The organism is Marinobacter similis (assembly GCF_000830985.1).
In the GTDB taxonomy this organism is placed as follows: domain Bacteria; phylum Pseudomonadota; class Gammaproteobacteria; order Pseudomonadales; family Oleiphilaceae; genus Marinobacter; species Marinobacter similis.
On the sequence record NZ_CP007151.1, the window covers coordinates 2410793 to 2641478 of the forward strand.

The 230686-nt window shown below is 57.1% G+C and carries 170 protein-coding genes, 1 tRNA gene and 60 pseudogenes (2 of these 231 cut by a window edge); 119 read left to right on the forward strand and 112 right to left on the reverse strand.

The genetic code is table 11. The features are described from left to right. A pseudogene (locus AU14_RS11145) lies at positions 1-932 on the forward strand (patatin-like phospholipase family protein) (it extends 1263 nt beyond the left edge of the window). Positions 933-939: 7 nt separating this feature from the next. Here the strand turns inward: AU14_RS11145 and AU14_RS11150 are convergent. The 3 genes from AU14_RS11150 to AU14_RS11160 all read right to left on the reverse strand — a co-directional run bounded on the left by AU14_RS11150 (position 940) and on the right by AU14_RS11160 (position 4225). Further along, positions 940-1617 (reverse strand): GntR family transcriptional regulator, encoded by a 678-nt coding sequence (locus AU14_RS11150; protein ID WP_041340846.1) that lies wholly within the window; start codon positions 1615-1617, stop codon positions 940-942. Positions 1618-1709: 92 nt separating this feature from the next. Continuing rightward, positions 1710-3140 (reverse strand): cardiolipin synthase, encoded by a 1431-nt coding sequence (cls, locus tag AU14_RS11155; protein WP_041340848.1) that lies wholly within the window; start codon positions 3138-3140, stop codon positions 1710-1712. A gap of 2 nt (positions 3141-3142) precedes the next feature. Further along, complete coding sequence (locus AU14_RS11160; protein ID WP_041340851.1) at positions 3143-4225, reverse strand: AraC family transcriptional regulator; 1083 nt, start codon at positions 4223-4225, stop codon at positions 3143-3145. A 415-nt stretch (positions 4226-4640) separates the two neighbouring features. Here AU14_RS11160 and AU14_RS11165 point away from each other — a divergent pair. From AU14_RS11165 to AU14_RS11180, 4 genes and pseudogenes are all read left to right on the forward strand, one after another. Next, positions 4641-5437, forward strand: a pseudogene (locus AU14_RS11165) (alpha/beta fold hydrolase). 106 nt (positions 5438-5543) lie between these two features. After that, on the forward strand, positions 5544-6632 hold the full coding sequence (locus AU14_RS11170; RefSeq protein ID WP_041340854.1) for an SMP-30/gluconolactonase/LRE family protein: 1089 nt from the start codon (positions 5544-5546) through the stop codon (positions 6630-6632). Continuing rightward, the gene (locus AU14_RS11175) at positions 6629-7102 is read left to right on the forward strand and encodes an acyl-CoA thioesterase (protein WP_041340857.1); all 474 of its coding nucleotides are present in this window, start codon (positions 6629-6631) and stop codon (positions 7100-7102) included. Before AU14_RS11170 ends, AU14_RS11175 begins: the two co-directional genes overlap by 4 nt. 76 nt (positions 7103-7178) lie before the next feature. Continuing rightward, positions 7179-8162 carry an NADP-dependent oxidoreductase gene (locus tag AU14_RS11180; RefSeq protein ID WP_041340859.1) on the forward strand — a complete coding sequence of 328 codons (984 nt, stop codon included), beginning with the start codon at positions 7179-7181 and terminating at the stop codon, positions 8160-8162. 10 nt (positions 8163-8172) lie between these two features. On the opposite strand, the gene AU14_RS11185 is transcribed toward AU14_RS11180, so the two are convergent. The 3 genes and pseudogenes from AU14_RS11185 to AU14_RS11195 all read right to left on the reverse strand — a co-directional run bounded on the left by AU14_RS11185 (position 8173) and on the right by AU14_RS11195 (position 12817). Next, on the reverse strand, positions 8173-10059 hold the full coding sequence (locus AU14_RS11185) for a cation:proton antiporter (RefSeq protein ID WP_041340862.1): 1887 nt from the start codon (positions 10057-10059) through the stop codon (positions 8173-8175). A gap of 21 nt (positions 10060-10080) precedes the next feature. Beyond that, positions 10081-10872 carry a tRNA cyclic N6-threonylcarbamoyladenosine(37) synthase TcdA gene (gene tcdA / locus AU14_RS11190; RefSeq protein WP_179944709.1) on the reverse strand — a complete coding sequence of 264 codons (792 nt, stop codon included), beginning with the start codon at positions 10870-10872 and terminating at the stop codon, positions 10081-10083. 170 nt (positions 10873-11042) lie between these two features. Further along, positions 11043-12817, reverse strand: a pseudogene (locus AU14_RS11195) (acyl-CoA dehydrogenase C-terminal domain-containing protein). A 236-nt stretch (positions 12818-13053) separates the two neighbouring features. Between AU14_RS11195 and AU14_RS11200 the strand changes: the two are divergent. Further along, on the forward strand, positions 13054-13554 hold the full coding sequence (locus AU14_RS11200; RefSeq protein WP_330217886.1) for an SDR family NAD(P)-dependent oxidoreductase: 501 nt from the start codon (positions 13054-13056) through the stop codon (positions 13552-13554). Positions 13555-13612: 58 nt separating this feature from the next. Next, positions 13613-13795: a Rossmann-fold NAD(P)-binding domain-containing protein gene (locus tag AU14_RS23375; RefSeq protein WP_330217887.1), complete on the forward strand. Its 183-nt coding sequence runs from the start codon at positions 13613-13615 to the stop codon at positions 13793-13795. Between the two features lie 60 nt (positions 13796-13855). Here AU14_RS23375 and AU14_RS11205 read toward each other — a convergent pair whose 3' ends face one another. The 3 genes and pseudogenes from AU14_RS11205 to speA form a co-directional block, all read right to left on the reverse strand. Next, the gene (locus AU14_RS11205) at positions 13856-14494 is read right to left on the reverse strand and encodes a ChrR family anti-sigma-E factor (RefSeq protein WP_041340865.1); all 639 of its coding nucleotides are present in this window, start codon (positions 14492-14494) and stop codon (positions 13856-13858) included. After that, positions 14491-15090, reverse strand: coding sequence for a sigma-70 family RNA polymerase sigma factor (locus tag AU14_RS11210; protein ID WP_041340867.1), 600 nt, complete (start codon positions 15088-15090; stop codon positions 14491-14493). Before AU14_RS11210 ends, AU14_RS11205 begins: the two co-directional genes overlap by 4 nt. Positions 15091-15265: 175 nt before the next feature. Beyond that, positions 15266-17174: pseudogene (gene speA / locus AU14_RS23880) on the reverse strand (biosynthetic arginine decarboxylase). A gap of 212 nt (positions 17175-17386) precedes the next feature. On the opposite strand from speA, the pseudogene speE reads away from it, so the two are divergent. The 3 genes and pseudogenes from speE to AU14_RS23380 all read left to right on the forward strand — a co-directional run. After that, positions 17387-18059: pseudogene (gene speE, locus AU14_RS11220) on the forward strand (polyamine aminopropyltransferase); the annotation flags it as partial. A 42-nt stretch (positions 18060-18101) separates the two neighbouring features. After that, complete coding sequence (locus tag AU14_RS21630; protein ID WP_236744666.1) at positions 18102-18266, forward strand: hypothetical protein; 165 nt, start codon at positions 18102-18104, stop codon at positions 18264-18266. Between the two features lie 182 nt (positions 18267-18448). Continuing rightward, positions 18449-18562 (forward strand): DUF6316 family protein, encoded by a 114-nt coding sequence (locus AU14_RS23380; RefSeq protein WP_330217888.1) that lies wholly within the window; start codon positions 18449-18451, stop codon positions 18560-18562. A 149-nt stretch (positions 18563-18711) separates the two neighbouring features. On the opposite strand, the pseudogene AU14_RS11225 reads toward AU14_RS23380, so the two are convergent. Both AU14_RS11225 and glnK read right to left on the reverse strand, forming a co-directional pair. Beyond that, positions 18712-19978, reverse strand: a pseudogene (locus AU14_RS11225) (ammonium transporter). A gap of 75 nt (positions 19979-20053) precedes the next feature. Continuing rightward, positions 20054-20392 carry a P-II family nitrogen regulator gene (gene glnK, locus AU14_RS11230; protein WP_004578958.1) on the reverse strand — a complete coding sequence of 113 codons (339 nt, stop codon included), beginning with the start codon at positions 20390-20392 and terminating at the stop codon, positions 20054-20056. A 380-nt stretch (positions 20393-20772) separates the two neighbouring features. Here glnK and AU14_RS11235 point away from each other — a divergent pair, with 380 nt between their 5' ends. The 3 genes and pseudogenes from AU14_RS11235 to trmB all read left to right on the forward strand — a co-directional run bounded on the left by AU14_RS11235 (position 20773) and on the right by trmB (position 23457). Then, the gene (locus AU14_RS11235) at positions 20773-21027 is read left to right on the forward strand and encodes an accessory factor UbiK family protein (protein WP_041340869.1); all 255 of its coding nucleotides are present in this window, start codon (positions 20773-20775) and stop codon (positions 21025-21027) included. Between the two features lie 62 nt (positions 21028-21089). Then, a pseudogene (locus tag AU14_RS11240) lies at positions 21090-22626 on the forward strand (YifB family Mg chelatase-like AAA ATPase). 81 nt (positions 22627-22707) lie between these two features. After that, complete coding sequence (gene trmB / locus AU14_RS11245) at positions 22708-23457, forward strand: tRNA (guanosine(46)-N7)-methyltransferase TrmB (protein WP_052472028.1); 750 nt, start codon at positions 22708-22710, stop codon at positions 23455-23457. A 23-nt stretch (positions 23458-23480) separates the two neighbouring features. On the opposite strand, the gene AU14_RS11250 is transcribed toward trmB, so the two are convergent. The 10 genes and pseudogenes from AU14_RS11250 to AU14_RS11295 form a co-directional block, all read right to left on the reverse strand. Further along, a complete protein-coding gene (locus AU14_RS11250) occupies positions 23481-24014 on the reverse strand; it encodes a hypothetical protein (protein WP_052472029.1) in 534 nt (177 codons plus the stop codon). Continuing rightward, positions 24014-25162, reverse strand: coding sequence for a radical SAM family heme chaperone HemW (gene hemW / locus AU14_RS11255; RefSeq protein ID WP_041340872.1), 1149 nt, complete (start codon positions 25160-25162; stop codon positions 24014-24016). The genes AU14_RS11250 and hemW overlap by 1 nt, the downstream gene beginning before the upstream one ends. 4 nt (positions 25163-25166) lie before the next feature. Then, positions 25167-25766: an RdgB/HAM1 family non-canonical purine NTP pyrophosphatase gene (gene rdgB, locus AU14_RS11260; RefSeq protein WP_041340875.1), complete on the reverse strand. Its 600-nt coding sequence runs from the start codon at positions 25764-25766 to the stop codon at positions 25167-25169. Positions 25767-25773: 7 nt separating this feature from the next. Beyond that, complete coding sequence (locus AU14_RS11265; protein ID WP_041340878.1) at positions 25774-26229, reverse strand: DUF4426 domain-containing protein; 456 nt, start codon at positions 26227-26229, stop codon at positions 25774-25776. Continuing rightward, complete coding sequence (gene metW, locus AU14_RS11270; protein WP_041340881.1) at positions 26226-26831, reverse strand: methionine biosynthesis protein MetW; 606 nt, start codon at positions 26829-26831, stop codon at positions 26226-26228. The genes AU14_RS11265 and metW overlap by 4 nt, the downstream gene beginning before the upstream one ends. Continuing rightward, a pseudogene (gene metX, locus AU14_RS11275) lies at positions 26828-27975 on the reverse strand (homoserine O-succinyltransferase MetX). The gene metW and the pseudogene metX overlap by 4 nt, the downstream one beginning before the upstream one ends. Positions 27976-28101: 126 nt before the next feature. Next, positions 28102-30066, reverse strand: a complete 1965-nt coding sequence (locus AU14_RS11280; RefSeq protein WP_041340884.1) for a dynamin family protein — start codon at positions 30064-30066, stop codon at positions 28102-28104. A 256-nt stretch (positions 30067-30322) separates the two neighbouring features. Next, on the reverse strand, positions 30323-30907 hold the full coding sequence (locus AU14_RS11285) for a YggT family protein (RefSeq protein ID WP_041340886.1): 585 nt from the start codon (positions 30905-30907) through the stop codon (positions 30323-30325). Between the two features lie 22 nt (positions 30908-30929). After that, positions 30930-31763, reverse strand: a complete 834-nt coding sequence (proC, locus tag AU14_RS11290) for a pyrroline-5-carboxylate reductase (protein ID WP_041340889.1) — start codon at positions 31761-31763, stop codon at positions 30930-30932. Positions 31764-31824: 61 nt separating this feature from the next. Continuing rightward, positions 31825-32529, reverse strand: coding sequence for a YggS family pyridoxal phosphate-dependent enzyme (locus AU14_RS11295; RefSeq protein WP_041340892.1), 705 nt, complete (start codon positions 32527-32529; stop codon positions 31825-31827). Positions 32530-32670: 141 nt separating this feature from the next. On the opposite strand from AU14_RS11295, the pseudogene AU14_RS11300 reads away from it, so the two are divergent. From AU14_RS11300 to AU14_RS22875, 5 genes and pseudogenes are all read left to right on the forward strand, one after another. Further along, positions 32671-33704: pseudogene (locus AU14_RS11300) on the forward strand (type IV pilus twitching motility protein PilT). Between the two features lie 41 nt (positions 33705-33745). Next, on the forward strand, positions 33746-34867 hold the full coding sequence (locus tag AU14_RS11305; RefSeq protein WP_041340894.1) for a PilT/PilU family type 4a pilus ATPase: 1122 nt from the start codon (positions 33746-33748) through the stop codon (positions 34865-34867). 107 nt (positions 34868-34974) lie between these two features. Next, entirely contained in the window at positions 34975-35640 is a 666-nt protein-coding gene (locus AU14_RS22865) for an OmpP1/FadL family transporter (RefSeq protein ID WP_269079043.1), read from the forward strand. After that, positions 35637-35879 (forward strand): annotated as a pseudogene (locus tag AU14_RS22870) (OmpP1/FadL family transporter); the annotation flags it as partial. The gene AU14_RS22865 and the pseudogene AU14_RS22870, both read left to right, overlap by 4 nt. 14 nt (positions 35880-35893) lie before the next feature. Next, the gene (locus AU14_RS22875) at positions 35894-36346 is read left to right on the forward strand and encodes an OmpP1/FadL family transporter (RefSeq protein WP_269079044.1); all 453 of its coding nucleotides are present in this window, start codon (positions 35894-35896) and stop codon (positions 36344-36346) included. A gap of 46 nt (positions 36347-36392) precedes the next feature. Here AU14_RS22875 and AU14_RS11315 read toward each other — a convergent pair whose 3' ends face one another. Both AU14_RS11315 and polA read right to left on the reverse strand, forming a co-directional pair. Further along, positions 36393-36773 carry a hypothetical protein gene (locus tag AU14_RS11315; protein ID WP_041340897.1) on the reverse strand — a complete coding sequence of 127 codons (381 nt, stop codon included), beginning with the start codon at positions 36771-36773 and terminating at the stop codon, positions 36393-36395. A gap of 286 nt (positions 36774-37059) precedes the next feature. Further along, positions 37060-39780: pseudogene (gene polA / locus AU14_RS18670) on the reverse strand (DNA polymerase I). A gap of 87 nt (positions 39781-39867) precedes the next feature. Here polA and AU14_RS11335 point away from each other — a divergent pair. Together AU14_RS11335 and AU14_RS11340 are read left to right on the forward strand one after the other, a co-directional pair. Beyond that, positions 39868-40209 (forward strand): DUF2782 domain-containing protein, encoded by a 342-nt coding sequence (locus AU14_RS11335; protein WP_041343911.1) that lies wholly within the window; start codon positions 39868-39870, stop codon positions 40207-40209. Positions 40210-40357: 148 nt separating this feature from the next. After that, a complete protein-coding gene (locus AU14_RS11340) occupies positions 40358-40768 on the forward strand; it encodes a hypothetical protein (protein WP_041340909.1) in 411 nt (136 codons plus the stop codon). 113 nt (positions 40769-40881) lie between these two features. Here AU14_RS11340 and AU14_RS11345 read toward each other — a convergent pair whose 3' ends face one another. Both AU14_RS11345 and pyrE read right to left on the reverse strand, forming a co-directional pair. Continuing rightward, positions 40882-41544 carry a DUF4124 domain-containing protein gene (locus tag AU14_RS11345; RefSeq protein ID WP_052472030.1) on the reverse strand — a complete coding sequence of 221 codons (663 nt, stop codon included), beginning with the start codon at positions 41542-41544 and terminating at the stop codon, positions 40882-40884. A gap of 3 nt (positions 41545-41547) precedes the next feature. Then, positions 41548-42186 (reverse strand): orotate phosphoribosyltransferase, encoded by a 639-nt coding sequence (pyrE, locus tag AU14_RS11350; RefSeq protein WP_041340912.1) that lies wholly within the window; start codon positions 42184-42186, stop codon positions 41548-41550. An 81-nt stretch (positions 42187-42267) separates the two neighbouring features. On the opposite strand from pyrE, the gene AU14_RS11355 reads away from it, so the two are divergent. Then, positions 42268-43074 carry an exodeoxyribonuclease III gene (locus AU14_RS11355; RefSeq protein WP_041340914.1) on the forward strand — a complete coding sequence of 269 codons (807 nt, stop codon included), beginning with the start codon at positions 42268-42270 and terminating at the stop codon, positions 43072-43074. Between the two features lie 158 nt (positions 43075-43232). Here the strand turns inward: AU14_RS11355 and rph are convergent. Next, positions 43233-43948: pseudogene (rph, locus tag AU14_RS11360) on the reverse strand (ribonuclease PH). Between the two features lie 175 nt (positions 43949-44123). Here rph and AU14_RS11365 point away from each other — a divergent pair. The 5 genes and pseudogenes from AU14_RS11365 (at position 44124) to AU14_RS11385 (ending at position 48816) form a co-directional block, all read left to right on the forward strand. Further along, entirely contained in the window at positions 44124-44990 is an 867-nt protein-coding gene (locus AU14_RS11365; RefSeq protein ID WP_041340918.1) for a YicC/YloC family endoribonuclease, read from the forward strand. A 101-nt stretch (positions 44991-45091) separates the two neighbouring features. Then, positions 45092-45718: a guanylate kinase gene (gene gmk, locus AU14_RS11370; protein WP_041340920.1), complete on the forward strand. Its 627-nt coding sequence runs from the start codon at positions 45092-45094 to the stop codon at positions 45716-45718. An 89-nt stretch (positions 45719-45807) separates the two neighbouring features. Continuing rightward, positions 45808-46020 carry a DNA-directed RNA polymerase subunit omega gene (rpoZ, locus tag AU14_RS11375; RefSeq protein WP_041340923.1) on the forward strand — a complete coding sequence of 71 codons (213 nt, stop codon included), beginning with the start codon at positions 45808-45810 and terminating at the stop codon, positions 46018-46020. 166 nt (positions 46021-46186) lie between these two features. Beyond that, positions 46187-48328: pseudogene (locus tag AU14_RS11380) on the forward strand (RelA/SpoT family protein). Between the two features lie 101 nt (positions 48329-48429). Next, positions 48430-48816 carry a RidA family protein gene (locus tag AU14_RS11385; protein ID WP_041340926.1) on the forward strand — a complete coding sequence of 129 codons (387 nt, stop codon included), beginning with the start codon at positions 48430-48432 and terminating at the stop codon, positions 48814-48816. An 84-nt stretch (positions 48817-48900) separates the two neighbouring features. On the opposite strand, the gene AU14_RS11390 is transcribed toward AU14_RS11385, so the two are convergent. Then, positions 48901-49767, reverse strand: a complete 867-nt coding sequence (locus tag AU14_RS11390) for an NAD-dependent epimerase/dehydratase family protein (protein ID WP_041340929.1) — start codon at positions 49765-49767, stop codon at positions 48901-48903. Between the two features lie 76 nt (positions 49768-49843). Here AU14_RS11390 and AU14_RS11395 point away from each other — a divergent pair, with 76 nt between their 5' ends. The 3 genes and pseudogenes from AU14_RS11395 to AU14_RS11405 all read left to right on the forward strand — a co-directional run bounded on the left by AU14_RS11395 (position 49844) and on the right by AU14_RS11405 (position 54334). Then, positions 49844-50803, forward strand: a complete 960-nt coding sequence (locus AU14_RS11395; RefSeq protein ID WP_041340931.1) for a hydrogen peroxide-inducible genes activator — start codon at positions 49844-49846, stop codon at positions 50801-50803. Positions 50804-50810: 7 nt separating this feature from the next. Beyond that, positions 50811-52885, forward strand: a pseudogene (gene recG, locus AU14_RS11400) (ATP-dependent DNA helicase RecG). 84 nt (positions 52886-52969) lie between these two features. Further along, complete coding sequence (locus AU14_RS11405; protein ID WP_041340934.1) at positions 52970-54334, forward strand: HDOD domain-containing protein; 1365 nt, start codon at positions 52970-52972, stop codon at positions 54332-54334. 330 nt (positions 54335-54664) lie between these two features. Here the strand turns inward: AU14_RS11405 and AU14_RS11410 are convergent, their stop codons facing one another. The 6 genes and pseudogenes from AU14_RS11410 to aupA all read right to left on the reverse strand — a co-directional run bounded on the left by AU14_RS11410 (position 54665) and on the right by aupA (position 62264). After that, on the reverse strand, positions 54665-55129 hold the full coding sequence (locus tag AU14_RS11410; RefSeq protein ID WP_041340936.1) for a DUF2489 domain-containing protein: 465 nt from the start codon (positions 55127-55129) through the stop codon (positions 54665-54667). A 19-nt stretch (positions 55130-55148) separates the two neighbouring features. Beyond that, positions 55149-57442: pseudogene (locus AU14_RS22880) on the reverse strand (molybdopterin-dependent oxidoreductase). Positions 57443-57597: 155 nt separating this feature from the next. Then, entirely contained in the window at positions 57598-58248 is a 651-nt protein-coding gene (locus tag AU14_RS23385; RefSeq protein ID WP_330217890.1) for a hypothetical protein, read from the reverse strand. Next, positions 58245-60632, reverse strand: coding sequence for an Ig-like domain-containing protein (locus AU14_RS11420; RefSeq protein ID WP_330217891.1), 2388 nt, complete (start codon positions 60630-60632; stop codon positions 58245-58247). Before AU14_RS11420 ends, AU14_RS23385 begins: the two co-directional genes overlap by 4 nt. Next, positions 60590-60865, reverse strand: coding sequence for an Ig-like domain-containing protein (locus AU14_RS23390; RefSeq protein ID WP_330217892.1), 276 nt, complete (start codon positions 60863-60865; stop codon positions 60590-60592). The genes AU14_RS11420 and AU14_RS23390 overlap by 43 nt, the downstream gene beginning before the upstream one ends. 61 nt (positions 60866-60926) lie before the next feature. Then, positions 60927-62264, reverse strand: a complete 1338-nt coding sequence (gene aupA / locus AU14_RS11425; RefSeq protein ID WP_041340939.1) for an alkane uptake protein AupA — start codon at positions 62262-62264, stop codon at positions 60927-60929. A gap of 484 nt (positions 62265-62748) precedes the next feature. Here aupA and AU14_RS19510 point away from each other — a divergent pair, with 484 nt between their 5' ends. Continuing rightward, positions 62749-63264: a hypothetical protein gene (locus AU14_RS19510; RefSeq protein ID WP_158498315.1), complete on the forward strand. Its 516-nt coding sequence runs from the start codon at positions 62749-62751 to the stop codon at positions 63262-63264. A 150-nt stretch (positions 63265-63414) separates the two neighbouring features. Here AU14_RS19510 and AU14_RS11435 read toward each other — a convergent pair. The 4 genes and pseudogenes from AU14_RS11435 to rpsU all read right to left on the reverse strand — a co-directional run bounded on the left by AU14_RS11435 (position 63415) and on the right by rpsU (position 67649). Beyond that, positions 63415-63490: transfer RNA gene (locus AU14_RS11435), tRNA-Ile, on the reverse strand. A 97-nt stretch (positions 63491-63587) separates the two neighbouring features. Beyond that, positions 63588-65434 (reverse strand): annotated as a pseudogene (gene rpoD / locus AU14_RS11440) (RNA polymerase sigma factor RpoD). 119 nt (positions 65435-65553) lie between these two features. Beyond that, a pseudogene (dnaG, locus tag AU14_RS11445) lies at positions 65554-67280 on the reverse strand (DNA primase). Positions 67281-67433: 153 nt separating this feature from the next. Further along, positions 67434-67649, reverse strand: coding sequence for a 30S ribosomal protein S21 (gene rpsU / locus AU14_RS11450; protein ID WP_007153483.1), 216 nt, complete (start codon positions 67647-67649; stop codon positions 67434-67436). Between the two features lie 237 nt (positions 67650-67886). Between rpsU and tsaD the strand changes: the two are divergent. Then, positions 67887-68941, forward strand: a pseudogene (gene tsaD, locus AU14_RS11455) (tRNA (adenosine(37)-N6)-threonylcarbamoyltransferase complex transferase subunit TsaD). Between the two features lie 32 nt (positions 68942-68973). Here tsaD and plsY read toward each other — a convergent pair. Then, a pseudogene (gene plsY, locus AU14_RS11460) lies at positions 68974-69590 on the reverse strand (glycerol-3-phosphate 1-O-acyltransferase PlsY). A gap of 139 nt (positions 69591-69729) precedes the next feature. Between plsY and folB the strand changes: the two are divergent. Next, a pseudogene (gene folB / locus AU14_RS11465) lies at positions 69730-70085 on the forward strand (dihydroneopterin aldolase). Next, entirely contained in the window at positions 70085-70609 is a 525-nt protein-coding gene (gene folK, locus AU14_RS11470) for a 2-amino-4-hydroxy-6-hydroxymethyldihydropteridine diphosphokinase (RefSeq protein ID WP_041340944.1), read from the forward strand. Before folB ends, folK (AU14_RS11470) begins: the two are co-directional and overlap by 1 nt. Here folK (AU14_RS11470) and pgi read toward each other — a convergent pair. The 11 genes and pseudogenes from pgi to dksA all read right to left on the reverse strand — a co-directional run bounded on the left by pgi (position 70592) and on the right by dksA (position 82571). Further along, positions 70592-72253: a glucose-6-phosphate isomerase gene (pgi, locus tag AU14_RS11475; RefSeq protein ID WP_041340947.1), complete on the reverse strand. Its 1662-nt coding sequence runs from the start codon at positions 72251-72253 to the stop codon at positions 70592-70594. The genes folK (AU14_RS11470) and pgi overlap by 18 nt on opposite strands. Before the next feature lie 36 nt (positions 72254-72289). Then, the gene (gene panC / locus AU14_RS11480; protein ID WP_041340949.1) at positions 72290-73138 is read right to left on the reverse strand and encodes a pantoate--beta-alanine ligase; all 849 of its coding nucleotides are present in this window, start codon (positions 73136-73138) and stop codon (positions 72290-72292) included. Further along, a complete protein-coding gene (panB, locus tag AU14_RS19845) occupies positions 73135-73932 on the reverse strand; it encodes a 3-methyl-2-oxobutanoate hydroxymethyltransferase (RefSeq protein ID WP_169745966.1) in 798 nt (265 codons plus the stop codon). The genes panC and panB overlap by 4 nt, the downstream gene beginning before the upstream one ends. A 153-nt stretch (positions 73933-74085) precedes the next feature. Then, positions 74086-74568: pseudogene (gene folK, locus AU14_RS19850) on the reverse strand (2-amino-4-hydroxy-6-hydroxymethyldihydropteridine diphosphokinase); the annotation flags it as partial. After that, positions 74568-75934, reverse strand: a pseudogene (gene pcnB / locus AU14_RS11490) (polynucleotide adenylyltransferase PcnB). The pseudogenes folK (AU14_RS19850) and pcnB, both read right to left, overlap by 1 nt. Beyond that, complete coding sequence (locus AU14_RS11495; RefSeq protein ID WP_236744020.1) at positions 75927-76211, reverse strand: hypothetical protein; 285 nt, start codon at positions 76209-76211, stop codon at positions 75927-75929. Before AU14_RS11495 ends, pcnB begins: the two are co-directional and overlap by 8 nt. A gap of 396 nt (positions 76212-76607) precedes the next feature. Beyond that, the gene (locus AU14_RS11500; RefSeq protein WP_041340952.1) at positions 76608-78011 is read right to left on the reverse strand and encodes a sigma-54-dependent transcriptional regulator; all 1404 of its coding nucleotides are present in this window, start codon (positions 78009-78011) and stop codon (positions 76608-76610) included. Between the two features lie 7 nt (positions 78012-78018). Further along, positions 78019-80981, reverse strand: a pseudogene (locus AU14_RS11505) (ATP-binding protein). Then, positions 80971-81147, reverse strand: coding sequence for a hypothetical protein (locus AU14_RS19650; RefSeq protein ID WP_041340954.1), 177 nt, complete (start codon positions 81145-81147; stop codon positions 80971-80973). Before AU14_RS19650 ends, AU14_RS11505 begins: the two are co-directional and overlap by 11 nt. Positions 81148-81197: 50 nt before the next feature. After that, positions 81198-82070 carry a tRNA glutamyl-Q(34) synthetase GluQRS gene (gluQRS, locus tag AU14_RS11515; protein ID WP_041340957.1) on the reverse strand — a complete coding sequence of 291 codons (873 nt, stop codon included), beginning with the start codon at positions 82068-82070 and terminating at the stop codon, positions 81198-81200. A 60-nt stretch (positions 82071-82130) separates the two neighbouring features. Continuing rightward, complete coding sequence (gene dksA, locus AU14_RS11520; RefSeq protein WP_041340960.1) at positions 82131-82571, reverse strand: RNA polymerase-binding protein DksA; 441 nt, start codon at positions 82569-82571, stop codon at positions 82131-82133. A gap of 179 nt (positions 82572-82750) precedes the next feature. Here dksA and sfsA point away from each other — a divergent pair. Continuing rightward, positions 82751-83481, forward strand: a pseudogene (gene sfsA, locus AU14_RS11525) (DNA/RNA nuclease SfsA). On the opposite strand, the gene AU14_RS11530 reads toward sfsA, so the two are convergent. Further along, complete coding sequence (locus AU14_RS11530) at positions 83465-83845, reverse strand: Rieske (2Fe-2S) protein (RefSeq protein WP_041340963.1); 381 nt, start codon at positions 83843-83845, stop codon at positions 83465-83467. The pseudogene sfsA and the gene AU14_RS11530 overlap by 17 nt on opposite strands. A gap of 27 nt (positions 83846-83872) precedes the next feature. Beyond that, positions 83873-85412, reverse strand: a pseudogene (locus tag AU14_RS11535) (bifunctional aminoglycoside phosphotransferase/ATP-binding protein). Between the two features lie 226 nt (positions 85413-85638). Between AU14_RS11535 and mrcB the strand changes: the two are divergent. Together mrcB and AU14_RS11545 are read left to right on the forward strand one after the other, a co-directional pair. Continuing rightward, positions 85639-87968: pseudogene (mrcB, locus tag AU14_RS23885) on the forward strand (penicillin-binding protein 1B). Then, positions 87965-88540 (forward strand): tetratricopeptide repeat protein, encoded by a 576-nt coding sequence (locus AU14_RS11545; protein ID WP_041340966.1) that lies wholly within the window; start codon positions 87965-87967, stop codon positions 88538-88540. The pseudogene mrcB and the gene AU14_RS11545 overlap by 4 nt, the downstream one beginning before the upstream one ends. Before the next feature lie 72 nt (positions 88541-88612). Here AU14_RS11545 and AU14_RS21660 read toward each other — a convergent pair whose 3' ends face one another. The 8 genes and pseudogenes from AU14_RS21660 to AU14_RS11580 all read right to left on the reverse strand — a co-directional run bounded on the left by AU14_RS21660 (position 88613) and on the right by AU14_RS11580 (position 95883). After that, complete coding sequence (locus AU14_RS21660) at positions 88613-88846, reverse strand: hypothetical protein (protein WP_236744021.1); 234 nt, start codon at positions 88844-88846, stop codon at positions 88613-88615. Positions 88847-88848: 2 nt separating this feature from the next. Beyond that, the gene (locus tag AU14_RS11550; protein WP_236744022.1) at positions 88849-89523 is read right to left on the reverse strand and encodes a DUF4382 domain-containing protein; all 675 of its coding nucleotides are present in this window, start codon (positions 89521-89523) and stop codon (positions 88849-88851) included. A 171-nt stretch (positions 89524-89694) separates the two neighbouring features. Further along, positions 89695-90615, reverse strand: a complete 921-nt coding sequence (locus tag AU14_RS11555; RefSeq protein ID WP_041340968.1) for a lipase family alpha/beta hydrolase — start codon at positions 90613-90615, stop codon at positions 89695-89697. A 299-nt stretch (positions 90616-90914) separates the two neighbouring features. After that, positions 90915-92194: pseudogene (hemL, locus tag AU14_RS11560) on the reverse strand (glutamate-1-semialdehyde 2,1-aminomutase). A 13-nt stretch (positions 92195-92207) separates the two neighbouring features. Then, entirely contained in the window at positions 92208-92876 is a 669-nt protein-coding gene (thiE, locus tag AU14_RS11565) for a thiamine phosphate synthase (protein WP_201773474.1), read from the reverse strand. After that, entirely contained in the window at positions 92864-93622 is a 759-nt protein-coding gene (thiD, locus tag AU14_RS11570; RefSeq protein WP_094191288.1) for a bifunctional hydroxymethylpyrimidine kinase/phosphomethylpyrimidine kinase, read from the reverse strand. The genes thiE and thiD overlap by 13 nt, the downstream gene beginning before the upstream one ends. A 60-nt stretch (positions 93623-93682) precedes the next feature. Continuing rightward, entirely contained in the window at positions 93683-94105 is a 423-nt protein-coding gene (gene hemJ / locus AU14_RS11575) for a protoporphyrinogen oxidase HemJ (RefSeq protein ID WP_041340976.1), read from the reverse strand. A 3-nt stretch (positions 94106-94108) separates the two neighbouring features. After that, a pseudogene (locus AU14_RS11580) lies at positions 94109-95883 on the reverse strand (chloride channel protein). A 164-nt stretch (positions 95884-96047) separates the two neighbouring features. Here AU14_RS11580 and argC point away from each other — a divergent pair. The 4 genes and pseudogenes from argC to erpA all read left to right on the forward strand — a co-directional run bounded on the left by argC (position 96048) and on the right by erpA (position 98735). Further along, positions 96048-97085, forward strand: a complete 1038-nt coding sequence (gene argC / locus AU14_RS11585) for an N-acetyl-gamma-glutamyl-phosphate reductase (protein WP_041343917.1) — start codon at positions 96048-96050, stop codon at positions 97083-97085. Positions 97086-97094: 9 nt separating this feature from the next. Then, positions 97095-97835 carry a DUF6776 family protein gene (locus AU14_RS11590; protein ID WP_041343919.1) on the forward strand — a complete coding sequence of 247 codons (741 nt, stop codon included), beginning with the start codon at positions 97095-97097 and terminating at the stop codon, positions 97833-97835. Positions 97836-97922: 87 nt separating this feature from the next. Next, positions 97923-98318 carry a bactofilin family protein gene (locus AU14_RS11595; protein ID WP_236744023.1) on the forward strand — a complete coding sequence of 132 codons (396 nt, stop codon included), beginning with the start codon at positions 97923-97925 and terminating at the stop codon, positions 98316-98318. 85 nt (positions 98319-98403) lie between these two features. Next, positions 98404-98735: pseudogene (gene erpA, locus AU14_RS11600) on the forward strand (iron-sulfur cluster insertion protein ErpA). A gap of 85 nt (positions 98736-98820) precedes the next feature. On the opposite strand, the gene AU14_RS11605 reads toward erpA, so the two are convergent. Beyond that, positions 98821-99918, reverse strand: coding sequence for an anhydro-N-acetylmuramic acid kinase (locus AU14_RS11605; protein WP_041340982.1), 1098 nt, complete (start codon positions 99916-99918; stop codon positions 98821-98823). A 5-nt stretch (positions 99919-99923) separates the two neighbouring features. After that, entirely contained in the window at positions 99924-101324 is a 1401-nt protein-coding gene (locus tag AU14_RS11610) for an OapA family protein (RefSeq protein WP_094191204.1), read from the reverse strand. 305 nt (positions 101325-101629) lie between these two features. On the opposite strand from AU14_RS11610, the gene tyrS reads away from it, so the two are divergent. From tyrS to AU14_RS11655, 9 genes and pseudogenes are all read left to right on the forward strand, one after another. Next, positions 101630-102832 carry a tyrosine--tRNA ligase gene (gene tyrS, locus AU14_RS11615; RefSeq protein ID WP_041343921.1) on the forward strand — a complete coding sequence of 401 codons (1203 nt, stop codon included), beginning with the start codon at positions 101630-101632 and terminating at the stop codon, positions 102830-102832. Between the two features lie 115 nt (positions 102833-102947). Further along, a pseudogene (mutL, locus tag AU14_RS11620) lies at positions 102948-103751 on the forward strand (DNA mismatch repair endonuclease MutL); the annotation flags it as partial. 6 nt (positions 103752-103757) lie between these two features. Further along, positions 103758-104800, forward strand: a pseudogene (miaA, locus tag AU14_RS11625) (tRNA (adenosine(37)-N6)-dimethylallyltransferase MiaA). A gap of 33 nt (positions 104801-104833) precedes the next feature. Beyond that, positions 104834-105085, forward strand: a complete 252-nt coding sequence (gene hfq, locus AU14_RS11630) for an RNA chaperone Hfq (protein WP_041340987.1) — start codon at positions 104834-104836, stop codon at positions 105083-105085. A gap of 116 nt (positions 105086-105201) precedes the next feature. After that, a pseudogene (gene hflX, locus AU14_RS11635) lies at positions 105202-106499 on the forward strand (ribosome rescue GTPase HflX). Between the two features lie 79 nt (positions 106500-106578). After that, complete coding sequence (gene hflK / locus AU14_RS11640; RefSeq protein WP_041340990.1) at positions 106579-107763, forward strand: FtsH protease activity modulator HflK; 1185 nt, start codon at positions 106579-106581, stop codon at positions 107761-107763. Between the two features lie 2 nt (positions 107764-107765). After that, a complete protein-coding gene (gene hflC, locus AU14_RS11645; protein ID WP_041340993.1) occupies positions 107766-108641 on the forward strand; it encodes a protease modulator HflC in 876 nt (291 codons plus the stop codon). Positions 108642-108825: 184 nt separating this feature from the next. Beyond that, a pseudogene (locus AU14_RS11650) lies at positions 108826-110006 on the forward strand (ATP phosphoribosyltransferase regulatory subunit). Between the two features lie 82 nt (positions 110007-110088). Continuing rightward, positions 110089-111384, forward strand: a complete 1296-nt coding sequence (locus AU14_RS11655) for an adenylosuccinate synthase (protein WP_041340996.1) — start codon at positions 110089-110091, stop codon at positions 111382-111384. 86 nt (positions 111385-111470) lie between these two features. Here AU14_RS11655 and cmoB read toward each other — a convergent pair. The 5 genes and pseudogenes from cmoB to AU14_RS11680 all read right to left on the reverse strand — a co-directional run bounded on the left by cmoB (position 111471) and on the right by AU14_RS11680 (position 115130). Beyond that, positions 111471-112462 (reverse strand): annotated as a pseudogene (gene cmoB, locus AU14_RS11660) (tRNA 5-methoxyuridine(34)/uridine 5-oxyacetic acid(34) synthase CmoB). A gap of 31 nt (positions 112463-112493) precedes the next feature. After that, the gene (gene cmoA / locus AU14_RS11665; RefSeq protein WP_041340998.1) at positions 112494-113249 is read right to left on the reverse strand and encodes a carboxy-S-adenosyl-L-methionine synthase CmoA; all 756 of its coding nucleotides are present in this window, start codon (positions 113247-113249) and stop codon (positions 112494-112496) included. 6 nt (positions 113250-113255) lie between these two features. Beyond that, a complete protein-coding gene (locus AU14_RS11670; protein ID WP_236744024.1) occupies positions 113256-113648 on the reverse strand; it encodes a hypothetical protein in 393 nt (130 codons plus the stop codon). Positions 113649-113681: 33 nt separating this feature from the next. Further along, positions 113682-114698: a serine/threonine protein kinase gene (locus tag AU14_RS11675; protein ID WP_041341001.1), complete on the reverse strand. Its 1017-nt coding sequence runs from the start codon at positions 114696-114698 to the stop codon at positions 113682-113684. A 9-nt stretch (positions 114699-114707) separates the two neighbouring features. After that, positions 114708-115130 (reverse strand): hypothetical protein, encoded by a 423-nt coding sequence (locus AU14_RS11680; RefSeq protein WP_041341003.1) that lies wholly within the window; start codon positions 115128-115130, stop codon positions 114708-114710. Between the two features lie 182 nt (positions 115131-115312). Between AU14_RS11680 and AU14_RS11685 the strand changes: the two are divergent. After that, positions 115313-116421, forward strand: a pseudogene (locus AU14_RS11685) (NAD(P)/FAD-dependent oxidoreductase). Here AU14_RS11685 and AU14_RS11690 read toward each other — a convergent pair. Next, positions 116418-117161 (reverse strand): ComF family protein, encoded by a 744-nt coding sequence (locus AU14_RS11690; protein WP_236744025.1) that lies wholly within the window; start codon positions 117159-117161, stop codon positions 116418-116420. The pseudogene AU14_RS11685 and the gene AU14_RS11690 sit on opposite strands and share 4 nt — an antisense overlap. A 41-nt stretch (positions 117162-117202) precedes the next feature. Between AU14_RS11690 and bioB the strand changes: the two are divergent. From bioB to AU14_RS11730, 8 genes and pseudogenes are all read left to right on the forward strand, one after another. Then, a pseudogene (bioB, locus tag AU14_RS11695) lies at positions 117203-118271 on the forward strand (biotin synthase BioB). A gap of 174 nt (positions 118272-118445) precedes the next feature. Then, positions 118446-119621 (forward strand): 8-amino-7-oxononanoate synthase, encoded by a 1176-nt coding sequence (bioF, locus tag AU14_RS11700; RefSeq protein ID WP_041341009.1) that lies wholly within the window; start codon positions 118446-118448, stop codon positions 119619-119621. A 4-nt stretch (positions 119622-119625) separates the two neighbouring features. Next, on the forward strand, positions 119626-120459 hold the full coding sequence (gene bioC, locus AU14_RS11705; RefSeq protein WP_236744026.1) for a malonyl-ACP O-methyltransferase BioC: 834 nt from the start codon (positions 119626-119628) through the stop codon (positions 120457-120459). A gap of 47 nt (positions 120460-120506) precedes the next feature. Continuing rightward, positions 120507-121198: pseudogene (gene bioD, locus AU14_RS11710) on the forward strand (dethiobiotin synthase). Positions 121199-121249: 51 nt separating this feature from the next. Continuing rightward, entirely contained in the window at positions 121250-121495 is a 246-nt protein-coding gene (locus AU14_RS11715; protein ID WP_041343927.1) for a flagellar hook protein FlgE, read from the forward strand. A gap of 23 nt (positions 121496-121518) precedes the next feature. Next, complete coding sequence (locus AU14_RS11720; protein ID WP_041341010.1) at positions 121519-122175, forward strand: putative metalloprotease CJM1_0395 family protein; 657 nt, start codon at positions 121519-121521, stop codon at positions 122173-122175. 286 nt (positions 122176-122461) lie between these two features. Continuing rightward, a pseudogene (locus AU14_RS11725) lies at positions 122462-124260 on the forward strand (acyl-CoA dehydrogenase C-terminal domain-containing protein). A gap of 209 nt (positions 124261-124469) precedes the next feature. Beyond that, positions 124470-126265, forward strand: a pseudogene (locus tag AU14_RS11730) (acyl-CoA dehydrogenase C-terminal domain-containing protein). Positions 126266-126356: 91 nt separating this feature from the next. Here AU14_RS11730 and AU14_RS11735 read toward each other — a convergent pair. The 5 genes and pseudogenes from AU14_RS11735 to leuS form a co-directional block, all read right to left on the reverse strand. Beyond that, positions 126357-126992 carry an endonuclease gene (locus AU14_RS11735; RefSeq protein ID WP_041341015.1) on the reverse strand — a complete coding sequence of 212 codons (636 nt, stop codon included), beginning with the start codon at positions 126990-126992 and terminating at the stop codon, positions 126357-126359. 175 nt (positions 126993-127167) lie between these two features. Continuing rightward, on the reverse strand, positions 127168-127431 hold the full coding sequence (locus AU14_RS11740) for a hypothetical protein (protein WP_041341017.1): 264 nt from the start codon (positions 127429-127431) through the stop codon (positions 127168-127170). Between the two features lie 111 nt (positions 127432-127542). Further along, on the reverse strand, positions 127543-128550 hold the full coding sequence (holA, locus tag AU14_RS11745) for a DNA polymerase III subunit delta (protein WP_041341020.1): 1008 nt from the start codon (positions 128548-128550) through the stop codon (positions 127543-127545). Then, positions 128547-129080: an LPS-assembly lipoprotein LptE gene (locus AU14_RS11750; RefSeq protein ID WP_236744027.1), complete on the reverse strand. Its 534-nt coding sequence runs from the start codon at positions 129078-129080 to the stop codon at positions 128547-128549. Before AU14_RS11750 ends, holA begins: the two co-directional genes overlap by 4 nt. Before the next feature lie 58 nt (positions 129081-129138). After that, positions 129139-131723 (reverse strand): annotated as a pseudogene (gene leuS / locus AU14_RS11755) (leucine--tRNA ligase). A 139-nt stretch (positions 131724-131862) separates the two neighbouring features. Between leuS and AU14_RS11760 the strand changes: the two are divergent. Further along, complete coding sequence (locus AU14_RS11760; RefSeq protein WP_041341024.1) at positions 131863-132411, forward strand: zinc ribbon-containing protein; 549 nt, start codon at positions 131863-131865, stop codon at positions 132409-132411. On the opposite strand, the pseudogene lnt reads toward AU14_RS11760, so the two are convergent. The 5 genes and pseudogenes from lnt to miaB form a co-directional block, all read right to left on the reverse strand. Then, positions 132380-133920: pseudogene (gene lnt / locus AU14_RS11765) on the reverse strand (apolipoprotein N-acyltransferase). The gene AU14_RS11760 and the pseudogene lnt sit on opposite strands and share 32 nt — an antisense overlap. Positions 133921-133930: 10 nt before the next feature. Then, a pseudogene (locus tag AU14_RS11770) lies at positions 133931-134774 on the reverse strand (HlyC/CorC family transporter). After that, entirely contained in the window at positions 134771-135244 is a 474-nt protein-coding gene (gene ybeY, locus AU14_RS11775) for an rRNA maturation RNase YbeY (RefSeq protein WP_041341028.1), read from the reverse strand. Before ybeY ends, AU14_RS11770 begins: the two are co-directional and overlap by 4 nt. Next, positions 135241-136224, reverse strand: a complete 984-nt coding sequence (locus tag AU14_RS11780) for a PhoH family protein (RefSeq protein ID WP_041341031.1) — start codon at positions 136222-136224, stop codon at positions 135241-135243. Before AU14_RS11780 ends, ybeY begins: the two co-directional genes overlap by 4 nt. 81 nt (positions 136225-136305) lie before the next feature. Further along, positions 136306-137652, reverse strand: coding sequence for a tRNA (N6-isopentenyl adenosine(37)-C2)-methylthiotransferase MiaB (miaB, locus tag AU14_RS11785; RefSeq protein ID WP_041341034.1), 1347 nt, complete (start codon positions 137650-137652; stop codon positions 136306-136308). A 183-nt stretch (positions 137653-137835) separates the two neighbouring features. Between miaB and trmH the strand changes: the two genes are divergently transcribed. The 4 genes from trmH (at position 137836) to AU14_RS23890 (ending at position 141273) form a co-directional block, all read left to right on the forward strand. After that, positions 137836-138546 carry a tRNA (guanosine(18)-2'-O)-methyltransferase TrmH gene (gene trmH / locus AU14_RS11790; RefSeq protein WP_041341036.1) on the forward strand — a complete coding sequence of 237 codons (711 nt, stop codon included), beginning with the start codon at positions 137836-137838 and terminating at the stop codon, positions 138544-138546. A 127-nt stretch (positions 138547-138673) separates the two neighbouring features. Next, on the forward strand, positions 138674-139288 hold the full coding sequence (locus AU14_RS11795; RefSeq protein ID WP_041341038.1) for a hypothetical protein: 615 nt from the start codon (positions 138674-138676) through the stop codon (positions 139286-139288). Positions 139289-139382: 94 nt separating this feature from the next. Then, on the forward strand, positions 139383-140315 hold the full coding sequence (locus tag AU14_RS11800; protein ID WP_158498316.1) for a T6SS phospholipase effector Tle1-like catalytic domain-containing protein: 933 nt from the start codon (positions 139383-139385) through the stop codon (positions 140313-140315). 598 nt (positions 140316-140913) lie between these two features. After that, positions 140914-141273, forward strand: a complete 360-nt coding sequence (locus AU14_RS23890; RefSeq protein ID WP_052472031.1) for a DUF2931 family protein — start codon at positions 140914-140916, stop codon at positions 141271-141273. A gap of 20 nt (positions 141274-141293) precedes the next feature. Here AU14_RS23890 and AU14_RS11815 read toward each other — a convergent pair whose 3' ends face one another. The 7 genes and pseudogenes from AU14_RS11815 to gatC form a co-directional block, all read right to left on the reverse strand. Continuing rightward, positions 141294-142310, reverse strand: coding sequence for a nucleoid-associated protein (locus tag AU14_RS11815; protein WP_041341045.1), 1017 nt, complete (start codon positions 142308-142310; stop codon positions 141294-141296). Positions 142311-142391: 81 nt separating this feature from the next. Further along, positions 142392-144050, reverse strand: a complete 1659-nt coding sequence (gene cysN / locus AU14_RS11820) for a sulfate adenylyltransferase subunit CysN (protein ID WP_041341048.1) — start codon at positions 144048-144050, stop codon at positions 142392-142394. Position 144051: 1 nt separating this feature from the next. Continuing rightward, positions 144052-144959: pseudogene (cysD, locus tag AU14_RS11825) on the reverse strand (sulfate adenylyltransferase subunit CysD). A 168-nt stretch (positions 144960-145127) separates the two neighbouring features. Beyond that, positions 145128-145586, reverse strand: coding sequence for a PilZ domain-containing protein (locus tag AU14_RS11830; protein ID WP_330217893.1), 459 nt, complete (start codon positions 145584-145586; stop codon positions 145128-145130). Between the two features lie 193 nt (positions 145587-145779). After that, positions 145780-147231 (reverse strand): Asp-tRNA(Asn)/Glu-tRNA(Gln) amidotransferase subunit GatB, encoded by a 1452-nt coding sequence (gene gatB / locus AU14_RS11835; protein ID WP_041341051.1) that lies wholly within the window; start codon positions 147229-147231, stop codon positions 145780-145782. A 23-nt stretch (positions 147232-147254) separates the two neighbouring features. Then, positions 147255-148712 (reverse strand): Asp-tRNA(Asn)/Glu-tRNA(Gln) amidotransferase subunit GatA, encoded by a 1458-nt coding sequence (gene gatA / locus AU14_RS11840; protein ID WP_041341054.1) that lies wholly within the window; start codon positions 148710-148712, stop codon positions 147255-147257. A gap of 29 nt (positions 148713-148741) precedes the next feature. Continuing rightward, on the reverse strand, positions 148742-149029 hold the full coding sequence (gene gatC, locus AU14_RS11845; RefSeq protein WP_041341056.1) for an Asp-tRNA(Asn)/Glu-tRNA(Gln) amidotransferase subunit GatC: 288 nt from the start codon (positions 149027-149029) through the stop codon (positions 148742-148744). Positions 149030-149344: 315 nt separating this feature from the next. On the opposite strand from gatC, the gene AU14_RS11850 reads away from it, so the two are divergent. The 8 genes and pseudogenes from AU14_RS11850 (at position 149345) to AU14_RS11880 (ending at position 158525) form a co-directional block, all read left to right on the forward strand. After that, a complete protein-coding gene (locus tag AU14_RS11850; RefSeq protein WP_041343930.1) occupies positions 149345-150385 on the forward strand; it encodes a rod shape-determining protein in 1041 nt (346 codons plus the stop codon). Positions 150386-150479: 94 nt separating this feature from the next. Then, a pseudogene (gene mreC / locus AU14_RS23395) lies at positions 150480-151306 on the forward strand (rod shape-determining protein MreC). Beyond that, positions 151306-151781: pseudogene (gene mreD / locus AU14_RS23400) on the forward strand (rod shape-determining protein MreD). The pseudogenes mreC and mreD overlap by 1 nt, the downstream one beginning before the upstream one ends. Positions 151782-151783: 2 nt before the next feature. After that, positions 151784-152386, forward strand: coding sequence for a Maf family protein (locus AU14_RS11865; RefSeq protein ID WP_041341058.1), 603 nt, complete (start codon positions 151784-151786; stop codon positions 152384-152386). Continuing rightward, positions 152383-153861 (forward strand): ribonuclease G, encoded by a 1479-nt coding sequence (gene rng / locus AU14_RS11870; protein ID WP_041341061.1) that lies wholly within the window; start codon positions 152383-152385, stop codon positions 153859-153861. The genes AU14_RS11865 and rng overlap by 4 nt, the downstream gene beginning before the upstream one ends. 40 nt (positions 153862-153901) lie before the next feature. Beyond that, on the forward strand, positions 153902-155770 hold the full coding sequence (locus AU14_RS21685) for a YhdP family protein (RefSeq protein WP_236744032.1): 1869 nt from the start codon (positions 153902-153904) through the stop codon (positions 155768-155770). Continuing rightward, positions 155713-157674 carry a YhdP family phospholipid transporter gene (locus AU14_RS21690; RefSeq protein ID WP_236744033.1) on the forward strand — a complete coding sequence of 654 codons (1962 nt, stop codon included), beginning with the start codon at positions 155713-155715 and terminating at the stop codon, positions 157672-157674. The genes AU14_RS21685 and AU14_RS21690 overlap by 58 nt, the downstream gene beginning before the upstream one ends. Before the next feature lie 12 nt (positions 157675-157686). Continuing rightward, positions 157687-158525, forward strand: a pseudogene (locus tag AU14_RS11880) (carbon-nitrogen hydrolase family protein). 16 nt (positions 158526-158541) lie between these two features. On the opposite strand, the pseudogene yjgA reads toward AU14_RS11880, so the two are convergent. The 12 genes and pseudogenes from yjgA to AU14_RS11940 form a co-directional block, all read right to left on the reverse strand. After that, positions 158542-159071, reverse strand: a pseudogene (gene yjgA, locus AU14_RS23405) (ribosome biogenesis factor YjgA). A gap of 32 nt (positions 159072-159103) precedes the next feature. Continuing rightward, positions 159104-160465: a magnesium transporter gene (gene mgtE / locus AU14_RS11890; protein WP_041341064.1), complete on the reverse strand. Its 1362-nt coding sequence runs from the start codon at positions 160463-160465 to the stop codon at positions 159104-159106. 127 nt (positions 160466-160592) lie between these two features. Then, positions 160593-160861, reverse strand: a pseudogene (locus AU14_RS11895) (HPr family phosphocarrier protein). A gap of 7 nt (positions 160862-160868) precedes the next feature. Continuing rightward, entirely contained in the window at positions 160869-161753 is an 885-nt protein-coding gene (gene rapZ, locus AU14_RS11900) for an RNase adapter RapZ (RefSeq protein ID WP_041341065.1), read from the reverse strand. Between the two features lie 37 nt (positions 161754-161790). Beyond that, positions 161791-162261 carry a PTS IIA-like nitrogen regulatory protein PtsN gene (ptsN, locus tag AU14_RS11905; protein ID WP_041341069.1) on the reverse strand — a complete coding sequence of 157 codons (471 nt, stop codon included), beginning with the start codon at positions 162259-162261 and terminating at the stop codon, positions 161791-161793. 86 nt (positions 162262-162347) lie between these two features. Next, positions 162348-162656, reverse strand: a complete 309-nt coding sequence (gene hpf, locus AU14_RS11910; protein WP_041341072.1) for a ribosome hibernation promoting factor — start codon at positions 162654-162656, stop codon at positions 162348-162350. A 108-nt stretch (positions 162657-162764) separates the two neighbouring features. After that, positions 162765-164299 (reverse strand): annotated as a pseudogene (locus AU14_RS11915) (RNA polymerase factor sigma-54). Between the two features lie 161 nt (positions 164300-164460). Then, positions 164461-165185, reverse strand: a pseudogene (lptB, locus tag AU14_RS11920) (LPS export ABC transporter ATP-binding protein). Next, positions 165163-165717, reverse strand: coding sequence for a lipopolysaccharide transport periplasmic protein LptA (gene lptA / locus AU14_RS11925; protein WP_041341074.1), 555 nt, complete (start codon positions 165715-165717; stop codon positions 165163-165165). Before lptA ends, lptB begins: the two are co-directional and overlap by 23 nt. Further along, on the reverse strand, positions 165701-166363 hold the full coding sequence (gene lptC, locus AU14_RS11930; RefSeq protein ID WP_330217894.1) for an LPS export ABC transporter periplasmic protein LptC: 663 nt from the start codon (positions 166361-166363) through the stop codon (positions 165701-165703). Before lptC ends, lptA begins: the two co-directional genes overlap by 17 nt. Then, positions 166360-166928: pseudogene (locus AU14_RS11935) on the reverse strand (KdsC family phosphatase). The gene lptC and the pseudogene AU14_RS11935 overlap by 4 nt, the downstream one beginning before the upstream one ends. Then, positions 166928-167907, reverse strand: a pseudogene (locus AU14_RS11940) (KpsF/GutQ family sugar-phosphate isomerase). Before AU14_RS11940 ends, AU14_RS11935 begins: the two co-directional pseudogenes overlap by 1 nt. A gap of 279 nt (positions 167908-168186) precedes the next feature. Here AU14_RS11940 and AU14_RS11945 point away from each other — a divergent pair. From AU14_RS11945 to AU14_RS11990, 10 genes and pseudogenes are all read left to right on the forward strand, one after another. Further along, a pseudogene (locus tag AU14_RS11945) lies at positions 168187-168998 on the forward strand (ABC transporter ATP-binding protein). After that, positions 168995-169777 (forward strand): lipid asymmetry maintenance ABC transporter permease subunit MlaE, encoded by a 783-nt coding sequence (gene mlaE, locus AU14_RS11950; protein WP_041341075.1) that lies wholly within the window; start codon positions 168995-168997, stop codon positions 169775-169777. Before AU14_RS11945 ends, mlaE begins: the two are co-directional and overlap by 4 nt. Before the next feature lie 34 nt (positions 169778-169811). Further along, positions 169812-170261: an outer membrane lipid asymmetry maintenance protein MlaD gene (mlaD, locus tag AU14_RS11955; RefSeq protein WP_041343934.1), complete on the forward strand. Its 450-nt coding sequence runs from the start codon at positions 169812-169814 to the stop codon at positions 170259-170261. A 60-nt stretch (positions 170262-170321) separates the two neighbouring features. Further along, positions 170322-170975, forward strand: a complete 654-nt coding sequence (locus tag AU14_RS11960; RefSeq protein ID WP_041341077.1) for an MlaC/ttg2D family ABC transporter substrate-binding protein — start codon at positions 170322-170324, stop codon at positions 170973-170975. Further along, positions 170972-171298: an STAS domain-containing protein gene (locus AU14_RS11965; RefSeq protein WP_236744034.1), complete on the forward strand. Its 327-nt coding sequence runs from the start codon at positions 170972-170974 to the stop codon at positions 171296-171298. The genes AU14_RS11960 and AU14_RS11965 overlap by 4 nt, the downstream gene beginning before the upstream one ends. 118 nt (positions 171299-171416) lie before the next feature. After that, positions 171417-172949, forward strand: coding sequence for a UDP-N-acetylglucosamine 1-carboxyvinyltransferase (murA, locus tag AU14_RS11970; RefSeq protein WP_094191205.1), 1533 nt, complete (start codon positions 171417-171419; stop codon positions 172947-172949). Positions 172950-172978: 29 nt separating this feature from the next. After that, positions 172979-173626 carry an ATP phosphoribosyltransferase gene (gene hisG / locus AU14_RS11975; RefSeq protein ID WP_041341080.1) on the forward strand — a complete coding sequence of 216 codons (648 nt, stop codon included), beginning with the start codon at positions 172979-172981 and terminating at the stop codon, positions 173624-173626. Between the two features lie 170 nt (positions 173627-173796). Continuing rightward, positions 173797-175107: a histidinol dehydrogenase gene (hisD, locus tag AU14_RS11980; RefSeq protein ID WP_041341083.1), complete on the forward strand. Its 1311-nt coding sequence runs from the start codon at positions 173797-173799 to the stop codon at positions 175105-175107. A 60-nt stretch (positions 175108-175167) separates the two neighbouring features. Further along, complete coding sequence (gene hisC / locus AU14_RS11985) at positions 175168-176220, forward strand: histidinol-phosphate transaminase (protein ID WP_041341087.1); 1053 nt, start codon at positions 175168-175170, stop codon at positions 176218-176220. 162 nt (positions 176221-176382) lie between these two features. Continuing rightward, complete coding sequence (locus tag AU14_RS11990) at positions 176383-177126, forward strand: Nif3-like dinuclear metal center hexameric protein (protein ID WP_041341089.1); 744 nt, start codon at positions 176383-176385, stop codon at positions 177124-177126. 4 nt (positions 177127-177130) lie between these two features. On the opposite strand, the gene AU14_RS11995 is transcribed toward AU14_RS11990, so the two are convergent. Beyond that, positions 177131-177562, reverse strand: a complete 432-nt coding sequence (locus tag AU14_RS11995) for a YhcB family protein (RefSeq protein WP_041341091.1) — start codon at positions 177560-177562, stop codon at positions 177131-177133. A 231-nt stretch (positions 177563-177793) separates the two neighbouring features. Between AU14_RS11995 and zapE the strand changes: the two genes are divergently transcribed. The 5 genes and pseudogenes from zapE (at position 177794) to AU14_RS12020 (ending at position 186675) form a co-directional block, all read left to right on the forward strand. Then, the gene (gene zapE, locus AU14_RS12000; RefSeq protein WP_236744623.1) at positions 177794-178891 is read left to right on the forward strand and encodes a cell division protein ZapE; all 1098 of its coding nucleotides are present in this window, start codon (positions 177794-177796) and stop codon (positions 178889-178891) included. A gap of 84 nt (positions 178892-178975) precedes the next feature. Beyond that, positions 178976-180159, forward strand: a pseudogene (locus AU14_RS12005) (thiolase family protein). 290 nt (positions 180160-180449) lie between these two features. Continuing rightward, positions 180450-182315 carry a DUF1302 domain-containing protein gene (locus AU14_RS12010; protein ID WP_041341096.1) on the forward strand — a complete coding sequence of 622 codons (1866 nt, stop codon included), beginning with the start codon at positions 180450-180452 and terminating at the stop codon, positions 182313-182315. Between the two features lie 34 nt (positions 182316-182349). Further along, positions 182350-183711: a DUF1329 domain-containing protein gene (locus AU14_RS12015; RefSeq protein ID WP_041341098.1), complete on the forward strand. Its 1362-nt coding sequence runs from the start codon at positions 182350-182352 to the stop codon at positions 183709-183711. A gap of 273 nt (positions 183712-183984) precedes the next feature. Next, complete coding sequence (locus AU14_RS12020; RefSeq protein WP_041343940.1) at positions 183985-186675, forward strand: helix-turn-helix transcriptional regulator; 2691 nt, start codon at positions 183985-183987, stop codon at positions 186673-186675. Positions 186676-186681: 6 nt separating this feature from the next. Here the strand turns inward: AU14_RS12020 and AU14_RS12025 are convergent, their stop codons facing one another. From AU14_RS12025 to AU14_RS19380, 14 genes and pseudogenes are all read right to left on the reverse strand, one after another. Then, a complete protein-coding gene (locus tag AU14_RS12025) occupies positions 186682-187575 on the reverse strand; it encodes an acyltransferase (RefSeq protein WP_041341101.1) in 894 nt (297 codons plus the stop codon). 38 nt (positions 187576-187613) lie between these two features. Further along, positions 187614-188468: a glucosaminidase domain-containing protein gene (locus AU14_RS12030; protein WP_236744035.1), complete on the reverse strand. Its 855-nt coding sequence runs from the start codon at positions 188466-188468 to the stop codon at positions 187614-187616. 169 nt (positions 188469-188637) lie between these two features. Then, positions 188638-190872, reverse strand: a complete 2235-nt coding sequence (locus AU14_RS12035; RefSeq protein WP_041341104.1) for a hypothetical protein — start codon at positions 190870-190872, stop codon at positions 188638-188640. 140 nt (positions 190873-191012) lie between these two features. Further along, positions 191013-191573, reverse strand: coding sequence for a YfaZ family outer membrane protein (locus AU14_RS12040; RefSeq protein ID WP_041341107.1), 561 nt, complete (start codon positions 191571-191573; stop codon positions 191013-191015). A gap of 112 nt (positions 191574-191685) precedes the next feature. Then, positions 191686-191874 (reverse strand): DNA gyrase inhibitor YacG, encoded by a 189-nt coding sequence (gene yacG / locus AU14_RS12045; protein WP_041341109.1) that lies wholly within the window; start codon positions 191872-191874, stop codon positions 191686-191688. Between the two features lie 47 nt (positions 191875-191921). Continuing rightward, the gene (locus AU14_RS12050; protein WP_236744036.1) at positions 191922-194024 is read right to left on the reverse strand and encodes a response regulator; all 2103 of its coding nucleotides are present in this window, start codon (positions 194022-194024) and stop codon (positions 191922-191924) included. Next, positions 194021-194188, reverse strand: coding sequence for a hypothetical protein (locus tag AU14_RS21695; protein ID WP_236744037.1), 168 nt, complete (start codon positions 194186-194188; stop codon positions 194021-194023). Before AU14_RS21695 ends, AU14_RS12050 begins: the two co-directional genes overlap by 4 nt. A gap of 127 nt (positions 194189-194315) precedes the next feature. After that, positions 194316-195058: pseudogene (tsaA, locus tag AU14_RS12055) on the reverse strand (tRNA (N6-threonylcarbamoyladenosine(37)-N6)-methyltransferase TrmO). Positions 195059-195060: 2 nt separating this feature from the next. Continuing rightward, positions 195061-196044, reverse strand: coding sequence for a hypothetical protein (locus tag AU14_RS12060; protein WP_236744038.1), 984 nt, complete (start codon positions 196042-196044; stop codon positions 195061-195063). A 106-nt stretch (positions 196045-196150) separates the two neighbouring features. Further along, positions 196151-196750, reverse strand: coding sequence for a dephospho-CoA kinase (gene coaE / locus AU14_RS12065; RefSeq protein ID WP_041341111.1), 600 nt, complete (start codon positions 196748-196750; stop codon positions 196151-196153). Positions 196751-196753: 3 nt separating this feature from the next. After that, positions 196754-197629 (reverse strand): prepilin peptidase, encoded by an 876-nt coding sequence (locus tag AU14_RS12070; protein ID WP_041341113.1) that lies wholly within the window; start codon positions 197627-197629, stop codon positions 196754-196756. 66 nt (positions 197630-197695) lie between these two features. Then, positions 197696-198918, reverse strand: a pseudogene (locus AU14_RS12075) (type II secretion system F family protein). A gap of 2 nt (positions 198919-198920) precedes the next feature. Continuing rightward, positions 198921-200632: pseudogene (gene pilB, locus AU14_RS12080) on the reverse strand (type IV-A pilus assembly ATPase PilB). A gap of 21 nt (positions 200633-200653) precedes the next feature. Next, on the reverse strand, positions 200654-200956 hold the full coding sequence (locus AU14_RS19380; RefSeq protein WP_148312741.1) for a hypothetical protein: 303 nt from the start codon (positions 200954-200956) through the stop codon (positions 200654-200656). An 88-nt stretch (positions 200957-201044) separates the two neighbouring features. On the opposite strand from AU14_RS19380, the gene AU14_RS12085 reads away from it, so the two are divergent. The 6 genes from AU14_RS12085 (at position 201045) to AU14_RS12105 (ending at position 205294) form a co-directional block, all read left to right on the forward strand. Next, on the forward strand, positions 201045-201509 hold the full coding sequence (locus AU14_RS12085; RefSeq protein ID WP_041341116.1) for a pilin: 465 nt from the start codon (positions 201045-201047) through the stop codon (positions 201507-201509). A gap of 83 nt (positions 201510-201592) precedes the next feature. Then, entirely contained in the window at positions 201593-202960 is a 1368-nt protein-coding gene (locus AU14_RS12090; protein WP_148312742.1) for an O-antigen ligase family protein, read from the forward strand. Positions 202961-202964: 4 nt separating this feature from the next. Beyond that, on the forward strand, positions 202965-204062 hold the full coding sequence (locus AU14_RS12095) for an O-antigen ligase family protein (RefSeq protein ID WP_158498317.1): 1098 nt from the start codon (positions 202965-202967) through the stop codon (positions 204060-204062). Beyond that, positions 203975-204406 (forward strand): Wzy polymerase domain-containing protein, encoded by a 432-nt coding sequence (locus tag AU14_RS23895; RefSeq protein WP_407942800.1) that lies wholly within the window; start codon positions 203975-203977, stop codon positions 204404-204406. Before AU14_RS12095 ends, AU14_RS23895 begins: the two co-directional genes overlap by 88 nt. Further along, complete coding sequence (locus AU14_RS12100) at positions 204376-204768, forward strand: hypothetical protein (protein ID WP_041341126.1); 393 nt, start codon at positions 204376-204378, stop codon at positions 204766-204768. The genes AU14_RS23895 and AU14_RS12100 overlap by 31 nt, the downstream gene beginning before the upstream one ends. A gap of 73 nt (positions 204769-204841) precedes the next feature. Next, positions 204842-205294 carry a pilin gene (locus AU14_RS12105; protein ID WP_041341128.1) on the forward strand — a complete coding sequence of 151 codons (453 nt, stop codon included), beginning with the start codon at positions 204842-204844 and terminating at the stop codon, positions 205292-205294. 1 nt (position 205295) lies between these two features. On the opposite strand, the pseudogene AU14_RS12110 reads toward AU14_RS12105, so the two are convergent. Beyond that, positions 205296-206656, reverse strand: a pseudogene (locus AU14_RS12110) (MBL fold metallo-hydrolase RNA specificity domain-containing protein). A gap of 116 nt (positions 206657-206772) precedes the next feature. Here AU14_RS12110 and AU14_RS22900 point away from each other — a divergent pair. The 27 genes and pseudogenes from AU14_RS22900 to AU14_RS12220 all read left to right on the forward strand — a co-directional run. Continuing rightward, a complete protein-coding gene (locus AU14_RS22900) occupies positions 206773-207240 on the forward strand; it encodes a 3'(2'),5'-bisphosphate nucleotidase CysQ family protein (protein WP_269079048.1) in 468 nt (155 codons plus the stop codon). 5 nt (positions 207241-207245) lie between these two features. Next, a complete protein-coding gene (locus AU14_RS22905) occupies positions 207246-207548 on the forward strand; it encodes a 3'(2'),5'-bisphosphate nucleotidase CysQ family protein (protein WP_269079049.1) in 303 nt (100 codons plus the stop codon). Beyond that, positions 207545-208030, forward strand: a complete 486-nt coding sequence (gene rfaH / locus AU14_RS12120; protein ID WP_052472033.1) for a transcription/translation regulatory transformer protein RfaH — start codon at positions 207545-207547, stop codon at positions 208028-208030. Before AU14_RS22905 ends, rfaH begins: the two co-directional genes overlap by 4 nt. Before the next feature lie 109 nt (positions 208031-208139). Beyond that, positions 208140-208370 (forward strand): hypothetical protein, encoded by a 231-nt coding sequence (locus AU14_RS12125; protein ID WP_041341130.1) that lies wholly within the window; start codon positions 208140-208142, stop codon positions 208368-208370. Positions 208371-208440: 70 nt separating this feature from the next. Further along, positions 208441-209130 (forward strand): ETEC_3214 domain-containing protein, encoded by a 690-nt coding sequence (locus AU14_RS12130; RefSeq protein ID WP_148312743.1) that lies wholly within the window; start codon positions 208441-208443, stop codon positions 209128-209130. 27 nt (positions 209131-209157) lie between these two features. Continuing rightward, positions 209158-209745 (forward strand): hypothetical protein, encoded by a 588-nt coding sequence (locus AU14_RS12135; RefSeq protein ID WP_148312744.1) that lies wholly within the window; start codon positions 209158-209160, stop codon positions 209743-209745. Between the two features lie 3 nt (positions 209746-209748). Next, positions 209749-210525 carry a murein transglycosylase domain-containing protein gene (locus AU14_RS12140; RefSeq protein ID WP_041341137.1) on the forward strand — a complete coding sequence of 259 codons (777 nt, stop codon included), beginning with the start codon at positions 209749-209751 and terminating at the stop codon, positions 210523-210525. 110 nt (positions 210526-210635) lie between these two features. After that, complete coding sequence (locus AU14_RS12145) at positions 210636-211214, forward strand: transglycosylase SLT domain-containing protein (RefSeq protein WP_158498318.1); 579 nt, start codon at positions 210636-210638, stop codon at positions 211212-211214. Then, entirely contained in the window at positions 211207-212211 is a 1005-nt protein-coding gene (locus AU14_RS12150; protein ID WP_041341141.1) for an LPP20 family lipoprotein, read from the forward strand. Before AU14_RS12145 ends, AU14_RS12150 begins: the two co-directional genes overlap by 8 nt. Positions 212212-212257: 46 nt before the next feature. Further along, the gene (locus AU14_RS12155; protein WP_041341144.1) at positions 212258-213235 is read left to right on the forward strand and encodes a hypothetical protein; all 978 of its coding nucleotides are present in this window, start codon (positions 212258-212260) and stop codon (positions 213233-213235) included. A 585-nt stretch (positions 213236-213820) separates the two neighbouring features. Beyond that, positions 213821-214894 (forward strand): annotated as a pseudogene (locus AU14_RS23900) (capsule assembly Wzi family protein); the annotation flags it as partial. A gap of 147 nt (positions 214895-215041) precedes the next feature. Further along, on the forward strand, positions 215042-217537 hold the full coding sequence (locus AU14_RS12160) for an SLBB domain-containing protein (protein WP_041343948.1): 2496 nt from the start codon (positions 215042-215044) through the stop codon (positions 217535-217537). Next, the gene (locus AU14_RS23410; protein ID WP_330217895.1) at positions 217537-218046 is read left to right on the forward strand and encodes a Wzz/FepE/Etk N-terminal domain-containing protein; all 510 of its coding nucleotides are present in this window, start codon (positions 217537-217539) and stop codon (positions 218044-218046) included. Before AU14_RS12160 ends, AU14_RS23410 begins: the two co-directional genes overlap by 1 nt. Next, positions 218040-218504 carry a GNVR domain-containing protein gene (locus tag AU14_RS23415; RefSeq protein WP_330217896.1) on the forward strand — a complete coding sequence of 155 codons (465 nt, stop codon included), beginning with the start codon at positions 218040-218042 and terminating at the stop codon, positions 218502-218504. Before AU14_RS23410 ends, AU14_RS23415 begins: the two co-directional genes overlap by 7 nt. Positions 218505-218908: 404 nt before the next feature. Next, positions 218909-219961, forward strand: coding sequence for a dTDP-glucose 4,6-dehydratase (gene rfbB / locus AU14_RS12170; RefSeq protein ID WP_041341147.1), 1053 nt, complete (start codon positions 218909-218911; stop codon positions 219959-219961). Next, positions 219958-220806, forward strand: coding sequence for a dTDP-4-dehydrorhamnose reductase (gene rfbD / locus AU14_RS12175; protein WP_041341150.1), 849 nt, complete (start codon positions 219958-219960; stop codon positions 220804-220806). Before rfbB ends, rfbD begins: the two co-directional genes overlap by 4 nt. Next, a pseudogene (gene rfbA, locus AU14_RS12180) lies at positions 220807-221675 on the forward strand (glucose-1-phosphate thymidylyltransferase RfbA). It abuts the gene before it with no gap. Between the two features lie 9 nt (positions 221676-221684). Further along, entirely contained in the window at positions 221685-222248 is a 564-nt protein-coding gene (rfbC, locus tag AU14_RS12185; RefSeq protein ID WP_041341154.1) for a dTDP-4-dehydrorhamnose 3,5-epimerase, read from the forward strand. A gap of 101 nt (positions 222249-222349) precedes the next feature. After that, a complete protein-coding gene (gene glf, locus AU14_RS12190) occupies positions 222350-223495 on the forward strand; it encodes a UDP-galactopyranose mutase (RefSeq protein WP_041341157.1) in 1146 nt (381 codons plus the stop codon). Next, positions 223496-224773 carry a flippase gene (locus AU14_RS12195; protein ID WP_041341160.1) on the forward strand — a complete coding sequence of 426 codons (1278 nt, stop codon included), beginning with the start codon at positions 223496-223498 and terminating at the stop codon, positions 224771-224773. Continuing rightward, positions 224767-225765, forward strand: coding sequence for a hypothetical protein (locus AU14_RS12200; RefSeq protein ID WP_041341162.1), 999 nt, complete (start codon positions 224767-224769; stop codon positions 225763-225765). Before AU14_RS12195 ends, AU14_RS12200 begins: the two co-directional genes overlap by 7 nt. A gap of 149 nt (positions 225766-225914) precedes the next feature. Continuing rightward, positions 225915-226133, forward strand: coding sequence for a glycosyltransferase (locus tag AU14_RS23905; RefSeq protein WP_052472035.1), 219 nt, complete (start codon positions 225915-225917; stop codon positions 226131-226133). Further along, a complete protein-coding gene (locus AU14_RS12205; protein WP_052472036.1) occupies positions 226130-226867 on the forward strand; it encodes a glycosyltransferase family protein in 738 nt (245 codons plus the stop codon). The genes AU14_RS23905 and AU14_RS12205 overlap by 4 nt, the downstream gene beginning before the upstream one ends. A 212-nt stretch (positions 226868-227079) precedes the next feature. Further along, positions 227080-227253 carry a helix-turn-helix domain-containing protein gene (locus AU14_RS23910; protein WP_094191212.1) on the forward strand — a complete coding sequence of 58 codons (174 nt, stop codon included), beginning with the start codon at positions 227080-227082 and terminating at the stop codon, positions 227251-227253. A 429-nt stretch (positions 227254-227682) separates the two neighbouring features. Next, positions 227683-227934: an IS30 family transposase gene (locus tag AU14_RS19385; protein WP_148312745.1), complete on the forward strand. Its 252-nt coding sequence runs from the start codon at positions 227683-227685 to the stop codon at positions 227932-227934. Between the two features lie 240 nt (positions 227935-228174). After that, positions 228175-228876: a glycosyltransferase gene (locus AU14_RS12215; RefSeq protein WP_094191213.1), complete on the forward strand. Its 702-nt coding sequence runs from the start codon at positions 228175-228177 to the stop codon at positions 228874-228876. Positions 228877-229554: 678 nt separating this feature from the next. Then, positions 229555-230686: the 5' portion of a hypothetical protein gene (locus AU14_RS12220; RefSeq protein WP_148312746.1), read on the forward strand. 17 nt of this gene lie beyond the right edge of the window; 1132 of the gene's 1149 nt are visible here — the first part of the coding sequence; it begins with the start codon at positions 229555-229557; its stop codon lies beyond the right edge, outside the window.

The window sequence follows — 230686 nt, forward strand, 5'->3', positions numbered from 1 at the left end:
TTCGATGGTGAAACCCGCTTCAATATCGCCACCGGCCTGAGAATGACCGAGCTTAATGACCTGGGTGCAGAATGGCAGACCGGGGTTCAGCTCGGCACCGATCCCTGGGTGCGGACCCAGTGGTATCAGCCACTGGATTATGGCTACCAACGTTTCCTGGTGCTTGGTGGCGAATACAGTCGTGACACGCTGGGTATCTATGACGGTGGTACCCGCCCGGTCAGCGAAGTGGATGTCACTTACCGGGATCTGGACCTGGCCCTGGGTATGGAATTGGGCGGTAACGCAGAAATCCGCCTGACCTACGTCCGTGGCTTTGCCACCGTGGATGAACAGATCGGCCAGCCGATTGTACGCGATGATACCGTGCATCGGGCGGTCTCAGCCTGCAACTGGTGCATGATTCCCTGGACGACACCTTCTTCCCCCGCCACGGCGCTTTCGCCGGTATTCGGGGTCGGGTGGAGCGCGAGGGGCTGGGCTCAGACCGACAGTTTGATTCGGTCACCGGCATGCTGCTGGGCACCGACAGCTGGAAAGGCTTCAATATGACAGGCTTGCTGTTTGCCGAGGCGGTAACCGCCGGTGAACCCGGCATCGAGAACGCGGTGCGCCTGGGTGGGTTCCGCCGGCTGTCAGCGTACGCGCCGGGCGAGATTACCGGTGATAACGCCCTGCTGGGTGCACTCTATGCGAGTCAGGCATTTGGCGGGCCGTGGGTGCCCTGGTTTGCCGGTGCCGGTTTTGAGGCGGGTAACGCCTGGGAATCGTTTGATCAGGCCAGCTGGAGTAACACGGTGCGTTCCTACAGCCTGTTTGCCGGCGTGGATACCTTTCTGGGGCCTGTGCAGTTTGCCACCGCCTACAACAACCGGGACGACTGGGCCGCCTACCTGAACATCGGTTTTTCATTCACCCAGCTGTTCTACTGATCGCCGGCTAGGCGTCCTGCTTCTCGTTCACGGCGATGGCGTCCAGCACCTGCTGGCATTGCTGCATGGCGTAGCGGTGCAGGATCGTCGTCAGGCGCTCCTCATCCCGGTCTTTGATCGCCTGGATGGATTCCTGCATGTGCGCCAGGTTGTCCTCGAAGACATGGCTGCCACCGCGCTGGAAGGCTACGAAAGCGCAACGCTTGGCCGAGGGCCAGAGATCGTCGATGGCGGCCACGATAAAGTAGTTGTCCGCGTACACCAGGGAGGCCTTGGTGTACTCGATACCCAGCTCGAGAAACGCCATCAGGTCGCTGGTTTCAAAGCAGGACTTCATTCGAGCATAGAGCGACTCGAGCCGTTCCATGTCGGCCGGCTGCCACTGCCGGACCAATTTTCGGCCGGTGTGGGTCAGGTAGAGTTCGAGGGTCTCGTACAGGCTGCGGACAAAATACTCGTCCAGGGTGGTCACGAAGGCGCCCTTGCGCGGCACGTTCCGCACCAGGTGACGTTTCTCCAGCAACAGCAGGCCCTCGCGGATGGAGCCGTGGCTGACCTCCATATCTTTGGCCATGACACCTTCGTAAATGCGTTCGCCAGAACGTAGCTGGCCGAAGGCAATCTGGTTCTCAATGTGGCGGGCGACCTGTTCGGTCAGGGTTTCTCTGGGTCGGAACGCGTTCATGGTGTGGTGTCGCTACTGCATACGGGCTGATAGGTCCGAGAATAGTCGCATAGTCGGGCCTCAAGAAACCAGTACCTTGCTTGCAGCCGGGATCATAGCAGTGGCGCGAGCAGTCGGATGGCACGGCAGGTCAACCGGAACAGGATGGACCTGTCCTTGTAGTCGTGCTCGGTCATCAGCCTGCAGTTGTCCAGGTCGTCCTCGAGCATGGACTCGACGCTGTTGATGAAATGCGGCGCGGTGGTTACGGCAGTGATTTCGAAGTTCAGTCGCATTGACCGGTTGTCCAGGTTGGCCGTGCCCACCGCGGCGTACCGGTCATCCACCAGAATCACCTTTTGATGCATGAAGCCCGGCTGATAGCGGTAGATGCCAACCCCGCTTTTACAGGCCTGAACCAGGTACGAGTATGCCGCCAGGCCAATGAGCTTGCTGTCGGATTTCTCCGGAATCATGATGCGCACATCGACACCACGAAGGGCGGCCAGCTGCAACGCGTTCATGATCTGGAAGTCGGGCACGAAGTAGGGCGAACAGATCCACAGGCGACTGCGGGCATTGTTGATACAGTTCAGGAAGAACAGGGTGCAGGTTTCCCAGTCATCCGCCGGTCCGGTTGGCAGCATCAGTACCCGATCCTCACCGGCGGTGTTGTTCTGCGGCGCCCAGTCCAGATCCGGGCACTCGTCACTGGCCCAATTCCAGTCCTCCAGCCAGGTCAGCTGCAGGCCGGTCACCGCCGGGCCCTCGATCCGGCAATGGGTATCCCGCCAGGGTTCCTGGTCCATGGCCGTGCCCAAGTATTCGTCGCCCAGATTGATGCCGCCGACAAAGCCGATGGTGCCATCGCAGACCAGCAGCTTGCGATGGTTGCGGAAGTTGATCTGGAATCGGCGTCGGCGGACGTTGCCAGCGCCAAAGGCGGCGACCCGGGCACCGGCGGCAGTCAGCTGTTTCAGGTAGGTTTTCGATAACCCGACGCTGCCGATGTTGTCATACAGGAAGCAGACCTCCACGCCCTGGGCCAGCTTGCGCTCCAGGATCGACTTTATGCGGCGGCCAACCCGGTCCGAACGGACAATGTAGAACTCCATCAGAATATAGCGGGTGGCGTTCTCCATGGCCTCGAACAAGGCCTCAAAGGTCGCTTCGCCGTCTCGCAGCAAGGTGCAGCGATTGCCTTCGGTAAAGGGCTGGCGGCCCAGTTTGCACAGCACCTGGAGTTCATCGGTAAAGTACTGGTCGGCCGGCGCTGCGATGGAAGTCGTCTGGCGTTCAAATCGGTTCAGCAGGTTGGTCAGGCCCCGGTTCCCCATGCGCCTGGCCCGGACGTAACCTCCAAAGCGATAGCGCCCGAACAGTGCAAACAGCGGCACCGCCACGTAGGGCAAACCGAGCAGGCCGATGATCCAGGCGATGGCGCCCTGGGCGGTGCGATAGGTCAGCAGAATCCGGTAGATACAGGCCAGTGCAGCCAGGTAAAGCAGGCCAACCGCCACTGCCACCAGAGAGATATTTTCCATAATCACTTATGCGCGTCCGAAGGGGCCAAGGCCCCGGATGTCGGGTGGGTGCGGGCCAGCTGTTTGGCGCGGTACTGGGCCGGCGCCGTGCCGGTCCAGCGTTTGAACGCGCGGCTAAAGGCGCTGAGTTCCGAAAATCCCAGCAGGAAGGCGATCTCACCCAGGGCGTAGTGATCTGCAGCGACATAGCGCAGAGCCTTGTCCTTGCGAACTTGCTCCACCAGATCGTGGAAGCTGAGCCCCTCCCGCTTCAATTTTCGATACAGGGTCTGGCGACTCATGTGGCACTGCCGCGCCAGGCTGTCGGCATCAATCCTCTCCGTGGCCATTTGCTTGGAAATCAGCCGTCGGATTTTGCGGCCGAATGAGCGTCTCGGCTGTAGCCGTGCCAACACCGAGTTCACCTGCTTCAGGACCGCGGAATATACGTAGGGATTGCGGCGGGGGATGCCATGACTGAGATGGCGGCTGTCGAAGGCCAGTCGGGTAGAGGCGCAGTCAAACGTCACCGGACCACCCAGCAGGGTTTCATATTCGCCGGCGTAACTGGGGCTCGGATGTGCGATCTCGACCCATTCGGCCTGAATCTCCGGATGGATGAAGTGCCGGGTTCGGCTCAGTGCCGCTGCCAGGGTTCGGTCCATGTCCTGCCGGGAGTAGTGGTTGGGGGCATCCGGTTGCCAGGTCAGTATGGCTTCTTCGCCGGTCTGCTCAAAACTCAGGATCACCGATTCGTTGATCAACCGGTGCAGGCGGACATACTGGGTCACTGCCTCACCCAAAGTGTCGCAGTTAAAGAACACGTGGCCCACCAGTCCCATGCGCTCCGGATCGACCACCCGGCCGGCGTGCAGACCCACGGCCGGATCGCCGGTTACCTCCTCGGCGTAATCCCACAGGCGGTAGTGAGCCGTTGCCGGTATCCGCAAATCCGGATCGGCCAGCGCCTGCAAATCCATGCCGATGATCTGTTGCACCCGGGCCGGCTCCAGCAGGCCCTGGCTCTGGAGGTAATGCACCAGGGCTAACGTACTGGAGGCGGCCACCAGGGGCGTGTGGTTGTTTTCTGGCGCAGCAGAGATCAAGGCGTATTCCCGATGGTTAACAAACTTTCATCCGGGGTTGATACAAAATGTCAAGCGAATGAAACCGCCTGTCAACGGTTTGTCATGGCAACAACGATAGCATTAAGTCATCAGGTTGATGCAATGGAACGGTGTTTTCAGGAGGAGTTATATGGAACAGGAAATTTTTGTACCGCACAATGAGATTGAACGGTCGAACGTTATGGCGCTCGCCGAGTACTTGAACAGCATCTTCTATTGCTGAGTCTTCCGGTGTAACGCCGATGACTGAAAAAGCCGGGCCTTGGTCCGGCTTTTTTGTGCCTGTGCTTTGGTTCCAGAAGGACGGTCACGGTCAGGCAGAATTTGCTCACTGCACTGGCGGTGGTAATGTAACCGGTCAGAAACCACCCGCTAAACCGGAGATCATCTGCCCATGAGTGTCGAGCTGAACCACCGTATTACCGGCGAAGGTGCGCCGCTGATCCTGTTGCATGGCCTGTTCGGGTCGCTGGAGAATCTCGGTGGCATTGCCCGCCGGTTGCAGGATGAATGGCAAGTCCACGCGCTGGATCAGCGTAATCACGGCAATTCACCCCACAGCGACACCATGGACTACCCCGCCATGGCCGAGGATGTGATTGCCTATCTGGACCGGCAGGGCATCGACAAGGCCCGCATTCTTGGCCATTCCATGGGCGGCAAGGTTGCCATGCAGGTGGCTTTGCAGGCGCCGGACCGGGTCGAGAAAATCGTGGTCGCGGACATTGCGCCGGTTAGCTACAAGCCGCGCCACGATGCCATCCTGGAGGGGCTTAAAAGCCTCGACCTGCAGAATGCGCGTACTCGCCAGGATGCCGACAAGTTTCTTTCCGAGTTTGTTGATGTGCCTTCCATCCGCCAATTCCTGCTGAAGAATCTTGAACGGGTACCGCGTGAGGAGCAGGAAGAGGGCGGCGCCGTCTTCCGCTGGCGCCTGAACTTGCCGGTCATCGATGCCTGTTATGGCAATCTCGCCATGGCTCCAGAAGGCGACGGACCCTATGAGGGACCGGTGCTGTTCCTGAAGGTGCCGAATCCGCTTACATCCAGGACAAGCACCGGGAGCAGATCGAGCGTCTGTTTCCCGCTGCGGAACTGCGCGTTATCGAGGATACCGGGCACTGGCTGCACGCCGAGAAGGCCGATACCTTTGCTGCCCTGAGTCGCCGGTTCCTGGCCGAGGATCAGTAGGTTATTTTCTTCCCCGGAGTTCGCATTTTTCTCGGGTGGCGGCGGTCTGCTAAGGTTAAGCCATCGCGGAAACGGGTTTGAATACACGAACAGGCGGGCATGATCTATGAAATGGTTGATGGTGGGAGCGCTGGTCCTGTTCGTGTTGCTGGGCGGTTTTCTACTGACACCATCACCCATTGACAGCAAGGCCTGGCAACCGCCCTCGCCGCCGCCGCTGACCGGCCCCCTGGCCCCGAATGAGCGTCTCCGGCTGGCGGACCTGCTGGCTCGCGGGCAAGTGTATGGCCCGGAAGATACCACCGTCAGTGACGATGGTACTGTCTACGCCGGCACCGAGGATGGCCGTATTGTCCGGCTGTTCCCCGATGGCCGGGTGGAAACCTGGCTCAAGACCGAAGGTCGCCCCCTGGGCCTGGTATTCGACGACGCCGGCAATCTGATTGTGGCCGACGCCTGGAAAGGCCTGTTGTCGATTGCACCGGACAAGACCATCACCGTGTTGGCACGGGAAGCCGAGGGCACCCCGTTCCGGTTCACCGATGACGTCGATATCGGTCCCGATGGCCGCATCTACTTTACCGACGCCAGTTCCCGTTTCCAGCAACCGGATTACCGGCTCGACTTGCTGGAAATGCGCCCCCATGGCCGCTTGCTGAGGTATTCGCCGCGGACCGGCAAGGCTGAGGTGCTGCTGGGCAACCTGCACTTTGCCAATGGGGTTTCGGTCTCGCCGGACGGCAGTTTTGTGCTGGTCAACGAAACCTGGAAGTACCGTACCCTGCGCTACTGGATTCACGGCCCAAAGGCCGGCCAGGCCGAGGTGTTTGCCGACAACCTTCCGGGTTTCCCCGATAACCTGGCAGTGGACGCACAGGGGCGTTACTGGGTGGCCTTTCCCTCGCTTCGAGACACCCGGGTGGATACCCTGCACCGCAACCCCTGGCTCAAGGATCTGGTGGCGAAGCTGCCGGACCGCCTGAAGCCCACGCCGCGGGAGTATGGCCTGGTGGTGGCCTTCGATCGGGACGGCGAGGTGATCACCAGTCTCCATGACACTCGGGGTACACATTTACAGGAGATCACCTCGGTCAACCCCCATGGCGGTTACCTATACTTTGGTTCACTTCACAACGATCGCATAGGGCGGCTACCGTTGCAGGCCATTCCCGGTCTTGGAGACGACGAAGTATGACCGATGCCAGTGCCCCTCAGTGGGATCTGCCTGATCCGTTTACGCTTGAAATTACCGTGCGCGACGACGACACCGATCGCCTGGGACACGCCAATAACGTGGTCTACGTGCGCTGGCTGGAAGATGTTAGCTGGGCCCACATCGAAAGTCTGGGTATGACCTGGGAATTGCATGAGGCGACGGGCAAGGCGATGGCCATCACCCGCACCGAGATCGACTACCTGGCATCGGCCAACGCTGGTGACCGGCTGATTCTGGGCACCTGGTTGACCGGCTATGATGGCCGATTCCGCTCGTCTCGCCAGTTCCAGCTGGTCCGTCCGGCTGACGGCAAGACCCTGGTGCGGGCGGTTTCCACCCATGCCTGCGTCGATATGAAATCCCAGCGCCCGAGCCGAGCGCCCCGGGAATTCGCCGAGATCCTGGCGGCCGCCGCAGTCGACGGCGGCGCCGGTGTGGCCGTCAAATGAATCACCTTAGGTGACATCTTCTGCTAGTCTGAAAAAAACCTCTGCTTTCCGTTACCGCCGTTGTCCGGAGACCGTCATGGTAAATCCTGAAGAGTCGAACACCGAAACCACCATGCGTCATATCAGCTATGACCGGTTTGGCGAACGCGATGTCCTGCAGGTGAAAACGTCGGACATCCCACAACCCGGCGCGGGCCAGGTGCTGGTGCGCGTCCATGGCGCCGGTCTCAACCCCATCGACTGGAAAACCCGGAAAGGGCTAGGTTTCGCCGCCCGGCAGATTGAAAACAGTCTGCCCTGGACCCCGGGTTACGACGTCGCCGGCGAAGTAGTCGCCGTTGCCGACGACGTGACGACACTGGCGCCTGGTGATCGGGTGATGGGCATGATCGGCTTTCCAGAGGGCGGTGGTGGTTACGCGAATTACGCGGTGGCCGGGGCTGATGAGTTTGCCATAGTGCCGGAGGAATTGGATCTGCTGGCTGCGGGGGCCTTACCGCTGGCAGCACTGACCGCCTGGCAGGCGCTGTTCGAGGTTGCCAAGCTGGAGTCCGGGCAGAAAATCCTGATTCACGCCGGTGCCGGTGGGGTCGGGCATTTTGCTGTTCAGTTTGCGCTCGAGCGCGGTGCCCATGTGGTGGCCACCGCGTCCGCCTCGAACCGGGATTTCCTGGCCGAGCTGGGTGTGCACGAAGTCATTGATTACCGCACCACCGATGTAGCTGAAGAGTGCTACGGGCTTGATGTTGTGCTTGATCTGGTGGGCGGTGAGGAAGGCAAGCGCTCGCTGCATACTCTGGGTGAGCATGGTGTGCTGGTGACCATCCCGACGGTGACCGCCGATGAGATCATCAGCGCCGCCGAGAACATGGGTTTGCGTGCCCATGGTATGACCGTGCGTCCCGATGTCTTCCACCTGGATGAAATTGCCGAGCTGATCGAGGATGGCGATGTCCGGGTACACCTGGATCAGGTCTTTCCCCTTGATCAGGTTGTCCACGCCCATGAACTGCTCGAAGGCGGTCACGTGCGTGGCAAGCTGGTGCTGGACTGCCGCTGAGGGGCGTGGTTTACGCCCCTTGGTTACCCGCTTTTTCCGAGTCTGAGCTCTTGCTCGTGTCTTCACCGTTGTCTGTCTGTCCGTCCCGCTCCCTGCGTTCTTTCCGAGCCTGAGGGGGAACCAGGCTGATCAGCATCCAGTCTTTCTCAGGTTTCAGCGTCTCCATATCCATCACCGGCATGACGTGGCCCTTGCTGTCAAATACGAACAGTACCAGGGCCTGGCGCTGGAACTTGTTCAGGAAATCATCGTAACTGAACTCGTCGCTGAGCTGGGTGGTGCGCACGGTGTAGTCCTGGCTCGCCAGACTGGCCAGCTTGGCGTAGCTTACGCCTCCGAACAGACCCCGGGTCATCTGGATTTTCTCGGCGGTCTGGTGACGCGCTTTCTGATCCTGATCGCCTTCCGCGAGACTGAACACGCTCTGCTTCCCGAACCAGTCTAGGAAGTGGTAGGTGGCCAGGGAGTTCATGTGCTTGTAGGGCGAAATCACCAGCAGGTTGCCGATACCGGTCAGGTCCAGGTGAGTGGAGGCATGCTCCGACACCGGGTTGCCGAAATAGGTTTGCAGATTTTCCATACGGGCCTGGCGCACGTTCTCCCAGTTGGTGTCCGCCAGGGTGACCGGGACCTCAGATTTTTTCAGCGCCATGCCAATCATCCGGGCAACCGGATTTGCGCCAAGCAACAGGAACCCGTACTCCGCCGGCTCGTTCACTTTCAGCATTTTTGCCACCGGGCGAGCGGTCAGGCTTTGCAGTGTCACAGTGGCAATGATCAGCATGAACACTAGCGGCACCAGGGTGCCGGCACTCTCATAGCCCAGCTTCTGTAGCTGGAACGCAAACAGTGCCGAGACCGCAGCCGCCACAATGCCTCGCGGGGCAATCCAACTCAGGAACAGTTTCTCCCGCCAGTTCAGCTTGGTGCCAATGGCCGACAGGAAGATGCTTAGCGGCCGGGCTACCAGCATCAGAATCGCCAGTACCACGGCCAGACCCCAGCCCAGTTCGGCAATGGCGCTGAACTCCACGCGGGCAGCCAGAATGATAAACAGGGCAGAAATCAGCAGAACGCTGAGCGACTCCTTGAATTCAAGAATGCTATCGATCGGTACCTGCTTCATGTTGGCCATCCAGATACCCATTACGGTGACCGTCAACAGGCCGGACTCGTGCGCGATTTCGTTGGACAGGGCGTAAACGCCGAGCATGAAGGTGAGGGTGCCGGCGTTGTGCAGGTACTGCGGGATCAGGTGCTTGCGCAGTGCCAGACCATTCAGGTAACCGGCCACAGCGCCAATCAAGAAGCCCACCATCAGGGTCTTGCCGAAGATGTAGAGTGAGTGACCAAAGACATTGCCCTGGCCCCAGGACACAATGCCCTCAAACACCAGGACCGCCAGCAGGGCACCGACCGGATCGATGATGATGCCTTCCCAGCGCAGGATGTTGGCCAGGTTGGATTTCGGCCGGACCGAGCGCAGCAGCGGTGCGATGACCGTGGGGCCGGTAACGATGGAAATGGCGCCGAACAGCAGTGCCACCGGCCATGACACATCCAGCAGCCAGCGTACTGACAAGGTGCCGATGATACAGGTGACGATGGAGCCAACCGGAATCAGGTTGCGCACCATTTTGCCGTGGCCGCGAATTTCGGCCAGGCGCAGGGTCAGGCTGCCTTCGAACAGGATAATGGCGACCGCCAGGGAAATGACCGGGAACAGCAGCTCACCGAATACCGCTTCTGGTACCAGGAAGCCGAAGAACGGACCGGCCGCCAGGCCGCCGGCGAGCAGAAACAGGATTGCCGGCATCCTGACCCGCCAGGCCAGCCATTGGCAGAACAAGGAGAGAACGCCGATGCTGGCAAGCAGCAGGACCGTGCTAATGGGCATAATGAGGGCAAATCCTTAGGGTTATTGGTTGGCGCGTCTGGCGATCCGGTTCAGCAGCCGGGACGCCGCAAAGAAGCCAAAACTGGCGGTGACCGGGCTTGCCGCGCCGAAACCGGAAGCGCAATCTAGTCGCACCGGGCCATCGGTTGCCGGTTTCTGCAAGCACACTTCGCCGTCTCCGGCAGGATATGTCAGTTGCTCCAGCGAGTATACGGCTTCAATACCAAAACGGCGTTTTGGATTGCGCGAGAAACCGTACTCCCGGCGTAACAGGTTTCGCACCTTGGCCAGCAGCGGATCTTGGGTGGTCTTGCTCAAATCCGCGACCTGGATCTGGGTCGGGTCCAGCTGACCACCGGCACCACCAGCGCAGACTAAAGGAAGCTTGCGGCGCTGGCAGTGAGCGATCAGCGCGGCCTTGGCTTTGACGCTGTCGATAGCATCGACCACGCCGGTCATCTCCGGGGTGATCAGTTCAGCGACGTTCTTGGTGGTCAGGAAGCCGAAATGCACCCGGATATCAGCCTGTGGATTGATTGCCCGCAGGCGGTCCGCCATGGCATCGGTCTTGGTACGACCGTACTGCTGCTCCAGGGCATGAAGCTGGCGATTGGTGTTGGACACGCAAATGTCGTCCATGTCGATCAGGGTGATGGTGCCGATGCCACTACGGGCGAGCGATTCGGCGGCCCAGGAGCCCACGCCCCCCAGTCCGACAATGGCAATGTGGGTGGATCGAAAGGCTTCCAGGGCGCGGCGCCCATAGAGTCGTTCAATACCACCAAAGCGAAAGGCATAATCGTCGGCGTTCATGCGGCCTCCGGTCGGGTCCGGTGTGGGACCGGACAGAATCAAAGAGCGCAATTGTAACCCAGAGCCGGGTCAAACCGCAGGTGTTGCAGTGCTCGGACGATGCCGGGTGTTGCAGGGTGTTGAAAGAGTGAGGGAAGGTCAGGGCCGTTTGGCCCTGACCGGTTCTGACCTTAAGCGGCCCAGTGGTCGTCGTTGAACGCCATCAGGCTGTCTTTGCCAGTCTTGATGTCGCCCAGCAGCCAGTGGATTTCCGGCAGAAGTTTCTCAAAGTAGAAGCGGGCAGACACCTGCTTGCTCTCCAACAGTGGCTTGTTGGCGCCATCGGCCTCCAATTGCTGACCGGCAACACCGGCCATGCGCGACCAGAGATAGCCAATCACCGTCAGGGCCATCAGGCGCAGATACGGGGTGGCGGCGGAGCGGCCTGTTCCGGATCGCTCGGGGCATTGCTTGCCAACCACATGGTGGCTTCCTCAAGACACTTGATGGCATCTTTCAGTTCTTCACGATGGGGCGCATCCGGGTTGTCCTTGAGGTAACCGGTGAGCACACCAAACAGGCTACGGACCAGTTGTCCGCCCTTCAGGCTCAGCTTGCGGCCGACCAGGTCCATGGCCTGAATGCCGTTGGTACCCTCGTAGATCCGGGCGATGCGGCCATCACGAACCAGCTGCTCCAGCGGCCAGTCGGTGGTGAAACCGGAACCGCCCAGTACCTGCAGACCAGTGTTGGCATTGTTGAAACCCTCATCGGTCAGGAAGGCCTTGACCACCGGCGTCAGCAGCTGCACCAGATCGTCTGACGATTCACGCACGGCTTCATCGGTGTGGGCCACTGACAGATCCAGGTGGTGCCCGGTAAACAGGGCCAGGGCACGCATGCCTTCGTTCAACACTTTCTGGCGCATCAGCATACGACGCACGTCGGGATGCACGATGATCGGGTCGGCCGGACCGTCCGGGTTCTTGGGGCCACTCAGGGAACGGCTCTGCAGACGCTCGCGGGCAAAGCCCAGGCTCTCCTGGTAAGCCATTTCGGCCAGGCCCAGACCCTGCATGCCAACCATCAGGCGGGCTTCGTTCATCATGGTGAACATGGCACGCATGCCGTCGTTGGGCTCGCCCACCAGCCAGCCTTTGGCGCCTTCAAAATTCATCACGCAGGTGGCGGAACCCTTGATGCCCATCTTGTGTTCCAGGCCGCCACAGAACGCCGGGTTACGTTCGCCGGTGTCCGGCAGGACCTTGGGTACCACGAACAGGGAGATGCCCTTGGTGGTGTCGGGCGCACCGGGCAACTTGGCCAGTACCAGGTGGACAATGTTGTCTACCAGGTCGTGCTCACCACCGGTGATCCAGATCTTGGTGCCTTCGATGGCATAGCTGCCGTCGTCGTTCGGTGTCGCGCGGGAGCGGATCAGGCCCAGGTCAGTACCGCACTGGGGCTCGGTCAGGCACATGGTGCCGGTCCACTGGCCGGAGATGAGTTTCTCCAGGTAAACCTTTTTCAGTTCTTCAGAGCCGTGGGCGTGCAGGGCACTGATGGCACCGTGGGTTAGGCCCGGGTACATGCCCAGCGAGAGGTTGGTGGAGCACACCATCTCATCGACGACAAATTTTAGAGTGTGCGGAAGTCCCTGACCACCGAATTCCAGCGGTGCGTCCAGGGCAGTCCAGCCACCTTCGACAAATTTCTTATAGGCTTCCTTGAATCCTGCGGGCGTGGTCACCGCATGGGTCTCGGGGTCGTAGCTGCAGCCTTCGCGATCGCCAATCTGGTTGGTGGGCTGAATCACTTCCGCCGCCAGCTTACCGGCTTCGTCAATAACCGCAGAAATCAGGTCGGGAGTGGCGTCAGCGTATTTTTCCAGCTCGTGGAGCCGGTCTGCACCCAATACATCAAACAACAGAAAGCGAAGATCGTTCGCGGGAGCCTGGTATTGCATGGAGTACTCTCCTCAATGTGCTTCTTTATCTTGAGACCCCGAGCCGGTGGCGCGTGATCTTGTGGTGTCGGGTTGTATTTGATCGGAACAGTTGATTCATACGCCCGTTTTAATATCTCGGTTCACAGGCGCCAGCAGTCCAGCCATCAAACTGTTCGTATTTCCTGCAGAATTTGAGCGCGCGGCTTAAGGAACAGCCGGGGCGTTGAAGTGTTTACACCAGTGGGAGAATCACAATGAAACGAGTGCTGATAGCCGGAGCGTCGGGAGCCATCGGCGCCGCGTTGGCAGAGGCCATTCTGGCCGAGTACCCGGACAGCCGGGTGGTGGGTCTGTGCCGAGACCCGGATCGGGCGCCCGAAACGTTGCGCAGCTCCGATCGGGTCACGTTGGTGCCCTGGGATGCAGGTGACAGCAGTTCTCTGGCGTCGGTGACCGATGCCCTGGAGTTAGTCTTTCCGGCCCGGGAGGGCATTGACACCCTGATCTACGCGGCGGGTTTGCTGCACTCAGACACGGTATTCCCGGAGAAACGCCTGGAGGACTTGTCTGCCGATGCCATGAACCAGGCTTTTGCAGTCAATGTCACCGGATTTGGCATGCTGGTGCAGGCGCTGATTCCCTGGCTCAGGCACAAGGAGCTGAAACGGATCGCGGCTATTTCGGCGAAAGTCGGTTCCATTACCGACAACCGCTGGGTGGCTGGTACGCCTATCGCAGCTCCAAGGCGGCCCTGAATATGCTGGTACGCGGACTGTCAGTGGAATTACCTCGCGTTGTAGGCCGGTAGCCTGTGTGGCGCTGCACCCGGGCACCACGGAATCGGCGCTCAGTGAGCCGTTCCGTCAGTCGCTGGCGCAATTGAAGGTACACACGCCAGCACAGACTGCGGAGAATCTCCTCAAGGTTATTGGCGACGTGACCAGTGATGACAACGGCCGCTTCCTCAGTTGGGATGGTTCGGAACTGCCCTGGTAGGTGGTAACGGCCACAAAAAAGGGCGATCAATGATCGCCCTTTTTATCAGCCTTAGCCCGCTCAGCGAATGAACGGGTTTAGCATCCGGGTAAAGGTGCCGGTCAGTTTTACCGGTGCACTCAATACCGAAAGCGTGATGCAATCTTCACAGCCGACGGCAACCGGCTTATGTTCGTCCTGATCATTCAGCACAACAAAGTCCCACTGATTGAATACGCCTTTCTGGTCGGCAAACGCGCCCTGCAAGACGATTGTCGTTTCTTCGCCCCGATGGGTATGGGCCGGAGCCTTGCCGCCTGCGGCCAGTTTCTGAAGTACAACCTGTTCGGACTGGCCAGGGAAGCGATCGGTAATGTCCAGCACGCTGACATCGCCCAACTGCCGCTTCCACGGCAATCTGTTGATGTCGTCGCCCAAGAGCTTCTGCAGCACACCCATGCGAGGGGCTGGTGCAAAGTCTGATGCTCTGACCGGCTCACTGTCGATCGCCGAAAGAATATTGTCGAACATGTTTTCGGAGACAGTTACCTTCGGCTGTTGCTCCATCATCACCGCACCCAGACTGTCGAGCGTATCGACACGACTGCGGCAATGCGGACATTCGTCCAGATGCAGCCTAATGCATAAGGCATGTGGCTCGCTCAGATTGCCTGCGCTGTATTCCATCAAGCTCAGACTGTCGGGATGATGACGTGTCATACGTTTTGATCCTGCAAAATCACTTTCAATTTGTTCAATGCCAGGCGGACCCGGCTTTTCACTGTGCCAAGGGGAATGTTCAACTCATTCGCGACCATCTGGTGCGACTTGTGTTCCATGTATACCTTGGCAATCACGGTAGTCTGTTCTTCGGGTAAATGCGTCAGCGACTCCCGAATGCGCCGCTCTGACATTAGACGATGCAAAGATGTGACCGGCTCGTTCTCATTGTCGCCAGGGATTTGCCAGAGATCCTCGGTTTCGACCGGCATTTCCGCACTGGTGCGCTGCATCTTGCGCAGCATGTCAATGCGCTGGTTCCGGGCGATGGTGAAGATCCACGTCGACGCTGCGGCCTTGCGCCAGTCATAGAGACACGAGCGACGCCAGATGGAGACAAAGACTTCCTGAACCAGCTCTTCCGCGTGGCTCGCCAGTCCGTTCGCCATGGCGTAATACTTAATCTGCGGACCAAAGTGCTCGAAGAGTGCGTGGTAAGCCGCACGATCTTGATCCTTGCCCACTTTCTGCAGCAGCTGGCTCCAAGGATCTTTCCTTCCTTCAGAGCTGGCCGGCTTTTGCTCCAGTGTGCTCACTGGACGCTCCTTGACAGTTACATGATTTGAACTTGTTCTAGCCATCATTCTATGCACTCGTCCCAGGTTTGTCAGTCATGGAATTTACGGGCCGGATCTGACTCTGGATCAGTGCAGATACAAAAAAGATTGATGGCTGAGGTGGGCATTTGGCGCCTCCGCAGAAGCGCCAGATTCATTCTTCCAGGTAGGTGTAGCCTTCCAGGCCTGCGGTCAGCTCCGCCAGCAATTGCAGCCGCTGGGAGTCGGGCAGATCACTGGCGTCGAATTTCTGCTGGTAAGTTTTGAGCAGGTCCTCGGGCTCGAAGTTAACGTAGCGCAGCACCTTGGAAACCGTATCCCCGGTGATTGGCTGGCCAATGCTGAAGCCGCCTTCCGGATTCAGCTGGACGTCTACCGAGTGGGTGTCACCGAACAGATTGTGCATGTCGCCGAGAATTTCCTGGTAAGCCCCGGTCATGAAGAAACCCATCAACAGCGGCTCGCTCGGGTTTTCTTCCGGCAGTGGCAGGGTGGTTTCAGTACCCTGGCCGTCCACGTACTGATCAATACGGCCATCGGAATCGCAGGTGATGTCCTGGATTACCGCCCGGCGAGTCATTGGCCGATTCAGACCGTTGATGGGCATCACCGGGAAGATCTGGTCGATACCCCAAACATCCGGCAGCGACTGGAACAGGGAGAAGTTCACAAACAGTTTTTCGGCCAGTTTCTCATTCAGTTCGTCAATGATCTCCCGGTGCGCCCGATTAGCCGAATTCAGCTGGTTGCGCAGCAGCCGGCAGCAGCGCGTATATAGGGTTTCGGCGTCGGCCCGTTCTGGTAGCGACAGCACACCGTGGGCGAACTGACCATGGACGTCGGCCATGGCGTGGAGCACGTCGTGGTAGATTTCGGCCAGCGAACGCGGCGTGTCGGAATCCTCCAGGCTGAGCAGGTCCCGCCATAGATCATGAAGCGGTCCCGGTGCCTCTGGTAACGGCTGCTCGGGGGTGCGGTCCTGGGGTACTTCCCGGTCAATCACGTTGGTGACCAGCACTGAGTGGTGCGCGGTCAGGGCCCGGCCGGATTCGCTGATCAGGTGCGGGTGCGGGATGCCGTAGCGGTCGCATTCGGTCTGCAGAACATGAATCACGTTGTAGGCGTACTCGTGCACGCTGTAGTTCATTGAGCAGCTGCTGCGGGAACGGGTGCCTCGTAGTCCACGCCCAGGCCGCCGCCAATATCCACGGTGTCGATAGGCGCGCCCAGTTGGCGCAACTCGCTGTAGAAGCGTGCGCATTCCCGCAGGCCGGTCTGGATGTCGCGGATGTTGGCAATCTGTGAGCCAGGTGAAAGTGCAGCAGCTGCAGGGTGTCCAGGGCACCGGCCTGGCGCAGGGTGTTGACCACATCCAGAACCTGGCTGGCGGACAGCCCGAACTTGGATTTCTCGCCGCCGGTATTCTGCCAGTTGCCCTTGCCAATGGTGGCCAGGCGGGCGCGCACACCGATCAGTGGTGACACGCCCAGATCCCGCGCCTCGTCCAGAATCAGCGGCAGTTCTGACTGTTTTTCCACCACGATAAATACCCGGTGGCCCAATTTCTGGCCGATCAGTGCCAGGCGGATGTATTCCCGGTCCTTGTAGCCATTGCAGACAATGACCGAGCCGGGCTGCCGGGACATGGCCAGGACGGCCATCAGCTCGGGCTTGCTGCCAGCCTCCAGGCCGATCTGGCCCTGGCTGGCGGCGGGTTCGGCCGACAAAAGCTCTTCCACCACCCGGCGCTGTTGGTTGACCTTGATCGGATAGACCGCAGTGTACTGGCCTTGATAGCTCTGGTCGCCGGCCACCTTGTTGAAGGCGCCGCACAGTTTGTTGACCCGATCGTGCAGGATGTCGGTGAAGCGGATGAGCACCGGCAGCTGGATTCCGGACTGTAGCAGGGACTGAGTCAGGTCTGGCAGGTTGATGCGGGCCGGACTGTGGCCCCGATCCGGCCGGATCAGCACCTGGCCCTGCTCATTCACACCGATGTAGCCATCGCTCCAATGGGCAATGTTGTAGACCTTGTGGGCAGTGGTGCCGCTGGATTCGCTCATGCTTGCTATCCTGTCAGAAAACCGGGGCCGGCGAGATAGGGGCAGACGCGGCCGACTGTATGGTCGCCATTGTATGGATTCCGCTCGCCGGCTAAAAGAACCGGGTGTGGAAACTACACGACAAGTTCGGCGATTAAAGCTTTAGCTACCGGGGTGGCATGCCTACAATACGCCCTTTAACCCGGCTCATGGACCACAGCAGGAGAAGTACGATGACGGCATTGAACGAAGGTTGGTTTACGGAAATATTCCAGGATCATGGGACGGCGTTTTCCCTGCAGGTGAAAAAGAAGGTGCATGAGGAACAGACGCCGTTTCAGAAGCTGGAAATCTATGAAACCGAAACCTTCGGCAACCTGATGGTGCTGGATGGTTGCGTGATGCTGACCAGCCGCGACAACTTCCTGTACCACGAGATGATGACCCACCCGGCTCTGTTCACCCACAAAGACCCGCGTAAGGTGGTCATCATCGGTGGTGGCGACTGTGGCACCCTGAAAGAAGTGCTCAAGCACCCGGGTGTGGAAGAGGCCTGGCAGGTGGAGATTGATGAGCGGGTCACCCGGGTTTCGGAAAAGTACTTCCCGGAGCTGTGTGAATCCAACGGCGATCCCCGGGCCAATTTCTTCTTCGGCGATGGCATCCAGTGGATTCGCGACATTGAGCCAATAGCTCGATTTGATCATCATCGACAGCACCGATCCGGTCGGTCCGGCCGAAGGCCTGTTCGCCCTGGATTTCTATCGCGATGCCATGCTGGCGCTGCGCGAAGGCGGTTTGATCGTGCAGCAAAGCGAGTCTCCGCTGCTGCACACCGGCACCATCATCAAGTCGATCCACGAGGACATGCGCAAGGCCGGATTTGATCACGTCCAGACCCTGCCATTTCCGCAACCGGTTTACCCCACGGGTTGGTGGAGCTGCACTATGGCGGGCAAGGACAAGCCGGTACGCTATTTCCGTGAAGAAGATGCCGAGAACCGTCCGTTTGTTACTCGTTACTACAATCCAGGCACTCACCATGGTGCCCTTGCGATGCCTCAGTTCATGGTGGATGAACTGGAGGATCATGTTATCCCGGGCGAGGGCTGATTCGTCGTCCGCACCTGAATCTGTATTCAAACGAGACCTGTTTCAGAGGCTGTCATTCCTCCGGGCTATGAGCAGCCCGTTGCTTTGATCAAGACGATCTCTACGGCGCCGGTTGGATTGACTAGACTGATGAAGCAGTGAGAAACGATCGGAGATAGGGAACCACGTCAGGAGAGGGAATCATGGCGGTGCGACAAGGGGAGTCTGAGAAAAACTGGTTCCGGTCAGAGCGCTTGAGTTCGGTAAACGGTGAGTATTTCTTTGAAACCCGAGAGTTCAATAGAGGGGCCTTTTGAGTCTGAGCTAGAGGCTGTGCTGGAATTGCGTTTGTATTTGCAGAAGGCTGAGTACCAGTCGTATTTGACCCAGCCAGCGCATTGAAGTCTGACCATGAAAAAAGGCGCCCCGGAGGGCGCCTTTTTTGTTGGGATCCAGTAAACGCTTTTTACTTGGCGCTCACGAATTCCGGATAGGCTTCCATGCCACACTCGGACAGATCCACACCTTCGTACTCGTCTTCTTCGCTGACCCGCAGGCCCATCACGCTTTCAGGATGCCCCAGACTACCAGGCTGGCAACGAAGACCCAGGCGAAGATGGTGATTGCGCCGATGATCTGGCCGCTGAAGCTTGCGCCACCGTTGGTGACCGGAACCAGCAGCAGACCCAGCAGACCGCAGACACCGTGGACCGAGATGGCACCGACCGGATCGTCGATACGCAGCTTGTCCATGGTGACGATGCTCAGTACTACAAGCACACCGCCGAAGGCACCGAACAGGGTAGCGGTCAGGGCACTCGGAGTGGAAGGCTCAGCAGTGATCACCACCAGGCCAGCCAGGGCACCGTTCAACAGCATGGTCAGGTCGGCCTTGCCGAACATCAGGCGAGCGGTGATCAGGGCGGCAACTGCGCCACCGGCAGCGGCGGTGTTGGTGTTCAGGAACACCATGGCGACGGAGTTGGCGCTGGCAATATCGCCCAGCTTCAGTACCGAACCGCCGTTGAAGCCGAACCAGCCCATCCACAGGATGAAGGTGCCGAGAGTAGCCAGCGGCAGGTTGGCACCCGGGAAGGCACGGATTTCGCCGTTTGCACCGTACTTGCCTTTACGGGCACCCAGCAGGATGACACCCGCCAGAGCCGCGGCCGCACCAGCCATGTGAACGATACCGGAGCCGGCAAAGTCGCTGAAGCCAAGGTCGCCCAGGGAGTACATGCCGAAGACAGACGCGCCGCCCCAGGTCCATGCACCTTCCATCGGGTAGATGAAGCCGGTCATGACAACCGCGAAGATCAGGAAGGCCCAGAGCTTCATCCGCTCAGCCACGGCACCGGAGACGATGGACATGGCGGTAGCGACGAACACCACCTGGAAGAAGAAGTCAGAAGCGCCGGAGTAGATGGAGCCACCCTCGAAGCCGTCTTCACGGCCGGCGAAGTCGCCCAGAACGGCTGCGGTATCTACGTCGCGATGCCGGACAGGAAGATGTTACCGCCGTACATGATGGCGTAACCGCACACCAGGTACATGATGCAAGAGATGGCAAACAGTGCCACGTTCTTGGTCAGAATTTCCGTGGTGTTCTTGGAGCGTACCAGGCCGGCTTCCAGCATGGCGAAGCCCGCGGCCATCCACATTACTAATGCGCCGCACACCAGGAAATAAAAGGTATCCATTGCGTACTGCAGGTGAAAAAGATTGCTTTCCATTTGAAGCCCTCCGCACGAGGCTTTTCAGGTTATAAGTTTTTTTGCGCTGGCTAAGTCTTTTTTCTTAGATCTGGATCAGACCGCTTCTTCGCCGGTTTCGCCAGTCCGGATCCGGATGGCTTGCTCCAGTTCAGTCACGAAGATCTTGCCGTCACCGATCTTGCCGGTGTTGGCTGCCTTGGTGATGGACTCAATAACCTGGTCAAGCAGGTTGTCGCCAATGGCAACTTCCACCTTAACTTTGGGTAGGAAATCCACTACGTACTCTGCGCCACGGTAAAGTTCGGTGTGGCCTTTCTGTCGACCGAAGCCTTTGACTTCAGTGACGGTTACGCCTTGCACGCCAATCTCGGATAGTGCCTCACGGACATCATCCAACTTGAAAGGCTTGATGATCGCTGTCACAAGTTTCATTGCTTTCTCCTTGGTAAAGCCGTCCCAACTTCAAAGGCTTCTGGGCCAGCGGCTGGGTTCGGAATGCTGCCACCTCGCACACCAATTGTGCGGATTGCGTACGAGAGCTTTAGCATCGGGTGTGCCAACGCAAAAAAAATCTTTTAAAACAGTCGCCTAGCGAACGACTGTCCCAGATTGGCGCAAAACTGTGCACCAAAATCGGGCGTTGCGCCCCGTAATGGGCCAAATTAGAGCGACTCAACGGGGCAGCGCCAGTCATTATACTGTCGACCGGCTACAGTATGGCAGGGGGCGCGGTGTGATACACTCCCGCGTACCGGTACAGGCGCCGTGTCTGATCGTAAAACCGGCCATAATCCAATCAGTAGAGGTGATGCGTGAAAGGTCCGCAGGATATTTTCGCCCAATTGCAGGGCCAGTTTGGTCAATTCGTTCCGGATATGGCGCGAGCTGCCCGTGAGGATTTCGAAACCCAGGCCCGGGCGACAGTGATGTCGGTGCTGTCCCGGCTGGAACTGGTAACCCGTGAAGAATTCGACGCCCAGCAGGCGGTGTTGATGAAGACCCGTGAAAAGGTCGACGCACTGGAACACCGGGTTGCCGCTCTCGAGCAAAAGCTGCAAGAGCAATAACCCGGCAACGGCCCGAAAGGAGTTCGGGCCGGTTGTATTAATGTTAACCAGGGAAGGTTGTCATGCTTGCCATTGTCCATTCACGCGCCAGCGTGGGGGTTGCCGCGCCTGCGGTAACCGTTGAAGTCCATCTCTCCGGTGGCTTGCCTGCACTCTCAATCGTCGGGCTGCCTGAAACCGGCGTCCGGGAGAGTCGTGAGCGCGTTCGTAGCGCCTTGCTGAATGCCGGTTTCGAATTCCCCGCCCGCCGTATCACTATAAACCTGGCTCCTGCTGATCTACCGAAAGAGGGTGGTCGCTTCGACCTGCCCATTGCCCTCGGCATTCTCGCCGCCTCGGGTCAGATTCCCGCCGATAGCCTGACGCCCCACGAATTCGTGGGAGAGTTGTCCCTGGACGGAGCGCTTCGTCCGCTGAATGGTGTCTTGCCATCGGTGCTGGCGGCCCGGCTGATGGCCGGGCGCTTTTGGTGCCCCAGGCCAATGCCGCAGAAGCGGCCCTGGCCAGTCAAGGCGAGGTCCTGGCGGCCGGGCACCTGTTGGCGGTAGTTGAACATCTGGCGGCCCGCGCGCGGCTGGTACCGGTGGCCAGGGTGGCTCGCACACCGGCATTGGAGTCCGGTCGCGAACTCCCGGACCTGGCCGATGTCTGTGGCCAGGCCGTGCCACGGCGAGCGCTGGAGGTGGCCGCGGCCGGCAATCACAACCTGCTGTTTTTCGGTCCGCCGGGCACCGGCAAAAGTATGCTGGCCAGCCGCCTGCCGGGCATTCTGCCGGATCTGGAGGATGACGCCGCGATGGAAGTTGCCAGTGTTCATTCGGTTGCCGGTCTGGCCCTGGCCACAAACGACTGGCACAGCCCGCCATTTAGAGCGCCTCATCACACCGCCTCGGCAATTGCCATGGTCGGTGGCGGCAGCAGCCCGCGCCTGGTGAAATCTCCCTGGCGCATCGGGGCGTATTGTTTCTGGACGAGTTACCGGAGTTTGAGCGCCGGGTCTTGGAGGTGCTGCGGGAACCCATGGAAACCGGGGAAATCGCGATCAGCCGGGCGGCTCGCCAGGTGCGGTTCCCGGCCCGGTTTCAGGTGGTGGGCGCCATGAACCCGTGCCCCTGTGGCTTCAGTGGTCATCCGACCATCGAATGCCAGTGCACCCCGCAACAGGTGCTGCGCTACCGGTCGAAGATTTCCGGGCCGTTGCTGGACCGGTTCGACTTGCATGTGGAGGTGCCGGTTCAGAGTGGTGACATCTTGATGGGGCATGCGGAGGGTGGCGAATCCAGTGCCGTGGTCCGGAGTCGGGTTGCACAGGCGCGTGAGCAACAGGCAAAGCGCAAACAACTGAACTCGACTTTGAGCGGCCGCGCCTTGCAAGAGGCCTGTCGCCTGGATGCCGACGGCGAGCGCTTGCTCACCGGTGCCTTGGAAAAGCTGGGGCTGTCTGCGCGGGCCCTGCACCGGATATTGAGGGTCGCCCGCACCCTCGCGGATCTGGACGGGGTCAGTGATCTGGCACACAGCCACCTGGTTGAGGCGCTGGCTATCGCCAGCTTGACCGCCAACACGGACAAAATGCCCTGGTGTCGTCGTGACCCCTGATCCCCTGACCACCGGGACTCTGGTAAACTGTCGCCAAAATTCCGTTTAATCAGACCCGCAGCCTGCGGTTGAGGACTTCAGATGACCGACCAGAAAGACCCGCATGAGCCGAAGGAAGCAGCTCCCGAGTCGCCGGTAACCACCCGTCGAGGCATTCGCAGCTTTGTGCTGCGCCAAGGCCGGATGACCGAGGGCCAGAAGAAAGCCTATGAACGCAGCTGGCCGAAGTACGGCCTGACTCGCGAGGACGGTATGATTGACCCACGGGAAGTGTTCGGCCGCGAAGCCATGCTGAACCTGGAGATCGGTTTTGGCATGGGCGGGTCGCTGGCGGATATGGCCGAAGCCGCGCCGGAGCAGGATTTCATTGGTGTCGAAGTGCACCTGCCAGGTGTTGGCGCCTTGCTCAAGGAAGTGGAAGATCGTGGTCTGGAGAATGTCCGGGTTTACAGCATCGACGCCAACGACGTCATCGACCTGTGCCTTCCGGACGCCTGTCTGGATCGGGTGATGGTGTTTTTCCCCGATCCCTGGCACAAGAAGAAGCATCACAAGCGTCGCCTGATCCAGCACGAGTTTGTGCAGCGCATCCGGCACAAGTTGCGGGTGGGCGGTATTCTTCACCTGGCGACGGATTGGGAGAACTACTCCGAGCACATGATGGAAGTGATGAGCGAATCAGAAGGGTTTGCCAACACCCAGGACAACGGTGCCTTCTCACCGCGTCCGGACGATCGGCCCATCACCAAGTTCGAAAAGCGTGGTGAACGACTCGGCCACGGCGTCTGGATCTACTGTTTCACCGCACTAACTGATTCGGGAAGCCGATAGATAGCGCGGGCAGTGGATCGCCGTCAGCCGTGAGCGAGCGGGTGACGGCGTGATGCCCGAACAATGACCAGGCCGGCAATGCCCAGGGTCAGCCCGGTGTACTTGATCAGAGCGCAGATAGTGGCGGACAGGCTAACAACGTCGGTTGGCGGATTGAAGTTGTTCAGAAGCAGTATGTTCTCGGTGATGTCACTGAGGCCGGCCGCCACGAACAGGGCACGGATCCAGCGCGCCACCATGCGCTCGCGGACTCCCGGACGATCCCGGGTGAAGTGCCGAGTCAGCTGGATCAGAGCCAGCACGTAGGCGGGGATGAATAGGAAGTCGAGCCACAACGATATATGGGCCCACAGTTCACCGCCAGAGCGCCAGCTGCGGAGAATGGCATGGGCCTGATCCGCGGTTCCTGCCATCTGGAAGCTGACAATACCCTGGGGCGCCGAGCCGGTCTGCAGTGGCTGGTTGACCAGAATCAGGGCTACAAGCAGCACCAGAGCGGCGATCAGCGTTGCCCGCAGAGTCTTGGGTAGCGCTGCGAGTTCTTTCATCCAGTCCATTACAGAAATCGCTCCAACAAGCTGTTCAGGTATCGCTGGCCCAGGTCACTGGCCTGTAGGCGATGCCGCTCCAGCAGTTTTTCGTCACGCAACTGTTCAAGTTTTACCGCAACTGAGGACAGGGGTAAACCCGTACGCTCGGTAAACAGTGTTTCCTCCACCCCTTCCGTCAGCCGCAGTGCGTTCATCAGGAACTCCAGCGGCAAGTCCTCGACTTCAATGGTCTCTGTGCCCGCCGTCCGGCTGCCGATCCGGTTCAGGTAGGCTTCCGGTTGCCGGGTTTTCCAGTAGCGTCGGATACTGCCGTCGGCGAGGCTGATTTTGCCGTGGGCACCGGCTCCCAGTGCCAAATAGTCACCAAAGGTCCAGTAGTTCAGGTTGTGGCGCGATGCCTGTCCCGGGCGGCTCCAGGCCGATACCTCGTAATCTCGGAATCCCTGTTGGCGCAGGAAATCGCCACCCCGACGGTAGATTTCCCACAGCCGGTCATCGTCGGGCAACCGGGGCGGGCGACTGTAGAACTCGGTGTTTGGTTCCAGCGTCAGCTGATACCAGGACAGGTGTGCCGGGTTGTGACTGAGTGCGGCCTGGAGATCGGCAATGGCGTCGGCCGGGGTCTGGTCCGGCAATCCGTGCATCAGGTCGACGTTGAAGTTGTCGAAGCCGGCCTGGCGCGCCGCGTCGATGGCCCGGTGCGCAGCATGGCTATCGTGGATCCGGCCCAGTGCCTGCAGGTGGGCGCCATTGAAGCTTTGCACGCCAATGGACAGGCGATTGATGCCGGCGCTTCGGAAGGCCTCAAAGCGGCCTTCCTCCAGGGTGCCCGGATTGGCCTCGAGGGTGATTTCGGCATCTGGCGCCAGGTTCAGCCGAGCGCGCAGTTCCCGGAACAGAGTGTGGTAGAACTCACCGGTCATCAGCGAGGGCGTACCACCACCGATAAATATGGTCTGGATTTCCCGGCCGGAGGCGAAGCCAAGGTCCTGGTCCAGATCCTCCAGCAGGGCCTTCAGGTACGCCGCTTCCGGGATTTCGTGCTTGACTGCGTGGGAATTGAAATCACAGTAGGGGCATTTGCGCACGCACCAGGGCATGTGCAGGTACAGACTCAGCGGTGGCGCGACCGCCACCGGCGCAGGGGCGGTCACAGAGTCACGCTCCCGCCTTCAGCTGTTGCGTCAGTTGCGCCAGGGCGCGACCCCGGTGACTGATGCGGCTCTTTTCAGCACGGGTCAGTTCGGCGGCACTGCACTGATGCTCGCCGACCCAGAACACCGGGTCGTACCCGAAGCCACCGTCACCGGCGGGAGCGGACAGGATGGCCCCGGGCCACCGGCCGTGACAGACCACCGGCGTGGGGTCGTCAGCGTGCCGCAAAAACACCAATACGCAGTGGAACTGGGCGCCACGCTGGCCCTCGGGTACCGAAGCCATGGCAGCCAACAGCGCGTCGACGTTGTCCTGGTCGCTGGCATTATCGCCGGCGTAGCGGGCCGAACGCACACCCGGTTGCCCATTCAGGCAGTCCACCGCCAACCCGCTGTCGTCGGCCAGTGCTGGAAGGCCCGTTATCCGTGAGGCGTGCCGGGCCTTGAGGATGGCGTTTTCCACAAAGGTCACGGCCGGTTCTTCGGCTTCACCGACACCCAGCTCACCCTGGGCCACTGGTGTCATGCCCAGGGGGCCGAGCAGATCGGTCAGTTCTGCGATCTTGCCCTTGTTGTTGCTGGCAATCACGATTTTGTCAGTCATGGCGTACTCAGTCACTGAACAGTGTGTGGGCAAACCGGACCGGCAGGTCTCGCTGTTCGCCGGTAGGGCGCGCCGTGACATTAAACGTCATCAGTTCCCCGGAGCTATACTGGTACTCGGCGATGAAGTACACCGCGTCGCCTTCCTGCACCCTTCGAAACGCCAGGAACCGCACCTGCTGGATGTCGTTGGAAACCTTGCCCTCAACCTGTCCGCCCATCGGCGACATGGTTCCGTCGTCGTTTTCCTTCATGATCGCAATGTTGATGATTCCTATGCCCTTGCTGCGCTGCAGATTGTTAGCCTTGGCCACTTCCGGGGAAAGGAAGGTGCTGGGCAGGACGCTCCAGTGCACCTGGATGTCACCGAAATCCTGATTGCCGGCGGCGTGTACCTGCATGGCAAACGTCAGCGCCACCAGAGTGGACAGGGCATACAGGTAAAGACGCTTTGCGAGTCTCATTGTTCGTTCTCCCGTGTAATGCGATAGATGGCAATTTCCCCAAGCAGGTTGGGCCACAACCGGGCCAGCCAGCTATTCTGGTGCTGGCCGTCGACCACCCGTCGGCTTTTGATGCGAATGCCCTTCTGGCGGCATAGAGCTTCAAAATCCTTGAAGGTGCACAACCGGATGTTGGGGGTGTTGTACCATTTATACGGTAGAGCTTCGGATTCGGGCATACGACCGCTCAACGCCAATCCCCAACGCAAGCGCCAATGGGCAAAGTTGGGAAAGGTGACGATGCCATCGCGGCCGACCCGCAACATTTCGTCCAGCACCCGGTCCGGGCGGCGAACCGCCTGCAATGCCTGGGTCATGAGCACGGTATCGAAACTGCCATCGTCGAAGTTACCCAGGCCCTGGGTGTCGAGGTTTTGCTCGATGACTGGCACCCCGCGGCTCATACATGTGGTGATGTGCTCGGGGTTGATCTCCAGGCCAAAGCCACTGGCACCACGCTCCCGTTGCAGGTAGTCGAGCAGGGTGCCGTCACCACAACCCAGGTCCAGCACGTGATGGCCGGGTTGGATCCATTGCTGGATGATTTCTAGATCCGGTCTCATTGGCCCACCTCCCTGGCTACGCGGTCCATGTAGGCGGTGAAAACGTCGGTGTAGCGGGGCGTCGGGATCAGAAATGCGTCATGGCCCCAGGGTGCGTCTATCTCGGAATAGCTGACTTTTCGCCGGGCCGCAATCATGGCGTTGACCAACTCCTCCGATCGGGCCGGGGTGAAGCGCCAGTCGGTACTGAACGACAGCACCAGGAATTCACACCGGGCCTCAGCCAGCGCCCGGGCCAGGTCGCCGCCATAATCGTAGGCGGGGTCGAAATAATCCAGCGCCTTGGTCATCAGCAAATAGGTGTTGGCGTCGAAGGATTCGGAAAACCGCTCGCCTGGTAACGCAGATAACTTTCCACCTGAAATTCGGCGTCGTAGCCGAATTTGTAGGCCTGGTCCCGTAGCTCGCGACCAAACTTCTCGCCCATGGAGGCATCGGACAGGTAGGTGATGTGGCCGACCATGCGTGCCAGCATCAGGCCGCGCCGGGGTACCACGTCGAAATCGTAGTAGCGGCCGTCATGGAATTCCCGGTCCGAGGTAATGGCCTGCCTGGCCACTTCGTTGAAGGCGATGTTCTGGGCCGTCAGTCGGGGCGTGGAGGCGATCACCACCGAATGCTTCAGTCGCTCCGGATAATCCAGGCTCCATTGCAGCGCCTGCATGCCTCCGAGCGATCCGCCCACCACCGCGGCCCAGCATTGAATGCCCAGCCTATCCGCCAGCAGGGCCTGGCTCTTCACCCAGTCGCCGACGGTAATAACGGGGAAATCCGGGCCGTAGGGCTTGCCGGTGGCCGGATTGGTGCTATTGGGCCCTGTGCTGCCGTGGCAGCCGCCCAGGTTGTTCAGGCTCACCACGAAAAAGCGATTAGTGTCGATGGGCTTGCCGGGGCCGATGCAGCTATCCCACCAGCCGGGCTTGCGCTCGTCTGTACTGTGGTAGCCGGCGGCGTGGTGATGACCGCTCAGGGCGTGACAGATAAGCACGGCGTTGCTGGCATCGGCGTTCAGCTGACCGTAGGTTTCAATCACCAGGTCGTAGCTGTTCAGGGCCTGGCCACAGGCCAGCTCGATGGGCGTGTCGAAATGAAGAGTCTGCGGGGCAACAACTCCGACAGAATCCGCAGGCAGGGAATCGGGCATTGGCGCGACAGGTTCCTGGTTCGGTCTGTAAGTATCTGGAACAGCAATGACAAAGCCATTACCGGCCCAGCAGTTTAAAGCCGGGCCGTCATGGCTGCAACCGATGGCGAGTGCGTGTGACGGGGCTTAGAATGCCCCGGAGATGTTGACGACTTTTTGCTGGATCAGGGTCGGGGCCGGTTTGCGGATCTGGCGTTGCATGGCGTCAGCCAATTCCAGCTGCCGGGTGAGGTCGGAAATGGTGTTGTGCAGACGTTCCCGCTCGGCACGGCCATCGCGGTCACTGCGCACCATGTCCCGCAGGCGTCGGATCTGATGCTCCAGTAGCTGCTTCTGTTCCATGGAGTATTGCATGATCGGTAGCAGTGCCTCCCGAGGCCAGCGATCAACGTCGGTGCGGACGCGGGCATTCAGGGTGCGGGCTTCACCCACAATGACATTGAAGAAGCGGCGGACCAGCAAGGACTGTTCGGTCAGCAGGTTCTTGGGACTGATCCGAAACCGTCGTGCTTTCTTGCGCAGTTCCCGTACGGCAATGACATGCCGCCCTGCCCGCAGCGGAATGGGCTCCAGGTGACGGGCCCTGGTGTCCTCGTTGTAGCGCCGGTAGATGGCGCCGACCATTTTCTCCGCCAGACGCCCCTCGCTCATCAGGTTGGTCAGATCACCTTCGAGCAACTCAAAGAACTGGTCCATGGCCCGATTCATGCCAGCCGTGGTCCAGCTTTTCGACATGGACTGACGAATCCGCTCGGCGTGATCTTCAAAACGCTTCTCGGCTACCAGCTGTTTCAGCATGCCCCCCTGGGAGTCCATCAGCCGCCGGCTGGAGCGAAGGGTGATCAGCTTCTTGTAGTAGAAGTCGTAGTCTTTCTGGGCCCGGTCGGCGAGTCGGGCCAGTGCCGCCTTGTCCATGGTGGTGCCGGAGCAGGCCGCCAGTTCTTCCTGCAGTGAATCCAGTCGGGTTTGCATTGCGGCCTGACTGTTTTGCAGCATGCCCAGCAGATCATTGATCAGACTCTGGGTAATCAACTGCTCCTTGTGCATCAGGATGCGCTGGATGATCAGTTGCTCCAGCTGCCCGATGTTGGATCGTTCAAACAGTGCCTCATCCTGGCGGACCCGGCTGACCAGGCCCTGCTTGGCGGACAGTGGGATGACATCGTGCTGGCGGATGCCCAAATGGTCGGCGGTATATTCGCGCACCCGCTCAATGGCGTCCTGGGTGTGCTTCTCACCCTGCAGGTCGTCCCAGAGTACGTCGATTTTGTTCAGTACCGCAAAGCGTCCGGCCCGGTGGTCGGCGTGCTCGGTGTCGATGTGCTCTTTCCAGATGGTCAGGTCGCTGGCGGTCACGCCGGTGTCGGCACTCAGGACAAAAATGACAGCGTGGGCCCGAGGCAGCATGCTAATGGTCAGCTCAGGCTCAGAGCCCAGGGCATTGAGCCCCGGTGTGTCGAGAATGCGCAAGCCGCGCTCGAAAAGTGGATGGCGAATGCTGATCTGTGCGTTGCGCCAGGCGGGTACCAGCACCTGGCCCGGATTATTGCGGTCATGCTCCAGCATGTCATCGTCGAAGCCCAGGCGACGGGCTTCTTCTGGCCGTACGCTCTTGACCCGCGCCACCTCCGCCAGCACCTCGCGCATGACTTCGGGGTCGCGTTCGTCGAGCTCGTGCTTGACCCAACGCTCAGGCTGCTTGCGCAGCTGCTGCAGGGACAGCTCGCCGGTGCGGGTTTCTATCGGTAACAGCAGGAGGTAGTTCTGGTTGGCGCTGCGATCGAAGAACAGCTCGGTCGGGCACATGGTGGTGCGTCCGGCCTGTGACGGCAGCATGCGCTGGCCATACTCGGAAAAGAACAGGGCGTTGATCAGTTCGGTTTTGCCCCGGGAGTACTCGCCCACAAAGGCAATGGTCAGTTCGTCTTCAACCAGCAATTCGAGTCCGTGACGTATTCGGGTGCTTACGTCGTCCGAAAACAGATTGTTGTCCTGCAGCCATAACCGGTAGCGGCCAATCTGTCGGATTAGCTCTTTTTTCCAGTTGTGGTATGCCTCTACCTGCTGTGACAGAGTTCCCTGCTGAGTCATTGTCTTTCCTTCTGCGCTACTACCGAGCCTTCTGCGCGACTGCCGGGTGCTTGGGGCACGATGCTCTGGAGGGCGGATTAATTACTGGTAATAGTATCCTGTTCCCTGCAGCTTTGGAGCCGGGGTCTAAGTAGACTGTCGTCTATATCGGCAGGACTTGCAATAAAAAAGCTGCAAAATCATAGGGATGATCTTGCAGCTTCGGATTAATCGATTTCGTCGAGAACTGTAACGAAATGTATTTTTGAGATGCAGTTTACAAACCGAGGCCGATAGAGCCGAGCCCCGCAGCCATCTTCATGTGCTCGATGACCACTGAAATCACGTTCAGAATCAGGAAGACGATGATCGGTGACAGATCCAGGCCACCCATGGAGGGCATGATATTACGCACCGGGCGCATCACCGGTTCGGTGATCTGGGCGACCAATTGAATCGCCGGATGCCCGCTTCCGGGTGCTATCCAGCTCACCACTACTACCGCGATCACCGACCAGAAATAGATTTTCACGATCAGGTCGAGCACGTTCAGCACCGCCCACACCATCAGGGTGATGGGGTTAAACGATGGAATGCCGCCGTTCAGTGCGATCAGGATCAGCAGGAAGGTAATTGCCTGAATGGCGATGGCCAGTACCAGTGATGCACCGTCAATGCCGCCCCAGCCCGGAATGAAGCGGCGCAGCGGCTTCAGTGGCGGGTTCGTGGCCTTGACCACGAATTGGGAAATCGGGTTGTAGAAGTCCGCTCGGGCCAGCTGCAGCAGAAACCGCAGCAGCACGATGGTCATGTAAAAGGTGGATGCAATGAGCAGGATCGTAATCAGGATGTCTGCCAGCATGAAGCCGTGTCTCCGTTATCGGTTACTGTTTGCCTGCCAGTTCGCTGGCCATTTCTTCCGAGCGTTTGAACGCCGCGCCGTACGCCTTGCGGACCAGATCGCGCAGCCCACCTTCTTCAAAGGTGTTGATGGCCTGCTCGGTGGTGCCACCGGGAGACATGACGTTGCGCTTGAGCTGACCGGGGTCGTGCTCGCTGCGTGCAGCCATTTCCGCTGCCCCGGCCATGGTCTGAATGGCCAGTTCCCGGGCCGTGACTGCCTCAATGCCGGCATCGACGGCGACGTCTTCCAGAGCTTCAAGCATCAGGAAAAAATAGGCCGGGCCACTGCCGGACAGTGCGGTCACTGCGTGCAGCAGGTTCTCGTCCTCAACCCAGAGCGCGGAGCCGATGCTTTCGAAGACCGACTCGACCATCTTCTTCTGGGCATCCTTCACCTGGGCGTTGGCAAACAGGCCGGCGGCGCCTTTGCCCACCAGTGACGGTGTATTGGGCATCACCCGGACCAGCGGAAGGCCACCGGCCAGCCACTCATCCAGGGTTTCGGCGGTCAGGCCTGCGGCGATAGAGACCATCAGCGGTCGGGTGTTCTGAACTACCGGTGCGATGTCGCGGCAGACGTCGGCCATGACCTGGGGCTTGACCGCCAGAACGACCATGTCGGCTTGTTGAGCGCAGTAGCGGTTGTCGGTGGTGACGCTTACGCCGAACTTCTTGCGGATGGACTGCAGGTGGCCATCATCCGGTGCGCTGACCCAGATGTTTCCAGCTTTGTAGCCGCTGTCCAGCATACCGCCAATGATGGCGCTGGCCATGTTGCCCGCGCCAATGAATGAAATGGTTGGTGATGTGCTCAAGGTTCACTCCAACGGTTGATCGGTTAAACGTCCGGCCTGATCATAACAGGATCCGCTAGTTTCAGCTCTTCGCAGGGCGGGGGCCAAACACATCGGTGCCCACGCGCACCCAGGTGGCGCCCTCGGCAATGGCAACTTCCAGGTCACCGGACATGCCCATGGACAGCGTGTCCAGCGGCCCTGCGTCCGGGTATTGCGCCTTCAGATCGTGCAAGGCCCGGGTTAGCCGGCGAAAACTGAGCCGAAGCTCTGCCTCGGGCTGATCCGGATCGGGGATGGCCATCAAGCCGCGCAGCGACAGATTCGTTAACTCGCCGATGGCCTGCACCAGGTCAGGCAGCTCTTCCAGCGTACAACCGGTCTTGCTGTCTTCTTCATTAACGTTGATCTGGAGGCAGATATTCAATGGCGGCAATTCGGCGGCCCGTTGTTCGTTCAGGCGCCGCGCGATCTTGAGGCGGTCGACGCTGTGGACCCAGGAGAAGGCGGTTGCGATTTGTCGGGTCTTGTTGGACTGGATCGGCCCGATGAAGTGCCAGTCGATCCCGGCGATATCGGCCAGTGCGTCGATCTTGTCGAGTGCTTCCTGCAGGTAGTTTTCTCCGAATGCGGTCTGTCCGGCGGCCACTGCCGCGCGCAGGTCATCCGCAGTTCGGGTCTTGCTGACTGCCAACAGGCGCACAGAGCCGGGCTCCCGGCCCGCTTTCAATGTTGCTTTTTGTATGCGTCGGGTTACGCTCCCGATGTTGTCTGCTATGCTGCTCATAGTGTGAAATCGCCACGTTCGGTGTGCCACCTGTACGGTGACACGTTACCCGCAGGTCACTGAAATGCCAAGTGAACCGCGCCGGGAAATCCGCCGGACCGACGCTACCGGGATAAAAGAAAAAGCCTTCCGAGGATTCCTATGGATATTACTGAACTGCTTGCCTTCTCGGCCAAACAGGGTGCGTCGGACTTGCACCTCTCAGCTGGCCTGCCACCAATGATTCGCGTTGATGGTGATGTACGTCGTATCAACCTTCCGCCCATGGAGCACAAAGAGGTGCACGGGCTGATTTACGACATCATGAACGACAAGCAGCGAAAGGACTACGAGGAATTCCTTGAAACCGACTTCTCCTTCGAAGTTCCCGGGGTCGCCCGATTCCGTGTCAACGCCTTCAACCAGAACCGGGGCGCCGGTGCCGTGTTCCGGACCATCCCTTCCAAGGTTCTGACCATGGAAGACCTGGGCATGGGGCAGACCTTCAAGGACATCTCCTCGGTGCCGCGTGGACTGGTACTGGTCACCGGGCCAACGGGTTCCGGTAAGTCCACCACCCTGGCAGCATGATGGACTACATCAACGACACCCGCTATGAGCACGTCCTCACCATCGAGGACCCGATCGAATTCGTACACGAATCCAAGAAGTGCCTGGTCAACCAGCGTGAAGTGCATCGGGACACCCTGGGCTTCAATGAAGCTCTGCGCTCGGCGCTGCGGGAAGACCCGGACATCATCCTGGTAGGCGAGCTGCGAGACCTTGAAACCATCCGTTTGGCGCTGACGGCGGCGGAAACCGGCCACCTGGTTTTCGGTACCCTACACACCACTTCAGCGGCCAAGACCATCGACCGGGTTGTTGACGTGTTCCCTGCCGAAGAGAAGTCCATGGTCCGCTCGATGCTGTCCGAGTCCCTGCAAGCGGTTATCTCCCAGACCCTGATGAAGAAAATGGGTGGTGGCCGGATCGCCGCCCACGAAATCATGATCGGCACCTCCGCCATCCGGAACCTGATCCGCGAAGACAAAATCGCCCAGATGTACTCATCGATTCAAACCGGTGCTTCCCTGGGCATGCAGACCCTGGACCAGTGCCTGGAGCGGCTGCTTCAGAAAGGGCTGATCTCTCGCGAGGCGGCCCGAGCCAAGGCCAAGATGCCAGACAATTTCTGATCTGCGACTAACAAGAATCAAGAAACACCACAGGTGCTCGTATGGAATTTGAGAAGTTGCTTCGTCTGATGGTCGAAAAGGGCGGTTCGGACCTGTTCATCACCGCGGGCGTTCCGCCCAGCATGAAGGTGAACGGGAAAGTGCTGCCGGTGACCAAGAATGCCCTGACGCCGGAACAGACCCGGGAGTTCGTTTACGGTTCGATGAACGACAAGCAGCGGGCGGAATTCGAGGAAAGCCACGAGTGCAACTTCGCCATCAGTGCCCGGGGAATTGGCCGTTTCCGGGTCAGTGCCTTCTTCCAGCGTAACCTGTGCGGCATGGTGCTGCGTCGCATTGAGGTCAAGATTCCCCAGATTGATGACCTGGCATTGCCTGAGGTGATCAAAGAGCTGGCGATGACCAAGCGCGGGCTAATCATGTTTGTCGGCGCTACCGGTACCGGTAAGTCGACGTCGCTGGCGGCGATGCTCGGACACCGCAACCGCAACAGCCGTGGCCACATCATTTCCATCGAAGATCCGATTGAATTCGTGCACCAGCACCAGGGCTGTATCGTTACCCAGCGCGAGGTGGGTATCGACACCGAGAGCTTTGAGGTGGCCCTGAAGAACACCCTGCGTCAGGCACCTGACGTTATCCTGATTGGTGAGGTGCGAACCCGCCAGACCATGGAATACTCGGTGCAGTTCGCTGAAACCGGGCACCTGTGCCTGGCCACCCTGCACGCCAACAACGCCAACCAGGCGCTGGACCGGATCATCCAGTTCTTCCCACCGGAACAACACAACCAGATCTGGATGGATCTGTCCCTGAACCTGAAGGCCATCGTGGCCCAGCAGCTGGTGCCCACGCCGGATGGCAAGGGCCGGAAGGCGGTTATCGAGGTACTGATCAACTCGCCGTTGGTTGCCGACATGATTCGCAAAGGCGAGGTGCACAAGCTCAAGGAGCTGATGGCCAAATCGAACGAAACCGGCATGCAGACTTTCGACCAGGCCCTGTACAAGCTTTACGCCGAAGGCTCGATCACTTACGAGGATGCCCTCGGCCATGCCGATTCTGCCAACGATCTGCGCCTGATGATCAAGCTCGGGGCGGATGCCCAGGGTGCGGATCAGCTGTCATCCAGCGTTGATAAGTTGTCGATTCAGGACGATTAGAGGAAAGTCGTTAATTATTAGTATCTTGAATGAGTAGTCTTGGCATTTGAGGCCAGATAGCTGTGCTGCGTATACTCCGCGCGAAATTTATAAGGAGATACCAGCACATGAGATCCCAGCTGCTTGCCCGGGCTATCCGTTTTACCTCGCTGGCGGCCATTGCGGCGCCAGCCACCGCACTAGCTGGTGGCTTTTCCCTGAATGAACAAAGCGCCAGCGCCATGGGTGTGGCCAATGCTGGCGTGGCCGCCAATCCTGAGAACGCCACCACCGTCCTGTTCAACCCCGCCGGCATGAGCCAGTTGTCTGGCACTAATATGTCGTTTGGTGCGGCTGTGCTGGATATCGATGCCGAGGCCAAGCGGGACAGCATTTCCGTTACCCGAAAAGACCCTTCCGTACCTGTCCAGCCGGCCACTGATGGCGGTGACATCGCTGATCCTGCGGTGCTGCCGAATTTCTATCTGACCCATGAGCTGAACGACAGCGTCGACGTTGGCTTTGGCATTCACGCGCCCTACGGGCTAGCCGCCGATTATGACAACGATTTCGCCGGCCGGTTCTTTGCTGATAAAACTGAGCTGACCGCCATTGCGTTCACGCCCTCGATATCGGTCAGCAACGGCCAGGGCCTGTCCATGGGGGCGGGGCTCAATATCATGTACGCCGAGGGTCGGCTGAGTCGGTACCAGGACCTCAGCGATGATGCCGGTGCGGCGGCCGTGGTCTTGCCTGAGCCTATGCCGATATTGAAGGCGACGATGTCGGGGTGACTTTCAGGGTTGGTTTTTTGTATGAACTTTCGGAGCGTACCCAGTTTGGCCTGACCGCCCAGACAGGAACCGAGCTGGAGTTAGAGGGAGACGCGGAGATCAGCGACGTGCCGGTGCCCCCGACCTACGCCCGGACTACGACTCTGAATGAGAAAGTTACCGTGCCGCTGGCGATTCCAGAGAGCATCACTTTCGGTGCCCGGCATCGTTTGACCGATGAAGTCACCGTTTTAGCGGGCGCCACCTACGCGCGTTGGAGCCGATTCGAAGAACTGGACATCATCAGCCGGGAAGCGAACGGCGAAATTACCCGGTCATCGGAGCCAGGCGCTACATCACCCACATCACCGAGCGCTGGAACAATACCTGGCAGTTCAATCTGGGTGGAATCTGGCAGGCCAGCCCGGAATGGGCCTTTAAGGCTGGCTATGCCTGGGACGAGTCGCCGGTGGATGAGTATGTCACGGCCCGGATTCCTTCTGAGGACCGGCACTGGCTAACCCTTGGTGCCCAGTGGCAGGATATTCGCAACGGTTGGACCGTAGACGCGGCGGTCGGCACCCTGATTTTCGAGGACGATGCCGAGGTCAATGATCGCGAATACACCCACCAGAACCCGACTGAGCCGTCATCAACTGCCAATTACCAGGGCACCTATGAACTCAGCGCCTGGAGCGCATCAGTTCAGGTAAGCAAGGCGTTTTAAACCGTCACCGGCTGATCAGTAGCTTCTTGTAATCCCCAGCAAATGATCAGCCAACCACCTGGCCACGGTAGATGACTTTCTTCTTCCGTGGCGGGTCTTCTCCCTCCGAATCCCTTACCGTTGCCGTCGGTCGACTGTCTTCAGCAATCTCCTGGCCCCGATACATCCGTTTCGGTGTCGCTGATGCCTTCTCGCTTTCCGTTTTCACACACAAGTGCGGAACCTGTTCCTGCAGGGTTTTCCAAGTGTTGGTCAGGTGGCTGGAGCGAGTTTTGCTCGCGTACTCAGCCAGTTGTTGTTCCAGATGCTCTTCCGTGAGATGCAGCTTTACGCCGAATTCGGAACGGATCAGTCGACGACACTGATGTACCAGCTTCAGCAGGCCTGGGTCCAGCAGCCAGCTTCGTTCAGATGCCAGAGATGTCATGGTTACGGCCTCGGAATGGGGGTGTCACAACATGGCAAGGCCTGGTCCCTCGGGATTGGGCCATGCCGACCCGACTGATGCTGCGAATATCGTGCCGCTTCCAATGATAGGCGTGGAGGTTACTGGGAAGTCAGGGCGTTAGGGGTAGGGCGGAGGTGGAGCATGAGTGAGTTGGTTAAAAAATGCGCGTTGTTTCAGTGCAAAATGACAGCACCTGCACCGTTTTGGCGGATGTCCCTGGCACCGGCGGGACCGGTACCAGGGTAAGGCTAGGAGGTCTTCGTTGTTAGTGGGCTTCGTCCCAGTTGTCACCGACGCCGGCTTCTACCAGCAGTGGCACATCCAGCTGGCGGCGGCAGACATCCGCTGCACCAGGCCATCCCTAACCGCGTCCAGGGCCGATTCCTTCACTTCCAGGATCAGTTCGTCGTGCACCTGCATGGTCATGCGGGCGTCGTCGGCGTGCTCCCGTAGCAGCCAGGCTTCCACCTCGATCATGGCCCGTTTAATGATATCGGCGGCGGTACCCTGCATGGGGGCATTGATCGCGGTGCGCTCGGCGGCCTGCTGCAGCTGCTTGTTGCGGGCGTTGATCTCCGGCAGGTAGAGCCGGCGTCCGTACAAGGTTTCTACAAAGCCGTCGTCGTGAGCCTGCTTGCGGATGTTGTCCATGTAGGTAAGCACGCCCGGGTAGCGCTCAAAGTACTTGTCGATGTACGCCTGGGCGACCTTGCGTTCAACATCAAGCTGGCGGGCCAGGCCAAAGGCGGACATGCCGTAGATCAGGCCAAAGTTAATCGCCTTGGCGCTGCGCCGCTGGTCGCCGGAGACCTCATTCAGCGCGACTCCAAACACCTCTGCGCGGTTGCCTTGTGGATATCCTCACCTTTCTCGAACGCGGTCAGCAGACCTTTGTCACCGGACAGATGCGCCATGATCCGCAGCTCGATCTGGGAATAGTCGGCCGCCAACAGCTTGTAACCCTCCGGTGCCACGAAGGCCTGGCGGATCCGGCGACCCTGTTCGCTGCGGATGGGGATGTTCTGCAGGTTAGGCTCGGATGACGACAGCCGGCCGGTTGCGGTTACCGCCTGGTGATAGGAGGTGTGGACCCGTCCGGTGCGGTGGCTGATCAGCTCTGGCAGTGTGTCGGTATAGGTTGACTTGAGCTTGCTCAGGCTGCGGTGCTCCAGGATCAGCCGCGGCAGTTCATGCTCGTGGGCCAGCTCCTGCAGCACCGGCTCTGCGGTCGAGGGAGCGCCTTTTGGCGTTTTCTTGATTACCGGCAGGCCCATCTTCTCGTAGAAAATGGCCTGCAGCTGCTTGGGGGAACCCAGGTTAAAGTTTTCACCGGCGACCTCGTGGGCTTCCTGCTCCAGTTCGGCCATACGTTCGGCCAGCTCCTGGCTGTGCTTTCTCAGGGTGCTGGCATTGATCAGGGTGCCGCGCTGCTCCATGCGGGAGAGCACGGGCACCAGGGGCAGATCAATGTCCCGGTACACCGAGGCCAGCTTGCCGGTCTTTTCCAGCTGCGGCATCAGCACCTGATGCAGGCGCAGGGTGATGTCGGCGTCTTCCGCCGCGTAGGGCCCGGCCTTGTCCAGTTCGATCTGGTTAAAGGTGAGCTGTTTGGCGCCTTTGCCGGCGATCGATTCGAAGGTGGTGGTGCTTTCGTCGAGGTACTGTCGGGCCAGGGTGTCCATGTCGTGACGACTGGACACCGAGTTGAGCACGTACGACTCCAGCATGGTGTCTTCGGCAATGCTTCCAGGGTGATGCCGTGATTGGCCAGCACGTTCTTGTCGTATTTCAGGTTCTGACCGACCTTGGCCTGGTTCGGGTCTTCCAGCAGGGGTTTCAGCTGCGCCAGCACGGTGTCCCGGTCGAGCTGGTCCGGGGCGCCCATGTAGTCGTGGCCCAGGGGCAGGTAGGCGGCTTCGCCGGGTTCGACGGCGAACGACACGCCAACCACTTCGGCCTCACTGTAACGCAGGCTGGTGGTCTCGGTGTCGAAGGCAAACAGATCTGATTCCTTCAGGCGCTGCAGCCAGGTATCCAGTTCAGCCTGGTCGGTGATGATGCTGTAGCGTTTTTCCACGGCGGGTTTTTCGGCTTTCGGGGCCTCGGCTTCGCCCGCCGAGTCGCTGCCGGATTCCAGTTCGGCAACCCAGGTGCGGAATTCATATTCCTGGAACAGTTCCCGGAGCTCATCGTCTTTCTGCTCACGCAGTTTCAGGTCTTCCAGGCCGAACTCCAGATCCACATCGGTCTTGATCGTCGCCAGCTCGCGGCTCAGGGGCAGGGTCTCGGTGGCGTCCCGCAGGTATTCGCCGATCTTGCCTTTGATCTCATCCGCGTGCGCCATCAGGTTGTCGATGTTCTGATAGCTCTGCAACCATTTCACCGCGGTTTTCGGGCCGCACTTGTTCACCCCGGGAATGTTGTCGACCTTGTCGCCGACCAGGGCCAGGTAGTCGATAATCTGCTCGGGGATGACGCCGAATTTTTCCACCACACCGTCCCGGTCCATCCGGGTTTCGGTCATGGTGTTGATCAGCGTGACATGGTCGCTGACCAGTTGCGCCATGTCCTTGTCGCCGGTGGAGACTACCACCTCGATACCCTTGCTGGTGGCCTCGTGAGCCAGGGTGCCAATAACGTCGTCCGCTTCCACGCCGGAGACAATCAGCAGGGGCAGCCCCATGGCCTGGACAATCTCGTGGATGGGGGCTATCTGGCAGGCCAGGTCGTCCGGCATGGGTGGGCGGTTGGCCTTGTACTCGTCGTACATCTCGTGCCGGAAGGTTTTGCCCTTGGCATCAAACACCACCACCATTTTTGAGCCGGGAAAATCCTGCTCCAGGCGCCGGAGCATGCTGATTACCCCTTTGATCGCGCCGGTTGGTTGGTTCTTGCTGGTCATTAGCGGGGGCAGTGCGTGATAGGCGCGGAAAAGGTAGGACGAACCGTCCACAAGAACCACGGGTGGGGTCTTTTGCTCAGTCATGTCTACAGGGGTCCGGAATCTGATTGAAGCGTTGGTTGGCTTGTGCAACTCTGTAATGAATTCAATTCGCAAAAGGGTATCACGAAAATGAAACGAATCGCCTGCCCGGTGGCATTGCTCCTTGCCTGTTCGTCCGGTGTTGTCACCGCCCAGGAAAACGGCTCGCTAGATGACACTCTGGTGCAGACACCCGATGAACCGGTGGTGATTTCAGACTACCAGCCGACCAGCGAAGGGCCTCAGATTGTTATCCGTCCCGGCGAGAATGAGGTGTTCTATGAGTACCGGGTAAACGGTCAGCTCATGGAAATAAAGGTGGTGCCGGAGGTCGGTTCTGAGTATTACCTGGTGCCCTCAGACGGCGGTGGCTGGATTCAGGAAACAGAATCCGAAATGCTCGTGCCCAGCTGGGTGCTGTTCCGCTGGTAGGTAGAACTGCGACCCCACCCATGTTCGGTTTTAGTATGAACATTCTAATTTTTCTCCGTAAATTGGCAGTCGTTGATCAGAGAAGGCGGGCGCTTAACGCTTAGCCGCTGGACCAAAAATGTTTTGGCAAACCTCAGGAGATTTAGACATGGGTAAACTCAAATCCTATCAGGAACAGATTCAGGAAATCGTTGAGAAGGGCATCAACGCCGCGGAAGAGCAGCAGAAGAAGCTGGCCTCCAAGCCGTTTGATTACGCCGAGAAGCTGGAGTCCGAAGCGCGTGAATACAGCGTCAAGAGCCTGCGCACCCGTTACAACGGCTACAGCGACAGCCTGTTCGAGCAACTGCGCAGCCTGAACAGCCGTTTCGGCAACTTCGCAGCCGACCTGGTTGCCAAGCTTGAGAAAGAAGCGCAAGACGCTGTTTCTGAAACCGCTGACGAAGTAACCAGCGTTGCTCAAAGCGCCAAAGCTGCTGCAACCGACAAGAAGCCGGCTGCACGCAAGACCACTGCGCGTAAGAGCACTGCTGCCAAGAAGACAACTGCGTCTGCCTAAGACGTTGTAGCGACCACCGGTAGTTGGTGGTCGCAACTAAAAAAGGCGGTGGTTTTGAAAACCACCGCCTTTTTTGTGTCTGGACTTGCTTGAATGCCCTGCACGGCTTGGCTTTATTGCTCGCTGGACGTGTCCAGGGAGAGAGTTCGAGGTTCGCCAGTTACCTGTTCAAGGCGCTTGATATCGGCCTCGAAGTCGGCCCGGAGCTCATCAATTTCCTGGCTCTGGATACTGATTTCCCGTTCGAGATCGCGGATCTGAGATTCCAGGCGCCGGATTTTTTCCAGCATGGCCTCGGGGATGGCGCCGCCGGAACGCTCGATGTTCGCTGCTCGTCTTTGCTCGCTGTCAAGCTGATTGGAAATGACGGAGATGTTGCCGCGCTTGAGTTGAATCAGGCCTTCCAGTTCGCGGATTTTCCGGTGCATGGCGCGAACGGCCTGGTCCGGGTGGCTGTAGCGTTTCAGAAGCTGCCGGTCTTGTTCCTGTTGAATCGCCAGTTCTTTCTGGCGCTGCTTTTCCGCTTCGCGGGCTGCTATTTCTTCTTCGGTCGGAGCAGGGGGAACGGTTTCAACTACCCGGCCGTTGTTGCTGAGTATCTCGTAGCCTCGTTTGGTCGCTTCCTGGGGAATGGTGTTGCTGATGACCATCCGCCCGTTCTCGTCAGTGTAGCGGTACATGCCAGCTTCCGCGGTGGCGACCAGGCTGAACGCCAAAGCAGCAGAGGCAGTGATTTTCACTGCTGAGAATCTGGAAGGAATAGAGCGTCTGGCCATCGATCAGACTCCGTAGCGATCCCTGTAACTGGCGACCTTTTCGGCGTGGCCGGCAAACTCCGGGTTGGCCTTCAGGTAATCCAGAACCTGTTCCAGGCGGATAATGCTGATCACCGGGATGCCGAATTCCTGCTCCACTTCCTGGATCGCGGAGAGCTCACCGTTGCCTTTTTCCTGGCGATCCAGTGCAATCAGTACACCTGCCGGTTCAGCACCGGCACTGCGAATCAGATCCATGGATTCGCGAATGGCAGTGCCTGCGGTAATAACATCATCGACGATGAGGACCTTGCCCTGCAATGGGGCGCCGACAATGTTGCCGCCTTCGCCATGATCTTTCTTTTCTTTGCGGTTGAAGGCAAAAGGTTTGCTGTTACCGTCTGTAGCCAGTGCCATGGCCGTCACGGTAGCCAACGGAATGCCCTTATAGGCAGGCCCGAAGATGATGTCATACTTTAGCCCACTGCGTTCTATCGCGGCGGCATAAGCTTTGCTTAATTGAAGTAGATCGTCGCCGGTGTTGAACAGCCCCGCATTGAAAAAGTACGGACTTGTGCGGCCGGATTTGAGCGTAAATTCGCCAAAACGAAGTACATTCCGGCGGATGGCAAATTCGATGAAATTTTGCTGATAGTCGTGCATGGCAAGGCTTCTGGCGGGTGTGGATCTTTATTTAACGTGTGAAAACGGTATCATACACACAAACCGAATCAGGGAACACGTATGCGCGTAGTATCTATCAGCGTTAACGGGCTTGCCCAGGCCGTTGACAAAGGTTTATTTGACTGGCTGGCGGATCAGGATGCTGACGTTATCTGCGTTCAGGATCACCGCATGCGTGCCTATGAGATTGAGGACTACAACCTCATTCCAGAGGGGTATCAGGCCTACTTTATTGATGGCGAGAAGAACGAGGATGGCGGTGTTGGCATCTACACCCGCCATTTCCCGAAGGCCATCATGTACGGGTTTGCCAACGAGCAGGCTGATCGCGAAGGTCGCTTTATTCAGGCCGACTTTGACAAGGTGTCGGTAGGCTGTGTGCTGGCGCCGTGTGCCCTGGGGCGTGAAGAAGAACTCATTGGTGAGGATGATCTCACGGTGCTGGATCACAAGGATGAGTTCCTGGAAGGCTTTGGCCTTCACATGCAAAAGACTCTGCGCAAGCGCCGTCAGTTCGTCCTCTGTGCCAACCTCCAAACCGCTCATCATGTCACCGATGCCAGTCCGCTGTACCACAAGCACGACTTCTCGGGTTTCCTGCCCCATGAGCGGGCATGGCTGGATCGTCTGTTTGATGAGATGGGCTGTATTGATGCGTTCCGGGAGATAAACAAACAGAGCAACCAGTTCACCTGGTGGCCTGAGCAGGCTGAGGGTGCCCGTCGCAATGCGGGTATCCGGGTGGACTATCACCTGCTGACCCCGGGCATTCGCAATACCATCCTGGATGGCTGGATTGATGGCTCAACCCGGTTCTCTGATCACGCGCCGGTGATCATGGATTACGACATCGAAATTGGTTTTTAGGTTTCTGGGGAAGCGCCGGCAGTGATGCCGCGCCCCAGAACCGCTGCAAGTACATCCCTGTACGCTTGTTTCCGGCCATCCATGGCCTCCAACATTCTGGGGCGCGGCATCACTGCCAGCGCCCAGATGTTGTGCGAGCCTTCCTTTTAAAGCCTTATTCAGCCTTCCAGTGCTGCTTTCTGGATCTCGAACAGCTGCTCAATGCCGGTCTTCGCCAGGTCCAGCATGCTGTCCAGTTCGTCTTTCACGAACGGCGCACCTTCGGCAGTGCCTGGATCTCAATAAACCCACCCTGGTCAGTCATGATCACGTTCATGTCGGTTTCGGCTTCGGAATCTTCCGGGTAGTCCAGATCAACTACCGGCGTGCCTTTGTAAACGCCCACGGAGAAGGCCGCGACCATCTGTTTAAGCGGTGATTTCTTCAGGCGCTTTTCTGCCACCAGATGGTTGAGGGCATCCACCAGGGCTACACAGCCGCCTGTAATGGCTGCGGTGCGGGTGCCGCCATCGGCCTGGATAACGTCGCAGTCGATAGTGATGCTGTGCTCGCCCAGTGCGCTCAGGTCAACGGCAGCACGTAGGGAGCGGCCGATCAGGCGCTGGATTTCGACGGTGCGTCCGCCCTGTTTGCCGCGTGCGGCTTCACGGCCCATGCGGCTACCGGTTGAGCGCGGCAGCATGCCGTATTCGGCGGTGATCCAGCCTTTGCCTTCGCCACGGAGAAATGGCGGTACTTTGTTTTCGACAGAGGCGGTGCAGATCACCTTGGTGTCACCAAATTCCACCAGTACCGAACCTTCGGCGTGACGGGTGTAATTCCGGGTGATTCGAACGTCTCTGGGTTGCTCGGGCGTTCTGCCACTTGGTCGCATAGTCATTCCTGAAATCTGTGGTTGATGTCCGGTCTGATCCCGGTTGGGTTTTCGAAAGGGCGGGCAGTATAACACGTCGGTCAAGCCGGTTTGGCTTCGGAGCGGTCAGGCTCGCCGAGGGCGCTCAGAGCCTGTTAAACTCGATTCACTGTCGTTCACCATGACCGGAGTTGCCATGATTCGAAGTATGACCGCGTTTGCCCGCAAGGATGTTCAGGGAGACTGGGGTACGCTGACGTGTGAAATCCGCACGGTCAATCATCGCTACCTGGAGCCTTCGTTCCGCTTGCCCGAGGCGTTTCGAGAGTTGGAAAATCCGTTCCGGGAGGAGCTTCGCAAGCAGCTGAAGCGTGGCAAAGTCGACGTGTCCATGCGCCTGCAGTCGGCGGATAAGGCGTCACAGAGTTTTGAGATTAACGACGACATGGCGAAGGCGGTCAATGAGGCTGCCAATCACGTCAATCGGATTCTGGACAACCCGGCACACATCAGCGCCCTCGATATCCTGCGCTGGCCGGGTGTGCTGTCGGTAACTGAGCAGGATTACGGTCCGGCCCGGGACGCCGCCAAGGCTCTGTTTGAAGACACAGTGCGCGAGCTGGTGTCTGTGCGTGAGCGCGAAGGCGAGCGGTTGCGGCCGCTGTTCGATGAACGCCTGACCACCATGACCCGGTTGGTCACCGAGGTGCGTGAGCTGATGCCGGACTTGCTGGCAGCTCAGGAAGAAAACCTGCGCAGCCGGTTCGAGAAGGCCGGGGTTGAGTTGGAGCCTGAGCGGGTGGCCCAGGAAATGGTGATGCTGGCCCAGAAGAGTGATGTGGCGGAGGAACTGGATCGCCTGGACGCCCACATTGGCGAGGTCACCGATACCCTCAAGGGTGACGATGCCATTGGTCGTCGGCTGGATTTTCTGATGCAGGAGCTGAACCGCGAAGCCAACACCCTCAGCAGCAAGAGTATTGATGCCCGGGTGACCCGCTCGGCGGTGGATCTGAAAGTGCTGATCGAGCAGATGCGCGAACAGGTGCAGAACCTGGAGTGACGTGCGGAGGCCGCCCGAAAACCGTATAATCCGGCGTTTTCCAGGCGCCGCTGGGGATCCGGTGGGGCTATCGAATACATGCAGGTTGGAGTTGTTTGTTCATGAGCCCGACAGTTGAACAGGGTACGCTGTACGTAATTTCGGCGCCTTCCGGTGCTGGCAAGACCAGTCTGGTGGCCGCCATGCTCGGCAACGACAATAAACTGGGTGTATCGATTTCCCATACGACCCGGCCGATGCGCGAAGGCGAGCAGGATGGCGTGAACTATCACTTCGTGAGTCGCGACGAATTCGAGGCGATGATCGCACGGGGTGAGTTCCTGGAGCATGCCGACGTGTTCGGCAATTATTACGGCACCTCTCACATCTGGGTGCGCGAAACCCTGGCCGGTGGCCAAGACGTTATCCTGGAAATCGACTGGCAGGGCGCGGAACAGGTGCGCCGGCTGATGCCCGAGTGCGTCAGTATTTTCATTGTACCGCCGTCGGCGGCAACTCTCCGGGAGCGTCTGACCGGACGTGGTACCGACGCGCCGGACGTGGTGGAGCGTCGCCTGGGCGAGGCCAGGGAAGAGTGTCAGCACGCTCTGGAATTCGATTTCCTGGTGGTGAATGATGACTTTGATGTGGCGCTGGCGGATCTGCTGGCCATTGTCCGCAGTCAGAGGGTGCGGATCGGGGTGCAGCAGGATCGCCACAGCGAACTGCTGACCCAGTTGTCGCAGTAGTTTGTGGTGCTTGTTGCTGTATACAAATTGAGCCGGGCGCAGTAAACTACGCGGTCTGCTAGATCAGTCATTTTATTTTCGGGGAAGTTATGGCACGAGTTACCGTTGAAGATTGTCTGGAAAACGTTGATAACCGCTTCCAGCTGGTGATGCTGGCTACCAAGCGTGCCCGTCAGCTTGCGACCAAAGGTGCGGAACCGGCGGTGGCTGAAGAGAACGACAAGCCGACAGTTATCGCCCTGCGCGAGATTGCTGAAGGTAAAGTAGGTCGTGAGTTGTTGCAGGAAGACGACGACGAGTGACCTCAGGTACGGGTACAAATACGTATCCGCGCCTCGGAAGCATTGAAATCTGCCTCGGCGCTTTATAGTGTAGCTATAGAACGGACGTTGTTGGCAGGATCAGGAAGGACCCGGATGCGTGCATTCGTTTTTTTGTCCCTGGATTTCATAAGTATACGGAGGCGCGGTGTCGGCAGAGGCTACGGTTGAGGGTCTGGCGAAAGAGCTCAGTACCTATCTGGATACCAATCGCATCAATCAGGTGCGACGTGCCTACTATTATGCCGAACAGGCCCACGAAGGGCAGATGCGCAAAAGCGGTGATCGCTACATCACCCACCCATTGGCCGTTGCCACATCCTGGCCGACCTGAGGCTGGACCATCAGAGCCTGATGGCGGCCATGCTCCACGACGTCATTGAAGACACCGGCATTCCCAAGGATGCCCTGGCCGAGCAGTTTGGCGATGACGTGGCCGAGCTGGTCGACGGTGTCAGCAAGCTGACCCAGATCGAATTCCGGTCCCGGGCTGAAGCCCAGGCGGAAAACTTTCAGAAGATGACCCTTGCCATGGCGCGGGACATCCGGGTTATCCTGGTAAAACTCGCCGACCGCCTGCACAACATGCGCACCCTGGGCCCCATGCCCTACGAGAAACGTCAGCGCATCGCCACCGAAACCCTGGATATCTACGCCCCCATCGCCAACCGCCTGGGTATGCATTCCATCTGTACCGAGCTGGAAGACCTGGGCTTTTCCTCGCTTTATCCCATGCGCTCCAAGTACATCTCCAAGGCGGTGGACAAGCTGCGGGGCAGCCATCGCGAGATCATTGAAGAGATTCGCGGCAAGCTGCAGGAAAAGCTGGAAGAACGTGGCTTGCCCGGGCGCATCCTGGGGCGCGAGAAACACCTGAACAGCATCTATAACAAGATGAAGTTCAAACAGAAATCCTTCCATGAAATCATGGACGTGTACGCGTTCCGGATCATTACCGACACCGAGGATGACTGTTACCGCATCCTGGGTGCGGTGCACAGCCTGTACAAGCCGCTGCCGGGTCGTTTCAAAGATTACATCGCCATGCCCAAGGCCAACGGCTACCAGTCCATTCACACCACCTTGTTTGGCATGCACGTGAACATCGAGATCCAGATCCGTACTGAGGAGATGGAGCACATTGCCAACAACGGCATCGCCGCCCATTGGATGTACAAGAGCGATCCGAGCAGCGTATCCAACGCCAACCAGGCCCGGGTGGATCGTTGGGTGAAGGGCTGATGGAGATGCGCGAGCGCGCCGATGACTCCCTGGAGTTTATCGAGCACGTGAAGGTCGATCTGTTCCCGGACGAGATCTATGTCTTCACTCCCAAGGGCAAGATCATGGAACTGCCCAGCGGTGCCACGCCGGTGGACTTTGCCTACGCCATCCACACCGATATCGGTAACGCTACCGTGGCGTGCCGGATCAACCGGAATCTGAGTTCCCTGAGTCAGCCGCTGCAGAGTGGGCAGACGGTGGAAGTGATCACAGCGCCGGGCGCCCGGCCGAACCCGGCCTGGCTCAGCTTCGTGGTAACCGGTAAGGCGCGTAGCAGCATTCGCCATGTGCTCAAGCATCAGAAGCGGGCGGAATCGCTGGAGCTGGGCAAGACCTTGCTGAAGAAATCCCTGAAAGGCTTTGGTACCCGTCTGGCGGACATCGCCGATGTGCAGGTTCAGGCCGTGGTCAATCACAACCAGGTCAACAGCCTGGACGACCTGATTGCTGATATTGGCCTGGGCAATCGCATGGCCTACCTGGTAGCGCGGCAGTTGGTGACCGGCGCCGATTCGCCCCCCATTGCCGAGGTGGCGGAAGAAGTGCACGGCAGCGGCGAGCACAGCCCGGTTACCATTCGTGGTACGGAAGGCCTGCTGGTGCGCTTTGCCAGTTGCTGCAAACCCATTCCGGGTGATCCGGTGGTGGGCATGATGGATTCCGGCAAAGGCATGGTGATTCACTCCGACACCTGCTCCCGCTTGCCGGAAGACGATGAGGCAGGGCCCGCCTGACCCATCTCAAGTGGGCCAAAGACATCGCTGATGAGTTCTCGGTTGAACTCAGGGTTGAGCTGGAGCGCCAACGCGGTGTGATCGCGGAGGTCGCCAATGCCATCGCGATGGCCGATGGCAACGTCGAGCGTATCAACGTGGAAGAGCAGAATGCCAAGTTCAGCATCGTCAGCCTGGTGCTGCATGTAAACGGACGCCGGCACCTGGCACGGGTGATGCGGCGGGTGAAGAACATCCGGGCGGTGACCCACATCGGGCGGGTCCGTCACTGATCTGCCCGGTATGGCGAAAGCCATCTCTCCCAACGTCTGGTTGACAGCAGCCGCGCCCAGAGGTGACGATTGGCGTTTTGGAAGAGAGGAATACCCAAGCCATGACCAACAAATCCGTTATCCAGACTGAAAACGCCCCGCAGGCGATTGGTACCTACTCGCAGGCAGTAAAAGCCGGTGACACGGTCTACCTGTCTGGTCAGATTCCGCTGGTGCCAGAAACCATGGAAGTGGTTGCCGGGGATTTTGCCGCCAAGACCCGCCAAGTGTTCGAAAATCTCAAGGCGGTCTGTGAAGCGGCCGGCGGCGAGCTGAAGGACATCGTCAAGCTCAACATCTACATGACGGACCTCGAGAACTTTGCCACCGTCAATGAGATCATGGCGACCTACTTTGAAGAGCCGTATCCGGCCCGCGCTGCCGTTGGTGTTTCAGCGCTGCCCAAAGGCGTGCCGGTTGAGATGGAAGCGGTAATGGTACTGACCTGAAGCCCTGGGCCTAGCCTCGGAATCAGTGAGAAAAAGGCGGCTTCGGCCGCCTTTTTTTGTGGCTGTTGCCCGGCTATCGATTGGTTATCGCCCGGCGATCATGGCTCGGTAGCCGGCCCGGAAGTCCGGGAACCGGAACTCGAAACCGCTCTCCAGCAGGCGCTGGTTGCGGCACCGCTTGCTGCCCGCGCGTCCACCAGTGCGGGCGTCCTCCACCGGTGACGCACACTCGATGTGTGCCTGTACCCACTCAACCACCTCGTCTAATCGCACTGGTTCGCTGTCGCTGGCGACATAGAGCGCTTCCAATGGCTCGCCGGCCAGTGCCTTGAGGGCCAGATGTTGAATCACTCGGGCGGCGTCGTCTTCATGGATGCGGTTGGTGAACGGCGCGGGTTTTTTGGGCGCCATTCGCCCGGCTATAACCTCGTCCAGAAACCTTTGCCGGGTGGGACCGTAGATGCCGCTGAACCGCACGATAGTTGCCGGGTGTCCGCTGTCCAGGGCCGTGCGCTCACCCGCCAGAATCTGTTCACCGCTGAAGCGACCGGGCTGTGCCGGGCTGGTTTCGTCTAACCAGCTGTCATCATCCTGGGAGTAGACGCTGGTGCTGCTGATGAAGACAAGGCGTGCCAGTGGCTGGCCCTTGACTACATCCAGCAGGTTTGAAAGCCCATTGACGTAGGCATCCTGATAGCCCTGTTCGTCGTAACTGGCGGGAGTCAGACAATAGACGATAAGGTCGAGGTTTTCCGGCACCGCTTTTTCGAGGGACTCCGGTGCCATCAGGTCGGCTTTTACACCCTGGATACCAGCCGGAACCTGAGCCGGATTTCGGCGCAATCCGAACACGGTTGCCGAGTCGCTGAGCAGGCTGGCAATGGCGCCCCCGAGTTTGCCACAGCCGGCCACCAGAATCCGGGGCGTGTTGGTGCGTTCAGTCATTGCCATAGACAATCTCAATCCTTATGCTTGAACCCATAAATTCGTGAACCATTGCCCCGTATCCACCTGACCGGAGCTCACCATGACTCTCACCGAGTTACGATACGTCGTTACGCTTGCCCGCGAAAGGCATTTTGGCCGTGCGGCCGAGCGCTGCCATGTCAGCCAGCCGACACTCAGTGTGGCCGTTAAGAAGCTCGAAGACGAGCTGGGTATTCCGCTGTTCGAGCGGAGTAAAAGCAGTATCCGGGTCACCGAAACCGGGCAGCGGATCATTGAGCAGGCGCAGCGGGTGCTGGACCAGGTCGGGGTGATCAAGGACATGGCCCAGGACGGAAAAAATCAGCTGAATTCCGCGCTGAAAGTCGGGGCTATCTACACCATCGGTCCCTACCTGTTCCCTCATCTCCTGCCGGAATTGCGGCGCGCGGCACCGCAGATGCCCTTGTACATTGAAGAGAACTACACGGCCACGCTGCGGCAGAAGCTGCGCCAGTCCGAGCTGGACGCCATTATCATAGCGTTGCCGTTCGAAGAACCGGAAGTGCTGACCCTGCCACTTTACGACGAGCCCTTCGTGGTGCTGCTGCCGGCCGGGCACCCGCTGGCCGAGAAGGATGAGCTGACCGCTGAAGAGCTGGCCAAGGAGCAGTTGCTGTTGCTTGGGCCGGGTCACTGTTTCCGGGATCAGGTGCTGGAATCCTGTCCGCCCCTGGTTGAGGCCGTAACCCGCCGTGTTGATGTCGACTCTCCGGCGCTGGTGACTGAGGGCAGTTCGCTGGAAACCATTCGTCACATGGTGGCGTCGGGGCTTGGGATCACGGTACTGCCACTGTCGGCGGCGACGGCCATGCAATACCACGAAGACATCCTGGCGGTGCGGCGTTTTGCCCCGCCGGTACCCTTCCGCACGGTTGCTCTGGCCTGGCGGGTGACTTTCCCGCGGCCCAAGGCCATCGACATTCTGTCGCTGGCGGCCAGCCAGTGCCGGGTCATCGAAAAAGCCAAGACGGATACCCCGGCCGTGGCCGAGAGCGCCTGAGTCCTGCATGACGTCGCTGGATGACATCTCGGTTACCCAGCTCAAGGGCGTAGGCAGCGCCCTGGCCGAAAAGCTGGGTAAGCTGGGTATAGCCTCGCTTCAGGACCTGCTGTTCCATCTGCCGCACCGGTACGAGGACCGCACCCGGGTGGTGGCCATGGGCAATCTCAGAATTGGCGACGTGGCCGTGGTGGAAGGTGAGGTCATGAAGGCCGACCTGGTGATGGGGCGTCGCCGCAGTCTGCAGGTTACCCTCAAGGACAACAGCGGCTTTCTGGTAATGCGGTTTTTCCACTTTAACGCCGCCCAGAAAAACCAGCTGACCCCGGGCGCCCGGGTACGCTGCTTCGGTGAAGTCCGCCCGGGCCGTGCCGGTTACGAGTTCTACCACCCTGAATACCAGGTTGATCCACCGCCGATGCCGGCGGAAGGCCAGGCCACGCTGACGCCGGTCTATCCCCTTACCGAAGGCATTCAGCAGCCGCGAGTGCGGGCACTGTGTCAGCAGGCGCTGGGTTATCTGCAGCGTTATCCGATTCGGGACTGGTTGCCGTCATCATTGCTGGCGGATTATCAGTTGCCAGGTATCAGCGATGCGGTTCAGCTGGTGCATTCGCCTCCAGCCGACGCGCCGGTGCATCTGTTGATGGAAGGCCGGCATCCGGCCCAGCAGCGGCTGGTGATGGAAGAGTTGCTCGCGCATCAGCTCAGCCTGCTGCAGGTGCGGGAACAGATTCAGGCCCGGGAAGCGCTGCCGCTGTTGCCCACCGGCGATTTACCCGATCAATTTCTCGACTCCTTACCCTTTCAGTTGACCGGGGCCCAGCGCCACGTGATGACCGACATTCGTCAGGATTTGAGCCAGCCGCTGCCGATGTTGCGACTGGTCCAGGGCGATGTCGGTTCCGGTAAAACCGTGGTGGCGGCGCTGGCGGCGCTGCAGGCGATTGCCGCGGGTGCCCAGGTGGCGCTGATGGCGCCGACTGAAATCCTTGCTGAACAGCATTATCAGAACTTCCGTGGCTGGCTTGAGCCACTGGGTATCGAGCTGGCGTGGCTGTCTGGCAAGGTAAAAGGCAAGGCGAGACAGCAGGCGTTGGACGCAGTCCAGTCGGGGTCGGCTGCGGTGGTGATCGGCACCCACGCTCTGTTCCAGAACGACGTGGTTTTTGATCGTCTGGCATTGGTCATTGTTGATGAGCAACACCGATTCGGCGTGCATCAGCGCCTGGCGTTGCGGGAGAAAGGTGTAGGTGGCTCGCTTGCGCCACACCAGCTGATCATGACCGCGACCCCCATTCCCAGAACCCTGGCCATGAGTGCCTACGCTGATCTGGATACGTCGGTGATCGACGAGCTGCCGCCCGGGCGCAAGCCCATCGAGACCATCGTTATCCCCGATAGTCGTCGGGAAGACGTTATCGGTCGTGTTCGCAGTGCCTGCAACGAGGGACGCCAGGCCTATTGGGTATGCACCCTGATTGAGGAATCTGAGGCCTTGCAATGCCAGGCCGCGGAAGTGACCGCGCAGGAGTTGACGGAGCGGCTGCCAGATCTCAAGGTGGGGCTGGTCCATGGTCGCCTGAAAGCGGTGGAAAAAGCCGCGGTGATGGAACAGTTCAAGAATGGCGAGCTGGATCTGCTGGTGGCGACCACGGTTATTGAGGTTGGCGTCGATGTTCCGAACGCCTCTCTGATCATTATTGAAAACCCGGAACGCCTTGGCCTGGCACAGCTGCATCAGTTACGGGGGCGAGTAGGGCGAGGTGAGCAGGCCAGTTTTTGTGTTTTGATGTACCACCCACCCCTGTCCAATAATGGTAAAGCGAGATTGCAGGCGCTGCGGGACAGTCAGGACGGTTTCGTCATTGCCGAAAAGGATCTCGAGATCCGCGGCCCGGGCGAGGTGTTGGGTACCAGACAGACCGGCATGATGCAGTTCCGGCTGGCGGACTTTGAACGGGATAAGGGCTGGATTGAGCCGGTGCGGGAAATGGCGCCGGCCTTGATGGGCGACCGGCAGCGGGTCGACGCCTGATCCGACGGTGGCTGGGCGAAAAAATACGCTACGGCGACGTGTGACCGCGCGCCTTGCCCTATACTGACTCAGACTTTTCAAGGAAAGGGCCGCGTGTCGGCCTTTAGCAACAACCGGGAGCAAACACTATGGAACTACCTGTCGCAGTCCAGCAGGCACTTGGGGCTTCCGCTTCGGGAGTGTCGCTGCGCAACGCAAGCCAGGCGAACGGAGAAGAACTCCTGCGCATGGCTTTGCTGAGCGACACGGACGGTAACCTCCAGGTGATTTGCCGGAAACACGATCTGATCGATCTGGAAGCACTTAACAAGCGTCTGGGTCGCGATTTCCGGCTGATGAAGCGCCGCGAACAGGTTCGAGTCCGTGAGCGGGCTGGTTTGAAGGAACTGCCGGCCCTGCCATCTCTCACCGGTTGGCCGACCATAGTCGACAGCCGGGTTGACGACATGTCCGCTGTTGCCCTGGAGTTAGAAGAGCACGATCTCGCGATGGTCATGCCCGGTGCCGACTTTCGGGCGTTAACCAGTAAAGCCGAGCGCTGGAGTTTCACCACAGACCCGCAATCCATCGAGGTTAATCTTGATGACAGCGAGCGGGACCGGGAACAGCTGCACACCGCACTAAAGAAGTTTACCAGCGTACGCATCCAACAGCGCCTGGAAGACACCCTTGAGCTGCCGCCGTTGCCGGAGACCGCGCAGCGCATTATTCATCTGCGGGTGAACCCGAATGCAGTCATGGGCGACCTGGTGGACATCGTTGAAAGCGATCCCAGTCTGGCGGCGCAAGTGGTTAGCTGGGCCTCGTCCTCGTTTTACGCAGCCGCAGGGCAGGTTCGTTCAGTCCATGATGCGGTGTCCCGGGTATTGGGCTTCGACCTGGTGATGAACCTGGCCATGGGACTGTCTCTGGGGCGCGCGCTGAAACAACCCCAGGATCACCCGGAAGGCTACGTGGATTACTGGCAGCAGGCGATCTGGCAGGCCCAGTCAGCCGGGGTGCTCGCCAGCATGATGCCGAGAGGGCAGCGACCGTATTTTGGTCTGGCCTATCTGGCCGGGTTGCTGCACAACTTTGGTCATCTGGTGCTGGCCCATGTGTTTCCGCCTCACTTCACGCTGGTGTGTCGCTCGCTGGAGGTAAACCCGGACATTGATTCGTCAGTGACCGAGCAATACCTACTGGGCATTACCCGGGAACAGATTGCGGCCCAGCTGATGGAGAATTGGGGCATGCCCGATGAGGTCACCCTGGCCATCCGCTTCCAGAAGAACCCGGCCTACGATGGCGAATGTCAGGTCTATGCCAAGTTGCTCTGGCTCGGACGTCAGCTGCTGACCGCTCGCGGTGTCGCGCTGGGCGCGGGTGAAGTGGTGCCGCAATCGTTCTATGACGAATTGGGATTGGATCGGGATGCGGTCGAGGCACAATTTGATGAGCTGGTCAGCAGTAAGGACAGCATCATGGCCATGGCCGGGATGATGAGTCCCTGAGTTACTGCCTTCCCTTTTTCCCGCCAAAAAAGAGCCGGCCCTAAGGCCGGCAAGCTCACCCGCTTGTTGCAGTGTCGTCCAAACTTATCAGGAGAAAACAACAAAGAGCCGTTGCCGTCGCAGATTAAGGCAGCGCTCTTGTTTTCAATTTAGTCAAAGCAGCCGAAAAGAAAAGTCATCGGTGGTGATTTGGGGAAATTGAGACGAGCGTCACAGTTTTCGAGGCGCTTAACCGGTTGATTCGATAACGAAACAACCGGCCGCATTCAGTTTGTGTTTTACAAAAATTTACAAAATCCGGTGAGTGCGGCTCGGGCATCGACCTGGCGTTCAGCTGGCGTCGAAGGGGTGGTGGCGAATGGCGGTCGCGGCTCGCTTGATCTCTTCCGCATGAGCCTTTTCCACCTCAAACCGCTCTTTGTCCATCTTTTCCACAAAGCGGGTATCGGTGTCCTGCCGGGCCTGGTGCGTCGGCATGTGTTTCAGCTTCTCGTGCACGTCCTGGAACACCGAAAACGGCGGCTGCTCCAGCAGTTCTGGCGCCACGTGATCAAGCAGGCCCTTAAGTCGGAGACACGCCTCGGAATACTCAACCTGGTCCGATTCCACGGCCATGGCAATCACCTGAATACTCGAGATCATGTCCTCGCGTCGCTTCTGATTGAACGCATCGGCCTTTTCCTGGCGACGGCGGCTTTCAGAAAGGGTATTAGTCTGGCGTCGGATAAATGCCAGCAGCAAGGCGATGGCAATTACGCCGACAATAATCAGGGTCCACTGCAGCCACTGGGGCATTCTCGTCTCCTCGTCCGGGTCAGGCTTGTTTACGTTGGCGATCAGGCCGCCAGACTTTGACAGTTACGACCTGCCCATTCAATACGGAGGTGCCCACCAGCGGATCAATCTGCTCATCACTGAGTACGTCGTTGATGCTGGCCCCGGCGTGCTCAGTTGCTACTGTTTGCCCGGTGCCAACTCGATCGTGGCCCCAACCGTGAGGAATCGAGACCACTCCGGGCATCAGATCTTCGGTAATTTCCACCGGAAGTACGATGGCACCGGTGTCCGTGGTGATCTTTGCAGAGTTGCCCGCCTGCAGGCCCAGCCGGCTGGCGTCCTTTGGGTTAATCATCAGTGTACAGCGGTCCTTGCCTTTAACCAGACGCTGACTGTTATGCATCCAGGAGTTATTGCTGCGCACGTGGCGGCGCCCGATGAGCAGCAACTCGGTGTTGACCGGTTCCTGCATGAACCGGTATAGGCGCTCAACATCGTCAAGGTAGCGCCGTGGTGCAAGATGAATCATGCCGTCGCGGGTAAACAGGCGGTCGGGCAGGGACGGTTGCAGCGGGCCCAGGTCTACACCATTGGGAATCTCACGCAGTGCTGCCAGCGACAAGCCCTTTGGCAGCGCCTGCCAGTTTCGGTTCAAAGGGCTGAGTTTGGTGAGCGCACGCACGGGATGGCGCTCGGGCAATATGTCGAGAATCAGGTCCACCGCTGGCTGTACCAGGCCGCGGACACGGCCACCATCGGTGCCATAGGGCCCGGACCGGAGCAGCAGGTCCAGAATCGGATCTGGACCGATCTGCTTGAAGGTGCGCCAGCCCAGTTCCGAGCGCAGGGGCAGGCGGCCGCCGTTCCTGTGTTTTTCGAGCCGGTGCGCCAGTTCCAGCAGAATCTGCCAGTCGTGGCGGCTGTCCGGGCCAGCGTCAAACAGGGGCTCGCTGTATTTTGCGACGTTCCGTACTGCGAACATGCTGAAAATCAGATCGTAGTGGCTGCGTTCCAGGGCTGCGGTCGGTGGCAGGATAACATCGGCATGGCGCGTGGTTTCGTTCAGGTAGTAATCCACCGACACCATGAAATCGAGCCCGGAAAAGGCTTTTTCCAGGCGGGTGCCGTTGGGGCTGGACAGCACCGGGTTGCCGGCCACGGTTACGAACGCGCGGACCTGGCCCTCGCCGGGGGTTAGCATTTCATCGGCCATGGTGCTGGCCGGGTACTCACCGCCAAACTCCGGCAGGCCCTTTACCCGGCTGTGGCGGGTGCCGAAATGACCGCTTTGCCCGGCCAGGGCGCCCAGGGTCACCAGGTCAATGGCGGGCTGGGTAAACAGCAGGGCGCCTGGTGTGTCGAGCTTGCCGGTGAGGATGTTCAGGCAGTAGGTGAGCCAGGTCGCCAGACCACCAAAGCGCTGGGTGCTGGTGCCCATCCGGCTGTACAGAGCGGCCTTTGGGGTATTGGCAAGCTGGCGGGTGAGCTGGCGGATGGCTTCGGCGGAGATGCCAGTGTGGTCGCTGACCGCTTCCGGGGTGAACGCCAATGCCGCCAGGCGTAAAAGGTCAGCGTCTTTGGCCAGATGTTGAGCCGGCCCCAGCTCGACCAGGTCTTCAGCAAACAGGGTGTTCACCATGGCCATCAGCAACAAGGCGTCACTGCCAGGCCGGATAAAATGGAATTCGTCGGCCAATTTGGCAGTTTCGGTGCGTCGTGGGTCGATCACGATAAGCCGGCCGCTGCGCTCATGAAGCCGCTTGATCCGCCCCCGGAAGTCCGGGACCGTCATCAGGCTGCCATTGGAGGCCATGGGGTTGGCGCCCACGCAGATCAACAGGTCGGTGTGGTCGATATCCGGAATCGGGAACAGGATTTGATGCCCGAACATCTCCAGCTCGCCAGCATGTGGGGTAACTGATCGTTGGAGGTGGCCGAGAATCGATTCTGGCTGCCGATGGCGCGCAGAAACGGCAGGGTGGCGACCAGGGAGCCGTGATTGTGCACGTTGGGGTTGCCGAGGTAGACGCCGATGCTGTTCCGGCCAAATTCGGTGCGGGTCTGATGCAGCTTGTGCGCCACCAGGTCGAAGGCCTCGTCCCACTCCATTTCCTGCCAGCCGGTATCCGTGCGGCGTACCGGCTTGCGCAACCGGTCGGGGTCATTGTGCAGGTCCTGCAGGGCGACCGCCTTGGGGCAGATGTAGCCCTGACTCAACGGGTCGTCTTCGTCGCCCTTAATCGAGCTGATCTGTCCGTTAGTCACTTCAATGGCGACGCCGCACATGGCCTCGCACAGGTGGCAAGTGCGGTAATGGGTACCGTTATCCATGGAGCCCTCTCTCTTGGCGGGATCTTATTGTTGCAGTGCTTCGGGTTGAATCGAGATTAGCAGGAAAGCCCGGGGATGGGAAAAGCCGCCCGGCCAGGGTCGGTAACAAAAAAGGCCAGCCGCTAAGGCTGGCCTGAAAGGGTAAAGGCCTGAAGTTACTGCTGGGCAGGAATTTCCTTTACCGGGTTGGAGATAAAGTTGAGATAGACGCCTTGTTCGGGGATCTGCAGCGGGATTTGAACGGCTCCCGTGGATGCCGTGGTCTGGTCGAAAAGCGCACCGCAAGCTGCGGTATTGCCGGTCAGGAGGCCACCGATGCAGGAGGTGACATCGATAACGGCCTTGGAGATGGCGTCCTCGGTGGTCACCAGCACGTCGATATCGGGCACGTTGGTATTGCGCTGCTCGATCTGCATGCGCCCGTCATCGAAGAAGGTGATCGGACCGGCCAGCTCCAGCGTGAACGGGTAGGCGTACAGGTTGTGTTGTAATAACCCTTCCAGCGGCACTTGCAGGTTCGGCGCATCCAGGGTCAGTTCGGCGGTGGTTTTGAACACCGGTCGGCCGTCGTCACCCTCGATAATGATGCCCGGAATGAGGCCACTTCGGGCACAGTTTTCCTCGCAGTTCGGATCGTCTTTGGTGTACCGCATCCGCAGGACTTGAGGGCCGGTAACCTGGTCACCAAGGCCATCGAGAACCACCGTCGCCGAGGTGGTGGCCAGCATGGTGGGGTACAGCAAAACACCGACACCCTGTTTGCCAGTATCTTCATCTACTGCCGGGCCGGTCACTTCGGTGTTCAAACCATAGGTCTGGTAGATGAACTTGGCTTCCGGGCATTCGTCATCGTCGTTGCAGCCGACACTGGCGCCGGCGTCCGCGCCCAGAACCGTTGCGGTCTTATTTTGTACCGCAAGTGCCGCCGCATTGGCAGAGGGTTTGTATCCACCGCTGCCATCGCTCTCATGCTCGAACGGCTCAAGACAGGCGGTGTCACCCGGGTGGGGCAGTCGACGACGTAGTTCGAGTTCACGTCGCGGATGGGCAGATTACGCAGTGGGGTGAAGACCGTTTGAACGGGGTCTGCCCCTTCAAAGTAGATAGCCAGGTCGGGACCACCGATGTCGACGTTCGACGGCTCATCGCGTTCGTCACCGGGATCGACCAGAAGATCCGTTTGCAGCGGGTATCCGGATTCTGAACAGACCGCGTTGGCGCAGTCATTTCTGGTGGTGGACGACGCCAGGGTATAGCGGTAGAAAGCTCCAGATTCCCAGGGCTGGTCGGGGTAAAAGCGAATGCGCTGGTTGTTCTTCTCCAGCCGCCCGCTGACGGCGCCCAGGCTGCTGCCGTTGGTGGCCACTTGTTCGACCTGGAAGGTTTCACCGGCCCGGATCGAGCCGAGATCCATCGACTGGGAGAAGACCACGACAATGGGCCGGTCAGCCGGCAGGCTGGTGACTGGCAGGGTATCCCCGCGGGGACCATTGGGTGCGTCGTCCACACACTGGCCATGGTTTCCTGCACTCAGATCGACACCGGTAGTGACACAGGGGTAACCCGGGTAGGTGGTCAGGGCGATGGGAGACACCGTGAACACCGAGCTGTCACCCAGGTCCGGCAGGCGGAACGCGAGGGTCTGGGATGTGGCACTATTGCCAGCGAGGTCGGTCAGACCGGAACCGATCTGAACGCTGTAGTCGAGCCCGTGCTTGAGCCCACCCTTGGGGTTGATCACCACAGCGGTACCGTCCAGTTTGGTTTCGAGTTGGTCAGTGGCCAACGGTGTGCCGCCCTCAATCAGGGTGATGCCCGTGGAAATCGTGCTAGCATCAAGCGGTTCGTCAAAATTCAGGATCACCGGGTCGCCGGGTCGCTGCATCGACTGTCGGGTGGCAGGAATGGCATCCGTCGGGCCTGGCATCCAGCTGACCAGCTGCGGGCTCGTACTGTCGGGTTCATACAGTTCTTCGGCATCCAGGGCGGAATCAGCATCGGTAGCCGCCTCAATCCGGAAGGCGATGGTGGAATCGGTGTATTCCTGCCCCAGAAGCTCCGGCTCGACCACACCGATGGCATCAATAGTCAGGACCCCATCCTGCACAATGGCGATGCCGCTCAGCTCAACCCCGAGGAGATCCTGGGACAGGGAGGCGTTCGGCTGTGCTTCCTCGGTGTTCATGGAGACATCCATAAACAGCTTAACGTGCCGTGGCGCATTGAGATCGTCGGTGTACGGATTCGGGCTCAGGTAACCGGTGGCGTCAGAAAGCATGGTCACCTTGATATCGCCGGTGGTTTGCATCTGACCGGTTTTGGGGTTGATCACCGGCACACTGCCATTGATCTTTACATCCAGGCTGCTGCTGGTGAGCACGCTGCCTTTCGGCACACGCAGGGGCAGGGGTTCATCGGCGTCGAAGGATGGCGCGTAGGCCAGTTCGGCGAACAGTCCGCCCGTTTGCTGGGACGGTCCGGCTACGCCCTGCAGGACTGAATTCAGAGTGACCCCATTGATAATCTGGCCATTGAGCCGCGACTTGCGGGCACCGGATTCACCGGTGCCAGCGAGCATGCCGGAGTCAATCACCTCCTGGAACAGCACCACGGTCGGGCCGGTTTCGCGGGCGGTAAACTGCTTGCTGAAATCCAGGGTCCCGCCGGTGGTGTGGCTTGGCAGGCCCTGAATCCGGAGCGTGTAGTTTTGGCCGGCGGTAAGGGCATCGTCCTTGGTGCCGCAGAGTTCCTGGGCTTCGACGGTGCAGGGGTCGACGGTGATACGGCGGCCATCTACCAGCACAGTGGCGGGCACGGGCTCACCGGATGAATCTTCCAGGCGGATCTGGCCGCCCATGGCTTGCCAATTCGGATGCACCGGGTGGGTTAATGTCAGGCGGAAGGTGGAGAAATTCACCGGCTGGAATTGGCTGTCCGGAGCCGGAACCATTTCCGCTACCGCAAAATCGCTGGCGCTGTTGTCCAGGCTGGCGATTCCGGTAAAACCGCCACGGGTAGAAAATTGAATGCCTTCAGCGCCATGGGCGTTGGGTGTGCTGATGGTTCTGGCTTCCTCAGCCAGAAGCGGATCCTGGAATGTCACCGAGTAATCGGTTCCGGTACTCAGGGCCGTTACCGGCGTCAGTTTCAGACTGTGTCCGCCATCCACCTTGGTGACTGAGAAATCCACCGGGTGGTGCCGTCGGTGACCCGAATTTTGTCCTTAAGGTCCGCGTCGGTATCGGTAATAGCGTGGGAAAACCGGACCACAATGTCAGCGGCCGGGCTGATGCCGGACTGGCCATCGGCCGGGTAGGAGTAGACTACCGAGCCAGGTGTTGTCTTGGTCACACTCTGTTCGTCGCCGCCGCAGGCAGCAAGCAGAAGCGCAGGTATCAGTGCCAGGGTCTTGTTGTATTTCATGGCAGAACTTCTCCTCAAAGCTTGGATGCTCAGGAATTCAGAGGCTGCAAATGTCAGGCACTCAGAACTTCAGGGTGATGGAGCCGCTAATGACATGAACATCTCCGTCGGCGGTCACGTCGGTCTCGTTGCCGTCGTAATCCACCAGGGTGAAGTCCCGCTCCTGAAGCTGCTGATACTGATAGCCAACATCAAGTCGAACCGGGTAGGCGAGCAACCGGGTGCGATCATAGGTGGCGCTTAAGCCAAGGCCGATGACGATCTTGTCGGTATCCAGGTAGTTGATCTCGGGATTACGGGTAGTCTTGAGGGGCGATTCCTCATAGGCAACGCCGGCTCGCACTGCGAAGTTCTTGTCCAGCTGGTATTCCGCCCCAAGACGGGGGATGAGGATGTCGTCAAATTGGATTCGGTCGCCCGGCGATTGGGACTCCTGATCCTTGATGGTGTCGGAGGCGAATTCATTTTCCAGTTCGGACCAGTTTTGTTGCTCTATGGATCCGCCGACCCGCCAGTTTTCGGTGCGGTATTGGGCCCCGATGCCGATGGTTTCCGGCTGGAACGAATCGATTGTGGAGACCGCCAGGCTAAGGCCTGGGTCTGGAATAGTCTGGGTCACGATGATGTTGGAGTCGACGGCGGTGGAAGCCGCCGACTTGGTGCGGTAGGTGAGTGCGGTCTCCCAGCCATCCAGGAAACACTCGGAGTCGGGGCAGAAGGTGCTTCCCAGGTCCATGCTGGTGCCGAGGATGGTTTTCAGGGACGGCTCCGCATTAACGCCCAGACGTTCCCGGCTGGTTTCACCGCCCAGGGTAGAGACCGCTTCCAGATTGGCTGCCGCCTCCAGAGTAATCCGGACCGAAGCGCCAGCGGAGATGCCCCGCCAGATGGGCGTGGCGCCACCAATGTTCAGGAACAGAGGCTCCTTGCCATACTGCAGGAACTGTCCGCTTTCAGTGGTTTCCGAGCGGAAGGCCAGCATCTCCTTGCCGTACTTCTCGACCCCGGCAATGAAACCGAGGTAGATCGGATGCTTGGAGCGGGTCAGTGAGCCAAGGTTGGTCTTCATGCCAATCAGCACGTGCTGACTGGGCGAGTTCGACAGGACGTCGCTGTTGGCATTCGGGTTGGCCGACCGCAGCTCCTGCTCGGCGTGCAGGATGCCGGTGGTCAGTTCACCCCTGCTGTCCTTGGTGAGGTACGCCGGGTTGTAGTAAGTGGCTGAGACCTGATCATTGAACATGGAAAGGGATTGCGCCGTCGCAACGTCGACCGGCATGACACCGTAGGTAGTGCCGAGATTACCCATGCTGGCAGCAGCAGACAGGGAAAAGCCAGTGGACACCGTCGCAACCGCCAAAGACATCGCCCGTACTGAAAATCGGGAGGTGAAAGACATTGATACACTCCATTATTTCGTTGTTTTTATGCTCAAGCCGTGAACTTACATGGAACACGGATATTCCTTTTTATTCTCAGGTCTAGTTTATGGGGCTTGTCTGATGAGGGCGTTGGCTTTTTTGACACAGGCTTGTGTTTTTATGATCAGTTTTGATGGATTGTCGGACTAAAATTCAGAAAATGCAGAGGTTGGTGTTGTTACTTTTAGTGTCGGTGATCAGATTGGCGTCTCAGGTCATGAAAGTCCGACATACTGTGTCGAGAATTTTTACACTGGAATTGAAAATTTTTTTGGGGCTGATGTTTATCCCTTTGAAGTGGCACTGTTAGTGCTTTTTTGGCCTGTGTTATGCCTTTGATTCGTTAGCGCGTATAGGTACACGGCAAGTTTTTATAGCGGTCTTGACGATGGTTCGCGTCCAGGGCCTGCAATGGATGCAGGGAGGTAATTGGCCTTGATAGTCCCTTTGGGGGGTACGAGGATGAATGTATTAACAAGATCAACAGTAATCGCGCTAACCTTTGCTTGGATTGCTCCGGTGCATGCCTACATGGTAGGTCTGACAGATGTCGGAAGTGCGGATTCGCTATTGGGTCAGACAAATGATCTGAATGCGCTTGGTCCTTGCGGCAATGGAAACAGCCCAAGCACAGAGCTTTGCTGGATCAATAATGTGTTAGGGAGCACGACGACCTACACGGAAAGTGACAAGGTTGAAGACCAATCATTCGTCAAAGTGGATGGCAGTTCTTCGGTGATCGCTTTCGAACTGTCGAGCCCGACAGAGTACTTCTTTATCAAGAATGCTCAGTGGTACGGGCTGTTCCAAAATACTTCCAGTCTGGATTGGGCGGTCATCGACACTGCGTTAATTGCGGCAGGGTTCAACTTGCCGAGTGACGAGTATGAGATCAGTCACATTGCCCCTATCGGTGGAACCTTTGAAGTGCCCGAGCCGGCTCGCTGGCGCTTTTGGGGCTTGGCTTGGCGGCACTAGGGTGCAGGCGTCGACTGAAAAAGGCGTGACCTTTCATGGAGTGAACAAATGCCTCGGTTATTCCGGGGCATTTTCGCATTAGAGCGTCATCAAAGCGCCGAGGCGTAAACCAGCCAAGTAAGGCAAAAGAAGTGAGTGTCAAGAAGAGGATGGTGGGCCCAGCTGGACTCGAACCAGCGACCAAGGATTATGAGTCCCCTGCTCTAACCAACTGAGCTATAGGCCCGTAGACTACTTGCTGTTTTGAAAGGTGTTTCCGGGAAGGGAAACAGAGCGGGCGCCATTATACCGGTGAGGTGAGGCGCCCGCTACTGTTGTGGGCCTTATCCCTGAGGATTGCCCTGATCGTCGATAAAGCCACGCAGGTGATCGGAGCGGGACGGATGACGCAGTTTGCGCAGAGCCTTGGCTTCGATCTGACGAATGCGTTCCCGGGTGACGTCGAACTGTTTGCCGACTTCTTCCAGGGTGTGGTCGGTATTCATTTCAATACCGAAACGCATACGCAGTACCTTGGACTCACGCGCGGTCAGGCCGGCCAGTACCGAACGGGTGGCTTCACGCAGACCTTCGGCGGTCGCTGAATCCACCGGAGACAGTGCCTGGATGTCCTCAATGAAGTCGCCCAGATGGCTGTCTTCATCATCACCGATCGGGGTTTCCATGGAGATCGGTTCTTTGGCGATCTTCAGGACCTTACGGATCTTGTCTTCCGGCATTTCCATGCGCTCACCCAGCTCTTCCGGCGTAGGCTCGCGGCCCATCTCCTGCAGCATCTGGCGGGAGATCCGGTTGAGTTTGTTGATGGTCTCGATCATGTGCACCGGAATACGGATGGTGCGGGCCTGGTCCGCGATAGAGCGGGTGATGGCCTGACGAATCCACCAGGTGGCATAGGTCGAAAACTTGTAACCACGACGGTATTCGAACTTGTCTACGGCCTTCATCAGGCCGATATTGCCCTCCTGAATCAGATCCAGGAACTGCAGGCCGCGGTTGGTGTACTTCTTGGCGATGGAGATAACCAGTCGCAGGTTGGCTTCAACCATTTCCTTCTTGGCACGGCGGGCCTTGGCTTCACCGATGGAAACGCGACGGTTGATTTCCTTGACGTCAGCCACGTCCAGATCCACTTCGGTCTGAACGTTCTGGATGCGCTTCTGCAGGCGAACGATCTCTCAATGCGCTCTGACATGGGCGCAGCGTACGGCTTCTTGCTCCGGCCAATCTTTTCGGCCCAGTCCAGATTGGTCTCGTTGCCCGGGAAGGACTTGATGAAGTCCTTGCGTGGCATTTTGCAGTCACGAACACAGATCTGCATGATGGCGCGCTCGTTCTCGCGCACCAGCACGTTAGTGGAACGGACCACGTTGACCAGCTCGTCGAAGGCCTTGTTGGCCAGCTTGAACGGGGCAAACACCTGGCCCAGTTCGTTCAGTGCTTCCTGGGTTTTCTTGTCACCACGACCGTGCTTGGCCAGTGCCTTGTCGGCTGCTTCCAGTTTCTCAGTCAGCAGTTCGAAACGCAGCCGGGTCTCTTCGGGATCCGGGCCGCTTTCGGTTTCTTCCTCGTCATCATCGTCATCGTCGGATGAAGAACTGGAGGTGTCAGTGCTGGCGGCCGGAGTTTCCTCGCCCATGAATGGCTCGGCGTCGTCCGGATCCAGGAAACCGGTGACGATGTCGCTGATGCGGCCTTCGTTCTCGATAATGCGGTTGTACGCCTGAATCACGGTGCCAGCGGTGCCCGGGAAGTGGGCAACGGCAGCCATGACGTCACGAATGCCTTCCTCGATGCGCTTGGCGATAACAATTTCGCCTTCACGGGTCAGCAGTTCTACGGTACCCATCTCACGCATGTACATGCGCACCGGATCGGTGGTGCGACCGGCATCGGTTTCAACCGCGGCGAGTGCGGCTGCGGCTTCGGCTGCAGCGGCTTCGTCCGCAGTGGAGTCGCCTTCGGTCATCAGCAGGGTATCGGCATCCGGTGTTTCTTCGGTTACCTGAATCCCCATGTCGTTGATCATGCGAATGATGTCTTCGACCTGATCCGGGTCGGCAATGTCTTCCGGGAGGTGATCGTTTACCTCGGCGTAAGTCAGGTAACCTTGTTCCTTGCCTCGTGCAATGAGGTCTTTTAAACGTGATTTTTGCGAATTGCCTGACATAGACACCCTGTGAACTCGCTTTGAGAAGGAAAAAAGTGAAACAGCCATTATAGCTGTCGCTCGGTCGCACTGCCACCGAATGGTTAGATGGTGATCAATGCGTCTAGTTTCAAGTCCTGTTACTCCTGAGTGCCACTACTCAGGGTTCGTAATTCTGTCCGTTCCTCGGCTGTGAGGTTCGAGAAGTTGCGCAACAGAGCCGCAAGCCGCTGTTGTCGCGATGATTCTTCGTTCGGGCTCAGTAGTTCCCGTGCCGCCTCGAGAGTGCTCTCCTGGCGGGAATGTGCTCAATGCCATCAAATAGATGGAAGAAGCGGTCCCGGGCCTGACCATCAAGAGCCAGGCAGCGCACCAGTGCTTTCCGATCGCGAACTTCCCGATCGAGAATCCAGCTGGCGAAGTTGCGGGCCTGGGTGAACTGGCGCGAGCTCCGCGACAGTTCGACCACTTCGGTGGCCATTTCCGGAGCTTCCAGCAGTGCCAGGCACAAGATGCTGTCTTTGCTGAGCTTCACATCAATGCGCTCTTCAGTGACCCGATCCCGGCGGCCGTCTTTCCAGTTTCCGCCCGGATTCTTCGGCCGGTTTTGCCACTGATTGCGTCCGCCACACAGTCGCAGCATTTCGTGCCACATGGCATCCCGCAGGGTGCTCTTCGGCATCTTGTTCAGCAGCGGCTCTACCCGGGCCCTCAACTCGCCTCGATGTTCCGGAAGCTGCAGGTTCAGGCCCTCACTCTGTCGGTCGAACAGGTAGCGGGACAGCGGCGTGGCACCGTCAATCCGTGCCTGGAACGCATCTTGGCCTTCTTTGCGCACCAACGTGTCCGGATCCTCGCCCTGGGGCAGCATCAGGAATTGCAGGTGCATGCCGTCGGCCATCAGCTCAAGCGCGTTGTCCATGGCGCGGTCAGCGGCCCTGAAGCCGGCTTGGTCGCCGTCGAAACAGAACACGATGTGCCGCACTTGCCGGAGCAGGGCAGTCAAGCTGTCCTGGTTGGTTGCCGTGCCCAGCGTTGCGACGGCGTAGTGAATGCCGTGCTGGGCCAGGGCAATGACATCCATATACCCTTCAACAACCAGCAGCTTGTCCAGCTGCCTTACTGCCTGCTTGGCTTCGAACAGGCCGTATATTTCCCGGCTTTTGTGAAAGACATCAGACTCCGGGGAGTTGATGTACTTGGCCTTGTCGTCACCCAGGGTCCGACCACCAAAGGCAATGGTTTTGCCCCGGCTGTTACGGATCGGGAACATGACCCGATTGCGGAACAAATCCCGGGGCCGCCCATACTTGTCGGAGACCGTGCCGGTTTCCACCAACGGGCCTTTCAGGTCCTTGCTGGCGGCGTCGAACAGGGCCGTCCCGGCCGAAGGCGCGTAACCAATCTGGTACTGCTGCACGATGGCGTCGTCCAGGCCCCGCTGTTGCAGGTAATCCCGGGCGTAGGCGCCTTGCTGGCTGGTCAGTGCGGACTGATAGAACCGGCTGGCAAAATCGAGCGCGTCGGTCAGCGTTCGGGCCTGCTGAATTTCCTGCTTGGCGGCCTTGTCGTAAGGCACTTCCAGGCCGGCCCGCTTGGCCAGTTCTTCAACGGCTTCGGTGAAGCCTATGCCCTCGAATTCGCGAATGAAGCTGATGGCATCGCCATGGGCGCCACAGCCGAAGCAGTGGTAAAAGCCCTTGTCCGGACGCACGTTGAAGGACGGCGTCTTTTCATCGTGAAACGGGCAGCACGCCTTGTAGTTCGCGCCGGCTTTCTTGAGAGTGATGCGAGAACCGATCAGCTCTGCCAGATCGAGACGATCAAGCAGGTCTTCAACAAAACGTTGAGGGATCAGTCCACTCATGGAGACTCCAGATCAACCGGGACTTGTGTCGGGTTCAGCCATAGCCAAAAATGCCGCCGAAGCCAGGCCTCGGCGGCATTTTTGAAGTCGCTCTGTGCAGCCTGCGGCTGAACAGGCAATCAGTGCTTTGCAGTCAAGCGGCGTCGATATAACTTAGTACAGACGCTCGAACTTGCGCTGTTCCCGCTGAAGCTTCTTGAGATGACGCTTAACGGCAGCGGCTGCTTTGCGCTTACGAACAGCGGTCGGCTTCTCGTAGTGCTCGCGACGACGTACTTCAGAAAGTACACCCGCTTTTTCGCAGGAACGCTTGAAGCGACGCAGTGCTACGTCAAACGGTTCATTCTCTTTCACTTTAACAGCTGGCATTCGGAAATCACCTACCTGATAGATTCGGTTTCAATGTAATCCGCCTGGCAGTGCCAGACCGGTTCGATCCCTGGTCAGATTGGCTAAAACTCGACCAGTGCATATTTTAGGGCGGCAATGATAGCGCCTGGGTTATGGCAAGGTCAATGATTGTTCAGATGAATCTGACAGGGCGTTTCGGGTTTCTGCTAAAATGCGGCGTTTTCCACACATGCCTATTAACGTGGCCCGGATATTATGCTGATTCTCGGTATTGAAACCTCCTGTGATGAAACCGGCGTGGCCCTGTTCGACAGCGAACAGGGGCTGCTTGCGCACGCCCTGTTCAGTCAGATCGATATGCACGCGGACTATGGCGGCGTGGTGCCGGAGCTGGCATCGCGGGACCATGTGCGCAAGCTGCTGCCGTTGTGCGATCAGGTGTTGGCTCAGGCCGGCAAGGTTCGTGCTGACCTGGAAGGCATTGCCTACACCGCCGGACCGGGCCTGGTCGGCGCGTTGATGGTCGGCGGCTCGGTTGCCCATTCCCTTGCTTCGCCCTGGGCGTGCCGGTTCTGGGCGTGCATCACATGGAGGGCCACCTGCTGGCGCCCATGCTGGAGGACAATCCGCCCGCCTTTCCGTTTGTCGCCCTGCTGGTATCCGGTGGTCACACCCAGTTGGTGCGGGTAGATGGTATTGGTGCCTACGAAATGCTGGGTGAGTCCGTGGATGACGCCGCCGGTGAGGCCTTCGATAAAGCCGCCAAGATGCTCGGGCTGGATTACCCGGGTGGGCCGCGGGTTGCCGCGCTGGCTGAGAAGGGAACGCCGGGCCGCTATCGATTCCCCCGCCCGATGACCGACCGCCCCGGCCTGGATTTCAGTTTCAGTGGCCTGAAGACCTTTACCCTGAATACCGTCAGTGCTGCCCGGGATGCGGGCGGTCTTGATGATCAGACCCGCGCCGACATCGCCCTGGCGTTCGAAACCGCTGTGGTTGAGACCCTGACCATCAAGTGTCGGCGTGCCCTGGAGCAGACCGGCTGCAAGCGTCTGGTGATTGCCGGTGGTGTCAGCGCCAACAAGCGCTTGCGCGCCGCCCTGGAAGCCATGACCGCCAAGCTGAAGGCTGGGGTGTTCTACGCCCGGCCGGAATTCTGCACCGATAATGGCGCCATGATTGCCTATGCCGGCGCCCAGCGCTTACGGGCAGGGCAGCAGGATGGCGAGAGGATTGTTGCGGTGCCGCGCTGGCCGATGAATACCCTGCCGGCCATTACCGAGCCGCGTTCCACCGGTCTGGTGGATTAGCCCAGGCCTTGTGCTGGCGGACGATTGACGCTTTAAAGGCCGGCTTCCCGGCCCTGAGCCAGCCGGATCAGGTTATTCCGGTGCCGAACCACGATCAGCAGCGCCAGTAGCCGAACAAGGCCAGGGTGTCGGGTTCGATCAGCGCGCTGATGATCGGGCCGGAGACGATGGCGATCAGCGACGCCAGCGCCGAGATGCGACAGCGCCAGATCACCAGTAGCCAGATGGCCGCCATCAGCGAGGTGGTTATCGGCGCCAGGGCCAGGCCTGCGCCCAGTGCGGTCGCCACGCCTTTGCCACCCTTGAATCGGTAGAACACGGGGATCATGTGGCCGGTAACGGCACACAGCGCCACCATGGCCTGCGCCATCACTGATAGCCCCAGGTTGTGGGCCAGCCAGACGGGGAGCCAGCCTTTGGCTGCATCCAGTGCCAGTGTCATCAGGGCAGGCGCCCAGCCGCCGGTGCGGTAAACATTGGTGGCGCCAGGGTTGCCAGAACCCTGTGCCCGTGGATCGGGCAGCTTCCACAGTCGGCACACCGGCAGCGCAAACAGCACCGAGCCGGCCAGGTAGGCGGCAAAGCAGAGCAGAACCGTGACAACCGGGTCGCTGGACAGTGTGGTGGCGAGCGTGGAGGAGAGGGTCATGGTGTCGGCTCGAAGGCGGAGACGTCTCAGGGTGTAGTGTGCGAAAATGCCGACCCTGTAAAACAGGCCAGCGTTATCACAGTATCCGTTGGTTGTGTGTTATTCAATCAGCAAAGAGTGGAATACTCCGGGAGCCCCCTTGGCAGACAGTGTCCTCATTGAAGGTCTGGTAGTTGAGACCGTTGTCGGTGTCTACGATTGGGAACGGAAGGTCGACCAGCGCCTGCTGGTCGACCTGGAAATGGCTTGGGATAATCGGGTTCCGGGGGCCTCGGATGATGTCGGGGATGCCCTGGATTATGCCGCGGTCAGCGAGCTGGTCACATCGTGCCTGCAAGCGCTTCAGCCAAGTTGCTGGAGCACGGTGCTGAGCAGCTCGCGGCGCAACTGCAGCGGCAGTTCGGAATTACCTGGCTGGCGCTGACACTGAGAAAACCCGGAGCGGTGCCGGCGGCGCAAGCGGTGGGAGTTCGAATAGAAAGGGGAACGCGTTAATGACCGACCAGGTCCGGGTGTACATCAGTATTGGCAGCAACGTAGACCGGGAGCATTACGTTGCCGCGGCTCTGGACGCGCTGGCGAGCTGGTTTGGCGACCTTGAGATTTCACCGGTCTATGACAGCGAAGCAGTTGGCTTCAAGGGCTCACCGTTTCTGAATCTGGTGGTCGGGGTAGAGACTGCGCTACCGGTGGGTGAATTGTCCCGTCGCTTCAAGCAGCTGGAGGCCGACAATGGCCGCCGTCGTGATGTGCCCAAGTTCAGTGCCCGAACGCTGGACCTGGATATCCTGACCTATGGCGATCGGGTGGGGGTAGTCGATGGGGTTGAGTTGCCTCGCGGCGAAATCTTGAAGAACGCCTTCGTTCTGCAGCCGCTAGCGGATATTGCGCCCGAGGCCCTGCATCCGGTGACGGGGCAAAGCTATCGGGAATTGTGGCGGAACTACCGGTCCGATCAGAAACTCTGGCCGGTGGACTTTACCTGGCAGGGCCGTCAGATTTCAGTAATCGCCGACTGACCGGAACAGCTCGATCAGGTGGTCGGTTGAACTGTCGCTGCCTGAGCCCTGAGGTTCCTTCCCGAGCAGGCGGGGCAGGATACCCTTGCCCAGCTGTTTGCCCAGCTCTACGCCCCATTGATCGAACGAATCCACGCCCCAGATGACCCCCTGAACAAAGGTTCGATGCTCGTACAGGGCAATCAGTGCACCCACGCTCTCAGGAGTGACCTGCTCAAGCACCAGGGTGTTGCTGGGTTTGTTGCCGGGAATCACCTTATGAGGCGCCAACTGCTCTATTTCCGCTTCCGAATGTCCTTCTGCTGCCAGTTCGGCTCGCGCCTCTGCCAGTGATTTGCCCGCCATCATCGCCTGGCTTTGGCTCAGGCAGTTGGCAAACAGATCAGCGTGGTGCGTGGCCACCGGGTTGTGGGTTTTCAGCGGAATGATGAAGTCGGCCGGAATCAGCCGGGTGCCTTGATGGATCAACTGGTGGTAGGCGTGCTGGCCATTGGAGCCTGTGCCACCCCAGATGATCGGTCCCGACTCGCAGGCCAGCGGTTCTCCGGTTTCGGTCACACTCTTGCCATTGCTTTCCATGTCCAGTTGCTGGAGATGATCCGGAAGGCTGCGCAGGTATTGGTCATACGGCAGGATGGCGTGGGTGTGAGCGTTCCAGAAGTTGTTGTACCAGACACCCAGCAAGCCCATGACCACGGGCAGATTCTGCGCCAGTGGCGCATTCTGGAAGTGGCTGTCCATGGCATGGGCGCCGGCCAGCAGGCGCCGGAAGTTGTCCATGCCGATAGTCAGTGCCACCGGTAGGCCAATGGCGGACCACAGCGAGTAGCGCCCGCCAACCCAATCCCACATCGGGAACACCTGATCGGCCTGGATGCCGAAGTTTTCCGCGCCCGGTACGTTGGCGGTAACCGCCAGGAAGTGCTTGGCTACTGCCGAGTCATCTCCGCAATAATCCACCAGCCATTGCCGCGCCACGGTGCTGTTCTCCAGGGTTTCCTGGGTTCGGAATGATTTCGACTGGATCAGGAACAGGGTGGTTTCCGGGTTCACCTGCCGGAGCACTTCCAGGATATCGGTGCCGTCGATGTTGGCGACAAAGTGGCAGCGCATGCCGCCCTGCCAGTAGGGCTGCAGGGCTTCATTGACCAGCTTTGGCCCGAGATAGGAACCGCCAATGCCAATGCTGACCACATCGGTGAAGGCCTTGCCGCTGAACCCGGTCCGGGATTGATCCAGAACGTTGGTGACTACTTCTTCCATCCGCGCCAGGGTGTGCTGGACCTCGGCCACTACATCGACCCCGTCCACCAAGATAGAGGCATTGCCGGGGTGTCTCAGGGCCGTGTGCAGGGCTGGCCGTTGTTCGGTGCGGTTGACCGGCTCGCCGCGCAATAGTGCGTCCCGGCGTGCCGGCAGATCAGAGCGTTCGGCCAGCGCCAGCAGGGCGCTCAGGGTTTCGTCGGTGATGCGGTTCTTGGAAAAATCCAGGGATATTCCTGCGCCCTTGATGAAGTAGCGACTGGCCCGCTCCGGGTCCTCGGCAAACAGCTGCTTCATTGGCACCGACTGCATTTGCAGCCGGTGCTGCTCCAGCGCCTGCCACTCCGGGGAGGAGGTCAGTTGGGCCGCGCGTTCAGGCATTAGAATATCCTTTTCCGTAATTTGCTTGGTGTTGGCTCAGCGACTCATTGACAGGTTGTCGATCAGACGGGTGGTGCCCAGGAAGGCTGCCACCAGCAGGGTAATATCGGTGTCTTCGGTGCTGGCCGGTTTCAGGGTTTGGCTATTAACGATGTTGAAATAGTCCGGTCGCAGGCCGGCCTCGGCGAGGCGGTTGCGAGCTTCTTCCTCCAGGGTCTGGAAGTCTGAGCGGCCTCCGGTCAATTCACGGGCAGTAGTTTGCAGGGTCTGGTATACCACCGGGGCGATTTTGCGTTCGCTCGCTGTCAGGTAACCGTTTCGGGAGCTTTTGGCCAGGCCGTCGTCTTCCCGGATGGTGGGCGCGCCCACGACTTCCACCGGCAGCATAAGGTCGCGGACCAGTTTCCGGATCACCGCCAGCTGTTGGAAATCTTTTTCGCCAAACACCGCGACGTCCGGCTGAACCATGTTCAGGAGCATGGTGACTACCGTCGCCACGCCCTCGAAATGACCGGGGCGGCTGGCGCCACAATGACCGTCGCTGACTTCCGGAACCACCACCTGGGTCTGCATGGCCAGCCCTTCGGGATAGACTTCCTCCACACCGGGGGCGAACACGAGGGTGTTGCCGGCGGCTTCCAGTTGCTCCTGATCTTCAGTCAGTGTGCGCGGGTAGGTGTCCAGATCTTCGCCGGCCCCAAACTGCATCGGGTTTACGAAAATGCTGGTGACCACCACATCCGCCGCTTCCGCGGCTTTGCGCACAAGGGATATGTGGCCCTCGTGGAGGTTGCCCATCGTCGGCACCAGGCCAATGGTTTTGCCCTGGCGTCGATAGCCGCGGAGGATGGTGCGAAGTTCTTTCAGGGAATGTACGGTTCTCATGCCTTGAACGTATGCTCCTCGGCGGGGAAAGTTCGTGCGCGCACGGCGCTCACGTAGGCCTCAATGGCCTCCTGAACGGAATTGGCCTCGGCCAGGAAGTTCTTCACAAATCGGGGCTTGCGCCCTGTGGTAACGCCTAGCATATCGTGCAGGACCAGCACCTGGCCGTCGGTATCGGCGCCGGCGCCAATGCCGATGACTGGCGCCTTGACGGCCTGGGTGATGCGGGCGGCCAGGGGCGCGGGTACGCACTCAAGCAGAATCAGGTCGGCGCCGGCCGCTTCCAGTTCGCAGGCGTGCTCAATCATCATTTCCGCTGCCTTCTCGTTGCGGCCCTGAACCTTGTAGCCACCAAACTTGTTGACGAACTGGGGAGTAAGGCCCAGGTGCGCACACACGGGTACGCCGCGCTCGCTCAGGGCATGGATGGTGTCTTTCATCCAATCGGTGCCTTCGAGCTTGACCAGGTGGGCACCGGCACGCATAAGTTCGGCAGCATTTTCCAGGGCTGCATCTACGGTGCCATAAGTCATGAACGGCATGTCGGCCATGATCAAGGCACCGGCATTACCCTTGGCTACGCAGCTGGTGTGATAAACCATCTGGTCCATGGTGACCGGCAGGGTGCTGTCGTGGCCCTGCAATACCATGCCCAGGGAGTCTCCGATCAGGATGACATCGACACCCGCTTCACTGACCACCTGGGCAAAGGTGGCATCGTAAGAGGTCAGGACGGAAAAGGCTTCGCCCTTTTGTTTGTATTCCCGAAGTATTGATGGTAACAGCCATAAAATCCTTGCCTTGTGGGTGGATGGGCCAAGACCGGGCCGGGGTCTGCCGGCGTTCAGTGCTAAGGGTAATCCGGGGCTATGTTTGAGGCAATAGTAGCACGGGCCCCGTTGAGCGGGGCGGACGCAGGTCAGGACGGAGCGAAGCTCCCGCGCTATTGGCGGCAGCTTGCGCAGCTCGTTGTCCGGGCAATGCTGGCGGAGATCCTTGATGGTGCGGCCATCGGGCAGGGTCAGGGCAGGCTCCAGGTCCAGCAGGGGCTGAAGGACAAAATCCCGGTTCGGTAGTTCTTTGTGGGGTACGGTCAGGCGCTCGTCAGCCAGAGTCTGGTTGCCAAAAACCAGCAGGTCCAGGTCCAGTGTTCTCGGGCCCCAGTGCCTGAGTCGCTCACGGCCATGACGCTGTTCAATGGTCTGCAGGTGGTCAAGCAGCTCGTGGGGGCGCAGGGTGGTGCGTAGCCAGACCGCGCCATTGACGAAGTCCGGCTGATCCTGCGGGCCAACCGGGCGGCTGGCGTAAAAGGGCGACTGCGCCACCAGTACCGAATCCGGCAGGCCGGCCAGGGCGGCAACTGCCTGAGCCAGCTGTGCTGCCGGGTTCTCAAGGTTGCTGCCGAGGCCAATAAAGGCGTCCGTGGTCATTACTCGGCGGGGCGCTTGGTGGGTGGCTTGCGCCGACGCTTGCGCTTTTTGGGACCATCGCTGCCCAGTTCAGTCAGCATGCGCTCCTGGCCGCGCTCATCGGTTTTCTGGAAATCGGTCCACCATTGGCCGAGGCCGGGTTCGATTTCGCCCGCCGCTTCGCGCACCAGCAGGAAGTCATAGGCAGCCCGGAATCTGGGATGGCTCATGGCGGCAAAGGCGCGCTTGCCCTGACGACGGGGCAGGCGCATCTGCATTTCCCAGATCTCTTTCATCGGACCGGAGAAACGCTTGGGAATGGACGTGGCCTGAACCTGGCGGCCAATGACCTTGCCGATGGCGCCGTGCAGGGCCGGTTGAACCGGGTCGCCGTTGTCTTGGCGTCGGGTCCATTCCGCCTGCAGTGCCGGCCAGAGCATGGCGGCAAACAGGAAGTAAGGTGTCACCGACTTGCCTTGGGCGATGCGGGCATCAGTATTGCGCAGGGCCTGACGGATAAGTTCATCCGATTCGCCGTTATTGATCGCCCGAACGGTCTCGGGGAACAGTGGCGCCAGCAGGTTATAGCGGCTCAACAGATCGTAGGTCGCTTCGCCCTGGCCGGCCGAGAACAGTTTGAGCACTTCCTCGAACAGGCGAGCGGGCGGAATATGTGTGAGCAGGGGCGCGAGCTCCCTGATCGGGGCCTCAGTGTCCGGCTCAATGTCAAAATCAAGCTTGGCGGCAAAGCGGATGGCTCGCAGCATGCGCACCGGATCTTCCGGTACCGGGTTTCCGGATCGCCAATCAGCCGGAGCTGTCGGTTGCGCAGATCCTCGACGCCATCGGCGAAATCGATCACGGTGAAGTCGCGGATGCAGTAGTAAAGAGCATTAACCGTGAAATCCCGGCGCAGGGCGTCTTCTTCCTGGCTGCCGTAGACGTTGTCACGCAACAGCAGGCCGTGCTCGGAGGTTTTGCGATCGTCGTCCGGCGCGTCGTCCTCGGCTTCGCTGGCGTTGCCCCGGAACGTGGTCACCTCAATGACCTCGCGGCCAAACACCACGTGCACGATGCGGAAGCGGCGGCCAATCAGCCGGGAGTTACGGAACAGCTCGTGCACCTCTTCAGGCGTCGCGTTGGTCGCGATGTCGAAGTCTTTTGGTACGCCGCCGAGCAGTATGTCGCGCACGCCGCCGCCAACGAGGTAAGCCTCGAAGCCGGCTTTGTTTAGCCGGTTGAGAACCTTCTTGGCAGGTTCGCTGATGGCCGAGCGGGACACATTGTGCTGGTCGCGCGGAATTTCCCGACGCTGGTACGGGCGGAGCTTCTTTTTCCCGGTGCCGGGAATAAAGGAACGGAGTTTTTCGACGAGTCGTTTAGGCATTTAAATCCGTGGTTGCGAAGAGCAAAAACCGAGAGTTTAACGGTTTGTGCAGGTTTTGCCCACGTTTGACTGGGAATGAGGCACTGAAAGGTGGTTGGTCCAGATAATCAAAAGGCGGATCCGTTTTCACGAATCCGCCCTGAAAGCGTTGACGATCTGCATTGTTTTTGTTGTTACCGGGATTCTTCTTAATTTTTCTACCCCACTGCATGTCCCCAATTTCGGGGGTCAGCGGTGCAAACGGAAAGCTTTGAACACACAGAGCGGTCAGAGACATCGGATGAGATTCGGGCAGGTGCAGTGTCGCCTGGAGGACGATTCTTCTCTACATCTACTACAACTCACACGTGCCGAGGGACCACTAAAAAGCAAAGTACCCAAAACACTCAGTTCGCTCACGTTCTGTATTTGTTTTTATTACTGAACGCTCTTCTACAGCTTTTTGTTTTTGTTTTGGCGCTGCGTTGTCACGATTGTTTTTGTTGTCGTGCGCCCTAATAGGTTGCAGTCCGTGTGCCAAGTTTTATAAATTCTTTATTAACAGTGTGTTACGATTTTTTCGATTGTAAGTGTTACCCCGTACACAGTGAAAGTGTTACTGAGATCTCATTAATTCTGTGGCGAGTGTTACCGGGAGGAACAGGTGGTAACAATGGAGCCTGGATTCATTTTATTAATTGCCTGAACTTTTCTTGCGCGGAATGCCCAGGCGCTGGCGACGCTCCCACAGGGACTTTCGACTGATACCCAGTTTCTGGGCCAACTCGGTTTCGCTCATGCGATCCTGGTTTTCCAGGACAAAGTGCTGGAAGTAGTCTTCCAGCGACAGGTCGTTGGAGGAATCGACATCGGTGGCGCGGGTTTGCTCGTTGTTGCCCTCGACGAGTGTTTCCGGGATGTATTCGTCGCCAGCTTCACTGTCCAGGTCGAGCAGTCCCGGTGAAATCACGTCACCGTCACAAAGGATGGTCGCGCGTTCAATGGCGTTCTCAAGCTCGCGCACGTTGCCCGGCCAGCGATGCCGTTCCAGCGCCCGCATGGCTTCCGGGCTCAGGTTGAGCAGGGGCTTGCCCATCTTCTCGCCCTGACGTTTCAGAAAGCGTCGGGCCAGGCCGAGTATGTCGGCCTGGCGCTCGCGCAGCGGCGGAATACGGATCTGCATGACGTTGAGACGGTAATACAGATCCTCACGGAATTCGCCGGTGCGGGTCATGGCTTTCAGATTACGGTGGGTCGCGGCAATCATCCGAACATTCACGGTCCGGCTCTGGGTGGAGCCGACCTTGCGAATTTCGCTTTCCTGCAGCACCCGCAGAAGGCGGGCCTGGGCTTCTGCCGGCAGTTCCCCAATTTCGTCCAGGAATAGACTGCCGCCGTCGGCGGCCTCGATCAGGCCGGTCCGTGCCGAAACCGCGCCGGTGAAGGCGCCCTTCTCATGGCCGAACAGCTCCGACTCAATCAGGCTTTCCGGAATCGCGGCGCAGTTCACTGAGATCAGTGGCTTGGAGGCGCGGGGGCTGAGCAGGTGCAGGGCCCGTGCCGCCAATTCCTTACCGGTACCCGATTCACCCTGGATCAGCACCGTGGTTTCGGTCGGTGCGACTTTGCGAATCAGCGTGAAGACGCGCTGCATGGGTTCGCAGTGGCCAAACATGATGTTGGCCGGATCGCTGTCCTCCGGGCTGGCGTCTGATCCTCCCTGCAGGTCGCCGGTGGTCGTACCTGGCATCTTCCGGGCCAGGATTTTCTCAACCGCAGCGAGCATTTCGTCATGATCGAAAGGCTTGGCGATGTATTCGACCGCGCCCATCTTCATGGAATCGACTGCAGAGCGCAGGCTGGCATAGCTGGTCATGATCAGTACCGGAGTGTTCGGAGCCCGGTTGATCAGTTCGGTGCCGGGGGCACCCGGTAGTCGAAGATCAGAGATGATCAGATCAAACTGTTCCGGCTCGAAATTCTGCTCGGCTTCCTCCACCGATGCGGCGTCGGACACCGTGTATCCAGCATGCTGGAGCAGTTTGCGCACTGCTGAGCGAATAATGTCTTCATCTTCTACGATCAGAATGCGAGGCATAGAGGTTTCATGACCTTTCGTTCTGGCTGACGGTGGTGGTGCCGGTTTCCGGCTCGTAGGCGGGTAGCCTCAAGCGTACACAGGTGCCGGTGCCAGTGTCCGGGTTAGCCGGACTGTCCACCTGGATGTTGCCGTAATGTTCTTCCACGATACTGTACACCAATGACAGGCCCAGGCCGGTGCCTTTGTTCGGGGCTTTGGTGGTATAGAAGGGTTCGAACACGTGATCAAGCTGATCGGCCGGTATGCCGGAGCCTCATCGACGACCTCGATGATAGCGGAGTAGCCATCGCCGTTTCCACTGACCCGGACCGAGCCGCCCGTGGGTGAGGCATCCCGGGCATTGGCTAGCAGGTTAATAAATACTTGTACGAGGCGTTGTTCATCGCCGAGCACCTGAAGATTTGGCGGGCAGTCGTTTACAAAGTGCACCCCCATGCCCTTGTCGCTCAGCGACAGCAGATTTATGGACTCATCCACGCACCGGTGAATGGTCACCGGCTCATAGCGGTTCGCATGAGCACGGTTGCCGGTGCGGGCGAAATTCATCAGTGATTGCAGGATGGTGGAAATCCGCCGGGTTTGCTGCTGAATCTGGTCGGCGGTATCGAGGATGTCCGGGTTGTCTGTTTCCAGGCGCAGATTCTGCGCCAGTGAGGAGATGCCAGTCACCGGGTTGCCGATCTCATGGGCAACTCCGGCGGCTAGCCGGCCCACCGAGGCCAGTCGCTCGCTGTGCATCAGCTCGTCTTCCAGCTGCCGGGTCTCGGTCTGGTCTTCCACCAGGATGATGCTGCCGCCCTCGGTATGATCCGGCCCGCTCAGGGCTGCCTTGTGCAGGTTCAGCCAGTGGGGTTTGCCACGCAGGTCCAGCCGATGTTTGTAGCGATGCAGTTCGTCGCCATTATGGAAGTCGTCCAGCAGAATGTGCCAATGCTCGGGCAGGGCCATCAGGCGTGCGCCGACAACATCGTCGGCGGTGATGCCGGTCAGGCTTTCCATGGTGTGGTTCCACATCAGTATTTCGCCGTCCTCGCCCACCGAACAGGCCGGGATCGGCAGATTCTGCAGAGTCTGACGGTAATGGCGGCGCAGATTGTCCAGCTCGCCGGCAAGCCCGGTCAGCTGGTTCTGGTATTCCCCGAGTGCTCGCTCGACATAACGGATGTCCTGGCCGGTGCCGCCCCGTGTCATGGGTTTGAAGCCCAGGTGCCGTTTTACCATGTCCCGGGCAACTGATGGCCCAAGCAGGCCAGACAGGTTGACCTCAATCTGATCCCGCAGTCGCCGCAGCTGGTAAGGGCGGTACTCCAGCTTCGGCAGTTTCAGTTGCGCCAGTGCGCGTTCAACTTCCCGTTTGGCCACGCCCCGGCCCAGAGGTTCGGCCAGTTGTTTGGCGAATTCGGTGGAGGACGCGGCCAGCAGCTCCCGACGTTGGGGGCGGGAGAGGGCGCCCAGCGAGCAGGCCTGGGCCGCGCTGTTTTCTTCGTTGCTGCTGGTGCTGACCATGGATATCAGCGCGAATACCGCGACATTGGCGGTCAGACTGATGAAGGTAAAGATGTGCCAGTTGCTGTAGTCCGGCACCAGCGGCGCATCAAACAGGGCGAGTAGATTTGCGGTGTGCGCAAAGGGCAGCACCAGGGTGACGATCCAGATGGCAAGCCCGACCAACAGACCGGCGATCAGGCCCCGGCGATTGCCTTCGGGCCAGTAGATCACTCCAAGGGCGCCGGGCAGCAGCTGCAGAACACCGGACAGGGAAATAATCCCCAGAATGGACAAATCCAGGTTCTTGCCCAGGGTTTCATGGAACAGCAGGGCCAGGAAAATAATGCCGGCGATCAGCATGCGCTTGATGCCCTGCAGCCAGCGGTAGATATCGCCCTGGTCCCGAGGGGTTTTTAGCGGCAACACCACGTGGTTGAGCACCATCCCGGCCAGGGCCAGGGTGCTGACGATCATCAGGCCGCTGGCGGCCGACAACCCGGCGATGTACATCATCAGGGTTAGTCCCGGGCTGTCGAGGCTCTGGGCTACGCCGATGGCGTAGAAGCTCGGGCCCGTGGTTACCGCCAGCGCCTGGCCACCCCACAGAATCAGCGGAACCGGTAGGCCGATTAACAGCAGGTACAGCGGCAGCCCCCAGCTGGCTTTGGCCAGCGCCTTGGGTGACGGGTTCTCGCTGAATGTCATGTGGTACATGTGCGGCAGTACCAGGGCCCCGGCAAACGACATCAGCATCAGCGCTCGCCAGCTGCCATCGTCCACGCTCAGGGTCATGGTGGTGGCCGGCGAGCTGTTGCTGAGCAGCCAGCCTTCGAGGCCGTCCATGCCGCCGAAGACGCCAAACAGGATAACCCCGCCCAATACCAGCATGGCCACCAGCTTGACCAGGGAGTCGAAGGCGATGGCCAGGACCAGGCCCTGATGATTGTCGGACTTCTGGTCACGTCGGGCACCAAACAGCATGGCAAACAGTACCACCGTGATACTGAACATCACGCTAATGGCCCGGGGCGAGGTGTCCGGAGCAAGAATGCTGGCTGAGGTGGTAACCGCCTGAATCTGCATGCTGAGCAGGGCCAGGATGGCGCCGCCGGAGCACAGGGTGACCAGGGTGCCGGCCCACTGGCTGCGATATCGATAAGCGAAGAGGTCGGCCAGCGAGGTGAGCTGGTAGGCGCGGCCGATACGCAATACCGGGTTCAGCAGCACCGGCGCCAGCAGGAAGGCACCACTGATGCCGAGGTAATAGGCAAGAAAGCCGTAACCGGAATCCGCCGCCACGCCAACGGCGGCATAAACCGCCCAGATACCGGCGTAGACGCCCAGGCTCAGGGTGTAGACCAGCGGATGTCTGACCCAATGCCGGAGCAGGGTGCCCTTCTCGGTTACCCAGGCGATAGCAAACAGGATCACCAGGTAGAGCAGGCTGGCAGCGAGTAGGCTTGCGGCGCTAAAACTCATTGGGATCCCGTCGCCATTCCAGCCAGAAACCGATGGCAATAATGCCGGCCCAGATCAAATAGGGGCTATACCAGGCGTTACCCGGCGAGGTCCACCAATCGAGGATATTGGGAGAGAAGATGTAGATGGCCAAAACCAACAGGAAGACCAGACGGTAGATATACATCAGGCATGCTATCCGCGCTGAGGTTTGTGAACCGCTTTATACCACGGGGTTCACCCGGATGTCAGGTGGATGGCCTCGCGCCGCCAGTGGCTGGTGCCCCAGTCCAGGATGCTGTCGACCGGGGCACCGGCGAGTGACGCCGGTGGCATCTGGCCCAATGCCACCAGGGCCTGGATCAGATTGTCGGCAGGCTTGTCGTCGTTCAGCGCCGGGGCGTGGGTCTGCTTGCTGAGCTTCTGGCCCTGTTCGTTGACGATGACCGGCACATGCAGCCAGCGGGGCGGGGTGGTGCCCAATGCCCGGTAAATCTGGGTTTGCTGGGCGGTCATGTCGAGCAGGTCCGAGCCCCGGACCACATCGGTAATGCCTTGGTCAATGTCGTCCACTACCACGGCTAACTGGTAGGCGTAAAAGCCTTCCTTTCGCAGTATGACCGGGTCGTCCAGTTCGGCGCTGACGGTTTGGCTCTGGGGGCCTAAAAGGAGGTCCTGCCAGTGATTGTGCTCATCGGTAAGCGCAAAGCGAACCGCCGATGGGCGATCGGTGGGGCCAGCCTGCCGATCCCGGCAGCCATGGGGGTGGCGGCCGCTGTGTTGTTGGAGCTCCTTGCGGGAGCACACGCACCGATAGGCATCGCCGGTGGTCATCAACAGATCGATGGCTGCCTGATAGGCCTCGTGGCGGCGGGACTGGAAACGTACGGGCTCGTCGGAAAACAAGCCGTGGGCTTCAAGGCTGTTCAGGATCTGGCCGGTGGCTTCGGCGGGCTCCCGGAGTGGGTCCAGATCTTCGATACGAACCAGCCATTGGCCGTTGTGGCTGCGGGCCTCCAGGTAACTGGCAAGGGCCGCGACCAGAGAGCCAAAATGCAAAGGGCCTGTGGGTGAGGGCGCGAATCGGCCCCGGTAACGAGCTATGGTCATGATGGGTCAGTCAGCCGGCGGCTTTTGAAAAGCACGGCCGGCTGCTGCGGGTAAGCTGACTCAGATGCCAGTCTGGCGCTCGCGAATTTCAGCGAGGGTTTTGCAGTCAATGCACAGGGTCGCTGTCGGCCGTGCTTCCAGGCGACGGATGCCGATTTCGACACCGCACTGATCGCAGAAGCCGTAATCGTCTTTGTCGATGCGATCAATGGTCTTGTCGATTTTCTTGATCAATTTACGCTCGCGATCACGGGTCCGCAGTTCCAGGCTGAATTCCTCTTCCTGGGTTGCGCGATCACTGGGATCGGCGTAATTTGCGGCGTCTTCTTGCATGTGGTGCATGGTGCGGTCCACTTCTTCCATCAGCTCCTGTTTCCATTGCAGCAGCAGATTTTTGAAGTGCTCCAGCATTTCAGCACTCATGTACTCTTCACCCTTCTTCATTTCGTAAGGGGTGAAGTTAGTAAAACGTTCGCGTGGTTGTTCTGCAGTGTTTGCCATTGAACCCGGCCTCTTGTTTGTACTTCACAAGAACGCTTTGCTTCCCACCGCTTGAGCCCCCGTGGCTGAGCGGTTTAACCCTGGATGAAGCATTCGTCCTGAAACGGGAATTTGCGGAAAATAGCAGATAAGTCACGGGGGTGCCAGCCTTGTGATACCGACTTTTGAATGGAGACCACATGAACTTTCCCGAACCCCTGGTCGAGGGGCGCCTGATTCGCCGGTATAAACGCTTCCTGGCGGACGTGCGCCTGCCGGACGGAAGCGAGGTAACCGCCCACTGTCCGAACACCGGTTCCATGCTGGGCTGCCAGCCGAGGATGCCCGGGTTTGGCTGAGCCGAAGCGACAATCCCAAGCGCAAACTGCCCTATACCTGGGAGCTGGTGGAGACCTCGCCGGGCAGGCTGGCCTGCATTAACACCGCGCGTCCAAACGCCCAGGCCCGAGCCGCAGTCGAGAGTGGTGTGGCGGTGGAATTGGCGGGCTACGCTGGCTGCCGGGCGGAAGTGAAGTACGGCGACGAAAAGAGTCGTATCGATCTCCTGCTGACCGGTCACGACCATCAGCCAGACGCCTGGGTGGAGGTGAAAAACGTCACCCTGGCGGAAACTGATCAGGGCTTCTTCCCCGATGCGGTCACTACTCGAGGTCAGAAACACCTGCGGGAGCTGATGGCCCAGGTGGCCCGGGGAGACCGGGCGGTGTTGTTCTTTGTGGTGAACCACACCGGCATTCAGACCGTGCGCCCAGCCGATCACATTGATCCGACCTATGGGCGGTTACTGCGGGAAGCCTGTGATGCCGGGGTTGAGGTGATTGCCTACCGAGCCGGCCTGGCCACCGATAGCGGCGATCCTTCCGGAAAGATGACGCTGACCGAATCAGTGCCGGTTATTCTGGAAGTCTGATCTGAATGGTACCGCCCTCGATCCGAAGATCGAGAGCGGCCAGGGCGTCGCCCTGGCAGGGGCCCGCGATGCACTCGCCGGTGCCCGGTTTAAAAAGGGCGCCGTGGGTGGAGCACTGAATGAACAGATTGTCGGCATCCATGAACTTGCCGGGCATCCAGTTCAATTCAATGCCCAGGTGCGGGCATTGATTAACGTAGGCCTGGGGTTGGCCATCGTGCAATAACAGGAAGCCGGTAAGCGGCATGGCTCCCGGTTCCGCGGCTTGCTGCTGAATGCGAAACTCCAGGGGTTGTCCCGCCTGGAGCTCATCCTGCAGGCAAACGGTTTGCCACTGGCCACTGTCTGGTGCCGTTGTCGCCAAGGTGTTCCTCCCGGTTCTGGGTGCGTATCAGCGCGGGGGTAGGCCGAAATGCTGGCGGATCCGGTCGGCGACCGCCTCGGCCACATGTTCCTGTTCCGTCTGCAAATGAATGGTATGGCTGCGCTCTTCCGGCGTTAAGGCTCGTACCAGGTCTGCTGCTCGTCCAGCAGCTCTTCAGTGGCTTCCGAGGCATCTCCGCTACGATTCCGAATCCATTCCCGGCGCAATTCCTCGGGTGCATCGCAGTGCAGCAGCGCGAAAGGCACCGCTAGGTGCTCGGCGACGTCGGCAAACAGCGAACGCTCACGCTCCTTCAGACACGCCGCATCCACCACTACCGGCATGCCTGCCGCCAGCAGCTGACCGGCCAATGTCGCCAGTCGCTGGTAGGTTTGCTCGTTGGCTTCCTCAGTGTAGAGGTTGCCGCCGGTGGGTGACTTGCTGCTCTCCAGCGGCGCGAGCCCATGCATGCGTTTGCGCTCAACGTCGGAACGCAGCCGGATCAGCCGAGGTCACCCGCCATCGCCGAGCAGACAAAGGATTTGCCACTGGCTGACAGGCCGGTTGAGGCCAGCAGGTAAGGGTTGGGGATAATGCTGTAGTCTTCCGCCAGCTGGGCATAGTCGCGGTAACGCTGATGCAGGCTCGCCTTCTCATCGTCGCTGAGGGCGGGATTGCCCAGGGTGAACAGGGCGATCTTCGCGCGAACCATGGCCCGGTAGGCCTTGTACAGCGGCAGCAGGGGCAGGGCTTCGAAATCGTCCCGATACTCCAGGTAGGTGTTCAGGACCAGGTTCGCCAGCGCCTCTTCCTGCCGGGATTCAAGATCCATGAGCAGGAACGCGAGATCGTTGATGACATCGATCCAGCGGAATGGCTCATTGAACTCGATGCAGTCGAAGACCGTGACCTTGCCGTCATAGCTGGTGATGTTGGCTAGGTGCAGGTCGCCGTGGCATTCCCGCACCAGTCCCTTGGCACGGCGCTCGGCGATCAGCTCACGGTGGCGCTCAAAGGTGGTTTCGGTCCAGGCCTCGAGGTTGTCGAGCTGGGCCAGCAGGGCTTTATCGTCAATCATCGGCCGGATCTGGTCGAAGTTCTCCTGCATGGCCGCGTACACAGCTTCCGGCGTCCCTAGCGGCTTGTCATCAGGCACCGGCGGCAACTGTTCGTGGAAGCCTGCAACCTGCCGGGCCAGATCAGTCAGGGCCTCGGGTGCCAGCTCACCCTGTTCCTGCAGGCGATCAAACAGCTGATCTTGGCTGAACTGACGCATTTTGATCACGTATTCGAAGGCTTCGCCGGAGCCACCCAGTACAGGCTGTTCGGGGCTGCCGGTGATGGGCAGAACTTCCAGGTACAGGGGCTCGGCCAGACGGCGGTTCAGGCGCAGCTCTTCTTCGCAAAAATGCTTGCGGCGGGCCAGTGTCGAGAAGTCCAGGAAGCCGAAATCCATGGGTTTCTTGATCTTGTAGGCGAACTCACCGGTCAGGATGACCTGGGAAATGTGAGTTTCGATGACGTGAAATTCATGAACCGGGTGCGGGTACAGGTCGGGATTTTGCATTGCCTGAACCAGCGTGCCTGGGGAAGTCTCGCTCACAGTGTGCTCCTAAAATGCTATGGATAGTGCTCTGGATCCCGCTCCGGACAGCGCTTTGAAAGCGCTTTGAGAGTGTGTTGAGAGAGCCCTGAACCTATTGAATTCTCTGGCCCTACTATAACGGGCGGATTACAGAAATAACACACAGTTGGCCTGCCTTTGGAGCGATCGCCTTCGGTATAATCGGCCCATGAAAAAATCGACCCCTTCCTCCAAGCGCAATAGAAAAACACCCCGTAAATCATCAAGAAACGGTCGCCGCCCGTGGTTCTGGCGATTTGTCTTTCGGGCCAGTGCCATCGGCCTGGTCCTGCTGGCGGGGTGGACGGTCTACCTCGATGCGGTCATAACCTCGCGTTTCGAGGGCCGCCGCTTTGAAGTGCCGTCCCGGGTCTATGCCCGCCCTCTGGAACTTTATGACGGCGCCAGCATCAGCGCCAGCGCCCTGGAGCGGGAGCTGGAGTTGTCTGGGTTCCGTAAGGGCGATGGTTCGCGGGCCGGTACCTATCAGCGCAGCGGCGGGCGTTTTGTCATCAGCACCCGCGGCTTCCAGTTCCCGGATGGAGAAGAGCCCCGGCGCCGGCTGGCACTCACCGTCTACCGGGATCGGGTCGAGAAGTTCTCAGTGCTGAGCGGCGAGGCTTCACCCATCGTCCGGCTGGAGCCGGCACAGATCGGTGGTATCTACCCATCCCACAAGGAAGACCGGATTCTGGTGCAGCTGGAGGAGGTGCCGGCCCTGCTGCCGACCACCCTGATGGCGGTCGAGGATCGTAACTTTTTTGATCACGCCGGGATCGCGCCGCTGTCCATTGCCCGGGCGATGCTCGCCAACATTCGCGCGGGCGAGATTGTCCAGGGCGGCAGCACCCTGACCCAGCAGCTGGTCAAAAACTTCTTCCTGACCCGGGACCAGACTCTGGTGCGCAAGGGCAACGAAGCCTGATGTCGCTGCTGCTGGAGCTGCACTACGAGAAAGGCGACATCCTTGAGACCTACCTGAACGAGGTGTACCTGGGGCAGGCGGGAACGCGCAGCATCAATGGCTTTGGCCTGGCCAGTCAGTTCTATTTCGGGGAATCCCTGCGTGACCTGCAGGAGCATCAGATCGCCCTGCTGGTGGGCATGGTTAAGGGGCCCAGTTACTACAACCCTCGCCGGCACCCGGAGCGTGCAACCGCGCGCCGCAACCTGGTGCTGTCAGAGATGGAAGAGGCTGGCCTGATCGATTCGGTACGGGCCGCAAAGGCCAGGGGCAAGCCTCTTGGCGTCAGTGCCCGTCCGTCATACTCGGAGAACCGGTACCCGGCTTATATCGATCTGGTTCGCCGGCACCTGGCCCGGGATTATCGGGAAGAGGATCTGCGCAGCGAAGGCCTGCGAATCTTCACCACCCTGAACCCGGCCATTCAGAACGCGGCCGAGTATGCGGTGACCGACACCCTGGGCCGGCTGGCCAGTGGCGAGACCGGCGAGGCGCTGGAGGCCGCCATGGTGGTCACCGCAAAAGACAGCGGTGAGGTGCTGGCCTTGGTGGGAGGTCGCGATCCGCAATACGCCGGCTTCAATCGGGCGCTGGATGCCAATCGTCCCATTGGCTCCCTGATCAAGCCGTTCATCTATCTGGCTGCCCTGGAGCAGCCCGAGCGGTACACCTTGATTACCCCGGTGCTGGACAAATCCTTCACCTTGGAATTTGACGACGGCCGCCGTTGGCAGCCGAAAAACTATGATAAGACCGAGCGCGGGGAGGTGCCCCTGCACGAGGCCCTGTCGCACTCCTACAATTTGCCTGCGGTGCGGGTCGGATTGGATATCGGGGTGGATGTGGTCAAGGACACACTGCAGGCGTTCGGCGTAACGTCCTCGATCTCCGAGTACCCGTCCATGCTGCTGGGCTCGATAACCATGAACCCGGTCACCGTGGCGCAGATGTACCAGGGCCTGGCGACGTCCGGCTTCAACACGCCGCTGCGCACCATTCGCGAAGTGACCGATGCTGGCGGGGAAGCGCTGTCCCGCTACAGCCTGGAAGTGGACCAGGTTGCCGATCCGGCCGCCGTGCATCTGGTGCAATACGCCATGCAGGAAACCATGCAGGAAGGTACCGGCAAGTCCGCCTATTACACGGTGCCCGAGGAACTGACGCTGGCGGGCAAAACCGGCACCACCGACGACGGCCGGGATTCCTGGTTTGCCGGCTTCAGTGGGGATTTGCTGGCGGTGTCCTGGGTCGGCCGGGACGATAACGGCCCGACGTCGCTCACCGGCGCCAGTGGCGCACTGCCGGTCTGGTCCCGGTTCATGGCCCAGGTGCCACAGCACAGCTTCTCGCCGGTGGTACCGGATGGCGTCCAGTACCAGTGGGTGAACGCCGAGCGCCAGGCGCTCACCAAGGAACATTGCAACGGTGCACGGCTGGTGCCGCTGATTTCCGGCAGCGAACCCACCCAGACGGTGTCCTGTTCTGGTAACCTGCAGCGGCAAATTAAAGGCTGGTTTGAGGGACTGTTCCGATGAATACGCGTTTTCTGATTTATTCCGCCACGGCGGCGGCGTTCCTGGGCCTGGCGGGCTGCGCGTCCGCACCGGGAGAATCCATCTATGTGCCGGCTGGCGGCAGCAGGGCCGAGGCGCCGGAGCCACCCAAAGCCAGCAGCAAAGAGGACGAGCCGCGGGTTTGGCGCAAGAGCGAGCAGCCGGAAGTGTCTGAACCGGTCGAGCCGGCCCCGCGCAGCAGTTCGCCCAGCTATCGGGATGCCGGCGACAGCCTGTCACCGGCGGCCATCAGCCTGATCCGGGAAGCAGATAACCTGCTGGCCCAGGGCGATGCCCCGGCGGCCATCGCCCGGCTGGAACGGGCCCAGCGCATCGCACCGCGCTCGGCCGAGGTGTATTTCAAACTCTCGGAAGCCTACGTTGCCAGCAATCAGCTGGGTACGGCGGAGCAGTTCACCTTGAAGGGGTTGTCCCTGGCGGGCAGCGATGCACGCCTGCAGCGTTCGGGCTGGTTGTTGCTGGCGGATATTCGCCGGGCCCGGGGCAATGTGGCGGGGGCGGATCAGGCTGAGGCGCGTGCCGCTAATCTGTGAGTCTCGAAAGTGCAAATAAGAAAAACCCCGCTTAAGAGCGGGGTTTTTTTGTGCCAAGCGAACTGTCCATACTCAGGGGGTCAACGGAATGGTTTCGGCCTGCGCCGTTTCTCCGGCAGTTACCGTTACGTTCTGGTCGCCAAAGAATTCGATTGCTTCATCTGTCTCATTGTCGTCTGTCTGACAGCTGTAGCTGACGGTGTATTCCCCTTCAGTCAGAAAACCGGCGGTGTAGGTATAAAGGCTGGTTTCGTCATCCAAGCTCACTGGAATGACGAGCAGTGGGTTGCCTGCGTCATTGTTCACGTTCAGGTCGCTAGGCTCGACATCAGCACCGACAAAAATGTAGGCGGAGCTTCGTAATCACAAGAGCTTGTGGAGTTGATTGTGGCATGGTCCACCAATCCTGTGATCTTGCCCACCTCAAGGTTGTTTACCAGTCGCATGCTAGGCTTCAGCAGATAATTGGCCAGTGACTCGCCTTGAGGGTCCACAATGGATTTATGCACATCGAAATCCACCGTAAAGTCGGTAGAGGTGTCTGCGGCCACGATGAAGTCGCCCTTGAGCTTGAGGCCACTCCGCTCCCCAGACGGCACTGCCAATGTGTAAGTGCTGTCTGCGTCGGATTCGAGTTTGACGAACGAGTTCTGTGTGTCGACGATCAGTCGCAGTTCGGTGTAGTTTCCCGCCGGCACTTCCTCATCGGTGATCAGTGGAGCGCTGACGCCACCTTGCAGTTCCAGCAAGTTCTGGTCTTCAAAGCCATCCAGGGGAAAGCTGATCCAATCGCCGTTTTCCGGCTTGAGTCGGATTTCTGTGAAGGCAACTGTCACATTGCTGAATTCCGTCGCCGGTGCGTCGGTGACCCCAAAGGATACCGTGCCCGTTTCGCCTGAATCACTGCTGCTCCCACCGCCACCGCAGGCAGCAACGCCGGCAGCCAAAGCTGAAATACCAATAAGCCTAAGTGACCGATACATACCAAACTCCTCAATCCGTCCAAAAAAAACATCGACAAGAAATGAGTGCCGATTCTTCTTTTTACTTTAGCGACATGTTGAAGAGATAGGTAGGAGTGTTACGCAAGCGTAACAGTCAGGACAGATTGGCATGCCGGGTCGGGAGACGACCCGGCGAGTTCTTTAGTGGGCTTAAAGACCGACGTTTTTCAAGCGGTTGGCGTGCTGTTTGAAGACCGTTTTCGGGTCGGTCTCAAACAGGCTGTGCAGGCCCAGGGCCTGATTCACCTCATCCAGATGGTTCATAAAGTAGTTGTCGCGAATCACCTTGCCGAAGTGGTTGCTGCAGCGGCCAACCAGACCGTCATTCTGGCTGAAGCCAAACGCCAGGCTGGTGGTGCCCAAAAGGGCATCGGACGGATCCAGTACGTTGGTCAGCACGCCAGTCCCGCCCCAGGAGTAGAAACGAATGCCATTGGCAGAATGGGCGCCTTCGCCACAGGACGTGGTGGGCATGCCCGCCGGGGCAAAGCGGTTGAATTCCGCGCTGCCTTCAGAGGTCAGGGAATACAGGCTGGAGCGCAGATCCTGGCTGTAGCCGCCACCGGAGATCAGGTCAATCAGCCCACCCAGGGCATTACCCAGTGATGCTGCCAGACTCTCCGCCGGAGAACCGTAAATCAGGTCCGCCACCGGCGATCCTTTGTGGGGTGAGCCGACGGACGTTACCGAGGCCACCAGGTCTGGCCGTACCCGCGCAATGTAGCGGGCGGTTGGGCCGCCGTGGCTGTGCCCCACCAGATTGACCTTGCCATACACCGCGGCAATGGCCTGCACCTGAGGCAATAGCGCTTCACCGCGGGCAATGGTGCTGTCCAGCGCCGGGACTTGCGTGGTGTAAACGTCGGCGCCGTATTTGCGCAGATCTTCAGCCACGCCGTACCAGTAGTCGACACCGGCAATGGAGTCGAAACCGAACATGCCATGGACGAGAACAATCGGATACCGGGTGTCGGTATAGTTTGAGGGAGTTGAGTTCCACCACCAGGCGGCGGCGGGAGCTGACCACGCCACAGCGCAGGCCAAAGCCATCACTTTGATCCAGGATTTCATTGTCGTTCCTACAGTTTGATGTTGTGTTTGTTATTCAAACTGCCCCGACGGGCTAGGTACTTGCGTGCATCCGTGCGCTGACTACGTTGTTGTGATTGTTGAGTCGTTACCGTCAGAGCATCTCTTGCGAGATCTGAGCATAATTTGATCAGTTTGGTGTGTAAGTCAATGCGACAGGGCGAGATAGCGGGGAGTTCTGGGGCGGGTTGTGACACCGGTCACAACCATGGCCCGCGATGACACGTCAGAAGCGACGGTCATGCGGGCCGGTGCGGATGTTGCAGTTAACGCATGCCGGGTTAGAGCGTAGCCATGACCTTGTGCGCCGCGTTTATCGTGTGCTCGATATCGGCATCTGAGAGCGCGGCGGTGGTGAAGCCGGCCTCAAACGCCGACGGCGCCAGGTAAACGCCCTCTTTGAGCATGCCCTGGAAGAACTTCTTGAAGCGCTCGACATCGCAACCCATGACCTGATCAAAGCGGGTTACCGATGCTTCGCTGGTGAAGAAGAAACCAAACATGCCGCCTGCACTCTGCACGGCAAGGGGAATACCGGCGGCGTCGGCAGCGGCCTTGAAACCATCGCGTACGGCGTTGGTCTTCTCGGTCAGCCGGTCGTGGAAGCCCGGTTCGGAGATCGCATTCAGCGTGGTCAGGCCTGCACGCATGGCCAGCGGGTTACCGCTGAGGGTGCCGGCCTGGTACACCGGCCCCAGCGGGGAGATGTGTTCCATGATTTCGCGCTTGCCACCAAAGGCGCCGACGGGCAAGCCGCCGCCGATGACCTTGCCCAGCGCGGTCAGATCCGGTGTTACGCCGTAATATTCCTGGGCGCCACCACGGGAAACCCGGAAGCCAGTCATCACCTCGTCAAAGATCAGTACCGTGCCGTGTTCGTTGCAGACTTCCCGCAGGCCTTCCAGAAAGCCCGGTACCGGTGGGATGCAGTTCATGTTGCCGGCAACCGGTTCAACGATGATGGCGGCAATCTCGTCACCCATCTTGGCGAACGTCTCGCGCACGCTGTCGATGTCGTTGAAAGTCAGGGTCAGGGTGTGTTCCGCCAGGCTGGCGGGGATGCCCGGGGAATTGGGTACGCCCAGGGTCAGGGCGCCAGAGCCAGCCTTTACCAGCAGGGAATCCACGTGGCCGTGGTAGCAGCCTTCGAACTTAACGATCTTATCCCGGCCGGTGTAACCGCGGGCCAGTCGTACCGCACTCATGGTCGCTTCGGTACCGGAGTTGACCATGCGCACCAGATCAATGGATGGCACCAGTTCACAGACCTTCTTGGCCATGTCGGTTTCGAGCGAGGTGGGTGCGCCGTAGCCAATGCCCAGATCGATCTGGCGTGCAGGGCCTCTTTGATCCGAGGATGTGAGTGACCGAGGATCATCGGGCCCCAGGAGCCGATGTAATCGATATAGCGGCGGTCGTCCTCGTCGTACAGGTAAGCGCCTTCGGCGTGCTTGAAGAACACCGGAGTGCCACCCACGCCGCGAAAAGCCCGGACCGGGGAGTTCACACCGCCGGGAATGTATTTCTGGGCTTCTTCGAACAGAGTTTCGGAGTGTGTCATGGGCTGGGTCCTGTTATCTGGAGATTGAAAAAAGTGGATGATGTTCCTGGAACAGGCGGGTAAAGGCCCGGGCGCGCTGTTCGATGTCTGCCGGGCTGCCGCCGAAAACGCCGCCGACCACCGCCAGCATGTCCGTGCCCGCCAGAATCAGCGGGGTACCGTTGTCCACGGTGATGCCGCCGATCGCCGTTAGTGGGCGCTGAAACCGCCTGGCGCTTGTCAGTACCGACGGGCTGGCCGCCGGCGCATTGGGCTTGGTGCCCGAATGGTAGAAGCGGCCAAACGCCAGGTAGCTGGCGCCGGCGTCGCAGGCCTTTTGCGCCAGCTCCAGATCAGCGTGACAAGTGATGCCGATGATCGCGTCTTCCCCTAGTACCTCCCGGGCCTGGCGATGAGAGCCGTCGGTCTGGCCGAGGTGAACACCGGCGGCGCCAATGCGTCGGGCCAGTTCCACGTCATCGTTGATCAACAGCGGCACACCGGCATTCGAGCATATCGCCTGAAGGTCCTGGGCCTGGCGGAGTCGGTCCGGCATGGGCGCTGACTTTTCGCGATATTGTATCAAAACAGCGCCACCACGCAGAGCCGCGTCCACCGAGGCAATCAGGGATTCCGGGGGTGTCAGCTTGCTGTCGGTAATGGCGTAAAGCCCGGGCTGGAGAATATTGCTCATCGTTCCCACGCAATGCCCCGATCGGGGACTGGCTGGCCTTTGCCCACATCAAGGGCGTGCAGGATGGCGCGGTTAACGTAGTTCTGGGCCTGGGAGATGGCCGCCCGAGGCGACAGGCCACTGGCCCGGCCGGCGGCAATGGCGGCGGCGAGCGTGCATCCGGTGCCATGATATTCACCACCCACGCGCTCGATTTCCCAGGTCATCGGGTCAGGGGCGTGGTTGAACAGGGTGTTGACGATGTGCGGCCCGGTGCCGTGGCCACCGGTCGCCAATACTGATTTGCAACCGGCGTCGAGCAGGTTCTGGGCCGCCTGAGCCGGATCACCGTGGTCACCCAGCATGCTCAGTTCGATGCCATTCGGGGTGATCATTTCGGCCATGGGGAACAGGCGCTGTTTCATTGCGGCAATCAGTTCGTCATCGGCAAGGTCGCCGCCACCGGCAGCCTTGATCACCGGATCGGTAATCACTGGAATGCCCGGGTGCTGGGCCAGAAACTCCACCAGTACATCGACAATGGCGGCATTGCCGAGTGCGCCAGTTTTAATGGCATGAATAGGGGCGTCGTCGGCCACACACTTCAGTTGCTTCCGGACCAGCTCCGCATCAACGGCTTCGGCGCCGTACACGTTGGTGGTGTCCTGCACCGTCAGGCAGGTCAGCACCGGCAGTGGGTGACAACCTAGCGAGGTCACGGCCTGAATATCAGCCTGGATGCCGGCACCGCCCGAGGGGTCCAGGCCGGACAGGATCAAAACCTGAGGTCGGGTATAACGTTTGATGACTTGGCTCCTTAGAAGAGTCTTTTAAACCTAGAAAGGTCTGACAACGGCCAGAATAACAACGGCCAGCAGAACAAACACCGGCAATTCGTTAAACCAGCGGTAAAACACGTGGCTGCGGGTGTTGCGGTCGTCACGGAACACCTTGACCAGATGGCCGCAGTAAAAATGATATACGACCAGCAGCGCGACCAGCACCAGTTTGGCGTGCAGCCAGCCCTGGCTGGCATACCCGGACGGATTGTAGCCGATCAGCCAGAAGCCAAAGATTAGCGTGGCAACCATCGAGGGCGTAGTGATGCCCCGATACAGTTTGCGCTCCATGATCTTGAAGCGTTCGCGGCCGGGCTCGTCCTCGCAGGCAGCGTGATACACGAACAGCCTGGGCAGATAAAAAATGCCGGCGAACCAGCACACCATTGAGATTATGTGGAAGGCTTTCACCCACAGCATGTATCAGCTCCGTCGGTATTGGTAATGGCTTTCGATATCGGATTTCAGCACCACGCCGTAAACCCGCTGGATCATCGGTGCGACATGCCTTTGTACGTAAAGAGCCTCCGCATTGGTTGTATCGAATTCGTTCAGGGCCTCTTCCAGCGTGGCCTGATACTGCACCGGCGCCACGTCACGGCGGTTGGCCGGGATGTTCATCAGGTCCACGGCTTCCGGCTCCCCGGATTCATCTTCAGCCTTGGGCCGTTCCGTGTCCTCCAGGTATCGGGCCAGATCCACCGCGGGCAGAAGGGCCGTGGGCCCGTTACTGCCTTCGACAATCAACCATTTCGGTTCCGATTTCAGGACCCGATGGGCTTCTTCGACCGTCAGGTGGCGTTCAGTGCGGAGAATGCTCCGGTCCATGATGGCGCCCACGGAAACCCGCCTCAGGGCCTGGGTAATTGGTGAATTCTGATAGCTCAGGCCCTGGCTCTTCAGGATGGTCAGGAACAGCGATTTTTTCCCGAAGGCCTCGCTGGTGACCAGGCTGGAGGTGGTAATGATCAGCATGCCGGGCAGAATGATGTTGGGGTTGCGGGTCAACTCCATCAGTGCCATCAGCGCCGCCAACGGCGCCTGCAGCACAGCGCCCATCATCGCGCCCATGCCCAGCATGGCGTAAAGGCCAACCGATGATGCCTGCTCCGGCAGGATCTGGGCGCCGACCAAGCCCATGGCGCCGCCCAGGGTAGCGCCCATGAACAGGGTGGGACCAATAACCCCGCTGGGCATGCCCAGGCCGATGCTGAGTGAAGTGATCAGCAGCTTGGACACGCCAATGCCCAGCAGCAGCCAGAAACCAAGCTGGCCGTTGATGGTCTCGTTCACTGTGTCGTAGCCGATACCCATGGTTTCCGGCATCAGGATGGCGAACGGCACCATCAGCAAACCGGCCAGGGCGATCCTGAGCATAACCGGACGGTTCTGGTGGCGCCCCATCACTTCTACCACATGAATAAAGATCGCTGCGGCAATGCCGATGATGATCGCGATTACCAGAACCCAGGGGATTTCCAGCAGCGAGTTCATGGTCAGGGCCGGTACGTTAAAGGCCGGTTCCGAGCCGTAGACGGCCTGGGTGACAATGGCAGCACTCACCGCTGCAGGATGATCGGCGTAAAGCCGGCGATGGTGTACTCCATCATCACCACTTCCATGGCGAAGATGACACCGGAAATGGGGGTGTTGAATGACGCCGAGATTGCTGCGGCGCAGCCGCAGGCCACCAGGGTGCGGATGCTGTTGTTGGGCAGGCGCATCCACTGGCCCATCAGGCTGGAGAAAGCGGCACCCAGGTGCACGGCGGGGCCTTCACGGCCCGCCGATTGGCCAGTCACCACGGTGGCCACGCCGGCCACAAACTGGACCACGGCGCTGCGGAAGGGGATGTAGCCCTGGTGATAATTCAGGCGTTCCATGACGTGCACAATCCCGACCTTGCGGTCCTGGGTCGCCAGTCGGTGGAGCATGAAACCCAGGATCAGGGCGCCGGTGAGCGGCAGCAGTCCCCGGGTCAGCAGGTCCAGTTCTTCAAAGGATTCTGAGCCATCGCCGGGCAGGAAGTGTTCCAGGGGCCATTCGATGGCTAATCGAAACACCAGGATGACACCGCCGGTGATCAGTCCTGATAACAGGCCAAGCACAGCCAGCTGCGGCAGGGCATCAACACCGGATAGCCGGCGTCGGAAAAGCGGGATGAGTTGCTCGGTAATCTGATGCCAGAGTTTTTGCATGAACGCCGGAGTTCCGGTTAGGTGCGATGGGGTAACAGCGCCTTTTGGACAACATTGTAACGGTCGCCCTGACAGCTGCAATAAGTCCTTGGTTTATCATGGTAGACTACGGGGTCAATCCTCCCATCCCCGAGATGACGTCACTGGAGACGCTGGAGAATAAGGTGATAAAAGTAGGCATCGTTGGTGGCACCGGATATACCGGTGTCGAATTGCTGAGAATTTTGGCAGTTCATCCGGAAGTTACCGTAAATTGCATCACTTCCCGGTCGGAGGCAGGTATGCCTGTTGCCGACATGTACCCGAATTTACGCGGGCATTACGACCTGGCCTTTTCCGAGCCGGAAGCCGACGTGCTCAAAGCTTGTGACCTGGTGTTTTTTGCCACGCCCCATGGTGTGTGCATGCGCATGGTGCCTGAGCTGATGGCAGCGGGTGTGCGGGTGGTTGATCTGTCGGCCGACTTCCGTCTGAAAGATCTCGATGTCTGGGCCAACTGGTACGGCATGCCCCACGAGAGCGCGGAGTGGGCGGACAAGGCCGTTTACGGTTTGCCGGAGGTGGCCCGTGGTGCCATTCGCGAAGCGCAGCTGGTTGCCAATCCGGGTTGTTACCCGACAGCCGTACAACTTGGCTTCCTGCCGCTGCTGGAGAACGAATTGGTTGATCCGGCCCGCCTGATCGCCGACGCCAAGTCCGGTGCCAGCGGCGCCGGCCGGCAAGGCAAGATCGGCATGCTACACGGCGAAGTGGGGGAGAGCTTCAAGGCGTACGGCGCCTCGGGCCACCGTCATCTGCCGGAAATCAGGCAGGGGCTGGCAGGTGCGGCCGGAACCGACGTTGGCGTCACCTTTGTTCCGCACCTGATCCCGATGATCCGTGGTATTGAGGCCACGCTCTACGCCGAGCTGAAGAATCCGGCGGATTTCGATCGGCTGCAGAACCTGTTCGAAGCGCGCTTCAAGGACGAGCCGTTTGTTGATGTCATGCCGTTTGGCAGTCACCCGGAAACACGCAGTGTCCGGGGTGCCAATCAGTGCCGCATGGCGCTGCACCGGCAGGAGCAGAGCAATATCGTTATCGTCTCCTCGGTGATTGATAACCTGGTGAAGGGCGCAGCCGGACAGGCGGTTCAGAACATGAACATCATGTTTGGCCTGAAAGAAACGCTTGGGCTGGAAGCCCCGGCACTTCTGCCATAGGGAGCGGTGGTGATCCAGGATCAAAAGCCCGAGCACGAGTATGTGGTGATTCGCCACCGGCCAGGTTACCGGCTGCGGCGCACCGCCATACTACTGGCGTTTTCCATCATCGCGGCTATTGCCGGGTACGCCACCGGGCTGTCCCAGGGTGGCTTTCGTTCCTCCAGCGCTGAAGCGACCATGCAGGTGCTGGAAGAAGAGCTGGACTCGCTTCGAACCAAGTACACTGAGGCGCGCCAGCAGGTCATTAATCTTGAGCGAGGCCGGGCCATCGACGGCCAGGCAATGAAGCAGGCCCGGACAAGCATTGTTAAGCTGGAAACCCGGATTGCATCACTGAAATCGGATCTGACCTTCTATAAAAACATCATGGCCCCTTCAGAAACCAGCAAGGGGCTTCAGGTGGACAGCTTTACGCTGGCCCCCGACCGGCAGCCCGGCGCCTACGACTTCAAGCTGGTGCTGACCCAGGTGGGTAATAATAAAAGCTATATTTCAGGCGTGGTGGCGGTTAACGTCATCGGCCTGCGTGACGAAGAGAAAGAAGTCATCGCCTTGCGCGACCTGTCTCAGGATATTGAAGACCTTGGTGTAAAATTCCGCTTCCGCTATTTTCAGGATGTGGAAGGTGTGCTGGCGCTGCCAGACGGATTCGAACCGATCGAAATCCAGGTGGTGGCTCAGGCTGAGGGGCGAAAATCCTCACAGGCCGAACGAACATTCGACTGGGATGACCTAACGGAGAAGTAACATGTTTGGAAATAAAAAACAGAAACCGCGCCGCGCCTCAGGCCATTTTGACACCCTGATCTCGTCCCGCACCCGGTAGATGGCGACGTGCAGTTTTCTGGCGGTTTGCATGTGGATGGCCACGTCCATGGCAAAGTCATTGCCGAGGAGGGCAGCGATGCCGTCCTGAGGATCTCGGAAATTGGTGAGGTCTCTGGTGACATCGTGGCGCCGCACGTCATCATTAACGGCACCGTTCACGGTGATGTCTACGCCTCCGCTCATCTTGAGCTGGCGGAAAAAGCCTCGATCAATGGCAACGTCTATTACAACCTGATCGAAATGGCGATGGGGGCCTCGGTTAACGGTAACCTGGTGCATCAGCGCGAGCCAACGGGCCTGCTGACCAACGACCAGGGCCGGTCCAAATCCGGCAGTCAGCCCGAACCTATCGCGACTGGAGAATTGGCGACTGACACCGCCGATGGTGGAAAGTCCGAATAGTTGATTGTTTTACTCAGGAATACCATAATCGCCTGAGTCGTAACCACGTAATCCGGAGGCAAACTTGAGTGTAGTCCAGCAACAAATGGCCGCCCCGCTGTTCTTCAGTGACAGCGCTGTTGCCAAGGTGCGGGAGCTGATTGAGGAAGAAGAGAACCCCAATCTCAAGCTTCGTGTGTTTGTCACCGGTGGTGGTTGCTCGGGCTTCCAGTATGGGTTTTCGTTCGACGACAGTCAGGACGAAGAGGACACCGTGGTAGAAAGGGATGGTGCCAGCCTGCTGGTCGACCCGATGAGTTATCAATACTTGGTGGGCGCCACCATTGAGTACCAGGAAGGACTCCAGGGCTCACAGTTTGTGTTCAGAACCCGAACGCCAGCTCTACCTGTGGTTGTGGTAGCTCGTTCTCGATCTGACGACGGCAGGCAGGTAAGACACGCATTAAAAAAGGAGAGCCACTGGCTCTCCTTTTTTGTTTCTGGCATCAGCAAAGCCAGAATGTCAGGCATGATGAATTGCACCGAGGATTCTTGGGCCCCGCGCGCCAGTCACTTCCGCCAGATTGCCGGGCTGCCCCGCTAGTGACTGTTGCGCCAGCCACGCAAAGGCGACCGGCTCCACCCATTGGGGGTTAAGTCCCAGATCACTGGTAATGGCCAGAGGCGCCGGGCTCAATGCCTGTTCCAGTTCCCGCATCAGCACCGGGTTCCGGGTACCACCGCCGCAGGCGTACACCCGTAGGGCCGGAACTTCCGGCAGCTGCTGAACGATGCTGGTGACTGTGAGTTGCAGCAGGGTTCGCTGCACATCTTCAGCCGGCAGATCGGGGTGTCGGCGAACCAGGGTTTTTACCCACTCCAGGTTAAACCGTTCCTTGCCGGTGCTCTTGGGAGCCGGGCGGGAGAAATACGCGTCTGACAGCATGTCGTGCAGCAAGGCCTGATTTACGGTGCCTTCTTCGGCCCAGTGGCCGTCGGCGTCGTAAGGCAAGCCGGTCTGGTTCAGACACCAGGCATCCATGAGTGCGTTGGCAGGGCCGGTATCGAACCCGGTCACTGGATTGCCGTCGTCCGCGGGTATCCAGGTGATATTGGCAATGCCGCCCAGGTTGAGAATGCACCGGTCCTCGGTGCCGGAATTGAAAAATGCCTTGTGAAACGCCGGTACCAGGGGCGCGCCCTGGCCGCCCGCGGCCATATCCCGGCGCCGGAAATCAGCCACGGTGGTGATGCCGGTCCGCTCTGCGATCACTGACGGGTTGCCAATCTGGATGGAAAACGGTGCCGAGCCGGTCGGCTGGTGCCGGATGGTCTGGCCGTGGCTGCCGATGGCACGAATGGATGTGGGCGATACCTCGGAGGCTTCAATGACCTGGCAGGCGGCGTCGGCAAAGAGGGCGCCGGTCAGGGTGTCCAGTTCGCCAATCTCATCGGGCGTGCCCTGGTTCTGGCTGACAGCCAAAAGCCGGTGTCGAAGATCGTCCGGGTAATTCAGGGTCTGGGAGGCGTGTACTTCTACTGAGTGACCGTTGAACGACACCAGCACGGCGTCAATGCCGTCCATGCTGGTGCCGGACATGAGTCCGATCCAGGCATCCATGCCTGTTATTCGTCCGATGCTAGAGCAAGTTGCTGAAAGTTCTCGCGAAAGCCATTGAACTGCGCCAGCCGCTGTTCGGTATAGCGCTTGAACCGCGCCATTTCTGAGGCAGGCACCGGCTTGGCATCCGGCAGCTTGACCGTGCGGGAGTTGCGCGGGGAGCCATTCAGGCGGAATTCATAGTGCAGGTGCGGACCCGTGACCATGCCGGACGAGCCAACGTAGCCGATGGTTTCACCCTGTTTCACCCGCGCGCCTTTCTTGATGCCTTTGCCCAGGCGACTCATGTGTGCGTACAGGGTAGTGATGTTGTCGCCGTGCTGCAGAATAACGGTGCGGCCGTAGCCTCCCTTCCAGCCGGAGAAGCGCACTCGGCCAGCGCCTGCAGCCTTGATCGGTGTGCCTGTTGGCGCGCCGTAGTCGGTGCCTTCATGGGGCCGGACGACATCCAGTACCGGGTGACGGCGCTGCAGGTTAAAGGCAGAGGACACCCGGGCGTTGATCGGAGTTCTCAGGAACGCCTTGCGCATGCTCTTGCCGTTCGGGGCGTAGTAGTCGCTGTCACCGTTGCTGTCGGTGTAGAGCAGGGCGGTGTTGTCTTCGCCACGGTTCACAAACCGCGCCGACAGGATGCGGCCGGTGTCGAATTTCTTGCCGTCGAGATACAGCTCTTCGTAAACCACTTCGAATCGATCGCCCTTGCGGACATCGTAAACGAAGTCGATTTCCCAGCCGAAAATGCCAGCCAGTTCCATGGTCAGGCGGTCGTTCAGACCGGCTTCGCGAGCGGACAGGTAAAGGGAGCCATCGATGGTGCCGGATGCAAAGGCCGGGCGTGCCTCCGGTTCCCGCATAACGGTCTGGCCGGCAAAGCCATCTTCCCCTTTTTCGATTTTCAGGGATTCCAGCAGGCTGCGTTGCAGTTCAACGGCCGCCAGATCGCCGGCTTCGTCGATGGCAAACCGGATGGTCTCGCCAGCGTACAGGCGCTGAAGTTTGTCAGCTTCGCCTTCGCCGTGAATAACAGAGAGCATGATGCCATCGTTAAAGCCGGCTTTCTTGAATAAGGAAGACAGTGTGTCGCCGGATTTGATCTTGTAGGTCTGCCAGTCGAGCGCGGGCTCTGCGACAGGGGCCGGTTCGGTCACCTTGGCCTGTTGTTCGTTGGCCTGTTGCTCGGTATCCGCCACTGGAGCCTGTTCTTCAACCACTGCCTCGGCCGGCGCTTCGGGCGCAGACGCTTCCACGGTGCCATTATCAGACACCGTGCCCTGCTCCAGATCCAGCGCATAGGACATTCGCTTGGCTTCAACCGGGGAGCTTGGGCTCATTAAAATGGCAGCAGTCACTACAACGGTGGCAGCGGCGGCAATGGTAAGGTGTGTTTTGGGAAACATATTCAGCACGTATCGCACCCGTTTTAATCGGTATTCCGGTAGGTTGAACTACCTAATTAAAGCTGTTGTTCAAGTATAGACAAACAGATTACCGTATAAAATGCATGCGGGACAGCGTGGAACATTACGGTTACTGCTCCATCCTCCGGATTTCTTCGGGTGGCATTGCTATAATACGCCGCCCTGCCCAGCCAGAGTTGCTCAAAAACTAGGCAAATCTACTGTAGCAGGAGTGCAGGTAACTCACAGATTTCTTTTGTAGAGGTCTGTAACTGTCAGAATCCATCTAGGTAAAAACTGGGGACGTGTTGTTCATGGCATCTATTGATGAGGCGTTGGCCGTAATCAAGCGCGGCGTTGACGAGCTTATTCCGGAAGAAGGGCTGATCGAGAAATTAAAGGAAGGTCGCCCGCTTCGAATCAAGGCGGGTTTCGACCCCACCGCCCCGGATCTGCATCTTGGGCACACCGTCCTTATTAACAAGCTAAGGCAATTCCAGGATCTCGGTCATGAGGTGATGTTCCTGATTGGGGATTTCACCGGGATGATCGGCGACCCTACCGGTAAAAGTGCAACGCGTCCCCCTTTAACAGAAGAGCAGGTTGCCCAGAACGCCGTCAGCTATAAAGAGCAGGTGTTCAAGATTCTTGATCCGGCCAAGACCCGAGTCATGTTCAACTCCGAATGGATGAGCAAGATGGGTGCGGCGGACATGATCAAGCTGGCGGGCCAATATACGGTGGCGCGGATGTTGGAGCGTGATGATTTCACCAAGCGCTACCGTGCCGAGCAGTCCATTGCGATCCATGAGTTCCTTTACCCCTTGGTACAGGGTTACGACTCGGTGGCCATGGAAGCTGACGTTGAGTTGGGTGGTACCGACCAGAAGTTCAACCTGTTGATGGGGCGGATTCTGCAGAAAGCCTACGGCCAGACGCCTCAGGCCATTCTCACTATGCCAATCCTTGAAGGGTTGGATGGTGTCCAGAAGATGTCCAAGTCGTTGGGCAACTATGTGGGTGTGAATGATTCCCCTGGTGAGATGTACACCAAGCTGTTGTCCATGCCGGACGATCTGCTGTGGCGTTACTTTGAACTGCTGAGCTTCCGGCCGTTGGCGGAAGTCGATGAGTTCCGCAAGGCAGTAGAAGGTGGCGCCAATCCCCAGGACTATAAGAAGTTGCTGGCGGAAGAGATTATTACCCGTTTCCATGACAAAGAGGCGGCCGAGTCTGCGCACAAGTCTGCTGGTAACCGGGTGGCGCTTGGTGCGATTCCCGATAACGTACCTACAGTAGAAGTGTCGCTGGACGGGCAGTCGGAAATTCCGATGGCTTCGGTACTGCGCCTGGCGGGTCTGGTGAAGAACGGTGCGGCGGCCCGGGATGTTCTCGGGCGTGGTGCGGTCTTTGTTGATGGCGAGCAATTTGAGGGTGATCGCCTCTTTAAAGAGGGTGATGACTGTGTGGTGCAGGCCGGAAAGAAGAAGATTGCGCGGGTAGTGATCACTGCGTGATCGATTTACGGCGATTTTAAGTTTTTTTCAGAATCGCCGTTGACAGCTCGGAGCAGGTCTGTAGAATGCGCATCTCTTCTGAGGGACAAGCCACTGACACAGCGGCTACCGAAGGGCAGGGCATGCCGCAGGGCGGTGGCCAGGGCTATCCGTATTCCGGGCACCTCAGGGGCACCCGCACTCGAATTCCCAGCCCCAGCAGGAATGGCATGCCAGCGATCAGATGGCGTTTTACAGTTCGCTGAACGCCGGTGGTGGTGTCGAGGCGGGCACCCCGGCGGCGCCAAGTGCCGGGGCGGAGGCGATGCCAACGCCACCCATGAACGGCGATGAAGAGCCGCCACTGGGTTATGCCATAGCCCAGCTGCACGGCATCTACATTCTGGCGCAAGGGCGCGCTGGCATGATTGTTGTGGACATGCACGCGGCCCATGAGCGCATCACCTACGAGCGCATGAAGCGTGCCCTTGCGGAACAGGATCTCAAGAGTCAGCCCCTGTTGGTGCCACTGTCTATGGCGGTGAGTCAGAAAGAGGCCGCGTTGACTGAAACCCATGGCGATGATTTGCGCCAGCTGGGCTTGCAGATCGAGCGTATTGGCCCCGAGACTCTGGCGGTCCGTCAGGTTCCGGCGCTTCTGCGTGGGGCCGATAGCGAACAGTTGGTTCGGGATGTCCTGGCTGACCTGATCGAGCATGGCCAGAGCGATCGGGTTGAAGCAGTCACCCACGAGCTGCTGGGAACCATGGCGTGCCATGGTTCGGTGCGGGCCAATCGCCAACTGACGATTCCGGAAATGAACTCACTCCTGCGAGACATGGAAGCCACGGAGCGCAGCGGCCAATGCAACCATGGTCGCCCGACCTGGACCCTGGTCACTCTGTCGGAGCTGGACAAGTTGTTCCTGCGGGGGCGCTGATCGGCCATGACTGTGCCAACGACTGACGCCGCGCAAAAGCCGCCGGCCATTTTCCTGATGGGGCCGACGGCGTCGGGTAAGACCGATCTGGCCATTGAGCTGTGCAAGCGCCTGCCCTGCGACATCATCAGTGTCGACTCGGCGATGATCTACCGGGGCATGGATATTGGTACCGCCAAGCCTTCCGCTGACGAACTGGCGCAAGCCCCACACCGGCTAATCGATATTTGCGATCCTTCCGACACCTACTCGGCCGCAGATTTCCGGACCGATGCGCTGGCCGAAATGGCCAGAATTACCGCGGCGGGCCGGATTCCATTGCTGGTCGGCGGCACCATGATGTACTTCAAGGCACTGATCCATGGCATGTCCGGGCTGCCGGCTGCCAGCCCCGAGTTGCGGCGTGCACTGGAGCAGGAGGCCGAGCAGCGGGGCTGGCAGGCGCTGCATCAGGAGTTGCAGGCGCAGGATGCTGTCGCCGCCGGGCTGATTCACCCCAATAATCGTCAGCGTTTATTGCGGGCGCTCGAGGTGATCCGGCTGACCGGGAAGCCGATCTCGTCATTCTGGAAGGCAGAGAGTGGAAGTTCGCCCCAAAAGCAAGGCGATGCAGTGAGGATTACACCTATTTCACCCAATGGCAGGCAGACGAAGGGGGTTCCCTTCCGTATACTGTAGCTCAGCTTGCCGTGGCGCCGTCCGAGCGGCGGACGCTTCACGAGAGGATCCAGCAGCGCTTTTTGAGCATGCTGGATGCCGGTTTCCTCGATGAAGTGCGTGCGCTGATGAACCGGGGTGATTTACACCCTGATCTCCCTTCCATGCGCTGTGTCGGTTACCGTCAGGCCTGGGCCTATTTGTCCGGTGATGACGAGTACGATGCCTTTGTCAGCAAGGGAGTCGCTGCGACGCGCCAATTGGCGAAACGACAGTTAACCTGGTTGCGGAAATGGTCTGATGTGGACTGGCTTGATAGCGAGGAAAAAGATATCGCTGGGGCTGCCTTGAAAAAAATCATACTTCGCACCACATTTAACTCTGAAATTTGACGATCTGCATTTACTAAAAACAGGAGAACACACATGTCAAAAGGGCACTCGTTACAAGACCCTTACCTTAATGCCTTGCGTAAAGAACGCATCCCGGTTTCAATCTTTCTGGTTAACGGCATCAAGCTGCAGGGCCAGATTGAATCATTCGACCAGTTCGTGATTCTGCTGAAAAACACTGTCAGCCAGATGGTCTACAAGCACGCTATCTCTACTGTGGTACCTGCCCGCAATGTTCGCATTCCGCAGCAGAACCCGGCCGGTGAAGGTGAGTTGGAAGACTGATTTGCCTGGTTTGCCGGAGGTATCACCCGCGTTACTGAAAAACCCAAGGGTTTGGAAGGGCGCGGGTGTTTGTTTTTTTGAAGTAAGCCATTCTACCGTTTCGGAGTTGACACTACTTGTTTGAGCGTCCGGATGTTGGTGAGCGGGCGATTCTCGTCCACATCGATTTCACCTCCTATGAAGATTCCGAAGATCCCGGTGAATTTCGGGAACTGGTTACCTCGCTGGCGTTGAGCCCGTTGCCACGATTAATGGCTCGCGTAAACAGCCCAGCCCCCGCCTATTCGTCGGTGAGGGTAAGCTGGAAGAAATTCGTGACGCCATCAGTGCCAACGGCGCCGACGTCGTGCTCTTCAATCACGCTCTGAGCCCAAGTCAGGAGCGCAATATTGAGCGGGACCTTAAGTGTCGGGTACTGGACCGTACCGGCGTTATTCTGGATATCTTTGCCCAGCGGGCCCGAACCCACGAAGGCAAGCTCCAGGTTGAGCTGGCCCAGCTAGAGCACATGTCGACCCGGCTGGTGCGGGGCTGGACCCACCTTGAGCGCCAGAAAGGTGGTATCGGGCTTAGAGGGCCGGGTGAGACCCAGCTGGAAACTGACCGCCGCCTGCTGCGCGAGCGGATCAAGTCGATCCACAAGCGGCTGGAAAAGGTTCGCCGACAGCGTAATCAGGGCCGTCGCGCTCGAACCCGCGCTGATATTCCGACGGTTTCCCTGGTTGGCTATACCAACGCCGGTAAGTCGACCCTGTTCAACCGAATCACAACATCCAGCGTATATGCTGCTGACCAGTTGTTCGCAACCCTGGATCCGACGTTGCGCCGGCTGGAGCTGCCGGACATTGGCGCCGTAGTGATGGCGGACACCGTTGGCTTTATCCGCCATTTGCCGCACAAGCTGGTTGAGGCGTTTCGGGCCACGCTGGAAGAAACCACGGAAGCCTCTCTGCTGCTGCACATCATCGACTGTTACGACAGCCGGCGCGATGAGAACATCGAGCAGGTGGAAGAGGTTCTGGCAGAGATCGGCGCCGACGAGATTCCGGTGCTTCAGGTGTTCAACAAGATTGATATGCTTGAAAATTTCATCCCTCGCGTTGAGCGGAACGAGGATGGAGTTCCGGTGCGGGCGTGGGTATCCGCGGTGACCGGAGAAGGCCTGGACGGCTTGTACGATGCCATCGTTGAGCGTCTGGCCGAAGACGTCGTGCATCATTTTGTGCTGCTCGGGCCAACCGACGGCAAGTTACGGGCGCTGCTGCATGAAGCTGGGTCCGTATTGAGTGAAACGCATCGAGAGAGCGGTGATGCTGTGCTTGAGGTGCGATTGCAGAACCGGGACTGGCTGCAGTTACTGAGCCGTGCCGGAATGAACGAAGAATCGGTTCGCCTTGACGATGGTCATGCCTGAAACCGGGTATGCTATTGCCGGGACGACGATAAATCCCTAGTATTTGCAGCCATTCTACAAGTCAGGAACGGAGAGCACTATGGCCTGGAACGAACCGGGTGGAAACCGCAACGACAACGACCCCTGGGGTAACGGTGGTCGGCGCGGCGATGATCAGGGGCCGCCAGACCTCGACGAGGCGCTGAAAAAGGGTCTCGATAAACTGAATCGTATGCTGGGCGGTAAAGGTAAGAAGTCCGGCGGAAGCGGTGGCAGTTCAGGCGGCGGCGCTGGTGGCTTTGGCGCCATTATCGCATTGGCCGGCATTTTGGTTGTCGGTTACGTGGTCTTCCAGTCTTTTTACACAGTGGACGAGCAAGAGCGTGCCGTAGTTCTGCGATTCGGTGAGTACAACCGTACCGAGAATCCGGGTCTGCGCTTTAAGGTTCCGTTGATCGACGACGTTACCAAAGTTCGCGTCACTAACGTCCGTACCGCTGAATCCAGCGGCCAGATGCTGACCCAGGACGAAAACCTGGTCACCGTTGATCTGCAGGTCCAGTATCGGGTAGCGGATGCTCAGGCCTATGTGCTTAACGTTCGGGATTCGAACCAGGCGCTTGCCTTTGCGACCGACAGTGCGCTGCGTCACGAAGTGGGTAGCTCTTCACTGGACGACGTACTGACCGAAGGCCGGGCAGAACTGGCCGTACGGGTTGAGCAGCGTTTGCAGCGCTTCCTGGGTGAATACGGCACCGGTCTGGAAATTGTCCGTGTCAACGTTGAGAGCACTCAGCCACCACCGGCTGTTCAGGACGCCTTCCGTGAGGTCCAGCGTGCTCGGGAAGACGAGCAGCGTGTCAAAGAAGAAGCCGAAACCTATCGTAACAAGGTGGTTCCGGAGGCTCGTGGTCAGGCTCAGCGCATGATCGAAGAAGCCAACGCCTACAAGCAGGAAGTGATTGAGCGAGCTCGCGGTGAAACCGCACGCTTCCTCGAGCTTCTGGCGGTATACCAGCAGGCGCCCACGGTAACTCGTGACCGCTTGTACCTGCAGGCAGTTGAAACCGTACTGTCCAATAGCAGCAAGATCCTGGTGGACACCGAGAGCAGTGGCAACATGATGTACCTGCCGCTGGATCGGCTGACTCAGGGCTCGCTGCCACGCAGCGGTGGACAGTCCTCAGGAAGCGGTAGCAGCCAGATGGATATCCAGGACCTGACCGACCAGGTCATCAAGGAACTGCGTACCAGACAGGATACTAATGTTCGGAGGAGCAGATAATCATGGGACCTAAAGGTGTAGTGGGTCTTGCAGGCGCCCTCATTGTTGTCCTGCTGGTGCTGTCCAGTGTTTACATCATTCCGGAAACCCATCGGGGTGTAATGCTGCGATTCGGCGAACTGGTTGAAACGGACATCCAGGCGGGTATCCATTTCAAGGTGCCGGTGATTGATCAGGTCCGGGAGTTTGATATCCGGGTACTGACCATGGATCTGCCGTCGCGCCAGTATCTGACCATCGAGAAGAAGCCGCTGGATGTGGATTCTTACATCGCATGGAAGATTCTGAACGTCGACCAGTTCTACCGTGCCACCGGTGGCGACGAGTACCGTGCCCAGTCTCTGCTGTTGTCCCGCGTGGACAACGGCCTGCGGGACGAGTTCGGTATCCGCACCATGCACGAAGTGGTGTCTGGTCAGCGGGACGAACTCATGCACGCTCTGCGTGACCGGGTAAATGAGACGTCGGTAAAGGAATTTGGTATCGAAGTCCTCGACGTACGGGTGAAGGCGATCGAATTCCCGGGTCAGGTCAGTGAAAACGTTTATCGTCGGATGGCGACCGAGCGTGAAAAACTGGCTCAGGAATTCCGCTCTCGCGGTCGTGAGTTGGCTGAAGGTATCCGTGCCGATGCTGATCGTCAGCGTACGGTCACACTGGCCGAAGCCTTTGCTGAATCAGAAGAAACCCGAGGTGAGGGTGATGGTCAGGCGGCGGCGATCTACGCCGATGCCTATGGTGCGAATGCTGAGTTCTACAGTTTCTATCGTAGTCTCCAGGCGTACCAGAATACCTTCTCCAGTAAGGACGACATCATGGTCATTGATTCCGACAGTGACTTCATGAGGTTCCTCAAGGACCCTCAGGGCGGCCGCTGAAGTCGGGCACCCTGAGTTCGAAAAACCGGAATACCTCGGTATTCCGGTTTTTTTGTGTCGGCCAACCGTGTAAAATTCTGGCGGTTTTGTTCCCGGTTTTTTCCTGCCGAGGAATTCGCCCTAAATCCTGTGTAATCCCACCGGCCTTTTGTGTCGGAGCGGGTCTGACGGACAACGTAATCTCATGACAGTATCTGATCGCTGGTTACTGCCGGACGGGGTAGAGGATATTCTGCCGCCGCTGGCCGGACGGATCGAATCCCTGCGCCGGGATGTAATGGATACCTGCCAACGCTGGGGCTACCAGCTTGTAATCCCTCCGCTGATTGAATATCTCGAGTCGCTGTTTACCGGTACCGGGCATGATCTGGAACTCCAGACTTTCAAGCTGACCGATCAGTTGACTGGCCGGATGATGGGTGTACGCGCGGATATGACGCCGCAGGCTGCCCGTATCGACGCTCACACGCTGGGGCAGGAAGGCATTACTCGCCTGTGCTACGCGGGTCATGTCCTGCATACCCGCCCGAAGCACATGCTGACCGGCCGGACTCCGATTCAGGCCGGCTGCGAGCTGTTCGGCAGTGAATCTGAGTCGGCTGATCTTGAAGTGATCAGCCTGATGCTTGAGGCCCTTCGGGTGTCGGGCCTGCCGCGTATCCACCTGGATCTGGCGCACGTGTCCATTTACCAGAGTCTGATTGGCGAGGCTGATTTTAACCGGGATACCGAGGCCGCCATCTTTGACGCCATGGCGCGCAAATCGGTCCCCGAGCTGGACCAGCTTCTGGGCGATTGTCCGGCCGGAACGCCGGGTGCTCGCTTGCGTGAGCTGGCCCGGGTCAGTGGTGGTCCCGAGGCGCTGGACCAGGCTCGTAGAATTCTGAAAGGCGCATCCGATGATCTGGATTCGGCCCTGGATAAGCTGGGCCGGGTCTGCGACATGCTGGCGCGGGATTACCCCGAAGTGAGCGTAGGCTTCGATTTCTGCGAACTGCGTGGATACAACTATCATACCGGGCTGGTGTTTGCCGCCTACGTACCGGGCCACGGTGATGCCGTCGCCAAGGGCGGCCGCTACGACGCCATTGGCAGCGATTTTGGTCGTGCCCGTCCGGCAACCGGATTCAGCCTTGATATCCGTGCTCTCGTGGCTCTTGGAGAGCGGGTTCAGAATCGAAGTGGAGCAGTTTGGGCGCCCGCTGACGAGGACCCAGCCTGGAAAGTGTGATTTCCGGGCTGCGGTTGACGGAGACGGTGATCCGGGCACTGCCGGAAGATGCCAATGCAAACCCGGCCGCCAGAGGCTGCGACCGGAAACTGGTCAAACAGGGCGGCCAGTGGGTCGTTGAAAAGCTGGACTGAGGCCCTCGGGGCCTTGGTGAATTTATTACAGGTTAATTTGCGAAACGCCTGTCCCTCGGGGCAGCCGTATTGAGAGAGAATCATGGGTAAAAACGTTGTTGTGCTGGGCACCCAATGGGGTGACGAAGGCAAGGGTAAAATCGTTGATCTGCTGACCGACAAGGTTGCGGCCGTCGTCCGCTTCCAGGGTGGCCATAACGCCGGTCATACACTGGTGATCGACGGCAAAAAGACGGCCCTGCACCTGATTCCATCCGGTATTCTGCGTCAACACGTTTATTGCCTGATCGGTAACGGCGTGGTTCTGTCACCGGAAGCACTGTTGAAAGAAGTCCGTGAGCTGGAAGCCAATGGCGTTGCCGTGCGCGACCGCCTGCGCATCAGTCTGGCTTGCCCGATTATCCTGCGTACCCACGTCCGTATTGACCAGGCCCGCGAGCGAGCCCGTGGCAACGACAAGATCGGCACCACTGGTCGTGGTATCGGGCCTGCGTACGAAGACAAAGTGTCCCGTCGCGGTGTTCGTCTGGGTGACCTGTTCAATCCTGAGGATTTTGAGGCCAAGTTGCGGGAGATCATGTCTTACCACAACTTCGTACTGACCGAGTACTTCAAGGAAGAGGCCGAGGATATCGATGCGGCCCTGGCCGAGCTCATGGAAATGGGTGAGGAAATCCTTCCGATGGCGGCGGACGTTACCGACATGCTGCACGATTTCCGCAAGCGTGGTGAGCACATCCTGTTCGAAGGCGCCCAGGGTTCACTGCTGGACATCGACCTCGGTACCTATCCGTACGTAACCTCCTCAAACACTACGGCCGGCGGCACCGCTACCGGTTCCGGTGTTGGCCCGTTGTTCCTCGACTATGTGCTGGGGATCACCAAAGCCTACACCACTCGCGTTGGTTCTGGTCCGTTCCCGACCGAGCTGTTTTGCGACATGGGGCATCACCTGGCTGTTAAGGGCAATGAAATTGGCACCACCACCGGCCGTTCGCGCCGTTGTGGCTGGTTCGATGCGGTCGCCCTGCGTCACGCTATTCAGATCAACAGTGTGTCGGGTATCTGCCTGACCAAGCTGGACGTTCTGGACGGTATGGAAACCGTGAAGGTGTGTGTCGGCTACAAGACTCCGAAGGGCGAAATTACCCGTCCGCCGATCGGCTGCGGTACCTACGCCGACATCGAGCCGGTCTACGCGGAACTGCCGGGCTGGAGCGAGAGCACTGTTGGGCTGACCAGCGTTGAGCAACTGCCCGAGAATGCCAAAGCCTATATCCGCTTCCTCGAGGAGCAGATTGAGGCGCCGATCGATATTATTTCGACCGGTCCAGATCGGATCGAAACCATCGTCTTGCGTCATCCGTTTGGTGAGTAATCTGCAAGAATAAAAAAAGCCGCCACACAGGAAACTGTCTGGCGGCTTTTTTGTGCCTGTCTTTATCCGGGCTCGGCTGTCCGCGTCTAGGGCTTTTCGGCAATAATCGTGGCCCGACGTGGACCGGGATAGCCTCGATGGTTTTGGACGGGTCGTTCGGGTCGAGGAAATCCTGTAGCGAGTTGAAGCGCATCCAGTCGGTACTGCGTTGCTCGTCGGTGGTGGTGTCTGTGACATCCACCACGCGGGCATTGCGGTAGCCGGTTCGGTCGAGCCAGCGCAACAGGGTATCGCAACTGGGCAGGAACCAGACGTTGCGCATTTGCCCGTAGCGGTCTGCGGGCATCAGGCTGTGGCCCTCGGGCCCTTCCACCACGAGGGTTTCCAGCACCAGCTCGCCACCGCGCCGAAGGGTGCCCTTTAGTTCCAGCAGATGGTCGAGCGGAGATCGGCGATGGTAAAGCACACCCATGGAAAAGGTGGTGTCGAACGCAGCCAGGTTTTCAGGCAGGTCTTCCATGCGGACCGGTAGGAGATCCACGGGCACCTCGCCCAGGTAGCGTTTGACGCTCAGGAACTGGAACATGAACAGCAGCCCCGGATCTATCCCGATGACTCTCCGGGCGCCCTCGCCGAGCATGCGCCAGCAGTGATAACCGGATCCACAGCCTACGTCCAGGATGCTCCGGCCTTCCAGATCTGACAGATACGGCTGCACCCGGTCCCACTTCCAGTCTGAACGCCATTCGGTGTCGATGTAGGTGCCGAAGAAGTCGAACGGGCCCTTTCGCCAGGGCATCAGGCCCCGCAGCGCAGACTCCAGCTGCTGGTTCTGCGCCTCGCTCAGAGGATCGTCGGTGCGCAGGGTGATGGCGGAATCGGTCAGGCTGGCGTCGACGTTCGACAAAGTCGGCAGCCCGTTCAAGGCGCCCAGCCAGCGCTCGAGGTCGCCGTGTGGGTTGTCATCAAAGCGCTGGGTAAGTTGCGAGCGGAGTCGATCGGCCCATCGGTCGTGGCCGTCTTGCGCCAACTCGGTTAATAAGGGTCCGAAGTGTGTCTGCCAGTCAAAAGTCGCCATGGGTCTCTGAATGAAATGGTGTCGATGGGTGTCAGTGGCTCTTGATCGCGAGCATGGACACAAAATTAAAGCACTGGTACCAGACCAGCACTCGATCGAAGCCGGCGGCCAGTAGCCGTTTTTTGTGGGCGGCCTGGGTCTCAGGAATTAGCACCTGCTCAATGGCCGAACGTTTCTGGCTGATCTCCAGATCGGAGTAGCCGTTCGCGCGTTTGAATTCATGGTGCAGGCGGGTCTGGATGTCCTGTTCCTGGTCGGAATCGAAGCCGATCTTCTCGGACAGAATCAGCACTCCGCCGGGCCGGGTCGCTTGGGCGATCCGTGTCAGCAGGTCGGTGCGTTGGTCCGGTGGAACAAACTGCAGGGTGAAGTTGAGCGTCGTGACCGAGGCATCGCTGAGCTCGGTCTCGAGAATGTCCTCGCACCTTAGTGTTACCGGCAACTCACTGTCATCAAGCGCAATATAATGCTCACAGCGCTCGATCATCGCCTCGGAGTTGTCGACCCCGACCAGGGTGCAGTCCGCATGAGGAATGCCGTGGCGCATGGCCAGGGTCGAGGCGCCCAGCGAGCAGCCCAGGTCGTAGCAGTGGGAGCCCGCCTGAACGTACTGCTCGGTGATCACCTCGATCATCGGGATGATGGTGGTGTAGCCGGGTACTGAGCGCCGAATCATATCGGGGAAGACCCGGGCGACGGAGGCGTCGAACCGGAAATCCTCCGGCCGACGTTCGGTGGCAAACAGCCGGTCTGTTTCCTGCTTCGGTGGCTGGCCTGGTTTACTCATCGTCGTTCACCTTGCCCTGCTCGGCACCGGCGTTGTCTTGAGTAACAGGAGCCTTTTCGGTGTCTGGCACTGGCGCGGCGGTGGGCGCTGGCCGGCTGCACCGTACGCCGCGGTTCTTGTAGTCAACAAGTATGCCCCGGAACGACGGATCGACATCGGCGGCGATGGCCAGGAAACCGTTTTCACACACGGCGTGCAGTTCCGAGCCTTCGGCGACATCCGGAACGGCTCTTCCGGTTTGATGTTGATGGCCTGGAAATCACCCACTGGTACGTGGTCTTTATTGTCGGAATGGTCAATCCGGCCGCTACTCTCCAGCACCAGCACCGTGGCGATCACGGCGACGACCGCGGTGAGGATTAAACTGCGAACGGTGTAACGGGCCTCGTTCTGGCTCATGCCAACCTCATGTCTGTGGTGTAAATGAAAGGTTCAGTACTGGCCGGGAAGTGAAATCGACGGCGATTGCAGGGCCGCGAGTTGTTCCCTGAGTGACAGCACTTGGTCTGACCAGAATCTGGGTTGGCCAAACCAGGGGAAGAAGCGGGGGAACGCCGGGTCATCCCAGCGTTTGGCCAGCCAGGCGCAGTGGCTGATCTGGCGGTAGCAGCGCAGGGGCTCGATCAAGTGGCGCTCACGGCGATTGAAGTCCCGGAACATCTCATAGCCTTCGAGCAATTCACCCAGCTGGGCGCCGCGCTCGGTATCCTCGCCGTTCAGCAATAACCACATGTCCTGGATGGCAGGCCCGGTGCGGCAGTCATCAAGGTCGACAAACAGCATTTGTTCTTCCCGACACAGGATGTTGCCGGCGTGGCAGTCGCCGTGCAGCCGCAGTGTATCGACCGGACCGGCTTCGTCGATCCGGGCACCGCAGGCACGGATCAGGTCGGGAATCAGGCTGTCCCAAGCCGGGCGCAGGTCATCGGGAATCCAGCCGCCGTCGAGCAGCAGCTGGTTGTGACGCTCAATGCCGTCGATCAGCGAAATTTCAGGGCGGTGCTTGAACGGCTGGCGCGCGCCGACGTTGTGCATCTGGCCCAGCCATTGACCGAGTCGGTACAGGGTGTCCGTTACGCTGACGTCCGGTGCCTGGCCGCCTCGCTGAGGAAACACCGCAAACAGGAATTCGCCATGCTGGCCGAGAGTGTCTCCCGAGGGCATAACCAGCGGTGCGACGACTGGAATGTCTGCTTCCAGGAATTCCAGGGTAATGGCGTGCTCTTCCCGGATGGCCGCTTCGGTCCAGCGGCCGGGCCGGTAGAACTTGGCGATCACCGGGGCGCCTTCGTCGAGACCGACCTGGTAAACCCGGTTCTCGTAGCTGTTAAGGGCAAACAGTCGTCCACTGACTGCGAATCCGGCCTCTTCCATGGCGTCCAGGATGGTATCGGGTTTCAGCGCATCGTAAGGATGGGCTGATGTGGCCGTTGCGGAGTCATGGATCATAGGTAAATGTCAGAGACCTGTGTCGTAGTTGGATTTCATTGCCTGCAAGTGGTACCAGTTTTCGTCCAGTTCCCAGCGCACCCGGCTGATTCCGGAAGCGCCCAGGATGACGTTACCTGCCCGGGCCTGGATATTAGCGAGTTCACGCTCGGCTTTGCGCCAGTCGCGGTGGCTGTCATTCAGGTTGCGCATAGCTGGAAACACCGCAGTCAGCGCTCGCTGTGTCGAGGTGGTATGGGAGTGTAGCGAACTCATGATGGCGGTATCGCCTTCGATTCGCAGTACCCGGTGTTGATAAGGGTAACTGGCGACCCGGTCATCGCTTTTTAGCAGGTCGTTCAGGCTGATGATCTCGAACCCGCGCCAACCCAGCCACCCTACAAAAAGAGCAGCCACCAACATCACCACAACAAACTGCTTCCTGTCAGACATATTCGCCGGGCTCCATCCGCTTTGTCCTGTGCCTCAGTATAACCTGTATGGCTTCCTGCGTAAGCACAGTGACTGGTCTGCGGGCGCCAATTTCGGCAACTGTTTAGGGGAGCGTTTCGGCGACCAGGGCGCAATCGGTTATGCTTGCCCGAATAATGGACTGAACCCGGGAGAAGTGTCAGGTGTCGCAGGAGTGTCTCGAAGCGCAAACGGTGGTGATTGGTGCCGGTGTGGTCGGCCTTGCGGTTGCCCGGGCGTTGGCTCAAAAAGGGCACGAGGTGATTGTGCTCGAATCAGGAAGTCATTTCGGCGAAGGCGTGTCGTCCCGCAACAGCGAGGTAATTCACGCCGGTATTTATTATCCGGAGAACAGCCTGAAGGCGCGGCTCTGTGTCGAGGGTCGTCGGCAATTGTATGAGTATTGTGAGCGCCAGGCGGTCGGGCATCGCAAATGTGGTAAGTGGATTGTTGCAACGTCTGAGCAGCAAGCGGCGAAGCTGGACGATATTCGGCAAGGAGCGGCCAGGAACGGTGTCAGTCTGGAACCTGTGAGCGGCGCGGAGCTGGCCGCGCGCTGTCCGGAACTCACGGCGGTGTCCGGGCTGTGGTCGCCGGAGACGGGTATTGTCGACAGTCACGCCCTGATGTTGTCCCTGTTGGGTGATCTGGAGCGTGCCGGCGGACAGTTAGTGTTGCGGGCGCCGGTGGAAGCGGTGGCTTCCGAGCAGGGTCGCCACCGCCTGACTGTGGCGGGGGATGCACCTGTACCCTTGAGGCGCAAAACGTGGTTAACGCTGCAGGCTTGGGGGCACCGGGGCTGGCCGGGCGTTGGCAAGGTTTGCCCGAAGATCAGAAACCACGCCAGTGGTTGGCTCGTGGCGTGTACTTCAGTTATAGCGGGCGGCCGCCCTTCAACAGCCTGATTTATCCGGTACCGGAACCCGGAGGCCTGGGTATTCATTTGACCCTGGATTTGGCAGGCCAGGCCCGTTTCGGCCCGGATGTGGAGTGGGTTGATACCGAGGATTACAGTGTCAGCCTGTCCCGTCTGGAGCCTTTCGTTCGCGGTATCAAGGCCTGGTGGCCTAGCCTCGACGAAACCCGTTTGCAGCCGGCCTATGCCGGTATTCGCCCCAAGCTGGCCGGACCGGACGGTGGCTTTGCGGATTTCAGGATTGAAGGTCCGGAGCAGCACGGTGTAGGTGGCGTGGTGAATCTGTTCGGAATTGAATCCCCGGGCCTGACCTCGTGTCTGGCTATCGCAGACTTGGTGGCTGCCAAGCTGACCTAGCCCGGCGTTCTGGCGAGCGCCCATATCTGAATGTCCCGGGCGCCGTGCTGCGCCAGTAACCCTGCCAGTGTTCGAGCCGTTGCGCCCGTGGTCACCACATCGTCCACGATGGCGACCTTCATTGGCACCTTGCCCTGAAGCTGAAAGAGACCCTGCAGGTTTTTCAGTCGCTCGTCCCGGTTCAGTTCCCGTTGGCTGCGCGCCTTCCGTGTTCGGCGGACCAGGCCGCTGGCAACCGGTACCCCGAGCCTGCTGCCAAGTTCCTCTGCAATCTCCTGCGCCTGATTAAAGCCGCGACTGCGTCGGCGTTGCGGATGCATAGGCGCGGGTATCAACAGATCGGGGCGGGGCAGGTGGCCGGCGGCAAGCTGAGTTTCCAGTTGTTGTCCGAGCCCGGCGATCAGGGGGCGGGCGAATTTGCGCTGGCGGTTGTACTTGTAGCGGCCAATAATGCTGTCGACCGGAAACTGGTAGCGCCAGGGAATAACAGCACGGGAAAACGGTGGGGGATCGGTCAGGCACTGCCCGCACAGGTGGTTATTGGCGGCCCATGGCAGTGGCAGTGCGCAGGCCTTACACGACCAATGGTTAACCGGAAGGTCATGCTGGCAGGCATCACATAAGCCATTGATTGCATTGGGGTGCAGGCAAGCCACGCACACGCCTGCCGCTTTTTCACTGTTAACCTTTAGTTCCATTAAGGTTGACAGCCAGTTCAGGCCCTTTATCATCTGTTTCATCCGTAAACCCAGAGACCGGAAAAGGTTAACAGGACTTACCCATGATCGCTACAGCACCCTCCACGGCAATCCGTCACGACTGGACGCTGCAAGAAGCACGCGACCTGTTCGAGCTTCCGTTCAACGATCTTCTGTTCCGTGCCCAGAGTGTGCACCGCGAACACTTTGATCCTAACGAAGTCCAGGTCAGCACTTTGCTGTCGATCAAGACCGGTGCCTGCCCGGAGGATTGCAAGTACTGCCCGCAAAGCGGTCACTACAATACTGGGCTTGAGAAGGAAAAGTTGCTCGAAATCGAGAAGGTTGTTGCTGAAGCGAAGGCCGCGAAAGGCAAGGGCGCTTCTCGTTTCTGCATGGGCGCAGCCTGGCGCAGCCGTCCAAAAAGGACATGCCCTATGTCCTCGATATGGTTAAGCAGGTGAAGTCTCTGGGTCTGGAGACCTGCATGACCCTGGGCATGCTGAAAGAGAGTCAGGCGAAAGAACTGGCGGATGCCGGATTGGATTACTACAACCACAATCTGGACACCTCCGAGAAGTTTTACAGCCACATCATTACTACCCGGACCTATAAGGATCGTCTGGACACGCTGGATAACGTTCGCAAGGCGGGCATGAAGGTCTGTTGTGGCGGCATTCTGGGCATGGGCGAAGACGAAGACGACCGGGTTGGCCTGCTGCTTCAGTTGGCGAACCTGCCTCAGCACCCCGAGAGTGTGCCAGTGAATATGCTGGTGAAGGTGAAGGGTACCCCCATGGAAAACGTGGAAGACCTGGACCCGTTCGAGTTTGTTCGCATCATCGCGGTGGCCCGCATCATGATGCCGGCTTCCCATGTTCGCCTGTCCGCTGGACGGGAGAATATGAACGAGCAGATGCAGGCGCTGTGTTTCATGGCCGGTGCAAACTCCATTTTCTACGGCGAGAAGCTGCTGACCACCGCCAACCCGGAAGCGGACGCGGACATGGAACTGTTCCGTCGCCTGGGTATCCGTCCGGAGCAGCGGGAGCAGTGCGCTTCCGAGGAGCAGGAGGAAGAGGCGATCACCGAGGCGGTGGAGTATGAGCTACGCGCCACATGTTCTATGACGCCACGCGGGAATCTGCGTAACGCCCTGCCATAAATTGATCAGTCCTGGGGAAGCGACAAGCGGGTACTGCTCCCCGGGATACGCTACAAGCACCTCCCTGTGCGCTTGATTCGGGCCATCCCTGGCCCTCAACAATCCCGGGGAGCAGTACCCGCTTGTCGCCCATACCCTTGAGCTAAACGTCAGGTGTTGCCGTGCGGGACTTTGCTCTAGAACTCGAACAGCGAAAACAGGCCGGGCTCTACCGAACCCGTCGCCAGATCTCAGGCCCCCAGCAGCCGGTATTAACCTCTGACGGCAAGCCCCTGCTGTCATTCTGCAGTAATGATTACCTCGGCCTGGCCAACCACCCGGCCAATATTGATGCCCTCCGTGATGCGTTGCCCGAGACCGGGCTCGGTGGTGCCGCGTCGCACCTGATTTGTGGCCACCACGATGCCCATCATCGACTGGAGCAGCGGCTTGCCGAGTTCACCGGCCGCAGTTCGGCGCTGTTCTTTTCTACCGGCTACATGGCCAACATGGGCGTGATCTCAGCCCTGGCGGGGCGCGGTGATACCATTTTTTCCGACCGGCTCAATCACGCTTCCATTATCGATGGCTGCATCCTCAGCCGGGCCAAGATCCGGCGCTACGCTCACGGCGATGTCGCGGCGCTTGAAACGATGCTGGCCCAGACTTCCGGTCACAAGCTGGTGGTGACCGACGGCGTGTTCAGCATGGATGGGGATGTTGCCCCATTGAAAGAGCTGGCGCGGGTGTGTCGGGCGCATGATGCCTTGCTGGTGGTCGATGATGCTCATGGCATCGGTGTGCTCGGTCCTCAGGGGCGCGGCAGCATTGCCGCACAGGGGCTGTCCGAGGAGGATGTGCCGGTGCTCATCGGCACCCTGGGGAAAGCCGTGGGCACCAGCGGTGCGTTCGTCGCGGGATCTTCGGTGTTGATGGATTATCTGGTTCAGAAGGCCCGAACCTATATCTATACCACGGCCATGCCGCCGGCCATTGCCGCCGCGACCTGTGCCAGTATTGATCTGATTGAGCATGACGACGACCGCCGTCGGCATCTCGAGAAATTGATCGCGGCTTTTCGGCAGCAAGCAACGGCCATGGGCTATCAGCTGATGCCTTCGGAAACCCCGATTCAGCCCATTATGGTTGGCGATAACTGGACCGCCCTCGAATTGAGCAAGGCTCTGGAACAGCAGGGGTTGCTGGTGACCGCCATTCGGCCGCCGACAGTGCCAGAAGGTGAAGCTCGCCTTCGTGTGACTTTCAGCGCCGCCCACAGTGAGGCGGACCTGAACCGCTTATTGCGGGCGCTGTCCAGCTGCCGCCATTTGTTGTCCAGCCCCGGGGTGGCGGTGTGAGCGCTTGGCTGCCCAGGTCTCCGGCTCGGAGCAGAAGCCGGGACTGGTGGCTTCTTCGATTGCAGACAAGTCTCTGATTGCCAGTCAGTTCGGTGGTGCCAGTAAAACATACGACGGCGCTTCCCGGTTGCAGCGGATCATGGGCGAGGAAATGCTGGATGCGTTGAAACTTTCGGGGGACGGTCTGCGGCCGCGGCGAATCCTGGATCTTGGTTGTGGCACCGGTTGGTTCACCCGCAAGATCGAGCAGAGGTGGCCGTGCCAGGTAACCGGTGTGGATTTATCCCCCGGGATGATCGGGCAGGCCAGTGAGCAGTCTGGCCCGGCGATTGAGTGGCTGGTCGCTGACGCAGAGTCTCTGCCGTTCCCGTCCGATAGCTTCGATGTGGTGTTCAGCAACCTGATGGTGCAGTGGTGTGATGATCCGCGCACTGTATTCGCCGAGTGCCAGCGGGTGCTGAGGCCGGGCGGGCGGTTGGTGCTGTCTACGCTGCTGGAAGGTACTCTTTCAGAGTTCAAGCAGGCCTGGGCTATGGCTGATCCGGGCCAGCAGCACATCAATCGGTTTGAGTCTGAAGTTGCCTTGCGGCAACGGGTTGAAGCCTTGTTGCCGGATGCCCGTGTGGACACCCGGACCATAGCATTACCCTATGCGTCGCCGATGGCGCTTGCCGCTGAGTTGCGCCTGCTGGGTGCCGGTTTCAAGAGTGAAGATCGGCGCAAGACCCTGACCGCGCCCAGTCGTGTCCGTACTATGTGCCGTAATTATCCCAAACAATCCGATGGCACCGTCGTCGCCAGTTATGAAGCGGCGTGGGTGTATTGGCGGGCATCCTGATTTCTGTTTACCCTCCCTCATTAATAAATCTCGGAATTTCATAAGTTATGGCCAAGAAGACCTTTTTCGTTACCGGCACGGACACGGGCGTGGGCAAGACCATGGTATCGGCGGCGATTCTCGAGGCGGCCCGGGCCGCTGGTCTGCGCACCCTGGCGATGAAGCCGATTGCTTCCGGCTGTGACGAGACGCCGGAAGGCTTGCGCAATGAGGATGCCCTGGCCCTGCAGAACGCCATGACGGAATCGCTGGCCTATGAGGTGATCAATCCAGTGGCGCTGAAGCCGGCGATTGCACCACACGTGGCGGCGGCTCAGGCTGGAAAAACCGTAACGGCACAGCGTTTGATCGGATTCTGCCGCGGGCTCCAGCTTCGTCCGGCCGACTGATGCTGATCGAGGGTGCGGGTGGCTGGCGGGTACCGCTTAATGAGCGGGAAACCTATTCGTCTTTGCCGCGCGAGCTGGGTACGCCAGTGATTCTGGTGGTTAGTCTGAAACTCGGCTGTATAAATCATGCTCTGCTGACTGCCGAGGCAATTCGGGCGGATGGTCTTTTCGTGGCTGGCTGGGTGGCCAATCGGGCAGAAGCGGAAACAATGAGTTGCGAGCGGGAGACGCTGGATTACCTGCGCTCGCACATGGCCGCGCCGTGTCTGGGTGAGCTGCCCTGGCTGGCAGAGCCGGATCCCGTGGCCCTGGCATCCCATCTTGATCTCAAATATTTGATTGAAAATTGACCAGGAATGTGGCTAACTTGAGTCAATAATTGGTCAGTGGAAGCTGTAGCGATGATCAGTAATACACTTGCAATCGGTATTCAGGGCATCCAGGACGGCATGGTCGGTATGGACAATGCGGCCCGGAAAATTGCTCGTGGTGGTGTCGATGGTCCCCAAGGGACTGCCGAAGGTGCCGGTAGTCTGGTCGAGCCCATCATTGACCTGAAATTGTATGAGCGCAGCGTCGAGGCCTCGGCCCAGGTCGTAAAGACTGCCGACGAAACGCTCGGTACCCTCTTGGATATCATGGCCTGAATATGATGGCGTGAGTACCGGTCTTGAACGCAATATCCCCAAATCTCCCAGTCTTTTCCCCGTCGGTCACCGGCCAAACTTCGCCTCGGACTGAAGCAGAAGCGCGCCGAGCGGATGGCGGTTCTGCTGACGACCAGCCGAAGGCCCGCGCTCGCGGCGTCTCTGCGGCGTCTGAGCAGGGGCTAAGCCCGGGAGAACTCAAGCAGCTTACCGAACTTAAAGCCCGTGATCGTGAAGTGCGTGCCCATGAAGCGGCGCACCAGGCGGTGGGCGGTCAGTACGCGGGTGCCATCTCCTATACCTTCCAGCGCGGCCCTGACGGTGCCCAGTACGCTGTGGGCGGGGAGGTGCCGATTGATGTGTCTCCGGTTCCGGGCGATCCCCAGGCAACCATTGAAAAAATGCGGGTAGTGCGGGCCGCGGCCATGGCGCCGGCGGAGCCCTCCGGCCAGGACCGGGCTGTCGCTGCAGAAGCCATGCAGGTGATGCTGAAAGCTCAGTCTGAGGTGATGTCCGGACAGGAAGGAGCCGAAGACGCTCAGCCCAAGCCGGAGCAGGGCAGTGACGACGATCCACAATCTCGCACCGCTCAACAGGCGAACGGAACCTACCAAACTGTCTCGGCGATGACCGATGCCGCTGAACAGCCGCGTTCAGCCTTTCGTCCCGTTGCTGCCTGACGGGCAGTCCTCTCTTCATTCTTGACTTCTTTTAATTCCAGTCGCGTTGGGCCCTTGGCTGCAACCTCTTGTATTTCTTCGTGACCACGCCTGTAGCGTGCTTTCCGGTCACAGATCACAACACAAATTTTTAGATCGACTCTTGACAATTCTGTGCCTCTAAACGTATGTTTCAAACAACTGTTTAATTAAGGCTGCAGCGCGGTGCGTTGCGGTGTTTGAGAAAAAACCGAGGCTAAAAGCTGTCATTGTGATTCAGCGAAGCCCGAAAACCGAGGTGGATTCCATGCCTGACTACAAAGCGCCCCTGCGTGACATCAAATTCGTAATGACCGAGCTGCTGGACAGCGAGAAGCACTACGCCAATCTGGAAGGCGCAGAAGACGCCACTCCGGATATGGTGGACGCCATTATCGGAGAAGGTGCCAAGCTCTGTGAGCAGGTTCTGTCTCCGCTGAACCAGGTCGGTGATCAAGAGGGCTGCACCTGGAGCGAAGACGGTGTGAAGACGCCGACCGGCTTCAAGGAAGCTTACCAGCAGTATGTGGAAGGCGGCTGGCCGTCTATGACTGCCGATCCCAACTACGGTGGCCAGGGCCTGCCGAGTTCCCTGGGCATTGTGATCAGCGAAATGGTGGGTACCGCCAACTGGTCTTTCGGTATGTACCCGGGCCTAAGCCACGGTGCGACCAACACCATTGAAGAGCACGGTACCGAAGAGCAGAAACAGACCTACCTGACCAAGCTGATTAGCGGCGAGTGGACTGGCACCATGTGTCTGACCGAGCCGCACTGTGGTTCCGATCTGGGTACTCTGCGCACCAAGGCCGAGCCGAATGCCGATGGCACCTATGCCATCACCGGCACCAAGATCTTTATCTCTGCCGGCGAGCACGACATGGCTGAGAACATTGTTCACATCGTTCTGGCGCGCCTGCCGGGCGCTCCGGAAGGCACCAAGGGTATTTCCCTGTTCATCGTGCCCAAGAACCTGCCGAACGAAGACGGTTCTTCCGGTGAGCGCAATGCCGTTTCCTGTGGCTCCATCGAGCACAAGATGGGTATCCATGGTAACGCTACCTGCGTGATGAATTTTGACGGCGCCAAAGGCTGGTTGATCGGCCCTGAGAACCGTGGCCTGAACTGCATGTTTACCTTCATGAACACCGCCCGTATCGGTACTGCTCTCCAGGGTCTGGGTGCTGCCGAGCTGGGCTTCCAGGCTCCCTGGCCTATGCCAAGGATCGCCTGGCTATGCGCTCCCTGAGCGGCCCGAAGAATCCGGAAGGCATTGCCGATCCGATCATCGTGCACCCGGACGTGCGCCGCATGCTGCTGACTCAGAAAGCCGTTGCCGAAGGCGCTCGTGCCTTGATCTACCTGACTGCACAGCAGGCTGATGTCGTTCAGAGCGGCAAAACAGAAGAAGAGCGTAAGGCCGCTGACGAAGCCCTGGGCTTCCTGACACCGATCGCCAAGGCCTTCCTGACCGAAATCGGCTACGAATCCGCCAACCTGGGCATGCAGGTGTTCGGTGGACACGGCTTTATCTCCGAGTGGGGCATGGAACAGAACGTCCGTGATGCCCGTATCGGCATGATCTACGAAGGCACCACCGGCATTCAGGCGCTGGATCTGCTGGGCCGTAAGGTTCTGATGACTCAAGGCGAGTCCCTTAAGGGCTTCACCAAGCAGGTGCATGTATTCTGCAAAGAAAACGCGGACAACGAGCAGCTGAAGGAATTCGTTGAGCCGCTGGCGGCCATCAACAAGGAGTGGGGCGACCTGACCATGAAGGTTGGCATGACCGCCATGAAGAACCGTGAAGAAGTAGGTGCCGCGTCTGTGGACTACCTGATGTATTCCGGTTACGCCGTGTTTGCCTACCTGTGGGCCCGCATGGCCAAGGTGGCATTGGACACCATGGCAGATGGAACCTCTGAAGAGATGTTCTACAACGCCAAGGTGCAGACCGCACGCTTCTACTTCAAGCGTATGCTGCCGCGTTCCAAGGCTCACGCAGAAAGCATGCTGGCTGGCGCCGACAGCCTGATGGACATGCCTGAGGAAGCCTTCGCTCTGTAAGGCGCGGGCACCGAAGGACAGTCCAACAGGACAAAAAAGCCCGCGCTCCACGGACGCGGGCTTTTTCATGAGTTGAGGTTCGCTTTTAAGGTAGAATGGGCGCTCATAAAAACGAATTTGGAGCGGACATACCGCCCAGACAGGCGTGCCGGGCCCAGTCAAACAGCTGGCAGCGCCTGAACAGACTGACTGATTTTGGAGAGTTATAGATGGCTGATTACCAGGCACCTCTACGTGACATGCGTTTTGTTTTGAACGAAGTTTTCGATGCACCCGCTCTGTGGGCGTCCCTGCCCAAGGTTGCAGAAAACGTCGACCCGGATACCGCGGACGCGATTCTGGAAGAGGCCGGCAAGATCACGAGCGGTGTGCTGGCGCCCCTGAACCGTGAGGGTGATGAGCAGGGCAGCAAGTGGAATGACGGCGAAGTCACTGCGCCGGAGGGCTTCAAGGAAGCCTACCAGACCATTGTGGAAGGTGGCTGGAACGGGCTGGGTGGTAACCCGGACTTCGGTGGCATGGGCATGCCGAAAACACTGGTCGCCCAGTTTGAGGAAATGATGCAGGGTGCGAACATGGCCTTTGGCCTGGCCCCGATGCTGACTGCCGGCGCGTGTCTGGCGCTGGATGCTCACGGTAGCCAGGAATTGAAGGAAAAGTACCTGCCGAATATGTACTCCGGTGTCTGGTCCGGCGCCATGGACCTGACCGAGCCCCACGCCGGTACCGATCTGGGCATTATTCGCACCAAGCCGAGCCGAACAGCGATGGCTCCTTCAACGTCACAGGTACCAAGATTTTCATTACCTGGGGCGAGCACGACATGGCCGAGAACATCATTCACCTGGTGCTCGCCAAGTTGCCGGATGCGCCCAAGGGGCCGAAGGGTATTTCCCTGTTCCTGGTGCCAAAGTTCATGGTGAACGACGACGGTTCCGTGGGTGAGCGCAACAGCTTCAGCTGTGGCTCCCTCGAGAAGAAGATGGGCATCAAGGGGTCTGCCACCTGCGTGATGAACTTCGACGGCGCAAAGGGCTGGTTGGTCGGCGAGGAGAACAAGGGTCTGGCGGCCATGTTCACCATGATGAACTACGAGCGCCTGGGTGTTGGTATTCAGGGTATCGGTGCCGCCGAAGCCTCTCTGCAGAGTGCCCGGGAATACGCATTGGACCGCATTCAGAGCCGCGCACCTACCGGTGCCCAGCAGCCTGAAAAGGCTGCCGACCCGATTCTGGTGCATCCGGACGTTCGCCGCATGCTGCTGACCATGAAAGGCTACGTCGAAGGTGGACGGGCATTCTCCACCTACGTTGCCCAGTGGCTGGATATCTCCAAGTACGCGGATCCTGCTGAGGAAGAGCGTCGCAAGCACGCTGAAGGCATGGTTGCGTTGCTGACTCCGGTAGCCAAGGCCTTCCTGACCGACCGTGGTCTGGATGCCTGTATCATGGGCCAGCAGGTGTTTGGCGGCCATGGTTTCATCCGTGAGTGGGGCCAGGAACAACTGGTTCGGGATTGCCGCATCACCCAGATTTATGAAGGCACCAATGGCATTCAGGCGCTGGATCTGATGGGTCGTAAAGTGGTTGGCAGTCAGGGCAAGCTGTATGAGCTGTTTGCCCAGGACGTGGCCGCGTTCATCGAGGAGAACAGCGCTGACCAGAACCTGCGTCCGTTCCTTGAGCCTCTGGCTGCCGCCTTCGAGCGTTTGTCCGACGTCACCGAACACGTGATCCAGCAGGCCGGTGATAATCCCGATGCTGTCGGTGCGGCGTCTGTGGATTATCTTGATCTGTTCGGTCTGACGGCATTGGGTTACATGTGGGCGAAGATAGTAAAAGCGGCCGCGCCGAAGGCTGAGGGTGATAGCTCCGGTTTCTACACCGGCAAGCTGAAAACCGCACGCTTCTATTTCGATCGCCTGCTGCCGAAGACCGTTTCGCTGGCCGAAGGCATTCGCAGTGGAAGCGATTCGATGATGGCGTTGACTGCTGAAGAGTTCTGATCTGCAGCGGTTGTAGATAGCGCAATAAAAAAGCAGGCCATACGGCCTGCTTTTTGTGTCAGTGCTTGTCTTTGCTAACCCGGCGACTGGCTCAGAGTTGCTCGATGAGCTCAGGATTGGTCACGAAAGGGTTTTTATTGCCCTGAATTTCGCTGACCCGGCGGTGACGGGTCAACTCGGTGTCGTCCGGTGGATCATTGCGGCTCCAGTCCTGGAATACCGGGGTCGCGCCAATCCAGGGTAGTTCATAGGTGTCCACCATATAGGCGACCGTGCGTGCGACGTCACCTTTGACCCGCTTGGGCGGTTCGAAGAACCCGGCGCTTTCGCGAATGCCACAGTCGCTGGGCTTCACCGTCGCTCCCAGGTCTTCGTACCGAACATTACGACGCTGCATTTCAATCCGGGATTTAACCGGAACCATGTTGTGCAGGTCTGAGGCGATCTGTCGATACCGGTTGTCTTTTTCGCATGCGCGGGAGGTGCCGCAGTCGAGTGCACTGCGAATGTCCGCTAACGGATATACGTACCCGTCTTTCAGTAAGAAGCCCTTGCTGGTAAAGGCAGTGTCGCAGAAAAAGGAGTTACCACCCTCAGCGTAAAGGTTGCCCCAGAACTCGTTCTTGATGACGGTGTCGGGATCGCTAAAACGGGTATTTTGGCCGATTACCAGGCTGGCCGACAGCAATAGTGACAAGGTGACGAGAGTCAGAGAGAAGTGTTTCATACGCCTGTGATGCCTCGCAGAGTCTGTAAGCGTCTGTACTGGTTGGGCCTCCTTTGCCCGGCTGGTCAAAAATATGACGCTTTGACCACTTATACTGTGAAGTATGGCACAGCGACGAGAGCTGAATGCGGCTCTTTGTTTGCTATTTGTGGCGTTTTGTTAACCAGTTAACACTTCACTTCAGCTTATTGCGAATGTTCTGGTATCCGCTCTTCAGGTCTTCCCCTAGTTTCTGAGCTGTCTGTCGAGCTTCCTTGGATGCATCTTCGCTATCGTGCAGCACCTCCTCCAATCGGTTACGGAATCGTTCCCACTCTTGCTCGAGATCGTCCCATTCATCCTTGACGTCTTCCTTGGCCAGGTGCATCTGGACACGGGCTTCATCGCGATACTGTTTTATCTTTTCCGAGAGTTTTTTCAGCTCTTCTTGCAGGTTCATCTCAAATGCCTCCTCTGATTGCGGGCTCTGTTTAAGATGCGCCGACCAGTGTTTTTCTGTCAAGGGGCGTGACAGAGAGCAGGCATGGGAGTGGAGAGGGCTTGATCCAGGTCAGAATCGAGCTGACAGCAGCAGCGAAAGATCCCGTAGATAATGCCATGGTGTCAGACTGTCGAAGCCTTTGGCGGCACGATCAATCTGGCTGCAGACCTCGATGGCCTGATGCAGTTGGGGGCGAGAAAGACGCCGCGAGGCCTGTTCAATAACCCGGGCGCGCTGGGGCTGAAACACGCCCCGTTTTTTCAGAAAGGCGCTGGGGTTTTCACCCTGGCTGGCTGCGCCCCTGAGTTCAAGGATCAGGTTCAGGTCGCGGGTAAGCACCGAAAGCAGCCCGAGAGGGTTTTCTCCCTCCTGCTGCAGCACGCCTATCATTTTTCCAGCGTGGGGTGCGCGGCCGGCGAGCAGTTCCGTCACCAGCTCAAAACCATTGAACCGGGAGCTGTCCTGAACGGCTTGCTCTACGGTTTCTTCGTCGATGGTGTCTGTGCCACTGAGCAGCGACAGGCGATCAAGTTCCTGGCTGGCGGCAAGCAGGTTGCCCTCAAGACGCTCTCCCAGGATGGCCAGGGCGCCTCGGGTCAGGCTCAGGCCCCGGCTTGAGGCGCGTTGCTGCAGCCACCCGAGGAATTTGTCCGCGTCCACTGGCCAGATCGGCACATGAACGCCTTTGTTCTGCAGTTCCTTGTACCATTTTCTGCGCGTTTCCGCGGCATCCAGGCGGGCACTGATCAGCAAGAGGATGATGTCTTCCGGGGGCTCCTGCAGCACCCGTTCAAGTACTGCCCGTCCATCCCCCAGCTTGCCGGTAGGCAGATGGATTTCGATGCGCCGGCGCTCGGCAAACAGCGACATGGCGCTGAATTCGTCGGCCACGGCGTTCCAGTCCAGCTGATTGTCGGCGTGGAAGGTCAGTCGGTCGACAAATCCGGCATCCAGCGCTGCCTTGCGCACCTGGTCACAGCATTCCTGCACCAGCAAGGGTTCATCGCCGGAGATGAGGTAGACCGGCGACAGGCCTTTTTTCAGCAGTTGAGGAAGCTGGCCCGGTTGCGTTTTCATGGTGCTGGCGCGTCGTTATCCGGCTGATCACCGGAGTCCGATTGGTGTTGGTCCCGGATGCTGTCGATGCGGGCCTGGGTCAGTGGTGCCAACCGGAAAAGGATCTGCTGGGCCAGGCGGCTGCTGAGCTGGGTCTGCAGTTCTTCTTCCTCACGCTGCTTGGCAAGCACGTTGGTTTCGTCATAGCGGTAACTTTCGCTGGAGGACAGGCGGGTGTCGGCAATGATTGGCACCTGATCAGTGCTGATCAACTCCAGGCTAACCGAGTTGCGCAGGGTGTATTCGGCGGCGGAAGCCTGAACCGTGATTGCCGAGGCCCGGCGGTCCTGCTGGAAGTCACTGAGTTTCATGACGTAGGCGGCGTCGCCAGCTTCGGTAAGCCTCACTTCGCCCAACTCCAACTGATCGCGCACGGACTCGCACAGCAACTCTGGCACGCCGCGCGCGCAATCAACCTTCAGGGGCTGCAGTGCCGCCGATACCGGCGGCGCACCGCGCAACTGGAAGCCGCAGCCGGCTATCGTGGTCATCACAAAAGCCGTTATGACTGCGGGCAGGGCCGAAAAGGGCGCCGGGCGACGTGACATATCAGTTGGCCACCACGTTCACCAGTTTGCCTGGAACCACGATGACCTTGCGTATCGTGGCGCCCTCGGTAAACCGCATGACGTTCTCGTTTTCCAGCGCAAGTTTTTCCAGATCGGCCTTACCAATGTCGGCAGGGACGTCCTGTTTTGCACGGACCTTGCCATTGACCTGCAGCACAACCTGGATCTGGCTACGAACCATGGCATCCTTGTCGGCCACCGGCCACTTGGCATCGACCACCGGCTCTTCGTGCCCCAGCGAATGCCACAGTGAGTGGCAGATATGGGGAACAATCGGTGACAGCACCAGTACCGCGGTGTTCAGGGCTTCCTGGCGTACGGCACGGCTCTGTGGTTCGCTGTCCGAAAGCTTGCCGGCCTCATTGAGGAGCTCCATGACGGCGGCAATAGCGGTATTGAACGTCAGGCGGCGGCTCACGTCGTCACTGACCTTGGCAATGGTTTCGTGGGTCTTACGACGCAGGTCTTTCTGGGCGTCGTTCAGTTCGGCCGCGTTCAGTGTCGGTGAAGGGCCTTCAGCGGTGTGTTCATTCACCATCCGCCACAGGCGCTTGAGGAACCGGTGGGCCCCTTCAACGCCGCTGTCAGACCACTCCAGAGACTGCTCTGGCGGCGCGGCAAACATCATGAACAGGCGAACGGTATCGGCGCCGTGCTCATCAATGATGGCCTGGGGGTCAATGCCGTTGTTCTTGGACTTGGACATCTTGGTGACACCACCGATTTCTACCGGTGCGCCATCTTGCTTATGGATGGCCCGGATGACCTGGCCCTTGCTGTCACGCTCCACGGTGACATCGGCAGGCGCGATCCAGGTGGTTTTGCCGGTGTCGTCGGTACGGAAGTAAGTTTCTGCCAGCACCATGCCCTGACACAGCAGGCGGTTGAACGGCTCGGAGCTGTTCACCAGGCCAACGTCGCGCAGCATCTTGTGGAAGAAGCGGGCGTACAGGAGGTGCAGGATGGCGTGCTCGATGCCGCCAATGTACTGGTCAACAGGCAGCCAGTAGTTGGCTGCTGCCGGATCCAGCATGCCCTTGTCGTAGTTGGGGCTGCAGAACCGGGCGTAATACCACGACGACTCCATGAAGGTATCGAAGGTATCTGTTTCCAGGGTGGCCGGCTGGCCTTCAAAGCTGGTCTTGGCCCACTCGGGGTCGGCCTTGATCGGTGACTGAACACCATCCATCTCAACGTCTTCTGGCAGGCGCACCGGTAGCTGGTCGTCGGGGACCGGACGCTCGGTGCCGTCTTCCAGGGTCATCATGGGGATGGGTGCGCCCCAATAGCGCTGGCGAGATACGCCCCAATCCCGCAGACGATAGTTGACCGTGCGCTTGCCAATGCCCTGTGCTTCCAGATGATCAGCAATCTCGTCAAAGGCTTCGTCACTGGTCAGGCCGCTGTACTTGCCGGACGAAACCAGGGTGCCTTTCTCGGTGAAGGCCTCTTCCTGGACATCGAGCTCGCGGCCATCTTTGGCTGCGATCACCTGTTTGATCGGCAGGCGGTACTTGAGGGCAAACTCGTGGTCGCGCTCATCGTGACCGGGCACGGCCATCAGGCGCCGGTGCCGTAATCGGTCAGCACGAAGTTGGCGATCCAGACCGGGATCTCTTCCTGGGTCAGCGGATGAATGGCCTTGAAGCCCGTATCAATGCCTTTCTTTTCCATGGTGGCCAGTTCGGCTTCGGCCACCTTGCTGTTCCGGCATTCATCAACAAACTCGGCGACATCGCGGTGGCGCTCTGCGGCTGCCTTGGCCAGCGGATGCTCGGCAGCCACGGCCATGTAGCTAACGCCCATCAGGGTGTCCGGGCGAGTGGTGTAGACCGTCAGGCCGTCGTCGCCGTCTTTCAGCGGGAAGGTCAGTTCGGTACCCACGGATTTGCCGATCCAGTTGCGCTGCATGGTCTTGACCTGTTCCGGCCAGTCTTCCAGCTGGTCCAGATCGTTCAGCAATTCCTCGGCGTAATCGGTAATGCGGATGAACCACTGGGGGATCTTTTTCTGTTCCACCAGGGCGCCGGAACGCCAGCCGCGTCCATCGACCACCTGCTCATTGGCTAGGACAGTCTGATCGACCGGGTCCCAGTTAACGGTGGACATCTTCTTGTACACCAGGCCTTTCTCGTACAGGCGGGCAAAGAACCACTGTTCCCAGCGATAGTAATCGGGCTTGCAGGTGGCCAACTCCCGGTTCCAGTCGTAACCGAAGCCCAGTTGCTTGAGCTGGTTCTTCATGTAATCGATGTTGGAATGCGTCCATTTTGCGGGCGCGGTCTTGTTGGCAATGGCGGCGTTTTCGGCCGGCAGACCGAAGGCGTCCCAACCCATGGGCTGCATGACATTTTTGCCCTGCATACGCTGGTAGCGGGAAATCACGTCGCCAATGGTGTAGTTGCGAACGTGGCCCATGTGCAGCTTGCCGCTGGGGTAAGGGAACATGGACAGGCAGTAGTACTTGGGTTTGCCCGGTTCTTCCTTCACTTCGAAGGTCTTGTTCTCCTCCCAGAAGGTGCGGGCATTCTGTTCTACATTGCGTGGATTGTATTGCTCGTCCATTGCTGCCATTACCAAAGTTACCCTGTATCAAAATGATGTTCGGAGCGGCCGGACATTCTAACGCACAGAGGGCCTGACAGGTAGTCTGCCAAATTTCGGATCCTGTGCCAGACTGAACAATATTGAAGGGAGAGCCAATATGACTGAACCAGAACGAAGCCATCTTTCCGGTAAGGCACTTGAGGTATACGATCGGATGCTCGAGCGGGTACAGGGCCGGTTGAAGCTGGCGCAGGAAACATCGATCGAAACGTTGGAGGAAGAGATCAAGAATGCGATCCAGTTCGAGTACGAGCTGGAGGAAATGACCCGGGAGGAGGCGGATCTTCTGGGCGCTTACCTCCAGCGCGATTTAGCCCACTTGATGCACTTCGTGGACGAAACCGGTGAGGGGCTGACCGAATGGCTGCAGCTGGATATCTCGTTACTGGAACACCAGTTAGCCGACCGGTTGCTATCTGTGGCCGACCGGACCCGGGTGGATACCCTGGAGCTGAACCAAAAGCTGGAAAATGACGATGCCGGCCATTACATCTCCGGCGAAGTGGCGACCGCCGGCATGTTCCGCTGCCTGAACTGCAGCCACATGCGCTGCCTGACCGCCACCAGTCATCTGGAACCCTGCGACGCCTGCGGCTCCCACTACTACGAGCGGGTTACGAGCCGCTGGCCGAGACGGGAGGAATAATCCGCTCTCGCACGAACACCACCAGGATCACTGCCAGAGTCAGTACCGGCCAGGAGCCGGTCTGCATGTAGGGGGTGCTGCCTGTTGCCGTGTACACCTCACCCTGCAGGGTAGCCTTTTCAAACTGGGGAATGGTCTCGGTGATCTGGCCCCGGTTATCGATGATCGCGGTGACGCCGTTGTTGGTGCCGCGCAGCATGTAACGACCGGTTTCCAGTGCCCGCATGCGGGCGATCTGCAGGTGCTGAAGCGGACCAATGGAATCGCCGAACCAGCCGTCGTTGCTGATGGTCAGCAGCAGATCCGCGTTGCGACTGTTAAAAGCAACAAAGTCCGGATAGGCCACCTCGTAACAAATGAACGGCATGATTCGCATGCCATTTGCCTGGAGCGGGCCCTGATAGTCCGGGCCTCGGCTAAAGCTGCTCATGGGCAGATCAAAGAACCCGATCAATCCGCGCAACAGTCCCTGGAGGGGGACGTACTCGCCGAAAGGCACCAGTTTCTGCTTGTGGTAAATCCCTTCGCCGTTGCCGATGGCCATGATGCTGTTGTGGAACGTGAAGTCTTCGATACGGTCGCTGAAGCCGTACCAGGGGATGCCGGTGATCAGGGTGCTGTTGTCGCCGAGCTCTTCATCGATGTGCTCAATGATCTTGCCGGCCTTGTCCTGTGGAATCGGGATGGCGGTTTCCGGCCACAGGATCAGATCGGCGTTCCAGTGCGGCTCCGTCATCCCAGATAGGTCACGATCTGGTCTTTCAGGAAATCCGGATCCCATTTGATCTGCTGGGGGATATTGCCCTGCATGGCCACAAAGCTGGTCGGCTCAGAGTCGACTTCGGTCCAGGCTACCTGGTTGATCGCCGGGGCTACGACCCAGGGTATGAGTGCGCACAGCAGCGTGACCGCCGCAGCCACGTGTCGCAGGTGTGTCACCAGCCACCAGGCCGCGTAGAGCGCCGCGCCGGTAACCGTAATCCAGAGAGTCAGGCCATGGACACCGACCACGGGCGCCAGTCCCGCCAATGGGCCATCGGTGTGCGCGGTACCGAGATACAGCCACGGGAAACCGGTGAGCAGCCAACCCCGGAGCCAGTCACCCAGAATCCAGATGGCCGGGAACAGGATCAGCCGGCGTACCTGACTGTCCTTGGCAAGCTTGCCCCAGAACCAGAAGGCCAGACCATGGAACAGGGCCAGGCCGGCGACGAATATGACGGTGAGCAGGACGGAAACGGGAATGGAGGTGTTGCCGTACTGGCTGATGCTGATATAGACCCAGCTGGCGCCACTGCCGAACAAGCCAAGGCCGGTGAACCAGCCGGCCTTGAACAGCTTGTCAGCTGCCAGGGGCACCGTGACCAACAGAATCAGCAGAACCGAAACCGGGCCCAGCCACCAGAATTCGAACGGTGAGAAGGTCAGGGTCTGGAGAGCACCGGCCGCAACAAGCGTGACGATGCCCAGCCAGCGACTGGCGGAGAGCGGGGTACTCAGGCCCTGGATTTCGGTAGCTTCACTGCTCACTTCGGGTTACCTGCAGCAGACGGATGACTCGGTTATCGGCGTTGGCAATAGTAAAGCGCAAGCCACCGAATGCAACCGTTTCACCGCGTCTGGGCAGATGTCCAAACTCCTTGAGTACAAGACCGCCGATGGTGTCGAACTCTTCCTCATCCAGCTCTGTTTCAAAGAACTCGTTGAAATCATCGACAGGAGTGACCGCTTTGACCGCGTAGGTACCGTCACCGCGGGCCTTGATGTGCGTTTCCTCGTCAAAATCGTGTTCGTCTTCGATTTCGCCGACGATCTGCTCAAGCACGTCTTCAATGGTGATCAGTCCGGCCGTTCCACCGTACTCGTCCACCACAATGGCCATGTGGTTGCGGTTCTCCTTGAACTCTTTCAGCAGCTGGTTCAAACGCTTGCTTTCCGGAACAAAGGTCGGTGGGCGCAGGATCTCGCGAATTTTCGACCAGTTCAGCTCGTTGTCCAGCGCCAGCGGCAGCAGGTCCTTGGCGAGCAGAACACCGATGACGTCGTCCTGGCTGTCACCAATGACGGGAAAACGGCTGTGAGCAGAAGAAATGATTTCGCCGAGGAACTCTTTGTTCTTGCGAAGCTTTGACGGTGACCATCTGGGAGCGCGGGATCATGATTTCATCCACGCGCATATCGATCACCTGCATGGCACCTTCAATGATGCTCATCGCGTCGGCATCGATGATGCTTTGGGACTCAGCGTCCCGGAGGATTTCCAGCACGTCCTCAACGGACTCAGGCCCGCTGGCAAAGGCCTGTGATATACGTTCCAGCCAGGACTTTCCGCCCTGACTGCGACTCGACTGATCGTCGTTCATGAGTCCTGTTCCGTTTCCTCTGCTTCGTAAGGGTTGCCAAATCCAAGTTGCCCAAGCAACCGAATCTCAAGGGCTTCCATGGCCTCGGCATCTTCATCATCCACGTGATCGTAGCCCTGAAGATGCAGCATACCGTGAACAACCATGTGCGCCCAGTGGGCTGTCGGCGTCTTGTCTTGCTCGGCGGCCTCGCGTTCGACAACCGGTGCGCAAATGACGAGATCTCCCGCCAATGGCACCGTTATACCGGCTGGCGCTTCAAATGGGAAGGACAACACATTGGTCGGCTTGTCCTTGCCGCGGAACTCGTTGTTCAGGGATTGGCTCTCCAGCGTGTCGACGATACGAACTGTCACTTCAGATGGATGCTCACCCAGCCAGGCGTTTTGCGCCCAGGTCTGAAACTGGGTGTCGGCGGGCACGCTGCTGCCCTCAAAAACGTTCTGAATATCGACCGTCAGCTCGCTCACGACTGGCTTCCGCCTCCGTCATCGAACGAATCGTAGGCCTCCACAATGCGCTGAACCAGTGGGTGACGGACCACATCCTTCGCTTCGAAGCGGGTAAAGCCAATGCCGGATACCTTGCCGAGCACGCCGGCGGCGTGAATCAGGCCCGAATTCTGGCCGCGCGGCAGATCCACCTGGGTGGTGTCACCGGTGATCACCGCTGTTGAGCCGAAACCGATGCGGGTCAGGAACATCTTCATCTGTTCCCGTGTGGTGTTCTGGCTCTCATCGAGAATGATGAAAGAATTGTTCAAGGTGCGGCCGCGCATGAACGCCAGCGGCGCAATTTCGATCACGCTTTTTTCAATCAGCCGGGTCACCTGGTCGAAGCCCAGCATTTCGTAGAGCGCGTCGTACAGCGGGCGCAGGTACGGATCGACTTTCTGGGCCAGGTCGCCTGGCAGGAATCCCAGTTTTTCACCGGCTTCCACGGCGGGGCGCACCAGCAGAATCCGCTTCACCTGTTCGTCTTTCAGTGCCTCAACAGCACAGGCAACGGCGAGCCAGGTCTTGCCGGTGCCTGCCGGGCCAATACCAAAGTTGATGTCGTGGCTGCGGATGCTGTGCACGTACTTCTGCTGGTTTGCACCGCGCGGCTTGGCCTGGAGCTTTGGAGTCTTGATGACCGTTACGGCGCCGTCGTAGGGCACATCTTCTGGCAGGCGCTCGTAGCCTGTTTCACGGATGAAGAGGTGAACGGTATCTGGTGAAATGTCGTCGGTGGCCTCGGTTTCCCGATACAAGTGGCGGATGACCTCAACCGCGGCAGCGACGTGGTCGGTCTCACCCTCAACTCGAAAGTGGTGGCCGCGCCGGCCGACTTTCACCTGTAGCCGGCGCTCGATGTGCTTGAGATTCTCATCAAACTGGCCGCAGAGCGAGGCCAGCCGGCGTTGATCCACCGGGTGCAGGTCGAATTGTCTGGAATCGTTGGTGTTCAATTAGGCTCCATGTGCAGTGGAAGCCCCGCGAACGGGGCTTTTTAAGCATTCGTGTCTCGGCTGGTGTGCCTGACCCCGGATTTAGTAAAGTTCCGCGTTCGCGGGGACGCCGCGAAGGGAGTTGGGGTAGGCCTCGACAATCTCAACATCAACAAAGTGACCAACCACCTCCGGGTTATCGTGCCGGAAGTTCACGATGCGGTTGTTTTCAGTACGACCGGCAAACTCGCCTGGGTCTTTCTTGGATAGACCAGTCACCAGAATGCGCTGAGTAGTGCCAACCATCTTGCGGCTAATGTCCATGGCCTGCTGGTTGATCCGCTGCTGTAGGATGCTCAGGCGCTCCTTCTTGACGTCCATTGGGGTGTCATCCGGCAGATCGGATGCCGGCGTGCCCGGACGGGCGCTGTAGATGAAGCTGAAGGACACATCAAAGCCGATGTCGTTGATCAGCTTCATGGTGTCCTCGAAGTCCTTGTCAGTCTCACCCGGGAAACCAATGATGAAATCGGAAGAGAAGCTGATGTCCGGGCGGATCTTGCGCAGGCGGCGCAGCTTGGACTTGTACTCCAGAGCAGTATGGCCGCGTTTCATGGCTGCCAGCACCCGGTCAGAGCCGCTTTGCACCGGCAGGTGAAGGTGGCTCACCAGTTCCGGGACCTGCTCGTAGACATCAATCATTGCGTCGGTGAACTCGACCGGATGCGAGGTGGTGTAACGGATGCGGTCGATGCCATCGATGGTGGCAATCAGGGTGATCAGCTCCGCCAGGTCCATGGTGTCGCCATCGTGGGTCTCGCCCCGATAGGCGTTCACGTTCTGGCCCAGCAGGTTAACTTCACGAACGCCCTGGGAGGCCAGGTGTGCCACTTCGGCGATCACGTCGTCGGCGGGGCGGCTGACTTCTTCGCCCCGGGTGTAGGGCACCACGCAGAAGGTGCAGTATTTGCTGCAGCCCTCCATGATGGAAACAAAAGCGGAGGGGCCATCGGCACCCGGCTCCGGGAGGTTGTCGAACTTTTCTATCTCCGGGAAGCTGACGTCGACGACGCCTACGCCATTACCTTTTGCACGCACTTCCGTGATCATGTCCGGCAGGCGGTGCAGGGTTTGCGGGCCGAATACCATATCTACGTATGGTGCCCGGTCAATGATGGCCTGGCCTTCCTGACTGGCGACACAGCCGCCGACGCCGATAATGAGATCCGGGTTGCTGTTCTTGAGGGCTTTCCAGCGGCCGAGCTGGTGGAACACTTTCTCCTGGGCCTTCTCACGGATAGAGCAGGTGTTCAGCAGCAGGATATCGGCGTTCTCGGGCGTGTCGGTCATTTCGACGGTTTCGCCGGTACGCAGAAGGTCCGCCATTCGTGATGAATCATATTCGTTCATCTGGCAGCCGTGGGTTTTGATGTACAGCTTCTTGGCCATGGGTCTCAACGTATTCTGGTGGATGGCGCGCCGGGGCTTGTGGTCGACAGAAAAACAGGCGCGAACAAAAAGGAACTAAGCATTATAACGGGGTGCTCATTCTTCAACCACCATTGTCTCGGCTTGTTGCTAGATTCGTGTGGTATTATTTTTGTCTTCCGAAGTTGTCGAACCTTATTTCAAATGACTCCTGAACGTCTCGCCCGTATCAAACAAACCCTGAATACCCGTCAGCCCGACCTGCGCGTGCTGACCGATCAGGTGCACAAACCCCGCAACCTGTCTGCCATTCTTCGCTCCTGCGATGCCTTTGGTCTGGCCAATATGCATGTGGTCTGGCCACGGGAAGGCTTTCGCGCCTTCCGCAAGACCGCCGGTGGCAGCTACAACTGGGTAACAACGCACACCCACCGCACTATGAATGCCGCCATTACCGACCTGAAGGGGCAGGGTCACAAGCTCTATGCCGCCCAGCTGTCTGACCGGGCGGTGGATTATCGAGAGGTGGACTTCACCGTGCCCTGTACGTTGATCCTCGGAAACGAAGTGGACGGGGTCAGCTCCGGCGCCGCCGACCAGGCCGACGAACATATCGTGATTCCCATGATGGGGATGGTGGAATCCCTCAACGTTTCTGCCGCCTGCGCCATTATCCTTGCCGAGGCCCAGCGCCAGCGAAAAGCTGCCGGGCTTTTCGACTACCGCCGGTTGCCGGACGATGAATACGAGCGCCTGCTGTTCTGTTGGTGCCAACCGACGGTGAAGCGCTACTGTGACGACCGCAAGCTGCCATACCCGCCAATCGATCCGGATACAGGGGAGTTGATTGATGGGGTTGGTTGGATGAAAGAGATTCGCAAGCTTCGGCATCCGCATTTGGAACATGCGGAGTAAAACGAGACCTGATCGTTTTTCTGCTGTGGCAGAATTTATTACCTTTGATGCCAGAAGTCAGGGCTACACAAGCCCTGACGCGCGGACACGGATAGTCCGCTGAGAGCCTCGATTGACAAGGATTGTCATGCAAATCAAACCCATCGGTCGTTTGGAACCGAATGACCTTCCGTTTGCGGAATCGCCGGATTTGGCGGTTCGTTTTGTCGCCCGGCTAGTCGGCCAGGGCAGCAGTAAGTCCCTTCGCTTTGACCCCAACGACATCCCAGGGTTTACCGCATACTCCGGAACACAGGTGACTCAGTCCGTGCTCATGAGCGGTCTCGAGCGCGGTGATCTGTTGTTGGTTTTTGATCCTGATGACTCAAGAGGGCCAATAGCGCCGCTAGCGGTGTGGCGAGGGGATTCGTTCTCCTCTGCCGAAGGTTCATGGAAGTCGGGCAATTTTGGCGACGCGATAGTAGGGCTTCCGTCCGGAGTTGATCGCCTCAACAAAGCCGGGTTGACGCCACATTCCCTGATCGCAGATTGGCGAGGCGCCGGCGGCGACTACGGCCAGGGTGCTTCTGGTGGAACTCTCCCATCAGGGAGCAAGCAAAATCCAGCGGAAAGTAAGCTGGTTCTGCCGCTTGGGGCTGCTGCGAGCATTGCTCCCTTGGTAATGGGAGAGCGCCTGCCTGAGGCCTCAAGCGAAAAGCCCTTGCACATTAGTCGGTATCTTTCTGGATGGGACTCTCAATAACGTTCACAACGTAGAAATTTTTAAGCGCAAGCTGGAGAGCGAGTGCGCCAGTGCGATGCTAAAGGGACCTGCTGCGCTCGAAGCATGTCGCGATATGTTGAGGCTGGTGATGGGAGAGAGCTACGCCGGTGACTCAACTAATGTGATCAAGCTCTTTGATCTATACAAGGAAGAAAGCAGAGAGGGCGTTGATGCCATCGAGCGTAGCCTCAAGGTGTATCAGGGCGGGGTTGGAACTTTAGACGGAGCAAACGATTCAAGGTGGGGTGTGGTGACTGGTCTCGGCGAAACAGGTATCGCTGAGCAGGTGAAGAAGGCCTTCTCGAGATTAACGGACAGGATATACGAGCTCGTATCTGGGGCTCCTATAAAGCAGCTCACCATTGATATCTTCGGATTTAGTCGCGGCGCCGCAGCTTCGAGATATGCGGCCAAGGAAATAGTGAAAGCTAAAGATGGAGTGCTGGGTAGGCTCTTCCAGGCCAAACAGGTTTCGTGGCCAAGCGACGTTTCGATTGAATTCATGGGGCTGTTCGACACCGTGGCCGGGGTCGTGAATCCCTTGTTGCTCGACGCGTCCGCAGGAAACGGTAGAAACTACCCGGTCAATCTGGATGTGGATCCCACTGCTGTTAATGGCCTTGTTCATTTGGTAGCAAAAGATGAAAGGCGTGTGAACTTTTCATTGAGTAGCGTACGGAGTGCGGACAAAAGCCTGCCCGGCAATTTCCGAGAGATCTCATTGCCTGGAGCCCACTCCGACATCGGGGGTGGTTATCCGCAGGTGCAGGAAGAAACGCTCTTGCTCTATCCAACTGTTGATGTCACGGGCTCCGACACGGAGTGGCCCTACCAGACTCTTGAGTGGGACAGCATCCAGGAAATTTTGCGGCAGAAGACTGATGAGGGTTGGCTGGGAGAGCACAGCCTTTCTCTGGGTGGAGGAGAGTCTCCCAAGCTTTTTGTAGAAGAAAAGCGCAGGGACACCCGGTGCCTGATGGTCGGATTGAGTGGTCCCTGCGGATGAGACGGACGGTGCGCGGCGAGTATTCCCTGGTTAGTTTTCGACTGATGCATCTCCTGTCCAGTCAAGCAGGTGTTCCGATAAGCGAAATTCCGACAACGGATGAGTACGCATTGCCAGTGGATCTGAAACCTATCCACGCCAGTTTTGCTGACCAAGTGACCTCAGGAGAAAACGAACTGCACTTGGAAACCGGTGACCTCATGTTGCTAAAACAGAGATACGTCCACCATTCTGACCATTTTAATGCGATGGACTTTCTTTTGTTTAGTCTCAAGGTGAAGCACGATTTTCCATTTCAGTTGTTTCATCCGTTGAGATCCACAGGCTCCAAAAGTCGGGCCGTTTTTTACAATAGCGTAAAGGGATGACCAATGAAGTTCGTGTTCGTAGTGGTTTTGGTGTGCCTTTCTGGCTGCGTTCACTCCGTAACGCCTAAATCACCCGATTGGTATTTTCAGATTGCAAGCCCAAAGCACTATGACGTTTGGGTAGAGCATATTGAGTTTGAACGGAGTGGAGTTGGGCACTGGTCACATCCCGCAGGGACTTTGAGCTGCTGTTGGCGCGGTAGATTTGGACCGACAGGAATTACAGGTCGATGGAGTATTTTCCCGATTACATTGGGATTCAATGGTTCTCCCTCGCGGAAAAAAAATACTATCAGCGGCTAATAATGGTTGAGCCGGAATGGGAGCAGCTCATGTCTCAACCCGCTTGGACCAAAAGCTCTCAGGGACCGCAGTTTCGACCGAGAAACTTCTTGGTCCTCGGATTGGCGCCTGGCGGCGAGATCGTTATTTGGATGAAAGGCCAAATCGGCAATGAGGTAGAGTTGGCGCGATTGCAGGCTAATGAGTTGGAGGGTGACTCGGGCAACTATAGCGCGTTGTTGGAAGGCTACCGAAAAGAGCACGGGGAATACCTAAGACGGAACGGTGTTCCCCTGAGCGGTTGGTAGGGAGTCAGCCTTGCAGCGCCTTACTCCTCTCGAGTCTCCAAATACCGCTGCAACTGCTCCCGAAGCGCTTTCGGTAGCCGGGTAATGGTCAGAGCATCCTGGTCGCGGTCGTAGTACACAGCCTGGTTGACGAGGTCCGAGGAGAAAGAGACGCTCATGCCGCCGCCAGAGCCGGCGATGCGAACCAGCTTTTTCACCTTGCGGTGGTCCGGGTGAAGAACGCCGCTTTCCGGGAGTTCGGTGGTCTTGGAGGCAAACTCCTTGAACCGCTGTGGTTCGCTCTCGTCGAGATAGCCAGAAAGCGCCTCGATTTCGACCGGCTCGCCCAGTGCGTGCTGTTCCTTGCAGAACTCATACGCCTTGCTGCGAACCTCGCCGGCTTTTTCCGGCTCGGACGACTTCGCGAACGCCTCGACTGCGTCCAGGAAGGTCACGGTCTCTTTCTCAACATCCACCTGGTTAGTAAAGCCTGCCAGGCGGATAAACAACTCGCCGGGTTCACCGGTGCCGCGCCCGTGTACCAGCGTCAGGTAATTTTCGGCGCTGTTGTCGCTGCGCCAGTCGTCCAGCTCGATCCGCACGGCGAGATTCAGGCGTGACAGGCTTAGCACGTCGGTGGCGTCTAAAGTCTGGTTGCCGTCGAAACGCAGGGCGCTGTCGCTCTCCAGAATCAGCAGGTAGACCACCTCTGAGTCTGCCAGTGCTTCGTGCACGATCATCAGATGGCCCTGGAATTCCTCCTGGCAACCGTTCAGCAATTCCTGCCATTGGCCAAATAGCCGGTCGGTCATGGAGCCGAAGCTCTGTTTGTCCTCAAGGTAATCTTTCAGCCAGCTGCTGAATGGGCATTCGCCAATCTCGTCCGAGAAGCGGCCATACTTCTTGCCCGGCTTGCTGTTGAACAGCCGTTTCATCTGTTTGTGCAGGGACTCGTAGTCGCCGCCGGGCTCTGCAAATGCCTCTCCGGCCTGCAGGCGGGCGGGTTGCCCGGGCTGGTATTGACTGGCAAAAGCGGTGCGAAGGTGTCTGATAGCCATGCTGGTATTCTCATGCTGCGCGTGCAATAAAAAAGCCCCGGAGGCGACTCTGGCCTGCGGGGCTTGTGTGCTACCCGGGGGTCAGATTCGCTTGCTCCGGATCAACTGTTGAACCAGTTGGCCAACAGCGGCAGGAATTTCCTTGTCGCTGTCAGCGGAAACGGAGGCAGAGGCTACATCGGAACCGAGGTTGACCGCAACGGCGATCAGGCCGTGGGCGGACAGTAGCTGGGACGTCCGGCGACGATCATCGGCGTCACCTGCGTTGTCTTCGGTAACCACGACCGCGGTCTTGCCCTGATCGAAGAGCGCACGCTCTACGGCCAGTGCCAGTGCTGGCGCCTGTTTGCCACTGCATCCGATGATCGCCGGCTTCTGGGCAAGGCGACGCTCACGCTCCTCAATGCTGACCGGATCCAGTGACTCAACGCCGTCGGCCAGGCCGGCAACCATACCGGCACCAATGGTGACGTTGGTGAGTCGGTCGATCACGATGAAGCTGCCTGTGGCGTGGTTGCGTTGGTAAGCATCGAACGCGATGGGCTGGTTGAGGGTCAGCTCACACAGGCCGATTTCATTCAGCTGGAGGCTGGCCGGATTGGCTTGTTGCTCAAGCGTGTTGACGTCGGTCTGGTGATGAATCTTCTTTACTGTGCCTGAAGTAAAGGTGGGGCCCAGCTTGATGTCGTAAAGCCGACCGGTTTCCAGTGGGGTATCCGTCATCCAGACGATGTTGGCATTGAAGCGGTTGCCCACTTCCGGCTCGTCTTCCGGCTTGACCAGCATGTCGCCACGGCTGATGTCGATTTCGTCAGCCAGGGTCAGGGTGACAGCCTGATCAATGTAGGCTTCTTCGAGGTTGCCATCGAAGGTGACAATGTCTTTTACGGTGCTGGTCTTGCGAGACGGCAGCGCCATCACCTTGTCGCCCGGGCGAATAACGCCGGAGGCAATCGTGCCGCAGAAACCACGGAAGTTCAGGTTGGGGCGGGTCACGTACTGAACCGGGAACCTGAAGTGCTCAAGATTCTTGTCCCGTGCAACCTCGACGGTCTCCAGGATTTCCATCAGCGGCTGGCCGGTAAACCAGGGCGTGTTCTCACTCTTGTTGACGACGTTGTCGCCTTCCAGAGCGGAAATCGGCACAAAGCGAATGTCTTTCAGGCCGAGCTTGGCGGCAAACGCCAGGTACTCATCCTTGATTTCGTTGAAGCGCTCTTCGCTGTAATCCACCAGGTCCATCTTGTTGATGGCGACAACGATGTGTCGGATGCCCTGGAGTGACGCAATAAACGAATGGCGACGGGTCTGGGTCAGAACGCCTTGGCGGGCATCGATCATCAGGATGGCCAGCTGCGCCGTAGATGCACCTGTGGCCATGTTGCGGGTGTACTGCTCATGGCCCGGCGTGTCGGCAATAATGAACTTGCGCTTGTCAGTAGAGAAGAAGCGGTAGGCCACATCAATGGTGATGCCCTGTTCACGCTCCGCCTGCAGGCCGTCTACCAGCAGGGCCAGGTCCAGCTTTTCGCCGGTGGTGCCCATCTTGGCGCTGTCGGTTTTCAGGCTCGCCATATGATCTTCGTAGATCATCTTGGTGTCGTGGAGCAGGCGGCCGATGAGGGTGCTCTTACCATCGTCAACACTGCCGCAGGTCAGTAGGCGCAGCAGTTCCTTGTTTTCATGTTGCTTCAGGTAGGCCTGAATATCTTCTGCAATCAGATCAGACTGGTGTGCCATCTTAGAAATACCCTTCCCGCTTTTTCTGTTCCATGGAGCCGGCTGAATCGTGGTCAATGACCCGGCCCTGACGTTCTGAGCTGGTGGCCAGCAGCATCTCCTGAATAATCTCCGGCAGGGTGTCTGCCTCGGACTCGATGGCGCCGGTTAGCGGGTAGCAGCCCAGAGTTCGGAAGCGGACCGATTTCATCATCGGCTTCTCGCCTTCTTTCAGTGGCATGCGATCGTCATCCACCATGATCAGGGTGCCGTCGCGCTCAACCACAGGCGCTTGGCGGAATAGTACAGCGGAACGATCTCGATGTTCTCAAGGTAGATGTACTGCCAGATGTCCAGCTCCGTCCAGTTGGACAGCGGGAACACGCGAATGCTTTCGCCCTTGTTGATCTTGCCGTTGTAGATGTTCCAGAGTTCCGGGCGCTGGTTTTTCGGATCCCAGCGGTGGTACTCGTCCCGGAACGAATAGACGCGTTCCTTGGCCCGGGATTTTTCCTCGTCCCGGCGTGCACCACCGAACGCAGCATCAAACTTGTACTTGTCCAGCGCCTGCTTCAGCGCCTGGGTCTTCATTACATCGGTATGCTTGGCACTGCCATGGGTGAACGGACCAATACCCTGCTTGATGCCGTCTTCATTCTTGTGAACGATCAGGTCCAGGCCGTATTCCTTCACCTTGCGGTCGCGGAAATCGATCATGTCCTTGAACTTCCACGTGGTGTCCACGTGCATCAGCGGGAACGGAGGCTTGCCGGGGTAGAACGCTTTGCGGGCAAGATGCAGCATCACGGCAGAATCCTTGCCGATGGAGTAGAGCATGACCGGGTTGTCGAACTCGGCTGCCACTTCCCGGATGATGTGGATGCTTTCCGCTTCCAGCTGTTTCAGGTGCGTGAGGTTGTATGTGGTCATGGTATTCCGATGCCGCGATGCGGACCCTGTTGGCTGTGCAAATTTGACCTGAAATGATACCAGAACGGGCGAGGGTATAAGAAGCGTCCCAACTAGAGTTTGGGGTTATAATAATATAGCGGCAAGGATGATGTTCTGGGCGTGAGAGCTCCGCTGCAGGGCCTGGTGTCAGGCCTTGTTGCAGGAGTCAGCCAACAGCTTGGCGACGTACTGATCCACGTATTCAAAGCCGTTGTTTTCAAAGTCGGAGAATTGGATGCCAAGCTGGAATTCGTTCCTGGCGATCCTGCGCATATGCACAATATGGCCTTCAGCAATAATCGAGACGGGCTGTTTGGTAATCACTGGCACGGAAAACCGAGTCTTTACAGAGATCCAGTTGCCAGGGGCAGGGTTTTGCTGATCAGGAATCAAAGATTTTACGGCTTCCTGATTGCAGGAAATCATGACGCCTGTGCGCGAAAGGTTGGCAACGGAGCAGGTCAGGCAACAGCCATCGGGTCTTTCAACGGTGATTTCGGTCGAGACATCAACACGCTGTTGGTTGCGTAGATTTGTTTTTATGGCAGCTGGTTTCATGGTCACTAGTCCGATGTAACGGGTTTCCAGATCGGCTGCTTTTCCCAAAAATCCCTTCCAGAAAAAACACTTAAACTTGGAAAAGTTTAATTGTTTACTTTGTGGTCAGCAAGAAGCGTGTCGTTGTTTGTGGCAGATTTGTTGCGGTTTTTGAGCGGGTCATCAAAACATGCGCGGCGGGCGAGGGAGATTTGGTCCGAGGAAGATCGCGGCGATCTGCCCCGGACCATAGCGAAAGTCTTCAGCCTCCGAGCTTTTTCACCAGGATCTCATTGAACAGCTTGGGGTTTCCCTGTCCTTTTGAGGCCTTCATCAGCGGCCCCATGAAGCCACCGAGCATCTTCTTGCGCTTCTTCGGATCGTCCTCGTTCTGGTACTGAGCGACTTGATCCGGCATGCCGGCAAGAATCTCGTCGACCATCTTTTCCAATTCGCCGGTGTCGGAAACCTGCTTCAGGCCCTGGGCGTCGATGATGGCGTCCACGTTGTCGCTCTCGCCACTCCAGAGAATTTCAAACACCTTCTTCGCGCCGGAGGAAGATACGGTGTTGTCGGCAATCCGGACAATGAGGTCGCCGAGTTGCGCACCGGTGATGGGCGATTCGGCCACGGTCTTTTCCTCTGCGTTCAGGCGTGCGGAAAACTCGCCCTGAATCCAGTTGGCTGTGAGCTTGGCGTCTTTGCCGTGGCTGACCGCTTCCTCGAAGAATGCGGACAGCTTTGCATCGCCGCTCAGCAGGCCGGCATCGTAATCGTTCAGGCCGTACTGTTCCTTAAAGCGGGCTTTGCGGGCGTCTGGCAATTCTGGCAGGCGGCTGCGCGCGTGCTCGATAAAGGCATCGTCGATCTCGACCGGAAGCAGGTCCGGGCAGGGGAAGTAACGGTAGTCGTTGGCTTCCTCCTTGGTGCGCATGGAGCGGGATTCGTCCCGGTCGCCGTTGTACAGGCGCGTTTCCTGCACGATCACGCCGCCGTCTTCCAGGATGTCCATCTGCCGCTCGACTTCGTGGGCGATGGCCTGCTCCATGAACCGGAACGAGTTCAGGTTCTTGGTTTCCGTACGGGTGCCCAGTGTGTCCGAGCCTTTCGGCTTCAGGGAAATGTTCACGTCAAAGCGCATGGAGCCCTGGGACATATCACCGTCGCAAATGCCCAGCGAGGTAACCAGGCTGTGCAGCTTTTTCGCGAACGCCACGGCTTCTTCGGCGTTGTTCATGTCTGGCTCGGTGACCACTTCAATCAGAGGCGTGCCGGCCCGGTTCAGGTCCACGCCGGTCATGCCATGGAAGTCTTCGTGCAGGGACTTGCCGGCATCTTCTTCCAGGTGGGCGTGGTGGATACGGACCCGCTTGGTCTCGCCGTTGGCCAGATCGATATCTACATGGCCGGGGCCGACGATGGGGCGTTCCAGCTGAGTGGTCTGGTAACCCTTGGGCAGGTCCGGGTAGAAGTAGTTCTTGCGCTCAAACACCGAGCGGCGTTCGATCTCGGCGTTTACCGCCAGGCCGAACATGACAGCGTAGCGGAAGGCTTGCTCGTTGGGCACGGGCAGGGTGCCCGGCATCGCCAGGTCGACCGCGTTGGCCTGGGTGTTGGGCTCAGCCCCGTAAGCGGTGCTGGAGCCGGAAAAAATCTTGGTCTGGGTCGCGAGCTGAACGTGAATTTCCAGCCCGATCACAATGTCCCATTGCATGGCGTAACTCTCCTATCTCGGGCTTATTGCGGTTCACGCTGGTGCCAGTCGGTCACCTGCTGGAATTGATGGGCGGCGTTCAGAAGTCGCGCCTCGTCAAAGTAGTTGCCAATGATCTGCAGGCCAACCGGAAGTCCATCGACGAAACCGGCCGGTACTGACATCGCCGGTACGCCCGCCAGGTTCACGGCGATCGTGAAGATATCTTCCAGGTACATGGTCACCGGATCGCTGGTTTTCTCGCCCTGGGCGAAAGCCGGGGAGGGGGTGGTCGGGCTCATTAGCACGTCCACTTCCTTGAAGGCGTTGATGAAATCCTGCTGGATCAGTCGGCGTACCTTCTGGGCCTTGAGGTAATAAGCATCGAAGTAGCCGGCCGACAACGCGTAGGTGCCAACGAGGATTCGACGCTTAACCTCAGTGCCAAAGCCTTCGGCCCTAGTGCGGGTGTACAGATCCATCAGGTCTTTCGGATCTTCACAGCGGTAGCCGTAGCGGACCCCGTCGAAGCGCGACAGGTTGGCCGAAGCCTCAGCCGGGGCGATCACGTAGTAAGCGGCAATCGCCAGTTTGGCGTTGGGCAGGGACACCTCTTTAACCGTCGCGCCCAGCTTCTCGTATTCCTTGACCGCGGCACGGACCTGTTCTTCCATTGCCGGGCTGAGCTGGTCTGAGAAGTACTCCTTCGGCAAGCCGATACGGAGGCCTTTCAAAGGTTCGTTCAGGGTGGCGGTGTAGTCGGGCACGGCCCGGTCTACGGAAGTGGAGTCTTTCGGGTCAAAGCCCGCCATGATATTCAGCATCAGGGCGTTGTCTTCGGCCGTGCGCGCCATGGTGCCGCCCTGATCCAGGCTGGAAGCGAAGGCGATCATGCCGTACCGGGATACGCGTCCGTAAGTCGGCTTCAGGCCGGTGATGCCGCACAATGCGGCCGGCTGGCGAATTGAGCCGCCGGTGTCGGTGGCAGTGGCTGCCGGCACCAGGCGCGCAGCAACGGCCGCTGCCGAACCGCCGGAAGAACCGCCGGGAACCCGCTTTTCACCTTTGCTCAGGCCCCAGGGGTTGGTGACCGGGCCGAAGTGGCTGGATTCGTTGGATGACCCCATGGCGAACTCGTCCATGTTGGTCTTGCCCAGACACACGGCGCCCGCCTTTCGGAAGTTCTCGGTAACGGTGGCGTTATACGGTGGTACAAAATTCTCCAGCATCCGGGAGCCGCAAGTGGTCCGCACGCCGTTGGTGCAGAAAATATCCTTGTGGGCGAACGGGATGCCAGTCCAGGGTGTGGCGTTGCCGGCGGCCCGTTGTTCGTCGGCGGCCTTGGCATCGGCCAGTGCCTGGTTTTCGGTCACGCTTATGAAGCTGTTGAATTGACCGTCTTGCTGCTTGATTCGGTCGAGGAACTGCTGTGCCAGCTCCACGCTTGATACCTTGCCGCTTTCCAGTTCGCGGGAAAGCTCGGCTACGGATTTGTTATGCATGATGATTCCTGAATTCGCTGGTCGTCAGATCACTCGATGACACGAGGCACGAGATAAAGGCCGTTCTCGGTGGCCGGGGCGATGGCCTGGAAGGCCTCCCGCTGATTGGTCTCGGTTACTTCGTCCGGGCGCAGGCGCTGAACGGCGTCCAGTGGGTGGGCCAGGGGCTCAACCGCGTCGGTGTCTGCCGCGCTAAGCTGGTCAACCAGATCCAGAATGTTGCCCAGATCGTTCTCAAGCGCTGAGACTTGCTCGTCGTCCACGCGAATGCGGGCGAGCACAGCAACTTTTTCAATGTCCTCACGGGAAATGGTCACGCGTTGTCTCCCAGGTAAATGAAAACTCGTTAACAAAAGATTCTTGGTGAGGGCGGCTCTGGCCCGCTACAAGCGCACAAAAAGGGGCTCATAGGGTGATTTGAAAGGGAATCTTCGAGCGGCCCGTCCCCAAAGCCAAAAATAAAGTGAGTATGGTAACAGATTCGAACAAAGGCGGGAGGCCCCAATCCACCGGGTAAATGTGTGAATCGTAAGGCTTGAGGCCCGTTCTCACCTTGCCTGCAGGGGTGCTCACTGCTAAAGTTGCCGCATCTTTTTTGCGACTGCAACTCTCAGGTTGAAACTACACGAATGTTGATCAAAAGACTCCGAGGCTTATTCTCCAGCGACCTGTCCATCGACCTGGGCACCGCCAACACCCTTATTTATGTGCGTGAGCGCGGCATTGTGCTGAATGAGCCGTCGGTTGTGGCTATTCGCACGAACAACTCCCAGAAGATGGTGGCCGCCGTTGGTGCCGAAGCCAAGCGCATGCTGGGCCGGACGCCGGGCAACATTACCGCCATCCGCCCTATGAAGGATGGTGTGATCGCCGACTTCGTGGTTACCGAGAAAATGTTGCAGCACTTTATTCACAAGGTGCACGAAAACAGCTTTATCACACCGAGCCCGCGGGTACTGGTGTGTGTGCCGAGCAAGTCGACCCAGGTTGAGCGCAAGGCCATCCGGGAATCAGCGCTGGGCGCTGGTGCGCGTGAAGTGTTCCTGATCGAAGAGCCGATGGCAGCTGCCATTGGTGCCGGCCTGCCGGTCGAGGAAGCCAGCGGCTCGATGATCGTTGATATCGGCGGCGGCACGACAGAAATTGCCATCATCTCGCTCAACGGTATTGTTTACGCCGAGTCGGTTCGGGTCGGCGGTGACAAGTTTGACGAAGCCATCGTGACCTATGTCCGTCGCAACTACGGTAGCCTGATTGGTGACTCCACCGCAGAGCGCATCAAACACGAAATTGGCTGTGCCTACGAAGGTCTCGAAATTCGCGAGATCGACGTGCGTGGCCGCAACCTGGCCGAGGGTGTGCCGCGGGCCTTCACCCTCAACAGCGAAGAAATTCTGGATGCGCTGCAGGAATCGCTGGCGCAGATCGTCCAGACCGTTAAAAGCGCGCTGGAACAGTCTCCGCCCGAGCTGGCCTCTGACATCGCCGAGCGCGGTATCGTGCTGACGGGCGGTGGTGCACTGCTGCGTGGCCTGGATAAGCTGATCAGCGAAGAAACCGGCCTGCCGGTTATCATCGCTGAAGATCCGCTTACCTGTGTCGCCCGTGGCGGCGGCAAGGCGCTGGAGGTTATTGACCGGGGTGGTATTGGAATGTTCTCCCAGGAGGGATAAGCCGTAGGGAGGATTTGCCATTAAAACCATCTTCGTCCAGGGACCGGTTCCGGGCTTTAGACTCTTTCTTATTATTGTTCTGTCGGCAGCCCTTGTGGTTGCCGATGCCCGTTTTGATAAGCTCTCCTCCGTCCGCAGTACCATCGCCACCGGGCTCGCTCCCGTTTACTGGCTGGGCAATGCTCCCTCCGAGTTTGGTGATTGGTTCGCCGGCCTGTTTGAAAACAAAGAAGATCTGCAGCAGGAAAACGAAGACCTCAAGGCTCGCCTGCTCATCCTCGAGCGCAGGGCGCTGAAATACGCTGCGCTGGCGTCCGAAAACAACGAACTCCGTCGACTGATGAATTCCTCCGAGGTGCTCGATGATCGAGTGATCGTTGGCGAGGTTGTCGGCGTTTCTCCTGATCCGTTCTCCCACGAAGTGATCATCAACAAAGGCCGCAGTGACGGCTTGCGGACTGGCCAGGCGGTGCTGGACGCCGAAGGCTGATGGGGCAGGTTGTGCAGACCAGTCAGATTACCTCCCGGGTGCTGTTGGTGTCAGATAGCAGCCACGCGGTGCCCGTTGAAGTGGTGCGCAATGGTTTGCGGGCCATCTTGCTCGGGACCGGTGACACCTCAACCCTGGACCTGGTTCATGTGCCCGATACCGCCGATATTCGCGAAGGGGATCTGCTGGTCAGTTCCGGTCTGGGTGGGCGTTTTCCCCGAGGTTACCCGGTGGCTGAGGTCAGCCTGATCAATAAGGAACCCGGCGAGCCGTTTGTGTCTATTGAGGCGGTCCCGCGGGCCCAGCTGAATCAGAGTCGTCTGGTGTTGGTGGTGTTTCCGCCGGCAACCGCTGAGGTTGAGTCTGAAAACGTCGATACTGCTGTCGAGTCCGAGGCCGGCGCCGAAATGTCCGAAGAGGGGGAAGGCTGATGCTGTCCGTAATCAGTTATCCGGTATTTGCCCTGTCGGTCGCAGTGGCGCTGGTTCTGAGTATTTCGCTTTTTCCGGTTGGCTGGTTCGAGTTCCGTCCAGAGTGGCTTGGGTTGGTGGTGTTCTATTGGACGTTCCGGGCTCCGGCTCAGTTCGGCATTTTCCTGGCCTGGATTCTGGGATTGCTGCTGGATGTGCTTGAGGCAACGCCGCTGGGTGTCAACGCGCTGGCCATGGGGCTGATCGCGTTTCTGGTGTTAACGATACATCAGCGTCTTCGGATGTACCGATGCCGCAGCAGTGCCTGATGGTGTTCCTGCTGTTGGGTATCAATCAGATGCTCGTGCATTTTATCAATCAGATGCTCGGCGCCGACGATGCCGGATTCAGCTACCTGTGGCCGGCCCTGACCAGCGCGCTTGCGTGGCCGGTATTCTGTGTACTTCTTGATAACATCAACCGTAAGTTGGGATAAGCATGTCCACCATCATTCTCGCGTCGGCTTCCCCCAGACGATCCGAGCTGTTACGACAAATTGGCGTCACTTTTTCGGTGCAGCCAGCTGACGTTGACGAAACCCCTCTTCCGAATGAAACCGCTGAGCGCTACGTGAAGCGACTGGCCCGCGACAAGGCCCTGGCGGTCGCCGCGTCCTCGCCGGGTGCTATGGTGCTGGGCTCGGATACCTCGGTGGTGCTGGATGGCGTCATCCTTGGCAAGCCGGCGGATGAGGAGGAGGCCGTTGCTACCCTTATGCGGTTGTCCGACGCCAGCCACCAGGTGATGACTGCGGTGGCGTTGGCCCAGGGGGAGCAGTGCGAGTGCCGGGTAGTGGTCACCGACGTGCAGTTCCGCAAGCTGTCACGGGCGGAGGTGAAAGCCTATGTTGCCAGCGGCGAACCCATGGACAAGGCGGGAAGCTATGGAATTCAGGGCCTTGGTGGTATTTTTGTCAGTGACCTGCGGGGCAGTTACAGTGCTGTAGTGGGTTTGCCTTTGCAGGAAACCGCCGCCTTGTTGGCGGATGCCGGTCATCCGGTCTGGGAAAACTGGCCAAACAGTCTGGAGAACCGTACATGAGTGAAGAGATTCTGATCAACGTGACCCCCGTCGAAACCCGCGTAGCGCTGGTTGAGAACGGTATGTTGCAGGAAGCCTATATTGAGCGCACCAGCCGTAAGGGCATCGTCGGCAATATTTACAAGGGCAAGGTGGTCAGAGTCCTCCCGGGCATGGAAGCGGCGTTTGTTGATATCGGCCTGGAGCGGGCGGCTTTTATCCACGCCTCGGATGTGATCTCCCAGTCCGGACCAGACGATTCCAACGATGGCCCCAAGACCGTGCCCGACATCCGCACACTGCTCCGTGAAGGTCAGTCTCTGGTGGTACAGGTCACCAAGGATCCGATCGGAACCAAAGGCGCACGCCTGACCACTCAACTGTCGATTCCATCGCGCTATCTCGTATTCATGCCGGGTGTCAGCCACGTGGGTATCTCCCAGCGCATCGAGGACGACACCGAGCGTGCTCGTCTGAAGGGGCTGGTGGAAGGTGCAGCTGAAGAAGAGACCGAAGTGGATGGTGGCTACATCATCCGCACCGCAGCCGAAGCCGCGTCCTCGGATGAGCTGATCGGCGACATGACCTACCTGCATCGCCTTAGCCAGTCGATTCATGAGCGCATTTCAAAAGTGCAGGCGCCGGCGGTGGTGTATCAGGATCTGCCCCTGTTTATCCGAACCATTCGGGATCTGATCCGCCCCCAAACAGAAAAAGTGCGCATCGACAGCCGCGAAAGCCACCAGCGCGTGATGGAGTTCGTGGAAGAGTTTGTCACCGAATTTGCGGACAAGGTGGAGTACTACCCGGGGGAGCGTCCGATCTTTGACCTTTATTCGGTGGAGGACGAGATCCAGAAGGCCCTGAGTCGCAAGGTGCAGCTCAAGTCGGGCGGTTACGTAATCATCGATCAGACCGAAGCCATGACCACCATCGATATCAATACCGGTGGATTCGTTGGGCATCGGAACCTGGAAGAGACTATCTTCAAGACGAACCTGGAAGCGGCGCGGGCGATCAGCCGTCAGGTGCGGCTGCGCAATCTCGGCGGCATCATCATCATCGATTTTATCGACATGGAAGATACCGAGCATCAGCGCCAGGTGCACCGGATGCTGGAAAAGATGCTCGAGCGGGACCACGCCAAGACCAAGATCACCGGTGTTTCCGAACTGGGACTGGTGGAAATGACCCGCAAGCGCACCACCGAAAGCCTCGGTCAGGTGCTGTGTGAACCTTGCCCAATCTGTGATGGTCGCGGCTTCCTGAAAACCAGTGAAACCGTATGCTACGAGATTTTCCGTGAAATCTTGCGGGTCAACCGGGCCTATGAGGCGGAAAACTATCTGGTGATGGCGTCCCAGAGTGTGGTTGATCGATTGCTGGATGAGGAATCCGACAATGTCGCCGATCTTGAAACCTTCATCAGCAAGACCATCCGATTCCAGGTAGAGCCGTTCTACAGCCAGGAGCAGTACGATGTGGTTCTGCTCTGATTCGATGTCAGCCTGCCAACATGGCGTATAGGGCTCGCTAATGTCCCACGACGACCGCGAGCCGCCCTGGCCGGAGCACATGGCAGAGAGCCCGCCGGTCAAAGTTGCCGCCAAGCTCTCCAGCCTGGTGTGGTGGTTCCTGCTAGTGGTGCTTCTGGTCTTTGCGTTATACGCAGGCGTAGGGCGCCAACTCACCCGCAATGTCGATGCCTTCGCCGACGATCTGGCCGAAGCGCTCTCCGCACGCATCGGTCACGATGTGGCTATCGGCAGTCTGTCCTCGCGCTGGTTCTGGCTCGATCCCTCTTTTACCGCCCGCAATATCAGTATTGCCAACCGGGACTCCGACGTCACCGTAGCCCGGGTTGATCACCTTCAGGTGCGCTTCGACTTCCTGTCGTCGCTGCTTCGCATGCGGGTGGTTTTTGAAGACTTCGAAGTGGATGGCGTTGAGCTTGCGCTGAATCAGTCCGAGTCGGGGGAGGTGGAGGTGCGTGGCGCCGAGCTGCCCGAGCCCGTGAACCACCGTCTGAAAGATTGGCTCGATCTGGCCGGCAAGTGGCTGTCTGAGCCCTACGTCAAAATCACCCGGTTAAGTCTGGGCATCCGCGACAATCAGGGCAATGTGCGCACTGTTGATGTGCCCCAGCTGGACCTGGTGTACCGAAAGGGCCTATTTCGGGCCTCCGGACGAGCCATCAAGTCTGGAACCACCGAACAGTTGGCCAGTTTCAGTCTGGTTGGTAAGCACTTCTTCCGGGGTGATTTCACCGGTCAGCTTTATCTGGATGTGAATTCCGGTCGGCTGTTTGATGGCCTGATCGACGACTACCAATGGCGGTCCATTCGGGTAGAGGGTTTTGATCTAGGCGGTGAGGCCTGGCTGACATTCCGCGATGGTGAGCTGCTGCAGGTTACCGGAACGGTGCGGACACCTTATCTGCAGCTTGGTGTCGGTCAGGAATCCCTGGCCCCGATTGAAAATATCCGGGCCCGATTCGGTTGGCGCCGTTCTGCGGCGGGGGCGCTTGATGCAGGTTCCAGCCAGAGGGAAGGTGCCGTCAAACAACCTGGTGGCACCGGGGAATGGCATCTCAAGCAGTTAGAGTGGACCTGGAACGGTAACCAGGTGTCACCGTTCAGTCTTCGCCTGATGCCGGAAGAGGGTGGAGTCACTGTCATTGCCGATGCATTACCGCTGGGGCCTACTAGACGACTGCTTTCCCGCCTACCCATCTTGCCAGAACGGGGTGCCGACGCCCTTGAGAATTACCGGCCCAGAGGTTATCTGGACCGGGTGTCCCTGTGGTTGCCGGAGCTCGGCGACGACAACACCTTCGAACTCACCGGACAGCTGCGTGACCTGAGTGTTGAAGCTTACCGGGGGGCTCCGGGTGTAAGCGGGCTATCTGGAATGCTGTACGTTGCCCGTAACGCCGGTTATGTCCAGATGGACACTGCCGATGCGCCGGTGCGTTTGTCCTTCCCTCAGCTGTACGAAAACGGGTGGGCCTTTTCACAGCTGGACGGGCTGGTGGCTTGGCAGCTGAAGGATGGCATTACCCGGGTATTCTCCGACAGCATTCGCATGCGCCAGCTCGACGGCCCGGGGCTTACCGGCGCGTTCGACCTGAAACTGAATCGCGCTGGCGAGGACAATCTGGGCCTCAAGGTAGGATTGGAAGGGGCCGATGAAAACGCGTTAGAAGACCTTATTCCGAGCAAGGTGGTGAGTACCGAGCTGTACGATTGGCTGACAACCTCGATCACTCGGCTGATGTTACTTCCGGGGTTTATTATGGCCATGGCCAGATCGGCTCGGACGCACCACCGGGTTCATTCGTATCTTCCATGGAGTTTAATTTTGAGAACGCCAGCGTCCGCTATGACCCGCGCTGGCCGGAAGTGACAGATGCCCGTGGCCAGGTGGTGGTCAATGGTCTCGATACCCGGGTGACCCTGGAGCGGGCGCAAACCGGCGGCTTGAACCTGGATTCCAGTAAAGTGACGGTGGTGCCCGATGAGCAAGGCACGGTTGTGGTTGTCGATGCAGCCGCTGATGTGCCCGGCGAGGCGGTCAGGTTCTGGATGGACAACAGTCCATTGGGCGAAATGGCGGGCACAGAGGCCCAGCGCCTTGAATTCGACGGCCAGTATCGGCTGGGCCTGGGCATCTCGCTACCGCTAGGTGCCGAGGGGGAGGTTTCGGTGGACGCCCGCGTGAGCGCCGATAAGGCAACCGTCTCTTACCCGCCGGCAGGCCTGGCCTGGGAAGAGGTCAGTGGCGAGTTGGTGTACCAATCTGCCGAGGGTATCTCTGGCGGTCCGCTGACCGCTCGATTCCTGGACGCACCGGTGCGTATACGCCTGTCCAGTAGTGCTTCCGGCGAGGCGCTTTCGATTCGACAGACCGGGCAATACCCGGTGGCCGAGTTGCTTGCAGCGGCCGGGGTGGCGCCGGGACGCACGTTGGGGCTTACCGGAACCGTGGACTATGCGGCCGGCCTGGAGGTCAGCGCGGATGCCAGCTCCAAGATCTGGGTGCGGTCAGACCTGCAGGGTGTCGAGGTTGCCTGGCCGCAGCCGCTGGCGAAATCGGCCGACGAGTCAGCGCCCCTTGAGGCGACTATCAATCCGCAGGCACCCGGTGGCCTTGCGGTCTCCGGCACCTGGGAAAACCGGGCCTCGTTTGATGTGCTTTGGAAGCCCACGGGGCTGGAGGTCAATCTCGGGCATCTCTATCTGGGGCGCCATACCCTCGACGACATTGAGATTGAAGCTCTGGACCTGGGCGACCGCTGGGTAGTGACCGCTAAATCCGAGCGGGCCCTGGGCCGTATAGCGGTGCCCGATGACGGCAGCACCGTGATGGCTGACTTCGAGCGGGTGCGGCTGACTCGAGATGATTCCGCCGAGCAGGAGAAGCCGGAGCTGCTGACTTTCGAGGAGCAGCTGCAGGCGTTTCGAGATCTTGATATGGGCGAGTGGCCCGATGTGAACGTTTCGATTGCCGATCTGCAACTGAACGATGAAACCCTGGGGGCCTGGTCATTCAAGCTGCGCCCCGCACCTTACCGACTGGCGGTGGAGAGCATTGAGGGTCGGCTTAAATCATTGACCCTGGTCGGGGATATGAGTTGGAGTATCATCGATGACCGAGAGACCAGCCGGTTTGCCGGTTCGGTCACTGGCGGCAAGGTGGCAGATCTGAACAGCCTGTTTGGAACCGAGATTCCGCTAACCAACGAAAGCACCAACATTGAACTCGATCTGGACTGGCCGGGCCGGCCGGATGAGATTTCTCTCACCGATATGAACGGGTCGGTCAGCCTCCGGTTGGACGAGGGCATCATTCTCGAGCAGAACAACACGGCCCAGGTTTTCCGGGTCTTCAATTTGTTGAATGCCGATACCCTCTGGCGCCGGTTGCAGCTGGACTTTTCTGACCTCTATGAGCGTGGTGTGGCCTTCGATGCGATTTCCGGTCGGGCCCAGCTGGTGGACGGGCGCGTTAACATGGATCCCGAGCTCCAAGTGGTGGGGCCTTCCGGCGCCTTCAAGCTCAGCGGATCAACCGACATCGCGACCGAAACCCTTGATATGCGTCTGGTGGTAGTCCTGCCGCTGACCCAGAACCTGCCGTTGGCAGCTTTGCTGATGGGGGCCGGCGCTCCCATAGGTGGGGCTTTGTTTGTTTTGGACAAGATTCTGGGCGATCCTTTAAGCAAACTTACCAGCGCGTCTTACGGAGTGACCGGCACCTGGGACGACCCGAAGGTGGATCTCCGGCGAGTATTCGACAATGGCGAATGACAGGAGCTGACTATGACCGCAATCGTTTCCGGCCGGGTGGCTGCCATCCAGATGGTGAGCACCCACGACATTGACGCCAATTTGCAGGAAGCTCGCAGATTGCTGAAGGAGGCTGCCGATCAGGGCGTGACGGTGGCGGTGCTGCCGGAAAACTTTGCCGTTCTGGCGACCCATCAGATGCTCGAGTGCGGCCGCACCGAGGCCAGTGACCAGCCTGTGATCCGGGCGTTCCTGGCGGAGCAGGCGAGAACCCTGGGGTTGTGGATCGTCGGCGGCTCCTTGCCCCTGGCGGAACGGCCGGATGGTACAGCCATCAGTGACCGGGTGCGGGCCAGTTGTCTGGTCTTCGACGCGCAAGGGCAGGAGGTCGCTCGTTACGACAAGATTCACCTGTTCGATGCATGGTGGAAGACGCTCACGGCCAATACCGGGAATCGGATACCTTTGAGCCAGGCGAGCAGCTGGCAACGGTTGACACCCCGGCCGGCAAGCTGGGACTGGCAATCTGCTACGATCTGCGGTTTCCAGAGCTGTTTCGGGCCCTGCGTGCCGAGGGCGTGGACTGGGTTTGCCTGCCGAGCGCCTTCACCTGGCAGACCGGTGAGGCTCACTGGCATGCGCTAATCCGCGCCCGTGCCATTGAAAATCAGGTGGCGGTTGTGGCGCCGGGCCAGGGCGGACAAAACAGCGAGCGGCGCAGAACTTACGGCCATTCCCTGATCTGCGATCCTTGGGGCAAGGTGGTGTCTGAGTTGGCTGAAGGACCGGGAGTTGTGGTGGCAGACCTGGATGGCGATCAGCTGGTGGAGCTGCGAAAGCGGATGCCGGTATGGGAGCACCGCCGGCTCTAGAGCCGGCGGCAGCAACTCAGTTAGTTGCTTCGGCGTCGTCGATGCATTCACGGAGGTAGCGGAACAGTTTTCGCGCCTGCCCGGTATTTTTCTGTTTTTCGACGTCTTTTCGGGCATTTCGCGCCAGGTTGCGCAAATGCTGCATGTCGGCGCTCGGGCAGTAATTAAAGAATTCGCCCACCACGGAGTCGCCTTCGGTGATCATTCGATCACGCCAGCGCTCGGCCAGATGGTGACGCCGGGTGTGCTCTTCACTGCCCGCATCAAACGCATCAATGGCTCGCTTCAGGCATCGGGATCGTCTTCCTGGCGAATGATCTTGCCAACGTACTGCAAGTGACGGCGCTTGGCTTCGTTCTGACGAATGCGACGGGATTCTTCAATCGCGGACCGAAGGGTCTCGCTGATCGGTAGGGTATCGAGTTGGTCATTGCTCAGATCAAGCATGCGCTTACCGAGATCCTGCAGGGCATGCATTTCCCGTTTGAGCTGAGATTTGCTCTTGCCAAATTCGTCTTCGTCGTCGTACTGGTCGTGCTGAGTCATGGTAAATCCATTGATGTTCGGTAGTGCGTCGGTTACGCGTAAAATATCGTGGCCAGGCCAAGGAAGGACATAAAGCCGACTACATCGGTAACCGTTGTCAGAATAACGCTGCCTGCTAACGCCGGGTCAATGTTGCGCGATTTCAGGAACAGGGGTAACACCGTCCCCACCAGTGCCGCAGCCACCAGGTTGATGATCAATGCCGCTGCTATGATGGCGCCAATCAGTATGTCCTGGAACCAGGCAGCGGCTGCCGTCGCAACGACCAGTGCCCAGAATACACCATTGAGGGCACCAGACATGAATTCCCGGTTCAGCAGCCAGCCCACATTGGCGCCGCTTATCTGGCCCACGGCCATGCCTCGAATCACCAGGGTCAGGGTCTGACTACCGGCGATGCCGCCCATGCTCGCCACAATAGGCATCAGAACGGCCAGTGCCACCACCTTGGTGATGGTTTCTTCAAACAGGCCAATAACCCCGGAGGCAATGAAAGCGGTAATCAGGTTAATGCCAAGCCATACTGCCCGACGGCGCGTGGTTTTCCAGACCGGTGCAAAGGTGTCTTCGTCTTCATCCAGACCCGCCATGCTCATCAGCGAGTGATCGGCGTCTTCACGAATAACATCGACCACGTCATCGATGGTGATCCGACCCAGCAATCTGCCGTCTTCGTTCACCACTGGTGCCGAGATCAGGTCGTAGCGCTCGAACAGAGTGGCTACCTTGGTGTCGGACAGGGTGACGGGGATGGGTTCGATGTCGGTATCCATCACTTCCCGCACCGTGGATGCCGGGTTGGAGACCAGCATCTTGGTGATCGGCAACATGCCGATAAACTCATCCCGTCGGCTGACCACAATCAGGCTGTCGGTCATGGGCGGCAGTGTGCGGTGTCGGCGCAGGTAGCGCAGCACAACGTCGATACTGATGTCCGGACGCACCGTAATGGTGTCGGTGTTCATCAGGCCGCCGGCCGTGTCTTCCGGGTAGGAAAGCACTTCCTCGACGCGCTGGCGGTCCTGCTCGTCCATGGTGTCCAGGACTTCCTGGATCACTGTATCTGGCAGTTGCTGGAGCAAGTCAGCGAGATCGTCTGACTCGAAATCCTCGATAATATCCGCCAGTTCCTGGGCGTTCAGCTGGCTCAGGAAGTAGCCACGAATATCGTCGCTGAGATACTGGAGGACTTCCCCTTCCAGCTGCTTATCAACCAGATTCCAGAGCAGGGCGCGCTGGCGGGGAGGGGATGATTCCAGCAGGTGGGCGATATCACTGGGGCTAAGGCCGCCATTCAGGATCCGGGCAACCTGTTTCAGGGCACCACTATCCAGGGCCTCGCTCAGGGAGCGGAGCCTTTGGCGGGCCTGGCTTTTTTCCAGAATATCGGTCATGGATCACCCACAGTCAGAAAACGCCTGTATTATAGCGGAGTTAGGGCGCACAGGTCAGAAAGAGTTGTAGGTGAATCCCGCAGAGAACAACGCAAAACGGAAGAGGGAAGGGTGAGGCAACGGAAGCCTATTCGCCCTCGCCAAAATAGTCGTTGATCAACGCCGTCAGTGCTTCGATGGCGGCCTCTTCATCCGGCCCATCGGCAACCAGTTCCACGTCGGTGCTTGGCTGGCCGCCAGCATCATCACCTGCATGATGTTCTTGGCGTCCACATCCCGGCCCTTGCCATTGATTCGTACGCTGCTCTCGAACTCTGAGGCCGTGGCAACCAGCTTGGCGGTTGCCCGGGCATGCAGTCCCAGTTTGTTAATGATGGTAATGGGGCGACGAATCATGATGGGCTCAGATCTCTCCGCGGGTTTGCAGATGCGGTAGTTCGGTGTGCCGGACCTGAACATTGGTGTAGCTGTTACGGAAGTGCGCGCTGAGTTGTTCGCTGACGTACACCGAACGGTGCTGGCCGCCGGTGCACCCGATGGAAATGGTCATGTAGCTACGGTTGCTGTCGGCGAAAGAAGGCAGCCAGGATTCCAGAAAGGCGATCAGGTCATCAATCATCTTGCGGCTGGCCGGTTCTTTCTCCAGAAAGTCGATCACCGGCTGGTCAGTGCCGACGAATTTGCGCAAGCTGGTGTCCCAGTAAGGATTGGGTAAGCAGCGAACGTCAAAGACGTAGTCGGAATCCAGCGGCACACCATGCTTGAACCCGAACGACTGAAACAGCAACGCCAATTCCTGGTCTTTCCGGCCAACCACCCGCTGCTTCACCATGTCCCGCAACTCGTACATGGACATGCCAGTGGTGTTCACGTAAAGGTCGGACAGCTTTGACAGAGGCTCCAGCAGTTTCTTCTCATTGGTGATGGCCTCGCGAAGCGAGGTCTTGTCATCGCTCAGGGGGTGCTTGCGCCGGGTGGCATGGAAACGCTGGAGCAGTGACTGTTCGTCGGCATCGAGAAAAATGACCTCGACGGTGACGCCGGTGTTCTGAAGCTGGCGGTAGATGTCTTCAAAGTTGGCCAATTCGGCAGAGAGGTTGCGGGCGTCGATGCTGACCGCCATCTTGCTGAGGCGCCCGGGCGAGGTTTTGTTGGTCGCCTCCCGGGTGAGCGGGAACAGGAGGCCAATGGGCAGATTATCGATGCAGTAGTAACCGAGGTCCTCAAGGACGTGAAGTGCCGTACTCTTACCAGAGCCGGACCTGCCACTTACGATAATCAATTTCATACGCTCACATTCTCCAATACCGTCTCCAGAATTTGACTTACTCGGTCGCTGCCGTCATGCGCTTGTAAAGTGTGGCGGCATCTTCGCACTGGCGAAGCCGATCGCAGAACGCGCGTTCATTGAACTTTTCCGCCAACTGGCTCAGCAGTTCCAAGTGTTCGCTGGTGGCCTCTTTGGGAACGACCAGGGCAAACACCAGATCGACTGGTTGGTTGTCGATGGCGTCAAACTCAATGCTCTCTTCCAGCGTCAGCAAAACGCCCACCACATGATCGAGCCCTTCCAGACGGCAGTGGGGGATGGCAATGCCCTGACCAATGCCGGTGCTGCCCAGACGCTCCCGCCCGATCAGATTATTGAAAATCTGAGTCTCGCTGAGAGTGCCGTTATGCTGGTGAATCTGTTCGGCAATGAATTCCAGCACCCGCTTTTTACTGGAAGCGGGGACCCGGCACTGGGTCAGCTCTGGCGCAAGAATGTTTTCGATGGTTAAGGATGTGTCGCTCATGAATCGACTGCAATTCCGTAAAAAAAAGGCTGCGGCAGGTTAACCTTGCCGCAGCGCGATGAGATGACATGCACGGTAGCTGGCGTCTAACGAGCGCCGTTGCCGTGCATCCGGTCTACATTCTTTTCCTTGTGCTTGAGGATCTGGCGGTCCAGTTTGTCAATCAGCCCGTCGATGGCCGCATACATGTCCTCGTTTTCTGCCTTTGCGTGTATATCACCACCAACCACGTGCAACGTCGCTTCCGCCATTTGACGAACTTTCTCCACTTGCAAAGTGACCTGGCAATTACTGATGTGGTCAAAGTGGCGTTCAAGTTTCTCAAATTTTTCCGAGACGTAATCCTTCAGTGCGGGAGTCAGTTCTACGTGGTGGCCTGAAATGTTGAGTTGCATAGGCGTCTCCTGTTGTCATCGTGCCGGTCCAGACGGGCCGGGCTGAGGCTGGCGCGCACTGCGCCGCCAAAGTTTGGTCTGGGGGAGCCCCCGTGAGGCAGGGCTCTCCTAAACCAGTCTTTTTCGCTCATTCGAAGGTGGAATATGCATGGCCTCCCGGTATTTGGCTACCGTCCGCCGCGCCACCTTGATTCCTTGGTCCCCTAGCATGGCCGCAATTTTGCTGTCGCTCAACGGCTTTTTCGGCGTTTCCGCCGCGATCAGTTTCTTGATCATTGCACGGATGGCGGTCGATGAACATTCCCCGCCTTCATCCGTACTGACATGACTCGAGAAAAAGTACTTCAGCTCAAAGATGCCCCGGGGCGTGTGCATGTATTTTTGTGTCGTGACCCGGGAAATGGTCGACTCGTGCATCTCCACCGCCTGCGCAATATCCGACAGGATCAAGGGTTTCATGGCTTCTTCGCGTGATCCAGAAAGCCCTGCTGGTGTTCAACTATTCGGGTAGCCACCTTGAGCAGGGTTTCGTTACGGCTCTGCAGGCTCTTGATAAACCATTTGGCTTCCTGCAGTTGATCGCGCAGGTAGGTGTTATCGGCACTGCTGTCTGCACGCCTTATAAGAGAAGCATAGCCTGCATTGACGCGGATGCGCGGTGCGATTTCAGGATTTAACTCAACCCGCCACCGGCCGTTGTGTTTGCGAACGATGACATCCGGAATCACATAATCGGGCTCGGCGCGATCGATCACGTCTCCGGGCCGTGGGTTCAAGCCGGTGATGAGGGCCAGAACCTCCCGCAATTGATCTTCTTTGAGCCGGCTGCGCCGCAGTAGTTGCGCGTAGTCGCGGTTACCCAACAGATTGATGTAGTGGGTAATCACCAGGCGGGCCTGGGACAGCCAGGGTGTTTCCGGCGGCAACTGGTTCAGCTGGATCAGCAGGCATTCCTGCAGGTCACGGGCAAATACGCCGGGGGGATCGAAATGCTGCAGGCGGTGCAGCACCGCTTCAACCTCGTCCAGTTCAACCGGGTCTTCATCCGCATCCTCTTGCAGCCCAGCGTGGATGTCCTCCGGAGTGCTGGTCAGGTAACCCCGTTCGTCCACGGCATCCATCAGGGCATGGGCAATGGCCTGGTCCCGTTCGCTCAACGGAGTCAGGTTCAGCTGCCACTCAAGGTGGTCCTGGAGGGTTTCCGTGGGTGAGTTCCGGGTCTCGAAATCGTGATCGTTCTCGTCGTCATTGCGCGCGGAGGTCGCCGGCGCTGACTGGTAGATATCGTCCCAGGCGGTATCAACAGGAAGATCGTCGGGAATGGTATCCGGAATCTCATTCTCCGATGACCAGTCGGGCCCGTTTTCAGACTCGTCCCAGTCCGGGGTGGTCTCGGGTGCCGGTTCCGAGGCTGTTTCGTTGGCTGGCTCGTCGTGATCAGAGCTGTCGTCTGCCGCGGGGGTGTCCGACGTGTCCGCCTGCTCGTCGTCCTCGGAGGTTTCCAGCATGGGATTAGATTCCAGCGCCTGCTGAATTTCCTGCTGAAGATCCAGGGTAGATAGCTGCAGTAGCCGGATCGCCTGTTGCAGCTGGGGTGTCATGGTCAGACTCTGACCCAGCTTTAACTGTAAGGAGGCTTTCATAACCATGGTTCAGGATCCGTCACTCGTCAGCACTCTGCGTTGCGGTCTGTTCAATAAAAAGTCGTTATGTGGCCGTCACTTGCCGATATCTAAAAAGAGCCTAGCAAGTTCTTTGCCGAGTTTACTTGCTCAAAGTCACCAACACAATCGGATGCTTGGCGTTACAGTCTGAATTCATTGCCCAGGTAAACCTCTTTCACCTGCTGGTTGGCCAGGATGGTTTCAGAATTGCCGGACGCAATAATGTGACCACCGGAGACAATGTAGCAGTCTCACAGATGTCCAGGGTTTCCCGCACGTTGTGGTCAGTGATCAGCACGCCGATGCCCTTGTCCCGGAGGTGGCGGATGATGTGCTTGATATCGCTCACTGAGATCGGGTCGACCCCGGCAAAGGGTTCGTCCAGCAGGATAAACGCAGGCTCCATGGCCAAGGCGCGGGCGATCTCGACCCGGCGGCGTTCACCGCCGGACAGGGCCATACCCACGCTGTCGCGAATGTGGGTGATGTGAAACTCTTCCAGAAGCTCTTCCAGCTTGTTTACCCGTTCGGTGCGGCTCAAGCTCTTGCGGGTTTCCAGAATGGCCATGATGTTGTCACGAACGGTCAGTTTGCGAAACACCGAGGCTTCCTGAGGCAGGTAGCCGATGCCTTTGCGGGCTCGGCCGTGCATCGGCAGCGGTGTGATGTCCTGGCTGTCGATGGTAATGCGGCCATGATCCGCAGGTACCAGCCCGACAATCATGTAGAAGCAGGTGGTCTTACCGGCACCGTTAGGGCCCAGAAGGCCCACGATTTCGCCGCTGCGGATCTCCAGCGAAACGTCAATCACCACCTTCTTGTGTTTGTAGCTTTTTGCCAGGTTACTGGCTCTGAGAACTGCCATCGGATCCCTGTTTGCTCTTGGTACTGCGTGGCTGGATGACCATTTCGACGCGGCCGCTACCGGTATTGCTGTCACCGCCTTGCGCGGTTACGACTCGGCGGACGGTATCATAATGAATGATGTCGCCCCGGAACAGGTTGCCATTCTGCTCAATGATGGCCTCCCTTTCAAAGGTCAGTTGGTCATCGCTGGCGGACCAGGTGATGTTTAGGGCGCGGGCATCGGTCTCACCCTCGCCGTCCCGGGTTGGCTGCTGATAGCGAGCGGGCAGGCCGGAGGCCTCAATGCGACTCAGGCCGTTGGCATCTCGATAAAGCACCACGCGCTCTGCGTTGAGCCGGGTCTTGCCCTGCTCCAGTTGGACGTCTCCGGTATAGGTGGCGATACCCTTGGAGTCGTCCAGTCGGGCGTTGTCGGCGCTCACAGTGATCGGGGCGTCAGAGTCCAGGTTGAACGCGGTGGCAGGCCCGCTGATCGTCAGCGCCAGCGTGACAGCCAGCAGCGTTAGAGCTCGGTTATTGACCAGTTTCATAGCGTCCTTCCACCTGAGATTTTAGTTCGAGGGTTCGGTCGTCAATCCAGGCTTTCATACCTGTTGCCCGGGTGACGCCAATTTGATCGGTGATGGTAACCGGTGCATCGGTGTACACGATGCCCTGATCGTTATCCAGAGTCAGGCTAGTGGTTGTCATCGTGGCCTCGCGTTCACCAATGGTCCGGATGACCCGCACGTTGTCGGTCAGATAAAGCAGCCCCTCGTTCTGCAGCAGGCTGCCATTCTCCGACTCAACGATCCAGGGTTCTGTTTCTGGTTGGCCGAAAAGTTTGGCGCGGGGGGCTTTCATGGTGGCAATATTGCCTTCTTCGAACTGCTCGATTCGGGGGCTGGTGAACTGAATCTTCAGGTCGCCATTTTCGTCATAGGCGGTGTACTGGCCATTGATGACAAAGCCGTCGGGTTCGGCCTTGCCCCGAAGTTCCGCCGCATCGTCCTGAATTCGGGTGGGTTCGTCGCTACGCCATAACAGGAACAGTGTCGCGGCGATCGTGCCGCCGAGAGCCAGGGTGCGCAACCATGGGCGGTCTGACAGCGTGAGCATCGCGATCAGGCCACTTTTGATCTCGTCGTTGCCGTTTCCATTTCCATTTTTGCGCTGGTCCTGAGAGCTGCTGCTCATGTGTCGGGCTCCAGATAGCTCGCCAGGGTAGCGCCAAGCTTGCCCTGAGCAGTCAGCAACAGATCACTCACTTCACGCACGGCGCCGCTGCCACCGGCGGCCTGGGTGCAATAGTCGGCGTGTTCACGTACCAGCCAATAGCCGTTGGGCACCGTCAGCCCAAGGCCAGCAAAACGGATGGCTGGCAGGTCTGGCAGGTCGTCGCCCATGTAGCGATTGCCTCGGCTGGCAGGTTCATGGTGCTGAGCAGTTCCTGCAGCGCGATCCGTTTATCCTCGCGCCCCTGCATCAGGTGGGGAATGCCCAGATCCCGCATCCGCTTTTCGGTGAGGGGCGACTTTCGGCCGGTGATCACGGCGACATCAATGCCCGCCGCCATCAGCTGTTTCATGCCCAGGCCGTCGAGGATGTTGAAGGCTTTGAGCTCGTCGCCATGGGCGCTGAAATAGAGTCTGCCGTCGCTCATGATGCCGTCGACGTCAAACGCAATCAGGCGGATCCCGGCGGCTTTGGTCAGGAGTTCCTGCGGCCAGTTCGCGGTTAGCGGGCTGATCGGGTCTGACATCAGATAACTCCTGCCCGAAGCAGGTCGTGCATGTTGATCGCGCCCACCAAGCTGCCGCTCTGGTCGGTCACCGGCAGGGCGTTAATTTTCATTTCTTCCATAATGTTCAGGCTTCCGCCGCCAGGTGGTCGGCCTGAATGGTTTTGCCGTTGGGGGTCATGACGTCTTCGATTGCGGTGGTGTGTACGTCGACGTTCTTATCGAGCGTGCGACGCAGATCGCCGTCGGTAAACACGCCGGTTAGCTTGCCTGAAGCATCCAGTACCGTGGTCATGCCCAGTCCCTTACGGGATATTTCCAGCAGGGCGCCGCTGAGGGTGGTGCCTTCAGGGACTTTAGGAATGCGCTCGCCGGTGTGCATGATGTCGGAAACCCTTAGCAGGAGCCGGCGCCCGAGCGTGCCACCGGGGTGAGAGAATGCAAAATCTTCCTTACTGAAGCCGCGCGCTTCCAGCAGGGCAACCGCGAGAGCGTCTCCCATAACCAGCGTGGCCGTGGTGCTTGAGGTGGGTGCCAGGCCCAGCGGGCAGGCTTCGGTTTCAACGCTCACATCCAGGTTGGCCACCGCTTCCCGGGCCAATACCGAATCCGGGTTGCCGGTCATGCTGATCAGCGGGGCGTCCATACGTTTGATCAGCGGCAGAATGGTAACCACTTCGCTGGTGTTGCCGCTGTTGGATATGGCAATGACTACGTCCTGACTGGTAATCATGCCGAGGTCACCGTGGCTGGCTTCGCCGGGATGGACGAAAAACGACGGGGTGCCGGTGCTCGCCAGGGTTGCCGCAATCTTGTTACCAATGTGCCCGGATTTGCCCATGCCGGTGACCACAACCCGGCCTTTGCAGGCCATGATTACCTCGCACGCCTTGATAAAGTGGTGATCAATGCGTCCTTCCAGAGCATCAATGGCATCGCGTTCGATACGGATGGCTTGAAGCGCGGAAGTGCGAAAGTCCTTTGAGCTCTGTTCAGTCATCGGGATAAGGGCCTGGTTTGCTTGGGTGAACATGGTTATCAATGCATCGCACGGTGTCTGGTTTTGGGGCAATGCCGCTGAAGTTACAGCGGAGTATATCATTTTCAATCAGAGACGCCGTGGGTTACCGGGTGCGTTACCGAAAGTTCAGGGAAACTGATCAAAGTGTTCATGTTTTTTCGGCTTTGACCGATTGAGCTTCAAGCTTCCTTGGCATAATGTAGCCGCACTTTTTAACCGCACTTTCACAAGGTGGGGTTGCGTACAAAGGGTAGGGTTATGGACAGTCCCGCATACATATCATTGAGAGACGTTGTATTTTCCCGTTCAGGCGTCGAGTTCTGGATGGCGTAACCCTGGATATACCCCGTGGTAAAATCACCGCCATCATGGGGCCGAGTGGCACCGGAAAGACCACGGTGTTGCGGCTGATAGGTGGCCAGCTGCGACCCGATTCCGGCAGCGTCATTCTTGATGGCCACGACGTGCCGAACCTGAAGCGCGGCGCGCTGTACAAGCTGCGGGAAAATATCGGCATGTTGTTCCAGAGCGGAGCCCTGTTTACCGATCTCAATGTATACGAGAACGTGGCGTTTCCTCTGCGAGTGCACACCTCGCTGCCTGAGGACATGATTCACGATATCGTGCTAATGAAGCTGGAAGCGGTGGGCCTGCGCGGCGCTCGGTCATTAATGCCATCAGAGTTGTCCGGCGGGATGACCCGGCGAGTTGCGCTGGCCCGCAGTATTGCCCTGGATCCAGACCTGATCATGTACGACGAGCCTTTCGCCGGCCAGGATCCGATCACCATGGGCGTATTGGTAAAGCTGATTCGGGATCTCAACAGTTCCATGGGTCTGACCAGTGTGCTGGTGTCCCACGATGTGCCGGAATCCCTCAGTATCTGCCATCACGCTTGCATCATCGCTGATGGCAAGGTGATCGGTGAGGGCACGCCGGACGAAATTCGGGCTCATCCGTCCGAGCAAATTCAGCAGTTCCTGCGCGGGCAACCTGATGGTCCGGTGCCGTTCCATTATCCTGCCGGTCCCGCGGACGCTGATTATGGACTCTCCGGGGAGGCTTCTTGATCGATCGAATTGTGGCGTTGGGCCGTTGGGGGCTGACCACCTTGTCGGCACTCGGTCGTTCAGGGCAGTTTCTGGCGGGCGTTGTGGTCGGTGTCCCGAGGCCGAGCATTGGGTTTCCGCTGCTGGTAAAGCAGCTATACGCCGTGGGTGTTCTTTCGCTGGCGATCATTATCGTGTCCGGCCTGTTCATTGGCATGGTGTTGGGGTTGCAGGGCTACACCATTCTCAGTGACTACGGCTCTGAAGCGGCCATTGGCCAGATGATCGCGCTGACGCTGGTGCGTGAGCTGGGGCCGGTGGTGACAGCACTGCTTTTTGCGGGGCGCGCCGGGTCTGCTCTAACCGCCGAAATCGGTCTGATGAAAGCGACAGAACAATTGTCGAGCATGGAGATGATGGGGGTCGACCCTTTGCGACGGGTCATTGCGCCGAGGCTCTGGGCCGGTTTCATTGCCATGCCAGTGCTGGCCATTATCTTTTCGGCGGTGGGAATATGGGGCGGAATGCTCGTAGGTGTCGATTGGCTCGGCGTTTTTGAGGGTTCGTTCTGGGGTAATATGCAGTCATCTGTGGACTTCGTGGATGACGTGCTCAACGGCGTGATCAAAAGCGTGGTATTCGGCTTCGTCTGCACCTGGATCGCGGTCTACCAGGGTTACGACTGTGTACCGACTTCCGCAGGTATCAGTTCGGCGACGACGAAAACGGTGGTGTATTCGTCGCTGGCAGTACTGGCGCTGGATTTTGTGTTGACCGCCGTGATGTTTGGCGACTTTTGAACTTACGACTGACAGAAAGGTAGGTGGAGCGGTGATAACCCAGAGAACAACGGAAGTCATTGTCGGAGTGTTTATGGTTGCTGGACTGGCGGCGCTGCTGTTTCTCGCTCTGCAAGTCAGTGGCCTGACGCCCAAATCGGCCGAAGGTACGTATACGGTGTATGCCAACTTCAATGATACCGGTGGGCTGGCACCCAGAGGGCGGGTTTCAATGGCCGGGGTTACGGTTGGCACTATCGAGTCTATCAGCCTTGATAAAAAAACGTTTCAGGCAAAAGTGGAGATGGCGATCAGCGCTGATATAGACACCATCCCATCAGACAGTTCGGCAGTAATACGTACATCGGGCCTGCTCGGTGAACAGTACATTGATATATCCGTGGGGGGAGAGATGGAATCGTTGGCAGACGGCGACACCTTCTACTCCACCCAGTCGGCCATGAATCTGGAACGGCTGATCAGTAATTTTGCTTCCGGCCGGTGACGGGCTGATGGCGGGCTGATGAACAGGAACGCAGGGAACTGGCTTTCATAGGAGATTGGAATGTTTGTGGTGAAACAACGATTGTTTTTGCTGTTTGTACTGGCCGCCTTCGCGGTGGGTTCTGCTCATGCCGGAGCCGCTGAGGACCTCAAGGCTTATGTAGATCAGAATACCCAGAGCCTGGTTGAAAAACTGAATGCCGAGCGCGGCCTGTACGACGAAGATCCCGAAGCGTTTTACGCCAGCATGGATGAGTCGTTGCAGGACTTTGTTGATTTTCGCCGTATCGCTGCCCGTGTGATGGGCCGGTATGCACGTCAGACTACTCCCGAGCAGCGTGATGAATTTGTTTTAAAGTTCAAACGCAGCTTGTTTGATAGTTACGCCAAGGCCCTTGTTGAAGCTGATAAATTCGAAATTGTGGTCAAGGAGGCGACCATCAACCCTCAGGATGCCGGCCGCGCTTCGGTTCAGATGGAGGTGATCAGTGCATCAGGTACCCGTTACCCGGTGACCTACTCCATGTACAAGAACGGCGATGGCCAGTGGATGATGGAGAATGTGATCGTCGAAGGCGTGAACATTGGTCTTGCCTTTCGTGACCGCTTTGCCCAAGAGATGGAAGAGCACCGCGGCCAGATTCAAGTCGTTATTGATGGTTGGGGTGATGCGGTTAAATCCCTGAACCTGGACAAGGAAGTCGACAAGTCGTGACCGCTGTCGTGGCCTCAAAGGAGCCCCGTGTCGAGAGGACGAGCGACATCCTGGTAGTGACCGGCGAAGTGGATGCAGAGTCCGTCGTGGCGCTGAGGTCAGAGGGGGAGGCGGTTATTCGCGCTGCCGCCGTTAATCTGACGGTGGATCTTGAGGGGCTTGAGACGGCGCACAGTGTTGTGTTGTCGATGCTCCTTTGCTGGCAGCGGCTGGCGGCCAGCCAGGGTGTGTCTCTGACCTATCAAGGCGTGAGCGAGCGTCTGCTGTCGTTGGCAGCTCTAAGCCATCTCGATGACCAACTGCCCGGATTTTCTCGCAAATAATTTTGCTCTACCACCAGTTGAGGTTGGCGGTATCTTCGTTACCCAATGGTAAAGCTGACCCAGCCTCTGTAATTGGTTACAATCTCGCCCCTGATTTTCTAATGCTCGAGGTTTTTTTATGGATGCCACCGAAGTCGCCGCGTTGGTCAAAGACGCATTGCCCGGCTGCGAAGTTGAGGTACAGGTCGACGGTACCCATTACATGGTTGTTGTGGTTGGTGATGTGTTTGAAGGCTTGCCAACGATCAAGCGGCAGCAGCTGATTAACAAGGCGCTGTTCCAACAGGTTATGGATGGAACGATTCACGCGCTGCATCCGAAAGCATTTACGCCGGCTGAATGGGCTGAGCGCCAGGCTGATAGGCCCCGACAAGACAGGATATTGACTGTGGATAAACTTCTGATCCGGGGGCGCAAGCCCCTCGACGGTGAAATACGCATTTCCGGCGCCAAGAACGCGGCTCTGCCAATTCTTGCGGCCACGCTGCTGGCGGACGAGCCGGTAACCGTTGGTAATCTGCCGCACCTGCACGACGTTACCACCATGATCGAGCTGCTCGGCCGCATGGGTGTGGAACTGATGATTGATGAGAAAATGAGCGTGGAAGTGCACGCCAATACCATCAAGCATTTCCATGCGCCCTATGAGCTGGTGAAGACCATGCGGGCATCGATCCTGGTACTGGGGCCTCTGGTGGCGCACTTCGGTGAAGCCGAAGTATCCCTGCCGGGTGGTTGTGCCATTGGTAGCCGGCCGGTGAACCTGCACATCCAGGGCCTGGAGCAGATGGGTGCTGAGATCAAGGTTGAGAATGGCTACATCAAGGCCAAGACCAACGGTCGCCTCAAGGGCGCGCACATTTTCATGGATACCGTCACCGTAACCGGTACGGAAAACCTGATGATGGCTGCGGCGTTGGCGGACGGCAAAACCATTCTGGAAAACGCGGCGCGTGAGCCGGAAGTGGTGGACCTGGCGGAATGCCTGATTGCCATGGGTGCCGATATCAGGGGCCATGGTACGGCTACTATCGAGATTCACGGTGTGAAGCGCCTGCACGGCTGTCATTACGACGTTCTGCCGGACCGGGTTGAAACCGGAACCTATCTGGTGGCAGCTGCTGCAACCGGTGGCCGGGTCAAGCTTAAAGACACGCGGGAAGATCTGCTCGAGTCGGTTCTGCTTAAGCTGAACGAGGCAGGCGCCCACATCAGCACCGGTCCTGACTGGATTGAGCTGGACATGAAGGGTAACCGACCCAAGGCCGTGAGTATTCGAACCGCGCCTTACCCGGCGTTTCCCACGGACATGCAGGCCCAGTTTGCGGCCATGAATGTGATAGCTGAAGGTAGCGGCACCATCGTCGAGACGGTGTTCGAGAACCGCTTCATGCACCTGCAGGAACTGATCCGCATGGGTGCTGACATCACGCTTGAAGGCAATGCCGCCATCATCAAAGGTGTTGAGCACCTCGCTGGTGCACCGGTAATGGCGACCGATCTGCGAGCTTCCGCCAGCCTCGTGATTGCTGGCCTGGTAGCTGATGGCGATACCATCGTCGATCGTATTTATCACATCGACCGTGGTTACGAGTGCATCGAAGAAAAACTTCAGCTGCTGGGCGCCAGCATCCGCCGCTTGCCGGCGTGACGGAAACAAACGGGAAACCGGAAGGACGCATGACAGATTCCATCACCATCGCATTGTCGAAGGGGCGCATCCTCGAAGAGACGCTGCCACTGCTGGCGGAAGCCGGCATTGAGCTGGTCGACGACATCAAGAAATCCCGCAAGCTGGTTTTCCCGACAACGGATCCCAGCGTACGGGTACTTATCATCCGGGCCACGGACGTACCGACTTACGTTCAGTACGGCGGCGCTGATCTTGGCGTTACCGGCAAGGATGTGTTGATGGAGCATGGTGGTGAGGGTTTGTATGAGCCGCTGGATCTGAATATTTCCCGGTGCCGGCTGATGACTGCGGGCCCCAAAGACCAAACGCCACCGAGTGGCCGGATCAAGGTCGCGACCAAGTTCGTGAATCTGGCCCGCAGCTACTATTCGGCCCAGGGTCGGCAGGCGGACATCATCAAGTTGTATGGTGCTATGGAACTGGCGCCGATTCTCGGGCTGGCGGATGAGATTGTCGATATCGTGGATACTGGCAACACTCTGAAGGCCAATGGTCTGGAGGCTCGGGAGCTGATTGAGCACATCAGCAGCCGCTTGGTGGTCAACCGGGCGTCCATGAAGATGAAACACGAAAAGATTAACCCCATAATCGAAAAGATGTCCGCGGCCGTAGATAAACGTCGAGTCGCGGAGTAAGAAGCGGCCGGGCGAGGCTCCCCAAAACCCGCTCAAGCACGTCCATGTGGCGCTTGAGCTCCGCCATCCTTGGCTCCGCACAGTTTTGGGAAGCCTCGCCCGACCACTTCCCCTAGCCTGAGCAGGGCTTCCGCAGTTCCACGATGTTAATTCCAGATAGGATTTGATAGATGACCGATATCAGCATCACACGATTAAATGCCTCCCAAAGTGACTTCGACAGTTCACTGGCCAAGCTGTTGGCCTGGGAAGACAGCGTTGATCATCAGGTGAATGAATCGGTACGTCATATCCTGCATCAGGTGAAAACCCTCGGCGACGCTGCGGTGCTCGAGTTCACCGAGAAGTTTGATCGCCTGAAGGCCGGCAGTGTTGCTGAGCTTGAGATTGGTCAGGACCGGCTGCAGAAGGCACTCAAGGCAATTCCTGAAGATCAGCGGGTTGCTCTGGAGCAAGCGGCGCAGCGGGTTCGTTCTTACCATGAGCGGCAGAATCAGCAGTCTTGGCAGTACGAAGAAGAGGACGGCACGGTGTTGGGCCAGAAGGTTACACCGCTGGATCGTGCTGGCCTGTATGTGCCGGGCGGCAAGGCCGCGTACCCGTCATCGGTACTGATGAATGCCATTCCTGCGAAGGTGGCCGGTGTCGGCGAAGTGATTATGGTTGTGCCGACCCCCGATGGCGTTGTTAACGACATGGTGTTGGCGGCCGCGGCGATCGCGGGTGTCGATCGGGTATTTACGCTCGGTGGTGCTCAGGCTGTTGGTGCTCTGGCGTATGGCACTGAAACGGTCCCATCTGTCGATAAGATTGTTGGGCCTGGGAATATCTTTGTGGCTACTGCCAAGCGTGAGGTATTCGGCACCGTCGGTATCGATATGATCGCCGGTCCGTCTGAGATTCTGGTGATCTGCGATGGCAAGACGGACCCTGACTGGATCGCCATGGACCTGTTTTCGCAGGCTGAGCACGATGAGCAAGCGCAATCGATTCTGATCAGCCCGGACGCGAAGTTCCTGGACGCGGTTGAAGCCAGTATCAACAAGTTGCTGCCCACCATGGAGCGTGCCGAAATCATCGAGGCTTCTATGAGCTCCCGGGCGGCAATGATTGAGGTAGCTGATCTTAGTCAGGCAGCGGAAGTTTCCAATCGAATTGCTCCGGAGCACCTGGAGTTGTCGGTGGAAGACCCCGAGGCGTTGTGTGAAGAGATTCGTCATGCCGGCGCTATTTTCATGGGGCGTTACACCGCTGAAGCGCTTGGCGACTACTGCGCGGGACCGAACCACGTGCTGCCCACCAGCGGGACTGCCCGGTTCTCGTCACCTCTGGGTGTCTACGATTTCCAGAAGCGCTCCTCCCTCATTGGTTTCAGTGCCTCTGGAGCCGATCGCATGGGGCGGGTGGCCTCAGTGCTGGCACGCGGTGAGGGCCTGACCGCTCACGCGCGTTCCGCCGAGTATCGCATCGAGGAAGACTGACACATCTATGTTCGCGCGCAGGGCCCTCCTGCGCAGCGACCGCACGGAGTTCATCTCAGTATGAGTAAGTTCTGGAGCCCTCTGGTTAATGACCTGGTCCCGTATGTGCCAGGCGAACAGCCGAAAATGGCCAACCTGGTCAAACTAAATACCAATGAAAACCCCTTTGGTCCATCACCCAAGGTCGTTGAAGCGATCAAGGCGGAGCTGAATGATAATCTTCGCCTGTATCCGGACCCGGAAGGCGAAAGTCTGCGCCAGACCATTGCCAACTATCACTCCCTGAAGCCGGAGCAGATCTTTCTGGGTAATGGATCCGACGAAGTCCTGGCGCACATCTTCTATGGTCTGTTTCAGCACGGTGAGCCGATTCTGTTTCCGGATATCACCTACAGTTTTTACCCGGTCTATTGCGGTCTGTACGACATCGAGGGCATCAAAGTCCCTCTGACCGATAGCTTCGAGATCAACCCCGAAGACTACAAGCAGGCCAACGGCGGGGTGATTTTCCCCAATCCCAATGCGCCTACGGGTCGATATCTCGGTCTGGAGCACGTGGAAGAAATCTTGCGAGCTAACCCGGACCGGGTCGTTGTCGTGGACGAGGCTTACATCGACTTTGGCGGCGAGAGTGCCATCACCTTGGTGGATGACTATCCAAACCTGCTGGTCTCCCAGACTTTGTCCAAAGCCCGCTCCCTTGCTGGTCTGCGGGTAGGTTTTGCGGTGGGTAACCCGGACCTGATCGAAGCATTGAATCGGGTCAAGAACAGCTTCAACAGCTATCCTCTGGATCGGTTGGCTTTGGCCGGCGCTCAGGCTGCCTATGAAGACGAGGCCTGGTTCCAGAAATGCTGCGACGGTGTCATCAGTGAGCGTGAGCGTCTAACGAAAGCACTTGCCGAGCTGGATTTTGAAGTGCTGCCGTCCAAGGCAAACTTCGTGCTGGCTCGCCACAAAGCTAAGTCCGGCGAATCACTTGCTCAGGGGCTGAGAGAGCAGGGCATCATTGTTCGTCACTTCAATAAACCGCGGATCGAGCAATTCCTCCGGATTACCATTGGTACTCCGGAGCAGAATGATGCTCTGATCAAAGGGCTCAAGTCGCTGTAAACTGCATAGATCGGCGGAGGCAGGCGGGGAGGAGGTTCCGGGAATGTCGGAGGCCATGGATGGCCGGAGTCAAGCGCACATGGATGTGCTCGTAGCGGTTCCCGGAACGTCCTCCCCGCCTGCCGACCACTCACCAGCCAGAAATTGCACTTGGAGAGCTTCATGGCCAATCGCAATACTATCGTCCAAACAATCGCCGAATGGCTACAACCGGAGAACTTTCAGGACTATTGTCCGAATGGTCTCCAGGTTGAAGGTAAAGAAGAGGTACGCACTTTAGTTACCGGCGTTACTGCTTCGCAGGCGCTGATTGATGCAGCTATAGAAGCCGATGCGGACATGATTCTGGTACATCACGGCTATTTCTGGAAAGGCGAAGACCAGCGCATTCGTGGCATGAAGCGTGAGCGGCTGAAAACCCTGCTTCAGAGGGATATCAATCTGGCTGCTTATCACCTGCCTCTGGATGATCACCCGGAGTATGGCAACAACCGGCAGCTAGCGAGTGTTCTGGGTATCGAGAATCCCAGGCCGCTCGGTGGTCTGGTGTGGGAAGGTGAGCTATCTGAGCCTATGACGCCGGAGCAGTTTGGTCGTCACATTGCTGAGCACCTTCACCGGGAGCCGCTTCTGGTTGGAGAGGGTAAATCCCAGATCAGTCGGGTAGGTTGGTGTACTGGCGCTGCACAGGGCTTTATTGGTACCGCGCTGGATGCCGGTCTGGATGCCTTTATCAGTGGGGAAATCTCAGAGCCGACGACTCACACGGCGCGTGAATGTGGCATTTACTATTATGCTGCGGGCCATCACGCTACTGAGCGATATGGGGTTCGGGCGTTGGGCGAGGCGCTGGCAAAAGAATTCGGGCTGACGCATCGCTTTATCGACTGCGACAACCCGGTGTAAGGGCTCAGGCCTTCTCTTTCTTGGGGAGGCCGAAACCTTCTGCCAGTGTTCCTGAAGCATCGGGGTCGGTCTTGGGAGCGTAGTCTCGCGGCGGCTCGACGCCGTCGTCGCTGACTTCCTCCAATCGCTTCCGCGAGGTTTCCTGCGCCAGTTCTTCCATCCACTCTTCATCGTTACACAGCCGGTTGGCTCCGCGAGCCATGTGCTGGTTTACGTCGCGATAGGCGTCGTTAAAGCGGCGCAGAAGGTGGGAGGACTCCATGAAGTGCTCATTCACCTGGGCCTGATAGCGGGTGTATTCGCTTCTCAGTTCTTCAATTTGTTGCTCTGCCCGACGCTGTCGCAGCGTGGTTCCCTGCCCGGAGCGGCCAACAACTACCCCGATGACGATGCCTACAATCAATGCGGCAATCGCTGCCAGAATCAGGTTTGTCATATGCTGTGTCGTCCTTTTACCTGGAAATTAGCCTCGCACGATAATCGAGTATAACGCCCGAAGCGTGATCAGCCCATGATTCTATCCTGCGCCAATCGTCGTATTGCTATGCAAGCGCCCAACGTGGCGAATAATGACGAAATGCGCGACAATACGCCGCCCCAAATTTCACGACAGATCTCCGGGAACAGCTAAATGACAGACTCCAAGTCCTTCGATGCCAATGTGAACTTGACTCCTTGGGAGCGTTACCAGAAGGATCTCGAACGCGCGGATTTTCAGAAGGACGCCGCTCAGGAAGATGCTGTCAGCCGTCTGCAGTCACTGTACGACAAACTGGTCGATGCCGAAAGTGATCGTAATAAGGCGTTGACCAAGCTGCGTCGAAAACTGAAGAAGGGCAAGGAAGAACCGGTTACCGGGCTGTACTTCTGGGGCGGCGTTGGTCGCGGTAAGACTTACCTGATGGATACCTTCTACGAATCCCTGCCTTTTGATCGCAAAATGCGGGTTCACTTTCACCGTTTCATGCAGCGGGTTCATACCGAGCTGAAGTCTCTTAAGGGCGAGAAAAACCCACTGGAGCTGGTGTCCAAGAAGTTTGCTGACGAAGCCCGTGTGATCTGTTTCGACGAGTTCTTTGTTTCCGACATTGGTGACGCCATGATCCTCGCCACCCTGATGGATGGCCTGTTCAGCCGTGGCGTGACTCTGGTGTGCACCTCCAATATTGTTCCCGATGGACTGTATAAGGATGGCCTGCAGCGGGCGCGTTTCCTGCCTGCGATCGCCCTGGTGAAAAAGCATACCCAGGTTGTAAACGTCGATGGTGGTATCGATTACCGTCTCAGGACTCTGGAGCAAGCGGAGCTGTTTCATTCGCCGCTGGATGACGACGCTGATGTCAGCCTGCGGGCGAGTTTCGACGCGTTGGCGGTGGAGGCCGGCAAGCACAGCAAGACCATGGAGATAAATGGGCGGAAGATTCCGGCCCAGGCTCATGCTGATGACGTAGTCTGGTTTGATTTCGTGGATGTGTGTGACGGCCCCCGTAGTCAGAACGACTACATAGAGCTGGCTCGGCAATTTCACGCGATCATTATCAGTAATGTCCCTGTCCTGGGGCGCGAGAATGATGATCAGGCGCGTCGGTTCATCAACATGGTGGACGAGTTTTACGATCGCAACGTGAAGGTGATCATGTCCGCTGCGGCTCCTATAACCGAGCTTTACTCGGGTGGCCGGCTCAGTTTCGAGTTTGAAAGAACCGAATCACGACTGCTGGAAATGCAATCGCATGAGTATCTGGAAGCACCGCACAAGCCATAAATAATCCCATAAGAATTCAGTAGAACTGAATCATTAAGAAGGGCAGAGCGATGACTTTGCTGCCAATAACAGAGAGATTGATCTATGAGCAACGATAACGTAGTGATTGTCAGTGGGGTTCGTACCCCAATGGGTGGTTTTCAGGGCAGCCTGTCCGCCGTCAGCGCGCCGGACCTTGGCGCTCTCACCATTGCCGAGGCGGTAAAACGTGCTGGCCTGCAGCCGGCTGATGTCCAGGAAGTGATCATGGGCAATGTGCTGCCTGCCGGACTCAAGCAGGGCCCTGCTCGCCAGGCCATGCGCAAGGCTGGTCTGCCAGACAACACCGGTGCCACCACCATCAACAAGCTTTGCGGTTCCGGTATGAAAGCGGCGATGTTTGCCCACGACCTGATCAAGGCGGGTAGCAACGACATCATGGTCGCCGGTGGCATGGAAAGCATGTCCAACGCGCCCTACATTCTCCCCACTGCGCGGAAAGGCTATCGCATGGGGCCTGGCGACACAGCGCAGGATCACATGTTCCTGGATGGCCTGGAAGATGCGGAAACAGGTCGCCTGATGGGCGCTTTCGCCCAGGAAATGGCGGACAAGAAGGGATACACCCGTGAAGAGATGGATGACTATGCCATCAACTCGCTCAAGCGCGCGCAGCGTGCAATCACCGAGGGTCTGTTGAAGGACGAAATCGTTCCGGTGACGGTCAAGTCCCGTAAAGGCGACACCGTTGTTGAAGACGATGAGCAGCCGTTCAACGCCAACATCGACAAGATTCCAAGCCTGCGTCCGGCGTTCAGCAAAGACGGCACCGTGACTGCAGCGAACGCATCGTCTATCTCTGACGGCGCTTCGGCCTGGTGCTGATGCGGGAATCAGAAGCGGAAAAGCGTGGCTTGAAGCCGCTGGCAAGAATTGTGGGCCACAGCACCCAGTCTCAGCATCCTGCGGAATTCACCTGTGCACCGGTAGGTGCCATCGAGACTCTGCTCGGCAAAACTGGCTGGAGTAAAGAAGAGGTCGACCTGTTTGAGATCAACGAGGCCTTTGCCATGGTCGCCATGATGCCTATCCGCGAGCTGGGTCTCGATCCGGAAAAGGTAAATGTACATGGCGGCGCTTGTGCCCAGGGGCACCCTGTAGGCTCTACTGGTTCTCGCCTTCTCGTTACCCTGATGTACGCGCTGCAGCGTTATGGCAAGAAAAAGGGTATTGCGGCTCTTTGCATCGGCGGTGGTGAGGCCACGGCCATGGCTATTGAATTGCTTTAAACTCCTGCTCTAGGGCCCAGGGATGGGCCCGAATCTCCTTCCTGTTTCCCCAAGAAAACCCCGCCAAACCAAAGTGGTTGCATCCAGATTTGTTGTCTATAGTGAAGCGGTGCGAGTAAACCCGCTGGTAAATGGGGTATGAAGGCAAAATCATACTTTTGACTGATCAAAGCGCTGGACAGCGTTAGCTATAGTGCCAACATCACGAGCACTGTGCATGAAGCCTCCTATACATCGTGAATACCAATAATCAGAGCAGCGACTCAGAACAACAATGGAGTAGCCTTCCAATGACAAGAAAAACACAACAATGGCAGCGTTGGACAAAATTGCCGCTAGCCGTAGCAGTTGCGGCCGGCGTGTCCGGTCAAGCCGCAGCCTATTCATTCTACGTAGGGGATGTCGAAGCCCAGTTCAACACTACGCTTTCCGCGGGTGTCGGTTGGCGGTTGGCGGATCAGGACAAGCGCCTGATTGCGCCTGGTAACCTGGGGCCCGAGTATGCGCCAGGTCAACCTAGAGCCAATGAAGGGTCGTCCTCCAACAATTTTGACGATGGCAACCTGAATTTCGAGAAAGGCGATACTTACTCCAAGGTTGTAAAGGGTAACAGTGAACTGTTCCTGAACTATGACGTCGACAGTGATGTGCTGACTCGCGTTGGTGGTCTGGTTCGGGGTCGCTACTACTATGACTTTGAGCTCAAAGACGAACAGCGTGCGGAAGACCCGGTCGGCCAGCGTCGAGAGTTGAACGACGAAGCCAAAGACAACGCTTCCGGCGCGGAACTCCTCGATGCCTACGTGTTCTCTGACTGGTACTTTGGCGACACTCCTGTGAGCCTACGTTATGGTCGCCAGGTACTAAGCTGGGGTGAAAGCACCTTTATCCAGGGCGGAATCAACGTTATCAACCCGGTTGACGTACCTGCCTTCCGGGCGCCGGGCGCTGAACTGAAAGATGCTCTGCTTCCGGTTGAGATGTTCTACGCTTCTGCAGGTGTTACCGAAAACATCACCCTGGAAACCTTTGTCCAGGCGGATTGGGAACCGGTCAAGCCGGACGATTGCGGCACTTTCTTCTCCACTAACGATTTTGCGGCAGATGGCTGTGGTCCGGTACTGCTGGCGGGGCAGTTGTCTGATTCCCAGGCTTTGGCCCAAGGGCTCGTTGCTCCGCGACTGGGTGACGAAGAAGCCGATTCCCGGGATCAGTTTGGTGTTGCCATGCGCTGGTATGTGCCGGCACTGAACGATTCGGAACTGGGCTTTTACTACATCAAGTATAACAGTCGCTTGCCGTATGTTAGTGGTCAGGTTAATGACCCGAGCAATGGTGTAACCTTTCCGTCCTACTTTATTGAGTATCCGGAAAATATTGACCTGTACGGCATCAGTATTAACACCACAACTCCCGGCGGTTGGTCGTTGGGCGCGGAGTACAGCTTCCGTCCGAACCTGCCGTTGCAGTGGAGTGCGTTTGAGCTGATCTATGGCGGTCTGCAATTGCAGAACCCTGAGACCGGCGAAAATGCGAGTCTGTTGCAGGACGCTCGTGAAGCCGAAGCTGGCGGTGCGGATTTGAGTGGCCAGAAAGTGGACGGTTACGACCGCTTCAAGGTTTCACAGGCACAGTTTACGCTCATTAAATTCTTCGATCAGGTAATGGGCGCTAGCCGCCTGTCGTTGATCACCGAGTTTGGTGCCACTTATATCCACGATCTGCCTGACAATGACGAAGGTCGTTTTGGACGTTCTGGTAACTTCGGCATTGGTACGTTGCCGGGTGGCGCCTGTGACGGTTCTGGATCAACCGGCGCAGCACTTAACATCAATACTAACTACTGCACCAATGACGGCTTTACCACGGACTTCTCTTGGGGTTACCGTGCACGCTTCGTTTGGGATTACCCGAACGTGTTTGCAGGCATAAATTTGCGTCCGCAGCTGGCGTGGTCGCATGATGTTGAGGGTTACAGCCCACAACCAGGCGGTGCTTTCAGCGAAGGCAGTAAAGCGGTAGGTCTCTCACTTGAGGCTGTCTACCAGAACAAAATTACCGGTAATATCGGTTACACCAACTTCTTTGACGGCAAGCCGTACAACGAATTGACTGACCGTGATTTCGCAACAGTGAGTGTGTCTTACTCATTCTGATACCGGCAAGAATTCGGTTAACGAGGTACTTTAAATGAAAATGAACAAGAAACTTCTGGCCACAGGCGTATTGGCTGCAAGCATTTTTGCGGGCCAGGCCTATGGAGCAGTTTCTGCCGAAGAGGCAGCCAAGCTGGGCAATTCCCTGACGCCGATTGGTGCAGAGAAAGCCGGCAACGGCGGCGCCATTCCCGCCTGGGATGGCGGATTGAGTACGCCACCGGCAGGCTACAAAGGCGACGGCCGTTACGTAGATCCCTTTGAAGGTGAGGAGCCCAAGTTCGTCATTGATCAGAGCAACGTAGATCAGTACGCAGACAACCTGTCCGCAGGCCAGATTGCGATGATCAAGCGTTACGATGACTATTTTCTGCCGGTCTATGAAACTCATCGCACTGCAACCTATCCGGATGACGTTGAGCAGCAAACGATTGCTAACGCGACCAAGGTTGAGCTGATCAAAGGCGGTAACGGTCTCGGTAATTATACCGAAGCCACTCCGTTCCCCATTCCTCAGAATGGGCTTGAAGTGATCTGGAATCACATCACCCGTTATCGTGGCGGATCTGTTGCTCGGAATGTGGGTCAGGTAACGCCGACCGCAGGTGGCGCCTACTCTGTGGTTAAGTTCCAGGACGAGTTCACCTGGCGTACGGCGCTCAAAGATTTTGAGCCAGGCGAAGACCCCAACGTTCTGTTCTACTTCAAGCAGGCGATCACAGCACCGGCTCGTTTGGCCGGTAACGTATTGCTGGTGCATGAGACTATCGACCAGGTTGCTGAGCCACGTCGCGCATGGCTATACAATGCGGGTCAGCGCCGTGTGCGTCGCGCGCCTCAAGTTTCGTACGACGGACCAGGTACAGCTGCCGATGGCCAGCGAACCACCGATAACTTCGACATGTATAACGGTGCGCCTGACCGCTACAATTGGGAGCTAGTGGGTAAGAAGGAAATGTACATCCCGTACAATTCCTACGAGTTGGTGGACCCAAGCCTGACCTATGATGAGATCGTCAAGGCTGGCCACATCAATCAGGATCTGACTCGTTATGAGTTGCATCGTGTTTGGCATGTGCGCGCTACCCTGAAGGATGGCGAACGCCACATCTACGCGCAGCGTGACTTCTACTTCGATGAAGACACTTGGCAGGCATCGATTATCGATCACTACGATGGCCGCGGTGAGCTGTGGCGAGTGGCTGAGGCTCACGCCATGCAGTTCTACGACCATGATGTGCCCTGGTACGCCATTGAGACCCTTTACGATCTGCTCTCTGGTCGTTACTTGGCGCTGGGTCTGACCAACGAGGAAGAAGATCCTTACGAGTTTGGCGCTGAGCGTCAGTCTAGGGATTACACGCCGGCGGCACTTCGTCGGGCGGGTACTCGATAAGGTAAAGATAAGAAGCGGAAAACGGCGGGCCTTGGGCCCGCCGTTTTTGTTTGTGGCATGCAAATGCAGCCCTGCGAGATTGCCGCCAAAGAACCTGTCTCCTCGGAAAACCCTTTCACGTCAAAATTTTGCAGCTCGCCCCCGAATTGGTTTAACCTTCCAGTCATACTAAAGGCGTACTCGGAGTCGGTCGCCAATCGAAGTTCAATGCAGAGATCCATTTTCCGGTCAAAGATTGCCATTCCAATTGGCCGGTTTGCAGCGGGGCAGTGCGTGAAACCTTTCAATGATGGCTGTGCAGCCAACGACGAATTTCAGTCAGCTAACAGTAATCTGCAGCGAGGTGAACTGGTTCGGGACCTGTTGAGGCAAAGGCTTCAGATCCCGCTGTTGCCGGTCGATGCATTGGCGCGGCCGGCCCTGGACCAGCTGATTGGCGAAGCGCTCATTCCCCGGGGGGTGCTGTTTGTTGAAGCGCCCTGCGGCTACGGTAAATCTCATGCCGTGACGGCGGGCCTGCATGCTGCCGACGTTCACCCGGACAGATTTCGCTGGGTAGCGCTGAGTGAGCAGGATAATTCGCCTTCCCGATTTCTGACGCTTATTGCTATTGCACTCGACTTGCCGGAGGCCTCCGAGAGTAGCCTGAAGGGTGGGGCAACGTTTTCAGATGCGCTGGCGATGATGCTGGTCACACTGGAGCGGCAGCCAGAATCGCCTTCACGGACACTCATTCTCGACAATGTTCAAAACCTTGGTAACCCCGCTGTGGTTGCGTTGCTGCAACAGCTGATGTCCGATCTTCCGGCCTGTTTGTCGATGGTGCTGCTTTCACGGCGCGCGTTGCCATTTGAAACCCACGGTCTTGAGCTTGAAAACCGTTTCAGTCGTCTGGCCAGTGAGACCCTGGAGTTCAGCCGATCCGAAACGTTCGAGTTCTACGGCCAGTTGCTGGAATCAAACCAGCTCACCAGTGTGGCCATCGACAATCTGTATGACATGACCGAAGGCTGGCCGACGCCGCTCGCCCTTTACCGGCGGGAGCTGGGCCGCCATAGTGAGCTCAAGCCAGTGCAGGAAACCAATAGCGTAGAGTGTTTTCTGAAAGAATCGGTTCTGGGTAATCTCACCTCTGCGCAACGACGTTCTGTTCGTGTCATGGCGGAGCTTGAGCTGTGTTCTGATGAGTTCTTCCTTGCATTGGCTCCGGTGATGCCCGAAATAGGTTTTGTGCCGTCCCAGGCTATGGAGCATGGTTTGCCGTTAAAGGCCATGCCCGGTCGAGGACGCTGGTACAGAATGAATCCTCTGCTGCAGGAATGGCTGAAAGCACCGGTTATGGCCGGGCACGTAGACCGCATGAGTTATGCCAGCCAGTGGTTTGAAGAGCGGGAACAGTTCCCGGAAGCTTTGAAATACGCTTTACTGGCTGGTGATTCGGAGGCGGTAGTGGCGATCGCCTCAGAGGGGTCAGAAGCTTTACTGCTCGGGCAGGACACTGCCTCCCTGTTGCGGTTACGAAAGAGCCTGCCGAATCAGCTTCTGGAGCGCAGTGCCCGACTCAGAATTGTTTATGGTTGGGTTCATGCCATAGGCGGACAGTTTCGTCAGGCCAGATCCCTGATTGATGGGCTCGACGCGTCTGATGCTCAGGAGCATGCGGCACGCATCTGCGCGCTGAGAGCGTTTATCCTCCGGGGAGAAGGCAAGGTAGTACCGGCTTTGGAAATGGCTGACCAGGCCCTGAGTGCAGGTGATTTGTCCACTCAGGGGCAGCTGGTTACCCAGATGGTGAGATCAAGCGCATTGTGTGCCTGTGGCCGCTTCACGGAGGCGAGAGATGCCAATCGCGCCGCAGCACGTCTTGCTCGGGAAGCGGGCGATGCGGGCTCGGAGGCGCTGGCGGTATACGCCCATGCCAGAATTGAGCTGGGTAAGGGGGCGTTAAAGCATGCGGAGCAGCTATTGCGTACCGGGCTGGATACCGCGATGCACGAACTGGCAAGGCCGGCCAAGATCGGTGAAACCCGGCTGCAGCTGAATCTGGTGCTGGTGTTGTGGCATCAGGGTCGAGACACAGAGGCTGACCGTTTGCTGGTCACGTGCGGTCGTCATGCCGAGCGTACCCGTGACCTTGGGTTGCTGTTGGCAATGTCTGTTCGCGTTCTGATGTGTCGAGCGGCAGGCCGGCTGAATGATGCGTTCGTCTGGATCGGTCGTGCCGAACGCACCATGCACGCCTGGCAGGTGGATGAAACCCTGTTTGTTCCCGTGCTGGAAGCACTCAAGGCCAGTTGCTGGTTGGCCCAGAATCAGGTGGATAGTGCCGCTCAGGCGGTCGCCAAGCTGGAGCCTTATCGTCAGGCGGGCTGTGTGCCGGAACTTTTCCCGATGATGCCTGGGCTATTGGACTGCATGGACGTCCGGGTGGCTCTGGCACGCGGCGACAGCGTACGTGCCCGCGAAACCCTGACGGGCATTCGGGAGCGTTATGAGGCGGTGATTCCGTGGGGAGTGGAATTGCACATTCGATTGCTGGAGGCAGTGCTCGCCCAGGAAGAGAAGGGGCTTAGCGCAGCGCAAAAGATCCTGGCTTCGGTGGTCGCCGAAGCATCGCGGGAGCACTTCATCAGTCCGTTTGCGGAGCTCCAGAATGAACTTCGGGACCTGATGACAAAAGGGTTCGCCCAGATCGCGAATGGGCCGTTTAAGGACTCCCTGGGTCGCTTGTACCGCATTCAGCCTGAAACGGAGTCCGCTGAGGCACTGGCGGAGCCAATCAGTGATCGGGAGCAGGGTGTTCTGGAGCTGATTGCGAAAGGGCTGTCGAACCAGGAAATTGCTGACAAGCTTCATATTTCGCTGCACACGGTCAAAACCCACGCGCGCAGAATTAACGCCAAGCTGGCAGTGAGGTCGCGTACTCAGGCTATTGTCCGGGCAAGGGAGCTGGGGCTGCTTTAACTCTGCCTAGCCGGGTTTCAAGGCTTCGATACGGGCATCCTTGTCGGCCCAGAGCTCACTGATCCATCGCTGAAAATCTTTGCGCATTTCGCGGTCGTTCTCGTAATCCATGCCCAGAAAGCGAGGCGGGATTTCCCGTGTGCGCACATCGATAACGATGTGACGGATGCGTCCGCATAGATAGTCCCAGAAGCCTGCCTTGCCATCCGGATAGACGATCGTGACGTCCAGCATGGTGTGAATGATCTCACCCATAGCCTGCAGGACGAAGGCGGTGCCTCCTGCACGTGGTTTCAGAAGATGCTTGTACGGTGAGCCCTGGTGCTGGTGTTTTTCAAGGGTAAATCGAGTACCTTCCATGAAATTGAACACCGTTACCGGCGTGTGGCGGAACTTTTCACAGGCGGCCTGGGTTGCTGCGACGTCCTTGCCTTTAAGTTCCGGCCGTTTGGCAATCTGCTCTTTGGTATGGCGATGCATGAACGGAAAATCCAGCGCCCACCAGGCAACCCCCAAAAACGGCACCCAGATCAGTTCCTTTTTGAGAAAAAACTTCAGTAACGGGATACGGCTGTTCAATACGTACTGAATGGCCGGGATGTCCGCCCAGCTTTGATGGTTGCAGGTGACAAAATACCAGTGTTCAGGGCTGAGCTTTTCCACGCCCCGCACATCCCACTTCACCTGATGCAGCGTGTCCATCAGCAAGTTATTAAATCCGATCCAGATCCAGGCAATCCGGTTCAGCACAACCGTGCAGGACTTTCTTACAGGTACGACGGGTAAAACCAGCTTGCCGATCGCGAACAGCAGCAGAACTGGAAAGAGCACCAGGGTGTTGCTCAGGATGAGTAGTGCCGCCAGGGTTCCTTTCAGCGGCGCAGGCAAAAAGTGAAGCATTCCGGAATGTCTCTGGAGTTAGGTTTTTGTTAGTGAACTCAGCCGTCACTCGGCTCCGTGCCAGCCGTTTTCTGGCCGGGCAGGAGTGTAGCTTCCGGTGTCGCCGTGGCCAGCTGCTGAAGGCGATCCGGGGTCATGTCGCGGATCACCTCCCGAAAATCATCATCGTAGTAGGACAGGTTGTTGTAATGGATCATCGCCCGGATTTCTTCAACGTAGTCCTGACCACGTTCGGAGTACCCGAGTAACCCACCAGCCAGTTCAGGGCCGGAGAGGGGATCGTTGCCTCGACGGTCCTGAAGCCGAATATCCCGGAGCTCCTGATACGTCGGGTGCCGGTTCAGGTTCTGGATGTATGCCCGTACCGAACGGAAGGGTGAGGAGAACTTTGCCACTTCGTGGTTCGCCCCTTCCTCCCGACTCCGCGGGACCAGTCCACAACCTTTTGAGAAGCACCACTGGCCGAACAGGTTGTAGCCCTTGGTGGCAAAGCGGGATGTGCCCCAGGCAGACTCATTGGCGGCCTGGGCGAGAATCAGGGATGGTGGAATGACGTCCAGACGTTTACGCAGCAGCGCAAACTGTTCCTTGCTGCCTGGCTCGGCGTCGATTCGCAGCCGATCAGCGTGACCATTCAGCCACTGCAGTTCATCTTCAGACAGTTCAGGTTTCTGGGCCAGACTTTGCAGGTAATCCCGTTCGATCAGAATCCGGGAATTGGCCAGCAAAATACGCGGGTATAGATACGAGAAAAAGGCGGCTTTTTTCTCTGTGGTGTCACTGTAGCTGGTGAAGTCGGGCAGGCCCTGATGCGCCCATTTTGGTAGTGCCGGCAGGGATGTCAGCGGCAGCTCCGAGCCTGAATGCCCGTCGTCCATGTTGGCAGGGGGCACATAGAAACCACCCCCACGGCAAATGCAATTAGCGGGAGAAAGAGCAACAGACCACGTTTGGCGGCAGACATAAAACCTCTCGTCACGAACGATATGCCAACGATTATAACAGGTTATACGCTGCCGTCTGCCAGTCGGGTCAGCGCCTTCAGGAACAGGGCTTTTCGGCTCATGAGGGCTCTGGAATTCGCGTTGCCAGCACCAGACCTATTTGTTCTTCACCCGCCTGAGTAGCCCTGAGGCGCAGGTAGAACTGAGTTTGGTCGTCGGTGAAGAAACCGTCCAGGTTGAGGTTGGCATTGGAACTGGAACTGGTAAACAGCACCTGACCATCGCTCAGGTCGGAGTAGGTGAGGGCAATGTCGGCAGATTCCTGGAGCTCCGGCGCAGAGACCGTTTCATCGCTCACCGAGTGGGAAACGTTTAAAGTGCGAGGTGTCAGAGTAGCTGTGCTGCCTGACGTAATGGTGAGAATTGAATTCTCGAAGTGGGCCAGGGTGTTACGGTCGTTCTCCAGCCCAAGGCGAACACCTTGCAGTCTGAAGCGGCCGCTGGCCGGTGCGGGCGAGCCGGTTTGGGCGGCTGCGATGAGCAGGCCGTCTCCTCCAGGGCTTCCGTTCAGGTTGAACGCCAGCAGATCACCGTCGGGATTGCTGGCGCCGACACCGATGTCCGGCTGCTGAAAAGATCCTGAGGCATCGTCTTCGTCCAGGTTCAGTCGGCCAATGTTTTGGTCACAATCACTGAGCCGGGCGGTGCGGGAGCTCAGGGTCCAAGGCGTGAGCAGAACATCAGCGCTTGAGGACACGCCGCCGCCGGAGCCTCTTTGGATCTGTTGGATAGTTTGGTTTTGGGTGATGGTTGCGGTAGCCCGGCCATCCTCCGCTGCGCCGTCCACTGCAATGTTCCAGGTGCCCAGGCCGGATTCAAAGGCGACCGGCACGGAGCCCTCGCCCCTTTCTCCTTCAGTGAACTGCAGAGCAAGGTACACGACGTTGAGCTCCCTGCCATTGAGCGTGTCCAGTTTGAAGTCCAGCTCCCGTAACAGGTCAATCTCCAATACCGACAGGTAGTGATCTTCAACGGTCTCTTTGCGTTTTAGTTCTTCGCCGGCTTCTTCGAGTTCGATGGCTTTACCGGCGCTGAAGTAGCCGCTGATAACCCGGTCCGGGCCGACGGTCTCGGACACCGGGGGAGACGTGTAGGCATCAAGGTAATAGGGGTTGCGGGTCCAACCGAGAGTTTTGGACGTGCCTCGCCCTGTGATGCTCTGGTAAAGCGCTCGACCTGCCAAAAGTCGGGAATCGTCCAGTAGTGTGGCGGCACCGGGAGATGAAGCGTGGGTGTTGAGTGACCATTGATCTGAGCCGCGCAGGAAGAAGTTGTTGCCAGCCTGATGAATGAGCGCTTCACGCTCGTAGGGGATGTCGCTGGCGAGCGATGTCACCTTTATGTTGAAGGCATCGAAACTGGTCAGTGTAAGTGCCGGATAGACGTAGCCGACGCCGTTGATGTCCTCTAGCCGTTCTTCTTTAGCAAGGCGAACACCCCATTGGCCGGAGTTTGTCAGTGAGCTCTCGAGGGACGTCTGGCCCAACTCAACGCCAAAAAACACCGCATTGTAATCTGCCGAGGTGGCGCTGATCTTGCCAGAGGAAGTTTCATCGAGCAGGGCATAGTCAGCCATGGCCGCAACGTAGTTGGAAAAATCACCACGATCAGAGAGTGTCGTAAGAGCGAGATTCAGGTCTGCGTCGGATGAGATATCGATTTCGAAATCGTGCACCTGGTCAGCAAGGGTCGACCACACGTATTTATTCAGGCAAAGCTGACCACCGGCGTCTGCTACACAGTCCAGAATGCCTTGTAGCTGGCTTTCGCTGTATTCGGCGAGGGTGTTGCGAACCAGGTATTCGGAAAAAGGATTGATCTTCACATCGCGGTCGGCGTCGGCTGCCAGGGCTCGCATCACAGTGTTGTTGTAACTGGCCTCAATGATGATATCGGGGCGCAGGGGCTGCCCCTCGTCAAAGCCAATAACGCTAAAGCCGTTGTCATCGGTGCGTATGGACACCGGAACTGCCCCCAGGTTCTGGAGTGACGTGTTGGTGGTGTACACCTGCACCCGATCAGGCTGAACAATTCTTAAATTTCGCCTGGTGAGTTCGGCGTCCGGTGCCACTCCGCCGGGGACTTCCATGGTAATCCGGACTTCGTTGGCGGCTAGACCGCTACTGTTACTGGAATCACCAGTGCTGGCGGAACTGAAATCGTTGACAGGATTTTGTCCGCCGGAAAAATCATTGGGGTTGCCCCTTACATCACGTATGGCATCGTCGCCACCGCTGCAGCCCATAAGAGCGGTAAATGCTGCGTAAAAAGCGAGCCGCGATTTCAGTCGCATACCTGACTATCCCCACCGAAAATTCAGGCGTTCAGTCTATCAGTGGGGAAACTGACAAAGCGTGAGATGGCACGAAAAAAGGCGCCCAAGTGGGCGCCTTTTTCATTTTCGTGACCCTGATGCTGGGTCAGATCGGAAGATCAGAAGAAGATCTTCATGCCTGCCATAACGCCTTCATCCAGATTGACGTCGCCACGCAGCGGACGGTCAAGATCGGTGTTCAGGTAGCGATAGCCGGCAAAAACCTCGGCGTTGCGGATCACCCGATAGCTGACCCGAAGTTCCAGGCTGGTCAGGTCGTCGGAGTCACCAAAGGCCAGGATGCTCGGTGCGTAGTGCAGGCCGCCGGTGAATGACAGGCCGGGTACTTTGGGGACGTTCAGGGTTGCGAAGCCACCCAGTGCAACGGCGCCGCCGTCCAGCTCATCGGCATCCCAACCGATGGCACGCATGCCGATACCGGCAGTGGTCGGCAGGTTGCCGATTGCGGTACGGCCCTGAGCGTGAAAATCCAGGTTCAGGATGTCCAAACCACCTTCACGGTAGGTGTAGCCTGTTCCCAGTTGCAGTTCGTCGTTGCTGCCCAGGAAGTTTACCTGGCCTTTGACTGAGTCGTTAGTGAGACTCAGGTCGACATCGCCGGCAAACGCCGGAGCTGCAGCGAGAGACAGAACCATCAGGGAAATACGGGACGCTTTCATGCATGCACCTTTCGTAAGTGATTAAAAAAGTTGGGGTATGGTAACGGGCCGACCCCGGGCACTCAACTTAAAAGGTGGTAAGCCGCGTTTAATCTGGCGCTTGATAGACTATTCAGTGACGGGTTTCTTCGCCACCCTGGTCGAGATCGTCCGGCGAGACGTTCTCGGCGGGAACCCGGTACTCTTCATTGGCCCAGGCGCCGAGGTCGATGAGCTTGCAGCGCTCCGAACAGAACGGGCGGAACGGATTGGATTCGGTCCATTCCACGGTTTTTTTGCAGGTGGGGCATTCAACGTTCATGGTTGCCTTTGACGCTCGTATAACTGTAACTGTTGCCAGCAATCTGCTCAGGAGACTGCGGACGCCTTACAGTATTGTTCCAGTACTGCCCTCAACATTTCAATATTGACAGGCTTGGCTACGAACGAATCCATGCCGGCGCGTCGGCATTTTTCCTCATCTTCTTCCATGGCACTGGCTGTGAGCGCCACCACAGGGGTGCGATCACGCTGGTTTGTGGCTTCCCACTGCCGCAGTCGCCGTGTGGCTTCAAATCCGTCAACCCGGGGCATCACACAATCCATGAAGATCAGATCGAACGGATTGACCTGCCACAGACTGGCGGCTGCTTCGCCATCGTTGGCCGTCATCACATCACAGCCCAGTTTTTCCAGCAGCCTGCGGGTGAGAGTGCGGTTGACTGGATTGTCTTCAACCAGCAGCACTTTCATCCGTCCACAGGGCAGTTCCCGACGGCGGGATGAATCGGTGACGGCCTGCAGCGAGAACCGGGTCAGGAATCGCCGTTCCTTTTTTGCCGCGTCTGCGAAGAGCTGATTCAGAATAGGCATCAGGCAGGACTCGCGCAGCGACTTGCTCAGGAACGCGTCGGCGCCGGCTTGGCGGAAGTGTTCCGCATCGCCGCGCTGGGGGTTAGATGACAGCATCAGCAGGCGCATGTCGGCCCACAATGGGTTGCCGCGAATCTGCCGGCACAGGAGGTCGCTGTCCATGTCCGGAACAAAGCCATCCAGAACAATGGCGTCAAACGGCTGCTGGCTGTCAAAGGCCTGGCGAAGGGAAGTCAGTGCCTCGCCGGCAGATTTTACAGCCTCAATGTGAACGTCATGCCGGGAGAGCATTTCCAGAGTAATCTTGCGGGAAAGCTCGTAAGAGTCCACCACCAGGATGCGGCGGTTTTTAACCATCCGGTCATCTGGCCTGACCCGGGTTGAGCTTTCCGGTGCTACCGGAAGTTTGAGCTCGATCCAGAAGGTGGAGCCTTCGCCAGGACGACTCTCCAGATCCAGTGAACCCTCCATCAGATTGACCAGCTGTCGGCAAATGGTCAGGCCAAGGCCGGCACCGGGCAGCTGTCGCTGAAAGCGTTGTTCAAGCTGAACGTAGGGTTCACACACCAGGGGAATATCTTGGGGATTGATGCCAACGCCGGTGTCTTCAACCGCAAGGCGAAGCCTGAGCTCGCCGTCGCGCCGGCCGAGCACTTCAATGCTGATCAACACGTGGCCGGAATCGGTGAATTTGATGGCATTGGAGGTCAGGTTGAGAAGAATTTGGCGAACCCGAACCGGGTCGCCCTTCAGAACCCAGGGCAGGTTCTCATCAATACGCAGCTCGAGCGCCAGGCCTTTTTCTCGTGCCCTGGGCCCAAGCATGTGCACCAGATCGTTCAGGGTTTCCCGCAGATCAAATGGAATATCGTCCAGTACCAGTTTGCCCGCTTCCATTGCTGAAATATCAAGCAGATCATTGATAATGGCTGACAAGCCTTCGGATGCGTTCAGCAGGGTGGCAACGTATTCGCTCTGTTCCTGGTCCAGGGGGGTGTCGGTGAGCAGGTTGGCATAGCCGAGCACTGATTGCAGGGGGATGCGGAGTTCGTGGCTGACGTTGGCGAGAAACTGGTTCTTGGCGTGATTGGCTCTTACCGCTTGATCCCGTTCGCCCTGGGATTGGATCGTAGTCTGGCGCAGGGACTGGGTGTCTTCGAGGATCTGGAGTCGCATCTTGTTCAGCGCCTGCTCCAGTTCGGTCAGCTCATCCGGCGTTTTGGGTGGGGAGCGTTTGAGCTTTAGCGGATCAACCAAAGCATCCAGATTGAGTCTGGCGGCGTAGTCGGCCATGGCCTCAAGGTGCCGCGAAAGCGTCAGGCGAACAATGATCAGCAACCCAAAGGTGCCCAGCATGACCACAATGGACTGAAACAGCAGGTTCAGCAACGCCCGATCCCTGAGGTCGTCGTAGATGCGCTCCACCGACGAAGTGAGGGTGAGCTTGCCAACATCTTCGGGGCTGCGAAACGTGGACCGGTCGAAAATCAGAGGAAAGGTCTGGGAGATGACCCGGCCTTCGGGAAAGGTGCCGGTGGTGAACTCGTCACCGGTCGTGGTAATGACCCGGGCGTGCTGGATAGCATTGACGGCTTTCATATCATCGAGCTGTTGGCAACCTCGCTGTAATTCATCAACCAGATGTTGTTACTCATACTGCCCGACACCAATTCGGCAGCACGGGCCTGGGTGCTTTGCAGGTCTTCCTTCCGGCGTTCAAATTCGCCGATCATCTGGATACCGGTCGCAACCAGTGAAAACATCAGGCTGAACAGCAACACATACGCAAGTAACCGGGCCGCGAGCGGCCTGATTCCCAGGCGTTTTAAAAACCGGTTTGAAGGCAATGCACGAGTTCCCTGTGTCGACGACTAACTCACCTGCCGGAGTTTAACAGACAGTTAGGACTTCGACACGTTCCTGTGAATCAAGGTTCACGAAGCGAAAGCGAACGTTCAAATCGTAAAGGTGCGCCCCGTAAATACGCTCTTCCTGCCGGCCTCGGCGGAACGAGGGCCGTGGGTCGTAACTGACCACGTCTTTGATCAGGTTTTGCAGGTCCGGGTAATCCTCAGGCGGGAGGGCCTGGAGTTGTTGTTCTGCCTCTGGCAGGAACGAGACCGGCAGCCGCTCAGTGGGCGGGCTGTCGGCCCATCCAGTGAGGCCTCGGGCACGGCGTCGGAAAATGGCAGGTAGGGTTTGATGTCGAGAATAGGGGTGCCGTCGATCAGGTCGTGATCGCTGATGTTCAGGATCAGTCGGCCGTCTCTGCGGCTGAGCCCCCGGTTCCTGACCACCGAGAGCCCCAGGCTGTTGGGCCTGAATGGCGACCGGCTGGCAAACACACCTACCTTGCGGTTACCGCCAAGACGAGGTGGCCGAACCACTGGCCGCCACTCGGCGCGAACCGCTTCGTGGAACTGAAAGGTGAGCCAGAGATGGGTAGCCGATTCCAAACCCCGAAACGCATCCTCACGATCGTAAGGTGGTTCGATGACAAGTTCCGCATGGGCGTATCGGGTCAGTCCTGGTTGCCGAGGCACGCCGAACTTGTCGCGAAAACACGACCGGGTGAGAGCGATTGGCGTAAGTGTCAGGGCGTCCTGCGCGGGACGGGACGGGTGTCTTGGCATAGTTAATCCAGGTAAGGGCGTTCAAGGCTGCCGGAAAAATACAATTCTATCCTGAAAAGCACCGATGCCCGGTCCTTGAAACTCTCTTCCCGCGGAAATTCCAGCGCAGGAATTACTTCCGCGTAAACCCAGTCACTGTGCAAGCGGTACCGCCAGGTCAAGTCCGCAAAGGCTGTGGTAGGGCGCCAGGACGGCTGGCTTTCCCCCAGAACCCCCAGTCGGGGTGTCAGGGTTGAGCGGTTGTTCAGTCGCTTATCGACACTAAAGATCTGGGCCGCCACGAATTTCCGATTCCTGTGCACCCACTCCAGTTCCGATGAAGACTGAAAATACCAGCCATTACCGACCGAGCGACCAAAGCCAAGCCAGGTGCGCTCGCCCCAGCCATCACTGTGGTAGTAATAGAAGCGTTGCTGCACACTCATCAGCCAGTCATCGTCCAGCCGCCATTTCTTCTTGGCCGTGGCTCGCCAGAATGCGTCGGGCGGAAATCTCAGGCGCGCACCCACGTCATTGGACAGGTTGATGGCATCGCCGATCTGGGTCAGATAACGCAGGGCACCGGTAGTGTCGGTGTCGGTACGATCGGTTTCCGTTAATTGACGGTCTCGCTGCCGCTCTTCCAGCGGGATCAGCTCTTCGCTCTCACTCTCAATAACCAAGCGAAGTTTGCGGCGGGTTGTGGGAACATCGAGACGGAATCGGGCCTCCGGCTCGAATTGAAACGGATCGCCGTACTCTGATTCAGTGGCAAATCCGACGCGAAGGTAACTGGCGTTGTTGGGGAGGTCGTGCTGACTGCCTGACAAGGTGCGATCGGCCCACTGGCCTAGACGTTCAATTCTGGGATTATGCGTCCGTCCCTGCAGCAACACCCAGTTGCTGAATTCGAACCAGTAGGAATCCCTTGGCTCGTCCCAATACTCCTCGGGGGAAAACGTATAGAAGGACTCAGGTAAAGAGCCGGGCGCCAGAACATCGGGCACCGGCCGTTCCTGAACCCGGAAGACAGGTTCAGCTGCTTTAGCGGGTCCTTGGGACAACAAAAAGCATGCGGCGGTGATGCCTGTCAGCAGGGAACGAGAATCGCGGTCAGGCAAAGTCCACCAACATCTTTTTATGCAATTCATGAACCTGACGCTCCACGTCAACGTGTGGGCGGTTGTTATCAATTATAGCGTCAGCCTTCCCGCAGCGCTGATCTCTCGACATCTGTGCCGCAATAATGCGCTCGACTTGTTCCCGTGAGTTGGCGTCCCTTGCCACGGTACGCTCGATTTGAACATCTACGGGAACATCCACCACCAGGGCGTAATCCACAAGTTGGTGCTGATCGGTTTCGAACAGCAGGGGCGTGACCAAGAGCACGTAAGGCAGTGAGTAATGCTCCGGCTTCAGCTGGCGAATCAGCTCTTCCCGGATGACTGGATGTAGCAGGGCTTCCAGCCACTCCCGCTCTCCCGGTTTTTCAAACACAATGGTCCGAAGCTGTGCGCGGTCAAGGGCACCGGCGGCATCCAAGATGTCCGTGCCAAAATGCTCGGCAATGGCTTTGAGTGCGGGCGTGCCTGGCTCGACCACTTCGCGGGCAACATCATCTGCGTCGACCCAGTGGACGCCGAGATCCCCGAACATGCGCACAACGGTAGATTTGCCGGAGCCGATACCGCCGGTAAGGCCTACAATCGCCATCAGTTACACACCTAAAAAGCCAAACCAGAAGCGTTGGATCTCGGTTCCAAACCAGAGGCACAGCAGGCCCGCAGCCGCAAGGTAGGGGCCAAACGGGATTGGCACCTCGCGGCCATGCTTTTTGAGAATCATCAGGCTGATGCCAACCACTGCGCCAACCACCGAAGACAGCAGAATCACTGCTGGCAGCAGCTGCCAGCCCAGCCACGCGCCTAGTGCGGCCAGTAGTTTGAAGTCACCATGGCCCATACCTTCCTTGCCAGTGACCAGTTTGAACAGCCAGTACACCGACCATAGGGACAAGTAGCCCCAGACTGCGCCCCAGAACGCGCTGGTGAAGTCGGTCAGCAAGTCAAAGTAATTCAGCACCAGGCCGAGCCAGAGGAGGGGCAGGGTAATGCTGTCCGGTAGCAGTTGGGTGTCGAAGTCGATCACCGTCAAAGCCACCAGGGACCACACCAGCAACAACGACCAAAGCGCGGCCTCGGTTGGGCCAAGGATTGCGACGGTGGCAATGGAGAGCAGGGCAGTGATCGCTTCAATGATCGGATAGCGGGGGGAAATGCCGGTCTTGCAGGAGGCGCACTTGCCGCCAAGAACCAGGTAGCTGATCACCGGAATGTTCTCCCAGGCCCGAATGGTGTGGCCACAGGAAGGGCAGGTCGATGCCGGTTTGGACAGGGTGATCCGCTCTTCCGGCTTTCTCTGGGTTTCAGGCAGCTCCAGGAATTCTTCGCACTGGCAGCGCCAGTCCTGATGCATCATCTTCGGCAGGCGCAGGATGACCACGTTGAGAAAGCTGCCGATGCAGAGGGATAGCAGGGTGACGGACAGGAACAGTAGCCAGGGTGTCGCCAGGAATGTGTCTAGTGTGAGCATTGGGTGTCCATTAAAACGAGAAAGGCCGGGATACGATGGGTAGCCCGGCATGGTAGCTAGGGGTGATTAACCTACAACCTGACCCATCTGGAAGATTGGGAGGTACATGGCAACAATGAGGCCGCTACAAGAACACCTAAAACGGACATGATCATGGGTTCCATCAGGGCGGTCAGATTGTCGACCATGTCATCAACGACGGCCTCGTAGTGTTCTGCAACCTTCTGCAGCATTTCATCAAGGTTACCGGACTCTTCACCAATGGCGGTGAGTTGCACCGCCATCACTGGAAAAATATCCTGTTCACGCATCGAGGCTTGAAGCTGCGTGCCGCTCGAGACATCGTTCTTGATGCGGTCGATAGCATCCCGGTATACGGCGTTGCCTGTAGCGCCTGCGACTGAATCCAGAGCGTCAACAAGGGGGACGCCGGCTGCAAAGGTTGTTGATAAAACCCGGCCGAATTTTGCCACCGCAGATTTGTCAAGGATTTCGCCAACTACGGGAAGCTTCAAAACATATTTATCAACGAAGTCAGAAAATTTTGGCGACCGACGAATGGCTTCCTTGAATACGAATATTGTGCCAACGATTCCAAGTAAAACTACAAACCACCAGCTCTGCATCCATTCCGAGAGTTTGACCACAAATTGCGTAAACACTGGAAGTTCAGCGCCGAAACCCTGGAACAGGCTTTCAAATTGGGGCACAACTTTAATGAGCAGGATTGCAGTGACGATAATCGCAACCACGACGACAGCGATGGGATAAGTCATTGCTTTTTTGACTTTCTTTTTTAACAGTTCTGTTTTTTCAAGATACGTCGCTATGCGGTCAAGCATCTGCTCTAGAGCACCAGCTTTTTCGCCAGAATCAACGAGGTTACAGTACAAGTCATCGAAGTGCTTCGGGTGTTTTCGGAGAGCCCCGGCAAAACTCGTGCCTGAAGAAATGTCGTTCCTAATGCTCATTACTAGTTCTTGAAGCCCTTTGTTTTCAAGTCCATCTGCAACTATGTCAAAGCTTTGGACCAGCGGCACGCCCGCTTTCATCATTGTAGCCAGCTGACGGGTCAGCATCGCAATGTCAAAAGGCGTAATCTTTTTGCTCCCTCCACCAAACAGAGGTTTTGGTTTCTTTTTAACTTTGTCGGGAATGATGCCTTGTTTGCGAAGCTGCGCCTTCACCAGGGCAAGGTTAGAGCCGGTAAGCTCACCCTTGGATTTGTTGCCTTTACGGTCTTTGCCTTCCCAAACATACGATTCCAGCTTTTGCGCTTTCTCTGCCATGCTTAATCCTTCGTGACCCGGTTGGCTTCTTCAAGGCTCGTTACACCCTCAATTACTTTCAAAAGTGCCGATTGACGCAAGTTTCTGAAGCCTTCGGCCTGAGCCTGCTGTGCGATTTTAATGGAGCTGGCCTCTTCCATAATCATGTTCGCCAGCTCGTCGGTGATCTTGACCACCTCGTATATACCGACGCGGCCTTTGTATCCACCATTGCATTTATCACAGCCGTTCGGGCGGAACAACGTGAAGCTGTATCAATTTGTTCTTGTGTGAACCCTTCTTTCAAAAGCACATCTTTGGGAATGTCTGACGCCTGCTTGCAGCTACATAGTCGTCGACCCAGGCGTTGGGCAATGATCAGGCTTACCGATGTCGCAATATTGAACGACGGCACACCCATGTTCATCATCCGCGTTAGCGTTTCAGCCGCGCTGTTGGTGTGAAGGGTTGAAAGAACCAGGTGCCCCGTTTGGGCTGCCTTGATAGCAATGTTCGCGGTTTCAAGATCTCGGATCTCACCGACCATGATGACATCCGGGTCTTGCCGCAGAAACGCCCGCAGGGCTTCAGCAAAACCAAGTCCGACCCGTGTATTCACGTTAACCTGGTTAATGCCCTCAAGGTTAATTTCCGCAGGGTCCTCGGCGGTAGAAATGTTTCGTTCATGAGTGTTCAGTATGTTGAGGCCGGTATAAAGAGAAACGGTCTTGCCTGAGCCGGTTGGCCCCGTCACCAGAATCATACCCTGTGGTTGCTCAAGGGCAGTCATGTACATCTCTTTCTGGTCTTCTTCATAACCCAGAACATCAATGCCCAATTTGGCTTGGCTTGGGTCGAGGATACGCAGCACAATTTTTTCGCCCCAGAGGGTGGGGAGGGTGTTGACCCGGAAATCGATGGCCTTGGTTTTGGATAGTTTCATCTTGATGCGGCCATCCTGCGGTACTCGGCGCTCAGAAATATCCAGCTGCGCCATGATCTTCACGCGTGCTGAAATTTTCGGAGCCAGCTTGATGGAAGGGCGGGATACCTCCTTGAGAATGCCGTCAGTGCGATACCGTACCCGGTAGGTTTTCTCGTACGGCTCGAAGTGAACATCGGAAGCGCCACCACGTATGGCATCGAGCAGCATTTTGTTGACATATTTAACGATCGGAGCGTCGTCAACTTCGGTCGCAGAGACTGCGCCATCGTCCTCCTGCTCGCCGCCTTCAGTCTCGACGCCTTCGAGGTCTGCATCGTCAAGATCGCCCATAGTGGTGTCTTGCGATTCAAGATATTTGTCGATGGCTCCACGAAGTTTGGCATCGTCGACCAGAACCGCATCGGTACTTAAGCCGGTGTTGAACTTGATCTCGTCCAGCGCCTGAATGTTGGTGGGGTCGGACACGGCTATGAATAGTCGGTTGCCACGCTTGTATAGAGGCAAGGCATTGTGCTTCCGGATCAGCTTCTCGTCGACAGCTTTCTCCGGCATCATCTCAGGCAAAAAGGAATCTAAGTCCAGTACCGAAACTCCGAACTCCATAGCAGCAGAAAACGCTAGTTTGGAGCTGTCCGCCAGGTTGTTTTGGGTGAGGTAAGTGATCAGCGGGATTCGATTCTGCGATGCTTGCAGGAAGGCATCCTTTGCAGCTGCCTCGTCAAGAAGTCCGTCATCGACGAAGCGTCTTGCAAGTCCGGTAAGCGTGATATTACTTTGATTGGTAGACATAAATTAAGTAAGGAGCGCAGCCTAAGTTACTGAAATTGAAATTTTGTTAATTGGAGAGAGTTTAGATGGCAGACGGGCTTTTGGAAAGGCGCAACATTCCCGCTCATAGTTAAACGTCTTTTGTCGCCCCGTTTTTCCGGACTTTTTAAGCAATGCAGCCTTGAAGGTGACAAAAAAAGTCACCACCTGACGTTGCCGGACACGCAGAGTGCAATGTTTAGGATGCGTTACGTGATCCTCGTAAGTAATATTTGCTCTTGAAAACAAAGGCGTTTTAAGAGTTTTCCAGTTTTTTTGGATGTTGGCACGCGCAATGCTTAGCACTCCGTAGGCTCAAAACAGCGGTATAGGGCACGATTCCATTGAGCCCTGACTGGTTAGAGTTGATCAACGACAAACAATGAGGTCGATAATGAAAAATATTCAAATTAATCATGCTCAGAAAGGTTTTACACTCATCGAACTGATGATCGTAGTTGCGATCATTGGCATCTTGGCTGCAATCGCGATTCCGCAGTATCAGGACTACATTGCGCGGACTCAGATGAACCGTGCTTACGGTGAGCTTTCTGCACTCAAAACTTCTGCAGAAGAAAGCTTGATGCGTGGTCAGGGAGCCTCTTTGACCGACGCTGACTCTGTCGGATTTACGTCGTCTACTTTGCTTACCAACAACGAGCCTTCAGTATCGTTTGATGGCGCGACTGGCGCAGGCACAATCACTGGTGTAATGGGCAACGAAGCCAGCACTGCGGTTGTTGGCGCAACTATTGAAATTGCCCGCACTACCGGTGGCACTTGGACTTGCCGCGTCGCGCCAGGCACTGGTGGTTGGGATGATTCGTTCGTTCCGACTGGTTGTGCCCTGTCCAACTAAGATCAAGAAGTGCTTGAGTGTGAAGTAGAAAGAAGGAAGGCCTTGCCTTCCTTCTTTTTTTTGTCGCTTTTTTTCTTCCTGGCTTGTTTAACAGCGTCTCTCCAGTTTTTAGTGGTTATGATGGTGTCCGTTGGTCGCTTTTGTTAATTCTGCCTGCGGTTATTCTGGTGTTCCTCTGCATCAGTAGTGAAGTGCCCAAAGTCGTCGTCGTGTCCATGTTAGTGACGGCCGGCGTTGGTTCATATTTTTTTCCTTTATCACCCCCATATGTGTATTCAATCTTTGAAGCTCAATACTGGCTTGTTAGTTTGCTCTTTGCTGGATTGGTTTCGAGGAATCGAAGTTTTGCATCCATACTATTAAAAAGCCGTATTTTGGTTGTTGTAGCATTTTGTTTTGCTTCTCTTTATATCTTGACGATAGTCATGGGTTTGCTTTTTTGGTATCAGCAGGGAGGAGGGAAGGTTACCGATTTTCTTCCTTTCGGCTTTTACAACATTAGAATGTGGTCTCATATCGCAACCTGGATAATTCCACTGTGCTGTAGTTGTTTGTTTCTTATGCAAAGTCGGCTGGCATCCCGCAGAAGAGTCGCTATGATTTGGGGGGGGGTAGTTCTTGGTCTCTGGTTCATGGTCCTACTTGGCTCTGCCGCCCGAGGCAGCATGCTGGCACAAGGCTTGGCCTTTCTTTTTATGCTAGCACTTTATCGTCGAAAATTTTGGGATATAGGGAAGTTTTGGGTCTATAGTTTCATTTCCGGGGTTGTCCTATATTTTATATTTGTAATCGCCATTCCAAAAGCTTTATTTGAGCAGATTGGTTATTATCAGATATTCAGAACCGGGGGCTCGGGCCGCGGTCAATTATGGGAATACGCGCTATCGTTGAGTTTTGAGAACTTTCCTTTCGGAGTCGGCTCATTGGCCTATAGCTACCGAATCCCAGTTGATGCCTACTATGCTACCCCCCACAGCTTATATTTCACTTGGGCTTCAGAATACGGTTGGCTTTTCGTCGTTACTGTTGTCGCTATTTTCTTCAGGTTCAGTTTTCGAGCTTGGAGAAAGGAAAATGTCCTGTCTCATAATGACTCCGGTTTGCAGCTAGGTGTGCAGTTTTCAGTTTTGTCTGCGCTTGTTCACGCATGTGTTTCAGGTGTTTTTACGAGCCCTGTTTCGCAAATCGTAGGTTTTCCTGTTTTAGCTATATATTTCGCGTTTTGCCTTGATGCCAATAAACAATGTAGCTGTGCGGTTGGCCGTGGCAGGCTCGTAAATTACCTTTCGTTATTACTTTTTTGGCTATCTATTTTTATTATATATCCTTCATATACTTGGTGGCATTCATCGAAGCAAGATGCTGTTAAATATATGGAGATAAATCATATAGGATTGGCTCCACGCTTCTGGATTCATGGAAGGTTTGTCGGTAATGAGGATAGTGAGTAACCATATGAAGTCGTTGACCCGTTATAGTTTACTGTTATTGTTTCTGCTCCCTTCATTGACATTTTTTCATATCTGGCCACTGAATTCGGTGTTCTCAGATGGATTTACACTTTTTCTTGGGTGCCTCGTTTTCGTTTCAGTAATCTTCTTAAGAGGAAAAGATGGAAAGTTAGATTTTTCGAACTTTATTTTATACCCATTGATTCTTTGCGCCATTGGCGGGCTTTCTTTGCTCTGGGGTGGAGGAATTGGGAACAGCACAATTTATTGGTCTGGTTTGATTCTCGCGGTTTCTGTGGGTTGGAGCATAGCGGTTTCATCAATGAGTGTCCCAGGGGGCCGAGAGGATTATTGCTTGGAGCTGTCCAAGGCGGCTTTGTATGGAGTTCTTGCTTTCGCAATCATTTCGTTACTCTTGTATTACGGAATTGTCCAGCGTTTTCTGGGTTTGGAATTCGCCGATGGTTCAAGGTTGAGGGGAGCTTGGCGCCAGCCAAATCTCACCACGACGACGCTTTGGTTTGGGGTTGTCGCTACGGCGTTTTTAGCTGGTTCGGGTCTATCCAAAAAAAAGCAACTGATGTTGTTTGTTGTGTTTAGTGTGCCTTTGGCTTTGGCTGCATCTCGGCTTAACTACCCGTATATATGTTTAGCACTACTACTGGGGGGATTCATGTTTCGCTTGGGAACTGAGAATCAGAGAAAGCAAGGGCACAGTCTCCTTATCGGTGCAGCTTTGGTAATGATCTCCATGGTTATTACACCGATCATCTCTAATTCCCTTATTGATTATAAAAACGCTGCGGCTTCTCAAACAGATTCTTATGACCGGGTGTCTCTGCTTGAGAGAGAAGTGGTTGATTCGCCGCGTATAAGTGAGAGCTTGAAGATTTACAATCATCTTAAGAGCCGAAAAATTTCGCATATTATGTTCGGAGAGGGAGTTGGGAGGTATGGCTTCTTCTCTTTCGAAGCTCCTGTTATACATACGGAATATTTCAAGGAACAATCAACGTGGCTTCACTCTCACAATCTCTATTCAATGATTTTTGTAGAGCTTGGCCTGATCGGGCTTGTATTTGTTTTGGTTGCAACTTCTTAATTTCAAAAAAATTATTTTCTATAAAGGGAAGAAAAGAATTTGTTTTTTTATTTGGTATTTCAGTGCTTATTTTTGTGCATAGCATGGTGGAATTTCCATTGTGGTACCCGTGGTTTTTGTTTGTATTGATTGCGGTCATCACTCCGCTTTATCGTGTTCGCACACTGAGCCTTTCGTCGAAGAAGCTGATGCCTGCGCTTTCATTAGTGGTTTTAATTTCTTTTTCTGGTATGGCGGGTAATTTGGCAAACCAAGCCATAAGATCCTGTCCATCCAGAGTGAGGATAATCCAGACGAAGAGGATTATCGAACATTGGCTGTTTTGGGTAACGACCGCTTTCTAGGTCAATACGCAACGCTTGTCAGATACCGAAAGTTTGATCCTGAAATGATGAACTTTAATCTTCAATTGAGAGAGGTCGAGCGCATGCTGGAGTGGCGTCCTTTTGACCTTGTAGCGATGCGAAGATCGACCTTGCTGATTTTAGACAGTCAGTGGGAAGAGGCATGCGATATGGTTGAGATGATGGTTCAGCGGTATCCCAGATCGGCGCCTATCATAATAGAAAAGGCGGTTTGGGTTGAGGGTGTTGATTCGACGCGCCTGGGGCAGCTGGCTGAGTGTGCAGATAGGGGGCTTTCCGTTTGGGGCAGGGATATCGCCTCTGTTGCTGAGGATAACAGAAGGAAGTTGAGAACAGATTAGTCAGTAAAGTTTTTGGCGCGATTTGTGCTGCTTTAGTATTTCTTCGGCAACATTTTTTCGGGCAGATGATGCAATGATTTTGACTAAAGATCCAGAGGCAGGATTCACGCTTATAGAGCTGATGATAGTGGTGGCAATTATCGGAATTCTGGCTGTTACTGCGATCCCATTTTATGGGAAATATGTCATGAAAACTCAAATAAATCGGGTGGTTGGGGAGGTGGGGGGGTATAGGTCTGCATTCGAAAACCAGGTCCATCGCTCTGATACGGTTACTAACGCAGATCTTGGCTATGAGCCTTCGAAGTTAACCACGGGAAGCTTTTCTGTAGATATAGCAGTGGCAAATATTGACGGTTCTGGTCACATCGAAGTGACCATTGGCGGCGAGGCGCATCCAAAGATTAAAGGCGTCATAATCAGACTTCAGCGATCGCTTATGGGTGAATGGCAGTGCCTAGTGGATCCGAGCGCTGCCTCTCTCTGGCAGGCCGATTATATGCCCAAAGGATGCAGCGAAGTTTGATCTAAATTTCCACCTCCTCAAACAACTCCGGCACCTTAGTTTCCCAGCCAAAATTATCCCGAAGCCTTTTACGCATTACGTCACTTGCGAGCATCTCTCCGTGAGTGACGTAGACCTTAGCCGGCTCGAGTGAACCCTGCCTCAGCCAATCCAGAATCTCGTTGTAATCCCCGTGGGCTGAGAGCGAATCCAGATTGTGGATCTCGGCTTTAACTGGCCAGTATTTGCATGAATCTTCACAGATTCCGCGCCATTGACGAGCGCATCCCCGCGCGTTCCCGGTGCCTGGAAGCCAGCAAACACGACGCTGTTTCTTTCATTGGGAAGAAGTGTTTTAAGGTGGTGTAGCACCCGCCCACCACTGGCCATGCCGCTGGCTGAAATAATCACGCAGGGATAACGTGCGGCATCCAGCTCGATAGATTCCTCTACCTTCCGAACAAACGTGGTGTTTTCATCAATCGTTCCACATTGTTCTGCGGTGAGCTTATGTTCCTTGTGGTGCCGGCAAAAGATCTCCGTGGCCTTAATTGCCATCGGGCTGTTGAGGTACACAGGCAACTTGGGAATGCGGCCTTCGCCCATGATCTTGTGAATCACGTAAAGCAGCATCTGAGCGCGGCCTACCGCAAACGCTGGAATTAAAACTATTCCGCCCCGGCCAGCAGTCCGTTTGATGATGGTGGCCAGCTCGGTTTCCGGGTCAACCTCACTGTGCAGCCGATCACCGTAGGTAGACTCACACACCAGTACGTCGGCCTTCTGAATTGGCTCTGGCGGCCGCATGATGATGTCGTTTTGCCTGCCCACATCGCCGCTGAATACGACCGTTCTATCGGCAGCCTTGTGGTGAACATGAACGCAGGATGACCCTAGGATGTGTCCCGCAGGAGTAAACGTGACATGGAATCCTTTTACCGGCTCAAACGTTTCATGGTAGTGCAGCGACTGAAAATGCTTGAGAGCCTCCCAGGCGTCTTTTTCGGTAAAGAGAGGTTCGGGTTTCGCGTGTTTCGAGAACTTTTTACGGAACGCATACTTGGCGTCTTCTTCTTGGAGAAAGCCAGCGTCGGGCAGCAGAACCTTGCACAGTTCATGGGTGCCTTTGGTGCAGTAAATTGTGCCTTTAAAGCCGTTCTTCACCAAGGCCGGAAGATAGCCGGAGTGATCAATGTGGGCGTGCGTTAGCACTACGGAGTCGATGGTATGCGGATCTACGGGAAACGGGGCCCAATTCCGTCGGCGCAGGGTTTTTACGCCCTGGTACATGCCACAGTCCACGAGTAATCGGTGCTTGTCGTCCGAGAGCAAATAGCGGGAACCGGTCACCGTTCCTGTGCCACCAAGGAAACGAAGCTTCACGATGGGATCCTTTTTTTCAATCGATGATACTATGAGCTTAGAAAATTGGCGGCAGATGAAAAGCTCATTTGACCGAAAATTGATCCCGAATTGACCTGACGCAGGAATCCAGTTGCATGCAATACAGCTCCATGCTTTCGGACGTCATCAAAATTGCTGACCAGGCCAGCGAGAAAGTCATGCACATCTATCAGTCAGACTTCAAGGTGAGCTACAAGGCTGACGATTCGCCCATCACAGCAGCAGACACGGCGGCTCATGACATCATCGTTCGCGGTCTGCGCATTATTAATCGCGACATTCCCGTGCTTTCGGAGGAGGGCAAAGACAACGCCTGGGAGGAGCGAAAGCACTGGCGCAGATTCTGGCTGGTCGACCCGATTGATGGCACGAGAGATTTTACCCAGCGCACTGGAGAATTCACGGTCAACATTGCCCTGATTGAGGATGGTGAACCAATCATGGGAGTGGTCATTGCGCCGGCCCTGAAAGAGGCTTTTTGGGGTTTGGTAGGAGAGGGAGCCTACAAGCGTGATCGCACGGGCAAAGTTCACAGAGTTCAGGTGGCGCAGCCAAGGATGTAAAGCGCGTGGTGGCCAGCAAGAATCACCTCAATCCTGAGACCAGGACGTTTATCGATCAACTCGGCGAGCACGAGTTGGTGCAGGCCGGCAGTTCGCTGAAGTTCTGCCGCATTGCCGAGGGCCATGCCGACATTTACCCGCGTATGGGACCAACTTGCGAGTGGGACACGGGCGCGGCTCAGGCCGTGCTGGTCGCGGCCGGTGGAAAGGTTCGAACTGTCGACGGCAGGCCACTGAAATACGGCAAGAAAGATGTATTAAACCCATATTTCATTGCAGCAGGAAACTGGTATAGTCCTCGCCTATGACATGGTACGCACTGCAGCACAAACCCGCTCAGGGCAATCGCGCTCTGACACATCTTCAGAATCAGGGCATTGCCTGTTTCTACCCGAACATCATCGTAGAGAACATTAAGGCCGGCAAGCGGACTAAAAAGCTTGAGCCGCTGTTTCCCGGTTATCTTTTCGTGAACCTGGAGCAAACCGATCCTCTGTGGGCAAAGCTTCGCTCCACCCGCGGCATCCAGAGAGTTGTGAGCTTCGCGGGTAAGCCGGCTCCGATCAGTGGCGAGGTCATCCAGCACATCAAAGACAGCCTTGAGTCGGTTGCAGAGCGGGGCGGTATCAAGCCCGGCAAGACCGTACAGCTGCATGAAGGGCCGTTTGAGGGAATCAGCGCCATCTTTCATGCCTATGACGGGGAGACGCGCGCAATTGTGCTGATTAACTTTATGCAGAAGCAGCAGTCCGTGTCAGTTCCCGTTTCTGCTATAAAATCAGATAGATAAAATCTCATAGTTTACTAAGTTTTACATTGTAACTATTGCGGCGACATGACCATGCTGTAACTATTGGCTCCGAAATTTTCATGGACGTTAGTTATAGCAAGGAGTCGCCGTGTCTTACTGCCGTTTTTACCCTATTGCGTTTCTGCTCCTGCTCTCCGCGTGTTCCGAAAGCCCCGAATCCGCTATTGACGATATTGCTGACCAAAGCAAAGACCTCGTTCAGAGTGCTCGCGATCTGGCCGATGATGCTTCCGAGCGCGTCGCTGAGGAGCTTGATAATGCCAAGGATACTGCCTCCGAGAGAGTCTCCAAGGCCGTTGATGAGCTGAAGGGGCACTGACGATGAGCGATGCAGGGGAGCGGGGTCCCGACACTCCCAAAGCTGCTTTCGCCAAAAAATGGTGACCTGGGTGGCAGCACTATCGTTGCCTGTGATCGCCCTCGGAAACTTCTCTGAAGCGGTGATGATTGTTGAGGACAGCGTAGACAGAGTCGTCTCCAGGTTCACCAATCTGCCCGAATACGAAGATCTCTCCTATCTTCGCGCTGGAATTGATCGAGGCTACGCTCGTGAGATCTTCGGTATGCCTCAGGTAACCAAAGATCTCGGGGCAGGCCAAAGCGCCGAATACTATTTCCACAAAAAGTATCTGCTTACCCTCTTGGTTCAATCAGGGGAAGTAACCGCCTTTACCGTGATCAGCCTGCAAGATGGGTTTGCTCCGCAGGTATTCGAGGGCTGGGGTGGACCGCTTGGCGAGTTCACCTTCGCGGAGATGAAGGGCATGCCAGGGGCTTTCCTTGTGGACTGGACCAAAAACAGCGCCTTATACCTCGAACTGGTTAACCTTGGCGGCGGCTCCCTTAATCAAAAGGCATATGCAGGCTGGGTGAACTATGGCTCGGGCATGGAGACTGCCGGTTTAAGCGCGCTCTACAAAAGTGTGCTGACGGGCGAAGCCACAGAGAACAACCGAAACCAGGTTCGTGCTGAAGTGCGCCCGAACCTCTTCGGCTGGGGCCGCCTTAGCCTTACTGATATCCGAAATTCCATCCTTAGCCCGACAGATCTTGGGCATTACCTGTCCGCTTACCAGTAACAACACCAAAATCGCGAGGAGTGCGAAATGACTCGAATAACCCTAAAACTTATGACGGCGGCCTTCACGGCCGGATTGCTGGCCGGTTGTGCCGGCAATGCCCCTTCCGAACAACAAAGCTCCACCAGCGGTTTGCCTGCGTGGGTCATAACCCCGGGCAAGCTGGTTCCTGAGGGCGCCATGGCCGCGACTGAGTGTGTGCCGGCAAACGCAAGCATGAGCATTCTCAAATCCAAGTCCACAGCTCTTGCCCGAGCCACCCTGGCGCAGCAAATTCAAGTAAGCGTTCAAGCCATGGAAAAAACCTACCAGGATCAAACGGAAAACGGCGCTGAGTCGGCTTCCGGTTCGACCTTCTCCAGCGTTTCCAAGCAAGTTACGGATCAGATGCTAAACGGCGCGATTTTGGAGCGCGTTGATTACATTCCGGGTACGGGTGAAACCACTCGGTTCTGCAGCATGGTCGTAATGGCTCCGGAGCAGAATCGCAAGATTTTCGAGCAAATTATTGATCGCTCCAATCGCCAAATGTCGCCAGACAACGAAGCGCTGCTGTACCAGGAGTTTCGGGCTAAGCGAGCCGCCGAGGAACTGGACGACGCTCTGGGAGGTTAACGAATGAGTCGTCTTCGTTTTGCATTATCGGTGATCGTGTTGGCTTGGCCGGGTTTGGTCTCCGCTCAGAACCTGAGCACTACGGAGGCGGGCAGCAACCATTACACTGGGAGCTCAGGGTTTGAGGATTTCAAGAAAAACCGTCGGGAAGGCTTCACAAGCTACAAGGCACAAGTTCAGGAGGAGTTCCAGCAGTTCGCCAAACTCCATGATCAGGTGACCGCGCGGTACGAGAAGCGCATTTCAGATGTGTGGGCCGATCCCGAGCAATCCTCAAAAACGCGGTGGGTGCATTACGAAGACGACTATCGGATAAAACGGGTAGTGGACTTTGAGCGTCAAAAGATTGTCTGGTCCACACCCGAGAACCAGCTTGGGACCGTTGGGTTCACCAAAAACAATGCGCGTCAGATGCTGCAGGCATTGATGGCTATGACCCGTCGGGACGCCTTTGAGCAAGATGAAGTTGCCAGCGAAGTTGAAGAGAAAAGTCTTGGGCAGTTTAAGCACCTGGAAACAGCGACTCTGGATGATGCTAGCCCCGTGTTGCCGGCCTATCTGTTCGGTGAAGGGCGAGTGGCTGAATCACGATGGACCAGTGCCGTCGAGGCAATGCTCTCGGCAGGCGAAAAAGTCGCCAATAGTCAGAATGGCCAGGCGGTTGTCAGCTGGGTATTTCCGCTGACCTCGGGAGAGCCAGATAAGACGATGGAAGTGCCGAAACCAAAGCCTACGCCAGCCAAGCGCCCGCCTCAAAAGCGTCCGCGCCCGTCGAAATGAAAAAACGGCCAGCGGAAAAAATTCCGTCCGAACGCCTGGCAGTTGCAAAGTCAGTTCAGGCGGAGCCAAGTGTCCAGCCCGAACCAAATGTAGATGTCTGGAGTACCCGTGTGATTGAACCGGCGCAGCATGAGCAGTTGCCTGCTCGCGCAAGGCCATTCATTGCGGCTGTGAACAAAGAAAACAGCGAATTTGGACTGTCCGCTGAACTGCTTCTGGCCATCATCGAAACCGAATCAGCCTTCAACCCCATGGCGAAATCGTCGATTCCAGCGTTTGGGTTGATGCAAATTGTGCCCGCCAGCGCGGGCCAGGATGCCACCGAAAAACTGTTCGGAAAGCCCAGGCTGCTTGCGCCGTCTTACCTCTACAACGCCGATAACAACATTCGGGTGGGGGCTGCCTATTTTAACATTTTGTACTACCGCTATTTCAAAGGCATAGAAAACCCGGTTTCGCGGCTCTATTGCGCAATCGCAGCCTACAATACTGGGCCGGGCAATGTTTCGTTGGCGCTCACCGGTGAAAAGATGCGGTTGCGCCCGGCCATCGCTATTGCCAACAAAATGACCTCAAGCCAAGTTTACGAACACCTGCTCCAAAACCTGCCCTATGAGGAAACGATCAACTACCTGCAGAAGGTGAATGCTCGCCTGGGCAATTACACAGAGGCCTTGAGCAATGGCTGATCGTCAGTGGCAAGTCGTTTTTCAGGTGGCATTGTTTCTCCCGATCCTGTTCCTGGCCGGGTGCGCCGCTAAGGGTGTGGGTCAGCTGCCAGAGTGGGTGCTCAATCCGCCGGCAGATAATGCTGTCTCCCTGTATGGGGTGGGTGAAGGCGCAGCGCTGCGCACTGCTCGAGACGATGCCCTGGCGGTGATTGCCGGAAAGCTTGAAACCCGGGTGACCTCGGATGTGCTCACGGAAACCCGGTTGGCAAATGGCCAGGAAGTGTCTAGCACCCGCAACACAGTGCGAACCACCACTGAGGCCTTGGCCCTTTCCGAGTACCAAACCGAAAACAGTGCTCAAGTAGGCAACAGGCTATTCCTTTTGCTGTCAATGAAGCGACAGGCGTTGGTGACCTCCATCCTGAACGACCTGGATCGTTTGGATAACGACATTGAGGCCCGGCTTTCTGACAGCGACAACAGCTCAACTCTGAAGCGCCTGTATCGGCTGGTACTGGCGAAATCCCTCATCGCCGAAGCCCTTGACAAAGCCTTCCTGGCGCAATCTGCAAGCCAGAACAGTAGCCTCCGAGAGCATCGGGTTGCCCGTTACCAAGAGCTGCTGGCTGAGCGTGAGCGGCTGCAGCAAAACCTGACGCTGGCTGTGTCCTGGGACAGGTACACCCCCGAGATCGGAGAGCGCGTCCTTACTATGCTGCTTGAACTCGGGCTGCACGCCGAGGCAGGGCGGTCCGGGGCTCACTATGACGGTCGAATCGTCATCTCCGGCGCCCCGACCAAGCGGGAAATATTCGACGAATACCACGTCCAGCTGCATACCGTTGTGGCCCTGGAAGACAGCCGGGGCAGTGAAATTTCCTCGGCCCGCTACCAGGCAGCCGCAAGCTCACTGTCGGATCACGAGTCGGCGCGGAAAACCGCAAACCGCCAAATTGCCGACGAGGTGAAAGGGCGAGGCGTATGGCGTGCTCTAAACATGCACAAAGGGACGTGATGTTGAGTCGTCACGAGTCTTGTTAAAACCAAAAGGAGAAATCTAGATGATCAAAAAGTCCCTATGGCTGGGTGTTGTGGCCAGTCTGAGTCTCGGCGGTTGTGCCACGGTTGAAGTGAATCCGAGAGACCTGGATAACCGAGTCCAGCTACCGCTTTCGGTAACTAATCCATCACCAGGCGGCGCTGTCACCAGCAAAGTGGTCATCTTTGAGGTAGACACCTCCAACGCAAAGGTTGCCAAGGAATCCGAGGCCGGCAGCTCCATCCAGTTTGCACTGGACGGCTATATTAATGAAGCTGGAGCGGAACTGGTTGACCGTAATCTCGCTGCCAAGCTGAAAGACGAAGTCATTCGTGCAGAGATGGGTGGCGCGGGTGCTTACCAGGGTGCCCCGGTAGCAGATTATGCTGTGCGCACAACCGTGACGGGCGCCAGCTTTGGCGCCGAGTTTAAGGAAGCCAGCCGCTGGACTGACGATGACGGTAAAACCCACGTAACCCCGGCGAGCTGCAATTATGCAAGCCGTGTTGGCCTGTCGGTGGATGTTTACACTGTACCGGAACTGAAGCGGGTGAAGTCTCTGCGAGGAACGGGCAGTACCTCAGCGTCCGAAGATGCTCGCAATTCCAACTGCAGCAAGGGTGGTCCCAGTCTTGTTCGCCGGGCAGCGGAAGACGCCGTGTATGAAATTCAGGAAGAGCTCAAGGCTTTTTTAGCTCCCACCGGCTACGTTCTGCATGGCTTTGAAACCGCTGAAGGCAAATACATCCTGAAAACCACTCTGACCAAAGCGATTGGCGCAAAAGAGGGCAAAGGTGTGCGCATCATTAATGTCACCGAAGAAGGGGATCGCTATCCGATAGGCGAGGGCAAGATTGCAACGCCCCTCGTACAAAGTGGTGCGTTTGTAGTTGTAGACGAGGAAACGATTTCCCGTGTTCGCATTGGTGATGAAGTGCGCGTGGACCACAGTTGCTCCATCATGGGCTGCAAGCTGGATCAGACGCTGGGCATGAAATAGGCGGCCTTGCCAAACCGGTCGGCTAACTTCGGGGCCAGGTGAGCGTTTCATCTGGCCCCAGTTTTTTGTTCTCGTAGTAATAGTTGCAATTCGAATCCTTTTACAACTCTTTACCTCCGTACCACCGCAAAACCCGTGTGTTGGCCGTTTGGTCATTGGTTTGTCATGCCTGATACCGTAGAATCTCCCCGCTCCTGAAGCAGTACATTCATCTACCGACAGGCATTAGTTGGGGGGCAGAGCTTCCCTTCCTGTTGCCAGTCCCCTGACGTAACTCAGACAACCAGAAAACTATGACCTTAAAACACTGGACCCTGGTCGGTGGGGCGGTAGCGTGCCTGAACAGTTTTTCAGCGATGGCCTCACCCTGGATTGAGCCCGGGGATGTCCGTGCAAGGTACGCTCTGCAAAAACTGGCAGATAGAGCCACTTCGACAGAGTCGCAACCACTTGGCCGGTATCATGGGCGGATATAAACAGCGGGGTCGACCGTTCTTCACTGGCGCAAGATCGATCGGTAACTGAAGCTACGCCTATTTGCGATTTGAGATGGAACAAGTCGCCCAGCCCGGTTTCCGCGCTGAAATGGCTCTATCAGGAAGCACTGAGCCAGCCTTTCTGACAAGTTTTGGTGAACAGGCTGAACAGCCAGGAGTATTGAGCCTGGATCTTCAATGGCAGGGTAACTATTGGGCCATCGGCGTAAACCCCTCTGTTGCAGCTAACCCAGAAGACGACGAGAAACTCAGGTTTGATGGTAGTTATCTGGCCGCTACTGTGAACAATTGGGTTCTGGGTGCGGGGGCCATTGATCGCTGGTGGGGACCGGGCTGGCAGCATAGTCTTATTCTGTCGAACAATGCCCGGCCATTGCCTTCGGTGTGGCTTAACCGGAATGAAACAACCGCTCCGCAATCCGAGTGGCTTGATTGGATCGGGCCGTGGCAATTCAGCGTGTTTGCAGGTCAGCTCGAAAGCGACCGCGTGGTGCCCGATACAAAGCTAATCGGAATGCGTTTTGGATTTCGGCCGATCGCCGGTCTGGATGTTGGGTTGTCCAGGATCCTCATGTTTGGCGGTGAGGGACGGCCGGAAAATGCCTCCACCGTGTGGGATATTCTGATTGGGCGGGATAATTCCCAAGATGGCGCGGAAAATGATCCCGGCAATCAGCTCGGAAGCGTTGATATTCGCTACGGCTTTGCTGTGGGCGATCAAAGCATGGGCATATATACCCAAATGATGGGGGAGGACGAAGCTGGCGCCTTCCCGGCCCGAAAATCCTGGCTTTTCGGTGCCGATTGGACAAGCTCGCTGTTTACCCACGAACAGCAGTGGTTCCTGGAATACGCCAATACCCTGGCCGATGATGTACTGGGCGACCCAATGCCCAACATCACGTATGACCACTTTCGGTATCAAACTGGCTATCACTACTATGGCCGTAGCATGGGAGCCAGCGTAGATGGAGACGCGGAAGCCCTAACGTTCGGTGTGTTCAACTTCCTCCCTGATGGCAGCAATGTCGGGCTTAACCTTACCGCCGCTCGCTTGAACAAGGATGGAGTGCCCGGTGCGAGGGTTACTGATCCCGACGTATTTGCTTACCTACCAACCAACGCCCAAGACATTGCTGTGCTTGAAACCAGCTATGGTACCGAGGTAATGAATGGTTGGTTGAATCTCAAAGCCAGCGTTACCGATAAAAAAGTGCAATTGGTTGGGGGCGAGAAAGACCGATGGGCGCTCTCCGCTCCTGGCGTTACCGATTCTGAAACTCTGCAAAATCAACCGGACCTGAAACCCGTGAATCTGAAACAAAAACTGATCCTGGCGCTTTTGTTGTTGCCAGCTTTCGCTGCTCATTCTCAATCCATTACACCCGCCCAGATTGAGCAATTTAAATCCCTACCAAAAAGCCAGCAAGAAGCTCTGGCCAGCCAATATGGTATTGATCTCGATAGCCTCAGTTCCGCCGGTCAGCAGAGTCGGCGCCCTCGGGAAGTGCAGGTAGTAGAGCCTGTATCTAGGATGCCAGAGGAAGAGAAGGGGCAAGCTCAGGAAGAAAAGCAGCAGGAACAGAAAACCGCGGCCAAAAACGGCGGCCTCAAGCCGTATGGCTACGACCTTTTCAGGGGCAGCCCAACCACCTTTGCTCCGGTAACTGAAATTCCGATCCCTTCCGAATACACCCTGGGCCCAGGCGACGTATTGAGAATTCAACTCTGGGGCAAAGAAAACCAGAATCTGGAGCTGCCCATCAGCCGTGATGGCACCATCAGCTTCCCCCAGTCCGGCCCCATGAGCGTGGCGGGGCTGAGTTTTGATGAAGCCAAGCAGCAGATCACCACAAAGGTCTCCGAGCAATACATTGGCGTTCAGGTCAGTGTCTCTCTGGGCGAGCTGCGCAGCATGCGGGTGTTCGTTCTCGGTGAAGCCCGCAACCCCGGCTCTTACTCAGTCAGCTCTCTCTCAACCATTACCAACGCCCTGTATGTTTCCGGTGGCATCAAGTTAAACGGCTCCCTGCGAAACCTCCAGCACAAGCGTAACGGAAAGCTGGTTGGCACACTGGATCTTTACGACCTACTGCTCAAGGGCGATAGCTCCGACGACACTCGTTTGCAGCCGGGCGATGTAATCTTCATTCCGCCGGTCGGCAATCGCGTAGGCATAAAGGGCGAGGTATACCGCCCAGCGCTTTATGAACTGAGCAATGAAGAAACTCTGGCAGACCTGGTTCAAATGGCTGGCGGCCTTACGCCCCAGGCCTACCCCCAACGAATTAACATAGAGCGCACCAACGACGATTTCCTGCGCATTATCACCGAGGCCGATTACACCGCCCGAAAAGGCAAAAACGCGCGAATTCAAGCGGGTGACACGGTTTCTATTCCCTCTATCTCTGACATCACAGGGCAGTATGTCGAGATCAGTGGGGCAGCAACCCGACCTGGTCGTTTTGCCTGGATGCCAGGTATGCGGGTAAGTTCAGTGATCAAAAACCTGAACGCAGACCTTACCCCCGTTGCAGACAAGCGCTACGCAGCCATCGTGCGCACGGACAAAGCGACAGACAGAGTCTCCGTACTGAACCTGCGCCTGAGAAAAGCGGTACAAAACCCCGGCAGCGAATTCGATATCCCGCTGCATGAGAAAGACCAGCTGTTATTCTTCTCTGATGCGGGAAAAGTGCAAGGTGGCGAAGAAGGCCGAAACTACACAAGGGCAAGCCTGTTCACCCCTGTGCTCAAGCGGCTGAAGAGCCAGGCTACCCCGTCTTCCCCACAAAAAACCGTTCGCATCACTGGCCCTGTAAGGTATCCCGGTGAATATCCCCTGCCGGCCTCGCGCCAGCTTTCAGATGCGATTTTTGTGGCGGGTGGCCTGAAAGACTCGGCCTCTCTCTATCACGCCGAAGTCGCCCGCTATACCGCGGATGAAAACGGCATTGGAAAAACGAATATCCTCAACGTAAACCTGGAAGATGCGATGGCCGGTAATGGCAACCTCACGCTCCAGAGCCGAGACAGAATCCTGATCAAATCCATACCGGATTTCGCGAAAACCAGCACCATTGAGCTGGAAGGCGAGGTCCGTTACCCCGGCCAATACACCTTCCGCGATGGCGAAACCCTAAAGCAGGTTATTGAGCGCGCCGGCGGCCTGACTGACAACGCTTTCCCTAGAGGCGCTGTGTTTACCCGGGCGAAACTACGACAGCTGGAAGCCCAGCGGTTACGGGAAGCCGAAGAACGCCTGCAAGGCGACTTACTTGGCGTGCAGTTGGAAGGCGATGGGGTAGGCGGTCAAAGCGCTGACCGGGTACAGCAAGTTGAAGACCTGCTTGGTGACGTCCAGCGTAGCCGGCCGGTCGGTCGCATGGTGGTGGATCTTGAAGCAGTATTAAATGATGGAGACTATCAGGCCATCCGCCTACAGGACGGCGACTCCCTTACCGTACCAACCATTCCCCAATCCGTTACGGTCTTTGGCGAGGTGCAATTCCCTACCAGCCATCTGCATCAAGCCAGCTTAACCGTAGATGACTATCTCGAGCGCTCCGGCGGGCCCACTCGCCAGGCCGATGAGAGCCGAGTGTATGTTGTAAAAGCAGACGGCTCAGTAATGCTGCCGGAAGAGAGCCGGTGGTTTGGCGGCCGGAGCCAGAAATTGGAGCCAGGTGACACGGTTATTATGCCAATCGATGTGGATCGTCTGAATCAGCTGGAGCTCTGGACCAACGTCAGCCAGATTGTTTACCAGATGGCTCTGGGCGCAGCCGCAGTGGGGAACCTGTGATGAGCCAATATGAGCGGACACCGCAAACGCCTGGAGTTCAGGCATACCCTGACGACGAAATCGATCTGCGGGAGCTTTTTGCGACCCTGTGGAGGGGAAAGTGGATTGTGGTAGCCACCACAATCCTATTCGCACTGGCGGGCGTGTTCTACGCACTCAATAAACCCAACATCTATCAGGCCAGTGTTCTTCTCGCTCCCACCCAGGACGAAGGGGGCGTGAGCGGCATTAGTGGTCAGCTCGGCGGCTTGGCAAGCCTGGCGGGCATCAATCTTGGCGGTGGCGGCGACAACCAGACGGTGATGGCCAAAGCGGTGCTGCAATCCTACGCGTTTCTCAGTGATTTCATCGACCGCCACGAACTGATCATACCCCTCATGGCTACCGAAGCCTGGGATGGGGAGAAACAAACGTGGGTCATCGACCGTGAGCTCTACAACCCCGACAGCGGCGAATGGCTTAAAGATGAAGAAGCAAAAAGCCTCAAGCTACCAGCTGGGACATGGTAAAAGAATTCAAAGAAAGCCACCTCAGCCTGTCCAGTAATGACGAAACTGGCATGGTCACCCTCAGTGTTAAAAGCCAATCGCCCGTAACGGCAAAAGGTTGGGCTGAAAAATTGGTGCACGACATCAACGAACACATGCGTCAGCAAGATGTCGAAGAAGCTGAAGCGCGCATTGCGTACCTTGAAGACAAACTGAGTGAAACTAACATCTCCGGTATGCAGCAGGTGTTCTATCAGCTCATAGAAAGCGAAACTCGCACGGTGATGCTGGCAAATGCTCGAGACGAGTACGTCTTTAAAACCGTAGACCCAGCCATCGTCCCTCAGGAAAAAAGCGAACCCAAACGAGCTCTTATTGTCATCGTGGCCACGATGCTTGGTGGCATGCTTGGGGTCTTTTTCGTATTCGTACGAGCATTCATTCGATCGGAAAAAGAGCCGGACACTGAAGAGCACTAAAACGAGTTTAGAGCGAGTTAATTGCTCGAACTTGGGCTGCAGCCCAAGCGGACACGCGTAACGCTTGGGCCCGCTTGAATAAAGTGACGGACAGCAATAGAGAACCGATAAGCGACCCTTATCGGTTTTGGAAATTCTTGAAAGATCAAATGGTTAAGTTTTAGGATTTCCGTCATTGGAAAGCCTGTTTCCGCAAAGTAGAAGGAATTGCCGTACAAAGCTTGTTTCCAGCTCTGGAAACCCATTAGGCTCATTTCCAGCTTTGGCAAAGTGCTTTCCAAACATTCTCACTGATAGCGATCAAAAGCCAGTTTCCAGCTTAAGAATGCCATTTTCCAAATTTAGACAACAAGTCAGTAGGAGCGGTCGCGCTTCACTCTGATGCAACCTCGTCAGGCACCCAAATGAAACTATTGGTAACAGGTGGAGCCGGCTTTATAGGCTCTGCCGTCATCCGACACATCATTAATGATACGGCCGATGAAGTGGTCAACCTCGATAAGCTTACCTACGCAGGCAACCTTGAGAGTCTCGCCGAAGTAAGTGGGAGTGATCGGTACAGCTTTGAGCAGGTCGACATCTGCAACCGCGCTGAGGTCGATCGCGTCTTGGCCCAGTACCAGCCGGACGCCATTATGCACCTGGCAGCCGAAAGCCATGTGGATCGTTCTATTGATGGGCCCGCTGCATTCATCGAAACCAACATCGTCGGTACCTACACGCTTCTGGAAGCGACAAAGAAGTATTGGGCGCAATTGGACCAAGCCAAGAAAAACAACTTCCGGTTTCATCACATCTCAACCGATGAAGTGTATGGCGATCTGGAGGGAACAGAAGAACTGTTCACCGAATCAACCTCTTATGCACCGAGCAGCCCCTACAGCGCCAGTAAAGCCAGCTCTGATCACTTGGTGAGAGCATGGCACCGGACCTATGGCCTGCCTGTGCTGGTCACTAACTGCTCCAATAATTACGGTCCTTATCATTTCCCGGAGAAGCTCATTCCCCTGGTGATTCTTAATGCTCTTGAAGGCAAGCCGCTTCCGATCTACGGAGAAGGGACGCAGGTTCGCGACTGGCTTTTCGTCGAGGACCACGCACGAGCTCTTTATAGAGTCGTAAAGAAAGGTGTGGTAGGGGAAACCTACAACATCGGTGGCCACAATGAGAAGCAGAATATCGAAGTGGTGCAGCTCATTTGCGATTGGCTACAGAAATTAGTGCCCTCTGCCAATTTGTATCGTGACCTTATTACTCACGTCACCGATCGTCCAGGTCACGATCTGCGTTATGCCATAGACGCTAGCAAAATTGAGGAAGAACTCGGCTGGACCCCGGAAGAAACCTTCGAAACAGGTATTCGAAAAACTGTCCAGTGGTATCTAGACAACCTCGATTGGTGCAAACGTGTTCAAGATGGCAGTTACCAACGCCAACGACTGGGTGCTAGCACATGAATATTCTGTTGTTAGGAAAAACTGGCCAAGTCGGTTTCGAACTCCACCGCACCCTCTCCCCCCTTGGCACCATCAACGCCCCGGGTAGGGAAGAGTTAAACCTGATGGACGAACGGGCCGTAACCAACTTCCTCGCCAATGCAAACCCAGACCTGATTGTAAATGCCGCCGCTTGGACAGTCGTAGACGCAGCGGAAGATAAGCGCACTGAAGCCGAGCGCCTTAACACGGGGCTGCCCAAACAGTTAGCTGAATACGCAGCCGCCAACAACGTACGCCTGGTTCATTACAGCAGCGATTACGTCTACCCAGGCAGTGGTGAAACCCCGTGGCAGGAAACCAGTCCTACTGACCCCCTGAGTTATTACGGCAAAACCAAACTCAAGGGTGACCAGGCCATCGAACAAAGCGGCGTGGATTATCTCATCTTCCGCACTAGCTGGGTCTACAGTGCCCGTGGCAATAATTTCATGAAAACCATGTTGCGCCTGGCGCAAAGTAAAACCGATCTCAACATAGTGTCGGACCAGATTGGCGCGCCGACTCCAGCAAGGTTGATTGCTCAGGTGACCACTTTGGCCGTTTACGGTCAGTTGGCAAAGGGGCTATACCACCTTGCTCCTCGCGGTGAAACAAGCTGGGAAGGTTTCGCACAGGAAATATTTCGGCTGGCAGGGGAGAAAGTCAAAACGAACGCCATCCCCACCAGCGACTACCCGACGCCCGCTAAAAGGCCGCTGAACTCGCGACTGGACACAACTAAAGCGGAACAAGCCCTGAGTATCCGGCTACCAGACTGGCAAAGCCAACTGGAATTGACATTGCATGAATATCTGGAGGATTAAATGAAAGGAATCATACTGGCCGGCGGCTCCGGCACACGTTTGTACCCAATCACGAGAGGCATCTCCAAGCAACTCCTCCCGGTGTACGACAAACCAATGATCTATTATCCCTTGTCCGTCCTCATGCTGGCCGGGATACGGGACATCCTCGTCATAACTACACCGGAAGATCAGGATGCTTCAAGCGCCTCCTAGATGACGGTAGCCAATGGGGCATTAATCTCACCTACGCTTCACAACCCAGCCCAGACGGTCTGGCCCAGGCCTTTATTGTTGGTGAAGACTTCATTGGGAAAGACAGCGTCTGCTTGGTGCTGGGCGATAACATCTATTACGGTCAGGGCCTCAGCAAGTTGCTTCAAGCCGCCGCATCACGAGAAAGAGGTGCAACTGTCTTCGGTTATCAGGTCACGGACCCCGAACGTTTCGGGGTGGTCGAGTTTGATGACGATCAGCGCGCCATCTCTATCGAAGAGAAACCCGCCAATCCAAAATCTGATTACGCAGTCACGGGCCTCTATTTCTACGACAATGACGTAGTAGGGATCGCCAAGCAGGTGCAGCCTTCTGAGCGTGGCGAGCTCGAAATCACCAGCGTCAACCAAGCTTATCTGGACAGAGGCGATTTGAACGTACAGCTTCTCGGTCGAGGATTTGCTTGGTTGGATACCGGCACCTTTGACTCCCTCCATAACGCCGCCAGTTTTATCGAGACCTTAGAAAAGCGTCAGGGGTTGAAAATTGCCTGCTTGGAAGAAATCGCCTATCGCATGGGTTTTATTGGCGAGCAGCAGCTGTTAGCAGAGACTGAAAACCTCAAAAAGAACAGTTATGGCGAGTACTTGAAGAAGCTAGTCAAAACCAAATGAGCGGCCTTTATGAAAATTATTGAAACCAGCATTCCAGACGTCAAACTTATTGAGCCCAAAGTTTTTGGCGACGAACGGGGTTTCTTTATGGAAACCTGGAACGAACACACCTTTCGTAAGATCGGAATAGAAGCCACCTTCGTTCAGGATAACCACAGCCGCTCTGTAAAAAATACTTTGCGTGGCTTGCACTACCAGATCAGACAACCCCAAGGGAAGTTGGTGCGAGTAACCCGGGGAGAGGTGTTTGATGTGGCCGTCGATCTCCGCCCGGGTTCAGCCAATTTTGGACAATGGGTCGGAGAACATCTTTCTGAGGAGAATAAGCGCATGCTTTGGGTTCCTCCAGGATTTGCTCATGGATTTCTTGTAATTAGTGAAACGGCAGATTTCCAGTACAAATGTACAGATTTTTATGCACCAGAATATGAGCGCTCTATTATTTGGAATGATCCCGAAATAGGTATTCATTGGAGCGCCAAAGAATCCGAAGTGTTGCTCTCTAATAAGGACAGGCGGGGCCAAAGCCTCCGACAAGCTGGTGCTGAACTAAGAACGGTGGGAAACCCTTAGTTTTCCTTTTAAGATATACCCAACTAGCATTATCGTAAATTTCAAAAACCTAAATAAGTAAGCATATAAAATTTACTTCCGAAAACCAAAGGGAGAAAGTGATGCATTTTGCCATTGTAGGCGCTGGATTCACCGGCGCAGTATTAGCAAATGAACTCGCGAAGGCCGGGCACAACGTCACCGTTTATGAAATACGGCCACATGTTGCCGGAAATTGTTACTCAGAGCGAGATGAAAAAACAGGCATTCTACTCCACAAATACGGCCCGCATATCTTTCATACAGACAATGAAGAAGTCTGGAATTATGTGAATCAATTCACTGACTTTATGCCATATGTGAATCGCGTTAAAACAACATCGCAAGGTAATGTTTATTCCTTGCCCATCAACCTACTCACAATAAACCAGTATTTTGGTAAGACTTTAAGTCCGAAGGAAGCGAACGATTTCATAAAATCACTAGCAGATGGCGAGATTGATGAGCCTCAAACCTTCGAAGAACAGGCTATGAAGTTTGTAGGTAAAGACTTGTACGAAGCTTTTTTTAAGGGCTACACGCTCAAACAATGGGGTAGAAGCCCAAAAGAGTTACCGGCCAGCATACTAAAACGTTTACCAGTACGTTTTAATTACGACGACAATTATTTTAATCACAAGTACCAAGGGATGCCAAAAAATGGTTATACTCCAATTGTAGAAAGGCTATTAGATCACGCAAATATAACATTGCATCTTAATACACCGTTTAGTTCCGAAAATAAAGTATCTGTTGACCACGTTTTTTACACCGGCCCAATCGATGCTTGGTTTAATTATAATGCCGGGAGATTAGGGTACCGCACTTTAGATTTTGTTAGGGAAGACCATGAAGGAGATTACCAAGGTTGTGCTGTTATGAATTATGCAGATGAAAAAGTTCCTTATACCCGAATAAGTGAGCACAAGCATTTTTCGCCATGGGAAGAGCAAGAACGCACAGTTATTTTCAAAGAATATAGTAGGAAGTGCGAGGAGGGTGACATCCCCTACTACCCTATCCGCCTTGTTAATGAAAAAACGATGCTGAATGCCTACATCGGAAAAGCTAAAAAAGAAAAAAATGTAAGCTTTATGGGGAGGCTAGGAACATACCGTTATCTTGATATGGATGTCACCATTGCGGAGGCTCTAGATGCAAGCCGAAAAACTCTAGACTGCGTGAACAAAAATAAACCCATCCCAGTTTTTTTTGTGAATCCATTATAAATGTTCCGCGCTTTTAAAGACAAACTGGCTAATACAACCGAAAAAAGAACATTGACATCGAATATCTTTTCGTTAGGTATATTGCAGGGAGCAAATTACCTCCTGCCGTTGTTGACTATCCCCTACTTGGTACGAGTGCTTGGGCCTGAATATTTCGGACTTGTTGCCTTTGCTACCGCCACGATCGGTTATTTCTCGATAATCACCGATTACGGCTTTAATCTTTCAGCTACCCGTCTGATATCCATTCATCGAAACAACCAAGTGAAAATAAATCAGATTTTTAACGCGGTGATGCAAATAAAAGCATTCCTAATGCTTTTAAGTTTTGTATTTTTGCTTATTCTAATTCGCACCTTTGAAAAATTTTCCGACCACTGGGAGCTTTATCTTTTAACGTTTGGGGTGGTGCTAGGTCAAGTGCTCTTTCCTGTTTGGCTATTTCAGGGAATGGAGCGGATGAAATACATTGCTTATGTCAATATTGCAGCAAAGGCATTCTTTACAGTTTTTATATTTTTATTTGTTCGTAATAAAGACGATATTCTCTTTGTGCCGACATTGACATCGTTAGGCTTTATAGTTGCGGGAGTTTGGTCTTTGCACGTAGCGAGAAGAGAATTTGGGATAAGCTTTGCTCCCCAATCTTGGAGAGAAATCCGATTTCAGTTAATTGACGGGTGGCATGTTTTTATATCTAGCATATCAATAAGCTTATATACAATTTCGACAACTTTCATATTGGGTATTTTTACTAACAATATTATAGTTGGTTATTTTTCCGCGGCAGACAAAATTATACAAGCGGTAAAGGGTATTTATAAGCCATTTTCACAGGCGATTTTTCCATTGATTAGCAAAAAAATACAGTCTGATAGACAGGAAGGACTCTTCTTTGCGCATAATTTCGCTAAGTTGGCCGGCGGCGCGATGCTAATAATGTCCTTAGCTCTATTTTCGATGGCAGAAATTATTGTAAATCTACTGCTTGGGGAGCAATATCAGCAGTCCGTAGCGCTGCTGAAAATAATGGCATTTTTGCCTTTCATCGTAACTATGAGCAATATATATGGCGTCCAAATTATGCTCAATTTAGGTTATAAAAAGGCATTTACGCGTATTCTGATTATAGCCGCATTAGTTGGGGTAATGTTAAGTTTAATCTTGGTGCCAGTTTATGAGGATATAGGTACTTCTGTTACGTTATTAATAGTTGAATCTATGGTTACGATTTTTATGTTTCTATACTTGAAGTTTTGGCAGGAGGAAAAATGTTAGAGCTAATTAAGAGTGATACGGTTTTTTATGTAGTTGCTCCGGCTAATGCCGCAACCGGAGGGCCAGAACTTTTACATCAGCTAGCATCCAAGTTGCGGAAAGCCGGAAAGAGAGTATATATGTTTTATACGCCAAGTGACCATCCGGAACCAGTTCACGAAAATTATAGACAATACGGAATTGATTTTGTTCGAAGCGTCCCAGATGAGTCGGATAATTTGTTAATTGTGCCTGAGGTCGAAACTAAAATTTTAGAGAGATATCAGAGGGTTAAGAAAGTAATATGGTGGCTCAGCGTAGATAATTATTTTAGAAACCTACCTGGCTTGAAGGGAAAGATAAATCGGTTTTTTCTTAAAAAAATGGGTTCTCAAAAATATCTGTTTTTTAACGAAAATGTAAAAAATGCAGACTCTCATCTGGCTCAGTCGAGATATGCGATGGATTTTCTAAAAGAAAAAGGAATAAATAAATCCGATTATTTGTCCGATTATTTGCATCATTCATTTTTGAGTGAGGGTTCAAGTTTAAATGATAAGAAAAATATTGTCGCATATAATCCTAAAAAGGGTGTAAATTTCACTAGAAAGTTAGTAGATGCGGCACCTCATATCGAGTTTGTTGCTATAGAAAATATGAGCAGGGAACAAGTTGTAGATCTCTTGAGATCGGCTAAGGTCTATATTGATTTCGGTTTTCACCCGGGAAAGGACAGAATACCACGTGAAGCAGCCTTTTTGGGGTGTTGTGTCATCGTTAGTAAAAGAGGTTCTGCGTGCTACTATGATGATGTTCCAGTTCCTTCAGAATTTAAATTCACGGACTCCACTAAAAATATATCTCGAATAATTTCAAAAATTGATGAATGTTTTTTCGATTTTGAAAGAAATCATGATAAGTTCAATGATTATCGGTCAGCTATAAAGGACCAAGAAATAGACTTTGACCGCCAAGTTAATCGTTTATTTGTTGGGAAACCCGATAACGTTTAAGTATTGCAAAGCACCGACGGTATCCTTCGTTATTTTTGAACGTCTATCTATTTTTTTGCTTACCTTGATAGAGTCTGTGAACTTGATAGCGATTTTGTGATTTTTTTCTATGTTTGATTAACGCGTATTATTATGAAAGTTCGATAGCAATGGCCACATACAACGGTGGCCAATTTTTATATGAGCAACTCCAAAGCTTTCTGGCTCAAACTCGTCTACCGGATGAGCTAATCATCACTGACGACTGTTCGAGCGATACAACAGAGGAAATTGTTAAGGAGTTTGCCAAATCGGCTCCGTTCGCTGTGGAATTTCATCGTAATGAAAGAAAACTCGGTTACTGTGGCAATTTCAATGCAGCCTCATGAAAACCACGGGAGAGCTTGTATTCCTTAGCGACCAAGATGATGCTTGGTTTCCGAATAAAATTGAATACATGCAGGGTATTGCAGAGCAGAATCCAAATGCGTTAGTTTTGATGAACGATGCGGCGCTCACGGACGGCCACTTAAACGAGGTTGGCCTGACTAAGATCGGACAAATTCAGTCCGCAGGCTTTCGAATGGAAGATTTTGTGATGGGGTGCTGCTGCGCAGTTAGACGTGAGCTTTTAGATATATGCATGCCTATCCCAATGGGTTTTAGGGCGCATGACAATTGGTTAGTGGAGATTGCTGAAGGATTAGACGCAAAATTAGTGGAAAGAAGGGTTCTTCAGTACTATCGCCGCCATGAAGCCAATGAATCCCAGTTTGCTGCGAATAGCATAACGCGGGTTTCTAGAATAGGTGCTTTCTTTCATTCAGCAAAAAAGATTTTTGATCCGGAAGTCGCTTTAATCGAACAAAGAAAAATTGAGCAACTTAAAATATTTTCGAAAGGAATTGATAATATAAAGAAAAACGCGCCCCGTGAATTTACCACTAAGTTGTGTAGACTCCGGAAAGCTGTTGCGATGCGCTCTAACTGGATGGAGAAACGCGTAGAAATACGTCAAAGAAGCATAGTTCCTAGAACAGTATCTGTGATTCGACTTTTGAAGAGGGGTGAATACGCTACTTATGGCGGATTTAAAGCTTTTTTAAGGGATCTTGTGGGTTGAAACGGTGAGTCCTCAACTCTGAGTGAAGTACTCGGTTTAGTGAACGCCCGATGAGATTTTCTAAATACGTTTGATCAGACGGATAAACACCTTCAAAGACTGCTTTAACCCTGAGTTTAGATAATAAGCGCCGCACTTGGTCGTAACCAGGTGGAGGAAAGACGGCCGTTGCCGGTACCCTCATTCGCTTTACCGACCAAAGTGAAGCGCAAATGGGATACCGACAACTGACCCAGGCACAACAATACCAGATCTCAGCCCTGCTGACGGTAGGGCGAAGTCAACGACAGGTTGCGGAGACGCTGAGATGTCACTACATGACGATCAGCAGAGAGATAAAGCGCAATAGCGGTGCCAGGGGATATGACGCCGATCAGGCACAGTGACATAGTGAACAGCGACGCACATTAGCCTATAAGGCTCACAAGCGGGCATCGTCACTCATTCACTAGGTCAGCGGTCTGATTCGCAAACACTGGAGTCCGGATCAGATTGTCGGTGTGGTGTCTCGAATGGGCAGCGGAATCCGAGTCAGTCGGCAATGGATTTACGAGCTGATTCACAGAGACGGGAGTTCTGGTGGCGATCTTTGGGCGTTTTGCCGTCAGCCCAGGTCCCGCCGTGATCAACGCGAGAAAGCCAATCAGGCAGGGCTGGGTAAAATGCCAAACCGCACCAGTATTGAACAGCGCCCGGCGGAGGTCTAGACCTGACTCACCATCGGTCATTGGGAAGGCGATACAGTCCTTCACGAACACAAGCAGTCCGGCATTACGGCCCTGGCAGAGCGCCAGCGAATGGTGGAGGCACTTCGTATGGCAACCTACTTCTGCGATCCATATTGCTCAGGACAGGGTGGGACCAGTGAGAATACTAACGGGTTGATACGCCAGTACTACCCCAAAGGCACGGGCTTCTCGAAGCTGAATCAGTCCGCTCTCAACCAAACGGTTGATGAACTGAACAACCGGCCCAGAAGACGACTGGAATATCGCACACCGGCAGAGGTATTCTGGAGCGAATACTCAGGCGCCCTCAAGACAGGTGGTGCTGTACTTATTACTTGAACTCAGGACTTAACCTATTAGAAATCCCGTGTTGAACTAAAACTGATGGTGTCTTTTGGCTGAATTGGCCTTGAGTATTTTATAGTAAACTGTTGTGAAATTGACATCTAACAGAGATATACCTGGCGGAGTCACTTCTGGTTACCAAAGAATAAAGCGCTTATAATATTTTACAGATGTGTTGCGTATCGCTTTTCCTCGGCTGACCATTAACTGATACTTTAAAGAGAAAATTATCAATTGAAGAATGTTGCTTTTGTTACGCATGAAAATATAGAGAAAACGCCGGTGTGTAAGGCTATGTTTGTCGATGTTGGTCGTAGCCTCAGAAATGAGGGCTTCAATGTTACGATCCTTTCGGCTTCAGATGGAGTAGCGAGCGCTCCCGAGGTTGATAGTGCAGGTGTAAATTATGAGTACTTTATCCGTCGTTCCTATGGAAAGTTTTCATTTTCTGCGTTGAGATCAATGCTTGGCGCTTATGGAAAATTTATCTCACTGGTGAGAGCCTCTGACATTGTATTTTTTAGGTCTTACCCTACAATTTTGTTTTTCGGATTTATTGCCAAAATCTTCGGAAAGAAAGTAATATTCGATACAAGAGGCCTTTTTTTCGAGGAGTTAATCGATTCAGGTAAGGTTCGCTCCCAGTATTTGATCAAGCCACTGTGGGTATTAGAAAAATATCTTCTCCTAATCTCTAATGTCGTTATCTGTGTCACTGACTCCCAAAAAGATTACTATTTGAACGTTTTACGGGGCGCAGGGTCTAAAATGGTTGTGATTCCTAATTGCGCCCCAGTTAATTCTATTATTGAAGATAAAAGTAAATCCAGTAAATTAGAGTTGGTATACGTTGGGTCGTTGGTTAAATGGCACTCTCCGCAGTTAGTCAAAGAAATTTGTCTAGAGCTCGGTCGAATTGGGACGCCATATACCTGACTGTTTTAACTACGGATTTGACTCGGGCAGAATCTCTATTTGTCGATTTGGGAAATAACGTTCTCATACGGTCTCATAATTTTAGAGAGCAACCCATAAGGTTTGACTACGGCTTCTGTCTAATTTCAGGCGGATTGAGCAAAAAGGTCTGTTTTCCCGTGAAGTTCTTGGAGTACATTCAATCCGGTACTAAAGTGATTAATTCCGCCAATGTAGATGTGACAAAAAAAATAATAGAAGACACTGGCTTCGGAATCAATATAGATCTTGAAGATTCAGCAAGTAGTATTGCAAAAAAAATAGTTAAGTCGTATCACGCGTGTCCTAATAAGATTCCTTTGATGGAAGATAAATATAGCTTTGATTCACAAGTTCTCCAAGTCAAGTGTTTGATACACCATTCAACGTAATTCCAGAGCTTTAAGATTCCATGACCAATTTTATTATTGGTATCTTAACGCGTCTTGTGACGCTGTCGTCGGTAATGCTCAGTTTTTTGGGCGGCAGTTTTAAGTGTAAATCATACGCGATTGTTTCTGATTATCGCTTGATGGCTCCAGTTTTCAAATTCCTGCTTTAGCTCCCCGAGATTCGACCTTGCTTATTCTAAAAAAACGCATACCAAAAATTTCTAGGTCTGGCTCCCAAATACTACTAGTATTTATTGGTTTTCTTTTATTGTTTAGATTTGTGCTTCCTTTTGGCGATGAGCCTGATTTTTTCTACCGAGCTGAAAAGCTTTTGAATGCAGCGCATAGTCAGTTTTCTCCTTATTATCTTCTTGCGCCTGCGTTTGATGCTTTGTATTTAATTAAAGGCTGTAAAATAAATTCCGATGTTCTATCCTTTTGGTCGTATACGGGTGATAAAGAATGTGTTGAGCCATTTGGTCAAGCTCTCATAAGGTTCTCTATTACTCTTTTTATTTGCTTGCCTCTTATTTTTGTTTTGGTTTTTCGACGGTTTTTTTATAAGTTTTTCCGTCTCTTGGGATGGGCAGCTGATTCTGAAGACTGGGGCCGAAGGGCAGACGTACTCTCATTGAGCCTTCTGTTTCCTGGATTGATTTTTTATATTGGTGTGCTTGCTGAGGAGCAGCTTGTTCTTGTTCTTTCACTCCTCATCTTTCTTGCTTGGAGGTCGAAATTTTTTGTTTGTTTTCTGCTAATTGGTATCTTTTCGTTAGACTTGGGCAACGGGATAGTTGTCTTGGTCTTTATTCTCACGGCTATCTTTTTTCAAGTGGTTGACAGGGTAGTTGGTTTAAGAGGTGTTGCGATTCTCATTCTATTGATGTTCGGTTTTTCTTTGTTTGTCGGCTACACACTACTCAGTCACTTTGAAAGTGTGGCCTTGGTGGGACAAAAGGCGTCTTCGATTAGCGCAAAAGCTAGTTCAATTGGAGAAGAAATTCGGGGGAAATATCCAGTTATACTAAGGCCCATTATTACTTTTATGACGGGAGTTTTTATGACACCCTCTGGCGTCAAGGCTATACCGGCCTATGTCATTTCATTTTTAGGTCTTATTATAGTCTTTCGGCGGATAATGGTCTGCATTTCCGATCGGAGTCGCAGGTATGATAATGGAATGAATTGCGAAAATTCACAGTTTAGGTCGGCATGTGTGGATGCCCTTGCGGCGATTGCTATTATAGGCTGCTTTGTGTTTGTCCTTCCCGATTATGCTAATGCTAAATATTATATATTCTTGGTTCCTTTTTTGTTTTATGTTTCGAGTTTTGTGGTTTGCAGGCATAAGATTCTGATTTTCAATGCTGTTCTTAGTGTTACTGTTTTGATTAATCTTT

What these genes read in the sequence shown, in the direction of transcription:
- AU14_RS11285 (WP_041340886.1), bottom strand. Translation starts at nt 30,907, where the DNA reads ATGCTGGCAGACATCCTGATTACGATCCTGCTCATTGCATCCACCTTT.
- hfq (WP_041340987.1), top strand. Translation starts at nt 104,834, where the DNA reads ATGTCAAAAGGGCACTCGTTACAAGACCCTTACCTTAATGCCTTGCGT.
- tyrS (WP_041343921.1), top strand. Translation starts at nt 101,630, where the DNA reads ATGGCATCTATTGATGAGGCGTTGGCCGTAATCAAGCGCGGCGTTGAC.
- AU14_RS11740 (WP_041341017.1), bottom strand. Translation starts at nt 127,431, where the DNA reads ATGAACCTGCAAGAAGAGCTGAAAAAACTCTCGGAAAAGATAAAACAG.
- AU14_RS12205 (WP_052472036.1), top strand. Translation starts at nt 226,130, where the DNA reads ATGAAAACCACGGGAGAGCTTGTATTCCTTAGCGACCAAGATGATGCT.
- AU14_RS12150 (WP_041341141.1), top strand. Translation starts at nt 211,207, where the DNA reads ATGGCTGATCGTCAGTGGCAAGTCGTTTTTCAGGTGGCATTGTTTCTC.
- pyrE (WP_041340912.1), bottom strand. Translation starts at nt 42,186, where the DNA reads ATGCACGACTATCAGCAAAATTTCATCGAATTTGCCATCCGCCGGAAT.
- AU14_RS11750 (WP_236744027.1), bottom strand. Translation starts at nt 129,080, where the DNA reads ATGACCACGATAGCCGGCTGCGGCTTCCAGTTGCGCGGTGCGCCGCCG.
- AU14_RS11735 (WP_041341015.1), bottom strand. Translation starts at nt 126,992, where the DNA reads ATGAAACACTTCTCTCTGACTCTCGTCACCTTGTCACTATTGCTGTCG.
- rfbD (WP_041341150.1), top strand. Translation starts at nt 219,958, where the DNA reads ATGAATATTCTGTTGTTAGGAAAAACTGGCCAAGTCGGTTTCGAACTC.
- AU14_RS11715 (WP_041343927.1), top strand. Translation starts at nt 121,250, where the DNA reads ATGATCAGTAATACACTTGCAATCGGTATTCAGGGCATCCAGGACGGC.
- hflK (WP_041340990.1), top strand. Translation starts at nt 106,579, where the DNA reads ATGGCCTGGAACGAACCGGGTGGAAACCGCAACGACAACGACCCCTGG.
- cls (WP_041340848.1), bottom strand. Translation starts at nt 3,140, where the DNA reads ATGGAAAATATCTCTCTGGTGGCAGTGGCGGTTGGCCTGCTTTACCTG.
- folK (WP_041340944.1), top strand. Translation starts at nt 70,085, where the DNA reads ATGACCGACCAGGTCCGGGTGTACATCAGTATTGGCAGCAACGTAGAC.
- AU14_RS19650 (WP_041340954.1), bottom strand. Translation starts at nt 81,147, where the DNA reads ATGTATATCTACCGTCTGGTCTTCCTGTTGGTTTTGGCCATCTACATC.
- AU14_RS11150 (WP_041340846.1), bottom strand. Translation starts at nt 1,617, where the DNA reads ATGAACGCGTTCCGACCCAGAGAAACCCTGACCGAACAGGTCGCCCGC.
- AU14_RS11655 (WP_041340996.1), top strand. Translation starts at nt 110,089, where the DNA reads ATGGGTAAAAACGTTGTTGTGCTGGGCACCCAATGGGGTGACGAAGGC.
- hemJ (WP_041340976.1), bottom strand. Translation starts at nt 94,105, where the DNA reads ATGCTGTGGGTGAAAGCCTTCCACATAATCTCAATGGTGTGCTGGTTC.
- AU14_RS11670 (WP_236744024.1), bottom strand. Translation starts at nt 113,648, where the DNA reads ATGAGCCAGAACGAGGCCCGTTACACCGTTCGCAGTTTAATCCTCACC.
- trmB (WP_052472028.1), top strand. Translation starts at nt 22,708, where the DNA reads ATGACCGACCAGAAAGACCCGCATGAGCCGAAGGAAGCAGCTCCCGAG.
- rfbC (WP_041341154.1), top strand. Translation starts at nt 221,685, where the DNA reads ATGAAAATTATTGAAACCAGCATTCCAGACGTCAAACTTATTGAGCCC.
- lptA (WP_041341074.1), bottom strand. Translation starts at nt 165,717, where the DNA reads ATGAAACTGGTCAATAACCGAGCTCTAACGCTGCTGGCTGTCACGCTG.
- hpf (WP_041341072.1), bottom strand. Translation starts at nt 162,656, where the DNA reads ATGCAACTCAACATTTCAGGCCACCACGTAGAACTGACTCCCGCACTG.
- rapZ (WP_041341065.1), bottom strand. Translation starts at nt 161,753, where the DNA reads ATGAAATTGATTATCGTAAGTGGCAGGTCCGGCTCTGGTAAGAGTACG.
- AU14_RS21690 (WP_236744033.1), top strand. Translation starts at nt 155,713, where the DNA reads ATGGAGTTTAATTTTGAGAACGCCAGCGTCCGCTATGACCCGCGCTGG.
- lptC (WP_330217894.1), bottom strand. Translation starts at nt 166,363, where the DNA reads ATGAGCAGCAGCTCTCAGGACCAGCGCAAAAATGGAAATGGAAACGGC.
- AU14_RS21695 (WP_236744037.1), bottom strand. Translation starts at nt 194,188, where the DNA reads ATGTTTTCACTGGTTGCGACCGGTATCCAGATGATCGGCGAATTTGAA.
- cmoA (WP_041340998.1), bottom strand. Translation starts at nt 113,249, where the DNA reads ATGAGTAAACCAGGCCAGCCACCGAAGCAGGAAACAGACCGGCTGTTT.
- AU14_RS11990 (WP_041341089.1), top strand. Translation starts at nt 176,383, where the DNA reads ATGGCCAATCGCAATACTATCGTCCAAACAATCGCCGAATGGCTACAA.
- hisG (WP_041341080.1), top strand. Translation starts at nt 172,979, where the DNA reads ATGACAGATTCCATCACCATCGCATTGTCGAAGGGGCGCATCCTCGAA.
- AU14_RS11200 (WP_330217886.1), top strand. Translation starts at nt 13,054, where the DNA reads ATGAAACGAGTGCTGATAGCCGGAGCGTCGGGAGCCATCGGCGCCGCG.
- AU14_RS19510 (WP_158498315.1), top strand. Translation starts at nt 62,749, where the DNA reads ATGAATGTATTAACAAGATCAACAGTAATCGCGCTAACCTTTGCTTGG.
- AU14_RS11690 (WP_236744025.1), bottom strand. Translation starts at nt 117,161, where the DNA reads ATGAAACAGATGATAAAGGGCCTGAACTGGCTGTCAACCTTAATGGAA.
- AU14_RS11995 (WP_041341091.1), bottom strand. Translation starts at nt 177,562, where the DNA reads ATGACAAACCTGATTCTGGCAGCGATTGCCGCATTGATTGTAGGCATC.
- AU14_RS11250 (WP_052472029.1), bottom strand. Translation starts at nt 24,014, where the DNA reads ATGGACTGGATGAAAGAACTCGCAGCGCTACCCAAGACTCTGCGGGCA.
- AU14_RS11800 (WP_158498316.1), top strand. Translation starts at nt 139,383, where the DNA reads ATGTTGAGGCTGGTGATGGGAGAGAGCTACGCCGGTGACTCAACTAAT.
- AU14_RS12155 (WP_041341144.1), top strand. Translation starts at nt 212,258, where the DNA reads ATGATCAAAAAGTCCCTATGGCTGGGTGTTGTGGCCAGTCTGAGTCTC.
- gluQRS (WP_041340957.1), bottom strand. Translation starts at nt 82,070, where the DNA reads ATGACCATAGCTCGTTACCGGGGCCGATTCGCGCCCTCACCCACAGGC.
- AU14_RS23415 (WP_330217896.1), top strand. Translation starts at nt 218,040, where the DNA reads ATGGTAAAAGAATTCAAAGAAAGCCACCTCAGCCTGTCCAGTAATGAC.
- aupA (WP_041340939.1), bottom strand. Translation starts at nt 62,264, where the DNA reads ATGTCTTTCACCTCCCGATTTTCAGTACGGGCGATGTCTTTGGCGGTT.
- gatB (WP_041341051.1), bottom strand. Translation starts at nt 147,231, where the DNA reads ATGCAATGGGACATTGTGATCGGGCTGGAAATTCACGTTCAGCTCGCG.
- AU14_RS11865 (WP_041341058.1), top strand. Translation starts at nt 151,784, where the DNA reads ATGTCCACCATCATTCTCGCGTCGGCTTCCCCCAGACGATCCGAGCTG.
- AU14_RS11205 (WP_041340865.1), bottom strand. Translation starts at nt 14,494, where the DNA reads ATGACACGTCATCATCCCGACAGTCTGAGCTTGATGGAATACAGCGCA.
- rfaH (WP_052472033.1), top strand. Translation starts at nt 207,545, where the DNA reads ATGACATGGTACGCACTGCAGCACAAACCCGCTCAGGGCAATCGCGCT.
- dksA (WP_041340960.1), bottom strand. Translation starts at nt 82,571, where the DNA reads ATGGCAAACACTGCAGAACAACCACGCGAACGTTTTACTAACTTCACC.
- AU14_RS23905 (WP_052472035.1), top strand. Translation starts at nt 225,915, where the DNA reads ATGGCCACATACAACGGTGGCCAATTTTTATATGAGCAACTCCAAAGC.
- AU14_RS11385 (WP_041340926.1), top strand. Translation starts at nt 48,430, where the DNA reads ATGACCAACAAATCCGTTATCCAGACTGAAAACGCCCCGCAGGCGATT.
- AU14_RS11295 (WP_041340892.1), bottom strand. Translation starts at nt 32,529, where the DNA reads ATGAGCAGCATAGCAGACAACATCGGGAGCGTAACCCGACGCATACAA.
- AU14_RS22900 (WP_269079048.1), top strand. Translation starts at nt 206,773, where the DNA reads ATGCAATACAGCTCCATGCTTTCGGACGTCATCAAAATTGCTGACCAG.
- AU14_RS11265 (WP_041340878.1), bottom strand. Translation starts at nt 26,229, where the DNA reads ATGAGACTCGCAAAGCGTCTTTACCTGTATGCCCTGTCCACTCTGGTG.
- cysN (WP_041341048.1), bottom strand. Translation starts at nt 144,050, where the DNA reads ATGGCACACCAGTCTGATCTGATTGCAGAAGATATTCAGGCCTACCTG.
- AU14_RS11545 (WP_041340966.1), top strand. Translation starts at nt 87,965, where the DNA reads ATGAATACGCGTTTTCTGATTTATTCCGCCACGGCGGCGGCGTTCCTG.
- AU14_RS12040 (WP_041341107.1), bottom strand. Translation starts at nt 191,573, where the DNA reads ATGAAAGCGTCCCGTATTTCCCTGATGGTTCTGTCTCTCGCTGCAGCT.
- rdgB (WP_041340875.1), bottom strand. Translation starts at nt 25,766, where the DNA reads ATGACTGACAAAATCGTGATTGCCAGCAACAACAAGGGCAAGATCGCA.
- mgtE (WP_041341064.1), bottom strand. Translation starts at nt 160,465, where the DNA reads ATGACCGATATTCTGGAAAAAAGCCAGGCCCGCCAAAGGCTCCGCTCC.
- AU14_RS11675 (WP_041341001.1), bottom strand. Translation starts at nt 114,698, where the DNA reads ATGATCCATGACTCCGCAACGGCCACATCAGCCCATCCTTACGATGCG.
- holA (WP_041341020.1), bottom strand. Translation starts at nt 128,550, where the DNA reads ATGAAAACGCAACCGGGCCAGCTTCCTCAACTGCTGAAAAAAGGCCTG.
- AU14_RS11280 (WP_041340884.1), bottom strand. Translation starts at nt 30,066, where the DNA reads ATGACTCAGCAGGGAACTCTGTCACAGCAGGTAGAGGCATACCACAAC.
- AU14_RS11395 (WP_041340931.1), top strand. Translation starts at nt 49,844, where the DNA reads ATGACTCTCACCGAGTTACGATACGTCGTTACGCTTGCCCGCGAAAGG.
- coaE (WP_041341111.1), bottom strand. Translation starts at nt 196,750, where the DNA reads ATGGCGATTGTAGGCCTTACCGGCGGTATCGGCTCCGGCAAATCTACC.
- AU14_RS11495 (WP_236744020.1), bottom strand. Translation starts at nt 76,211, where the DNA reads ATGTCTCTGACCGCTCTGTGTGTTCAAAGCTTTCCGTTTGCACCGCTG.
- trmH (WP_041341036.1), top strand. Translation starts at nt 137,836, where the DNA reads ATGACTCCTGAACGTCTCGCCCGTATCAAACAAACCCTGAATACCCGT.
- AU14_RS12195 (WP_041341160.1), top strand. Translation starts at nt 223,496, where the DNA reads ATGTTCCGCGCTTTTAAAGACAAACTGGCTAATACAACCGAAAAAAGA.
- AU14_RS12050 (WP_236744036.1), bottom strand. Translation starts at nt 194,024, where the DNA reads ATGAAAGCCGTCAATGCTATCCAGCACGCCCGGGTCATTACCACGACC.
- AU14_RS12135 (WP_148312744.1), top strand. Translation starts at nt 209,158, where the DNA reads ATGACTCGAATAACCCTAAAACTTATGACGGCGGCCTTCACGGCCGGA.
- AU14_RS11355 (WP_041340914.1), top strand. Translation starts at nt 42,268, where the DNA reads ATGCGCGTAGTATCTATCAGCGTTAACGGGCTTGCCCAGGCCGTTGAC.
- AU14_RS11175 (WP_041340857.1), top strand. Translation starts at nt 6,629, where the DNA reads ATGACCGATGCCAGTGCCCCTCAGTGGGATCTGCCTGATCCGTTTACG.
- AU14_RS11500 (WP_041340952.1), bottom strand. Translation starts at nt 78,011, where the DNA reads ATGCCTCGCATTCTGATCGTAGAAGATGAAGACATTATTCGCTCAGCA.
- tcdA (WP_179944709.1), bottom strand. Translation starts at nt 10,872, where the DNA reads ATGAACGCCGACGATTATGCCTTTCGCTTTGGTGGTATTGAACGACTC.
- AU14_RS12070 (WP_041341113.1), bottom strand. Translation starts at nt 197,629, where the DNA reads ATGCTCACACTAGACACATTCCTGGCGACACCCTGGCTACTGTTCCTG.
- AU14_RS23890 (WP_052472031.1), top strand. Translation starts at nt 140,914, where the DNA reads ATGGAGTATTTTCCCGATTACATTGGGATTCAATGGTTCTCCCTCGCG.
- AU14_RS12015 (WP_041341098.1), top strand. Translation starts at nt 182,350, where the DNA reads ATGAAAATGAACAAGAAACTTCTGGCCACAGGCGTATTGGCTGCAAGC.
- AU14_RS23390 (WP_330217892.1), bottom strand. Translation starts at nt 60,865, where the DNA reads ATGAAATACAACAAGACCCTGGCACTGATACCTGCGCTTCTGCTTGCT.
- metW (WP_041340881.1), bottom strand. Translation starts at nt 26,831, where the DNA reads ATGAGACCGGATCTAGAAATCATCCAGCAATGGATCCAACCCGGCCAT.
- AU14_RS11305 (WP_041340894.1), top strand. Translation starts at nt 33,746, where the DNA reads ATGGAATTTGAGAAGTTGCTTCGTCTGATGGTCGAAAAGGGCGGTTCG.
- AU14_RS11605 (WP_041340982.1), bottom strand. Translation starts at nt 99,918, where the DNA reads ATGGATGCCTGGATCGGACTCATGTCCGGCACCAGCATGGACGGCATT.
- AU14_RS19385 (WP_148312745.1), top strand. Translation starts at nt 227,683, where the DNA reads ATGGCAACCTACTTCTGCGATCCATATTGCTCAGGACAGGGTGGGACC.
- AU14_RS11815 (WP_041341045.1), bottom strand. Translation starts at nt 142,310, where the DNA reads ATGGCTATCAGACACCTTCGCACCGCTTTTGCCAGTCAATACCAGCCC.
- AU14_RS23410 (WP_330217895.1), top strand. Translation starts at nt 217,537, where the DNA reads ATGAGCCAATATGAGCGGACACCGCAAACGCCTGGAGTTCAGGCATAC.
- hflC (WP_041340993.1), top strand. Translation starts at nt 107,766, where the DNA reads ATGGGACCTAAAGGTGTAGTGGGTCTTGCAGGCGCCCTCATTGTTGTC.
- panC (WP_041340949.1), bottom strand. Translation starts at nt 73,138, where the DNA reads ATGAGAACCGTACATTCCCTGAAAGAACTTCGCACCATCCTCCGCGGC.
- AU14_RS11180 (WP_041340859.1), top strand. Translation starts at nt 7,179, where the DNA reads ATGGTAAATCCTGAAGAGTCGAACACCGAAACCACCATGCGTCATATC.
- AU14_RS12025 (WP_041341101.1), bottom strand. Translation starts at nt 187,575, where the DNA reads ATGCTTCACTTTTTGCCTGCGCCGCTGAAAGGAACCCTGGCGGCACTA.
- AU14_RS11345 (WP_052472030.1), bottom strand. Translation starts at nt 41,544, where the DNA reads ATGGCCAGACGCTCTATTCCTTCCAGATTCTCAGCAGTGAAAATCACT.
- AU14_RS11960 (WP_041341077.1), top strand. Translation starts at nt 170,322, where the DNA reads ATGTTTGTGGTGAAACAACGATTGTTTTTGCTGTTTGTACTGGCCGCC.
- yacG (WP_041341109.1), bottom strand. Translation starts at nt 191,874, where the DNA reads ATGAACGTTGAATGCCCCACCTGCAAAAAAACCGTGGAATGGACCGAA.
- AU14_RS11405 (WP_041340934.1), top strand. Translation starts at nt 52,970, where the DNA reads ATGGAACTACCTGTCGCAGTCCAGCAGGCACTTGGGGCTTCCGCTTCG.
- gmk (WP_041340920.1), top strand. Translation starts at nt 45,092, where the DNA reads ATGAGCCCGACAGTTGAACAGGGTACGCTGTACGTAATTTCGGCGCCT.
- rpsU (WP_007153483.1), bottom strand. Translation starts at nt 67,649, where the DNA reads ATGCCAGCTGTTAAAGTGAAAGAGAATGAACCGTTTGACGTAGCACTG.
- AU14_RS12105 (WP_041341128.1), top strand. Translation starts at nt 204,842, where the DNA reads ATGATTTTGACTAAAGATCCAGAGGCAGGATTCACGCTTATAGAGCTG.
- glnK (WP_004578958.1), bottom strand. Translation starts at nt 20,392, where the DNA reads ATGAAACTTGTGACAGCGATCATCAAGCCTTTCAAGTTGGATGATGTC.
- rfbB (WP_041341147.1), top strand. Translation starts at nt 218,909, where the DNA reads ATGAAACTATTGGTAACAGGTGGAGCCGGCTTTATAGGCTCTGCCGTC.
- pgi (WP_041340947.1), bottom strand. Translation starts at nt 72,253, where the DNA reads ATGCCTGAACGCGCGGCCCAACTGACCTCCTCCCCGGAGTGGCAGGCG.
- AU14_RS23910 (WP_094191212.1), top strand. Translation starts at nt 227,080, where the DNA reads ATGGGATACCGACAACTGACCCAGGCACAACAATACCAGATCTCAGCC.
- AU14_RS11555 (WP_041340968.1), bottom strand. Translation starts at nt 90,615, where the DNA reads ATGAAATCCTGGATCAAAGTGATGGCTTTGGCCTGCGCTGTGGCGTGG.
- AU14_RS23380 (WP_330217888.1), top strand. Translation starts at nt 18,449, where the DNA reads ATGGCGGTGCGACAAGGGGAGTCTGAGAAAAACTGGTTCCGGTCAGAG.
- AU14_RS11335 (WP_041343911.1), top strand. Translation starts at nt 39,868, where the DNA reads ATGAAACGAATCGCCTGCCCGGTGGCATTGCTCCTTGCCTGTTCGTCC.
- AU14_RS12035 (WP_041341104.1), bottom strand. Translation starts at nt 190,872, where the DNA reads ATGCGACTGAAATCGCGGCTCGCTTTTTACGCAGCATTTACCGCTCTT.
- rng (WP_041341061.1), top strand. Translation starts at nt 152,383, where the DNA reads ATGAGTGAAGAGATTCTGATCAACGTGACCCCCGTCGAAACCCGCGTA.
- AU14_RS11185 (WP_041340862.1), bottom strand. Translation starts at nt 10,059, where the DNA reads ATGCCCATTAGCACGGTCCTGCTGCTTGCCAGCATCGGCGTTCTCTCC.
- AU14_RS11315 (WP_041340897.1), bottom strand. Translation starts at nt 36,773, where the DNA reads ATGACATCTCTGGCATCTGAACGAAGCTGGCTGCTGGACCCAGGCCTG.
- AU14_RS21630 (WP_236744666.1), top strand. Translation starts at nt 18,102, where the DNA reads ATGGCGGGCAAGGACAAGCCGGTACGCTATTTCCGTGAAGAAGATGCC.
- AU14_RS11170 (WP_041340854.1), top strand. Translation starts at nt 5,544, where the DNA reads ATGAAATGGTTGATGGTGGGAGCGCTGGTCCTGTTCGTGTTGCTGGGC.
- rpoZ (WP_041340923.1), top strand. Translation starts at nt 45,808, where the DNA reads ATGGCACGAGTTACCGTTGAAGATTGTCTGGAAAACGTTGATAACCGC.
- AU14_RS11340 (WP_041340909.1), top strand. Translation starts at nt 40,358, where the DNA reads ATGGGTAAACTCAAATCCTATCAGGAACAGATTCAGGAAATCGTTGAG.
- glf (WP_041341157.1), top strand. Translation starts at nt 222,350, where the DNA reads ATGCATTTTGCCATTGTAGGCGCTGGATTCACCGGCGCAGTATTAGCA.
- hisD (WP_041341083.1), top strand. Translation starts at nt 173,797, where the DNA reads ATGACCGATATCAGCATCACACGATTAAATGCCTCCCAAAGTGACTTC.
- AU14_RS11410 (WP_041340936.1), bottom strand. Translation starts at nt 55,129, where the DNA reads ATGCCCCAGTGGCTGCAGTGGACCCTGATTATTGTCGGCGTAATTGCC.
- AU14_RS22865 (WP_269079043.1), top strand. Translation starts at nt 34,975, where the DNA reads ATGAGATCCCAGCTGCTTGCCCGGGCTATCCGTTTTACCTCGCTGGCG.
- AU14_RS11795 (WP_041341038.1), top strand. Translation starts at nt 138,674, where the DNA reads ATGCAAATCAAACCCATCGGTCGTTTGGAACCGAATGACCTTCCGTTT.
- AU14_RS11390 (WP_041340929.1), bottom strand. Translation starts at nt 49,767, where the DNA reads ATGGCAATGACTGAACGCACCAACACGCCCCGGATTCTGGTGGCCGGC.
- AU14_RS11680 (WP_041341003.1), bottom strand. Translation starts at nt 115,130, where the DNA reads ATGTCTGACAGGAAGCAGTTTGTTGTGGTGATGTTGGTGGCTGCTCTT.
- gatA (WP_041341054.1), bottom strand. Translation starts at nt 148,712, where the DNA reads ATGCATAACAAATCCGTAGCCGAGCTTTCCCGCGAACTGGAAAGCGGC.
- AU14_RS21685 (WP_236744032.1), top strand. Translation starts at nt 153,902, where the DNA reads ATGTCCCACGACGACCGCGAGCCGCCCTGGCCGGAGCACATGGCAGAG.
- AU14_RS11760 (WP_041341024.1), top strand. Translation starts at nt 131,863, where the DNA reads ATGACTGAACCAGAACGAAGCCATCTTTCCGGTAAGGCACTTGAGGTA.
- AU14_RS12095 (WP_158498317.1), top strand. Translation starts at nt 202,965, where the DNA reads ATGAAGTCGTTGACCCGTTATAGTTTACTGTTATTGTTTCTGCTCCCT.
- ptsN (WP_041341069.1), bottom strand. Translation starts at nt 162,261, where the DNA reads ATGAGCGACACATCCTTAACCATCGAAAACATTCTTGCGCCAGAGCTG.
- AU14_RS11550 (WP_236744022.1), bottom strand. Translation starts at nt 89,523, where the DNA reads ATGTATCGGTCACTTAGGCTTATTGGTATTTCAGCTTTGGCTGCCGGC.
- murA (WP_094191205.1), top strand. Translation starts at nt 171,417, where the DNA reads ATGGATGCCACCGAAGTCGCCGCGTTGGTCAAAGACGCATTGCCCGGC.
- AU14_RS12010 (WP_041341096.1), top strand. Translation starts at nt 180,450, where the DNA reads ATGACAAGAAAAACACAACAATGGCAGCGTTGGACAAAATTGCCGCTA.
- miaB (WP_041341034.1), bottom strand. Translation starts at nt 137,652, where the DNA reads ATGGCCAAGAAGCTGTACATCAAAACCCACGGCTGCCAGATGAACGAA.
- AU14_RS11365 (WP_041340918.1), top strand. Translation starts at nt 44,124, where the DNA reads ATGATTCGAAGTATGACCGCGTTTGCCCGCAAGGATGTTCAGGGAGAC.
- hisC (WP_041341087.1), top strand. Translation starts at nt 175,168, where the DNA reads ATGAGTAAGTTCTGGAGCCCTCTGGTTAATGACCTGGTCCCGTATGTG.
- AU14_RS12140 (WP_041341137.1), top strand. Translation starts at nt 209,749, where the DNA reads ATGAGTCGTCTTCGTTTTGCATTATCGGTGATCGTGTTGGCTTGGCCG.
- AU14_RS12085 (WP_041341116.1), top strand. Translation starts at nt 201,045, where the DNA reads ATGAAAAATATTCAAATTAATCATGCTCAGAAAGGTTTTACACTCATC.
- AU14_RS12200 (WP_041341162.1), top strand. Translation starts at nt 224,767, where the DNA reads ATGTTAGAGCTAATTAAGAGTGATACGGTTTTTTATGTAGTTGCTCCG.